Annotated in this window: 178 protein-coding genes, 5 tRNA genes and 1 pseudogene (1 of these 184 running past the window's edge); 99 read left to right on the forward strand and 85 right to left on the reverse strand. The window is 71.4% G+C overall.

The window, feature by feature from the left end; translation table 11 throughout:
• Positions 1–443 carry the final stretch of an amino acid permease gene (locus tag ACZ63I_RS14955; RefSeq protein ID WP_469338774.1) on the forward strand. 1,111 nt of this gene lie to the left of the window's left edge, so only the last 443 of its 1,554 coding nucleotides appear in the window; the start codon falls outside the window, past its left edge; it ends in the stop codon at positions 441–443.
• Here ACZ63I_RS14955 and ACZ63I_RS14960 read toward each other — a convergent pair.
• Both ACZ63I_RS14960 and ACZ63I_RS14965 read right to left on the reverse strand, forming a co-directional pair.
• A complete protein-coding gene (locus ACZ63I_RS14960; RefSeq protein ID WP_469338776.1) occupies positions 342–926 on the reverse strand; it encodes a biotin transporter BioY in 585 nt (194 codons plus the stop codon). The genes ACZ63I_RS14955 and ACZ63I_RS14960 overlap by 102 nt on opposite strands.
• Before the next feature lie 240 nt (positions 927–1,166).
• Positions 1,167–1,799 carry a mycothiol-dependent nitroreductase Rv2466c family protein gene (locus tag ACZ63I_RS14965; RefSeq protein ID WP_469338778.1) on the reverse strand — a complete coding sequence of 211 codons (633 nt, stop codon included), beginning with the start codon at positions 1,797–1,799 and terminating at the stop codon, positions 1,167–1,169.
• A gap of 134 nt (positions 1,800–1,933) precedes the next feature.
• On the opposite strand from ACZ63I_RS14965, the gene pepN (ACZ63I_RS14970) reads away from it, so the two are divergent.
• The 4 genes from pepN (ACZ63I_RS14970) (at position 1,934) to ACZ63I_RS14985 (ending at position 10,439) form a co-directional block, all read left to right on the forward strand.
• Entirely contained in the window at positions 1,934–4,549 is a 2,616-nt protein-coding gene (pepN, locus tag ACZ63I_RS14970; protein WP_469338780.1) for an aminopeptidase N, read from the forward strand.
• Positions 4,550–4,691: 142 nt separating this feature from the next.
• A complete protein-coding gene (locus ACZ63I_RS14975; protein WP_469338782.1) occupies positions 4,692–5,774 on the forward strand; it encodes a hypothetical protein in 1,083 nt (360 codons plus the stop codon).
• A 155-nt stretch (positions 5,775–5,929) separates the two neighbouring features.
• Entirely contained in the window at positions 5,930–9,253 is a 3,324-nt protein-coding gene (locus ACZ63I_RS14980) for a S8 family serine peptidase (RefSeq protein ID WP_469338784.1), read from the forward strand.
• 157 nt (positions 9,254–9,410) lie between these two features.
• Positions 9,411–10,439: an aspartate-semialdehyde dehydrogenase gene (locus tag ACZ63I_RS14985; protein ID WP_469338786.1), complete on the forward strand. Its 1,029-nt coding sequence runs from the start codon at positions 9,411–9,413 to the stop codon at positions 10,437–10,439.
• Between the two features lie 39 nt (positions 10,440–10,478).
• Here the strand turns inward: ACZ63I_RS14985 and ACZ63I_RS14990 are convergent, their stop codons facing one another.
• Positions 10,479–10,976, reverse strand: coding sequence for a DUF1203 domain-containing protein (locus tag ACZ63I_RS14990; RefSeq protein WP_469338787.1), 498 nt, complete (start codon positions 10,974–10,976; stop codon positions 10,479–10,481).
• Positions 10,977–11,102: 126 nt separating this feature from the next.
• Here ACZ63I_RS14990 and pepN (ACZ63I_RS14995) point away from each other — a divergent pair, with 126 nt between their 5' ends.
• Positions 11,103–13,670 carry an aminopeptidase N gene (gene pepN / locus ACZ63I_RS14995; protein ID WP_469338789.1) on the forward strand — a complete coding sequence of 856 codons (2,568 nt, stop codon included), beginning with the start codon at positions 11,103–11,105 and terminating at the stop codon, positions 13,668–13,670.
• A 463-nt stretch (positions 13,671–14,133) separates the two neighbouring features.
• Complete coding sequence (locus ACZ63I_RS15000; RefSeq protein ID WP_469338791.1) at positions 14,134–15,105, forward strand: phosphatidylinositol-specific phospholipase C; 972 nt, start codon at positions 14,134–14,136, stop codon at positions 15,103–15,105.
• 286 nt (positions 15,106–15,391) lie between these two features.
• On the opposite strand, the gene ACZ63I_RS15005 is transcribed toward ACZ63I_RS15000, so the two are convergent.
• The 4 genes from ACZ63I_RS15005 to ACZ63I_RS15020 form a co-directional block, all read right to left on the reverse strand.
• Complete coding sequence (locus ACZ63I_RS15005; protein ID WP_469338792.1) at positions 15,392–16,063, reverse strand: TetR/AcrR family transcriptional regulator; 672 nt, start codon at positions 16,061–16,063, stop codon at positions 15,392–15,394.
• Between the two features lie 100 nt (positions 16,064–16,163).
• The gene (locus ACZ63I_RS15010) at positions 16,164–16,409 is read right to left on the reverse strand and encodes a hypothetical protein (RefSeq protein WP_469338794.1); all 246 of its coding nucleotides are present in this window, start codon (positions 16,407–16,409) and stop codon (positions 16,164–16,166) included.
• Positions 16,410–16,429: 20 nt separating this feature from the next.
• Entirely contained in the window at positions 16,430–18,541 is a 2,112-nt protein-coding gene (gene malQ, locus ACZ63I_RS15015) for a 4-alpha-glucanotransferase (RefSeq protein ID WP_469338796.1), read from the reverse strand.
• Positions 18,542–18,790 (reverse strand): hypothetical protein, encoded by a 249-nt coding sequence (locus tag ACZ63I_RS15020; protein WP_469338797.1) that lies wholly within the window; start codon positions 18,788–18,790, stop codon positions 18,542–18,544.
• Positions 18,791–19,148: 358 nt separating this feature from the next.
• Here ACZ63I_RS15020 and ACZ63I_RS15025 point away from each other — a divergent pair, with 358 nt between their 5' ends.
• Complete coding sequence (locus tag ACZ63I_RS15025) at positions 19,149–22,148, forward strand: beta-N-acetylglucosaminidase domain-containing protein (protein ID WP_469338798.1); 3,000 nt, start codon at positions 19,149–19,151, stop codon at positions 22,146–22,148.
• 424 nt (positions 22,149–22,572) lie between these two features.
• Here ACZ63I_RS15025 and ACZ63I_RS15030 read toward each other — a convergent pair whose 3' ends face one another.
• Positions 22,573–23,109, reverse strand: a complete 537-nt coding sequence (locus ACZ63I_RS15030; protein WP_041989686.1) for an HNH endonuclease — start codon at positions 23,107–23,109, stop codon at positions 22,573–22,575.
• Positions 23,110–23,367: 258 nt separating this feature from the next.
• On the opposite strand from ACZ63I_RS15030, the gene ACZ63I_RS15035 reads away from it, so the two are divergent.
• The 14 genes from ACZ63I_RS15035 to ACZ63I_RS15100 all read left to right on the forward strand — a co-directional run bounded on the left by ACZ63I_RS15035 (position 23,368) and on the right by ACZ63I_RS15100 (position 42,488).
• On the forward strand, positions 23,368–24,384 hold the full coding sequence (locus ACZ63I_RS15035; RefSeq protein WP_469338801.1) for a mechanosensitive ion channel family protein: 1,017 nt from the start codon (positions 23,368–23,370) through the stop codon (positions 24,382–24,384).
• A gap of 249 nt (positions 24,385–24,633) precedes the next feature.
• Complete coding sequence (locus ACZ63I_RS15040) at positions 24,634–25,752, forward strand: ROK family transcriptional regulator (RefSeq protein WP_469339236.1); 1,119 nt, start codon at positions 24,634–24,636, stop codon at positions 25,750–25,752.
• A 145-nt stretch (positions 25,753–25,897) separates the two neighbouring features.
• Positions 25,898–27,241, forward strand: coding sequence for an ABC transporter substrate-binding protein (locus ACZ63I_RS15045; protein ID WP_469338803.1), 1,344 nt, complete (start codon positions 25,898–25,900; stop codon positions 27,239–27,241).
• A 17-nt stretch (positions 27,242–27,258) separates the two neighbouring features.
• A complete protein-coding gene (locus ACZ63I_RS15050) occupies positions 27,259–28,251 on the forward strand; it encodes a carbohydrate ABC transporter permease (protein WP_469339237.1) in 993 nt (330 codons plus the stop codon).
• Position 28,252: 1 nt separating this feature from the next.
• Positions 28,253–29,155, forward strand: coding sequence for a carbohydrate ABC transporter permease (locus ACZ63I_RS15055; RefSeq protein WP_469338804.1), 903 nt, complete (start codon positions 28,253–28,255; stop codon positions 29,153–29,155).
• A 5-nt stretch (positions 29,156–29,160) separates the two neighbouring features.
• Complete coding sequence (locus ACZ63I_RS15060) at positions 29,161–30,426, forward strand: 6-phospho-beta-glucosidase (protein WP_469338805.1); 1,266 nt, start codon at positions 29,161–29,163, stop codon at positions 30,424–30,426.
• On the forward strand, positions 30,417–31,427 hold the full coding sequence (locus ACZ63I_RS15065; RefSeq protein ID WP_469338807.1) for an N-acetylglucosamine kinase: 1,011 nt from the start codon (positions 30,417–30,419) through the stop codon (positions 31,425–31,427). The genes ACZ63I_RS15060 and ACZ63I_RS15065 overlap by 10 nt, the downstream gene beginning before the upstream one ends.
• A gap of 205 nt (positions 31,428–31,632) precedes the next feature.
• Positions 31,633–33,048, forward strand: a complete 1,416-nt coding sequence (locus ACZ63I_RS15070) for a hypothetical protein (RefSeq protein ID WP_469338809.1) — start codon at positions 31,633–31,635, stop codon at positions 33,046–33,048.
• Positions 33,049–33,059: 11 nt separating this feature from the next.
• Complete coding sequence (locus ACZ63I_RS15075) at positions 33,060–34,133, forward strand: glutamate ABC transporter substrate-binding protein (protein ID WP_469338810.1); 1,074 nt, start codon at positions 33,060–33,062, stop codon at positions 34,131–34,133.
• A 73-nt stretch (positions 34,134–34,206) separates the two neighbouring features.
• Positions 34,207–35,577, forward strand: coding sequence for a coiled-coil domain-containing protein (locus ACZ63I_RS15080; RefSeq protein ID WP_469338811.1), 1,371 nt, complete (start codon positions 34,207–34,209; stop codon positions 35,575–35,577).
• Positions 35,574–38,318: a serine/threonine-protein kinase gene (locus ACZ63I_RS15085; RefSeq protein ID WP_469338813.1), complete on the forward strand. Its 2,745-nt coding sequence runs from the start codon at positions 35,574–35,576 to the stop codon at positions 38,316–38,318. The genes ACZ63I_RS15080 and ACZ63I_RS15085 overlap by 4 nt, the downstream gene beginning before the upstream one ends.
• A gap of 3 nt (positions 38,319–38,321) precedes the next feature.
• Positions 38,322–39,797 (forward strand): PP2C family serine/threonine-protein phosphatase, encoded by a 1,476-nt coding sequence (locus ACZ63I_RS15090; protein WP_469338814.1) that lies wholly within the window; start codon positions 38,322–38,324, stop codon positions 39,795–39,797.
• 111 nt (positions 39,798–39,908) lie between these two features.
• On the forward strand, positions 39,909–41,267 hold the full coding sequence (locus tag ACZ63I_RS15095) for a vWA domain-containing protein (RefSeq protein WP_469338815.1): 1,359 nt from the start codon (positions 39,909–39,911) through the stop codon (positions 41,265–41,267).
• A 75-nt stretch (positions 41,268–41,342) separates the two neighbouring features.
• Entirely contained in the window at positions 41,343–42,488 is a 1,146-nt protein-coding gene (locus tag ACZ63I_RS15100; RefSeq protein ID WP_469338817.1) for an FHA domain-containing protein, read from the forward strand.
• On the opposite strand, the gene ACZ63I_RS15105 is transcribed toward ACZ63I_RS15100, so the two are convergent.
• Positions 42,469–43,470, reverse strand: a complete 1,002-nt coding sequence (locus ACZ63I_RS15105) for a methyltransferase domain-containing protein (RefSeq protein ID WP_469338818.1) — start codon at positions 43,468–43,470, stop codon at positions 42,469–42,471. The two genes, ACZ63I_RS15100 and ACZ63I_RS15105, sit on opposite strands and share 20 nt — an antisense overlap.
• 59 nt (positions 43,471–43,529) lie before the next feature.
• On the opposite strand from ACZ63I_RS15105, the gene ACZ63I_RS15110 reads away from it, so the two are divergent.
• From ACZ63I_RS15110 to ACZ63I_RS15125, 4 genes are all read left to right on the forward strand, one after another.
• On the forward strand, positions 43,530–43,934 hold the full coding sequence (locus tag ACZ63I_RS15110; protein WP_469338820.1) for a globin: 405 nt from the start codon (positions 43,530–43,532) through the stop codon (positions 43,932–43,934).
• 175 nt (positions 43,935–44,109) lie between these two features.
• Complete coding sequence (locus ACZ63I_RS15115; protein ID WP_469338821.1) at positions 44,110–47,472, forward strand: FtsX-like permease family protein; 3,363 nt, start codon at positions 44,110–44,112, stop codon at positions 47,470–47,472.
• Between the two features lies 1 nt (position 47,473).
• On the forward strand, positions 47,474–50,224 hold the full coding sequence (locus tag ACZ63I_RS15120) for an FtsX-like permease family protein (RefSeq protein WP_469338822.1): 2,751 nt from the start codon (positions 47,474–47,476) through the stop codon (positions 50,222–50,224).
• The gene (locus tag ACZ63I_RS15125; RefSeq protein ID WP_469338824.1) at positions 50,221–51,180 is read left to right on the forward strand and encodes an ABC transporter ATP-binding protein; all 960 of its coding nucleotides are present in this window, start codon (positions 50,221–50,223) and stop codon (positions 51,178–51,180) included. The genes ACZ63I_RS15120 and ACZ63I_RS15125 overlap by 4 nt, the downstream gene beginning before the upstream one ends.
• 309 nt (positions 51,181–51,489) lie before the next feature.
• Here ACZ63I_RS15125 and ACZ63I_RS15130 read toward each other — a convergent pair whose 3' ends face one another.
• From ACZ63I_RS15130 to ACZ63I_RS15160, 7 genes are all read right to left on the reverse strand, one after another.
• On the reverse strand, positions 51,490–52,176 hold the full coding sequence (locus ACZ63I_RS15130) for a DUF8010 domain-containing protein (RefSeq protein WP_469338826.1): 687 nt from the start codon (positions 52,174–52,176) through the stop codon (positions 51,490–51,492).
• Positions 52,173–52,637, reverse strand: a complete 465-nt coding sequence (locus ACZ63I_RS15135; protein ID WP_469338827.1) for an acyl-CoA thioesterase — start codon at positions 52,635–52,637, stop codon at positions 52,173–52,175. The genes ACZ63I_RS15130 and ACZ63I_RS15135 overlap by 4 nt, the downstream gene beginning before the upstream one ends.
• A gap of 2 nt (positions 52,638–52,639) precedes the next feature.
• Complete coding sequence (gene ettA, locus ACZ63I_RS15140; protein WP_469338828.1) at positions 52,640–54,304, reverse strand: energy-dependent translational throttle protein EttA; 1,665 nt, start codon at positions 54,302–54,304, stop codon at positions 52,640–52,642.
• 149 nt (positions 54,305–54,453) lie between these two features.
• Positions 54,454–55,890 (reverse strand): Cys-Gln thioester bond-forming surface protein, encoded by a 1,437-nt coding sequence (locus ACZ63I_RS15145; protein ID WP_469338830.1) that lies wholly within the window; start codon positions 55,888–55,890, stop codon positions 54,454–54,456.
• A 154-nt stretch (positions 55,891–56,044) separates the two neighbouring features.
• Positions 56,045–56,551: a single-stranded DNA-binding protein gene (locus ACZ63I_RS15150; protein ID WP_469338831.1), complete on the reverse strand. Its 507-nt coding sequence runs from the start codon at positions 56,549–56,551 to the stop codon at positions 56,045–56,047.
• Positions 56,552–56,686: 135 nt separating this feature from the next.
• Positions 56,687–58,588 carry a GTPase gene (locus ACZ63I_RS15155; RefSeq protein WP_469338833.1) on the reverse strand — a complete coding sequence of 634 codons (1,902 nt, stop codon included), beginning with the start codon at positions 58,586–58,588 and terminating at the stop codon, positions 56,687–56,689.
• A 5-nt stretch (positions 58,589–58,593) separates the two neighbouring features.
• Positions 58,594–60,225, reverse strand: a complete 1,632-nt coding sequence (locus ACZ63I_RS15160) for a dynamin family protein (RefSeq protein WP_469339239.1) — start codon at positions 60,223–60,225, stop codon at positions 58,594–58,596.
• A 315-nt stretch (positions 60,226–60,540) separates the two neighbouring features.
• On the opposite strand from ACZ63I_RS15160, the gene ACZ63I_RS15165 reads away from it, so the two are divergent.
• Together ACZ63I_RS15165 and ACZ63I_RS15170 are read left to right on the forward strand one after the other, a co-directional pair.
• Positions 60,541–60,616 (forward strand) — tRNA-Arg (locus tag ACZ63I_RS15165).
• 458 nt (positions 60,617–61,074) lie between these two features.
• The gene (locus ACZ63I_RS15170) at positions 61,075–62,430 is read left to right on the forward strand and encodes an SRA domain-containing endonuclease (RefSeq protein ID WP_469338835.1); all 1,356 of its coding nucleotides are present in this window, start codon (positions 61,075–61,077) and stop codon (positions 62,428–62,430) included.
• 652 nt (positions 62,431–63,082) lie between these two features.
• Here ACZ63I_RS15170 and ACZ63I_RS15175 read toward each other — a convergent pair.
• Complete coding sequence (locus ACZ63I_RS15175; RefSeq protein WP_469338836.1) at positions 63,083–63,451, reverse strand: MerR family transcriptional regulator; 369 nt, start codon at positions 63,449–63,451, stop codon at positions 63,083–63,085.
• A 55-nt stretch (positions 63,452–63,506) separates the two neighbouring features.
• Here ACZ63I_RS15175 and ACZ63I_RS15180 point away from each other — a divergent pair, with 55 nt between their 5' ends.
• The gene (locus ACZ63I_RS15180; protein ID WP_469338838.1) at positions 63,507–64,667 is read left to right on the forward strand and encodes a serine hydrolase domain-containing protein; all 1,161 of its coding nucleotides are present in this window, start codon (positions 63,507–63,509) and stop codon (positions 64,665–64,667) included.
• Here the strand turns inward: ACZ63I_RS15180 and ACZ63I_RS15185 are convergent.
• Positions 64,593–65,252 (reverse strand): TetR/AcrR family transcriptional regulator, encoded by a 660-nt coding sequence (locus ACZ63I_RS15185; protein WP_469339240.1) that lies wholly within the window; start codon positions 65,250–65,252, stop codon positions 64,593–64,595. The two genes, ACZ63I_RS15180 and ACZ63I_RS15185, sit on opposite strands and share 75 nt — an antisense overlap.
• 130 nt (positions 65,253–65,382) lie before the next feature.
• Here ACZ63I_RS15185 and ACZ63I_RS15190 point away from each other — a divergent pair, with 130 nt between their 5' ends.
• Genes ACZ63I_RS15190 through ACZ63I_RS15200 form a run of 3 tightly spaced genes read left to right on the forward strand, consistent with a single transcriptional unit; the run spans position 65,383 to position 67,291 of the window.
• Positions 65,383–66,123 carry an SDR family NAD(P)-dependent oxidoreductase gene (locus ACZ63I_RS15190; protein WP_469338839.1) on the forward strand — a complete coding sequence of 247 codons (741 nt, stop codon included), beginning with the start codon at positions 65,383–65,385 and terminating at the stop codon, positions 66,121–66,123.
• Between the two features lie 33 nt (positions 66,124–66,156).
• Complete coding sequence (locus ACZ63I_RS15195) at positions 66,157–66,549, forward strand: ester cyclase (protein WP_469338841.1); 393 nt, start codon at positions 66,157–66,159, stop codon at positions 66,547–66,549.
• Positions 66,550–66,604: 55 nt separating this feature from the next.
• Positions 66,605–67,291: an SDR family NAD(P)-dependent oxidoreductase gene (locus ACZ63I_RS15200; RefSeq protein ID WP_469338843.1), complete on the forward strand. Its 687-nt coding sequence runs from the start codon at positions 66,605–66,607 to the stop codon at positions 67,289–67,291.
• Between the two features lie 108 nt (positions 67,292–67,399).
• Here the strand turns inward: ACZ63I_RS15200 and ACZ63I_RS15205 are convergent, their stop codons facing one another.
• The gene (locus ACZ63I_RS15205; RefSeq protein ID WP_469338844.1) at positions 67,400–68,344 is read right to left on the reverse strand and encodes a LysR family transcriptional regulator; all 945 of its coding nucleotides are present in this window, start codon (positions 68,342–68,344) and stop codon (positions 67,400–67,402) included.
• Between the two features lie 59 nt (positions 68,345–68,403).
• Positions 68,404–69,360, reverse strand: a complete 957-nt coding sequence (locus tag ACZ63I_RS15210; protein ID WP_469338846.1) for an alpha/beta hydrolase family protein — start codon at positions 69,358–69,360, stop codon at positions 68,404–68,406.
• Between the two features lie 105 nt (positions 69,361–69,465).
• Here ACZ63I_RS15210 and ACZ63I_RS15215 point away from each other — a divergent pair, with 105 nt between their 5' ends.
• Positions 69,466–69,873 carry a MerR family transcriptional regulator gene (locus ACZ63I_RS15215; RefSeq protein ID WP_469338847.1) on the forward strand — a complete coding sequence of 136 codons (408 nt, stop codon included), beginning with the start codon at positions 69,466–69,468 and terminating at the stop codon, positions 69,871–69,873.
• Between the two features lie 30 nt (positions 69,874–69,903).
• On the opposite strand, the gene ACZ63I_RS15220 is transcribed toward ACZ63I_RS15215, so the two are convergent.
• Together ACZ63I_RS15220 and ACZ63I_RS15225 are read right to left on the reverse strand one after the other, a co-directional pair.
• Complete coding sequence (locus tag ACZ63I_RS15220; protein WP_469338849.1) at positions 69,904–70,719, reverse strand: SAM-dependent methyltransferase; 816 nt, start codon at positions 70,717–70,719, stop codon at positions 69,904–69,906.
• Between the two features lie 190 nt (positions 70,720–70,909).
• Entirely contained in the window at positions 70,910–73,468 is a 2,559-nt protein-coding gene (locus tag ACZ63I_RS15225) for an FUSC family protein (protein ID WP_469338851.1), read from the reverse strand.
• A gap of 384 nt (positions 73,469–73,852) precedes the next feature.
• Here ACZ63I_RS15225 and ACZ63I_RS15230 point away from each other — a divergent pair, with 384 nt between their 5' ends.
• Positions 73,853–74,578, forward strand: a complete 726-nt coding sequence (locus ACZ63I_RS15230) for a GntR family transcriptional regulator (RefSeq protein WP_469338853.1) — start codon at positions 73,853–73,855, stop codon at positions 74,576–74,578.
• 173 nt (positions 74,579–74,751) lie between these two features.
• Positions 74,752–75,699 carry a D-2-hydroxyacid dehydrogenase family protein gene (locus ACZ63I_RS15235; protein WP_469339242.1) on the forward strand — a complete coding sequence of 316 codons (948 nt, stop codon included), beginning with the start codon at positions 74,752–74,754 and terminating at the stop codon, positions 75,697–75,699.
• Between the two features lie 165 nt (positions 75,700–75,864).
• On the opposite strand, the gene ACZ63I_RS15240 is transcribed toward ACZ63I_RS15235, so the two are convergent.
• The 3 genes from ACZ63I_RS15240 to ACZ63I_RS15250 are packed head-to-tail and all read right to left on the reverse strand — an operon-like array spanning position 75,865 to position 77,765.
• Positions 75,865–76,683: an SAM-dependent methyltransferase gene (locus ACZ63I_RS15240; RefSeq protein WP_469338854.1), complete on the reverse strand. Its 819-nt coding sequence runs from the start codon at positions 76,681–76,683 to the stop codon at positions 75,865–75,867.
• Between the two features lie 30 nt (positions 76,684–76,713).
• Positions 76,714–76,947 (reverse strand): DUF397 domain-containing protein, encoded by a 234-nt coding sequence (locus ACZ63I_RS15245; RefSeq protein ID WP_041989542.1) that lies wholly within the window; start codon positions 76,945–76,947, stop codon positions 76,714–76,716.
• Complete coding sequence (locus ACZ63I_RS15250) at positions 76,947–77,765, reverse strand: helix-turn-helix domain-containing protein (RefSeq protein WP_469338855.1); 819 nt, start codon at positions 77,763–77,765, stop codon at positions 76,947–76,949. The genes ACZ63I_RS15245 and ACZ63I_RS15250 overlap by 1 nt, the downstream gene beginning before the upstream one ends.
• Before the next feature lie 225 nt (positions 77,766–77,990).
• Between ACZ63I_RS15250 and ACZ63I_RS15255 the strand changes: the two genes are divergently transcribed.
• Together ACZ63I_RS15255 and ACZ63I_RS15260 are read left to right on the forward strand one after the other, a co-directional pair.
• Positions 77,991–78,473 carry an ATP-binding protein gene (locus ACZ63I_RS15255; RefSeq protein WP_469338856.1) on the forward strand — a complete coding sequence of 161 codons (483 nt, stop codon included), beginning with the start codon at positions 77,991–77,993 and terminating at the stop codon, positions 78,471–78,473.
• Positions 78,461–79,027 carry a DUF6624 domain-containing protein gene (locus tag ACZ63I_RS15260; protein WP_469338858.1) on the forward strand — a complete coding sequence of 189 codons (567 nt, stop codon included), beginning with the start codon at positions 78,461–78,463 and terminating at the stop codon, positions 79,025–79,027. Before ACZ63I_RS15255 ends, ACZ63I_RS15260 begins: the two co-directional genes overlap by 13 nt.
• Before the next feature lie 16 nt (positions 79,028–79,043).
• Here the strand turns inward: ACZ63I_RS15260 and ACZ63I_RS15265 are convergent, their stop codons facing one another.
• On the reverse strand, positions 79,044–79,508 hold the full coding sequence (locus ACZ63I_RS15265; RefSeq protein WP_469338859.1) for an anthrone oxygenase family protein: 465 nt from the start codon (positions 79,506–79,508) through the stop codon (positions 79,044–79,046).
• Between the two features lie 171 nt (positions 79,509–79,679).
• On the opposite strand from ACZ63I_RS15265, the gene ACZ63I_RS15270 reads away from it, so the two are divergent.
• On the forward strand, positions 79,680–80,378 hold the full coding sequence (locus ACZ63I_RS15270; protein WP_469338860.1) for a DNA-binding response regulator: 699 nt from the start codon (positions 79,680–79,682) through the stop codon (positions 80,376–80,378).
• 31 nt (positions 80,379–80,409) lie between these two features.
• Here the strand turns inward: ACZ63I_RS15270 and ACZ63I_RS15275 are convergent, their stop codons facing one another.
• The 7 genes from ACZ63I_RS15275 to iolC all read right to left on the reverse strand — a co-directional run bounded on the left by ACZ63I_RS15275 (position 80,410) and on the right by iolC (position 90,343).
• Positions 80,410–81,264, reverse strand: coding sequence for an ABC transporter permease (locus ACZ63I_RS15275; protein ID WP_469338862.1), 855 nt, complete (start codon positions 81,262–81,264; stop codon positions 80,410–80,412).
• Positions 81,261–83,900, reverse strand: a complete 2,640-nt coding sequence (locus ACZ63I_RS15280; protein ID WP_469338863.1) for an alpha/beta fold hydrolase — start codon at positions 83,898–83,900, stop codon at positions 81,261–81,263. The genes ACZ63I_RS15275 and ACZ63I_RS15280 overlap by 4 nt, the downstream gene beginning before the upstream one ends.
• Before the next feature lie 144 nt (positions 83,901–84,044).
• On the reverse strand, positions 84,045–85,544 hold the full coding sequence (locus tag ACZ63I_RS15285) for a CoA-acylating methylmalonate-semialdehyde dehydrogenase (protein WP_469338865.1): 1,500 nt from the start codon (positions 85,542–85,544) through the stop codon (positions 84,045–84,047).
• An 11-nt stretch (positions 85,545–85,555) separates the two neighbouring features.
• A complete protein-coding gene (gene iolD, locus ACZ63I_RS15290; protein WP_469338867.1) occupies positions 85,556–87,520 on the reverse strand; it encodes a 3D-(3,5/4)-trihydroxycyclohexane-1,2-dione acylhydrolase (decyclizing) in 1,965 nt (654 codons plus the stop codon).
• Complete coding sequence (gene iolB, locus ACZ63I_RS15295; protein WP_469338869.1) at positions 87,517–88,437, reverse strand: 5-deoxy-glucuronate isomerase; 921 nt, start codon at positions 88,435–88,437, stop codon at positions 87,517–87,519. The genes iolD and iolB overlap by 4 nt, the downstream gene beginning before the upstream one ends.
• Before the next feature lie 35 nt (positions 88,438–88,472).
• Positions 88,473–89,354: a Cgl0159 family (beta/alpha)8-fold protein gene (locus tag ACZ63I_RS15300; protein ID WP_469338870.1), complete on the reverse strand. Its 882-nt coding sequence runs from the start codon at positions 89,352–89,354 to the stop codon at positions 88,473–88,475.
• Entirely contained in the window at positions 89,351–90,343 is a 993-nt protein-coding gene (iolC, locus tag ACZ63I_RS15305) for a 5-dehydro-2-deoxygluconokinase (protein ID WP_469338872.1), read from the reverse strand. Before iolC ends, ACZ63I_RS15300 begins: the two co-directional genes overlap by 4 nt.
• 134 nt (positions 90,344–90,477) lie before the next feature.
• On the opposite strand from iolC, the gene ACZ63I_RS15310 reads away from it, so the two are divergent.
• From ACZ63I_RS15310 to ACZ63I_RS15320, 3 genes are all read left to right on the forward strand, one after another.
• Positions 90,478–91,389, forward strand: a complete 912-nt coding sequence (locus tag ACZ63I_RS15310) for a sugar phosphate isomerase/epimerase family protein (protein WP_469338873.1) — start codon at positions 90,478–90,480, stop codon at positions 91,387–91,389.
• 177 nt (positions 91,390–91,566) lie between these two features.
• The gene (locus ACZ63I_RS15315; RefSeq protein ID WP_469338874.1) at positions 91,567–91,761 is read left to right on the forward strand and encodes a helix-turn-helix transcriptional regulator; all 195 of its coding nucleotides are present in this window, start codon (positions 91,567–91,569) and stop codon (positions 91,759–91,761) included.
• A 71-nt stretch (positions 91,762–91,832) separates the two neighbouring features.
• A complete protein-coding gene (locus tag ACZ63I_RS15320) occupies positions 91,833–92,087 on the forward strand; it encodes a heavy-metal-associated domain-containing protein (protein WP_469338876.1) in 255 nt (84 codons plus the stop codon).
• Positions 92,088–92,489: 402 nt separating this feature from the next.
• Here ACZ63I_RS15320 and ACZ63I_RS15325 read toward each other — a convergent pair whose 3' ends face one another.
• From ACZ63I_RS15325 to ACZ63I_RS15345, 5 genes are all read right to left on the reverse strand, one after another.
• Positions 92,490–93,803 carry a citrate synthase gene (locus ACZ63I_RS15325; RefSeq protein WP_469338877.1) on the reverse strand — a complete coding sequence of 438 codons (1,314 nt, stop codon included), beginning with the start codon at positions 93,801–93,803 and terminating at the stop codon, positions 92,490–92,492.
• Positions 93,804–93,978: 175 nt separating this feature from the next.
• Positions 93,979–96,198 (reverse strand): SF1B family DNA helicase RecD2, encoded by a 2,220-nt coding sequence (gene recD2, locus ACZ63I_RS15330; protein ID WP_469338878.1) that lies wholly within the window; start codon positions 96,196–96,198, stop codon positions 93,979–93,981.
• A 244-nt stretch (positions 96,199–96,442) separates the two neighbouring features.
• Positions 96,443–97,252, reverse strand: coding sequence for a sugar phosphate isomerase/epimerase family protein (locus tag ACZ63I_RS15335; protein WP_469339244.1), 810 nt, complete (start codon positions 97,250–97,252; stop codon positions 96,443–96,445).
• A 56-nt stretch (positions 97,253–97,308) separates the two neighbouring features.
• Positions 97,309–98,469, reverse strand: a complete 1,161-nt coding sequence (locus tag ACZ63I_RS15340) for a dihydrodipicolinate synthase family protein (RefSeq protein WP_469338880.1) — start codon at positions 98,467–98,469, stop codon at positions 97,309–97,311.
• Positions 98,466–99,617, reverse strand: coding sequence for a Gfo/Idh/MocA family protein (locus ACZ63I_RS15345; protein WP_469338881.1), 1,152 nt, complete (start codon positions 99,615–99,617; stop codon positions 98,466–98,468). The genes ACZ63I_RS15340 and ACZ63I_RS15345 overlap by 4 nt, the downstream gene beginning before the upstream one ends.
• Positions 99,618–99,751: 134 nt before the next feature.
• On the opposite strand from ACZ63I_RS15345, the gene ACZ63I_RS15350 reads away from it, so the two are divergent.
• From ACZ63I_RS15350 to ACZ63I_RS15360, 3 genes are all read left to right on the forward strand, one after another.
• The gene (locus ACZ63I_RS15350) at positions 99,752–100,828 is read left to right on the forward strand and encodes a LacI family DNA-binding transcriptional regulator (protein ID WP_469338883.1); all 1,077 of its coding nucleotides are present in this window, start codon (positions 99,752–99,754) and stop codon (positions 100,826–100,828) included.
• An 83-nt stretch (positions 100,829–100,911) separates the two neighbouring features.
• A complete protein-coding gene (locus ACZ63I_RS15355; protein ID WP_469338884.1) occupies positions 100,912–101,694 on the forward strand; it encodes a sugar phosphate isomerase/epimerase family protein in 783 nt (260 codons plus the stop codon).
• 375 nt (positions 101,695–102,069) lie between these two features.
• Positions 102,070–103,743 carry a glycoside hydrolase family 3 protein gene (locus ACZ63I_RS15360; protein WP_469338885.1) on the forward strand — a complete coding sequence of 558 codons (1,674 nt, stop codon included), beginning with the start codon at positions 102,070–102,072 and terminating at the stop codon, positions 103,741–103,743.
• A gap of 72 nt (positions 103,744–103,815) precedes the next feature.
• On the opposite strand, the gene ACZ63I_RS15365 is transcribed toward ACZ63I_RS15360, so the two are convergent.
• The 5 genes from ACZ63I_RS15365 to ACZ63I_RS15385 form a co-directional block, all read right to left on the reverse strand.
• Complete coding sequence (locus ACZ63I_RS15365) at positions 103,816–105,267, reverse strand: S28 family serine protease (RefSeq protein WP_469338886.1); 1,452 nt, start codon at positions 105,265–105,267, stop codon at positions 103,816–103,818.
• Positions 105,268–105,354: 87 nt separating this feature from the next.
• Positions 105,355–109,242 carry an ABC transporter ATP-binding protein gene (locus tag ACZ63I_RS15370; RefSeq protein WP_469338887.1) on the reverse strand — a complete coding sequence of 1,296 codons (3,888 nt, stop codon included), beginning with the start codon at positions 109,240–109,242 and terminating at the stop codon, positions 105,355–105,357.
• Between the two features lie 115 nt (positions 109,243–109,357).
• Entirely contained in the window at positions 109,358–111,058 is a 1,701-nt protein-coding gene (locus ACZ63I_RS15375; protein WP_469338888.1) for a thiamine pyrophosphate-binding protein, read from the reverse strand.
• Complete coding sequence (gene speB, locus ACZ63I_RS15380; protein ID WP_469338889.1) at positions 111,055–112,038, reverse strand: agmatinase; 984 nt, start codon at positions 112,036–112,038, stop codon at positions 111,055–111,057. The genes ACZ63I_RS15375 and speB overlap by 4 nt, the downstream gene beginning before the upstream one ends.
• Complete coding sequence (locus ACZ63I_RS15385) at positions 112,035–113,510, reverse strand: sodium:solute symporter family protein (RefSeq protein WP_469338891.1); 1,476 nt, start codon at positions 113,508–113,510, stop codon at positions 112,035–112,037. The genes speB and ACZ63I_RS15385 overlap by 4 nt, the downstream gene beginning before the upstream one ends.
• A 124-nt stretch (positions 113,511–113,634) precedes the next feature.
• Between ACZ63I_RS15385 and ACZ63I_RS15390 the strand changes: the two genes are divergently transcribed.
• Positions 113,635–115,071, forward strand: coding sequence for a PucR family transcriptional regulator ligand-binding domain-containing protein (locus ACZ63I_RS15390; protein ID WP_469338892.1), 1,437 nt, complete (start codon positions 113,635–113,637; stop codon positions 115,069–115,071).
• 17 nt (positions 115,072–115,088) lie between these two features.
• Here ACZ63I_RS15390 and ACZ63I_RS15395 read toward each other — a convergent pair whose 3' ends face one another.
• The 4 genes from ACZ63I_RS15395 to ACZ63I_RS15410 all read right to left on the reverse strand — a co-directional run bounded on the left by ACZ63I_RS15395 (position 115,089) and on the right by ACZ63I_RS15410 (position 120,887).
• A complete protein-coding gene (locus ACZ63I_RS15395) occupies positions 115,089–116,249 on the reverse strand; it encodes an acyl-CoA dehydrogenase family protein (RefSeq protein WP_469338894.1) in 1,161 nt (386 codons plus the stop codon).
• Positions 116,250–116,255: 6 nt separating this feature from the next.
• Positions 116,256–117,194: a hydroxymethylglutaryl-CoA lyase gene (locus ACZ63I_RS15400; RefSeq protein ID WP_469338896.1), complete on the reverse strand. Its 939-nt coding sequence runs from the start codon at positions 117,192–117,194 to the stop codon at positions 116,256–116,258.
• Positions 117,191–119,137 carry an acetyl/propionyl/methylcrotonyl-CoA carboxylase subunit alpha gene (locus tag ACZ63I_RS15405; RefSeq protein WP_469338897.1) on the reverse strand — a complete coding sequence of 649 codons (1,947 nt, stop codon included), beginning with the start codon at positions 119,135–119,137 and terminating at the stop codon, positions 117,191–117,193. The genes ACZ63I_RS15400 and ACZ63I_RS15405 overlap by 4 nt, the downstream gene beginning before the upstream one ends.
• Positions 119,138–119,270: 133 nt before the next feature.
• Positions 119,271–120,887: a carboxyl transferase domain-containing protein gene (locus tag ACZ63I_RS15410; protein WP_469338899.1), complete on the reverse strand. Its 1,617-nt coding sequence runs from the start codon at positions 120,885–120,887 to the stop codon at positions 119,271–119,273.
• Between the two features lie 131 nt (positions 120,888–121,018).
• Here ACZ63I_RS15410 and ACZ63I_RS15415 point away from each other — a divergent pair, with 131 nt between their 5' ends.
• A complete protein-coding gene (locus ACZ63I_RS15415) occupies positions 121,019–121,690 on the forward strand; it encodes a TetR/AcrR family transcriptional regulator (protein WP_469338901.1) in 672 nt (223 codons plus the stop codon).
• Between the two features lie 16 nt (positions 121,691–121,706).
• Here ACZ63I_RS15415 and ACZ63I_RS15420 read toward each other — a convergent pair whose 3' ends face one another.
• Positions 121,707–122,192: a peroxiredoxin gene (locus tag ACZ63I_RS15420; RefSeq protein WP_469338902.1), complete on the reverse strand. Its 486-nt coding sequence runs from the start codon at positions 122,190–122,192 to the stop codon at positions 121,707–121,709.
• 117 nt (positions 122,193–122,309) lie between these two features.
• Here ACZ63I_RS15420 and ACZ63I_RS15425 point away from each other — a divergent pair, with 117 nt between their 5' ends.
• Complete coding sequence (locus tag ACZ63I_RS15425; RefSeq protein WP_469338904.1) at positions 122,310–123,089, forward strand: phosphatase; 780 nt, start codon at positions 122,310–122,312, stop codon at positions 123,087–123,089.
• A gap of 212 nt (positions 123,090–123,301) precedes the next feature.
• On the opposite strand, the gene tesB is transcribed toward ACZ63I_RS15425, so the two are convergent.
• The 3 genes from tesB to ACZ63I_RS15440 all read right to left on the reverse strand — a co-directional run bounded on the left by tesB (position 123,302) and on the right by ACZ63I_RS15440 (position 127,786).
• Positions 123,302–124,177, reverse strand: coding sequence for an acyl-CoA thioesterase II (gene tesB, locus ACZ63I_RS15430; RefSeq protein ID WP_469338906.1), 876 nt, complete (start codon positions 124,175–124,177; stop codon positions 123,302–123,304).
• A gap of 47 nt (positions 124,178–124,224) precedes the next feature.
• Complete coding sequence (locus ACZ63I_RS15435) at positions 124,225–125,382, reverse strand: acyl-CoA dehydrogenase family protein (protein WP_469338908.1); 1,158 nt, start codon at positions 125,380–125,382, stop codon at positions 124,225–124,227.
• A 175-nt stretch (positions 125,383–125,557) separates the two neighbouring features.
• Positions 125,558–127,786 carry a LamG domain-containing protein gene (locus ACZ63I_RS15440; RefSeq protein WP_469338910.1) on the reverse strand — a complete coding sequence of 743 codons (2,229 nt, stop codon included), beginning with the start codon at positions 127,784–127,786 and terminating at the stop codon, positions 125,558–125,560.
• Between the two features lie 314 nt (positions 127,787–128,100).
• On the opposite strand from ACZ63I_RS15440, the gene ACZ63I_RS15445 reads away from it, so the two are divergent.
• From ACZ63I_RS15445 to glmS, 6 genes are all read left to right on the forward strand, one after another.
• Entirely contained in the window at positions 128,101–128,991 is an 891-nt protein-coding gene (locus ACZ63I_RS15445; RefSeq protein ID WP_469338912.1) for an oxidoreductase, read from the forward strand.
• A gap of 165 nt (positions 128,992–129,156) precedes the next feature.
• Positions 129,157–130,320, forward strand: a complete 1,164-nt coding sequence (locus tag ACZ63I_RS15450) for an epoxide hydrolase family protein (RefSeq protein ID WP_469338913.1) — start codon at positions 129,157–129,159, stop codon at positions 130,318–130,320.
• Between the two features lie 93 nt (positions 130,321–130,413).
• Complete coding sequence (locus tag ACZ63I_RS15455; RefSeq protein WP_469338915.1) at positions 130,414–131,463, forward strand: ABC transporter substrate-binding protein; 1,050 nt, start codon at positions 130,414–130,416, stop codon at positions 131,461–131,463.
• Positions 131,464–131,522: 59 nt separating this feature from the next.
• A complete protein-coding gene (locus tag ACZ63I_RS15460; protein WP_469338917.1) occupies positions 131,523–132,452 on the forward strand; it encodes a DUF4429 domain-containing protein in 930 nt (309 codons plus the stop codon).
• A gap of 88 nt (positions 132,453–132,540) precedes the next feature.
• Complete coding sequence (locus ACZ63I_RS15465) at positions 132,541–132,816, forward strand: hypothetical protein (protein ID WP_041989428.1); 276 nt, start codon at positions 132,541–132,543, stop codon at positions 132,814–132,816.
• 134 nt (positions 132,817–132,950) lie between these two features.
• Positions 132,951–134,780, forward strand: coding sequence for a glutamine--fructose-6-phosphate transaminase (isomerizing) (gene glmS, locus ACZ63I_RS15470; protein WP_469338918.1), 1,830 nt, complete (start codon positions 132,951–132,953; stop codon positions 134,778–134,780).
• Between the two features lie 190 nt (positions 134,781–134,970).
• Here the strand turns inward: glmS and ACZ63I_RS15475 are convergent, their stop codons facing one another.
• Both ACZ63I_RS15475 and ACZ63I_RS15480 read right to left on the reverse strand, forming a co-directional pair.
• Complete coding sequence (locus ACZ63I_RS15475; RefSeq protein WP_469338919.1) at positions 134,971–135,549, reverse strand: acetate uptake transporter; 579 nt, start codon at positions 135,547–135,549, stop codon at positions 134,971–134,973.
• Positions 135,550–135,728: 179 nt separating this feature from the next.
• Positions 135,729–136,250 carry a universal stress protein gene (locus ACZ63I_RS15480; protein WP_041989420.1) on the reverse strand — a complete coding sequence of 174 codons (522 nt, stop codon included), beginning with the start codon at positions 136,248–136,250 and terminating at the stop codon, positions 135,729–135,731.
• A 633-nt stretch (positions 136,251–136,883) separates the two neighbouring features.
• Here ACZ63I_RS15480 and ACZ63I_RS15485 point away from each other — a divergent pair.
• The 18 genes from ACZ63I_RS15485 (at position 136,884) to ACZ63I_RS15570 (ending at position 152,286) form a co-directional block, all read left to right on the forward strand.
• On the forward strand, positions 136,884–137,165 hold the full coding sequence (locus tag ACZ63I_RS15485; RefSeq protein WP_469338920.1) for a hypothetical protein: 282 nt from the start codon (positions 136,884–136,886) through the stop codon (positions 137,163–137,165).
• 387 nt (positions 137,166–137,552) lie between these two features.
• The gene (locus tag ACZ63I_RS15490; RefSeq protein WP_469338922.1) at positions 137,553–138,773 is read left to right on the forward strand and encodes a GlxA family transcriptional regulator; all 1,221 of its coding nucleotides are present in this window, start codon (positions 137,553–137,555) and stop codon (positions 138,771–138,773) included.
• A gap of 10 nt (positions 138,774–138,783) precedes the next feature.
• On the forward strand, positions 138,784–139,386 hold the full coding sequence (orn, locus tag ACZ63I_RS15495; RefSeq protein ID WP_469338923.1) for an oligoribonuclease: 603 nt from the start codon (positions 138,784–138,786) through the stop codon (positions 139,384–139,386).
• Positions 139,387–139,660: 274 nt separating this feature from the next.
• A tRNA-His gene (locus ACZ63I_RS15500) sits at positions 139,661–139,733 on the forward strand.
• Positions 139,734–139,882: 149 nt separating this feature from the next.
• Complete coding sequence (locus ACZ63I_RS15505; RefSeq protein WP_469338924.1) at positions 139,883–141,112, forward strand: helix-turn-helix domain-containing protein; 1,230 nt, start codon at positions 139,883–139,885, stop codon at positions 141,110–141,112.
• Between the two features lie 94 nt (positions 141,113–141,206).
• A complete protein-coding gene (locus ACZ63I_RS15510; protein ID WP_469338925.1) occupies positions 141,207–141,425 on the forward strand; it encodes a hypothetical protein in 219 nt (72 codons plus the stop codon).
• Positions 141,422–142,132 (forward strand): ATP-binding protein, encoded by a 711-nt coding sequence (locus ACZ63I_RS15515; RefSeq protein ID WP_469338926.1) that lies wholly within the window; start codon positions 141,422–141,424, stop codon positions 142,130–142,132. Before ACZ63I_RS15510 ends, ACZ63I_RS15515 begins: the two co-directional genes overlap by 4 nt.
• Positions 142,116–142,631, forward strand: a complete 516-nt coding sequence (locus tag ACZ63I_RS15520; RefSeq protein ID WP_469339246.1) for a DUF6879 family protein — start codon at positions 142,116–142,118, stop codon at positions 142,629–142,631. Before ACZ63I_RS15515 ends, ACZ63I_RS15520 begins: the two co-directional genes overlap by 17 nt.
• A 184-nt stretch (positions 142,632–142,815) precedes the next feature.
• The gene (locus ACZ63I_RS15525; RefSeq protein ID WP_469338928.1) at positions 142,816–143,019 is read left to right on the forward strand and encodes a hypothetical protein; all 204 of its coding nucleotides are present in this window, start codon (positions 142,816–142,818) and stop codon (positions 143,017–143,019) included.
• A 1-nt stretch (position 143,020) separates the two neighbouring features.
• Complete coding sequence (locus tag ACZ63I_RS15530) at positions 143,021–143,557, forward strand: DUF6879 family protein (protein WP_469338930.1); 537 nt, start codon at positions 143,021–143,023, stop codon at positions 143,555–143,557.
• Positions 143,554–144,393: a helix-turn-helix domain-containing protein gene (locus ACZ63I_RS15535; RefSeq protein WP_469338932.1), complete on the forward strand. Its 840-nt coding sequence runs from the start codon at positions 143,554–143,556 to the stop codon at positions 144,391–144,393. The genes ACZ63I_RS15530 and ACZ63I_RS15535 overlap by 4 nt, the downstream gene beginning before the upstream one ends.
• 369 nt (positions 144,394–144,762) lie before the next feature.
• Positions 144,763–145,002 carry a DUF397 domain-containing protein gene (locus ACZ63I_RS15540; RefSeq protein WP_469338934.1) on the forward strand — a complete coding sequence of 80 codons (240 nt, stop codon included), beginning with the start codon at positions 144,763–144,765 and terminating at the stop codon, positions 145,000–145,002.
• A 31-nt stretch (positions 145,003–145,033) separates the two neighbouring features.
• Positions 145,034–145,483, forward strand: a complete 450-nt coding sequence (locus ACZ63I_RS15545) for a hypothetical protein (RefSeq protein ID WP_469338935.1) — start codon at positions 145,034–145,036, stop codon at positions 145,481–145,483.
• Between the two features lie 27 nt (positions 145,484–145,510).
• A complete protein-coding gene (locus ACZ63I_RS15550) occupies positions 145,511–146,410 on the forward strand; it encodes a JmjC domain-containing protein (protein WP_469338937.1) in 900 nt (299 codons plus the stop codon).
• A 682-nt stretch (positions 146,411–147,092) separates the two neighbouring features.
• Positions 147,093–148,424, forward strand: coding sequence for an ABC transporter substrate-binding protein (locus ACZ63I_RS15555; RefSeq protein ID WP_469339248.1), 1,332 nt, complete (start codon positions 147,093–147,095; stop codon positions 148,422–148,424).
• A 333-nt stretch (positions 148,425–148,757) separates the two neighbouring features.
• The gene (locus ACZ63I_RS15560; protein ID WP_469338938.1) at positions 148,758–149,756 is read left to right on the forward strand and encodes a carbohydrate ABC transporter permease; all 999 of its coding nucleotides are present in this window, start codon (positions 148,758–148,760) and stop codon (positions 149,754–149,756) included.
• Between the two features lie 25 nt (positions 149,757–149,781).
• The gene (locus tag ACZ63I_RS15565; protein ID WP_469338939.1) at positions 149,782–150,702 is read left to right on the forward strand and encodes a carbohydrate ABC transporter permease; all 921 of its coding nucleotides are present in this window, start codon (positions 149,782–149,784) and stop codon (positions 150,700–150,702) included.
• Positions 150,703–150,819: 117 nt separating this feature from the next.
• A complete protein-coding gene (locus ACZ63I_RS15570; protein WP_469338941.1) occupies positions 150,820–152,286 on the forward strand; it encodes a GH1 family beta-glucosidase in 1,467 nt (488 codons plus the stop codon).
• A 105-nt stretch (positions 152,287–152,391) separates the two neighbouring features.
• Here the strand turns inward: ACZ63I_RS15570 and ACZ63I_RS15575 are convergent, their stop codons facing one another.
• The 3 genes from ACZ63I_RS15575 to ACZ63I_RS15585 all read right to left on the reverse strand — a co-directional run bounded on the left by ACZ63I_RS15575 (position 152,392) and on the right by ACZ63I_RS15585 (position 156,137).
• Entirely contained in the window at positions 152,392–153,903 is a 1,512-nt protein-coding gene (locus tag ACZ63I_RS15575; protein ID WP_469338942.1) for a cellulose binding domain-containing protein, read from the reverse strand.
• A gap of 144 nt (positions 153,904–154,047) precedes the next feature.
• Positions 154,048–155,451: a sensor histidine kinase gene (locus tag ACZ63I_RS15580; RefSeq protein ID WP_469338943.1), complete on the reverse strand. Its 1,404-nt coding sequence runs from the start codon at positions 155,449–155,451 to the stop codon at positions 154,048–154,050.
• Positions 155,448–156,137 (reverse strand): response regulator transcription factor, encoded by a 690-nt coding sequence (locus ACZ63I_RS15585; protein WP_469338945.1) that lies wholly within the window; start codon positions 156,135–156,137, stop codon positions 155,448–155,450. Before ACZ63I_RS15585 ends, ACZ63I_RS15580 begins: the two co-directional genes overlap by 4 nt.
• A 41-nt stretch (positions 156,138–156,178) precedes the next feature.
• Between ACZ63I_RS15585 and ACZ63I_RS15590 the strand changes: the two genes are divergently transcribed.
• Entirely contained in the window at positions 156,179–156,739 is a 561-nt protein-coding gene (locus ACZ63I_RS15590) for a hypothetical protein (RefSeq protein ID WP_469338946.1), read from the forward strand.
• Between the two features lie 37 nt (positions 156,740–156,776).
• Here ACZ63I_RS15590 and ACZ63I_RS15595 read toward each other — a convergent pair whose 3' ends face one another.
• Both ACZ63I_RS15595 and ACZ63I_RS15600 read right to left on the reverse strand, forming a co-directional pair.
• The gene (locus tag ACZ63I_RS15595) at positions 156,777–157,640 is read right to left on the reverse strand and encodes a spermidine synthase (protein ID WP_469338947.1); all 864 of its coding nucleotides are present in this window, start codon (positions 157,638–157,640) and stop codon (positions 156,777–156,779) included.
• A 58-nt stretch (positions 157,641–157,698) separates the two neighbouring features.
• A complete protein-coding gene (locus ACZ63I_RS15600; RefSeq protein WP_469338949.1) occupies positions 157,699–158,127 on the reverse strand; it encodes a hypothetical protein in 429 nt (142 codons plus the stop codon).
• Between the two features lie 244 nt (positions 158,128–158,371).
• Here ACZ63I_RS15600 and ACZ63I_RS15605 point away from each other — a divergent pair, with 244 nt between their 5' ends.
• A complete protein-coding gene (locus ACZ63I_RS15605; protein WP_469338950.1) occupies positions 158,372–159,733 on the forward strand; it encodes a tetratricopeptide repeat protein in 1,362 nt (453 codons plus the stop codon).
• Positions 159,734–159,907: 174 nt separating this feature from the next.
• On the opposite strand, the gene ACZ63I_RS15610 is transcribed toward ACZ63I_RS15605, so the two are convergent.
• Positions 159,908–160,504: a histidine phosphatase family protein gene (locus ACZ63I_RS15610; protein ID WP_469338952.1), complete on the reverse strand. Its 597-nt coding sequence runs from the start codon at positions 160,502–160,504 to the stop codon at positions 159,908–159,910.
• Between the two features lie 203 nt (positions 160,505–160,707).
• Here ACZ63I_RS15610 and ACZ63I_RS15615 point away from each other — a divergent pair, with 203 nt between their 5' ends.
• From ACZ63I_RS15615 to ACZ63I_RS15645, 7 genes are all read left to right on the forward strand, one after another.
• On the forward strand, positions 160,708–161,736 hold the full coding sequence (locus tag ACZ63I_RS15615) for a phosphatase PAP2 family protein (protein ID WP_469339249.1): 1,029 nt from the start codon (positions 160,708–160,710) through the stop codon (positions 161,734–161,736).
• Positions 161,666–162,931, forward strand: coding sequence for a hypothetical protein (locus tag ACZ63I_RS15620; RefSeq protein ID WP_469339251.1), 1,266 nt, complete (start codon positions 161,666–161,668; stop codon positions 162,929–162,931). The genes ACZ63I_RS15615 and ACZ63I_RS15620 overlap by 71 nt, the downstream gene beginning before the upstream one ends.
• Positions 162,931–164,544, forward strand: coding sequence for a hypothetical protein (locus ACZ63I_RS15625; protein ID WP_469338953.1), 1,614 nt, complete (start codon positions 162,931–162,933; stop codon positions 164,542–164,544). Before ACZ63I_RS15620 ends, ACZ63I_RS15625 begins: the two co-directional genes overlap by 1 nt.
• A 128-nt stretch (positions 164,545–164,672) precedes the next feature.
• On the forward strand, positions 164,673–165,956 hold the full coding sequence (locus ACZ63I_RS15630; RefSeq protein ID WP_469339252.1) for a DEAD/DEAH box helicase family protein: 1,284 nt from the start codon (positions 164,673–164,675) through the stop codon (positions 165,954–165,956).
• A gap of 84 nt (positions 165,957–166,040) precedes the next feature.
• Complete coding sequence (locus ACZ63I_RS15635; RefSeq protein ID WP_469338954.1) at positions 166,041–166,391, forward strand: hypothetical protein; 351 nt, start codon at positions 166,041–166,043, stop codon at positions 166,389–166,391.
• Between the two features lie 289 nt (positions 166,392–166,680).
• Positions 166,681–167,343, forward strand: a complete 663-nt coding sequence (locus ACZ63I_RS15640; RefSeq protein WP_469338956.1) for a bifunctional DNA primase/polymerase — start codon at positions 166,681–166,683, stop codon at positions 167,341–167,343.
• Positions 167,344–167,450: 107 nt separating this feature from the next.
• Positions 167,451–167,524, forward strand: a tRNA-Lys gene (locus ACZ63I_RS15645).
• Positions 167,525–167,581: 57 nt separating this feature from the next.
• On the opposite strand, the gene ACZ63I_RS15650 is transcribed toward ACZ63I_RS15645, so the two are convergent.
• Positions 167,582–168,901, reverse strand: a complete 1,320-nt coding sequence (locus tag ACZ63I_RS15650) for a M6 family metalloprotease domain-containing protein (RefSeq protein ID WP_469338958.1) — start codon at positions 168,899–168,901, stop codon at positions 167,582–167,584.
• A gap of 268 nt (positions 168,902–169,169) precedes the next feature.
• Here ACZ63I_RS15650 and ACZ63I_RS15655 point away from each other — a divergent pair, with 268 nt between their 5' ends.
• From ACZ63I_RS15655 to ACZ63I_RS15670, 4 genes are all read left to right on the forward strand, one after another.
• A complete protein-coding gene (locus tag ACZ63I_RS15655; RefSeq protein WP_469338959.1) occupies positions 169,170–171,161 on the forward strand; it encodes a putative bifunctional diguanylate cyclase/phosphodiesterase in 1,992 nt (663 codons plus the stop codon).
• Positions 171,162–171,226: 65 nt separating this feature from the next.
• On the forward strand, positions 171,227–171,664 hold the full coding sequence (locus ACZ63I_RS15660; protein ID WP_469338960.1) for an ankyrin repeat domain-containing protein: 438 nt from the start codon (positions 171,227–171,229) through the stop codon (positions 171,662–171,664).
• 93 nt (positions 171,665–171,757) lie between these two features.
• On the forward strand, positions 171,758–172,297 hold the full coding sequence (locus ACZ63I_RS15665) for an ArsR/SmtB family transcription factor (RefSeq protein WP_469338962.1): 540 nt from the start codon (positions 171,758–171,760) through the stop codon (positions 172,295–172,297).
• Positions 172,294–173,592 (forward strand): MFS transporter, encoded by a 1,299-nt coding sequence (locus tag ACZ63I_RS15670; protein ID WP_469338963.1) that lies wholly within the window; start codon positions 172,294–172,296, stop codon positions 173,590–173,592. The genes ACZ63I_RS15665 and ACZ63I_RS15670 overlap by 4 nt, the downstream gene beginning before the upstream one ends.
• Positions 173,593–173,711: 119 nt before the next feature.
• Here ACZ63I_RS15670 and ACZ63I_RS15675 read toward each other — a convergent pair whose 3' ends face one another.
• Positions 173,712–174,506: a hypothetical protein gene (locus ACZ63I_RS15675; RefSeq protein WP_469338965.1), complete on the reverse strand. Its 795-nt coding sequence runs from the start codon at positions 174,504–174,506 to the stop codon at positions 173,712–173,714.
• Between the two features lie 363 nt (positions 174,507–174,869).
• Here ACZ63I_RS15675 and ACZ63I_RS15680 point away from each other — a divergent pair, with 363 nt between their 5' ends.
• The 3 genes from ACZ63I_RS15680 to ACZ63I_RS15690 all read left to right on the forward strand — a co-directional run bounded on the left by ACZ63I_RS15680 (position 174,870) and on the right by ACZ63I_RS15690 (position 177,450).
• A complete protein-coding gene (locus ACZ63I_RS15680; protein ID WP_469338967.1) occupies positions 174,870–175,889 on the forward strand; it encodes an ArsR/SmtB family transcription factor in 1,020 nt (339 codons plus the stop codon).
• Between the two features lie 112 nt (positions 175,890–176,001).
• Positions 176,002–176,952, forward strand: coding sequence for a hypothetical protein (locus tag ACZ63I_RS15685; RefSeq protein ID WP_469338969.1), 951 nt, complete (start codon positions 176,002–176,004; stop codon positions 176,950–176,952).
• 51 nt (positions 176,953–177,003) lie between these two features.
• On the forward strand, positions 177,004–177,450 hold the full coding sequence (locus ACZ63I_RS15690; RefSeq protein ID WP_469338970.1) for a hypothetical protein: 447 nt from the start codon (positions 177,004–177,006) through the stop codon (positions 177,448–177,450).
• Positions 177,451–177,462: 12 nt separating this feature from the next.
• On the opposite strand, the gene ACZ63I_RS15695 is transcribed toward ACZ63I_RS15690, so the two are convergent.
• The 4 genes from ACZ63I_RS15695 to ACZ63I_RS15710 form a co-directional block, all read right to left on the reverse strand.
• The gene (locus ACZ63I_RS15695) at positions 177,463–178,515 is read right to left on the reverse strand and encodes an NAD-dependent epimerase/dehydratase family protein (RefSeq protein ID WP_469338972.1); all 1,053 of its coding nucleotides are present in this window, start codon (positions 178,513–178,515) and stop codon (positions 177,463–177,465) included.
• 86 nt (positions 178,516–178,601) lie between these two features.
• Positions 178,602–179,681, reverse strand: coding sequence for an LLM class flavin-dependent oxidoreductase (locus ACZ63I_RS15700; RefSeq protein ID WP_469338973.1), 1,080 nt, complete (start codon positions 179,679–179,681; stop codon positions 178,602–178,604).
• 118 nt (positions 179,682–179,799) lie between these two features.
• Positions 179,800–180,522, reverse strand: coding sequence for a maleate cis-trans isomerase family protein (locus tag ACZ63I_RS15705; protein ID WP_469338975.1), 723 nt, complete (start codon positions 180,520–180,522; stop codon positions 179,800–179,802).
• Positions 180,519–181,364, reverse strand: a complete 846-nt coding sequence (locus tag ACZ63I_RS15710; protein ID WP_469338976.1) for a maleate cis-trans isomerase family protein — start codon at positions 181,362–181,364, stop codon at positions 180,519–180,521. The genes ACZ63I_RS15705 and ACZ63I_RS15710 overlap by 4 nt, the downstream gene beginning before the upstream one ends.
• 215 nt (positions 181,365–181,579) lie before the next feature.
• Between ACZ63I_RS15710 and ACZ63I_RS15715 the strand changes: the two genes are divergently transcribed.
• Together ACZ63I_RS15715 and ACZ63I_RS15720 are read left to right on the forward strand one after the other, a co-directional pair.
• Positions 181,580–182,530: a D-2-hydroxyacid dehydrogenase gene (locus ACZ63I_RS15715; protein ID WP_469338978.1), complete on the forward strand. Its 951-nt coding sequence runs from the start codon at positions 181,580–181,582 to the stop codon at positions 182,528–182,530.
• On the forward strand, positions 182,523–183,947 hold the full coding sequence (locus tag ACZ63I_RS15720) for an amidase (RefSeq protein WP_469338979.1): 1,425 nt from the start codon (positions 182,523–182,525) through the stop codon (positions 183,945–183,947). The genes ACZ63I_RS15715 and ACZ63I_RS15720 overlap by 8 nt, the downstream gene beginning before the upstream one ends.
• On the opposite strand, the gene ACZ63I_RS15725 is transcribed toward ACZ63I_RS15720, so the two are convergent.
• A complete protein-coding gene (locus ACZ63I_RS15725) occupies positions 183,928–184,425 on the reverse strand; it encodes a DUF3830 family protein (RefSeq protein WP_469338980.1) in 498 nt (165 codons plus the stop codon). The two genes, ACZ63I_RS15720 and ACZ63I_RS15725, sit on opposite strands and share 20 nt — an antisense overlap.
• Positions 184,426–184,624: 199 nt before the next feature.
• Between ACZ63I_RS15725 and ehuB the strand changes: the two genes are divergently transcribed.
• From ehuB to ACZ63I_RS15755, 6 genes are all read left to right on the forward strand, one after another.
• Positions 184,625–185,527, forward strand: coding sequence for an ectoine/hydroxyectoine ABC transporter substrate-binding protein EhuB (gene ehuB / locus ACZ63I_RS15730; RefSeq protein ID WP_469338982.1), 903 nt, complete (start codon positions 184,625–184,627; stop codon positions 185,525–185,527).
• A gap of 15 nt (positions 185,528–185,542) precedes the next feature.
• Positions 185,543–186,280, forward strand: a complete 738-nt coding sequence (gene ehuC, locus ACZ63I_RS15735) for an ectoine/hydroxyectoine ABC transporter permease subunit EhuC (protein WP_469338984.1) — start codon at positions 185,543–185,545, stop codon at positions 186,278–186,280.
• Positions 186,277–186,918: an ectoine/hydroxyectoine ABC transporter permease subunit EhuD gene (ehuD, locus tag ACZ63I_RS15740; RefSeq protein ID WP_469338985.1), complete on the forward strand. Its 642-nt coding sequence runs from the start codon at positions 186,277–186,279 to the stop codon at positions 186,916–186,918. Before ehuC ends, ehuD begins: the two co-directional genes overlap by 4 nt.
• Positions 186,908–187,771: an ectoine/hydroxyectoine ABC transporter ATP-binding protein EhuA gene (gene ehuA, locus ACZ63I_RS15745; protein WP_469338987.1), complete on the forward strand. Its 864-nt coding sequence runs from the start codon at positions 186,908–186,910 to the stop codon at positions 187,769–187,771. Before ehuD ends, ehuA begins: the two co-directional genes overlap by 11 nt.
• Before the next feature lie 170 nt (positions 187,772–187,941).
• Positions 187,942–188,700 (forward strand): IclR family transcriptional regulator, encoded by a 759-nt coding sequence (locus ACZ63I_RS15750; protein ID WP_469338988.1) that lies wholly within the window; start codon positions 187,942–187,944, stop codon positions 188,698–188,700.
• Between the two features lie 23 nt (positions 188,701–188,723).
• Positions 188,724–188,797, forward strand: a tRNA-Lys gene (locus tag ACZ63I_RS15755).
• Between the two features lie 68 nt (positions 188,798–188,865).
• Here ACZ63I_RS15755 and ACZ63I_RS15760 read toward each other — a convergent pair.
• The 4 genes from ACZ63I_RS15760 to ACZ63I_RS15775 all read right to left on the reverse strand — a co-directional run bounded on the left by ACZ63I_RS15760 (position 188,866) and on the right by ACZ63I_RS15775 (position 193,600).
• Positions 188,866–189,354 (reverse strand): phospholipase, encoded by a 489-nt coding sequence (locus tag ACZ63I_RS15760; RefSeq protein WP_469338989.1) that lies wholly within the window; start codon positions 189,352–189,354, stop codon positions 188,866–188,868.
• Between the two features lie 345 nt (positions 189,355–189,699).
• A complete protein-coding gene (locus ACZ63I_RS15765) occupies positions 189,700–190,293 on the reverse strand; it encodes a lytic polysaccharide monooxygenase auxiliary activity family 9 protein (protein WP_041989279.1) in 594 nt (197 codons plus the stop codon).
• A gap of 203 nt (positions 190,294–190,496) precedes the next feature.
• A complete protein-coding gene (locus tag ACZ63I_RS15770; RefSeq protein WP_469338991.1) occupies positions 190,497–192,128 on the reverse strand; it encodes an SPFH domain-containing protein in 1,632 nt (543 codons plus the stop codon).
• A 20-nt stretch (positions 192,129–192,148) separates the two neighbouring features.
• The gene (locus tag ACZ63I_RS15775; RefSeq protein ID WP_469338992.1) at positions 192,149–193,600 is read right to left on the reverse strand and encodes a peptidoglycan-binding protein; all 1,452 of its coding nucleotides are present in this window, start codon (positions 193,598–193,600) and stop codon (positions 192,149–192,151) included.
• 182 nt (positions 193,601–193,782) lie between these two features.
• On the opposite strand from ACZ63I_RS15775, the gene ACZ63I_RS15780 reads away from it, so the two are divergent.
• Positions 193,783–193,856 (forward strand) — tRNA-Lys (locus ACZ63I_RS15780).
• Between the two features lie 80 nt (positions 193,857–193,936).
• Here ACZ63I_RS15780 and ACZ63I_RS15785 read toward each other — a convergent pair.
• The 13 genes from ACZ63I_RS15785 to ACZ63I_RS15845 form a co-directional block, all read right to left on the reverse strand.
• Positions 193,937–194,983 (reverse strand): glycoside hydrolase family 6 protein, encoded by a 1,047-nt coding sequence (locus tag ACZ63I_RS15785; RefSeq protein WP_469338993.1) that lies wholly within the window; start codon positions 194,981–194,983, stop codon positions 193,937–193,939.
• Between the two features lie 80 nt (positions 194,984–195,063).
• Positions 195,064–195,732 (reverse strand): class F sortase, encoded by a 669-nt coding sequence (locus tag ACZ63I_RS15790; protein WP_469338995.1) that lies wholly within the window; start codon positions 195,730–195,732, stop codon positions 195,064–195,066.
• Between the two features lies 1 nt (position 195,733).
• On the reverse strand, positions 195,734–196,375 hold the full coding sequence (locus ACZ63I_RS15795; RefSeq protein WP_469338997.1) for a hypothetical protein: 642 nt from the start codon (positions 196,373–196,375) through the stop codon (positions 195,734–195,736).
• Between the two features lie 93 nt (positions 196,376–196,468).
• Complete coding sequence (locus tag ACZ63I_RS15800) at positions 196,469–197,248, reverse strand: HAD-IIA family hydrolase (RefSeq protein ID WP_328582107.1); 780 nt, start codon at positions 197,246–197,248, stop codon at positions 196,469–196,471.
• Between the two features lie 69 nt (positions 197,249–197,317).
• A complete protein-coding gene (locus ACZ63I_RS15805) occupies positions 197,318–198,379 on the reverse strand; it encodes a 2-aminoethylphosphonate ABC transporter substrate-binding protein (RefSeq protein WP_469338999.1) in 1,062 nt (353 codons plus the stop codon).
• A 92-nt stretch (positions 198,380–198,471) separates the two neighbouring features.
• On the reverse strand, positions 198,472–199,269 hold the full coding sequence (locus tag ACZ63I_RS15810) for an ABC transporter permease (RefSeq protein ID WP_469339001.1): 798 nt from the start codon (positions 199,267–199,269) through the stop codon (positions 198,472–198,474).
• Positions 199,256–200,149 carry a 2-aminoethylphosphonate ABC transporter permease subunit gene (locus ACZ63I_RS15815; protein WP_469339003.1) on the reverse strand — a complete coding sequence of 298 codons (894 nt, stop codon included), beginning with the start codon at positions 200,147–200,149 and terminating at the stop codon, positions 199,256–199,258. The genes ACZ63I_RS15810 and ACZ63I_RS15815 overlap by 14 nt, the downstream gene beginning before the upstream one ends.
• Entirely contained in the window at positions 200,142–201,302 is a 1,161-nt protein-coding gene (locus ACZ63I_RS15820; protein ID WP_469339005.1) for an ABC transporter ATP-binding protein, read from the reverse strand. The genes ACZ63I_RS15815 and ACZ63I_RS15820 overlap by 8 nt, the downstream gene beginning before the upstream one ends.
• On the reverse strand, positions 201,299–201,997 hold the full coding sequence (locus tag ACZ63I_RS15825; protein ID WP_469339007.1) for a phosphonatase-like hydrolase: 699 nt from the start codon (positions 201,995–201,997) through the stop codon (positions 201,299–201,301). Before ACZ63I_RS15825 ends, ACZ63I_RS15820 begins: the two co-directional genes overlap by 4 nt.
• A gap of 5 nt (positions 201,998–202,002) precedes the next feature.
• Entirely contained in the window at positions 202,003–203,154 is a 1,152-nt protein-coding gene (locus ACZ63I_RS15830) for a TIGR03364 family FAD-dependent oxidoreductase (protein WP_469339008.1), read from the reverse strand.
• Between the two features lie 187 nt (positions 203,155–203,341).
• Positions 203,342–204,112: a GntR family transcriptional regulator gene (locus tag ACZ63I_RS15835; protein ID WP_469339009.1), complete on the reverse strand. Its 771-nt coding sequence runs from the start codon at positions 204,110–204,112 to the stop codon at positions 203,342–203,344.
• Between the two features lie 63 nt (positions 204,113–204,175).
• Entirely contained in the window at positions 204,176–205,216 is a 1,041-nt protein-coding gene (locus ACZ63I_RS15840; protein ID WP_469339011.1) for a hypothetical protein, read from the reverse strand.
• 136 nt (positions 205,217–205,352) lie between these two features.
• Entirely contained in the window at positions 205,353–206,633 is a 1,281-nt protein-coding gene (locus tag ACZ63I_RS15845) for an ROK family transcriptional regulator (protein ID WP_469339013.1), read from the reverse strand.
• 55 nt (positions 206,634–206,688) lie between these two features.
• Between ACZ63I_RS15845 and ACZ63I_RS15850 the strand changes: the two genes are divergently transcribed.
• Together ACZ63I_RS15850 and ACZ63I_RS15855 are read left to right on the forward strand one after the other, a co-directional pair.
• Complete coding sequence (locus tag ACZ63I_RS15850) at positions 206,689–207,792, forward strand: Gfo/Idh/MocA family oxidoreductase (protein WP_469339014.1); 1,104 nt, start codon at positions 206,689–206,691, stop codon at positions 207,790–207,792.
• On the forward strand, positions 207,789–208,262 hold the full coding sequence (locus ACZ63I_RS15855) for a heme-degrading domain-containing protein (RefSeq protein WP_469339016.1): 474 nt from the start codon (positions 207,789–207,791) through the stop codon (positions 208,260–208,262). Before ACZ63I_RS15850 ends, ACZ63I_RS15855 begins: the two co-directional genes overlap by 4 nt.
• Positions 208,263–208,307: 45 nt before the next feature.
• Here the strand turns inward: ACZ63I_RS15855 and ACZ63I_RS15860 are convergent, their stop codons facing one another.
• Positions 208,308–209,270: an SDR family NAD(P)-dependent oxidoreductase gene (locus ACZ63I_RS15860; protein WP_469339018.1), complete on the reverse strand. Its 963-nt coding sequence runs from the start codon at positions 209,268–209,270 to the stop codon at positions 208,308–208,310.
• 204 nt (positions 209,271–209,474) lie between these two features.
• Entirely contained in the window at positions 209,475–209,672 is a 198-nt protein-coding gene (locus ACZ63I_RS15865) for a hypothetical protein (protein ID WP_469339266.1), read from the reverse strand.
• Between ACZ63I_RS15865 and ACZ63I_RS15870 the strand changes: the two are divergent.
• Positions 209,596–210,276: pseudogene (locus ACZ63I_RS15870) on the forward strand (helix-turn-helix transcriptional regulator); the annotation flags it as partial. The gene ACZ63I_RS15865 and the pseudogene ACZ63I_RS15870 overlap by 77 nt on opposite strands.
• Positions 210,277–210,549 lie beyond the last annotated feature (273 nt).

Below are 210,549 nucleotides of genomic sequence, written 5' to 3' on the forward strand. Positions count from 1 at the left end.
ACCAGTGGCCCGACACGGTGTTCCAGTTCCTGCTGAACTCGTCGGGGGCCGTGGCGCTCTTCGTGTGGCTGGTCATCTGCTGCACCCAACTGCGGATGCGCGGCATCATCCTGCGCGAGAACCCGGACAAGCTCGTCGTGCGGATGTGGCTGTTCCCCTACCTGACCTGGGCGACGATCGCGATGATCGTGTTCGTCCTGGTCTACATGCTCACCGACGACGCCGGGCGCGACCAGGTGCTGCTGTCGCTGCTGGTCGCGGCGATCGTGGTGGCCGTGGCGCTGGTACGGGACCACCGCGGACGGCAGGCGGGCGCAGCGCCCGGCGCGGGCCCCGCCGGGTCAGCCCTTGCGGTGGACGAACGTCCAGGCGGCGGGGAAAGCGCCGGTCGCGAGAGCGGCCTTCAGCCCGTCGCCGAGCAGGAAGGGCACAAGTCCGGCTGATATCGCCGCGCTCGCCGACATGCCGGTGGACACCGCCAGATACGGCACGCCCACCGCGTAGATGATCGCCGAGCCCAGCACCATCGTGGCCGCCGTGCGCAGCACGGAGCGGTCGCCGCCGCGCTCGGCCAGCGCACCGACGGCGGCGGCCGCGAGCAGCATCCCGAAGACATAGCCGAGGGATGCGCCGCCGGGGCCCGAGCTGCCCGCCGAGAACCACGGCACGCCCGCGAGGCCGACGAGGGTGTAGACGGCGAGGGAGAGGAAGCCCCTGCGGGCGCCGAGCGCCGTGCCGACGAGGAGCGCGGCGAAGGTCTGCCCGGTGACCGGCACGGGCGATCCGGGCACGGTGACGGAGAGCTGCGCCGCCGCGCCGGTGAGCGCGGCGCCGCCGAGCACCAGCGCGAGGTCGCGGGTGCGGGTGGCCGGCAGGAGGTCGGCGAGGACCGCTCCGGTACGGGGGGTTGCGGCAGCGGTGCTCATCGGGACTCCGGGGCGGTGAGGGACGGTTACGGTCAGCCTGACGGTAACGTACCCGCTCGCGCCGCGGCACCGTCAGTTGTCCACAAAGCCGAGGTCAGAGCGTTGTCGGGGGCCCAACAACACCGGGGCTCAACCAAACACCGGGGCCCCGCAACGCGGGGCCCCACACCACCGGGCCCCCGCCGTGTGCGCGGGAGCCCGGTGCCGTTCGGTGCTGTCGTGTGCCGTCCGTGGGAAAGGTCAGTCGAAGACCGGGCCCTGCGTCCTCGTCCGCTTGAGCTCGTAGAAGCCGGGGATCGAGGCAACCAGCAGCGTGCCGTCCCAGAGCTTCAGCGCCTCCTCGCCCTTCGGGGCGGGCGTGACGACCGGGCCGAAGAAGGCGACCTGCTCGCCGTCGGCGCCGGGGACGGCGATGACGGGGGTGCCGACCTCCTGGCCGACCTTGTCGATGCCTTCCTGGTGGGAGGCGCGCAGCTCGGTGTCGTACGTGTCCGAGTCGGCGTACTCCAGCAGGTCGGCGGGGAGGTCGACGTCCTTCAGCGCGGCGGCGATGGCCTCGCGGGTCGGGCCCTCGCCGTTGACGTGGATGTGCGTGCCGAGCGCTGTGTAGAGCTTGCCGACGACCTCGTCGCCGTGCTTCTGCTGGGCGGCGATGACGACACGGACCGGCGCCCACGCCTTCGTCGCCATCATGTCGCGGTACTCCTCGGGCATCTCGTCGAGGCGCGGCTCGTTCAGCACGGCCAGGCTCATGACGTGCCAGCGGATGCCGAGGTTCCGGCCCTTCTCCACTTCGAGCACCCAGCGCGAGGTCATCCAGGCCCAGGGGCACAGCGGGTCGAACCAGAAGTCGACGGGGGTCTTCTCGGACATGTCTCTCCTCTTACGGACTGCGGATACACCTCAAGGCGGCAACGTACCGGGCGGCCCGGCGCATTCCCCTTCGCCCCCTGTCAGCACCGCGTGCGAGGATCGGTCCTGTTCGTACGAGTCCCGAAGGAGTGTCCGTGCCCGGTGAGAATCTGTCCCGTGACGAGGCCCGCGAGCGGGCAGCCCTGCTGTCCGTGGACGGGTACGAGATCGCCCTCGACCTGCGCTCGGCGCTCGACGGGGAGCCGGGAGCGCCGGACGCGCCCGCCGCGTCCGAGGCGCCCGCGGGTGCGGCAGGGCCCCGCACGTTCCGGTCGGTGACGACGATCCGCTTCCGCTGCGCCGAGCCCGGCGCCGCGAGCTTCGCCGACCTGATCGCCCCGTCGGTGACGGCCCTGTCGCTGAACGGGCGCGAGCTGGACCCGGCGGCCGTCTTCGACGGCTCCCGGATCGCGCTCGACGGCCTCCAGGCGGAGAACGTGCTGGTGGTGGACGCGCAGTGCGCGTACAGCCGTACGGGCGAGGGCATGCACCGCTTCGTCGACCCGGAGGACGGCGAGGTCTATCTGTACACGCAGTACGAACCGGCCGACGCGCGGCGGGTGTTCGCCAACTTCGAGCAGCCCGACCTCAAGGCGCCGTACCGGTTCGAGGTGACGGCCCCCGACGGCTGGCAGGTCTGGAGCAACGGCGCGGGCACCCTGGCGGACGGGGTGTGGCGGTTCGCCGAGACGAAGCCGATCTCGACGTACATCACGGCGGTCGTCGCCGGTCCGTACCACTACGTGAGCGACACCTACCGGCGCGCCCTGCCGGACGGCTCGACGCTGGAGATCCCGCTCGGCGCGATGTGCCGCAAGGGCCTGGCCCGGCATTTCGACGCGGACGACGTCTTCCTGCTGACCAAGCAGGGCCTGGACTTCTTCCACGACAACTTCGACTACCCGTACCCGTTCGGCAAGTACGACCAGGCCTTCGTGCCGGAGTACAACCTGGGCGCGATGGAGAACCCCGGGCTCGTCACCTTCCGCGAGGAGTACATCTACCGGGGCAAGGTCACGCAGGCGTCGTACGAGCGCCGGGCGAATGTGATCCTGCACGAGATGGCGCACATGTGGTTCGGCGACCTGGTCACCATGCGCTGGTGGGACGACCTGTGGCTGAAGGAGTCCTTCGCCGACTACATGGGCGTGTTCGCGATGGTGGAGGCCACCCGCTTCACCAACGGCTGGACGACCTTCGCCAACAACCGCAAGGCGTGGGCCTACCGCGCCGACCAGTTGCCGTCCACCCACCCGATCACGGCCGACATCCGCGACCTGGAGGACGCGAAGCTCAACTTCGACGGGATCACGTACGCGAAGGGCGCCTCGGTGCTCAAGCAACTGGTCGCGTATGTCGGCAGGGACGCCTTCCTGGAGGGCGCCAGGCGCTACTTCAAGCGGCACGCGTACGGCAACACGCGCCTGGAGGACCTGCTGGCCGTGCTGGCGGAGACCTCGGGGCGGGATCTGGCGGGCTGGTCGCGGTCCTGGCTGGAGACGGCGGGCGTCAACTCCCTGACCCCGCAGGTCGTGTACGACGGCGAGGACCGGATCACGGAACTGGCCATCGTCCAGGACGCGGCGGAGGCGTGGCCCGAGGTGCGGCCGCACCGGGTGGCGATCGGCCTCTACCGGCGCACCCCGGACGGCGGCCTCGACCGGTTCGCCCGTACGGAGACGGATGTCGTCGGCCCCCGTACGGTCGTGCCGGAACTGGCGGGCGCCGAGCGGCCCGAGCTGATCCTGGTCAACGACGACGACCTGACGTACTGCAAGATCCGCTTCGACGCCGGCTCGCTGGACACCCTGCGCGCCCGGCTCGGCGAGCTGACCGACCCGCTGGCGCGCGCCCTGTGCTGGTCGGCGCTGTGGAACCTGACCCGGGACGCCCTGATGCCGGCCCGCGACTTCATCGCGCTGGTGCTGGCCCACGCGGGCCGGGAGAGCGACATCGGGGTGCTCCAGATGCTGCACGCCTGGGCCAGGTCGGCGCTGACCCGGTACGCGGCGCCGCAGTGGCGCGCCGAGGGCGGGCTGTTGCTCGCCGAGGGCGCGCTGAGCGAGCTGCGGACGGCGGAGCCGGGCAGCCAGCACCAGCTCACCTGGGCGCGGTTCCTGGCATCCGTCGCGGCGTCGGACTCCGACTTCCAGCTCCTGCGCGGGCTGCTGGCGGGCTCGGCCAAGATCGACGGTCTCGATGTCGACCAGGAGCTGCGCTGGGCGTTCCTCGAACCGCTCGTGGCGCACGGCCTGGCCGACGAGTCGGACGTCGCGGCCGAACTGGCCCGTGACGACACGGCGTCGGGCAAGCGCCACCAGGTGCGGTGCCTGGCGGCCCGGCCGTCCGCCGCCGTCAAGGCGCAGGCGTGGGCGCAGGTCGTCGAGTCGGACGCCCTGTCGAACGCGCTGGTGGAGGCGACGATCGCGGGCTTCGCCCAGCCCGGCCAGCGGGAGCTGGTCGCGCCGTACGCGGAGCGGTACTTCGAAGCGATCGAGCGGGTGTGGTCGGAGCGTTCGATCCAGATCGGCATGGACGTGGTGAAGGGCCTGTACCCCGATCTCAAGGACGACCCGTCGACCCTGGAGGCGACGCGGGCCTGGCTCGCGGCGCACGAGGACGCGGCGCCCGCGCTGCGCAGGCTGGTGTCGGAGGCGGCCGACGACCTGGCGCGGTCGCTGCGCGGTCAGGAGTGCGACGCCGCCGCGTGATTGGCAGTACGGGGCAGGCAGCGTGAGCGGCAGAGCGTGATCGGCAGTCGAACGTCCGTACTTTAGGACGAGCTTGTCCGGTTATGTCGACGAACGCGTAACAGGGGTTAGCGGAGGGTGAGCGCGCGGGGAGACCCGGGACATGAACAACAACACCCCCGTCACCCCTTGCCCCTTGAGCCGGCTCACCGAAGGCGCGCGGCTGCGTGTGCTGTCGCTCGCCCAGCTCCGCGCGCACGGCGTGCCGGCCGCCAAGGCGCACGCGCAGTGCGGGCCCGACGGCCCCTGGCAGCAACTGCTGCCGGGGGTCTGCCTGTTGCACCAGGGACCGCCGACCGGCGAGGAGCGGCTGCACGCCGCGCTGCTGTACGCCGGCCGGCCGAGCCCGGCGAGCGCCGGCGGCGTACCCACCCAGCCGGCGGACGGGACCCGGCCGGCCGCCGATGCCCCGTACGCCGATTCCCCGTACGGCGCCGCGATGATCACCGGTCCCGCCGCGCTGGCGCTGTACGGCTTCGAGTCGGCGCCCTCGCTGCGCGACCTCGACACCGTCGACGTGCTCGTGGCGCGTACCCGGCGGCTGCGCTCCACGGGCTTCGCCCGGCTGATCCGCACCCACGCGCTGCCCAGGCCCGTCCCGCTCACCGGAGTTCCGGTCGCGCCGGTGGCGCGTGCGGTGGCCGACGCGGTCGCCGATCTGCCGGAGGCGGCGGCGGTCGGCCTGCTGCTGACCGAGGCCGTACGCGGCGGCTACTGCGAACCGTCCGCGCTGGTGCGTGAGTTGAACCAGGCGCGGCTGCTGGCCCGGCCGCACGTGGTCGAGGCGGTCGACGCGCTGCTCGCGGAAGGCCGGGCACGGGCGGAGGGCCGGCTGTACGAGATGGTGTTCCTGAACGGGCTGCCCGACCCGGTGTGGAACGTCGAACTGCGGCTGCCCGGCGGGCCCTCGCTGGGCTGTGTGGACGCCTACTGGCCGGAACAGGCCGTCGCCGTCGAGCTGGACACCCGGGCGTCCCGGCAGGGCGGTGCGGGCGAGGACGAGGCGCTGTGGTCGCGGTACGCGCGCAAGCGCGAGGACCTGGAGCGGCTGGGTGTCACGGTCGTCCATCTCACCCCGCGCAAGCTGCGCGAATCGCTCGACCAGCAGGCCGCGGTGGTCCGTACGGCACTGGGCGCGGCGGACGACCGCGACCCCGCCGCATACGTACTCGTCCTGCCGCGATGACCGGTTCGTCCCCCTTGGCGCGGGGATGACGGTGGCGGGTCTCCGCCATGTCCAGATCACGTAGCTATCAACCCTGCACAAATCCCTGTCGATTAGGTAAAGCTGAGCGGTCATCCGGTGCCGAAATCCGGACTGTTCCTTTACACAACACAGGGATGCTGATGACCTCCGAATCCGAGAGATCCATATCCGGGCCGAGACGCGTGTCCCGGGTCGCGGCTGCCGCCGGACTGGCGGCAGCGCTGATCGCCTCCGGTGCTGTGCCCGCGTTCTCCGCGACGGGCGCCGACGACCCGGCCGCCCGCGCGAGTGTCAAGCCGCCGGTGTCCCCCTCCGACAAGCTCGGGGCCGTCGACGCCGACGTACTCGCCAAGGCCGAGGCCACGGGCGAGAAGAACATCACGCTGATGGTCGCGACGACGCCCGGGGCGACCGAGCAGGTCTCCGGTCAACTCGACGCCGTGCAGGGCGCTTCGGTCGGCAAGACGTACGACAAGCTCGGATACGTACGCGCCACACTGCCGACCAGCAGGGCGAAGGCCGCGATCAAGGCCGCTTCGAAACTCTCCTCCGTCCAGGGCATCGATCTCAAGCAGGAGATCAAGCTGGACGACCCGTCGCCGGCCGGCACGGCAGCGGGCGGCGCGAAGGCGGCCAAGGGCAAGAACTCGGCCACCAAGACCTACCCGGGCCCGGACAAGCACACCCCGGCGAAGAACCCGTACAACCCCTCCTTCGAGACCGGCGCCGTCGACTTCGTCAAGCAGCATCCCAAGGCGGACGGCCGGGGCATCACCATCGGCATCCTCGACTCCGGCATCGACCTGGCTCACCCCGCACTGCAGAAGACCAGCACCGGCGCCCGCAAGATCGTCGACTGGATCACCGCCACCGACCCGGTCTCCGACGGCGACGCCACCTGGCGCCGGATGAACACCGCTGTCAGCGGACCGGTGTTCACGGCCGCGGGCCGCACCTGGAAGGCCCCCGCGGGCTCGTTCGACTACAGCACCTTCTCCGAGGCCGCCACCCTCGGCGGCGACGAGGCCGGCGACCTCAACAGGGACGGCGACACGACCGACACCTGGGGCGTGCTCTACGACCCGGCCAAGGGCACCGTGCGCGTCGACCTGAACAACAACGCCGACTTCACCGACGACACCGCGATGAAGCCGTACAAGGACAAGTTCCAGATCGGCTACTTCGGCAAGGACGACCCGAGGACCGCGGTCGTCGAGCGCGTGCCGTTCGTCGTCGAGATCCGCAAGGACGTCGTCATCGACGCGGCGGGCACCACGTCCGACTACGTCAACATCGGTGTCATCCAGTCCGAGCACGCCACGCACGTCGGCGGCATCACCGCGGCCAACGGCCTGTTCGGCGGCAAGATGAACGGCGCGGCGCCCGGCGCCCAGCTCGTCTCCTCCCGCGCCTGCTCCTGGGGCGGCGGCTGCACCAACATCGCGCTGACCGAGGGCATGTTCGACCTCGTCGCCAACCGCGGTGTGGACATCGTCAACATGTCGATCGGCGGGCTGCCCCCGCTGAACGACGCCAACAACGCGCGCGCCCTGCTCTACACCCGGCTGATCGACACCTACGGTGTCCAGCTCGTCATCTCGGCGGGCAACGACGGCCCCGGCACCAACACCATCAGCGACCCGGCCGTGGCCGACAAGGTCATCTCCGTCGGCGCGACGATCTCCAAGGACACCTGGGCGGCCGACTACGGCTCCGGCGTGACCAAGAAGAACGCCATGATGCCGTTCTCCGCACGCGGTCCCCGCGAGGACGGCGGCCTCACGCCGACCATCAGCGCACCGGGCGCCGCGATCAACAGCACCCAGACCTGGCTGCCGGGCTCCCCGGTCGCCGAGGCCGGGTACCAGCTCCCGCCCGGCTACTCGATGCTCCAGGGCACCTCGATGGCCTCCCCGCAGGCGGCGGGCGCCAGTGCGCTGCTGCTCTCCGCAGCGAAGCAGAAGCACATCGCCCTCACCCCGGCGCGCCTGCGCACCGCGCTGACCAGCAGCGCCAAGAAGATCGACGGCGTGCAGGCCCATGAGCAGGGTGCGGGCCTGATCGACGTCGTCGGCGCGTGGAAGTACGTGCAGCGCGGCGTCGACGCCCACGAGTACAAGGTCAAGGCACCGGTCGACAGCGCGCTCGACTTCGCGCTCGTGGACCCGGGCTTCGGCCCCGGCATCTACGACCGCGAGGGCGGTCTGCAGGCCGGCAAGGCCAAGACGTACGACGTCACCATCACCCGCACCACGGGCCCCAAGGGCGCGGTGGAGCACCAGCTCACCTGGAAGTACAACGACGGCACCTTCCGGCTGCTCAGCAGCGGCAAGGTGCGGCTGCCGCTGAACCAGCCGGTGACCGTGACCGTGCAGGCCAGGCCCGGCTCGGCCGGCGTGCACAGCGCCATCCTGCAGGCCGACGACAAGCGCACGGAGGGGATCGACAAGCAGATCCTCGCCACCGTCGTCGTCTCCAAGGCCCTGGCGAAGCCCAGCTTCGCGTTCTCGGCGTCCGGCTCGGTGCAGCGCAACTCCCCCAAGTCGTACTTCGTCACCGTCCCCGAGGGCGCGAAGTCCCTTGAGGTGGCGCTGGGCGGGCTCGCCGCGGGCAGCCAGACCCGGTTCATCGCGATCCACCCGTACGGCGTTCCGGTCGACGACACCACGACGACCATGTGCTACCCGAACTATGTGAACCCGGCCAACGTCTGCCGTCCGGATCTGCGCTCGTACACGGATCCGCTGCCGGGCGTCTGGGAGATCGAGGTCGAGGCGCGCCGTACGTCGCCGCTGCTCGACAACAAGTACAAGCTGGACGCGACCGTGCTCGGCGCCACCTTCGAGCCGGCCGTGACCACGCTTCCCGAGGCCAAGATCGGCACCCCGACCCCGGTGGAGTGGAAGGTCACCAACGGGTTCGCGCCGATCGACGGCAAGCTGTCCGGCGGCTCGCTCGGCTCCGCGAAGGTGGACCGCCCGACGATCGCGCAGGGCGAGCAGCAGGTGACGACCGTCACCATCGGCGCGGGTGTCGAGCGGCTCGACGTCGCGATCGGCAACCCCGCCGACACGGGCGCCGACCTGGACCTGACGGTCCTCAAGGACGGCGTGACGGTCGGCCAGTCGGCGGACGGCGACTCGGAGGAGGCCGTCAGTCTGGCCGAGCCCGCAGCCGGTACGTACACGATCCTGGTGGACGGCTACTCCGTACCCGCGGGGACGACCGCCTTCGACTACCGCGACGTGTACTACTCGGCGTCGCTCGGCTCGATCCAGGTGGACGAAGCGCAGTCGGTGAAGCTCGCCAGCGGTGCCTCGGCCCAGGTCTCGGCCGATGTCGTGGTGAACAGCGCGGCCCCCGAGGGCCGGCAGTTCTTCGGTGATGTCCGACTGCTGAACGCACGCGGCACGGTCGCGGGCACCGGCAGCGTCGTCATCGAGAGCGTCACTCCGTAACACCTGCGACACCTGTCAGCAGGGGGGCGGGCGTCCTACCGGGCGCCCGCCCTCCGGCATGTGGACAATGGAGTGGACAGGACGGGCCTGGTCAGACTCATCATGGAGCGGCAGCCAGGCCGCTGGTTCGCGCACGTGTCCCTATGGAGGAGTCCCCGTGAAGGTCGGAATCGTCGGAGCCACCGGTCAGGTCGGCACTGTCCTGCGCAGGATCCTGGCCGAACGGAGCTTCCCGGTCACCGAGCTGCGGCTCTTCGCCTCCGCCCGGTCGGCGGGCTCCGCCCTCGACTGGCAGGGCGCGCCCGTCACCGTCGAGGACGCGTCGACCGCCGACTACACCGGCCTCGACATCGTGATCTTCTCGGCCGGCGGCTCGACGTCGAAGGCGCTCGCGGAGAAGGTCGCCGGCCAGGGCGCCGTCGTGATCGACAACTCGTCCGCCTGGCGCCGCGACCCGCAGGTCCCGCTGGTGGTCTCCGAGGTCAACCCGCACGCGGTCAAGGAGCGCCCCAAGGGCATCATCGCCAACCCGAACTGCACGACGATGGCGGCGATGCCCGTGCTGCGCCCGCTGCACGACGAGGCCGGTCTGGTGGCCCTGGTCGCCACGACGTACCAGGCGGTCTCGGGGTCGGGTCTGGCCGGCGTCGCCGAGCTGCACGGCCAGGCGCAGAAGGTCGTCGCCGAGGCCGACAAGCTCACCCACGACGGCGGCGCCGTCGACTTCCCCGAGCCGGGCGTCTACCAGCGCCCCATCGCCTTCAACGTGCTGCCGCTCGCCGGATCGATCGTGGACGACGGGTCGTTCGAGACGGACGAGGAGCAGAAGCTCCGCAACGAGTCCCGCAAGATCCTGGAGATCCCGGAGCTGAAGGTCTCCGGGACCTGTGTGCGGGTGCCGGTGTTCACCGGGCACTCCCTCCAGATCAACGCCCGCTTCGAGCGGCCGGTCAGCGTGGCGCGCGCGTACGAGCTGCTGAAGGACGCCCCCGGCGTCGAGCTGTCCGACATCCCGACCCCGCTCCAGGCGGCGGGCAAGGACGCGTCGTTCGTGGGCCGGATCCGCGACGACGAGACGGTGGTCAACGGTCTCGCGCTGTTCGTCTCGAACGACAACCTCCGCAAGGGCGCCGCGCTGAACGCGGTGCAGATCGCGGAGCTGGTCGCGGCCGAGCTGCGCGGCTGAGCCGCCCGGCCCCGCTCCCCCGGGCCGGTCCCGGCCCGGTCAGTCCCTGCGCACCTCGTAGAGGAAGCAGCCGTACTCGACGGCCCGTACGTGGACGAGCGCCACGGCCGGGTCGGCGAAGGCCTCGGTGAACTTCTCGTCGAACGCCGGGTCGACGGACTCGGGGATCTCCAGCAGGCTGCCGCCGAGGATGTGCCCGTCGTACCCGTAGCGCCGTACGGTGCGCAGCGCGCCGCTCCTGCCGAGCGGATAGCCGCCGCCGTCCGCCGGGCCGGGGCACTCCTCGGCGTGGATGAAGACGGGCCCCTGCTCGTCGTACGCGCCCGGGGCGGCCGAGGTCTCGGCCGCCCAGCGGCGCAGCGGGGCGTAGCTGACGAGCGCGAGGCGTTCGCCCGCGCGGCTGCGCCGCAGGCAGCAGCGCAGCGGTGCGCCGCCCTCGTCGTCGGTGAACGGGGTCAGCGGGTCGCCCGCGTCGTCGCGGTCGCGGAGTTCCTTGAGGACGGCCGGTCCGACCGGCCGTGCGTGGTAAGTGGTCACGGTACGAGCCTGGCCCGGCGGTACGGCCGTGACCGGCGGTTTTCGGACCTCGCTGTGCTGTTCCGTGGCCGGCGCCGGCGCGTGGAAGGATGGGCGGAAACGTCACGAACCGAGGAGATGACCCGGGTGCCTGGCACAAATCTGACCCGCGAAGAGGCGCAGGAGCGTGCGCGCCTCCTCACCGTTGACTCGTACGAGATCGACCTCGATCTCAGCGGCGCGCAGGAGGGCGGCACCTACCGGTCCGCGACCACGGTGCGCTTCCGGAGTGCGGAGGCCGGGGCGGAGACCTTCATCGATCTGGTGGCCCCCTCGGTACGCGAGGTCGTCCTGAACGGCACGCCGCTGGACGCGGAAGGCGTCTTCAAGGACTCCCGGATCGCCCTGGCGGGACTGCGGGAAGGCGACAACGAGCTGACCGTCGTCGCGGACTGCGCCTACACCAACACCGGTGAGGGGCTGCACAGGTTCGTCGACCCGGTCGACGAGCAGGCCTATCTGTACACGCAGTTCGAGGTGCCGGACGCGCGGCGGGTGTTCGCCTCGTTCGAGCAGCCGGACCTCAAGGCCACCTTCCAGTTCACGGTGACGGCGCCGCAGGGCTGGACCGTGGTGTCCAACTCGCCCACGCCCGAGCCGGCGGAGAACGTCTGGCGCTTCGAGCCGACGCCGCGCGTCTCGTCGTACATCACCGCGCTGATCGTCGGCCCGTACCACGCGGTGCACAGCACGTACGAGCGCGACGGGCAGTCGGTGCCGCTCGGTGTCTACTGCCGTCCCTCGCTGGCCGAATACCTCGACGCCGACGCGATCTTCGAGGTCACCCGGCTGGGCTTCGACTGGTTCCAGGAGAAGTTCGACTACGCGTACCCCTTCGCCAAGTACGACCAGCTCTTCGTACCGGAGTTCAACGCGGGCGCGATGGAGAACGCGGGCGCGGTGACCATCCGCGACCAGTACGTCTTCCGCTCGAAGGTGACGGACGCGGCGTACGAGGCGCGCGCCGAGACGATCCTGCACGAGCTGGCGCACATGTGGTTCGGCGACCTCGTCACGATGGAGTGGTGGAACGACCTCTGGCTGAACGAGTCGTTCGCCACGTACACGTCGATCGCCTGCCTGTCGGACGCGCCGGGCTCGCGCTGGCCGAAGTCCTGGACGACATTCGCCAACACCATGAAGACCTGGGCCTACCGGCAGGACCAGTTGCCCTCGACGCACCCGATCATGGCGGAGATCCGCGACCTGGACGACGTGCTCGTCAACTTCGACGGGATCACGTACGCGAAGGGCGCGTCGGTACTGAAGCAGCTCGTCGCGTATGTGGGCAAGGACGAGTTCTTCCGCGGCGTGCAGGCGTACTTCAAGGCGCACGCGTTCGGGAACACGCGCCTGTCCGACCTGCTGGGCGCGCTGGAGGAGACGTCGGGGCGGGATCTGAAGACCTGGTCGAAGGCGTGGCTGGAGACGGCCGGCATCAACATCCTGCGCCCGGAGGTCGAGCTGGACGCGGCGGGGAACGTGACGTCGTTCGCCGTACGGCAGGAGGCGCCCGCGCTCCCGGCGGGCGCGCAGGGTTCGCCCGTGCTGCGGCCGCACCGGATCGCGATCGGCTGCTACGACCTCGACGGTTCGGGCGCGCTCGTGCGCACCAACAGGATCGAGCTGGACGTGGAGGGCGAGCGTACGGAGGTGCCGTACCCGCAGAACACGCCGCGCCCCGCGGTGATCCTGCTCAACGACGACGACCTGTCGTACGCGAAGGTCCGGCTGGACGAGGAGTCGCTGCGCGTCGTCACCGCGCACCTCGGCGACTTCGCCGAGTCGCTGCCGCGCGCGCTGTCATGGGCCTCGGCCTGGGACATGACGCGCGACGGCGAACTGGCCACGCGCGACTACCTGGCGCTGGTGCTGTCCGGCATCACGAAGGAGTCGGACATCGGTGTGGTGCAGTCCCTGCACCGCCAGGTGAAGCTGGCCCTGGACATGTACGCGGCGCCCACCTGGCGCGAGACGGGTCTGACGCAGTGGACGGAGGCCACGCTGGCGCATCTGCGCGGTGCGGAGCCGGCCAGTGACCACCAGCTCGCCTGGGCCCGCGCCTTCGCCGCGACGGCCCGCACCCCGCAGCAACTGGACGTGCTGCAGGGCCTGCTGGACGGTACGGAGACGATCGAGGGCCTTGCGGTCGACACGGAGCTGCGCTGGGCGTTCGTCGAGCGGCTCGCCGCGGTCGGGCTGCACGACGAGGAGGAGATCGCCGCCGAGTACGAGCGCGACAAGACGGCCGCGGGCGAGCGCCACGCGGCGGCGGCGCGCTCGGCGCGGCCGACGGCCGAGGCGAAGGCCGAGGCGTGGGCGGCGGCGGTGGAGAGCGACAAGCTGCCGAACGCGGTGCAGGAGGCCGTGATCGACGGCTTCGTCCAGGCCGACCAGCGCGAGCTGCTGGCGCCGTACACGGCGAAGTACTTCGCGGCGGTGGCCGACGTGTGGGGCTCCCGCTCGCACGAGATGGCGCAGCAGGTCGCGACCGGTCTCTACCCGGGGATCCAGGTCGAGGCGGCGACGCTGGAGGCGACGGACGCGTGGCTGGCTTCGGCGGGCCCGAACGCGGCGCTGCGCAGGCTGATGTCGGAGTCGCGCGCGGGAGTGGAGCGCGCGCTGCGGGCGCAGGCGGCGGACGCGCGGGCGTAAGCCGGTCGGCTGGGGGGCGGCCCTGCGGGGCCGCCCCCTGGCGCGTGCCGGTCCCTGGCGCGTGCCGGTCCCTGGCAGGCCGCGCCCCTCGCGCGTGCCGGTCCCTGGCGGGCCGCGCCCCTCACGCGTGGCGGTCCCTGGCGGGTCGCGCCCCCGGCGCGTGTGCCGGTTCCGTTGCGGGTGCCGGTCTCTAGCGGGTCGCCCCCTCGCGCGTGCTGGTCCTTGGCGGGCCGCGCCCTGGCGCGTGCTGGTCCCAGGCGCGTGGCGGTCCCTTGCGGGTCGCGCTCTGGCGCGTGCCGGTCCCTGGCGGGCCGCGCCCTCGCGCGTGCCGGTCCCTGGCAGGCCGCGCCCCTCGCGCGTGCCGCCCCCTGGCGGGTCACCCCCTGGCGTGGTGTGCAGGTCGCCGAAGTCGGGTTCGTACAGCGGATGTTGAGAACGCTCTCCGGTGGGGCAGGAACCGCGCATGACACTGAGCCGTCGCTCCCTCATACGCTCCGCAGCCGCCCTCACCACCACCGCCCTCGCGACCGGCGGCGGCATTGCGACCGCGCGCGCCGCGACCGCCCCGCGCATCGCCGCCGCCACTGGCAGCGCCGTGCCCGCCGACTGGATGGGCGGGCTGCCCGACGCGCTGTCGCTGCTGCGGATGACCATCCCCGGCACCCACGACTCGGCCTGTACGAACCCCGCCAACGGCACCGAGTGGTCGCACACCCAGAACTGGGGCATCGCCGAGCAACTCCAGCGCGGCGTGCGCTTCCTGGACATCCGGGCCAACGGCCTCCAGGACCATCTCGACGACTCGTTCGGGATCTACCACGCCTCGTACTACCAGGGCATCACCTTCGACGGGGTGCTCGCGCAGTGCCGCGACTTCCTGCAGCAGCATCCGGCCGAGACGATCGTGATGCGGCTGAAGAAGGAGAACGGCACCAACAACGACGTCGGCGCGCGCTTCAAGGACGTCCTGAACGTCTACCTGGACGCCAAGGGCTGGCGCCCCTGGTTCCTCATCACCGACCGGGTGCCGGCCCTGGGCGAGGCGCGCGGGCGGATCGTCCTGATCGCCCAGTTCGACAACGACCTGCCGGTGCTGGAGTGGCCGGGCGGTGACAACGATTTCCTGTCGAACGAGTGGTTCTCGCTCCAGGACATCTACCAGGGTCTTTCGTCGCCGTCCCAGAAGACGGGGAAGGTGACGCAGCAGTTCGACAACGCGGCCGGGGACCAGGATTCGGCGCGGATGTACATCAACTTCACCAGCTACGCGGGTGGGGGGTGGCCGAAGTCCAACGCGGACGCGATCATGCCGGGCGTGCAGAGCTATCTGGCGGGGCGGGTGTCGGAGCGTACGCATCTGGGGGTGGTGCCGATGGACTTCCCGGACTTCCACTCGTCCACGCTGACGACGCTGATCGACTGGAACTGGCACTAGGGGTTGGGGTGGCGGGGTTCACCCTGCGGGGCTCGTCCCCTACCCGCCCCTTCCCGAAACCGGGGGCAGGCCCCCGGGCCCCCGGCCGCGACGCGCCGGGACACGCGACGCAAGCTCGCGCGGTCAGGGGGCGGGGCGCCGCCCTCGGCGCGGACCGCATAGCGCCCGTTGCGCCTCGGGCGGGCGCGGCCGGGAACCCCGGCGGGGTGCGCCGGGCGCGCGCGGCGCAAGTTCGCGCGGTCACGGGCCGGGAAGCCCGCCCTCGGCGCGGACCATGTCGCGTCCGTTACTCCTCGGGCGGCGCGCATTCGATGCCTGCGATCGGTGCCGGTGCGCCCGGCGTGGGGGCGGTGCTTCCGCCAGGGCCGCGGGCCGTGTGGATCCGGAGCAGGCCCTCGATGCCGCGCTGCAAGGTCTCACCGGCCAGGACCGGGTCGCCCAGGTAGCCCGCGCTCATCGCGCCGTCGCGGAGCATGACGAAGTGCCGGCCGGCGTGGTCCGCCTGGTCGGTCGTGATCTCGGCGAACAGTCCGGTGATCGTCTGCAGGAACCACGCGCGGTGCGACACGATGGCGCGGTGGACCGGGTGGTCGGGGTCGGGGAATTCCGCCGCCGCGTTGAGGAACGCGCAGCCCCGGTAGCCGGGTGAGCGGATCTGCTCGACCAGGGAGGCGCCGATGCCGCGCAGGATGTCGTCGGTCGGCACGTCCGCGGCCGTCAGGGCGTCGAGCTGGGTGCGGATCGCCTGGTCGACGCTTCCGATGTACGCGACGGCCAGCTCTTCCTTGCTGCGGAAGTGCCGGTAGAAGGTCGCGTTGGTGACCTTCGCCTCGGCGACCAGCCGGTCGACACCCACCGTGTGGATGCCCTCCGCGTAGAAGAGCCGCGCGGCGGTCCCCAGCAGCCGCTCCCGCGCCTCGGAGACCTTCCTGCCTGTGCCGGATGCCGTCTGTGTCATACCGCCCAGCATAGCGGGGAGAACGGTCTTTCTACCTCGGTGCGCACAAAAGCGCCGCCCGGCACATCGCGTGCCGGGCGGCGCCCACCAGCTTCGAGCGTCAGCTCTGGCTCTGCTTCGGCTGCTTGCGGGACTTGTCGAGGACCGTCACCAGGCCGGCGATGATGCCGAACAGCACCAGCGGCGTGAAGACGTACAGGCCGAGCGTCTCGATCACGCTCAGGCCGGATCCCGGGTCGTCGCCGTCGTCCCGGGTCAGGGCCAGCGCCGGGGACGACATGAGCAGCATCATCAGCGTCGTACCGGCCGCGACGGCGCCGGCGCGCAGAGCGTTCTTCTTGTCCACGGTGCAAACGTAGCGAACGCCTACTGCCGCCGCGCGCGCGGGGGTGCCGTACGGGGGCTCAGGACGTCCATCAGGGCGCGCAGCCGGGGCGAGGCGACCAGCTCCTCCAGGGTGACCGGGCGGCCGTCCGCGTCGGCGACGGGCAGGCGCCAGTTGGGGTACTGGTCCCAGGTGCCCGGCAGGTTCTGCGGGCGGCGGTCGCCCACCGTGTCCGGCAGCCAGACGCCGACCATGCGGGCCGGGGTGCGCAGCAGGAAGCGGTAGACCGCGTGGATCTGCTCCTCCTCGTCGTCGCTGCCGTCGGTGAGCAGACCGAGTCCGGTGAGGTAGCCGAGCCATTCGGCCACCTCGGCGTGTTCCTCGGCCTGTTCCTGGGCGAGCGGCCTGGTGAGCAGGCCGAGGCGGTGGCGCAGTTCCACGTGCTCGCCGGTGAGCCGGGCGGCCGTGGACGGCAGGTCGTGGGTGGTCGCCGTGGCCACGCACCCGGCGCGCCAGGTCTCCGGGGCCAGCGGCTGTCCCATACCGGTCCAGTCCCGCTCGAACCAGAGCACGGACGTGCCGAGCACCCCGCGCTGCTCCAGCGCCTCGCGTACGCCGGGTTCGACCGTGCCGAGGTCTTCGCCGATGACGACGGCGCCCGCGCGGTGCGCCTCCAGGGCGAGGACGGCGAGCATCGCCTCCGCGTCGTACCGGACATACGTTCCCCGGGTGGGTTCCTGTCCCGCCGGGACCCACCAGAGCCGGAACAGGCCCATCACATGGTCGATCCGCAGCGCGCCCGCGTTGCGCAGGAGCCCTTGCAGCAGGCCCCGGTACGGGGCGTAGCCGGAGGCGGCGAGCACGTCGGGGCGCCAGGGCGGCAGCCCCCAGTCCTGGCCGAGCGCGTTGAAGGCGTCCGGCGGGGCGCCGACGGACATCCCGGCGGCGAAGGCGTCCTGCTGGGCCCAGGCGTCGGCGCCGTCGGGGTGCACGCCGACCGCCAGGTCGTGGACGATGCCGACGGGCATGCCGGCGTCCGCCGCCGCACGGCCCGCGGCGGCGAGCTGCTGGTCGGTCAGCCAGGCGAGCCGGGAGTGGAAGTCGACCCGGGGCAGCAGCTCGCGGCGGGCGGCCTCGGTCTCGGCGGAGCGGGGGTCGCGCAGCCCGGCGGGCCAGTCGTGCCACTGCGGGCCGTACGTCTCGGCGAGGGCGTACCAGGTGGCGTGGTCCTCCAGGGCCCGGCCCTGGGACGCCAGGAAGGCGTGGTAGTCGGCGGTGCGGCCGGGGCCGAGCGGGACGGCGGCCAGGATCTCCAGGGCCTCGCGCTTGAGCAGCCACACGGCGTCGCGGTCGATCAGCGCGCCCTTGTCCAGGACGGCGGAGCGCAGCTCGGCGGCCTTCACCAGCAGCGCGTCGAGCCGCTCGCGGTCGGCGCCTTCGACGTAGGCGTACTCGGGCACGGCCTCGATCCGCAGATGGACCGGGTCGGGGAAACGCCGGGAGGAGGGGCGGTACGGGGAGGGGTCGGTCCGCTCGCCGGGCACGGCCGCGTGCAGGGGGTTGATCTGGACGAATCCGGCGCCCAGCGCCCGCCCGGACCAGCCGGCCAGCTCCGCGAGGTCGCCGAGGTCGCCCATGCCCCAGGAGCGGCTGGACAGCAGGGAGTAGAGCTGCACCAGGAAGCCGTGGGTACGGCCGGGCGGCTGCGGCACGGTCTCCGGGGCGGCCACGAGCGCCGCGTCGGCGGTGCGGCCGTCGGGGGCGACGGCCGTCAGCCGGTGCACCCCGAGCGGGAGGGACGGCCAGGCGCCGCCCGCGGGCAGCTCCAGCGGGTCACCGGGCGCGACCGCCGGATCGTGCTCCAGGGTGAGCACCAGGGTCGTACCGGCGGGCAGCGCGCGCACGGCGGCGGGCGGCTCCGGGTGCGCACCGGCGGCGCCCCACAGCACCAGCGTCGGGGGCAGCAGCAGGCGCGCCGCCGCGCTCTCCGCGCGCGTCAGGGCTTCGTCGACGGCCGCGGGCGTGGACGCGTCGACGCCGAGGGCGGCGAGCACGGCGACGACCGCTTCGTCGGCCACCGGTACGTCGACGTCCGGGGACGGCGAGTAGGAGGTGGCGACGCCGTGCAGGTGGGCGAGCCGGGCCAGGCCCATTCAGACTCCTGGGGACTCCGTGCCGCCGGCCGTTCCCGGCGCGGTCGGCTCACTGGTGAGGGGGGCGGTGTCGGCGAGCGGCGGCTCGCTGGTGAGCGGCGCGGCGTCGGCGAGCGGGGGTTCGCTGGTCAGCGGGCCCGGGACGGCCTGCTGCGGACCCGCCACGACCTGGTCGCCCTCCGCGGAGAGGGGCTGTTTGGAACAGCCGGGCGGCACAAGTGCGGATGCGGCCATGACGGCGCCTCCCATGGTCGGCGTAAGGGACACAGCAGCCCTACCCAGCGGGCGGAGCGGCAGACGTGTACGGCGGGTGAACGTGTTCCGGCTCACGATCCGTTCCCCCGGGCGTCAACACGTGTCACCCGAACGAGGCGCGCCGACCGGTCACTTGGACCGTCCGGCCAAACGGACTGCCCGAACCGGGCAGTTGGCCCCAAGTGAACACCCTGGCCTGCACACCGGGCAATTACGACACAGCGGCCACGCACATTGACACCTTCACGCGGGGGTGGTGGGCTCAGGGCCGCTCGGGTCTGTCGAAACAGGATCTGGCAGAACGCAGGCGTGTGACCACGGAGCGGGACGACGGAGCGCGAGGGGATCAGACGTGCAGTTCGGGCGCAGGAAGCGGACGGCGACGGCCGTCGCTATCGCGGTGATCGGTGGTCTGCTCGGCGCGGCGCCCGAGGCGTCGGCGGCCCCGCACGACCCGGGTTCGCCGGCCGCCAGCACCCCCGACCGGGACGCCGCGCCGGGCGTGCCGGCGGTGTGGCCCAAGCCGCAGACGATCCGGGCGGCGGGCCAGGCAGTGCCGCTCGGTGACGAGGTCGCTGTCGTGGCGGCGGCGGACGCCGATCCGTACGCCGTCGAAGCGGTGAAGCACCTGCTGAACCAGGCGGGCGTGCGGATCGTACGGACCCTGCCTTCGGCGGACGCCGCCGCCTCCGTGCCGGGCGCTGTCGTCCTGATGGGCGGTTCGGAAGCACGGAGCGCGCTGCGCGCCCTGCGCGCGCCCGAGAGCGCCGATCTCCCGTCCGGCGGCTACCGGATCGCCGTCGGCGCTGTCGCGGGACGCGACACGATCGCGCTGGACGGGGTCGGTGACGACGGGCTGTTCCACGCGGCGCAGACACTGCGCCAGCTCGTGGCCGAGCGGCCCGGAGGCCCTGTCGTGCCGGGCGTCGCCGTACGCGACTGGCCGGGCACGGCGGTGCGCGGCACGGCGGAGGGGTTCTACGGGACGCCCTGGGACCAGCGGCAGCGGCTGGCGCAGCTCGACTTCATGGGCCGCACCAAGCAGAACCGCTATCTGTACGCGCCCGGCGACGACCCGTACCGGCAGACGCAGTGGCGCGACCCGTACCCGGCGGAGCAGCGCGCCGACTTCCGCGCGCTCGCCGAGCGGGCCCGCGCCAACCACGTGACGCTCGGCTGGGCCGTCGCCCCCGCGCAGTCGATGTGCCTGGCGTCGGACAAGGACGTCAAGGCGCTCAACCGGAAGATCGACTCGATGTGGGCGCTCGGGGTGCGCGCCTTCCAGTTGCAGTTCCAGGACGCCAGTTACAGCGAATGGCACTGCGACGACGACGCGGACACCTTCGGCTCGGGCCCGGCGGCGGCGGCCAGGGCGCACGCGCGCGTGGCCAACGCCGTGGCAGCCCATCTGGCGCAGCGCCATCCCGGCGCCGAACCGCTCGGGTTGATGCCGACCGAGTACTACCAGGACGGCGCGACCGCCTACCGCACGGCGCTCGCCAAGGCACTGGACGGCGGGGTGCAGGTCGCCTGGACGGGCGTAGGGGTGGTGCCCCGCACGATCACCGGGCGTGAACTGGCGGGTGCGCGTGCCGCGTTCGGGCATCCGGTGGTCACGATGGACAACTACCCGGTCAACGACTACGAGCAGGGGCGGCTCTTCCTCGGCCCGTACACCGGCAGGGAGCCGGCGGTCGCCGGCGGTTCGGCGGCGCTGCTCACCAACGCCATGCAGCAGCCCGCGATTTCCCGTATCCCGCTGTTCACCGCTGCCGACTACGCCTGGAACCCGCGGGACTACCAGGCCGACGCCTCGTGGCGCGCGGCGATAAACGACCTGGCGGGCAAGGATGTCGAGGCGCGTGAGGCACTGACGGCGCTCGCGGGCAACGACTCGTCGTCCATGCTGAGTTCGACGGAATCCGGCTATCTCAAGCCGCTGCTGGCCGACTTCTGGCGCACGCGCAGGTCGTCGGGGACCGACCCGAAGGTGCGGGACTCGGCTGCGGCGCGGCTGCGGGCCGCCTTCACGGTGATGCGGGAGGCTCCGCAGCGGCTCGCCGCGACCGCCGATGGACAGCTCGACGCCGAGACCCGGCCGTGGATAGCGCAACTGTCGCGCTACGGCAGGGCCGGCGAACTCGCCGTCGACATGCTCCAGGACGAGGTGCGCGGCGACGGCTCGTCCGCCTGGCAGGCGTCGCTGGCGCTCGATCCGCTGCGCAAGGCGGTCAAGGCGAGCCGGGTGAAGGTCGGCACGGGTGTGCTGGACCCGTTCCTCGACCGCGCGGTCAAGGAGTCGTCGGCCTGGACGGGCGCGGGCAGGCCCGACGGCAAGGACGTCAGCAGATCGGCGCAGGCGTACACGGTCGACATCGGCACGGTCCGCCCGCTCACCACGGTGAACACCATGACCGAGCCGGGGACGGGTGCGGGCGCGAGCGTCGAGGCGCATGTGCCGGGCGAGGGGTGGCGCAGGCTGGGCCCGCTCTCGGCGACCGGCTGGACGCAGACGGACGCCAAGGGCGTACGGGCCGACGCGGTGCGGATCTCCTGGCAGGGCGCGGGCCCCGGCAACGGCGTGTCGGGTCCCGGGCCCGCGGCCCCCGAGGTGCGCAGGGTGGTGCCCTGGTTCGGTGACGGGCCGAAGGCGAGTCTGGATCTGGCGCGCGGCGAGACGGACGCGGAGATCGGCGGCGGTCCGCAGAAGGTCGAGGCGCGGCTGGCCGCCGAGAGCCCGGGTGCGGTGCGGGGCGCGCTGACGGCGAAGGCGCCTTCCGGCATTCGGGTGAAAGTGCCCAAGGAGACGACGGTGCCGCGCGGCCTCGGCACGACCGTTCCGGTGGAGGTCGCGGTCGACCCCGGCACACCGGCCGGTACGTACGAGGTGCCGCTGACCTTCCACGGCGAGCAGCGGACGCTGACGGTCCGGGCCTCGCCGCGCACCGGCGGCCCCGACCTGACCCGCGCCCTGGGGGCGACGGCCCTGTCGTCCGGTGACGAGACCCCCGATTTCCCGGCGTGGCAGGCGATCGACGGCGACCCGGCCACCCGCTGGTCGTCGTCCGTCGAGGACGGCGCCTGGTGGCAGGTGGAGCTGGCGGCGCCCGCCCGGGTCGGCCAGGTCGTCCTGCACTGGCAGGACGCCTACGCGTCCCGCTACCGCATCCAGGTGTCGGCCGACGGGCGCACCTGGCGTACGGCGGCGACCGTCACCCAGGGCAAGGGCGGCCGGGAGGCGGTCGGCATGGACGCGAAGGACACCCGCTTCATCCGGGTGCAGGGCGACGCACGCGCCACGCAGTACGGCTACTCGCTGTTCTCGGTCGAGGCGTACGCGGTGGCGGAGTGACGTACGCCCGGACGGCGACACCCCCTCCTGCGCCCCGACCTCCTGCGCCCGGTGGTCGTGCGTAGCCGATCCGTGGTGCGGGCTGAAGGGGGCCGTGCAGGGGTGGTGTCCGGAGCGTAAAGCGTGATTTGCGGCGCATGTCCGGGTGCACCACGTGTCAGAGGCGCACGCGCCGTAAATCGTGCAGCGCAGGACGCGACCCCGGAACGGCCCCCGGCAACCACCGCAACCACAACCGCCAACCCCGACCGCGCCGGACGGCGACACCGCAGCGCAGGACGCCACCCCGGAACGGCCCACGGCGACCACCGCAACCCAGACCGGTCACCCCGAACCCCGCCGGACGGCGAAGGCGCGCGAAAGTCGTGCCCGGCACCCCCGCTGACGTGGGGTTTTGTGCCGAGCACGACAAAGGCCCGGATCCTCAGGCTGAAACGCCGTCGATCCGGGCCATCGCGTCCTGCGCGCCGTACGGTTGCAGGTACGGCATCCAGCGCGGGTCCCTGTGTCCGGTCCCGATGATCCGCCAGGCGAGCCCGGACGGCGGGGCCGGCTGTTGGTGGAGTCTCCACCCCAGCTCCCGCAGATGCCGGTCGGCCTTGACGTGGTTGCAGCGGCGGCAGGCTGCCACCACGTTGTCCCACACGTGCTGTCCGCCGCGACTGCGCGGAATGACGTGGTCGACGCTGGTTGCGACGCCACCGCAGTACATGCAGCGACCGCCGTCTCGGGCGAAGAGCGCACGGCGGGTGAGCGGCACGGGACCCCGGTAGGGGACCCGCACGAAGCGCTTGAGCCGTACGACGCTGGGTGCTGGCATGACACGGGAAGCGCTGTGCATGAAGGCGCCGGACTCTTCCAGGGAGACGGCCTTGTTCTCCAGGACGAGGACGAGCGCGCGGCGGAGCGGTACGACGCCGAGCGGCTCGTACGACGCGTTGAGGACCAGGACATGCGGCACGGATGCCTCCTATTACGCCGGCGGCGCGTGGCTCGCGCCGGGACGATCTGCTCTCAGTCTCTCCTCATGCCTGGTCGAAACGCCACCACGACCAGGTAACGGGCTCGGAGTGTTTTCGACCACAGCACGCCGCGCACACTCCCGCATCCGGTGCGCGGGGCCGCGTGAGCCCCGTCTCTCCACCCCTGTGAGCGGGGAGAGGGCCGCAGGGCGCCGTTAGTCTGGTTGGCCTGTCCGGCAAACCTGGAGGTTCTGCTCGTGTTCTGGTCCGCCCCGCCGGCCCCTGCCCCCTCGTCGCGCCCTGTCACGATCGGCGAGGCGACGGAACGGGCGACCGACGCGGCGAGCTGGGTGGGTGAGAACTGGTCCACCTGGCTGAGCATCCTCCTGCGGATCCTGCTGATCCTGGTGATAGCGCTGGTGCTGCGCCATCTGATCCGGCGGGCGCTGACCCGGCTGATAGCCCGGATGAACCGCAGTGTGCAGGCGGTGGAGGGCACGGCGCTCGGCGGGCTGCTGGTCAACGCCGAGCGGCGCAGACAGCGCTCGGAGGCCATCGGCTCGGTACTCCGTTCGGTGGCGTCCTTCCTGATCCTCGGCACGGCCGCGTTGATGGCGCTGGGCGCGCTGAACATCAACCTGGCCCCGCTGCTGGCCTCCGCGGGGGTCGCGGGCGTGGCGCTCGGCTTCGGGGCGCGCAATCTCGTCACGGACTTCCTGTCCGGTGTCTTCATGATCCTGGAGGACCAGTACGGCGTCGGGGACACCATCGACGCGGGCGTCGCCTCCGGCGAGGTGATCGAGGTCGGGCTGCGTGTGACGAAGCTGCGCGGCGACAGCGGCGAGATCTGGTACGTGCGCAACGGCGAGGTGAAGCGCATCGGCAACCTGAGCCAGGGCTGGGCCACGGCCGGCGTCGATGTCGTCGTGCGCCCGACGGAGGACCTGGAGCAGGTGCGTACGGTCGTCACGTCGGTCGCCGAGCAGATGGCCAAGGACGACCCGTGGAACGAGCGGCTGTGGGGCCCTGTGCAGGTGCTCGGCCTGGATTCCGTGCTGATGGAGTCGATGACGATCCGGCTCGCCGCGAAGACGATGCCGGGCCAGGCGCTCGGCGTCGAGCGCGAGCTGCGCTGGCGGGTGAAGCGCGCCCTGGACGCCGCGGAGATCCGGATGCTCGGCGCCGAGCCGGCGCCGCAGGAGGCGGAGGCACCGGACCGGGCGGCCGGCACCGCGCCGCCGTCCTCGCTCGCCAACCCGGCGTCCGCCCCGTAACGGCACCGTTTCGGCGGTCATCCCCCGCCGCGTACGAAACCGCCCCGGAGGTAACGCTTTGGTTGCCTCGGCGAAGACGCAGCTCGTCGGGTATTGACGCGTCGCTTACACGCGGCCTACTTTCCTCGGAACCGGAATAGGAAACTTTCCTAACAATGTGGTCGGGAGAGCCGGGAAGCCGAGGGGCAGGGGTACGCCGTGAGCGGGACAGCCACACCGTCGCCGGGTACGCCGAGCGTGCTGCGGGCCATGAACGACCGCACGGCGCTCGACCTGCTGATCGCGCACGGTCCGCTGACCCGGACCAGGATCGGTGAGCTGACCGGCCTCTCCAAACCGACCGCCTCCCAGTTGCTCACCCGTCTTGAGACGGCCGGCCTGGTCCGTACGACGGGCAGCCAGAGCGGCCGTCCCGGACCCAACGCGGTGCTCTACGAGATCCGTCCCGACGCCGCCCATGTCGCCGCACTGGCCGTCGGGCACACCGGCATCAGCGCCCGCGTCTCCGACATAACCGGCGCCGTCGTCGGCGAGAGCCGGGTCGAGGCCGAAGCGGTCGCCGACGACGTACGGGGCCGGACGGCCCAGCTCGTCGCCGAGGCCGTCGACGGCGCACTGGACCAGGCGGGCCTGGACCACGGCGATCTGCACTGCGTGGTCATAGGCACGCCCGGCGCGATAGACCCGCACACGGGCGAGCTGCGCTACGCACCGCATCTGCCGGGCTGGCAGTCGCGGACCCTGCTGAGCGACCTCGCCGATGTGCTCGGCACCCCGGTCGTCATCGAGAACGACGTCAATCTCGCGGCGATAGCCGAGCAGCACGAGGGCGCGGCGCAGGACTACGACGACTTCGTGCTCGCCTGGGTCGACCGGGGTGTCGGTGCGGCGATCGTGCTGGGCGGCACCCTGCTGCGCGGCGCGACCGGCGGCGCGGGCGAGATCGGCTACATGCCGCTGCCGGGCGCTCCGCTGGCCCGCGGCGGCGACGAGAAGTGGGCGGCGGACGACGCGGGCGGCGGCTTCCAGAGCCAGGTCGCCAGCGCGGCCGTACGGAATCTGGCCGGCGGCCTGCCGCTGGCCGAGGCGCTGGCCGACGAGTCCGTACGCGCGGAGGTCGCCCACCGGCTGGCCACCGGACTCGCCGCCGTGGTGGCCGTCGTCGACCCCGAACTGGTCGTCCTGTCCGGCGCGGTGGCCGAGGCGGGCGGCGAGGCGCTGCGCGAGCGGGTCGAGGCCGAGCTGACGGGTCTCGCCCTGCCCAGACCGCTGCTGCGGATCAGCGACATCACCGGTGATCCGATCCTGACCGGGGCGCTGCGCATCGCGCTCTCGCAGGCGCGCGACGCGGTGTTCGACACCACCTGAACCGGCCGTCCGGACCACCGACACAACCCGCACCCCCAACATCGGCCCTCTACACCCCACTTAAGCGTTTTGTCATCATTACTCCCCTTCCCCCGCCCTCCCCCTTCTTCCTCCGTCCTCCCTTCTTCTGCAAAGGAAGTCCGACATGGCGCGATGGCGTATACGCACTTGCGTGCCCGTGGCGCTCGGTGCGGCCGCGGCCCTGCTGCTCTCGGGATGTGCCAATCCGAGCACCGGCAGCAACACCGACGATCCGACCAAACCGGTCACGCTGAAGTTCTGGCACGGCTGGTCGGCGCCCAGCGAGGTCAAGGCGATCAACGAGAACATCGCCAACTTCGAGAAGCTGCATCCGAACATCAAGGTCGTCTCGACCGGCAACGTCAGCGACGAGACGATCAACCAGGCGCTGCGCGCGGGCGGCGGTGACGCCCCGGACGTGGTCACGTCGTTCACCACCAACAACGTGGGCCAGTACTGCTCGTCGGGCATGTGGGCGGATCTCGACCCGTTCCTGAAGAAGTCCGGGATCGACAAGACCAAGACCTTCCCGCAGACCCTGCTGGACTACACCCAGTACCAGGGTGTGCAGTGCGCCATGCCGCTGCTCGCCGACGCGTTCGGCATGTACTACAACAAGGACGCCTTCGACGCGGCGGGCATCACCCGGCCGCCGCACACCATGTCGGAGATGAAGGCCGACGCGGTCAAGCTGACCGAGAAGAACAAGGACGGATCGCTCAAGCGGGCCGGCTTCATGCCGAACTTCCAGCTCTACCAGAACAGCCCCGACCGGATGTTCGCGCAGTGGGGCCCGACGTACTTCGACAAGGACGGCAAGGCCCAGCTCGCCGACGAGCCGAAGACCAAGGCGTTCTTCGACACCATGAAGTCCCTCTCGGACGCGCAGGGCGGCTACGGCGCGATGGAGAAGCTGCGCGCCACCTTCGGTGAGGAGATGTCGTCCCAGAACGGCTTCCTGACCGGCAAGCTCGCCATGCACCTCGACGGCGAGTGGCGCGGGCTGATGCTCAAGGACGCCAAGGCGAAGTTCAAATGGGGCGTCGCACCGCTCCCGGTCCCCGACGACCAGGCCGACACCTACGGGCGCGGCTATCTGACGGGCACCGTCGCCGGTATCTCGCACAGCAGCAAGCATCAGAACGCCGCCTGGGAACTGATGAAGTACCTGACGATCGACACCGGTTCCGTGGTGCATTTCGCCAACGCGATCCACAACGTGCCGTCCACGTTCGCGGCGCTCAAGTCGCCGACGCTGGACCAGGACCCGACGTTCCAGGAATTCATCAAGATCGCGCAGAACCCGCACAGCGAGGCGATCCCGCCGTCCAACAACGGCGGCCAGTACATCAACTCGTTCGGTGACTTCTCGCAGTCCGTCGAGGCGGGCAGGACGAAGAATCTGCACTCGGCCCTGACGAAACTCGACGACCAGATCGACGCCGACAACGTCCAGTCGGAAAACTGAGGAGCCGGGTCATGGCAATGTCACTCTCCACCTCGGCGAAGGCAGCCGAGCCCACCGCGGCGAAGTCACCGGGCAACAGCCCGCTGCGGCGCAAGCAGAACCGCAGCCGGCTGCGCACCCTGGGCTTTCTCTCGCCCTGGCTGATCGGCTTCTCGGTCTTCTTCGGATATCCGCTGATCGCGACCGTCTACTTCTCGTTCATGCACTACAACCAGATCAAGTCGCCGACCTTCGTGGGCCTGCGGAACTGGAAGTACGTGCTCGACCAGATGCCGCTGTTCGGTCCCGCGCTGTGGAACACGATGTGGCTCGTCGTGGTGATGGTCGCGCTGCGCGTGGTCTTCGGCCTCGGCGTCGGCATGCTCGTCACGAAGATCAAGACGGGGGTGGGGCTGTTCCGTACGGCCTTCTACATCCCCTATCTGGCACCTCCGGTGGCCGCGACCGTCGCCTTCGTCTTCCTGCTCAACCCGTCGACGGGCCCGGTCAACAAGATCCTCGGCTGGGTGGGTCTGCACGGTCCGAACTGGTTCAACGACCCCAACTGGTCGAAGCCCTCGCTCGTCCTGCTGTCGCTGTGGGGCATCGGCGACCTGATGGTCATCTTCATGGCCTCGCTGCTCGACGTCCCCAAGGACCAGTACGAGGCCGCCGACCTGGACGGCGCCGGCTCGATCGCCAAGTTCCGCTACATCACCTGGCCGGCCATCACGCCGATCGTGCTGTTCGCCGTCGTCACCGGTGTCGTCCAGACGATGCAGTACTACACACAGGCCCTGGTCGCGGGGAAGCTCGCCTCCGGTGTCTCGATCGGGCCCGGCACGGTGATCCAGCCCGGCTACCCGGACCACTCCACGCTGACCGTCCCGCAGCTCATCTACTCGCTGGGCTTCCAGAACTTCAACACCGGCGCGGCCTGCGTGCTCTCGCTCGTGCTCTTCGCCATCGCCATGGCCGTCACCCTTCTGCTGATGCGCAAGAGCGTCGGCCTCATCCCGGCGGAGGACTGAGATGACCACCACGACCCTGAACCCGCCGGCGGCCGTCGCGCAGACCCGCCCCTCGGGCCCCGAAACCGCCCGCTTCCGCCGCAAGCGCGCCCTGAACTGGATCGCCGTGCACGCCCTGGCGATCGCGATGGCGCTGTTCTTCGTGCTGCCGTTCGTCTTCGTCTTCCTCACCTCGGTGATGAGCGACGGGCAGGCGCTGAGCGGCGATCTGTGGCCGACGTCCTGGCACTGGTCGAACTACTCGACGGTCTTCCACACCCCGGGCTTCCTGACCTGGTGGCGCAACTCGCTGATGTACGCGGTGCTCGGCACGGTCTTCACCGTCTGCTCGTCCGTGCCTGTCGCCTACGCGCTCGCCAAGTTCCGCTTCCGCGGCCGCCGGACGGCCATGGTGCTCGTCATCTCGACGATGATGCTGCCGCCCCAGGTCATCATCATCCCGATGTACCTGGTCTGGTCGCAGCAGTTCCACCTGTCGGGCTCGCTGTGGCCGCTGATCATCCCGATGGCGTTCGGCGACGCGTACTCCATCTTCCTGCTGCGGCAGTTCCTGCTGACCATCCCCAACGAGTACATCGAGTCGGCGAAGGTCGACGGCTGCGGCGAGTTCCGCACACTGCTGAAGATCGTCGTGCCGATGGCCAAGCCCGGCATCGCGGCCGTCGCCCTGTTCCAGTTCTTCTACTGCTGGAACGACTACTTCGGGCCGCAGATCTACGCGGCCCAGAACCCCGGCGCGTGGACCCTGAGCTACGGCCTGGAATCATTCAAAAGCGCGCACAGCGTGAACTGGAATCTGACGATGGCCGCGACCCTGCTGGTCATGGCCCCGGTCGTCATCGTCTTCTTCTTCGCGCAAAAGGCCTTCGTAGAAGGCGTCACCCTCACCGGAGTAAAGGGCTGAGAACCATGAAGCTCGCAGTGGTAGGCGGCGGATCGACCTACACACCTGAACTGATCGACGGATTCGCGAGGCTGCGCGACACCCTGCCCATCGAGGAACTCGTCCTGGTCGACCCGGCGGCCGACCGGCTCGACCTGGTCGGGGGGCTCGCCCGGCGGATCTTCGCCAAGCTCGGCCACCCCGGCCGGATCACCACCACGTCCGACCTCGACGCCGGTGTCGAGGGCGCCGACGCCGTGCTGCTCCAGCTCCGCGTCGGCGGCCAGGCCGCCCGCAACCAGGACGAGACCTGGCCGCTGGAGTGCGGCTGCGTCGGCCAGGAGACGACGGGCGCCGGCGGCCTCGCCAAGGCGCTGCGCACGGTCCCGGTCGTGCTGGACATCGCGGAGCGGGTCCGGCGCACCAACCCGGACGCCTGGATCATCGACTTCACCAACCCGGTGGGGATCGTGACGCGCGCGCTGCTCCAGGCCGGGCACAAGGCCGTCGGCCTGTGCAACGTCGCGATCGGCTTCCAGCGCAAGTTCGCCGACCGGCTCGGGGTCACCCCTTCCGAGGTGTATCTGGAGCATGTCGGCCTCAACCACCTGACGTGGGAGCGGGGCGTGCGGATCGGCGGGCCGGACGGCGAGGACATGCTGCCCAAGCTGCTCGCCGAATTCGGCGACGAGATCGCGGCCGACCTGCACATGCCCCGTCCGGTGCTCGACCGGCTCGGCGTCGTGCCCTCGTACTACCTGCGCTACTACTACGCGCACGACGAGGTCGTACGGGAGCTGCGGACCAAGCCCTCGCGCGCCTCCGAGGTGGCGGAGATGGAGAAGCAACTGCTGGCGATGTACGGGGACCCGGCGCTGGACGAGAAGCCCGCGCTGCTCGCCAAGCGCGGCGGCGCCTACTACTCGGAGGCGGCCGTCGACCTGGCGGCCTCGCTGCTGCGCGGCGGCGGCAGCCCGATCCAGGTCGTCAACACGCTGAACAACGGCACCCTGCCGTTCCTCGCGGACGACGCGGTGATCGAGGTGCAGGCACGGGTCGGTACGGACGGCGCGACGCCGCTCGCCGTGCCGAAGCTCGACCCGCTGTACGCGGGGCTCATCGCCAACGTGACGGCGTACGAGGACCTGGCGCTGCGCACGGCGCTGGACGGCAGCCGCGACGCGGTGTTCAAGACCCTGCTGGCGCATCCGCTGGTCGGCCAGTACGAGTACGCGGAGAAGCTCACCGACGAGCTGATCGCGCACAACCGGGAGCACCTCGCGTGGGCGTGAGCACTGCCGGCCAGGCGGCGGGACGCGCGAGCGTCCTGGCCGTCGACGCCGGGAACAGCAAGACCGATGTGGCCGTGATCGGCGCCGACGGCTCGGTGCTCGGCACCGGTCGCGGCGGCGGCTTCCAGCCGCCCATCGTCGGCATCGAGGAGGCCGTCGACGTGGTGGCCGCCGCGGTCGCCGAGGCCGCCGCGGCGGCGGGACTGCCGGCGAAGGACCTGGTCAGCCATGTGTCCGCGTGCCTGGCCAACGCGGATCTGCCCGTCGAGGAGCGGGAGTTGGCGCAGGCCGTGCAGGCGCGCGGCTGGGGTCTGACGACGGAGGTGCGCAACGACACCTTCGCGATACTGCGGGCCGGGCTGCCGAGCGGCGCCGAGCCGCTGGGGGTCGCCGTGGTCTGCGGCGCCGGCATCAACTGCGTGGGCATGCGGCCCGACGGCAGGACCGCCCGCTTCCCCGCCATCGGCCGCATCTCCGGTGACTGGGGCGGCGGTTCGGGGCTCGCCGAGGAGGCGCTGTGGTTCGCGGCGCGCGCCGAGGACGGCCGCGGCGAGCCGACGGAGCTGATGCGGACGTTGCCCGCCCACTTCGGCCTGACCACGATGTACGAGCTGATCGAGGCCCTGCATCTGAAGCACGTCCCGGCCCTGCGCAAGCACGAGCTGACACCGGTGCTGTTCGCGACGAGCGCGGCGGGCGACCCCGTGGCGAGAGCGGTGGTCGACCGGCTGGCCGAGGAGGTCGTCGTGATGGCGACCGTCGCGCTCGGCCGGCTCGATCTGCTGGACGAGGAGGCGCCGGTGCTGCTGGGCGGGGGTGTGCTGGCGGCCCGTCATCCGCAGTTGGACGACCGGATCGCGGAGCTGCTGGCCGCCAAGGCGCCCAAGGCGGTGATCGGCGTCGTGACGGCGCCGCCGGTGCTCGGCGCCGGGCTGCTCGGGCTCGACCACATCGGCGCGAGCGCCGCCGAACACGTGCGGCTGCACACGCATTACGCGTGATCATTCCGCCCGGAAGGGGAACCGATCAGCGGGCTGTGACGTATTCATGGTGGGGAGAGCGCGCCGCTGAGGTGGCGCGATACGTACAAGATCAGTCAAGCGTGGTGTGATTGTCGGTCCCTGCGGCCATACTGCTGGCCGGGAGCTGTCCCCCGACCCACCGGGGGCCGGCCGGCCGTCGTCTACTGACCGAGGGGGAGGTCACGTGACATACCCGCAGAATGTGCGCACAGCGCCACCGTCGGCGCGACCGCCCGCGCCGGCGCAGCCGCCGCCCAGGCCGCCGGCGCCGCCCGGCGTACCGCCCGCCCGGCGCAGCGCCTGGTCGGAGACCAGGGAGCGGCTGGGCTCGGCGGCGACGACGGAGCCCGGCAGGCTGCGCATCATCGGCGCCGCGCTGGCGCTGCTGGTGCTGGTGTTCGGCGCGGTGACGGCCTGGCAGGCCTCCGACCGGTACGCGTCGGCGGACGACGTGGTGAACCGCAGCCAGCCGGTGAAGGACGCGGCGAACATCTACCGCTCGCTGGCCGCCGCCGACACGGACGCGGCGACCGGTTTCCTGGCCGGCGCGACCGAACCCCCCGATGTGCAGGCGGCGTACCGGAAGGACATCGCCACCGCTTCCGAGCTGCTGGTGCGGGTCGCGAAGAGCACGGAGGCGAACAGCGGCGCCGCGCGGCTGATCGCGGACATCAACAGCCAACTGCCCGTCTACACGGGGCTGATCGAGCGGGCCAGGGCCGCCAACCGGCAGGACCAGCCGCTCGGCGGCGCCTATCTGCGGTACGCGAACGAGCAGATGACCAAGGACGGCGGCCTTCTGCCGAACGCCGAGGCGCTGTACAACGCGGAGACGAAGCGGCTGCAGGAGGACTCGGACCAGGCCAGGATCTGGCCCTTCGCCGCGCTCGCCCTCGGGGTGCTCACCCTGGCCGCGCTGGTCTGGGCGCAGCGCCGCAACTACCGCAGCACGAACCGGGTGTTCAACCAGGGACTGCTCGGTGCGACAGCGGCGGCCACGGCCGTGCTGCTGTGGCTGATCGCGGGGCAGGCGCTGAGCAGCTCGCATCTGGGTGACGCGAACACGCACGGGCAGAGTTCGCTCGCGGTGCTCAACGAGGCCCGGATCAACGCGCTGAAGGCGCGGGCCAACGAGAACCTGACGCTGGTCTCGCGCGGTTCGATCCTCGCCGCCGACGGTATCAACGACAAGTACGAGGTCGACTTCAACGCCCGCATGAAGGACCTGGAGTCCGAGCTGGGCCGGGCCAGGGGGCTCGCCGACGACGCGGAGGGGCGCGATCCGGTGACCGCAGCGCTCGGGTCGGTCTCGGTGTGGGAGAAGCGGAACGACGAGGCCAACGCCGCCAACAAGAGCGGTGACTTCGAGAGCGCGCTGAAGAAGATCAACGGCGCGGGCGACACGGCCGAGGCGTCCTTCAACCAGGTGGAGACCTCCCTGAACAAGGCGATCGGCCAGGAGCAGAGCGAGTTCGACGCGTCGGCCGACGCCGGGCGCGGTGCGCTCACCTGGCTGGCGGCAGGCGCCGGCGTGCTCGCCGTCCTCGGGGCGCTCGGCGCGCTGCTGGGCGTGGGCCGCAGGCTTTCGGAGTACCGGTGAGAGGGGGAGCGATGAGTCGTGTGTCCGACAGGCTCCGCGGCTGGGGCGGGGTCACCGCCATGGGCGTGGCCTGCGCTGTGACGGCCGCACTCACCCTGCTGCCGCTGGCGCACAGCGGAGCCGACAGCGCTGACGGAGGGCGGCTGGTGGCGCCGCACGGCACGACAGCCGTGCCCGCGAAGGCCGAGAAGTGCCAGGACGGGGAGGCGCCGGAGGCGAGTCTGCCCGCGTCGGGCGCCACCGGCCCGATCGTCGCCGACATGCAGCGGCGCGAGGACAAGCGGCTGATCGTCGGCGTCGACCAGAACAGCTACGACTGGGGCTATCTCGACCCGGAGTCGAACGAGTTCGAGGGCTTCGACATCGACATCGCCCGCGCCATCGCCAAGGACATCTACGGCAGTGACAAGGCGGTCAAGTTCCAGCCCGTCTCGACGGCGCAGCGCATCCCCGCACTGCAGAACGGCACGGTCGACATCATCGTCCGGACGATGACGATCTCCTGCGACCGGCGCGAGGACATCGACTTCTCCAGCGCGTACTTCAAAGCGGGCCAGCAGGTCCTCGCCCCCAAGTCGTCGGACATCACCGGCTACAACGCGACGCTGAAGGGCAAGCGGGTCTGCACGGCGACCGGTTCGTCGGCCGTGCAGGCGCTGGAGGGCGACAAGAAGAACGGCGCCTTCGGGGCGGTCTACTGGGACAGCGCCAACAACGAGGGCAACAAGCCGGCCGGGCAGAGCGCCGCCGACCTGAGCGTGCCGAACCAGCTCGACTGCCTGGTCAGGCTGCAACTCGGGCTGGTCGACGCGATCGTCACGGACAATTCACTCGCCGCCGGCCAGGCCGCGCAGGACCCGTCGGTCATGCTGAAGGGCCCGCCGTTCACGACCGAGTACTACGGTGTCGCGACCAAGCTGAGCACGACCGGCGACAACGACCTGGTGCGCCGGATCAACAAGGTCCTGGAGGAGTACCGGGCGGGCGGGGCCGCCAGCCCCTGGATGCGGTCGTACGACAAATGGCTCAAGACGGGGCTGCCGGGGATAGCCGGGCCGCCCGCGCCCACCTACAAGACCAACTGACCAACTGGACCAACTGGACCGACCGGACCAAGGCCAACGAGTCCCCCCGCAGGGCGAAGCGAAGAGGTGATCGATGGGCGCCACGGGCTCCTTTCCCGGATCGTCGGGGACGCCACCGGTACCGGTCATGGACCGGGACGAGGTGGACCGGGCCCTCGCGCGCCTCGAAGCCGAGCACGAGGCGATCGAGACGTCCCTGCTCGCCCTCCAGGACCACGCGGGCCGCAGACTCCTCGAAGGGGCGGCGCTCACCGGCGTCACCAAGGACCGCTGGACCTCCGTCGAGCCCACGATCACCCTGCTCTGGGCGTACTTCGACCGGTACAGCGACACCCTGACCGAGGCGCGTGAGCTGCGCGCCAAGCGGCGCTGGCCCAACCGCGAGGATCTTGAGGAGCTGACCGAGAAGCTGCGCGGCCAGGCGGTGACGGTCGCGGCGCCCGCCGCCGAGCACGGCATGCCGTCGAGCATCACCGGACCCGCCAAGCTCGCCGAGCGGTTCACGCTGGCCCAGTTGGTGACCCGGATGAACGACTTGTACGCGCGCTCGCTCGACATGGTCGTCGCCGCCGACGCCGTCTGGTCGGCGCTGCCCGCGCGGATCGACCTGCTCTCCACCGAACTGCGGCGCACGCTCTCGCTCGCCCACTCGGTGGGGGTACGGCCCGGTGAGCATCCGGCCGGCGACGACCTGGACGCGATCACCGACGAGCTGACCGCGCTGCGCGCCCAGGTGGTCTCCGACCCGCTCGCCTTCTGGCGTGCGGCGCCGGGCAGTTCGGCCCCGGGCGGCGGCCGTCCCGACACCGAGCGCTACGACAGGGCGGCCCGCGCCCTCGAAGAGGTACGGCGCGAGATCGAGGCCGTGCTCGCCGTCCGCAAGGACTCCGAGGAGCGGCTGCTGCGGCTGCGCGACGTACTGTCGCGCGCCGACCGCACACTGGACGAGGCCAGGTCGGCGCGCGGCGAGGTGCTCGCGAAGATCGCCGCGTCCGAGGTGCCCGCCGTCAGCGGGCCCTCGGCCGTGCTGCACGAGCGGCTCTCGACCGCCGCCGAATACCGCAGGCATGCCCAATGGCACCGGCTGTCGCCGCTCCTGGAGTCCCTTGAGCGCGACGCCGAGGACGAACTGCTGCGCGCCCGTGAGTCGTTGACCGCGGTCACGGCGCCGCTCGCGGTCCGCGCGGAGCTGCGCGGCCGGCTCGACGCGTACAAGGCGAAGGTCGCCAGGCACGGCATGGCCGAGGACCCGCTGCTGATCGAGCGGTACGACGCGGCCCGCCGGATGCTGTGGAGCGCTCCGTGCGACCTGCGCGTCGCCGAGCAGGCCGTGCTGCGCTACCAGCAGGCGACGGCCGAGGTCCTGGTGCCGAGGCAGCAGCGCCCGCAGCAGCCGACCGACCGCGGGACATCAGGAACAGAAGGCGAACGGGGGGACCGATGAGCGGGACGGACGCGTGCCAGCGCCCGGGGTGCGAGGGCTCGTACGAGGACATGGGCGGCGGTGAGCTGTACTGCGACACCTGCGGTCTCGCCCCGGTGGTCTCCCCCACCGGGCAGGTGTCCTCACCGCCGACCGGTATCGCGGGCGGCGGGAAGGGCGGCAGCTCCTCCCGGGCGTCGTCGCAGTCGTCCACGGCGGGCTCTGCGGGCTCGGCGCGGTCCGCGCGCTCGTCGCGCTCGTCGACGTCGCGGCGCTCCGTTTCGGGGCGGCTGTCGCGCGCGCTGTCGGGCTCCGCTTCCGGACCTTCGGTCTCGGTGCGCGCCTCGGGCGGTTCCGCCTCCTCGTCGGGGCGCAACCGGCTCGGCGCGGGCCTGGTCTCCGTACCGGACGTACCGCGCCCCGACCCCAGGTCGGCCGTGATGGAGCGCCCGGAGGTGCCGGAGCGCAAGCGGTTCTGCTCCCGCTCCGACTGCGGCGCCGCGGTCGGCCGCAGCAGGGGTGAACTGCCGGGGCGTACCGAAGGGTTCTGCACCAAGTGCGGCCACCCGTACTCGTTCGTGCCGAAGCTCGCCGGGGGCGACATCGTGCACGGCCAGTACGAGGTCGCCGGCTGCCTGGCGCACGGCGGCCTCGGCTGGGTCTATCTCGCCGTCGACCGCGCGGTCTCCGACCGCTGGGTCGTCCTCAAGGGCCTGCTCGACACCGGCGACGCCGACGCGATGGAGGCCGCGATCTCGGAGCGCCGCTTCCTGGCGGAGATCGAGCATTCGAACATCGTCCGCATCTACAACTTCGTGGAACATCTCGACCAGCGCACCGGCTCCCTGGACGGCTACATCGTCATGGAGTACGTCGGCGGCAAGTCGCTCAAGGAGATCGCCAACGACCGGCGCGGGCCGACCGGCAAGCGCGATCCGCTGCCCGTCGAGCAGGCCTGCGCGTACGGCATCGAGGCGCTGGAGGCCCTGGGCCATCTGCACAGCCGCAATCTGCTGTACTGCGACTTCAAGGTCGACAACGCGATCCAGACCGAGGACCAGCTCAAGCTGATCGACATGGGCGCGGTGCGCCGGATGGACGACGACGAGTCGGCGATCTACGGCACGGTCGGCTACCAGGCGCCCGAGGTGGGAGAGGTGGGCCCTTCCGTCGCCTCCGACCTGTACACGGTCGCCCGCACCCTGGCCGTGCTCACCTTCGACTTCCAGGGCTACACGAACGTCTTCGTGGACTCACTGCCCGACCCGGAGCACATCGAGGTCTTCCGGGCGTACGAGTCGTTCTACCGGCTGCTGGTGCGGGCCACGGACCCGGACCCGGCGCGGCGCTTCTCCTCGGCGCAGGAGATGGCCGAGCAGTTGACCGGTGTGCTGCGCGAGGTCGTCGCCGTGCAGACGGGCCGGCCGAGGCCCGCGCTGTCGACGCTCTTCGGACCGGAACTGCGCGTCACGGACACGGAACTGTTCGCCGAGCTGACCGATGACGTCTCCGCGCTCGGGGCGCGCGCCACGGCGCAGCGCGGGCGCGCCGCGCGCCGAAGCAGGGCCGCCGCCGCGCCCGGTGTGCTGCCAGGACTGCCGCCCTCCCCCGGAGCCGCGCCCGGCGGTCAGCTTCCGCCGGGAGTCGGCGCCGGGGTGCTGCCCGCGCCCGGCGCCCGGCCCGGCGTCCAGGGCGCCGGCGGTCTTGACCCGGCGGCCCCCGCTCCGGCGGCCCCGGCGGCCCTGGCTCCCGCTCCGGGCGGCGTGCTCGCCGGCGTACCCGCGCCGCGCGTCGGCGGTGCGCCCGCGTCACTGAACGGCGCGGCGGGGCCCCGGCTCGCGCGGCTCGACACCCGCGCCGTCGCGCTCGCGCTGCCGGTGCCCCGGGTCGATCCGAACGACGCGAACGCGGGCTTCCTCGCCGGCTTGATGGCGGCGGCGCCCGGCGAACTGATCGCCGCCCTGGAGGCCGCTCCCGCCGACTCGCCGGAGCGGCGGCTGCGCCAGGTGCGCGCCTGGCTGGAGAACGGCGACTCGTACACGGCCGTGGAGGCCCTGCACACCCTGGAATCGCGGCATCCGGACGACTGGCGGGTGGTCTGGTACCGGGGGCTCGCCTCGCTCGTCACCGGCGACCACGAGACGGCGGCACTCGCCTTCGACGCGATCTACGACGCGTTCCCCGGCGAGCCCGCGCCGAAGCTCGCTCTCGGCATCTGCGCCGAGGTCCTGGGCCAGCTCGACAACGCGGCCGAGTACTACCGGCTCATCTGGACGACCGACCCCAGCTATGTCAGCGCCGCCTTCGCGCTGGCGCGGGTGCAGCTCGCCGCGGGGGACCGCGGCGGCGCCGTACAGACCCTGGAGTCGGTGCCCGAGGCGTCCATCCACTACACGGCCGCCCGGGTGGCCGCCGTGCGGGCCCGGCTGCGCAAGCGCGCCGCCGCCGATCCGCTGCTGGACGATCTGCGGGCGGCGGGCGGCCAGGTGGAGGCCCTCCAGGGGCTCGGGCTCGACGCCGTACGGCGGGAGCAATTGTCCACGGAAGTACTCGGCACGGCCCTGGACTGGATACTCTCCGGGGGCCGGGGCGGACAGGTGGTGCAGTCCACCACCCTGCTCGGCACCGCGCTCGACGAACGTGGCCTGCGGCTCGGACTGGAACGTTCGTACCGGGTGCTGGCCCGGCTCGCTCAGCGCGGCGAGGAGAGGATCGAACTGGTGGAGCGGGCCAACCGTTTCCGCCCCCGGACGTGGGTGTGATTGATGGCGCAGAAGCCCCATTTGGCTGCTTGGTCGACATGCCCCGGCTGCACGGAGCCGGTGGAGTCCGGCGACCGGTTCTGCGGTGCGTGCGGATACGACCTGACGGCCGGACCGCAGGCCCAGGGCGACCACCCCACCGTCGCCCTGAACGGCGCGGCGCAGGCCGCCCTGGAGACTCCGGCCCCCGGCCGGGCCGCCCCCGGGCGTCCTGGTTCCGACAACGCTGTCGCCTGGCCCGCGGCTGCGGGTACGGACAGCGCGGCGGCCGACGCCCCCGTCCAGCACCCCGGTGAGCTGCCGGGCCTCGACTCGGCGGGCGTCCAGCTCTCCGGGCACTCGGGCGACTTCGTGCTGCCCGCCCCCGACGAGCCACCGGCCGAGGCGGGGCCGAACGCCGTACCGCCGGCGGCCATGCGCGACGACTCGCCGCGTACGGCACCCGGATCGGCACCCGACCCGGCGGCCGATCCTGCGGGCGGCCCCGCCTCGGCCGACCCGCGCGCCGGAGGTCCCGGTGCGGCGGGCCCCGGCGCGGCGGCCGGCGGCAAGCTCTGCGTGGCCTGCCGCAGCGGCCGTGTCGACCCCGACGGCTACTGCGAGAACTGCGGCCACGCCCAGCCGCGCGAACGCGACCATGTCGAGCAGGAGCTGGACGCCGTCGCGGCCGTCAGCGACCGGGGGCTGCGCCACCACCGCAACGAGGACGCGTTCGCCGTCTCGTCGGCCGCCCTGCCGGACGGCTCGCCCGCCGTCGTCGCGATCGTCTGCGACGGGGTGTCGTCGGCGACCCGGCCCGACGAGGCGTCAGCCGCGGCGGCGGCGGCGGCCAACGAGTCGCTGCTGGCCGCGCTGCCGCTCGGTACGCACCCGCAGCAGGCGATGCACGAGGCGATCGTCGCCGCCGCCGAGGCGGTCAACCGGCTCGCGCCCGAGCCCGGCGGCGCCACGGAGCACGACCAGCACCGCCATCAGAACGCCCCGGCCTGCACGATCGTCGGTTCGGTCGTCGCGGGCGGGCTGCTGGTCGTCGGCTGGATCGGGGACAGCAGGGCGTACTGGATCCCGGACGACCGCGGCGGCCCGACCGCCCGGCTCACCGAGGACGACTCCTGGGCGGCGCAGATGGTCTCGGCGGGTCTGATGAACGAGGCGGAGGCGTACGCGGACGAGCGGGCCCACGCCATCACCGGCTGGCTCGGCGCCGACGCGTACGAACTGGACCCGCACACCGCCTCGTTCAAGCCCGACAGGGCCGGTGTCGTCGTGGTCTGCACGGACGGTCTGTGGAACTACGCGGAAGGCGCCGACGAGTTGGCCAGGGTCGTGCCCGCCGACGCGGCGGCCCGGCCGCTGCACGCCGCCCAAGTACTGGTGGGGCACGCCCTCGACGGCGGCGGCCACGACAACGTAACAGTGGCCGTCGTGCCGTTCGCGGTGCCACGGCAAGGGGCAGGATCCGCCTACAACACGGCTTGAGCCCGCCTCTGCCCGCCAACGACCCCATAGATCATTCATTGCCCCCTATGCCGTATTCCGTTGTCCTGCCTTGTCTTTACGGTGCGCCGGGGCGCCAAGGAGCAGATACGAATGGCGAACTTCTCCAAGTCGAACGTGCCGCAGTTCAGCGTCGACGTGTACCAGAACGAGTACCTGCCCGAGGGCGGCCGCGAGGTGAACGGGATCGTCACGGTCACCTCGACCGGCGGCGGCACCACGGGCGGCATACGGCTGGCGGGCGCGTCCGCCTCGCCCACAACGCTGCCGGGGCACAGCCCGAACGCGGCCGTGGTGATCATGGTCGACTGCTCGGGTTCGATGGACTATCCGCCGACGAAGATGCGCAACGCGCGCGACGCCACGGCCGCCGCCGTCGACACGCTGCGCGACGGGGTCGCCTTCGCCGTCGTCGCCGGTACGCACGTGGCCAAGGAGGTCTTCCCCGGCAACGGCGCGCTGGCGGTCGCCGACGCGAACACCAGGGCCCAGGCCAAGGACGCCCTGCGCCGGCTGAGCGCGGGCGGCGGCACCGCCATCGGCACCTGGCTGCGGCTGGCCGACCGGCTGCTCTCCACGGCCGACGTGCCGATCCGGCACGGCATCCTGCTCACCGACGGCCGCAACGAGCACGAGGCGCCGGAGGACCTGCGGGCGGCGCTCGACGCCTGCGCCGGCCGCTTCACCTGTGACGCGCGCGGGGTGGGCACGGACTGGGAGGTCAAGGAGGTCACCGCCGTCTCCTCCGCGCTGCTCGGCACGGCCGACATCGTCGCCGACCCGGCGGGCCTGGCCGCCGACTTCACGCAGATGATGGAGAACGCGATGGGCAAGGAGGTCGCGGACGTGGCGCTGCGGCTCTGGACCCCGGTCGGCGTGGAGATCCGCTTCGTGAAGCAGGTGGCGCCCACGGTCGAGGACCTCACCGGCCGCCGTACGGAGGCGGGGCCGCGCGCCGGCGACTATCCGACCGGTTCCTGGGGCGACGAGTCCCGCGACTACCACGTGTGCGTGGTGGTCCCCGAGGCGGGCATCGGCCAGGAGATGCTGGCGGCCCGGGTCTCGCTGATCCTGCCCGCGGCGGAGGGCGGCGCCCCCGAGGTGCTGTCTCAAGGGCTGATACGAGCGGTGTGGACCGACGACATGGTCGCGTCCACCTCCATCAACCCCCAGGTCGCCCACTACACGGGGCAGGCGGAGCTGGCGCAGGTCATCCAGCAGGGCCTGGACGCCCGCAAGTCGGGCGACTTCGACGGCGCGACGTCGAAGCTGGGCCGCGCCGTGCAGCTCGCCGCCTCTTCGGGGAACGCCGATACGGCGAAACTGCTTTCGAAGGTGGTGGACGTGGTCGACGCGGCGACAGGTACTGTGCGACTGAAGGCGAAGGTAACGGATGCGGACGAGATGACCCTCGAAACGCGGTCCACCAAAACCGTTCGCGTCAAGAAGTGACGCGAAGAAGCAGCGCCAAGAAGTAGCGTCGAGTGACGGCCTGCGGGCCGGACGAAGGAAGGGGGAAGAGCCGACATGCCGACCTGCCCGAACGGACACCAGTCGGGTTCCGAAGACTGGTGCGAGGTCTGCGGCCACCGCATGGCCGGTCCTGGCCCCGGCACAGGCGCCGTCCCGCCGCCTCCTCCGCCGCCGCCCGCCGCCGGTGGCTACGGCTATCCGCAGGGCCCTGGGCCCGGCCCCGGCACCGTCCAGCAGGAGTTCTGCCCGCAGTGCCGCACCCCGCGTGAGCCGGGGGCGCCGTTCTGCGAGGAGTGCCGCTGGAACTTCCTCACCAACACGGCGACGTCGTACACGCCGGTGGCCCCGGCGGGGCTGAACCTGCCGCCGGGCTTCCAGGCGCAGCAGCCGCCGCGTCCGCAGGAGCCCGACCCGTACGAGTACCAGCGCTCGCGCCCCTCCCAGATCAACCGCCCGGCCGAGCCGCTGGCGTCCGAGCAGCCGCAGGGCATGCGGCCGCCCGTCCCGCCGTCGTTCCAGCAGCAGGGACCGCCCGCGCCGCCCGCGTACCAGCAGCAGGCGGGGCCGCCCGCCCCGCCGCAGCCGCAGGCGCCGCAGCGGACCCAGGGCGACGACGACTGGATGCTGCCGCCGCCCTCGCAGTCGCAGCCGTCGTACCAGCAGCAGCCCGCGCAGGGGCAGCAGCAGCACGGCCAACAGCAGCAGACCCCGCTGGGCCAGCAGCAACAGCAGCCCCCGCAGCCGCTGCGGCAGCAGCCGCCCCAGCAGATGCAGCAGCAGTACCAGCCGCCGTCGCTGGGCTGGACCGCCGTCATCGGTCCCGACCGCGAGTACTTCATGGCGATGATGCAGCGCAGCGGTCCCGAGGCGACCGGGCTCAATCTGCCCGCGTACTCACCCGAGCAGCATCTGCCGCTGGCCGGGCAGCAGATCACGATCGGCCGCCGCCGGCACTCGACCGGCGAGTCCCCTGACGTCGACCTGTCCGTGCCGCCGGAGGACCCGGGCGTCTCGCACCAGCACGCGGTCCTGGTCCACCAGCCGGACGGGAGCTGGGCGGTGGTCGACCAGAACTCGACCAACGGCACGACGATCAACGGCGGCGAGGACCCGATACAGCCCTATGTCCCCGTCCAGTTGGAGGACGGCGACCGGGTGCATGTCGGCGCCTGGACGACGATCACGATCCATCGCGGCTGAGCGGCCAGACGTACGGGCCTGACGGGTCGTCCAGCCAGGCCCACTGCCCGTCGCGGCCGACGGTGACGCCGAACCGCTCCCGCCCGGGGCGGTGCTCGCGCTGCCAGAGCGAGTACGCCTCGTGCGGGTCGAGCGTGCCCGAGGTCAGGGTGAGCATGAAGCGGAAGAGGTCGTTCTCCACCGCGCGGCGGGGCAGCCCGCCGAGCCTGCGCTGCGCGGCGGCCTCGCCGCTCGGGGTGCCCCGCAGCGGTACGAAGTAGGCGGCGGTGTGCAGGAAGCGGCCCTCCGCCTCGGCGCCGTCCTCGGCCACCCGCAGCGCGATCAGGCCCGTGGCGAGCGGCGCGAGGATCCGGGCGCCGGGCGCGCACTGCGCGAGCCAGCTCAGCGGTACGGACGGCAGGGCGCAGGTCGCGATGATCCGGTCGAACGGCGCCCGCTCGGGGCAGCCGCGCGCGCCGTCGCCCGTCACGACAGTCGGCCGGTAGCCGGCCGCAGCGAGATGCCGCCGGGCCGATTCGGTGATCTCCGGGTCCAGATCGATGGTGGTGACCCGTTCGTCGCCCAGCCGGTGGGCCAGCAGCGCCGCGTTGTAGCCGCTGCCCGCGCCGATCTCCAGCACCCGGTCGCCGTCGCGCACGTCCAGCTCGGCCAGCATCCGGGCCATCAGGGACGGCTGGCTGCTGGACGAGATCAGCTCCCCGTCGCGCACCCGGGTGGCGAGCGCGCCGTCCGCGTACGCCCCCTTCAGCCAGCGGGTGCGCCGCGCGGGGTCGGCGTCCTCGCTCCACAGCCGGTCGAAGCCGCCGGGCCTGCTGACGAAGTAGTACGGCACGAAGACATGGCGGGGTACCTCCTGGAAGGCGGCCCGCCAGGCCGGATCGTCCAGCGCGCCGTCGGCGGCGATCTCCCGCACCAGCGCGGCCCGCGCCTCGGCGGCGACGGTGTCGCCGGGTCCGTACGCCTCGTGCCGGTCTGCGCCCATACCCCCACTGTCCTGGCTGGGCCTGCCAGAAGCGAGTGGGCGTCTGCGACCATGGACGGGTGAACGATAATCCGCGCGGCACGCTTCAGGAGCAGACCTTCTACGAGCAGGTCGGCGGCGAGGAGACCTTCCGACGCCTGGTCCACCGCTTCTACCAGGGCATCGCCGAGGACCCGCTGCTGCGGCCGATGTACCCGGAGGAGGATCTGGGTCCGGCGGAGGAGCGCTTCACGCTGTTCCTGATGCAGTACTGGGGCGGCCCGCGCACCTACAGCGACCAGCGCGGCCACCCGAGGCTGCGGATGCGGCACGCCCCGTTCCCGGTGGACAGCGCGGCGCGCGACGCGTGGCTGGGCCATATGCGGGTCGCGGTGGACGAGCTGGCGCTCTCCCCCGAGCACGAGCGGCAGCTCTGGGACTACTTCGTCTACGCCGCCGCCTCCATGGTGAACACCGAGGGCTGAGCAGAACACCGGGGGCCGAGGTGAACACCGGGGGCTGAGCAGCGGCTTCCGGTCACGATCTCGTCAAGGCATGGCCGAAAACGTTTTCCCTCGGCACTCCTCTCTGACAGCATCCCGAATGGACGTTCGGGGGAAGGTCCGGGGGAAGTGACCAGGCACCTCACGGGGGAACGGCTTGACGGGGTTCGTGTTTCTGCGCGTGCGCGCGCACCGGCTGCTGCTGACGGCCGCCCTGCTCGCGGTCCTGCTGACCACGGCCGTCCTCGCGACGCTCGCGGCCTTCTCCGGTTCGATCGGCGACGCGGGCCTGCGGTACGCGCTGCGCGGCTCGGACGCCGAGGCCGCCTCGCTGGTCATCACGTCGCACAGCGCGGGCCCCGAGAAGGAGGCCGCCGACCGGGCGGCGCTGACCGGTGCCCGGCGGTCCTTCGACGGGCTGCCGGTGAGCCTGCGCTCGTTCGACCGCACAGGCCCCTACGCCCTGCCGCGCGCGGTGGAGACGGCCGCCGACCGCAAGAGCGGCGACCCGTATCTCACCCAGCTCGCCGCCGTCGACCGCTCACGGGTGCGGCTGGTCTCGGGAAGCTGGCCCGCGCCAGGCAGCGCCGGGGCCGGGGGCGTGGCCGACGTGGCCCTACCGGAAGTGGCGGCCGCGCAGTTGAAGCTGCGGCCCGGCGCACCGCCACTGACCCTCACCGACCGGTTCGGCGGCCCGCCGCTGCGGATCCGGGTCACCGGGACCTACCGGCCGGCCGATCCGGCCGATCCCTACTGGCAGTTGGACGAGCTGGGCGGGCGCGGGGTGCGCCGGGTCTCGTTCACCACGTACGGCCCGATGATCGCCGATCCCGCCGTGCTGGCGGGCGGCGAAGTCACCCAGGGCGACCGGTCCTGGCTCGCGACGGCCGACTGGTCCACGTTCACCTCCGGCCGGATCGGGTCGCTGCGTACGAGCGTCAAGAGTGCCCAGAAGTACCTCGGCGCCCAGCAGGTCTTCGGCGGTGACATCACCACCCGTACGGCACTGCCCGATCTGCTCGACCAGTCGGAGCGCGCGCTGCTGGTCGCCCGCTCGACGCTGCTGATCGTCTCGCTCCAACTGGTGCTGCTCGCCGCGTACTCGCTGCTGCTGGTGGCCCGGCTGCTGTCCAGCGAACGCGTCGGCGAGACCCAGCTCCTGATGGCGCGCGGCGCCTCGCGCCGCCGGGTCGTCGCGCTGGCCGCCCTGGAGGCGCTGCTGCTTGCGCTGCCCGCGGCCGTGGCGGCGCCGCTGCTCGCGGGGCCGCTGACCCGGCTGCTCGCCGGGCAGGGGCTGCTGGCCAGGATCGGGCTGCGGGTCGACACCGGGCTGACCGCTTCGGTGTGGCTGGTCGGCGGGGTGGCTGCGCTGGCCTGCGCCGCTGCCGTCGTCACTCCGGCACTGACGGCGAGCACGGCGAAGGCGGGCCGGGCCCGCGCGCTGCCCGCGCCGCTGCGGGCGGGGGCCGATGTCGGGCTGCTGGCCGTCGCGGGGGTCGCGTACTGGCAGCTCGACCGGCAGACCTCCGGCAGCGGCGCGCTGAGCGGTGACCGGGGCGGCTCGATCGGCATCGACCCGCTGCTGGTCGTCGCGCCCGCGCTGGCGCTGCTCGCCGGGACGGTCCTGACCCTGCGGCTGCTGCCGCCCGCAGCGAGGCTCGCCGAACGGCGGGCCGCCAAGGGCCGGGGGCTGCCCGCCGCACTCGCCGGATGGCAGCTCAGCCGCCGGCCGCTGCGCGGCGCAGGACCGGTGCTGCTGCTGGTCCTCGCCGTCGCCATGGGCATGCTGGCGATCGGCCAGGGCGCCTCCTGGGACCGCTCGCAGAGCGACCAGGCCGACTTCCAGGCGGGTGCGCCGGTCCGCGTCCTGGGCAGCCGTACCGCGCAGTTCGGCCAGGGCGGCGCGTACGCCGCGGTCCCCGGCGTACGGTCGGCGGCGCCCGCGGCGCGCAGCGCCATGACGCTGTCGGGCAACCGCCAGGCGACCGTGCTCGCCCTCGACACCCGGGAACTCGACACCCAGGACCGCAGCCGGGGAGCGGCCGGGGGCATCGGGTTGCGCGCCGACCAGTCGGACGGCGACGCCGCCGCCCAGGTCGCCGCGCTGCGGCCGAAGTCCGGGCGGGCCGTCGGTCTCGCGCTCCCCGCGGACACCGCGCGGGTCGTCCTGCCGATCACGGTGGGACCCGGCTCGAAGGACCCCGTGCGGATCGGCACGGCGCTGACCGTCTCGGCGACCGTCCAGGACCGCTACGGGATGCGCTACCCGCTCCAGCTCGGCTCGGTGCGGCCCGACGGGCGTACGTACGAGCGCACCGCCGATCTCGCGGCTGCCGCGAACGCCCCGGAAGGCGCGCCAGCCGGGCCACTGGCGCTGGTCGCGCTCGAGTTCGACAGCGTGCGCGCCCCTCTGGGGTCGGACCGGCTGCGGGTCACCGTCGGGCGCATCACCGCGTACGGCACGAAAGGCGCCCCCCGCACCCTCGGCACGCCCGACAGCGCCGACTGGCAGGCGGAGCCCTCGGCCAACGACGACCCGCTGGACCCGGAGGTGGTGGCGCCCAAGATCACCGAAGCGCTCGGGTCGTCCGCCGCCGCGCCGTTCCATGTCACATTCGCCACCGGCGAGAACACCGCCGAATACGCGAATCCGCGCATCGTCGCACTGCGGATCAGCGCGGGTACGCCGAAGGCGCCCGTGCCCGCCGCCCTCGCGACCGACCGGTTCCTGTCGTCCAGCGGCGCCGCGCAGGGCTCCGTGATCCAGGTGCCGACCGCCGGCGGGAAGATCGACGTGCGGATCACCGGCGTCCTGCGCGCGCTGCCCACGACCGGGCCCGGCGCCCGCACCCCGGGCCAGGCAGCAAACCCGGCGACCGACGGCGGCTCGCTGCTGGTCGATCTGCGGGCCGTCAACGACGTGCTCGCCGGCCGGGCCGCCGACACGCTCCAGCCCACCGAGTGGTGGCTGTACCCCGCGCCCGGCGCGGCGGCGAAGGTCGCCGCCACGCTGCGCGCACGCGGCGACATCGACCCCGAACAGGTCCTGGTACGCGCCGAGACCGCCGAGCAGCTCCACAACGATCCGCTGGGCGCGGGACCGCAGTCGGCGCTGCTCGCCGTGGCCGTCGTCGCCGCCCTGCTGGCCGCCGTCGGCTTCGGGGTGAGCACGGTCGGCGCGCTGCGCGAACGCTCGGCCGAGTTCGCCGTACTGCGCGCCCTCGGCGCACCGCGCCGCCAGCTCGCCCGGCTGCTCGCCGTCGAGCACTGCCTGCTCGTCGGCATCGCGCTCGCCGTGGGGCTGGCACTGGGCGCCGTGCTGACCCGGGCTGTCGTCCCGCTGATCGTGCTGACCGGGCAGGCCACCCAGCCCGTACCGAACGTGCTCGTAAAGCTGCCGGTCCACTCCGTGGTGCTGCTGCTGGCCGGGGTGGCGATCGGACCGCTGCTGATCGTCGCCGCGCTCGCGCTGCGCCGGGGCGACCCGGCGAGTTCCTTGCGCGTCCAGGGAGGTGAGTGACATGAGAGCCGTGGCCCCCTGGGTACGCACCCGGCTGCGCGCCGCGCCAGGACCCGCCGTCGCGCTGGCGCTGCTCGCGCTGATCACCGCGTTCCTCGCCGCCGCCTTCCCGCGCGCCGTCGACACGTACGAGGGCGCGGCGCTGCGCCACGAACTGGCCGCCGCTACGCCGGACCGCACCGTCGTCGAGGTGACCCGCCCGCTGGACCCGGCCGGTCTCGCGGGGAGGCCCGACCAGATCGAGCAGGAGCTGCGCCCCGGCTTCCTCGGCCCGCGCTTCGACCGGGTCGCCGACGCGCTGCCCGATCCGCTGCGCGCCGATCCCGGCCAGTCGTCGTACGGGGTGCACACGCTGGAAGGAATGAAGGCCGCCGACCCGTGGCTGCCCCGGCCCGAGGGGCTTGCCACCGTCCTCACCCTGAGCACCCAGTCGGACCTCGCGGACCACGCCCGGCTGCGCGCGGGACGGCTGCCGAGGGCGGCGCAGGGCTCGGTGACCGCGCGGACCACACAGGTCGAGGCGGCCGTCACCGCCGAGAACGCCGGGCCGCTCGGCATCAGGGTCGGCTCCGTGATCCATCTCCCGTCCACGGTCGGCCGGCAGACGCTGGCCGTACGGATCACCGGCATCGTCGAGCCGCTGCGGCCCACGCTGAGCTACTGGTCGGCCGAGTCGTCGCTGCGCAGGGCCGTCCTGACGGCGGCGCCCGGCAACGGCGGTCTGGTCAGGCACTACTGGGCGGGCGGGCTGCTGCTGCCGCCCGAGGCGGGGCCCGCGCTGCTCGGCGCCACCGACAAGGCCGAGTCGTACTGGCGCGTGGCGCCCGAGACCGCCGGGCTCAGGGGCGCCGACATCGGCCGGATCAGCGACGCCGTCGCCTCGCTCGAACACGGCCCGCGCCAGACGGAGCTGCGCACGTATGTCGCGCAGGACGCCGAGGCCGACTCCGGGCTCGACGACATCGTCACCGGACTCAGCTCGCTGCTCGGCGCCGTCCGCCCGGTGGTCGCCGTCGCGGCCTTCGGCGCCGGTACAGTCGCCGGGGTCGTCCTGCTCATGGCCGCCGGGCTCGCCGCCGGGCGGCGCGCGGCCGAACTGACCCTGCTGCGGGCGCGCGGCGCCTCGGTGCGCGGTATCGCCGGGCGGCTGCTCGCCGAGACCGCCGTGCCGGTGCTGCCCGCGACGGCGGCCGGCTGGGCGCTCGCCGTCCTGCTGACGCCCGAGGGCCAACTGCCCGCGTCGGTGCTGGCGGCCGTAGGAGTCGCCGTGCTGGGCTGCGCGGCGCTGCCGGTACGGGCCGCGATCTTGCACCGTCGGCCCCGGCTGCACGGCGAGCGCGACGATCTCGTACGGGCCAGGCCGTCGCTGCGGCGTACCGTCGCCGAGCTGACCCTGCTCGTGCTCACCGTCGGCGCCGTGGTCGCGCTGCGGCGGCGCGGTACGTCGGAGGGCGGCGTGGACGAGCTGGTCAGCGCGGCGCCGGTGCTGGTCGGGGTGATCGCCGCGCTGGTGCTCGGCCGGCTCTACCCGCTGCCGCTGCGGTTCGCCGCCCGGCCGATGGCCCGCAGGCGCGGCGCGACCGGGTTCCTGTCGCTGGCCAGGGCGGGCCGCTCCGCCACCACGGCGGCGCTGCCGCTGCTCGCGCTGCTGATCGCGCTGACCACGGCGGCGTTCGGCGGTTCGGTGCTGGCCGGGATCAGCGACGCGCGCGACCGGGCCTCGCTGCTGTCCGTGGGCGCCGACGCCTCCGTCGAGGCGGTGGGCCAACTGCCCGCCTCGCTGGCCGGCGCCGTACGGAAGACCTCCGGCGTCCGCGACGTGACGTCCCTCGAACGCGACGACAACCTGGACCTCGGCGATGTGCGGGGCGGCGCGGTCAGCGGCGTCGTCACGCTGCTCGCCGTCGAGCCCGACTCGTACGCGCGCCTCGCCCGTACCACCGGCCGCGGCGCCTTCCCCGCCGACGAGCTGAAGCGCCCCGGGGCAGCGGGGCCGCTGCGCGGCATCGCGTCGCCGGGGGTCGCCGCACGGCTGGGCGGCGGTACCGCGCGGGTCGGCAACTCGTTCCGGATGTTCAGCGTGCGGGTGGCCGCCGTACGGGACTCGACGCCCGCCATGGCCGACGGCGACTTCCTCGTCGTGAACGCGGCCGATCTGCCCGAGCACCGGGACACCACCCTGCTGGTGACCGGCCCTTCGGTACGCGGCCCGGCGCTGCGGGCCACCGCGCGCGCGGCGGGCGCCGGGCTCGATGTGCGGCTGCGGTCCGAGACGCGGGACGCGCTGACCGATTCGCCGGCCCAGAGCGGCGCGGAACGCATCTACACCGTGGCCGTCGCCGCCGGTGCGGGCTTCGCGGTCCTGGCGCTGCTGCTGGCGCTGCTCCAGGCCGCCCCCGAACGCACGGCGCTGCTGGCCAGGTTGCGCACGATGGGGCTGACCCGGCGCCAGGGCAGACGGCTGCTCGTCCTGGAGTCGATGCCGCAGGCCCTGCTGGCCGCCGCCGGCGGGGCGCTGGTCGGCTGGGCGGCGATCCGGCTGCTGGCCCCCGGGCTCGACCTGGCGCGACTGGCCCTGGCCGACGAGCAGTTCGCCGGCCTCACCTCCGTCCATCTGCGCGCCGACCCGCTGTCGCTGCTGCTGCCCGCCGTCGGCGTGGTGGTGCTCGCCGCCGGGGTGGCCGTCGGCCAGGCGTGGCTGGCGACCCGGCGCACGACAACGACCGAACTCAGGGCAGGAGACCCGCGATGACCGACATCTCGCTCGCCGAACTCGAACAGCGGGCGGCGGCCCGCAGGGACCGCCCCGAGTACGGGCACGACGCGCTGATCACCTGCGACCGGCTGGTGCGGATCTTCTCCACGGACGGGGTCGAGGTGCAGGCCCTTCAGGGCCTCGACCTGCTGGTCAGGGAGGGCGAGTTGATGGCCCTCGTCGGCGCGTCGGGCAGCGGCAAGTCGACGCTGATGAACATCCTCGCCGGTCTCGACGAGCCGACGGCGGGCGCGGCGCGGGTCGCGGGCCGCGACCTGCTGGCGATGGGCGCGCGCGAGCGGCTGCGCTACCGGCGCGAGGTCGTCGGGTTCGTCTGGCAGCAGACGGCGCGCAATCTGCTGCCGTATCTGACAGCGGCCCAGAACGTCGCGCTGCCCATGCAACTGCGCGGCCGGGGCGGGCGGGGCGGGACCGCGAAGAAGGCCGAGCGCGCCGAGACGCTGCTGTCGATCCTGGAGGTCGCCGACTGCCGCGACCGGCGCCCGCACCAGATGTCGGGCGGCCAGCAGCAGCGGGTCGCGATCGCCGTCGCCCTCGCCAACGAACCGTCGGTGCTGCTGGCCGACGAGCCGACGGGCGAGCTGGACTCGGCGACGGCGGAACAGATCTTCGCCGCCTTCCGCACGGCCAACGAGGAGTTGGGCACGACGATCGTGATCGTCACCCACGACCAGACGGTCGCGAACGAGGTCCGCCGCACGGTCGCGATCCGCGACGGCCGCACCTCGTCGGAGGTACTGCGCCGCACCGAGGTCGACGCGGCCACCGGCCAGGAGTCCCTGGTGGCAAGGGAATACGCGATGCTCGACCGCGCGGGCCGCCTCCAGTTGCCGGCCGAATACACGGCGGCGCTGCGCATGGAGCACCGGGTGATGCTGGAACTGGAACAGGACCACATAGGCGTCTGGCCGGACAACGACACCTCTCATTAGGGCTCGGTTCGCCTCCGGGGCGCCTTGAGCCCCTGCCCCTCCTTTTTCAGGGCTCGGTTCACCTCCGGGGCGCTTTAAGCCCCTGCCGACGGTCGACCGTGCTCGCCCCGCTCGTACCTCACGGACCTCCGCGCGCTCTCCCTTTCGACAGCGGCGCGCCCCTTCGGCTCACGCCCCTCCTTTTTTGGGGCTCGGTTCGCCTCCGGGGCGCTTTAAGCCACTGTCGACGGTCGACCGTGCTCGGCCCTTCGGCTCACTCGCCGGGGCGACCGGGGCGGGCCCGGGGCGGGACGGGCCCCCGGGCGGGGGCTACGCCGGGGTGACGGTGAGGCCCGGGAGGGAGCCTAGGCCGCCGGTGGTTGGTGTACGGACCGCCGTCGAGCCGAACGGGGTGCGCAGGCGCAGCCAGCTTCCCGCGCCGAACAGGGCGGTGGGGGTGTCGTCGGGGGTCGGGCGGAGGAAGCCCACCGACTGGGCCGCGTGCACGGCGCGCAGCGGCAGGTCCGTGGTGCCGAGGGTTCTGGACCAGATCTCGTTGCCGATCCGGTCCCGCTCGGCGCGGGTGCGGTGTGCTTCCGGCAGCGCCTCGTCGCGGCTGCGGAACTCCGCGACGGCCGCCGCGACGGCGGCGCGCATCTGGGCGGTACCCGGCAGTCCTTCGAGCTGGCGCCAGCCGCCGCGCGGCGGCAGTACGCCGGCCCATGGGGGGCCGGTCACCGGGGCCGGTACGGCGAACTGCCGCCCCTCCCCGATGCCTTCGAGCAGTTCGCCCGCCGACACCGTGACGTCCAGCCCGGCCGGCTCGCCGAGCCGCACCGTACGGATGGCGAGCACGTCGAAGGACGGCGGCCTGCCGAAGACGGCGACCGCGGCGCCGCTGCCCTGGAGGCGGACGGCGGCGGCGCGGTCGTAGTGGATCAGCCGGCCGAGGAAGGCGGCGAGGTCCGCCGCCTCTCCCGAGTCGGCGAACCGCAGGGTCTGCACCGGGGCCGTCATGCCGCGAGCGCGTCCTTCGGGTCCTTGCCGTTCGTGTCGTCGTCGTCCAGGTACTTCACGAGGAAGGACTTCTCCTCCTGCGTGATCCGCCGGGGCCGGCCCGCCGCGAGGTCGTACGGCACGACGACGGTCGCCGCCTGGACGTAGACCTCCGTGCTGCCGTCGTCCGCCGTGTCCTTGATCTCGTACGCGATCGTCAGCGAGGCGGCGTTCAGCTTCGTCACCCACGACTCGATGGTCACCGGTTCGTGCCGGTGGACCAGCGGGCGCTTGTAGTCGATCTCGTGGCGGGCCACCACGGACCCCCCGGAGAACGACGGCGAGCCGTCCCCCGGCGCCAGCCGGAACATGAAGTCGATGCGGGCCTCCTCCAGATAGCGGAGGAAGACCACATTGTTGACGTGCCCGAAGGCGTCCATGTCCGACCAGCGCATCGGGCAGCGGTAGATGTGGCGCGCCATCGTCAGTCCCGGGTCAGCTTCTTGTAGGTGGCGCGGTGCGGCCGGGCCGCGTCGGCGCCGAGCCGCTCGATCTTGTTCTTCTCGTACGACTCGAAGTTGCCCTCGAACCAGAACCACTTGGAGTCGCCCTCGTACGCCAGGATGTGCGTGGCGACGCGGTCGAGGAACCACCGGTCGTGGGAGACGACCACCGCGGCGCCCGGGAACTCCAGCAGCGCGTTCTCCAGCGACGAGAGCGTTTCCACGTCGAGGTCGTTGGTCGGTTCGTCGAGGAGCAGCAGGTTGCCGCCCTGCTTGAGCGTCAGCGCCAGGTTGAGGCGGTTGCGCTCACCGCCGGAGAGCACGCCGGCCGGCTTCTGCTGGTCGGGGCCCTTGAAGCCGAAGGCCGAGACATAGGCGCGGGAGGGCATTTCGACCTGGCCCACGTTGATGTAGTCGAGCTCGTCGGAGACGACCGCCCACAGCGACTTCTTCGGGTCGATGTTGGACCGGCCCTGGTCGACGTAGCTGATCTTGACCGTGTCGCCGACCTTGATGGAGCCGGAGTCCGGCTGCTCGAAGCCCTGGATCATCTTGAACAGCGTGGTCTTGCCGGCGCCGTTCGGGCCGATCACGCCGACGATGCCCATGCGCGGCAGCGTGAACGACAGGTCGTCGATCAGCATCTTGTCGCCGAAGCCCTTGGACAGGTTCTGCACCTCGACGACGATGTTGCCGAGCCGGGGGCCCGGCGGGATCTGGATCTCGTCGAAGTCCAGCTTGCGCATCTTGTCGGCCTCGGCCGCCATCTCCTCGTAACGCGCGAGCCTGGCCTTGGACTTGACCTGGCGTCCCTTCGCGTTGGAGCGGACCCACTCCAGCTCTTCCTTGAGCCGCTTGGCGCGCTTGACGTCCTTCTGGCCCTCGACCTTGAGCCGGGCCTGCTTGGACTCCAGGTACGTCGAGTAGTTGCCCTCGTAGCCGATGGCGCGGCCGCGGTCCAGCTCCAGGATCCAGCCGGCCACGTTGTCGAGGAAGTACCGGTCGTGGGTGACGGCGACGACGGTGCCGGGGTACTTCGCCAGATGCTGTTCGAGCCAGGCGACGGACTCGGCGTCCAGGTGGTTGGTGGGCTCGTCGAGGAGCAGCAGGTCGGGCGCTTCGAGCAGCAGCTTGCACAGCGCGACCCGGCGCCGCTCGCCGCCGGAGAGGTTGGTGACGGGCCAGTCGCCGGGCGGGCAGCCCAGCGCGTCCATGGCCTGTTCGAGCTGGGTGTCCAGGTCCCACGCGTTGGCGTGGTCGAGGTCTTCCTGGAGCTGTCCCATCTCCTCCATGAGGGCGTCCGAGTAGTCGGTCGCCATCAGCTCGGCCACTTCGTTGAAGCGCTTGAGCTTGCCCATCAGCTCGGCGGCGCCGTCCTGGACGTTCTCCAGGACGGTCTTCGACTCGTCGAGCGGCGGCTCCTGGAGGAGCATCCCCACCGAGTAGCCGGGCGACAGGAAGGCGTCGCCGTTGGACGGCTGCTCGATGCCGGCCATGATCTTCAGCACGGTGGACTTTCCGGCGCCGTTCGGACCCACCACACCGATCTTCGCGCCCGGCAGGAAGCTCAGCGTCACGTCATCGAGGATGACCTTGTCGCCGTGCGCCTTGCGCGTCTTGCGCATCGTGTAGATGTACTCAGCCAAGAGAAACCGTCCGGCAGATCGAGAAGGGCCAATGTGCGGCTCCGCCGCGTGAGGGCAGATACACCCATCTTGCAGCACCTCGGTACCCCAACGGAAACGGGTACCGATGGCTGCCGGGACCGCTGCCCGGCAGCCGGTGACCGAACCGGTCACTTTCCGCCGGTGGAGTTCTTCCTGCGGAGGAAGAAGACCGCGCCGCCGCCGACGAGGACGAGCACGATCGCGATACCGGCGATGACCGGTGTGGCGTTGGACGAGCCGGTCTCCGCCAGCCCCGCGCCGTCGGAGTAGGCGGTGACACCGCCGGTGGGCACGTCACCGGCCGAGGCGGGGCTGGGCCCGGATCCCGGCTGGTCGAGCGTGGTGACCGGGGCGCCGGAGACCGCGCAGTCCAGCAGCCCCTTGAAGGTCTCCTGCAGCCCGCCGGGGCCTTCGACGGTGAAGTCGTACGCCTGGTCCTCGTCGACCGGGACGGTGATGGTCCGGGAGGCGCCGGCGGCGACCGTGTGCCGCTGACCCGCCAGCTCGAAGGTGAAGGCGGCGTCGCCCTCGTTGACCGCCGTGACGTCCACCCCGCCCTTGGCGCAGTTCTTGGTCGCCGAAAGGGCCGGTATCGGACCCTGCGTCGCCCAGTTCGCCGTGGCCGCCGCGGAGACGGTCGAATCGCTGGATCCTGCCAGGATCTGGGTCTGGCTCTGGGTCACCCCGGCGAACGCCCGGCCGACCGGGAGTGAGGTCGTGGCCTGCACGCCGAGCTGCGCCGTACCGTCCGCGGCCTTGGCCGGCACGTCGAAGTAGAGCTGCGAGCCGTCCTTGGCCGAGGTCACGGCCTTGCCGTTCTTGTCGGTGACCCGGACGCCGCTGGCGGCGGCGTCGGCGGGCGGCACGACCGTGACGCTGTCGGTGTCGGTGGTGCGGACCGTGACCGGGCCGAGCAGGTCGCCGGCCTTGCCGGAGACCGCGGCGGGCTCCAGCGCCAGCGACGCCTTCGGCTCGGCGGCGTCTCGCGCCGAGCGCTGGAGGTAGTCGGCGAGCTTCTCGGCCTGCGGGTCGGTCGCGTCGACGTCGGCCCCGTCCGAGTACCGCCAGATCGCGACCTGGGTGCCGGCCGCCGCCGTCTTCTCCGTGAGCGGTCCGGTGCCCGCGGTCTTGGCGAGGTCGGAGAGGTCGTCCACCTGCGGGTAGGAGTGCTGGAGGATCCAGCGGATCCGGCCGGAGTTCTTGTTGGCGCCGAGGGACGTCTGGTCCCACGGCGTCTCCAGATACCTCGCCTCGCTCTGCGTCGGGTTGTGGATGTCCACGCAGTACGTCTTGAGTCTGCCGCCGCCGTCGACGGTCATCTCGAACAGTCCGGCGGAGAGCGGCTGGTCCTTGCCGTCCGTGTGGAGCACAGCACCGTCGTAGGTGGTCAGCCCGTCGAGGGTGGCGGCGGCGCCGCCCTGGTGCTGGGGTGTCTCGTCGTCGGCGGCCGCCGTACCGGCACCGGCAGCGGTGCCCATGGCCACGAGACCGGTGACGAGGAACGCCGTGGCGAGGCGGGTGGTGAACCGCCGTCGTACGGATGACGCAGATATCGCAGAAAACACAGATTCCCCTCCGGGCGAGGGCCAGTGCCCCGTGAATTACTCCAAGATCCTATGGAGGGGGTCGGACGAGATTCCCGGTCATGCGATCAGATAACCGTACCGACTCGGAATTGTTATCGACCGCCGGGCGCACATCCGGACCCCCAACTCCCGCTCAGGGCGGCCCGGTCGGCGGGGAAGCGGATGACGGCGCGGGTGGGGAAGCCGATGGCGGCGCGGGTGGGGAGGTCGGCGCAGGCGCGGGTGCGGAAGCCGTTGCAGGGGCCGGTGGTGGCGCCGTTGAAGGAGCCGGTGGTGGCGCCGCCTTGACGACCCGGCGGAACGCGGCTGTTCCCCGCGTCAGATCATGTCCGACCGCCAGCGCCTCGATCTCCACGGACGTCCGGCGCTGCCCCTCCCGCTCCTCCTCGCGCACCCGCAACCGCCCGTGCACCACGAGCGGTTCACCGACGGCGACCGAAGCGGCCAGATTCGCCGCCAGGCTCCGCCACGCCCACACGGTGTAGAAGCTCGTCGGCCCGTCCGTCCAGACTTCGTTGCGCCGGTCGTAGCGGCGCGCGCTCGCCGCGATCCGGAATCGCGCCGTCCCGCCCGTCGCCGACTCCCTGAACTCGACGCCCGTCGCCGCGTTCCCCACCACCGTCACCACCGTGTCGTACATGGCAGCCCCCTCTCGTCCAGCGGCGGTCCACCCCGTCCCGGTCCTTCCGGTCCGATCCGCCGTGCCTCCATGCTGGACCGGACCGCCGAAACCCGCTGGGGCCTGTGGACAAACCCGCGACGGGGGAAAACCGCGTCACCCTCCCGTGGCGCCGGACACCGTCACGTACTGCTCCCGCACCTCGCGGTAGCGCATCAGCTCCGCCGAGATCGGGTCGAGCACCTTCACCCGGCCGCACCCGGCAGCCGCCTCGCGCAGCCGCCGCTCGGTGTCCTGCCCGTACCGCCTGGCGGGCCCCTTGGCGGCGGCGGCGCACGCCCACTCCACCAGCGGCCCCCCGATGATCCCGGCGAGCATCACCAACACGGGCGGCAGCAGCCCCGGTTCCAGTACGCCGACGATCTGGCCGACCAGCCACAGCGCGCCGAAGATCTGCAACAGCGTCATGGACGCCTGGGTCAGCACGGCGGCAGGCCACCACGCCGGGCGCGGGGGCCGGCCGGTCGCCCCGGCGGCGCCCGAAGCACCGGACCCGCCCGAGCCACCTGACCCGCCTGACCCGCCCGAGCCGCCCGCCGCACCCGACGTGCCCGCCGCGCCCGGCGGCGCCGCCAGTACGTCCAGCGCCTCCGGCAGTCCCTCGGCGCCGCGTACGGCCGCCTCGCGCACCGCGAGCGCCCACGGCGCCGGCAGCCCGTCGGACGCCTCGTCAGCCACCGTACGTACCGCCTGCTCGACCCGCTGCCGCGCGGTGAGTTCCTCCTCCAGCACGACGGCCGCCGGTTGCGGTGTCTCACCGCCGGGCGTGCGCTTGCTCTCGTACCAGCGCCACAGCCGCAGCCACGGCGTGCCGCACGCCCGGCTCGCGTTCCTGCGCCACTCGCGCTCCGCCGCCTCCCCCGCCGCCACCGCGCCCACGGCCCAGGCGAGCCGGTCGGCGAACTGGTCGCGGGAGCGCTCGTCGAGCCCCGCCCGGCCCTCGGCGACGTAAGCGGAGCGCAGCCGTCCGGCAGCGGCCGTCACATCGGCGGAGAGCCGGCGCGCTGCGGCGTTGCGCTCCTGGACGAACCGGCCGAGCAGTTCGCGCAGTTCGCCGACGCCCTGGCCGCCGAGCGCGGAGACGGCGAGCACCGTCGCGCCCGGCTCGCCGTGCTCGCCGAGCGCCATGCCGTCCTCGTCCAGCAGCCGGCGCAGATCGTCCAGCACCTGGTCGGCGGCGTCGCCCGGCAGCCGGTCGACCTGGTTGAGCACCACGAACGTGACCTCGGCGTGCCCGGCGAGCGGCCGCAGATAGCGCTCGTGCAGCGCGGCGTCCGCGTACTTCTCCGGGTCCACGACCCAGATCACCGCGTCCACCAGCGCCAGCACCCGGTCCACCTGCTCGCGGTGGCGGGTGACGGCCGAGTCGTGGTCGGGCAGGTCCACCAGGACCAGGCCGTGCAGCTCCTCGTCGCCGTCGCCGCCCGCGAGCGGCCTGCGCCGCAGCCGGCCGGGGATGGCGAGCCGGTCGAGCAGCCCCGCCGCGCCGTCCGACCAGGTGCAGGCGATGGGGGCCGATGTGGTGGGCCTGCGCAGCCCCGTCTCCGAGATGGGCACCTCGGCGAGGGCGTTGAACAGCGTGGACTTGCCGCTGCCCGTGGCGCCCGCGATGGCGACGACCGTGTGCCGCGACGACAGCCGCTGGCGGGCCGACGCCTCGTCCAGTACGCGTCCTGCCTCGGCGAGCGTGGGCCCGTCCACCCGGGTCCTCGACAGGCCGATCAACTCGCCCAGGGCGTCGAGCCGTACCCGCAGCGGGCCTTCGTACGCCCCGCCGATGGGGGTGTGCGGCATGGCGGCACCGTCCTGCCCGCCGTCCAGGCCCTCCACACCGCTCAGCCCGTCAAGGCCGGTCAGCGCGTCGAGCCCGGCCGACCCGGTCAGCGCGTCGATGCCCTCCGCGCCTCCCTGGGCGCCCTTCTCCCCCGCCCGCCGGGCGATGAACCCGTCGTCCCAGCCGCCGGTCTGCTCACCGTTCTCGTCCGTCACAGCGGTCACGTCGGTCACTTCTCCTTCTGCAGTACGGACAGGGCGGCGATCAGTTCGGCCTGCGGTTCCGGGGTCACCCCGAGGGCGTCCAAGGGCGCGAGCCGCCGTTCGCGCTCCCCGCGCAGTACGCGGTCGACGTACGCCGTCACCAGCTCGCCGCCCCGGTCCCGCAGCCGCAGCGCGGCCTGCGCGCCGATGAGTTCGGCGAGCCGTTCGCCGGCGAGCCGGGCCCGGCGTCCGCCGAGCAGCGCCGCCGCCAGCAGTGCGGCGACCGTGTCGGACTCGGGCGCCGCATTGCGTTCCAGTTGGCGCACCTCCTCCTCGGCCAGCTCCTCCAGCTCCCTGCGCCAGCGGCGTACGGCCATCCCGATCCGTTCGGCGGTCTCGGCGTCGCGGTGGCCCGGCGCCGCGACCGCGGCGGCGGCCGGCTCGCGCCGCCACGCCTCCTCCACGCGCTCGTCGGCGGCGGCCACGGCGCACTGGAGCAGCGCGCCCAGGCTCTCCACGAGCGAGTCGAGCAGTTCGCGCGCCGAGCTGTCCCTCGGATAGCTGCGCCAGCGGGTCCGCGCGTCCCCCGACAGGACGGCGCCGCGCAGCGTCTGCCTGCGCACCCGGTCGCCCTCGATGGTGTACGCGTCCTCGACGGCGCCCATCAGCCGTACGGACGCCGCGTACTGCGCGGCGACAGCGCCGGCCAGCTCCGGCATCCGCGCGTTGAGCGAGTCGACCACGCCCGACGCCGTACGCACCACGGCCTGCTGACGGGCCGCCGGGTCCTGCACCCGGTGCGCGAGCCAGGCGAGCAGCGGCGCGACGGCGGTGGTCGGCAGCAGCCCGCTGCCGCCGCCCGCCGACTCGGGCAGCTCGGGGATGGTGAAGCGGGGTACGTCGCCGAGTCCGGCCCTCGTCATCAGCGCGCCGTACTGCCGTGACACCTCGTCAACGACCTGGTGAGGCACCCGATCGAGGACACTCACCAGCGACGCGTCGTACTCCTTCGCGGTACGGAGCAGATGCCAGGGGACGGCGTCCGCGTACCGGGAAGCGGTCGTCACCATCACCCACACGTCGGCGGCGCAGATCAGTTCGGCGGCCAGCAGCCGGTTCTCCACCACGAGCGAGTCGATGTCGGGGGCGTCGAGGAGCGCGAGGCCGCGGGGCAGCGAGGGCGCGGTGTCGATGCGCAGGGCGTTGGCCTCCAGGCTCTCCACCTCGCCGTCGCCCAGGTCGTCCGCGTCGTCGGCGCCGCCGTCCCCGCCGTTCTCGGCCGCCCGCTGGGGCAGCCATACGCGGGTGAGCTGCGGCAGCACCCGCATTCCGGCGAACCAGTGGTGGTCCTCCGGGTGGCACACCAGCACGGGGGTACGGGTGGTGGGCCGCAGCACTCCGGCCTCGCTGACCCGGCGCCCCACCAGCGAGTTGACGAGTGTCGACTTGCCGGCCCCGGTGGACCCGCCGACCACAGCGAGCAGCGGCGCGTCCGGATCCTTGAGCCGTGGCAGCAGGTAGTCGTCGAGCTGCGCGAGCAGCTCGGCCCGCGTCTGCCGGGCGCGCGGGGCCCCCGGCAGAGGCAGTGGAAGACGCACGGCAGCGACACGGTCGCGCAGTGCGGAGAGTGCGTCGATCAGCTCAGGCCGTACGTCCAAGGTCACCACATGTGAAGAATGCCCAACTTTGGCAGCTTTTTGAAGCGTATGGCAATCTCCTGCGCGGCGTCAGCACCAACGGGACAGACCGGACGAGTGGGGCGCAGGCATAACGAGTGCACAACACCCGGGCCGCATGGCCGAAAAAGCGGTGCGCGAATCGCACCTGCCTGCGATTATCGGTTCGCTTCACTGAACCTCCACATCGTGCCACGCACGTGAAGCAACCGGGTCTAGGTGATCGGAGCCCTATCCTTGTCCCGGCAAGGTCACGGACGACACAACCGGACTCCAGGCCGCCGAGGTCACGATCCGGCCCCCGTAGCTCAGTGGATAGAGCAGGTGCCTTCTAAGCACTTGGCCGCAGGTTCGAGTCCTGCCGGGGGCGCCACCGACGCACCGCCTTCAGCCCTCCCTCCGGGAGGGCTTTTTTGCTGGTCGGAGCACACGCTCCGGAGACGGGTCGAGGCGCGGAACACGCCCGAGCCGACGGAAGCTCAGCTCGGGCGCGCCCGGCTGTACAGCTCGAGGAGCGTCTCCCCACCTCGATCCAGCGCCGATGCCAGCCACAGAAGGAACCGATGCGCGGCACCGGGTCACACTGAGGCCATCAACCTTGCCCAGTCCCCACCCGTCAGCCGCCTCTCGCCCAGAGGTCAGCGACCTCGAAGCGGAGCCTCTGATCACCCGCAATGGCCTTGCTGACGCTCGCAGTTAGTGCTCTTGTGCTGTCTTGTCAGACCCTCGTGCAACGATTGCAGGCTCATCAGGCTACGCACGGCTGCAGGCGAGTTCTGAGCGTCCTGCCTCAGCCGGATTAGCTGAACCGATCGATCCTGCGGGGTGGGTATGAACGCTTGGCTCCTCACATGCAACCAGAACGTCTTCGACCTTGACGGATTTCGTCGAGACGGACACGAGCTGACATCTTGGAGCGTCGCGCGCTACCGGAACGAATTGGCGGAGGGCGACCCCGTCTTTATGTGGCTTACCGGACGCCAAGGGGGTCTCATCGGCAGAGGCAGCATCTCGGGTCCTCCTGAGCAGCAACGGAGCACGCCGGATGAGTACTGGCTGGAGGACCCGGGGGTCCGCTGGTACGCGCCGTTGATCATGGACCAGTGGCTGGACCGGCCCGTCCCTAGACAACACTTCATCGATGACGCGCGGTTCCTGGAGCAGTCTCCGCTGCATACGTTGTTCGCCGGCAATCCTCACAAGATCACCAGTCCTCAGCGGGAGGCATTTGTCGAGGCACTGGGATCCAGCTCTGTCGCGGAGGAACCTAGGTGGCTGTTGGAGCCGGGATCGACCGTGAGGCGTAAGGAGCTCCACGACCGTTACGGAGGTAGCCGCCAAGGCGGCATCAGTAAGTGTGCGAAGTCCAGAAACGTACTTATCTTCACGGATCCGCGAACGGGGCATCAGCACGGCTACTTTGACGAGTGGGCGGAAGACGGGACCTTCCATTACACCGGGGATGGGCAGAAGGGGCCGCAGACGTTCGACAGCACTGGCAACGCTGCTGTTCGGGACCACGCGAAGCTCGGCCTCGCGTTGCGGGTCTTCGAAGGCTCACGCGGGATCGTTCGCTACGTGGGCGAATTTGCCGTGGATCCGTCCGAACCGTACTCGTACGACGAAGCGCCGGAGAGCGGTGGGGGCCCTCTTCGCAAGGTCATCCGTTTCCACCTTGCGCAGGTCGGAGCAATGGCTCAGCCCTCAAGTGTCCCGGTTGGCTGCGGATACCGCCCCGCAGATGAATCTGTACAGCCGGCGATAGCGCAAAGCAGCCCTGCTGATCCTGACCTCACCGGACGCAACCTCAAGGCGCACCGCCGCCTACAAAATGCCCTTGCGAGGGCAGCTCGGCGCCGCGGGCTGGAGCCTCTCTCCCCTCGGGTCACTGACCCGGACTTCGACCTCGCATGGCGTCTCACATCTGACGACTTGACAGTGTGCGAAGTGAAGTCGATGACTCCAGCGAACGAATCGCGCCAACTTCGTCTCGGCGTTGGACAACTCCTCGACTACTACGACAGGCTGCGCGACCGCGCGGCAAGTGTTCACGCGGTTCTCTGGGTTGAGTACGAACCATCTGACCTGCGTTGGCTTGGTGTCTGCGAACGCGCCGGTATCACCCTGGCCTGGCCCGGGCACGAAGCGGACGTCCTCCACCGGCTCCCTGACCGGAGCGCATCCTGAACTCGCCTCTCCGAGCGTGGCCGAGGGCCCCAAGAGGGGCCCTCGGGGCTCAACCTCCGGATACCTCATCTACCTCGCGCAATCAGCATGATGAAGAGAAGTGATATCGATTCCATGGCGACTCCCCTATTCAGTTGCCCTTGAGGCGATGGATATCGGGAGCCGCGGGTTGGATGAACAACACGATTGCAGCGTAGATACCCGCCAAGCATGAGCCATTTGGCCTTCTTGAAGCTCTTTCTGTTAGCGAAGTGGATGAATCGCAGGCCTGTGACATCTGCAAACAGTCCACAGATCACCGAAAGTAGAGTCGCCATGCGGGCAGCAGTTTGCCGAATCTGTCCATTACAAATCGCCAGCACCGCAGGAGCACTTTCCGCTTGCCCCCTATCAGCGAATTGCAAATCTGGCCACCGTGGAAGATGCACCTGTGAGCCGTGCTGGTAGGACTGTCAACCGCAGATCAGGACAGGCATGAAAAGTGCCCGGGCAAGTACCGGCGAGATATCCGTATCAATTCGCGGAACCGATGGCGAGGCCGATCAAGTCGACTCGTTGCTGCCGGAGCGAACCCCTCGCGCCTTCTCGGCACTTGGCCGCAGGTTCGAGTCCTGCCGGGGCCGGGTCGTCGGCGGCGAAGCGGGCGACCGGGTCAGTCGGCTCGGTTGCGGAGTTCGGTGAGGTAGCCGGCTACCGCGTCGCGGTTTCGGGTCAGGACGTCTATGCGGCCGGTCAGTCGGTCGCGTTCCTGTTCCAGCGTCGTCATCGTCTCGGGTGTGACGCCCTCGAAGACGATCGGATCGCGCGGCGACTCCAGGCAGGGCAGGATCCCGCGGATCACGTGCGTCGACAGGCCCGCTTCGAGCAGGTCGCGGATCTGCTGGACGCGGCCCAGGGCCGTCTCGTCGTAGTCGCGGTAGTTGTTGGGCCCGCGGGTCGACGTGATCAGGCCCTTGGCCTCGTAGAACCGTACTTGCCGGGCGGAGGCCCCCGCCCGTGCGGCCAGCTCGCCGATGCGCATGCCGCCAGCGTACGGCTTGACCTTGACACAGGCGTCAAGGTTTGACGCTGTCCGCATGAGCGAACTGAACGGAACCGTCAGTCCCCGATTCGAACCCGTCCGCGACGCCGTGGCGGACCATCTGCGCAGCGGCGCCGAGGTCGGCCTGTCGCTGGTCGTCGACATCGACGGCCGGCAGGTGGTGGATCTGTGGGGCGGCCACAGCGACGCGGCCCGTACGCGGCCTTGGCGGCGCGACACGGTCACCAATGTGTGGTCGATCACGAAGAGCGTGACCAGCCTCGCCGCCCTGCTGCTCGTCGACGCCGGTGAACTGGACCTCTACGCGCCCGTCGCCCGCTACTGGCCCGAGTTCGCGGCGAACGGGAAACAGCACGTCGAGGTGCGGCATCTGCTGTCCCACACCTCGGGGGTGTCCGGCCTGGCCGGGCCCGCGCGGCTCGACGACCTGTACGACGTACGCGCCGCCGCCGCCCGGATGGCCGCGCAGCCGCCCTGGTGGCGGCCCGGCTCGGCCTCCGGTTACCACGTCCTGAGCTACGGCCATCTGGTCGGCGAACTGGTGCACCGGCTGACCGGGCTGTCGCTGCGCGACTTCGTCCACCAGCGTCTCGTCCGGCCGAGCGGCGCCGACTTCGGGATCGGGCTGCGCGGCGACGCTCTCGCACGGGTCGCCGACGTGATCCCGCCGACGACCGACTTCGACCCCTCGGTGCTGGGCCGCGACACCGTCGCGTACAAGACCTTCACGGGTCCCTCGTTCGGGGCGGATGCGGCCAACACCCCGGGCTGGCGCGCCGCCGAGCTGGGTGCGGCCAACGGGCACGGGAACGCCCGGTCGGTGGCCCAGATCCTCGGCCCCGTCGCCCGCGAGGGAGCCGCCGCCCACGGCCGGCTCCTCAAGCCCGGCACGATCGACCGCATCTTCGACGAGCAGTCCAGGGGCACGGACCTCGTCAACGGACTGCACGTGAGGTGGGGCATCGGATACGCGCTGCCCGACCGGCGCACCCTGCCCTGGATCCCCGACGGGCGTATCGCGTTCTGGGGCGGCTGGGGCGGTTCGATGGCCGTCCTGGACCTCGACCGGCACCTGACCATCAGCTACGTCATGAACCGGATGGGGGCCGACATCCTGGGTTCAGAGCGAGCCGCCGCCTACACCACCGCCGTCTACCGGGCCCTCGGGGTCAAGGCTGAGGGGCCAGTTGCGTAGGGCCGCGTCCGTCATCTCCTGGAGTTCGGCGCGCTCGACGCCGCTCGCGGCCTGTACGGCGATGCCGAAGGCCAGCGTCGTGACGTAGCGGGCCAGGAGGCCGGGGTCGGTCCGCGCAGGCAGGTCGCCCTCGTCCACCGCCCGCTGGAAGCGCTCGTGGACGCAGGAGTAGCTGTTGTTGCGCCAGGCGACGAGCAGGTCGCGGACCTCACGGCCCGAGTCGCTGACCGTCAGGGCGCCCTGGACGCCCATGCAGCCGTGGGGATGGGCCGGGCGGGTGGTGGTCCGGATGGTGCCGGCCAGGATCGCGGTGGCGACGCCGTGGGCTGTCGGCTCCTCCAGGGCGCGGGCCAGATAGCCGCTCGGGCCTTCGGTGTAGCGCTCCAGGGCCTTGCGGAACAGCCCCTCCTTGTTGCCGAAGGCCGCGTACATGCTGGTGGTGGAGATGCCCATCGCGCCCGTCAGATTGGCCAGGCTCGCCCCCTCATAGCCGTGCTCCCAGAACACGAGCATGGCGCGCTCCAGGGCCTCGTCGGTGTCGAACCCTCGCGGTCGGCCGATCGGGCCGCTCTGCTTCGTCTCCACGCCTTTTGTCACGCCTTTCGTCTCCACGCCCCCAGGCTACCTCTTCCGCATCGATCGCTGCGGAAGTGCTACGTTCGAGTTCTGCATCGAGCGATGCGGAACTCGAAGGGGATCGAAGGAGGCAGTTCACGTGGGACTACTCGCGGGCAGGACCGCGCTCGTCACCGGCGGCAGCGCCGGCATCGGCCTGGCCAGCGCCGTACGGCTGGCGGCCGAGGGCGCACACGTGTTCATCACCGGCCGGCGCAAGGCGGAACTCGACGCGGCCGTCGAACTGATCGGTCCTGCGGCCACGGGTGTGACCGGCGACATCGCGGACCTGGCCGATCTGGACCGGCTCTACGAGACGATCCGCAGCCGGGGACAGGGCCTGGACGTGCTGTTCGCGAACGCCGCCGTCGCCTCGCTCGCGACGCTCGACCAGATCACCGAGGAGCACTTCGACGCCCTCTTCGCCGTCAACGTCCGGGGCACGCTGTTCACCGTCCAGAAGGCGCTGCCCCTGCTCAACGACGGCGCCTCGGTGATCCTGAACGGCTCAACCAACGGGGACGTCGGGGACGCGGGGCTCGGCGTGTACGCGGCGACCAAGGCCGCCGTCCGGTCGTTCTCCCGGACCTGGGCCAACGAGCTCAAGGGACGCGGCATCCGGATCAACACCGTCACACCGGGCCCCACCGACACCCCCGCCCTGGCGGCGCTCACCCCCGACGCCGAACAGTTCAAGCGCGAACTGACCGCGCGCGTACCGCTGGGCCGGCTCGGCCGCCCGGAGGAGACCGCCGCGGCCGTGGCGTTCCTCGCCTCCGGGCAGAGCAGCTTCATCACCGGCTCCAGCCTGTACGTCGACGGCGGCCTGAACCAGATCTGAGAGGACGGCCATCCGATGTCCGACAACCGACCGATGTCAGAGGACGACCTGCGCGCGTTCTATCTGCGCTACATCAAGGCCCTCAACGCCCATGAGTTCGACCACATGGACGAGTTGATCAACGACCGGACCACGCTCAACGGTGAGCCGGCCACCCGGGGCGACCTCCTCGCTGTCCAGCGGCAGGACGTGGCCGCGGTGCCGGATCTGCACTGGGAGCTGAGAGAACTGCTCTTCGACGGCGACCGGTTGGCGGCCCGGCTGGTCAACACCGGTACTCCGGTGCGGGAGTGGCTCGGCGTGGCACCCACCGGAGCCTCGTTCGAGATCGTCGAGTACGCCATTTACCAGGTACGTGACGGGCGGTTCGTCCATATGACGGCCCTGCACGACGCCGGCGAGATGCGCCGGCAACTCACGAGCTGATCCGCCTGTTTCGCGTTCGCATTCGCGTTCGCGTTCGGATTCGAGAGGGACACCCATGACCGTCACACTGATCACCGGGGCCAACAAGGGCATCGGCTTCGAGACAGCACGACAGCTCCTGGAGCTGGGCCACGACGTCTACATAGGCGCGCGTGACCCCGAGCGCGGCGAGAAGGCAGCGGCGACGCTCGGCGCGCGCTTCGTCCAACTGGACGTGACCGACGACGCGTCGGTGAACAGCGCACTGGCGACGATCGGTTCGGCCGAGGGCCGGCTCGACGTGCTGGTGCACAACGCGGGCATCCTGGGGGCCGGGGTCACCGACGGCCCCACGGCGCTGCGGGCCTTCGACACCAACGCGGTGGGCATCGTGCGCGTCACGGAAGCGGCGCTCCCCCTGCTGCGCGAGTCCGCCAACCCGACCGTGGTGACCGTTTCGAGCAGCGCCGGGTCGTTCTGGGCAGTGACCAATCCGGAACGGCCGGAGTTCAACCTGCCGTTGGTGCTGTACTCCGCCTCCAAGTCGGCGGCCACCATGCTCACGGTCCAGTACGCCAAGTCGCAGCCGGGCATCAAGTTCAACGCGGTCGAGCCCGGCACCACGGCGACCGACCTGACCGCGGCGTTCGGCGTCGGCAGGGCGCCCGAGGAGAGCGCCAGGGTCGTCGTACGGCTGGCCACGCTCGGCGCGGACGGTCCGAGCGGGACGTTCCAGGACGAGAACGGGGAAGTTCCCTGGTAGGCGGCGGAGTTGGCGTCAGGGCCCTCTGACGGAGTTGGTCTCAGGACGGCCCGGCGGCGTCCGGCGTCAGGCGCCCGGCGTCCGGGGTCCGGCGTCCGGCGTCCGGCGTCAGCGTTCGATGTCTTCGAGGGTCTTCCAGGACGGGAGCCAGACCGGCCCGGCGAGCGGCGCCAGGCTCGCGAAGTGCTTGATGACGGGCCGGAGTCCGGGGTGGGGGCGCAGGCGCGGGACCATCAGCGAGAGCGGGTAGGCGATCGTCGGATTCACCACCGGGATGCGCCGCAGGTCGTAGTTGGCCGGCCAGATGTACCGGTCGCGCGAGCCCACGAGCGTGGCCACGTCGGCGGAGTCCGCGAGGAGGTCCAGCAGTACCTCGTTGCCGAAGTTGGGACCGGTCGCGTCGACGCGCAGATCGAAGTGGTTGGTCAACTCGTCGTAGAACTCCCCCCATTCGGTGTGCGGCGCGATGCCGGGCACCCAGATCCGGTGGCCGCGGAGCCGGTCCGGTGTGAGGGTACGCGCGGCGGCCAGCGGGTGCCGGGGGCCGACGAGGAGTTCCATCGGGGAGTCGAACGCGTGGATCATCCGTACGTCGTCCGGCAGCGCGGCCGGGTCGGTGACCGAGCGGAACGAGGCGTCGACATCGCCCGCCTGGACGGCCGCGACGGCCACGCGCGGGTCGTTGATCCGGAGCGTCACCACGTCGAGGTCGGTCCCGGGGTTCGCCCGCCAGTAGTCGTGCAGGATGACGGCCTGAGCGGACCGCAGGCCGAGTACGTCGATGCGAAGGGCGCGCGAGCCCGGTCTGATCGCGGAGACGGCGCGATCGACACCCGTGACGATGTTCCGGGCGTGCGGCAGGAATGCCTGGCCGTCGAGTGTCAGCTCCACGCCCCGGGCCGTACGGGTGAACAGGCTGACGCCGAGCCCGCGCTCCAGGGTCGCGATCCGCTTCGACACGGCCTGCTGGGTCACCCCCAGCTCGTCGGCCGCCTGCTGCAACTGCCCCAGCTCGGCCGCGCGGACGAACGAGCGCACCGCCTCGGTATCCATGGCTCGATCGTATGCGGGCCCAACCGATGGTTGTGGCGGGCCGATGTCAGTTTACGAACTCACTTGGACTCCAGCCGTCCCAGCGGGTGCGGACCGGCGGCCAGGGTCTGCCGCGCCGCCGCCCAGTCGCCGCTGTCGACGCCGAGCGCGTGGCGCAGATAGGCCACGGTGACCTGCTGGAGCAGGGCGACGCGCTCGGGGCTCTCGTCGGTGGTCTCTGCGGACCGGTAACCGGAGATGCCGCCGAGGAAGTGCTCGGCACCGAACAGGGTGAGCAGGCTCTTGTCGCCGGGGGCCAGGGCGTACGGATCGGTTGTCCAGTCCGCTCCCCTGACGGTCAGCGGCAGGACGTCCTTGTCCCCCCAGACCACGAGCGCCGGGGCGGTCATGTGCCCGAAGTCCGGGTGCCGCAGCCAGGGGAGGTTCTCGGCGGCGAAGGGCGTCAGGTCGTCGCCGCCCTTGCCCGCCGTGGCCAGGAGCACGCCCGCCGTGACGCGCGGGTCGGACAGGTCGTCCGCCTGCCCGGTCTGCGGGTCGCGGACCCGCAGCCCCAGCAGGATGCCCGCCGTCTGGCCGCCGAAGGAGTGTCCGGCAGCGGCGATACGGGTCCGGTCCGGGCGGCCCGCCAGGCCGGGGACGGCTGCCTCCAGCACGTCGAGGTTGTCGAGGACGTTCGTCATGTCCTCGACGCGGAACCGCCAGAACTGCGGCCGGCGCGGATCGCCCTCGGGCACGGCCAGTGTCTTCGAGTCGAGATGGGTGGGCTGGATCACCACGAAGCCGTGGGCGGCCCAGTGGTCGGCCAGCGGGCTGTAGCCGTCCAGCGACGAGCCGAAACCGTGGGCGAACAGGATGATCGGCAGGTCATGTCCGGTCACCGGGGCGGACACCCGGACGCGCAAGTCAGCGCCGCGCGCGGGCGACGCGGGGAGCACGATCGGCTTGACGGTGACGATGACCTCGGAGGCAGTGACGTCGGGGGTGGCAATGGGAGTGGCAGTGGGGGTGGTGGCCATGGCAGAGCACTACTTTCCTTCGGCGAGCTTTCAGGCGTTACGCTAAAACCTGCCGCTGACGTCAGAGGCAAGCCGCTGTGACCTGGATCACCAAGGGGGTGCACGATGCGTATCGGTGAACTCGCCGGCAGGACCGGGGTCAGCGTCCGGGCCCTGCGCTACTACGAGGAACAGGCCCTGCTCACCTCGGAGCGCAGCCCCTCCGGCCAGCGGCACTACCCGGAGAGCGCCGTCGACCGGATCGAGCTGATCCAGCAGCTCTACGCGGCCGGTCTGACGAGCAAGGGGATCGTGGAGCTGATGCCGTGCGTCGTGGACGGCAACGCCACCCCGGAACTGCTGGCCCGGCTGTCGGCGGAACGGGACCGTATCGACGGCCATATCGCCGAACTGGTCGGCGCCCGGAACCGGCTCGACTCCGTCATCGAGGGCGCCGGAACCCATCTGCGTACGGGCCGCTCCTGCCGGAACCCGAACAGGACCAGGACAGCGCAGGGCGCCGCGGGAGAGTGAGCCGCGGCACGGCAGGTGACCGACCGCGGGTCAGCTCGTCTTGCGGGCGACCGCTCCGTACATCGCGATGTCGCGGTCGTCCACGACCTCCTGGCCGGGGATCGGCCGCCAGTGGTGGACCTGGGTGAGCCCGGGTTCGACCAGGGCCAGGCCGTCGAAGAAGGCCAGGGCCTCCTCGTAGGTGCGCAGTTGCATGGGCATGCCCTGGCGCTTGTACTCGGCCGCGACGCGGCTCACTTCCTCGGGCGCGAAGTCGGCGGTGCCGATCGTCATCGCGAGATAGCTTCCGGTGGGCAGCGGGTCCAGGAGGCGCCGGACCAGGCCGTGCGCGTCGTCGGTGTCGAGGATGAAGTGCAGCATGCCGATGACCAGCAGCCCGATGGGCTCCTGCAGATCGAGCAGCCCCTGGAACTGGGCGTTGGTGAGGATCCTCGCCGGATCGCGCATGTCGGCGTCGACGTACGCGGTACGGCCCTGCGAGGTGCTGGTCAGCAGGTTGCGGGCGTGCGCCAGGACGATCGGGTCGTTGTCGACGTAGACGATCCGCGAAGTCGGCGCCACCTCCTGCACCACCTGGTGGACGTTGGGCGCGGTGGGCAGCCCGCTGCCGATGTCGAGGAACTGCCGGATCCCCGCCTCCGCCGCCAGATAGCGCGAAGCGCGCTCCATGAAACGGCGGTTGGCCCGCATGTGGACCGGCAGCGCCGCCCACTCCCGGCACATCACGTCCCCGGCCTCCCGGTCCGCCGGATAGTTCGTCCGGCCGCCCAGGATGTAGTCGTACACACGGGCCGAGTGAGCCACCCCTGTATCGAACGGATCCCGCCCAACCTTCCCCGGGGTCAAGGCCGCTCACTCCTCTCCACAGAACACGCGACACCGCCGCGTCACCTGGCACGAAACCCAAGACATAACCCGTCCGGCCCCCAGCACGACGCAACACACCCGTACGAGGGCGCGCCCCGCACCCAGGTGCCGCCCCTGGTGCGAAAAGGGGTGCCGGCGACACCCCGGGGTGGGGCTCAGCTCGGGGAGTTCAGTCATGGCAGAGCACAGCGGTTCGGCCCCCGCCCCCGGCCGGGCGGCGGCCGGGCGGCGGCCGTCCGGGCGGATCTCCATCCGTCAGGTCTTCGTCCGTCAGGTCTTCGTCCGTCAGATCGCGATCCGGGCGTCCGCCGTCCGCAGGCCGTTCTCCTCCGCGTACCTGGCCAACGTCTCGTCCAGTGCGGCCAGTTCGCGCAGCGCCGTGTGCAGGCGGTCGGCGCGCGGGCCGGCGGGGGCGTGGAGTGTGCACCGCAGGTGCTGTACGAGCGGGCTCACCCGGGTCCAGGTGCCTGCGGGCTCCCCCCGTCGCGAAGCGGCGGTCCAGGGCCTGGAGGGAGGTCGCGAACGTCCCGGTGATCCGCTCCACGGCCGCCGCGACCTGCGGCGGCAGGTCGATGTCGATGTCCGCGGCGGCAGCGAGCGAGCGGGCGTGGCCGGTGGCGGTGGTGAGGAGCGCGAGGCGGTTCTCGGGGCGGCGTGCGTGGGCGCCGGTGCTGAGCGGCATCCGGATCAGCGGCCTGGCCGCGCCGGTCACCTGGAACAGGGCCGCGTCCACCGCGCGGGCCGCGCCCCGCAGCCGTACCGGAGCCTCCGGCTCCGTCCAGCGCAGCACGAGCTGGGACAGCAGATGCTCGATCGCCGCGGTGTAGCCGCGTTCGGCCTCGCGCCTGATCTTCCTGCTGGACACGGGGAAGATCAGCGCCGCGCAGCCGGTGGCGACGAGGATGCCGAGGCCGTTGTCGAGCAGCCGCTCGGCCAGCAGGTGGTCCATGCCGCTGTACGGCGTGGTCATCCCGTAGAGCTGGATCAGGGCGACGACGAGTCCGACGACCCAGTACGCGTACTGGCGCCCGATGCCCCACGCGCCGATCGCGAGCCCGGCCACGATGACCAGCAGCGTCAGATAGGCATGACCGGGGCCGATCAGCCGCAGCAGGGCGATACCGATCACCGCGCCGACGGCGGTGCCCGCCATCCGGTGGGCGAACTTGCGCAGCCGCTCGTGCGTGGTGCTCGTACCGAACAGTGTGATCATCACGCCGACCAGGCCCCAGTAGAAGCGGCGCGGGTCGATGGCGTCGGTGATCGGGCAGACGATCGCTGCGGCGACCACCGCGTGCAGCGGGAGGCGCAGATAGGGGACGGCGCGCCGCCAGCCGTGGACGTTCTGCGCCGCCGACACCCGCCGGGCGACGGCGCCCGTGCCGGCCGGCCGGTTCTGCTCCAGCAGGACGCTGGGCTGGAACGGCACCTTCGCGGGGGCGGTGGGTGAGTTCCAGCCGAGGCTGAGCCAGCGGCCGAGCGAGTCGGCGAGCGAGTCCAGCAGGCGGCCGATCCGGTCGGCGAGCGCGACTGCCTCGGCCTGGTCGGCGCCGACAGCCGCGTCGGCACCCTCGGTCTCGGCGGCACCCTCGGTAGCGGCGGCACCCTCGGTCTCGTACGTCATGACCGCCGCCCCGTACGGGACAGCCGCCGACCCGTACCGGTCAGCCGCCGACCCGTACCGGACAGCCGCCGACCCGCTCCGGGCAGCCGCCGCCTCGTCCCTGATCCGCCGCGCCGCCGTCCTGAGTGTGTCGGCGCCGCCGAGCGGGGTGTCCCTGGCGACGCAGAGCCCGGCCACAACCGTCTGCCGCAGTGACGGCGGCATCGGGAGCTGGGTGAGCCGCGCCGTCGCCCGGCCGATGCCCTGGAGGGCGAGTTCGGCGTCGAAGAGGTAGCGGTGCAGCAGCTCGGCGGAGTCCGGGTTGGCCGCGACCTCGGGCTGGGCGAGCCGGCCGTCGATGGTGAGCGTCGTCGCGTTCAGCCGCCGCAGGCCGCGCCGCATCGTCCGCACGGCGGCGGCCCGGTCCTCGGTCCTGCCACCGGCCCGGCCACCGACCGGGGCCAGCGCATCGGCGGCGGCCTCCGCCACCCGGCGCGCCTCGATGACGAACGCCCGCTGGGTACGGAGCAGATCCTCGCGCGGCATCGGGTAGCACAGCAGCAGCCGGGCGGCGAGGACCGCAGCCGCCGACACCACGGCGACGACGAACAGCTCGCCGCAGAGATTCAGCGGGACGGCCGCCATCATGCCGACCATCAGGGAGTTGAACAGCATCATGCCGGTGAGCAGCGCCAGCGCCCCGAACCTGGCGAGGAAGAACGTGACGCCGAGCCCCACCACCATCAGGGAGAGTTCCAGGCCCCTGTCCTGGCTCAGCCACGCCGTGAGCGGCAGGACGGCGGAGAACGGGAAAGGCATCCACATGATGGAGCGCGCCAGTCGGGGCACCGTGTTCTCCGCGACGGCGAAGGCGCTCATCAGGCCCATCATCCCGCCGACCATCATGCCGAGCATGGCCGGTACGCCGAGGACCGCCGCCAGCCCGTAACCGACAGCGAGCGCGGTGACCATCGAGACCAGCGAACGCCATCCGGCCTGGAGCTGGCCGAGGCCGGGATCGGCGGCGAGCACCCAGTCCCACCAGCGTCTCGGCCCCTCGACGCGGCGCGGCGCCAGGGCGTCTTCGCGGGCGGTTGCGGGCAGGGTCGACGAGGCGGCGGTCAACTGGTCTCCGGGTCGCAGGGGGCAGCCGGTTCGTCCCGAACCGACGATAGATGCATCATGCAACTATATAGGACCGGAGCGGCGCCACCCCTCGCCCGAGCTGTGATCTCCGTCGCCGCAGCTCGGGGCGAGGGACCGCACGGGATAGCGAACGATCCTTTCTCGGCGGCGCACCCCCAAGACCGCATGCCGATAGCATGCAATACATGTTTCAACCTGGGGCAGCCTCCGCAGTAGAAGCTGACTGCGAAGAGCGGCAGGTCCGAAAGGGGAACGCACCTCTCGCACACCGCCACCACGAGCTGTGCAACGATGCGTGTATACGATAAAAATCGCCGGACCGGCTCGACCGGCCGTTCCCCCCTCTAGCTAAGGACCACCACCGTGACTGTTCGCTCGACCGGACCCGACGGTGGGCACAACCCCGTGCTCGCGCGTCTGGCTCTCGCCGGCGACGGCCAGGCGCCGGCCCGGGGCAGCATGCCCGAAACGGTCGCCGCCGCCTTGCGGGAGGCCATTTTGGAGGGCGGTCTCGCGCCCGGGTCCTGGCTGCGCGAGGCCGAGGTGGCGCGTGAACTGAAGGTGAGCAGGACGCCGGTGCGCGACGCGTTCCGGATCCTCGCCTCGGAGGGCCTGGTCAGCATCAACGCCAACCAGGGCGCCCTCGTCACACCGATGACCAGCGACGACGTTCTGGAGTTGTATGTGATGCGCGAGGCGCTCGAAGCCCTCGCCGCCCGGCTCGCCGCGCGGCGGGCCCCGCAGCGCTGCTTCGACGAGTTCTCCACGCTGATCCCCAAGATGAAGGAGGTCGGCGAGAGCGGCGAGTTCCGCGAACTGTCCAAGCTGAACTTCCAGTTCCACGCGATCATCAGGGACGCGGCAGGCAACCGGTATCTGGAGCGCGCCCTGACCCAGGTGCAGAACGCGGCCCGCCGCTTCCCCGACCCGACCCTCGGACTGCCGGGCCGGGTGGCCGAGTCGATCGGCGAGCATGTCGCGCTCGCCGACGCGATCAGCCAGGGCGACGCGGCCAAGGCCGAGAAGCTGGCCGGCGAGCACATGCACCACCTGTCCGAACTGCGCATCCGGATGCTGCTGCACAACTGATCGCGGGGACCGGATCCGAAAGTGCGGTGCCTCGCCGCGGCCCGCGCCCACCGATCGGGCCGTCCGTGATTGCATGTGGCTGCGATTGCATATGACTTGTACACACATGCGCGCCATGCTGCGCACGTCCAGTGTCCGTTGTCCGATCTCTGCCCCGGGAGAGTGCCACCGTGATCACCGTCGCGATCCTCGACGACTACCAGAGCGTCGCCCTCACCAGCGCCGACTGGTCCGCGCTCGACGGCGCCGCCGAGATCACCGCCTTTGCCGACCATCTCGCCGACCAGGACGCGCTCGTACAGCGGCTGGTGAATTTCGACGTCGTGGTCGCGATGCGCGAACGCACGCCGTTCCCCGCCGAGTTGCTGCGCCAGCTGCCCCGGCTGCGGCTCCTCGTCACCACCGGCGCGCGCAACGCGTCGATCGACCTGGCGGCGGCAGCGGCCCAGGGGGTGACGGTGTGCGGCACGGGCGGGTCCGGCGCCCCCACGCCCGAACTGACCTGGGGACTGCTCCTCGCACTCGCCCGTGCCGTCCCGGCCGAGGACGCCGGCGTACGCGCGGGCGGCTGGCAGTCGACCGTCGGCCGCACGCTCGCGGGGTCGACGATCGGCATTCTCGGTCTGGGCAGGATCGGCCGGCAGATCGCCGGCTACGCCGAAGCCTTCGGTATGGAACGCATCGCCTGGAGCCAGAATCTGACGGCCGAGCGGGCCGCGGAGTCCGGGGTCCGGCTGGTGACCAAGGACGAGCTGTTCCGCGAGGCGGACGTCGTCTCGATCCATCTGCAACTGTCGGAGCGCACCCGCCGTCTGGTGGGCGCACCCGAACTCGATCTGCTCGGCCCGGACGGGTTGCTGGTCAATACTTCGCGCGGGCCGATCGTCGAGGAGAAGGCGCTGGTCGAGGCGTTGAGTGCGGGCCGGATCGGCGGGGCCGCCCTCGATGTGTTCGACATCGAGCCGCTGCCCGCCGACCATCCCCTGCGTACGTTGCCGAACACCGTGATCACGCCGCACATCGGCTACGTCACGCGGGAGTCGTACGCGGTGTTCTACCGCGAGGCCGCCGAGGACATCGCCGCCTGGCTGGCCGGTGCGCCGGTCCGCCTGCTGACCTGATCAACAGGACGTGCCGACCGGGTGCGCCGAACCGGGCTGCCGACCGGGTGCGCCGAACCGGGCCGAACCGGTTCACCACGCGCACGTACGTAAGGCCCGGAGTCGAAAACTCCGGGCCTTACGGGCTTCACGGATAGCTGCGCGCGCGTCGGCGACGTCGGCCGCTCAGGGTTTGCGGGCCACGCCCGCGTAGATCGAGACCGCCGCCTCGGTCGCGCCCGCGACCGACGAGCCGTCCGGCCGCCAGTCCTGCGGGACGACGAGGCCGGGCTCCACGAACTCCAGCCCTTCGAAGAAGCGCAGCACATCGGCGCGCGGCCGCACCTGCGCGGGAATACCGCCGCTGCGGTAGACCTCGATGACCCGCTTCCACATCTCGGGCGCGAAGTCCGGCGTGCAGTGGGACAGGACGAGATAGCTGCCCGAAGGCAGCGCGTCGAGCAGCAGCCCCACCGTCTCGTACGGCTTGTCCTCGTCCGGTACGAAATGCAGCAGCGCGTTGAGCGACAGCGCGACCGGGCGCTTAAGGTCGATCGTCTCGTGCAGCCGGCCGGCGGTGAGGATGCTCTCCGGCTCCCGGACGTCCGCCTGGATGTAGGCGGTACGCCCCTCGGGCGTGCTGCGCATCAGCGCCTCGGCGTGCCGCAGCACCACCGGGTCGTAGTCGACGTAGACGACACGGGCGTCCGGGGCCGTCTCCTGGGCTATCTGGTGGAGGTTGGGGCGGGTCGGGATGCCCGTACCGATGTCCAGGAACTGGCGGATGCCCGCCTGCTCGGCGAGCCAGCGGGTCGCCCGGTGCATGAACCGGCGGTTCACCCGCGCGCAGATCTTGATCGTCGGGAACACCGACTCGACACTGGCCGCCGCCGCTTCGTCGACCTCGTAGTAATCCTTGCCCTGTAAGTAGAAGTCGTACATCCGCGCGGGGTGCGGCTTTGTCGTGTCGATCTCGTCGAGCGACGGGTGATCGAGATCCGTCATGCTGGTCCGTCCGTTTCTCGGGTCGCGAAACTACAGCAGGAAATCGGCGAGGCCATTCTTCGCGCCTTCGACGAAACTGGCCATGGCGTCGGCCGAGCAAATCAGCGCGGGACCCGTCGGATCGGTGGACTGGCGGACCGCCACGTGTTCGCCGCCGAGCTTCTTGGCCTCGACACAACTGCCGCCGTTGGGACCGCTCCAGGGCTTCTCCCAGCCCTCGGTGCCCAAGTCGTCGGCCGGCATGCCGTTGTAGATGTCCCGCATTAGAGCTCCTTGCGTATGTTCTGAAGAAAATCGCGCGATTCGGAGACCGAGGCCGCCCGCGCCGAAAGGTTGTCCAGCACCTGGAGATAGGCGGCGCTGTCCGGGCGCCTGTCGAGATAGACGGCGCCGGTGAGATTCTCGGTGTAGACGATGTCGGGGAGTTCGGTGATGTCGAAGCGGAAGAGATGGAACGGGCCGAACGCACCCAGATGCGGCCCGACGGCGAACGGCATGATCTGCAGCGTCACATTGGGCAGTTCCGTCGCTTCGATCAGCCGGCCGATCTGCGCCCGCATCACCGCGGGCTCGCCGACCGGCCTGCGCAGCACGGCCTCTTCCATCAGGATCCACAGCGCCGGCGCCTCGGGCTTGGTCAGCAACTGCTGCCGCTTGACCCGCAGCGCGACCCGGCGCTCCAACTCATCGACGCCGCTGTGCGCTCCCGCCCCCAGCACCCCGCGGGCGTACTCCTCCGTCTGGAGCAGACCCGGCACATAGTGCGGCTCGTACGACCTGATCAGGCACGCCTCGTCCTCAAGGCTGACGTAGGCACTGAACCAGCCGGGCACGGCGTCGCGGTAACGATGCCACCAGCCGGGGCGGTTGGCGTCCCGCACCAGCTCCATGAATTCGTCGGCCTCGGCCTGCGCCACCCCGTACTTCTCCAACAGGGCCCGTACATAAGGAGGCTTCAGACCGACCTCGGAATTCTCCATCCGCCGGATCGTCAACGGCGTCACGTCGAGGACCGCGGCCGCCGCTTCCCGCGACACCCGCGCCCGCTCGCGCAACGCCCCGAGCCGTTTGCCCAGCACCATACGGCGAACCGTCGGGGCACTCGCCGCGCCTCCGGCGCTTCCCCCGCTTCCGCTCCCCGCACTTCCCGGCCGGACGTCAGCCACGGCTCACACCACCTCCTGACGGCATCTCACCGTCCGAAGTCTGTCAGGTAGTTACTGCCCCATCCAGAGCGATGACAGGCATTCTGAAATTATCAGATAGATCGGTTGCGAGCTGAGAGTGACAACGCGCATAGTGAACAGGTGGCTCACATCACGGCACACCATGCACACAGGCAACCCACATTCGGCGCCGGGGAGTTACGGAGCGGAGCCCGTACGCTGCCGCGCAGGCCCGACGCCGCGGCCAGGGCCAGGAGCTGGGTGCGCGACGAGCTGCGCCACCACGACCTGCCGCAGGGCGTACGGGACGACGCGGTGCTGGTGATCTCCGAACTGGTGACCCATGCCGTTCTGCACACCACCGGCGCCACCGTGAGCTGCGAGGCACGGGTACTGGCCGGCTGCGTCCATCTCGAAGTGCGTGACGAGGGCCAGCTCTCCACCGGGGGCGGGCACGGGCTCCTCCTGGTGGACCGGATCGCGGAGGCGTGCGGCACCAGGCCGGCGCCGGCCAAGGACGGCGGCGGGCGCGCGGTATGGGCGACTCTCACTTTCCGGCCTGCCGAATCCCGTACGCCGCAGGCTCCCCGGAGCAGGGGTACGCAGCCGCGATGCGCGAGATGACCGGGAGCGGCGCCGGATCCGGCTCGGGCGAAAAGCTCGAAAGACAGGCGCTCGCCGACGAGTTGCTGCGGCGGGTCGCCGAGGACAACAGCGCCACGGCCGAGGCACAGCGGCTGCCCGCGGCCCATCTCCGGCTCGCGCTCGCCCGGTGCAGGGCAGAGAACGCGGAGGCGCTGCGCTCGGTCGTCGCGGCGCACGGCTGGCCGACGGCGGCGCTGGTGGGGGTCGACGCCTCGACGGCGGCCCTGATGATCCTGCTGCACTCCGACGATCTCGCGTTCCAGCTCACCTGCCGCGATCTGATCGCCGAAGCCGTGGAGGCGGGGCTCTGCTCACCGATCCACAGCGCCTATGCCGCCGACCACTGCGCGGTCGCGCTGGGCAGGCCCCAGGTGTACGGGACCCGTTACACCCCGCTGGGCAGGCCGTATCCGCTGCTCGACCCGGAGGGCGTCGACGCCAGGCGGCTGGCGGTCGGGCTGCGGACGATGGCGGCCGAGCAGCAGGCTCTGACCGAGATCCGGCTGCGCCAGGCGAACCGCGCGTCGGCCTGAGGCCATTGACGCCGGGTCAGACGGCGGCGGCGACCAGCAGGGCGAAGGCCGCGACGGCCAGCAGCGTACGGACGAGATGGAAGCGGTTCCAGCGCGTCTCGAACGCGGCGCGCGTCTCGCCGTCGGATCGGCCGGGAGGTGACCCCGCCGCCAGCGCGTTGTTGAGCGGTACGTTGCCGGCGACCGTGACCAGGTGGTTGAGGACGGCGCACACCAGCCCGGCGAGTACCAGCCACCGCTGGGTGTCCGTGCGCCCGTCGACCGGTACGAACAGGGCGGCGGCCGGGAAGGCCACTTCGGCGAGGAACACGACGAGGAAGACCGGGCGCGGCACGTACTCGTTGATCCTGCGCGCGGTCACGACGAACTGTTCGTCGGTCAGCCGGGCGAGCGCGGGCATGACGCCGGTCAGGAAGATCAGCATCATGCCCGCGTACAGTCCGGTGGATATCGCGGCGAGCGCGATCAGCAGGGTGGCCATGGCGCACATCATCGCCGATGGCCGGGCGGGACCGCCGGGAAATATCGCGCCTCCGGTTCGCACGGGTTTGGCAAGGAGTCGCCAGTCGCCGACCTGGGGCTTGTCACGGAACGCGATCGTGTGAGTACATGGAGTGGCGCGGCTTCGAGGGGACGACGGGGGTGGTCAGCCGTGGCGGATGTTGCAGGCTCGGTGCTCAACAGGTCGATGCCGGTGGGGCGAATGACGCTGGAACCGATATGGGAACCGGTGGTGGGGGTCCGTCAGGTGGCGGCGGCGTTGACCGCGCTGGTCCGGTCCGCCCGGCAGGAGCTTCTGAGTTTCGACGATCCGGAAGGCGATTCGCTCGCGGACGCGGCGGGCCGGTGGGCGGAGCCGGCGGCCACCGTGGCGATACGCAGGATCGTGCCGCGCACCGGCCCGGCCGGGCTGGTGGTTCCGGCGCAGGGCGGGGCGCCCGGTGGGCTGGGAGCGGCGTCCGATGGACTCGGGTCGGGTGAGGCGCGGGAGTCCGATGCCGTGCCGTTCCGGATGGTGGTGGTGGACCGCTCCGTGGCCGCCGTGCCGCTCGATCTGCGGTATCCGCAGGACGGGCTGCTGTTGATCCGCGATCCGGTGATCGTGCGGGCCCTGGTCCGTATCCACCAGACCTGGTGGGAAGCGGCGCGGACACCGGTGCAGGCCGTGCCGCGCGGGCTGCGTCCGGTGCTGGAGGCGCTGCTCGCCGGGCTCACGGACGAGGCGGCGGCGTCGCGGCTCGGTATGTCGAGCCGCACCTACAGCCGCCGGGTGTGCGAGTTGCTGGCCGCGCTCGGTACGGCGAGCCGCTTCCGGGCGGGGGCGGAAGCGGCCCGCCGGGGCTGGATCTGACCGACCGGCGGCGCCTTGGCAGGGGCGCCTGCTACGAGACGATGTCCTTGCGGGCGAAGCCCCGGAAGGCCAGTGCGAACAGCACCAGCGCATAGGCGACGGAGACAGCCGCGCCCTTCGCCATGCCGGTCCATTCCAGTTGCGGCTGGAGCGCGTCCACCCAGGCGAACTGCCAGTGCGCGGGCAGGAAGTCGCGCCAGGAGCCGAGGGCGGTCACGGCATCCAGCACATTGCCGATGATCGTGAGTCCGACCGCGCCGCCGACCGCGCCGAGGGGGGCGTCGGTCTTGGTGGACAGCCAGAACGCCAGTCCGGCGGTGACCAGTTGGGAGACGAAGATGAAGGCGACGACGAGGGCCAGCCGTGGCACGGTGTCGCCGGCGGCCAGGGAGCCACCGGTCGGCAGCTCCAGCGGACCCCAGCCGTAGGCGGCGGTGCCGGCCGCCAGGGCGACCAGCGGCAGCAGCACCATCGCCGCCGCGCTCATCAGGAGCGCGACCGCGAGCTTGCTCGACAGCAGCCGGGCACGCGGCACGGGCGCGGCGAGGAGGTAGCGCAGCGAGGACCAGCTCGCCTCGGAGGCCACGGTGTCCCCGCAGAACAGCGCGACCGGCACCACCAGCAGAAAACCGGCCGATACGAAGAGGGAGGTGGCGGCGAAGTTCGCACCGGAAGCGGTCGCCGTGTCCATCAGCGTCACACGCCCGTTCGCCCCGCCGGGGGTGCCGCCGACGGCGAAGGCGACGATCAGCACGAAGGGCAGGACGGCGAGCACGATCCCCATGGCCAGGGTCCGTCTGCGCTTCAACTGCCGCTTCAGCTCCACCCGGAGCGGCAGGGTGTGCCGGGCGCGGTAGCCGGGGGCCGATTCGGTCAGCACGCTCATGCGGAGCCTCCGGAGATCAGGGTGAGGAAAGCGTCCTCCAGGCGGCGGTGGGGTCCGACCCCGGTGATGGCGACATCCAGCCGGACCAGCTCGGTGACGAGCGTGTTGGTGGAGGCGCCTTCGAGCCGTACGAGCACCCCGTCGTCCGTGCGGACGGCGGAGCCGATCCCGGGCAGCGCGCCGATCTTCTCCACGACCGGCTCGGGCACCTGCCCTTCGGTGGTGACGAGCAGGGTGTCGCCGGAGCCGACGATCTCGGCGACGGGTCCTGTCTGGACGAGTTGGCCCCGGTGCATGACCACCAGATGTGTACAGGTCTGTTCGACCTCGGAGAGGAGGTGGCTGGAGACGATGACGGTGCGTCCTGCGGCCGCGTAGCGGATCATCACGTCCCGCATCTCGCGGATCTGCGGCGGGTCGAGGCCGTTGGTCGGCTCGTCGAGGATCAGCAGATCCGGCATACCGAGCATGGCCTGGGCGATGGCGAGCCGCTGCCGCATGCCCTGCGAGTAGGTGCGGACGGCGCGGGCCAGCGCGTCGCCGAGACCGGCGATCTCCAGCGCCTCGTCGAGCTGGGAGTCCTCGGCGGGGCGGCCGGTGGCGGCCCAGTACAGCTCCAGATTGGCCCGCCCCGACAGATGCGGCAGGAAGCCCGCGCCTTCGACGAACGAACCGACCCGCGACAGTACGGGGGCACCCGGCCGGATCGCGTGGCCGAAGACCCGGATCTCCCCCTCGTCCGGGGTGATCAGTCCCATCAGCATGCGCAGTGTGGTGGTCTTGCCGGCGCCGTTCGGCCCGAGCAGTCCCAGCACCTGCCCCTGTTCCACCCGGAAGGAGAGATCACGTACGGCGTACCGGTCGGCGGACTTGGCGTACCGCTTGGCGAGATCGGTGATCTGCAGCGGTACGCCGGCGAGCGCCGGATCGGGCGGCGGGGTGCTGCCTCTGCGCCGGGCGGTCAGCAGCAGTGCGGCGCCGATCAGCAGCCCGGCCGCCGGGAGTCCCCAGACCCACCAGGGCACCGTGGCCGCCGCGGTGGTCAGGGCGGGGACGGTCGGCACGGCCAGCGGGCCGTCCACGGAGACGCGGTAGGTGGCGGGGGCGGTCGGTGAGGCGTAGGCGAGGTCGGTGGCGGCGAAGACGACCCGCAGCCGGTGGCCTGCCTGCACCTGGCGGTCGATGGCGGGCATCGTCACCGTGACGGTCCTGCCCTGCCGGGCGTCCTCGATCCGCAGGGGGGTGACGAGTTGGGAGGGGAGCACCTGCTGGGTGCCGTCGGGGCCGACGTCGTAGACCTTGGCGAAGAGGACCGCGTCACCGTTCGCGGTGACCGTGGCCCGGACGGTGGGTGAGCCAGTGATCCGCAACGAGTGTGCGAAAGGAGATGAGTCGAAGTGGGCGAACTGCCCGGGGAAGTCCAGCGACAGACCGAGTCCCGCGCTCGACAGTTGGGACAGGCCACCGCCGAGCCCGCCGAGGCCCGGCACGGAGGAGATGGCGGGCGGGCTGCCGCCCGCCGGGTTCTGGAAGGACTGCGCGCCGCCGCTGAGCGGCACGGAGACCGTTCCGCCGCCGAGCCCCGGGTAGTGGTCGGCGCTCGCGCCGCGCAGCAGGGTCCGGCCGTCGGTGGAGTCGACACCGCCGGAGCGGCTGACCCGGAAGGCGGGTCCGGTGTCGGCGCCGGCTTCGTCCTTGAGATAGCGGTCGAACCAGGAGGAGATCCGGCCCTCGATCCGGTTCGCCTCCAGATCCCCGCCGTCGTGGCCGCCCGCGATCCAGTCGACGTCGACGGGGGCGCCGTTGGCGCTGATCGCCTTCGCCATGGTGTCGGCCTGGCCGAGCGGGAAGAGCGAGTCGGTCTGGCCCTGGACGATCAGCGCGGGCACATCGATCCGGTCGCCGATCGCGGAGGGGCTGCGCTCGGCGAGCAGTTGGCGCGCCGCGGCGTCCGGCTTACCGGAGACGGCGACCCGCTTGTACATGGCGCAGAGCTGCTTCTCGAAGGTGGCGCAGCCACCGCCGGTGGAGAAGAAGATCCCGGCCCAGAGCTTCTTGAACACCCCGTCGGGCATCAGCGCGTCGGCGAGATTCCAGTAGGTGATCTCGGGGGCGATGGCGTCGACCCGCTTGTCGTAGCCGGCGGCGAGCAGCGAGACGGCCCCGCCGTACGAACCGCCGGTCACCCCGACGCGCGGGTCGCCCGCCTTGTCGAGCCGTACCTCGGGGCGCTTCGCCAGCCAGTCGATCAGCCGGGAGACGTCCTTGACCTCGTAGGCGGGGTCGTTGAGCCCGATCTTCCCGGTGGACCTGCCGAAGCCGCGGGCCGACCAGGTCAGCACGGCATAGCCGTCGCGGGCCAGCTTCTCGGCCTGGCCGCGTACGTCGTCCTTGCTGCCGCCGAAGCCGTGCCCGATCAGCACGGCCGGCCTGCGCCCGCTGCCGCCCGCCGTGAAGTACGACGTGCCGATCTGCGCCCCGGGCATCCGCATCACCCGGTCCTGGCGGTGCACGGTGGGCGCGCCGTCCGAGGCGACGGCGGTCCAGGTGCCCGCGCCGACGAGCACGGCGGCCGCGGCGAGCGCCGCGAGCCAGCGCGTGCGCAGCCGGGGCCGACGGGGGGTGGGGGTGTCCATACCTGAACCCTAAGCGGACCGGTGGGCCGTCCCTACCCGCGCCGGTCTGAACCCGTCGGCCTCCTCAGGCAGTACGGCCGCGCCCCGCCGTACACCAACTGCGGTACGGCGGTGGAGGCTGAGCGGCGGAGACTGAGCGGCGGCTCAGTGGTTGCGGGGGAAGCCGAGGTCGACGCCGGCGGGGGCTTCGGACGGGTCGGGCCAGCGGGTCGTGACGACCTTGCCCCGGGTGTAGAAGTGCACGCCGTCGTTGCCGTAGATGTGGTGGTCGCCGAAGAGGGAGTCCTTCCAGCCACCGAAGGAGTGGTAGCCGACGGGGACCGGGATCGGCACGTTCACGCCGACCATGCCCGCCTCGACCTCCAGTTGGAAGCGGCGGGCCGCGCCGCCGTCGCGGGTGAAGATCGCGGTGCCGTTGCCGTAGGGCGAGGCGTTGATCAGGGCGATGCCCTCTTCGTACGTCGCCGCGCGCAGCACGACCAGGACCGGGCCGAAGATCTCGTCGCGGTAGGCGTCCGAGTCGGTGGAGACCTTGTCGAGCAGCGAAAGGCCGATCCAGTGGCCGTCCTCGAACCCCTCGACGGTGTGGCCCGTGCCGTCCAGGACGACCTCGGCGCCCTGGGCTGCGGCGCCGGTCACGTACGAGGCGACCTTGTCGCGGTGGGCCTTGGTGATGAGCGGGCCCATCTCGGAGGCCGGGTCGGTGCCGGGGCCGATGGTGATCTTCTCGGCGCGCTCGCGGATCTTGGCGACGAGTTCGTCGCCGATCGCGCCGACGGCGACGACGGCGGAGATCGCCATGCAGCGCTCCCCGGCGGAGCCGTAGGCGGCGGAGACGGCGGCGTCGGCGGCGGCGTCGATGTCGGCGTCCGGCAGGACCAGCATGTGGTTCTTGGCGCCGCCGAGTGCCTGGACGCGCTTGCCGTTGGCGGAGGCGGTGGCGTGGATGTGCCGGGCGATCGGTGTGGAGCCGACGAAGGAGACGGCGGCCACGTCCGGGTGGGCGAGCAGCGCGTCGACGGCGACCTTGTCGCCGTGCAGCACGTTGAGCACGCCGTCCGGCAGTCCGGCCTCGGAGGCCAGCTCCGCGAGCAGGTTGGCGGCCGAGGGGTCCTTCTCGCTCGGCTTGAGCACGAAGGTGTTCCCGCAGGCGACGGCCAGCGGGAACATCCACATCGGCACCATGGCCGGGAAGTTGAAGGGGGTGATACCGGCGACGACGCCCAGCGACTGGCGGATGGACGCCACGTCGACCCGGCTGGAGACCTGGGTGGACAGCTCGCCCTTGAGCTGGGTGGTGATCCCGCAGGCCAGTTCGACGATCTCCAGGCCGCGGGCGACCTCGCCGAGCGCGTCCGAGTGCACCTTGCCGTGCTCGGCCGTGATCAGTGCCGCGATCTCGTCGCGGTGCTCGTCGAGCAGCGCGCGGTAGCGGAACAGCACGCTGGTGCGCGCGGAGAGGGACGAGGTGCCCCAGGTCGCGTACGCGGCCTTCGCCGCCGCCACGGCCGCGTCCACCTCCTCGGTGGACGCCAGCGCCACCTGGGTGGTGACGGCGCCGGTCGCCGGGTCGGTGACGGGTCCCCAGTTGCCCGAAGCACCCTCGACGGTCTTGCCACCGATCCAGTGGTTGACGCTCTTCATGCGTTGCTCCTTCACAGATGACGGCGCCGGGCTGCGACATGCCTGTCGTACACCTCGCGGGCCTCGACCGCCGCCGGGCGCGTCGCGGTCTCGGCCACGGGGACATCCCACCACGCCTGGGCCGGCGGCACCCCGGACACAGTGTCTGCGGTTTCGGTCTCCACATAGACACATGTGGGGCCGTCGGCGGCCCGCGCTTCGGCGAGGGCTTCCCGCAGGTCGCGAATGGTCTTGGCGCGGATCACCCGCATCCCGAGGGACGCGGCGTTGGCCGCGAGATCCACCGGCAGCGGGGCCCCGGTGTAGGTGCCGTCGTCGGCCCGGAAGCGGTAGGCGGTGCCGAAGGACTCGGCGCCGACCGAGGCGGAGAGACCGCCGATGGAGGCGTACCCGTGGTTCTGGATGATCACGACCTTCAGCGGCAGCCGCTCCTGGACGGCGGTCACGATCTCGGTCGGGTTCATCAGATACGTGCCGTCGCCGACCAGCGCCCAGACGGGCCTGCCGGGCGCGGCGAGCTGGACGCCGATGGCCGCCGGAATCTCGTACCCCATGCAGGAGTAGCCGTACTCGACGTGGTACTGGTCGCGGGAGCGGGTCCGCCACAGCTTGTGCAGATCGCCGGGGAGCGAGCCGGCCGCGTTGATGAGGATGTCCTCGTCGGTGACGAGTTCGTCGAGCACGCCGAGGATCTGCGACTGGGTGGGGCGCAGCAGGTCCTCGTCGGCGGCCAGCGCCGCGTCGACCCGCTCCTCCCACCACTCCTTGTCCTCGCTGTACTCGGCGACGTAGGAGGCATCGACGGCGTACGAGGTCTCGCCACCGAGCCCGGCGGTGAGCTGCTCCAGCGCGGTGCGCGCGTCGGCGACGAGCGGGTGGGCGGCGAGCTTGTGCGCGTCGAAACTCGTCACGTTGACGTTGAGGAACCGGACGGCCGGGTTGGCGAAGAGGGTGGCCGAAGCGGTGGAGAAGTCCGACCAGCGGGTGCCGACGCCGATCACCAGGTCGGCGGTGCGGGCCAGTTCGTCGGCGGTGGCGGTGCCGGTGTGGCCGATGCCGCCGATGTCGGCGGGGTGGTCGTGGCGCAGCGCGCCCTTGCCCGCCTGGGTGGCGGCGACGGGGATGCCCGTCGCGTCCGCGAACGCGGCGAGCGCGTCCTCGGCGGCGCTGTGGTGGACACCGCCGCCGGCGACGAGCAGCGGGCGCCGGGACTGCCGTACGAGCGCGAGGGCCGCGTCCAGTTCGGCCGGGTCGGGCGCCTGGCGGCGGACCCGCCAGATCCGCTCGGCGAAGAACGCCTCCGGCCAGTCGTACGCCTCCGCCTGCACGTCCTGCGGCAGCGCGAGCGTGACGGCGCCGGTCTCGGCCGGGTCGCTGAGCACCCGCATCGCGGCGAGCGCCGCCGGGATCAGCGCCTCGGGCCGGGAGACCCGGTCGAAGTAGCGGGAGACGGGCCGCAGCGCGTCGTTGACGGAGACGTCGCCCTGGGACGGGTCTTCGAGCTGCTGGAGCACCGGCTCGGCGGGGCGGGTGGCGAAGGTGTCGCCGGGCAGCAGCAGCACGGGCAGCCGGTTGATGGTGGCGAGGGCGGCGCCGGTGACGAGGTTGGTGGCGCCGGGGCCGATGGAGGTGGTCACGGCATGGGCGGAGAGGCGGTTGCTCTGCCGGGCGTAACCGACGGCGGCATGGACCATGGCTTGTTCGTTGCGTCCCTGCAAGTACCGCATATCGGCACCTGACTCGACAAGCGCCTGTCCGATGCCCGCCACATTGCCGTGGCCGAAGATGCCCCAGGTGGCGTTGATCAGCCGCTGCCTGCGGCCGTCCCGCTCCGTGTACTGGCGGGAGAGGAAGGTGATCAGCGCCTGCGCGACGGTCAGCCGGCGGGTGCCGGTGCCCGGTGCGCCGCCGTCGGCGCCCGGTGCGGCGCCGGTGCGCGGGCCGTTGGCGGGGCGCGGGCCGTTGGCGGTGGTCATGACGTTGCCTCCGCTGGGTTGCGCCGCGGCGCCGTGTACAGCGGCAGCCGCGGGTCGACGTCCTGGCCGGGCCAGGTGTCCCGGATCCAGCCGTGGTCGGGGTGGTCGCTGATCAGCCACTCCCTGGTCGCGCCGGGACCCGCCATCACGTTCAGGTAGTACATGTCGTGTCCCGGCGCGGCGACGGACGGGCCGTGCCAGCCGTCCGGGATGAGCACCGTGTCACCGCCGCGCACCTCGGCCAGTACGTCGCTGCCGCCGGGCCGCGAGGGGGAGACGCGGTGGTAGCCGAGCGCGGACCCGGCGCCGTGCGCGCCCGGGTCGATCTCGAAGTAGTAGATCTCCTCCAGCACCGACTCGGCGCCGGGGAGCGGTTCGTCGTGCTTGTGCGGCGGGTACGACGACCAGTTGCCGCCGGGGGTCAGCACCTCGACGGCGATGAGCCGGTCGCAGTCGAAGACCCCGGCCGCCGCGAAGTTGTTGACCTGGCGCGAGCAGCCGCCCGCGCCGCGCAGCTCGACCGGAACCTCCGATGCGGGGCCGTAGCGAGCGGGGAGTCGTCGCTCGCACTTCGCTCCTGCCAGGGCGAAGCGGCCTCCCGCATCGGAGGAGATCTGGGCATCGGCGTCGCGCGGTACGTAGGCGAAGTCCGTGACGCCGCTGAACACGCTTTCTCTGCCCAGCAGTTCCATGACCTCACCCTCGGTACGCACCGTACAACCGCCGTTCAGCGGAATGACGATCCATTCGCTGTCTCCGGTGGCGAAGGCATGGCCGGCGCCGGGCGCCAGCTCCACGACGCGCAGCGCGCTGTGGGTCCAGCCGGCCCGCTCGGGGCCGACGTCGAGCACGTACGGCCCCTTCGCGGCGCTGCCGGCCGGTACGTACAGCCCCGCCGTGTTCTGCTCGCTCGTCATGTCCGTCTCCCTACCCTCCATACCCTCCATGACCGTCAGAGCAGTCCTACGGCCGTGTCGACGGCCGCCGCCACGTCCCCGTCGGCCGGGTAGAGCAGCGAGCGCCCCACCACCAGACCCTGCACCGTGGGCAGCCGCAGGGCCTTGCGCCATTTCTCGTACGCGCCCTCCTGGTCGCCGCCGATCTCACCGCCCAGCAGGACGGCCGGCAGCGTCGAGGTCTCCATGACCCGGGCCATATCGTCGGGGTCCTCGGTAACGGGAACCTTCAGCCAGGTGTACGCGGAGCTGCCGGCGAGACCCGATGCGATGGCGATCGAGCGGGTCACCGCGTCGGCGCTCAGATCGGTGCGGAGCCGGCCGTCCACCCGGCGGCAGACGAACGGCTCGACAAAGACGGGCAGCCGGCGCTCGGCCATGGCGTCGATGGCGCGCGCGGCCGAGTGGATCGTGTCGAGGGAGCCCGGGTCGTCGTAGTCGATGCGCAGCAGCATCTTGCCCGCGTCGAAGCCGTGCCCCGCGATGTCCTCGGGGCGGTGTCCGGTGAAGCGGTCGTCCAGTTCGAAGGCGGCGCCGGCCAGTCCGCCGCGGTTCATCGAGCCGATGACCACACGGTCGTCCAGCGCGCCTATCAGGAGCAGGTCGTCCAGGATGTCGGCGCTGCCGAGCACCCCGTCCACACCGGGACGTGAGAGGGCGAGGCAGAGCCGCTCCAGCAGGTCGGCGCGGTTGGCCATGGCGAGCCGCCGGTCGCCGACGCCGAGCGCGCCACGCGCGGGGTGGTCGGCCGCGATGATCATCAGCCGGCCCGGCGGGCGCAGCAGCGGCCGGCGCGCGCGCCGGGCGGCCGCCTCGGCGACGGCTTCCGGGCGGTGCGCGCGCAGGCGGACGATCTCGGACACATCGACGCGGGTCACGAAGCGGCTCCGGGGGTGGGCAGGGGGCCCTGGTCGGGGACCGGGCCGCCGGCGAGTACGTGGGCGACCTCGCTGTCGTACGGCATCGCCGACGAGCAGGCGAGTCGGGCGGCGACGATGGCGCCCGCGGCGTTCGCGTAGCTGATGGTGCGCGCCAGGTCCCAGCCGGACAGCAGGCCGTGGCAGAGCGCGCCGCCGAACGCGTCACCGGCGCCGAGTCCGTTGACGACATCGACGGGGACGGGCGGGAGTTCGGCCACGGCTCCGTCGCGGTGGACGGCGAGCACGCCCTTGGGTCCTTGTTTGACGACGGCGAGTTCGACACCGGCGGCGAGCAGCGCCCGTGCGGCGGCGTGGGGTTCGCGCTCGCCCACGGCGATCTCGCACTCGTCGAGATTGCCGACGGCGACGGTGGCATGGCGCAGGGCGGCCCCGTACACCTCGCGGGCGTCGGCGCCCTCGGGCCAGAACATGGGCCGCCAGTCGAGGTCGAAGACCGTCGTCCCGGACTTGTCGCGCGCCTCAAGGGCGGCGAGCGTCGCCGAGCGGCTGGGTTCGGCGCAGAGTCCGGTGCCGGTCATCCAGAAGATCCTGCTCGCCCTGATGGCGTCGAGATCCAGCTCGTCCGGGTGGATCTCCAGATCGGGGGCCTTCGGCTGCCGGTAGAAGTACAGCGGGAAGTTGTCCGGCGGGAAGATCTCGCAGAAGGTCACCGGGGTCGGGTACTTGTCGACCGCCGTCACCCAGCGGTCGTCGACCCCGAACCCGCGCAGCTCCTGGTGGAGGTAGTCGCCGAAGGGGTCCTGCCCGGTCCGGGTGACGACGGCGACGCGGCGGCCCAGCCGGGCGGCGGCGACCGCGACATTGGTCGCCGAGCCGCCGAGGAACTTCCCGAACCTGTCCACCTGGGCCAGCGGGACCCCGGTCCGCAACGGGTAGAGGTCCACCCCGATCCGGCCCATCGTGATCACGTCGTACGGTGCGGACATGGGCGTCCCTTCAGCTCGACGGCGCGACCGATGCCCCCGATCTAATGCCCCGGCCACCAGTGCTGTCAACAGTTTGTCCTGACATTCGGACGAACCCTTGACACCTTTTCCTCACGGCCGGAAAGCTGACCGGTATGACCTCTTCCTCACCCGCACTGAACCGCATCCGCGTCGGGTCGGCACCCGACTCGTGGGGGGTGTGGTTTCCCGACGACCCCCAGCAGGTCCCCTGGCAGCGCTTCCTGGACGAGGTCGCCGAAGCCGGTTACGAGTGGATCGAGCTCGGCCCGTACGGCTACCTGCCCAGCGACCCCGACCGGCTGCGCGAGGAGACCGGCAAGCGCGGGCTGAAGGTGTCGGCGGGCACGGTCTTCACCGGGCTGCACCACGGCCCCGCCGTCTGGGAGAAGACCTGGGCCCATGTCGCCGACATCGCCGAGCTGACCCGCGCGACGGGCGCCGAGCACCTGGTGGTGATCCCGTCCTTCTGGCGCGACGACAAGACAGGGCAGGTGCTGGAGGAGCGCACGCTCACGGCCGCGCAGTGGCGCGATCTGACCGAGGGGACCGAGCGGCTCGGCCGCGAGGTGCGGGAGCGCTACGGACTGCGGATCGTCGTCCATCCGCACGCGGACACCCATGTCGACACCGAGGAGAACGTCGCGCGGTTCCTCGACGCGACCGATCCGGAGCTGGTGTCGCTGTGCCTGGACACCGGGCACTACGCGTACTGCGGCGGCGACAGCGTCCGGCTGATCGAGACGTACGGGGAGCGGATCGGCTATCTGCACCTCAAGCAGGTGGATCCGCGGATTCTCGCGGAAGTCGTCGCGAACGAGGTGCCGTTCGGCCCCGCCGTGGCCCGCGGGGTGATGTGCGAGCCGCCGGCCGGGATCCCCGCGCTCGGGCCCGTCCTGACCGCGGCCGAGGGGCTCGGCGTCGACCTGTTCGCCATCGTCGAGCAGGACATGTACCCGTGCCCGCCGGACAGGCCGTTCCCGATCGCCGAGCGCACCCGCCGCTTCCTGCGGAGCTGCGGCGCCTGACGGCACACCGCCCCACCGCCCCATGTGCCGTGCGTGTCACCATTGTTGATGTTCTGTCACACATGTCTCCGTTACGCGGGTATCGCGTTGCGACCGGGCGACAAGAGCCCTCACGCCATTACTCTGCGTGCCTGATTGGGCACAGGCTGGGTTGATCATCAGCGAGAGGTGCCATTCATGACGGACAAGCGGCTCTGGTCGTACAAGGACATCGCGGCGCACATCTCCGTACAGCCGGACACCGTCCGCTCGTACCGCAAGCACGGGCTGCTCCCACCCCCCGACCATGTGGAGAACGGCAAGCCCTACTGGTACGCGGACACCGTCCGCACCTGGGTCGCCAACCGTCCGGGCAACCGGGGCAGGCGCTGACGCGAGCCCATACCCCCTAGGGGTAACATTTCCCCCGACTCTGTCAGCAAGGCCCCGAAGAGGAGATTGTCATGACTGCCGAGGCACCTGCCGGAACCACCCCGGCCACCGGCACCATCACCACCGTCTACCAGGTCACCGGCATGAGCTGCGGGCACTGCGAGGGGGCCGTCAGCGGGGAGATCTCGGCGCTCGCCGACGTGGTCTCGGTCCAGGCGGAGGCCGCGACGGGCCGGGTCACCGTCGTCACGAAGGCGGCACCCGACGAGGCAGCCGTACGGGCCGCCGTGGACGAGGCGGGGTATGAGCTGGCCGGGCTCGCCTGACCAACTCTTTGCCGCCGTGCCGCCTTCACAGGGGGCACAAGTCCTTCACAAAGAGATCTAGATCACATAGATTTATGGGTAACCATTCAGGGACCTGGCGTGTCTAAGAGGACGATGCCAGAGAGAACGTCTTGGGGGACGTTCATGGGATGTCTTGGGGGACGTCCCAGGCAAGCGATTGGCCGGGGCACGTGCACCGGGGAGCTTGAGCGGCCCTCCCGTGCGTACGTACCCCGGTCCGACCGCACCCGGGTGACCGCAGGTGGTCATCCGCACAGCGCCCGGCCCGGATCCCGTGGGGGGAATCCGCTCCGGGGATATGGAAAGCGCCCCGTTCGTCAACCCGTGGGGGGATTGGCGGCGGGGCGCTTTTCGCTTAGGCGGCGGGGTTGTACGGGGTCGTCAGCGGCCTTCGACCGGCACGAAGTCGCGCAGGACCTCGCCGGTGTAGATCTGCCGCGGACGGCCGATACGTGAGCCCGGCTCCTTGATCATCTCGTGCCACTGGGCGATCCAGCCGGGCAGCCGGCCGATCGCGAAGAGCACGGTGAACATCTCGGTCGGGAAGCCCATCGCGCGGTAGATGAGGCCCGTGTAGAAGTCCACGTTCGGGTACAGCTTGCGCTCGACGAAGTAGTCGTCGGCCAGAGCGTGCTCTTCGAGCTTGAGCGCGATGTCGAGCAGCTCGTCGGTCTTGCCGAGCGCCGACAGCACGTCGTGCGCCGCCGCCTTGATGATCTTCGCCCGGGGGTCGAAGTTCTTGTAGACGCGGTGCCCGAAGCCCATGAGCTTCACGCCGTCTTCCTTGTTCTTCACCTTGCGGATGAAGGAGTCGACGTCGCCGCCGGCGGCCTGGATGCCTTCGAGCATCTCCAGCACCGACGCGTTGGCGCCACCGTGCAGCGGGCCCCACAGGGCGCTGATGCCGGCCGAGATCGAGGCGAACATGTTCGCCTGCGAGGAGCCGACGAGCCGCACGGTGGAGGTCGAACAGTTCTGCTCGTGGTCCGCGTGCAGGATGAACAGCTTGTCCAGCGCGGAGACGACGACCGGGTCCGGCTCGTACTCCTGCGCGGGGACCGAGAAGGTCATCCGCAGGAAGTTCTCGACGTACCCGAGGTCGTTGCGCGGGTAGACGAAGGGGTGACCGATCGACTTCTTGTACGCGTACGCCGCGATCGTCGGCAGCTTGGCGAGCAGCCGGATCGTGGAGAGGTTGCGCTGCCGCTCGTCGAACGGGTTGTGGCTGTCCTGGTAGAACGTGGACAGCGCGCTGACCACGGACGACAGCATCGCCATCGGATGCGCGTCACGCGGGAAGCCGTCGTAGAACCGCTTGACGTCCTCGTGCAGCAGCGTGTGCTGGGTGATCTCGTTCTTGAACGACGCGAGCTGGTCCACGGTGGGCAGCTCGCCGTTGATCAGCAGATACGCCACCTCGACGAAGCTCGACCCCTCGGCGAGCTGCTCGATCGGGTAGCCGCGGTATCGCAGGATGCCCTGCTCGCCGTCGAGGTAGGTGATGCCGGACTTGTAGGCGGCGGTATTGCCGTACCCGCTGTCCAGCGTCACAAGACCGGTCTGCGATCGGAGCTTCCCGATGTCGAAGCCCATGTCGCCGACGGTGCTGTTGATCACCGGATAGGTGTACTCGCCGTCGCCGTACCGCAGTACTACCGCGTCGTTGTCGCGTTTCTCGCTCACGTCATCCCTCACCGACGTAGTGCCTCTTCTTCGAGGTGCCCTGACTGTCTCTACCATCCCCCATTTGGCGCAGGAGAGTGCACTCGGGGTCGACCATTAGGCCTATTGGCGGCACTGAGTGCCGCCAACCTGTTCATCCTGCCCCCTTCGCCCTGGTTCCGGTAGTCCCCGATGATGTTTCGCACGCTCATCCGGCGCCGGCCAGCCGGTGATCCACCGCGGTGAACCGCCTGCCTGCCGAGACCGTGCGCACCGCCTGCCCCAGGGCCTTGCGCGAGCCCACCAGCACGACCAGCTTCTTGGCCCGGGTCACCGCCGTGTAGAGCAGATTGCGCTGGAGCATCATCCAGGCGCTGTTGGTGACCGGGATGACCACGGCCGGATACTCGCTGCCCTGCGAGCGGTGGATCGTGACCGCGTACGCGTGCGTCAGCTCGTCCAGCTCGTCGAAGTCGTACGGCACCTCCTCGTCCTCGTCCGTCAGCACCGTCAGCCGCTGGTCGTCCAGGCTGAGCGAGGTGACCACGCCGACCGTGCCGTTGAAGATCCCGTTCTCCCCTTTCTCATAATTGTTCCTGATCTGGGTCACTTTGTCCCCCACGCGGAAGACCCGGCCGCCCAGCCGCTTCTCCGGCAGCTCGGGTCTGGCGGGCGTGATGGCCTGCTGGAGCAGCCCGTTGAGCGCGCCTGCCCCTGCCGGGCCCCGGTGCATGGGCGCCAGCACCTGCACGTCCCTGCGCGGATCGAGACCGAACTTGGCCGGAATGCGGCGGGCCGCCACATCGACCGTGACCCGGCCGGCGTCCTCCGTCTCGTCCTCGACGAACAGGAAGAAGTCCGCGAGGCCCTGGGTGATCGGCGGCACGCCCGAGTTGATGCGGTGCGCGTTGGTGACCACCCCCGACTGCTGGGCCTGCCGGAAGATCCGGGTGAGCCGCACCCGGGGCACCGGGCCGCCCTCGGCGAGCAGATCCCGCAGCACCTCGCCCGCGCCCACCGAGGGGAGCTGGTCGACATCGCCGACCAGCAGCAGATGGGCACCCGGTGCCACCGCCTTGACCAGCTTGTTGGCGAGCAGCAGATCCAGCATCGACGCCTCGTCGACCACCACCAGATCGGCGTCCAGCGGCCGGTCCCTGTCGTACGCCGCGTCCCCGCCCGGTTTCAGTTCGAGCAGCCGGTGCACCGTGGACGCCTCGGCGCCGGTCAGCTCCGCCAGCCGCTTGGCCGCCCGCCCGGTCGGCGCCGCCAGCACGACCTTGGCCTTCTTGGCCCGCGCCAGCTCCACGATCGAGCGGACGGTGAAGGATTTGCCGCAGCCGGGGCCGCCGGTCAGCACCGCCACCTTCTCCGTGAGCGCGAGCCGCACCGCCTGCTCCTGCTCGGGCGCCAGCTTCGCGCCCGTACGCCCGGCGAGCCAGCTCAGCGCCTTGTCCCAGGCCACGTCGCGGAAGGCCGGCATCCGGTCGTCCCCGGTCCGCAGCAGCCTGCGCAACTGGGCGGAGAGGGACAGCTCGGCGCGGTGGAAGGGGATCAGATAAACGGCGGTGACCGGCTCGCCGCCGTCGGGCCCCGGCACCGTCTCCCTGACGACGCCTTCCTCCTCCCCCGCCAACTCGGCGAGGCACTCGATGACCAGGCCCGTGTCCACCTGGAGGAGCTTCACCGCGTCCGTGATCAACTGCTCCTCGGGCAGGAAGCAGTGCCCCTGGTCGCTGGACTGGGACAGCGCGTACTGCAAGCCGGCCTTCACCCGCTCCGGGCTGTCGTGCGGGATGCCGACGGCCTGTGCGATCCGGTCGGCGGTGAGGAACCCGATGCCCCAGACGTCCGCCGCGAGGCGGTACGGCTCGCTCTTGACGACGGAGATCGACGCGTCGCCGTACTTCTTGTAGATCCGCACGGCGATCGAGGTGGAGACGCCGACGCCCTGGAGGAAGATCATGACTTCCTTGATGACCTTCTGCTCCTCCCAGGCGACGGCGATCATCTTCGTCCGCTTGGGGCCGAGGCCCGGCACCTCGACGAGCCGCTTGGGCTCCTCCTCGATGATCCGCAGGGTGTCCACCCCGAAATGGCCCACGATCCGGTCGGCCATGACCGGCCCGATGCCCTTGATCAGGCCGGAGCCCAGATAGCGGCGGATGCCCTGGATCGTCGCCGGAAGGATCGTTGTGTAGTTCTCGACGGTGAACTGCTTGCCGAACTGGGGGTGCGAGCCCCAACGGCCCTCCATCCGCAGCGACTCACCGGGCTGGGCACCGAGCAGCGCGCCGACGACCGTGAGCAGATCGCCGCCCCGGCCGGTGTCGACCCGCGCGACCGTGTAGCCGTTCTCCTCGTTGGCATAGGTGATCCGCTCAAGAACGGCTTCGAGAACGGCGAGCGACACGGGTGCGTTGGGCATGATTCAGACGCTACCGCCGCCGTCCGACAACGCGACGGGCCTGTGGATACCTTTGGACACCTGTGGATAAACGAACAAGGGGCCCGGTCCTTGCGGACCAGGCCCCACGTGTTCCCCCCACCCATCAGGACTTCCCGAATCCCCCCAGATCCCTCCCCGGAAGCCCTGATGCCATGTACGACACGCGTCCCTGCCGAAGGGTTGCACGACTTCGTCGGTTATTTTCCCGCGACTACTTTCCGCGCTACTCTCCCGGCCGCAGCGCGTGCGCCACGAACCGTGCCGCGACCTCGGTGAGCAGTTCGACGCCGTCACGCGCCCACAGCTCGTCGTTGAACAGCTCGACCTCGATCAGCCCCCGGTAGCCTGTCGCGTCCACCCGCTCGCACCACGCCCGCAGGTCGACCGCCCCCTCGCCGAGCTGGCCGCGGCCGTTCAGCACCCCGGCGGGCAGCGGCGTGACCCAGTCGGCGAGCTGGAAGGAGTGGATCCGCCCGGCGGCCCCGGCCCGCGCCACGGCGGCGGGCGCCCGGTCGTCCCACCAGAGGTGGTACGTGTCCACGACCACGCCGACCTGGTCGGCCGGGAAGCGCTCCGCCAGCTCCAGCGCCTGGTCCAGGGTGGAGACCACACAGCGGTCGGAGGCGAACATCGGGTGCAGCGGTTCGATCGCGAGCCGTACGCCGCGTTCGCCCGCGTGCGGGGCGAGTTCGGCCAGCGCCTCGGCCACCCGCTCCCGCGCCGCGGGCAGATCCCGGCTGCCGGGCGGCAGCCCGCCCGACACCAGGACGAGCGTGTCGGTGCCCAGCGCGGCGGCCTCGTCCACGGCCGCGCGGTTGTCGGCCAGCGCCGCCGACCGCTGCCCGGGGTCGGTCGCGGTGAGGAAGCCGCCCCGGCACAGCGAGGTGACCACGAGCCCGGCGTCGCGCACGAGTTGGGCCGCGGCCTCGACGCCGTACGCCTGGACGGGCTCGCGCCACAGGCCGACGGCCGGCACACCGAGCCGTACGCAGGCCTCGGTCAGCTCGGGCAGCGAAAGCTGCTTGACCGTCATCTGGTTGATGCTGAACCGGGCCAGGCCCTCGGCGGACAGCTCGCTCACCGTGCCGCTCACCGGTCCACCCCGTACACCCCGAGCAGGGCCGCCATCCGGGTCTCGGCCAGGGCCGGGTCGGGGAACAGCCCTAGCCCGTCGGCCAGTTCGTACGCACGTGCCAGATGGGGCAGCGAGCGCGCCGACTGGAGCCCGCCGACCATCGTGAAGTGGTCCTGGTGCCCGGCCAGCCAGGCGAGCAGGACGACCCCGGTCTTGTAGTAGCGGGTCGGCTGCTGGAAGAGATGCCGGGACAACTCGACCGTGGGGTCGAGCAGTTCGCGGAAGCCCTTGCTGTCGCCCGTGTCCAGGACGCGTACGGCTTCGGCGGCCAGCGGTCCGAGCGGGTCGAAGATGCCCAGCAGCGCGTGGCTGAAGCCGCGTTCGTCCCCCGCGATCAGCTCGGGGTAGTTGAAGTCGTCGCCGGTGTAGCAGCGGACCCCGTCCGGCAGCCGGCGGCGCAGCTCGACCTCGCGCCGCGCGTCGAGCAGCGAGACCTTGATCCCGTCGACCTTGTCGGGGTGTTCGGCGATGACCCGCAGGAACGTCTCGGTCGCGGCGTCCAGGTCGGTGCTGCCCCAGTAGCCGGCGAGCGCGGGGTCGAACATCGGTCCCAGCCAGTGCAGGACGACGGGTTCGGCCGCCTGGCGCAGCAACTGCCCGTAGATGGCGAGGTAGTCGTCGGGGCTCTTCGCCGCGGCGGCGAGGGCCCGCGAGGCCATCAGGATGGCCTGCGATCCTGTCTCCTCGACGAGCGCGAGCTGTTCCTCGTACGCGGCGCGCACCCGCGCCAAGGTGTGCTCCCCCGGCGGGAGTTGGTCGGTGCCGACCCCGCAGGCGACGCGGCCGCCGGTGGCCTTCGCCTCGGCGGCCGAGCGGCGGATCAGCTCGGCTGCGCCCGCCCAGTCCAGGCCCATACCGCGCTGGGCGGTGTCCATCGCCTCGGCGACGCCCAGGCCGTGCGACCAGAGATGGCGCCGGAAGGCGAGCGTCGCGTCCCAGTCGACGGCCGCCGCCCCGTCGGGGCTGGTGTCGGCGTACGGGTCGGCCACGACATGCGCGGCGGAGAAGACCGTACGGGACGTCAGGGGCGGCCCGCCCGCGGTGAAGTGGGCCGGTTCGGCGCGGGGTTGGTAGCTGCGGACAGCGCCGCCGGGTGCGGGCAGCCGGAGCGTCACAGCGTCAGCTCCGGCACCTCGAAGCGGCGGCCCTCCGCCGACGAGCGCAGGCCCAGCTCGGCGAGCTGCACCCCGCGCGCGCCTGCCAGCAGGTCCCAGGGGAACGGCTCGTCGAGCGCGACATGGCGCAGGAACAGCTCCCACTGCGTCTTGAACCCGTTGTCGAACTCGGCGTTGTCCGGGACCTCCTGCCACTGGTCCCTGAACGGCTCGGTCGCGGGCAGGTCCGGGTTCCACACCGGCTTGGGGGTGGCGCTGCGGTGCTGTACGCGGCAGCGGCGCAGCCCGGCGACGGCCGAGCCGTGCGTCCCGTCGACCTGGAACTCGACGAGTTCGTCGCGGTTGACCCGCACCGCCCAGGAGGAGTTGATCTGGGCGACGGCTCCCCCGGCGAGCTGGAAGATCCCGTAGGCGGCGTCGTCGGCCGTGGCCGCGTACGGCTTGCCCCGCTCGTCCCAGCGCTGCGGGATGTGGGTCGTGATGTGCGCCTGGACGGTGGTGACCCGGCCGAACAGCTCGTGCAGCACGTACTCCCAGTGCGGGAACATGTCGACGGTGATGCCGCCGCCGTCCTGCGTGCGGTAGTTCCAGGACGGGCGCTGCGACTCCTGCCAGTCGCCCTCGAAGACCCAGTAGCCGAACTCGCCGCGTACGGAGAGGATCTGGCCGAAGAACCCGCCGTCGATGAGCCGCTTGAGCTTGAGCAGGCCCGGCAGGAAGATCTTGTCCTGGACGACGCCGTGCTTGACGCCGGCGCTCCGCGCGAGGCGTGCCAGGTCGAGCGCGCCTTCGAGGTCCGTCGCCGTCGGCTTCTCGGCGTAGATGTGCTTGCCCGCCGCGATCGCTTTCTTGACGGCTTCGACGCGGGCCGATGTGACCTGCGCGTCGAAGTAGATCTCGACGGTCCCGTCGGCGAGGACGGCGTCCAGATCGGTGGACCACTCGGTCAGACCGTGCCGCGCGGCGATCTCCTTGAGTGCGTGCTCCCTGCGGCCGACGAGGACCGGCTCGGGCCACAGGACGTCGCCGTCCCCGAGGTCCAGTCCGCCCTGGTCGCGGATCGCGAGGACGGACCGCAGCAGATGCTGCCGGTATCCCATCCGCCCCGTGACGCCGTTCATGGCGATCCGCACTGTCCTGCGTGTCACGAAGTTCCCTCCATACGACCCTAGCAAGCGCTTTCTATAGGGTATGAAGCTAGCCTGCGATCACGGTCGGGGACAAGAGCCCCACCGCGATCCGCCGTGTCACCCATGGACCGAGCCCCGACGGAGGAACAGCGATGACAGTCACCCTGGCGGATGTGGCGGCCCGCGCCCGGGTGTCGCCCGCCACCGTCTCGCGCGTGCTGAACGGCAACTACCCCGTCGCCGCCGCCACCAGGGACCGGGTGCTGCGGGCGGTGGACGACCTCGACTACGTACTGAACGGCCCGGCGAGCTCGCTCGCCGCCGCCACCTCCGACCTGGTGGGCATCCTCGTCAACGACATCGCCGACCCGTTCTTCGGGATCATGGCGGGGGCGGCGCAGGCGGAGATCGGCGGTCTGGAGAGCGGGGGCAGGGCGGGCGGCGAGAAGCTCGCCGTCGTCTGCAACACGGGCGGCTCGCCCGAGCGCGAACTGACCTATCTCACCCTGCTCCAGCGCCAGCGCGCGGCGGCCGTCATCCTCACCGGCGGCGCGCTGGAGGACCCGGCGCACATCGCGGCGATGGCGGCGAAGCTGGCGAGGCTCGCCGACGCGGGCACGGCGGTCGTGCTGTGCGGCAGGCCGCCGCTGCCGGACAGCGAGGCGATCGTGGCCTCGCTCGCCTTCGACAACCGGGGCGGCGGACGGCGGCTGACGGAGCATCTGCTCGCGCTCGGCCACCGCAGGATCGGCTATGTGGCGGGCCCGCAGGAGCGCACCACGACCCGGCACCGCCTTGAGGGCCACCGCGAGGCGCTGCGAGCCGCGGACGTGCCCGAGGACCTGACGGCCGACCAGGACCTGCTGACCTTCCACGGCCCCTACACCCGGCGCTCCGGGTACGAGGCGACGGTGGAACTGCTGCGCCGCGCCCCCGATCTGACCGCCGTGGTCGCCGCCAACGACACGGTCGCGCTGGGCGCCTGCGCCGCCATACGCGACAAGGGGCTGCGCATCCCGCAGGACGTCTCCGTCGCCGGCTTCGACGATCTGCCGTTCTCGGTGGACGCGGTCCCGGCGCTCACGACCGTACGGCTGCCGCTGTACGAGGCGGGCGCGCGGGCGGGCCGGCTGGCGATGGGCCGGGAGACACCCCCGCCGGGCGGCATCGCGACGATCTCGGCGGAGCTGATGGCGCGCGCTTCGACGGCGCCGCCCCGGGGGGCGTGAGGCGTCCGCGCCCGTTGAGTGGGCAGAGGTGAGACCGGAGCCGACGTGTAAGCGGCCCCTCGCCGTTCGGAAAGGAACGTCAAGTGAAGTTCGCGTTCTCCACCCTGGGAGTGCCGGGGCTGCCTGTCGCGGACGTGCTGGAACTGGCCACCACCGCCGGCTACCAGGGCGTCGAGCTGCGCGGCCACCCCGAGGAGCCCGTCCATCCCGGCATCGGGCAGGCGGAGCGGGCCGCCGTGGCCGACGCGTTCAAACGCGCGGGGGTGGAGATCCTGGGGATCGCCGGATACGCGCGGGTCGCCGACCCGGCCGCCGACGACGAGGCGCTGCGCGCCGAGCTGGACGGCCTGCTGCACCTCGCGGCGGACCTGGGCGCGCCCTTCGTCCGCGTCTTCCCCGGCGGCGGCGACGCGGAGCCCGCCGAGGCGGACGCCGCCGCGGCCCGCCGCCTGGGCGCTGCGGCCGAGCTGGCGACCGACCTGGACGTGCGGATCCTGCTGGAGACCCACGACTCGCACCGCACGGGCGCGGCGGCCGCCCGGGTGGCGGGCCAGGTGGGCCACCCGCAGGTCGGGGTCCTCTGGGACCTGATGCACACGTGGCTGGGCGGCGAGTCCCCCACCGTCACCCACGCCGCCCTCGGCCCGTACCTCGGCTACGTCCAGGTGAAGGACATCGCGTCGGCCGAGGACACCACCCCGCTGCCCCTGGGCGCGGGCGTGCTGCCGCTGGCGGAGTGCCTGGCGGTGCTGGACGACGACGCCTGGGTCTGCTGGGAGTACGAGAAGCGCTGGTACCCCCAGGCGGCGGAGCTGCCGCCGCTGCTGCGCGCGGGCCGCGAGTACGGGGCGGGGTTGCGCCCCTGACGGCCGCGTGCGGCGCGCGGCGCCCGCCCGGCCGAGCACTGGACGCACACCACCCGACGGCGCCGCGCAAAGCACCGCCCGGCGCCGTCGTGGCGAGCCCCGCGCTTCCTCCTTTCAGCCGCGCACCCCTTGACTGGTAGTTACTTTCTGGATAACGGTGAACCCCTGAAAGTTTCCTTCACCCCTCACAGCGCACGGCCGGAAGGAGCACCTGTGCACGACCGGAACATCTCCAGACGCACCCTCCTCAGCTCAACCGCCGTAGCGGCGGCAGCCGTTGCCTCCACAGGCGTCGTCAGTACGTCCGCGGTGGCGGACCCCGGCGGGCGGGACAGGGGGCGCGCTCGCGCCCGTCTCCGCCGTGTCGTCGACCGGATGAGCCTGGAGGAGAAGGTCGGGCAGCTCTTCGTCATGCGGGTGTACGGGCACTCCGCGACCGCTCCCGACCAGGCCGACATCGACGCCAACCTCACCGAGATCGGCGTGCGCACGGCGGCCGAGCTGGTCGAGAAGTACCACGTCGGCGGGATCATCTACTTCGCCTGGGCGCACAACACCCGCGACCCGCACCAGATCGCCGCGCTCTCCAACGGCATCCAGAAGGCCGGGCTCGCCAAGAAGACCCCCGTGCCGCTGCTGGTGGCCACCGACCAGGAGCACGGGATCGTCTGCCGCATCGGCAAGCCCGCCACGCTGCTGCCGGGCGCGATGGCGTACGGGGCGGGGCGCTCGCACGACGACGCCCGTACGGCGGGCCGGATCGCCGGGGCCGAGCTGCGGGCGATGGGCGTCCGGCAGGACTACGCGCCGGACGCCGACGTGAACGTCAACCCGGCCAACCCCGTCATCGGCGTACGCTCCTTCGGCGCCGACCCGCAGGCCGTCGCCGGCCTGGTCGCCGCGCAGGTGAGCGGGTACCAGAGCGCCGGGATCGCCTCCACGGTCAAGCACTTCCCGGGGCACGGCGACACGAAGGACGACAGCCACTTCGCCATCCCCACCATCAACCACACCGTCGAGCAGTGGACGGAGATCGACGCCCCGCCGTTCAAGGCGGCGATCGACGCCGGCATCACGGCGATCATGACGGCGCACATCATCGTCCCCGCCCTCGACCCGAGCGGCGACCCGGCGACGCTCTCCCACCCCATCGTGACCGGTGTGCTGCGCGAGCAGCTCGGCTACGACGGTGTGGTGATCACCGACGCGCTCGACATGGCGGGCGTACGGGAGAAGTACGGCGACGACCGGGTGCCGGTGCTCGCCGTCAAGGCGGGCATCGACCAGTTGCTGAACCCGCCGGACTTCCCGCTCGCCTACAACTCCGTGCTGGCGGCGGTCAAGAGCGGCGAGATCAGCGAGGAGCGCGTCGAGGAGTCCGTTCTGCGGATCTTCGAACTCAAGGACCGGCTCGGCCTGTTCGACGATCCGTACGTCCCGGAGCGGGAGGTGGACCGGGTCGTCGGCACCCGCGCCCATCTGGCGGCGGCCGACCGGATCGCCGAGCGGACCACCACGCTGCTCGTCAACAAGGACGGGCTGCTGCCGCTGAGCCGCCGCAAACAGCGCGACGTGCTGGTCGTCGGCGCCGACCCGGCCTCGCCCTCGCTCTCGGACGGACCGCCGACCAAGGTCATCGCCGCCGCCCTGACCGAGCTGGGCTTCGACGCCACAGCCCTGTCCACAGGGACGGCCCCGACGGCGGCGCAGATCGACGCGGCGGTCACCGCTGCCGAAGGCAAGGACGCGGTCGTCGTCGCCACGTACAACGTCTCGGCGACCAGCTCGCAGCGCACGCTGGTCAGTTCGCTGATCGCGACCGGCGTGCCGGTGGTCACGCTCTCCATCCGCAATCCGTACGACATCGCCCAACTGCCGGACGTACGGGCCTCGGTCGCCGCCTACGCCTGGACGGACGTCGAACTGCGCGCCGCCGCACGGGTGATCGCGGGCAAGGCGCGCCCGCGCGGCCGGCTGCCCGTCCCCGTACAGCGCGCCGACGACCCGGCGCGGGAGCTGTATCCCATCGGGTACGGGCTCGGCTACTAGCCCTGTCCGACCAGGGCCCGGACATGGCTGAGGGCGGGAGAGCACTCCTCTCCCGCCCTCAGCACCGGTGAGTTACGGCCTCAGCGCCGGCTCCCGCTCGATCTTCCGCGCGTCGAGCTTCGCGTCGAAGCGCGCCAGCGGCTTCGCCTTCGCCTCGTCCTGCCGCACGGCCGCCGGTGCGACGCCCGCCCAGTCGAGGATCCTGGCCGTGGCCTTCGCCTTCTGGTCGGCGACCAGACCCGCCACGTTCGCGCCGTGGTTGGCGCCGGGCGCCGTGAACACGTAGCTGTCACGCGCCCCGTGGCCGACCCGGAAGCGCTCGGAGCCCCACGGGTCGTTCTGCCCGTACACGAACAGCATGTGGTCCGCGTGGTGCTGGACCCAGTTGTCGACGTCCGGCATCACCCGCGGGTCGAACTTCATCGGGATGTCGCGCGGCACGAAGTTGCGCGGCGGCTGGTAGCCGTAGCGGCTCAGGTTGCCCAGGTACGGCTGCTTGATGTCGGGCGAGCCGAGCTGGGTGCCCGCCTGGTAGTAGTACGGCGTGTACTGCTCCAGACCCTGGTCCGTGTAGGCGGAGAAGCCGGAGATCTGGTCGACGATGTCGTAGATCTCCTGGTCGGACGCGGTGGCGGCGGGGATCTCCGCGCAGTCCGACACCAGGCTGTACTGCCAGAACGCCCAGACGAAGTCGAGGACGACCGCCTCGTACGCCTTGTCGAGCGTGCCGACGGTGGTGAACGTGGCGCCGTTGGCCTCCGCCCAGTCCTTGTACAGCTTCTCCAGCGGCCCCCGCCGGATCAGCGCCTCGCGCTGCACGGCGTCGAGCTTGTCGCGGCACTCCTTGGTGCCGACCTGGGTGAAGAACCGGTCGTACGCCGAATCCTCCTTGTTCACCACGTCGTTGGGCGCGACGTAGGCGACGACACCGTCCATGTCGCGCGGGTAGTAGCGCTCGTAGTACGTGGCGGTCATGCCGCCCTTCGAGCCGCCCGTGGCGAGCCAGTTCGCCCGGTAGATCTTCTTCAGCGCGCCGAAGATCCGGTGCTGGTCGCTGGCGGCCTGCCAGATGTCCAGCTTGGACCAGTCGGCGGGCTGCGGCCTGGACGGGGTGAAGTAGCGGTACTCCAGCGAGACTTGATTGCCGTCCACGATCTGCGTCGGCTCGCTGCGGCTCGCGTTGGTGGAGACGTTGTAGCCGCCGGTGAAGAAGACCGTCGGCCGGCTGGTGTCCTTGTGCAGCAGCGTCAGCCGCTGCTGGAAGGTGCCCTTGGACGGGTGGCGGTGGTCGATCGGCTGGGTGTAGTTGAGGACGAAGAAGCGGTAACCGGCGTACGGCTTCTCCTGGATCAGGCTCATCCCCGGGATGGCGAGGATGCGGTCCTTGATGTCCTGGGAGGCCGTGGCGGCCCCGGCGGTCTGGTGGTCCGCACTGTCACGTTCGGCGGCGGTGGCCGCACCGGCTGTGCTCGCCGCGCCTATGAGCAGCACGAGGGACAACAGCCATCTCAGCGCCTTGCGCATTCACACTCCCTGTGTTCATGTCAGACGCCGCGAACCTAACCCGTCCCGAACCCGGACCGCCAGACCCTCAGCCGCACCGCCGGACCCTCACACCACGGCGGGCTCGTCCTCACCCACGAATCCCTCGCCGATGAAACTCGCCCACAGCCGCGCGTAACGCCCGTCCAGCGCCAGCAGTTCGCTGTGGGTGCCGTCCTCCACGACGCGGCCGTGGTCCATCACGACCACCCGGTCGGCGCGGGCCGCCGTGGTCAGCCGGTGGGCGACCACCAGCGTCGTACGGCGCCCGCTGAGCCGGTCGGTCGCCTGGTTGACCAGGGCCTCGCTCGCGAGGTCCAGCGCCGCCGTCGCCTCGTCGAGCAGCAGGATGTCCGGGTCGACGAGTTCGGCGCGGGCCAGCGCCATCAACTGCCGCTGCCCCGCCGACAGGTTGCGGCCGCGCTCGGCGACCTCGTGCAGATAGCCGCCGTCCAGCGTCGCGATCATCTCGTGCGCGCCGACGGCGCGGGCCGCCGCCTCCACCTCGGCGTCACTCGCCTCGGGCCGCCCGTACGCGATGGCGTCACGGACCGTACCGGCGAAGAGATACGCCTCCTGCGGCACGACGCCGAGCCGGTGGCGGTAGGCCGCCAGATCCAGGTCGCGCAGATCGACGCCGTCGGCCGTGACCCGGCCGCCCGTCGGGTCGTAGAACCGGGCGACCATCTTGACCAGCGTCGACTTGCCGGCGCCCGTCTCCCCGACGAAGGCGACGGTCTGGCCCGCCGGGATCCGCAGATCGACCCCGCGCAGCGCCGCCTCCTCCTTGCCCGCGCTCTCGCTCGTGTACGTGAAGTCGACGTCCTCGAAGGCGATTTCGCCGCGCAGCGACGTGACCACCACCGGCTTCCCCGGCGCGACCGTGGACGTCGGCTCTTGGAGCAGTTCCTGGATGCGGCCCAGCGAGACCGTCGCCTGCTGGTAGCCGTCGAAAACCTGCGAGAGCTGCTGCACCGGCGCGAAGAACAGGTCGATGTAGAGCAGGTAGGCGACCAGCGCGCCGGTGGTCAGCGTGCCCGCCTCGACCCGCCCGGCACCGACGATCATCACGGAGGCGGCGGCCACCGACGACAGCAACTGGACGAAGGGGAAGTAGACCGAGATCAGGAACTGGCCCCGGACCCGGGCCTCGCGGTAGTGCTCGCTGCGCGCCGTGAACCGCGCGTCGCCGTCCCGCTCCCGCCGGAACGCCTGCACGACCCGCAGCCCGGACACCATCTCCTGGAGGTCGGCGTTGACGACGCTGATGCGCTCGCGCGCCAGTTGGTACGCCTTGACGCTCTTGCGGCGGAAGAAGAACGTGCCGGCGAACATCACGGGCAGGGTCGCGAAGACCACCAGCGCGAGCTGGATGTCGATGACCATCAGCACCGCGAGGATGCCGAAGAAGGTGACCACCGAGACGAAGGCGGTGACCAGACCGGTCTGCAGGAACGTGGACAGCGCGTCCACGTCCGTGGTGATCCGGGTCATGATGCGGCCGGTCAGCTCGCGCTCGTAGTAGTCGAGGCCGAGCCGCTGGAGCTGCGCGAAGATCTTCAACCGCAGTGCGTACAGCACGCGTTCGCCGGTGCGGCCGGTCTTGCGGGTCTCGCCGATCTGCGCGGCCCACTGGACGGCGACCACGAGCAGACCGAGCGCGGAGGCCGCCCACACCGCGCCGAGCGCCAGCTTGTTGACGCCCTCGTCGATGCCGTGCCGGATCAGGATCGGCAGCAGCAGGCTCATGCCCGCGTCGACGGCGACGAGCGACAGGCTCACCAGCAGCGGCAGCCCGAAGCCGCGCAGCAGCCTGCGCAGTCCGTACGACTCCTCGGCGGCGACCGCACGTGCCTCGTCCACCTCGGGGGTGTCCGTGGCCGGCGGCAACGCCTCGACCTGGGCGAGCAGTTCGGCGGTCGCGCCGGGCGCGGCCGAGTCCGGGCGCGGGGTCTCGTCGCGCTGCCACAGCGCCGACGTGATGCCGCGCTCGGCGTCGAACTCGGCGTCCAGCTCCTCCCGTACGGTGTGCTCGTCCGCCAGCGCGGCCTCGGCCAGCGCCTCCGCGTCGGGCAGCGGCACATGGCCCGGCGAGACCTCGCCCAGCTCCTCGGGGTCGGTCAGCAGCCGCCGGTAGAGGGCGGAGTCGCGCTGCAGCTCCTCGTGCGTGCCGATGGCGGCGAGCTTGCCCGCCTCCAGGACGGCGATCCGGTCGGCGAGGTTGAGCGTGGAGCGGCGGTGGGCGATGAGCAGGGTCGTACGCCCGGCCATCACCCCGCGCAGCGCCTCGTGGATCTCGTGCTCCACCCGGGCGTCGACCGCCGACGTGGCGTCGTCGAGGAGCAGCAGCCGCGGGTCGGAGATGATCGCGCGGGCCAGCGCGATGCGCTGGCGCTGGCCGCCGGAGAGGGTCAGCCCCTGTTCGCCGACCTTCGTGTCGTAGCCGTCGGGCAGCGCGGTGATGAAGCCGTGGGCCTGGGCGGCGCGGGTGGCGGCGTGGATCTCCTCGTCCGTGGCGTCCGGCTTGCCCTGGGCGATGTTGGAGCGGACGGTGTCGGAGAACAGGAAGCTGTCCTCGGGCACGAGCCCGATGGCGCCGCGCAGCGAGTCGTACGTCAGCTCGCGCACGTCATGGCCGCCGACGAGGACGGCGCCGTGCGTCACGTCGTAGAAGCGCGGTACGAGCAGCGAGACGGTGGACTTGCCGCTGCCCGACGAGCCGACGACGGCCACGGTCTCGCCGGCCCGCATCTCCAGGGAGAAGCCGTCGAGTACCGGTCGGCCTTCCTCGTACGCGAAGGACACGTCGTCGAACTCGACGGACGTCTCGGCGTCCGCGGGCAGTTCCTTCGTGCCCTCGGTCATGGTGGGTGCGGTGTCGATGAGTTCGAGGACCCGCTCGACGCCCGCCCTGGCCTGCTGGCCGATGGTCAGCACGACGGCGAGGCTCCTGACCGGGCCGACGAGCTGGGAGAGATACGTGGAGAAGGCGACGAAGGTGCCGAGGCTGATGTGGCCGCGGGTGGCGAGCCAGCCGCCGAGGGCCAGCATCGCGACCTGGCCGAGGGCCGGTACGGCCTGGAGCGCGGGCGTGTAGCGGGCGTTGAGCCGGATGGCGCGCAGCCGCCCGGCGAACAGCCGCCCGCCGACCGCGCGGAGCTTGCCGGTCTCCTGGTCCTCCTGGCCGAAGCCCTTGACGACCCGCACCCCGGTGACCGCGCCTTCGACGACCCCGGCGACGGCGGCGGCCTGCGACTGGGCGTACCAGGTGGCGGGGTGCAGCTTGGTGCGGCTGCGGCGGGCGATGTAGTAGATGGCGGGGGCGACGGCGAGCGCGATCAGCGTCAGCGGCAGCGAGAGCCACGCCATGATCACCAGCGAGACCACGAAGAGCAGGACGTTGCCGATCGTCATCGGCAGCATGAAGAGCAGGCCCTGGATGAGCTGGAGGTCGCTCGTGGCGCGCCCGATGACCTGGCCGGTGGAGAGCTTGTCCTGGCGGCGCCCGTCGAGCCGGGTGATGGTGCGGTAGATCTCGGTCCGCAGATCGTGCTGGACGTCGAGGGCGACCCGGCCGCCGTGGTAGCGGCGGAGGTACGTCATGGCGTAGACGACCACCGCCGAGGCGATCAGCAGGGAGGTCCAGACGGCGAGGGAGCGGGTGCCCGAGCCGATCACGTCATCGATGACGATCTTGGTGATCAGCGGGATGAAGGCGGTGACGGCCATGGCGACGAGCGAGGCGCCGAGGGAGATCAGCACCTTGGTGCGGTAGCGCCAGGCGTATCCGGCGAGCCGCCGCGCCCAGGTCTGCCTGGTCGCGGGCGCGGGCGCCGAGGCCGTACGGTCGCCCGCCCCGCCCTCCGCCGGGCCTCCCGTCCGGCCCTCCCCCGCCGAGCCGTTCCCCGCCGCCGGTTCCTCCGCCGCTGTCCGGTCCTCCGCCTGTCCTGCCGCCACCGATGCCGCCTCCCGCTGTGCTGTTCTGCCGGAAGGCTCCAACGTAGGCGACCTCGCGTTTCATCCCGCTGTAATAAATACGGGCCGTTGGTCCTAGGACCCCCGCGCGGAGACCCTAGGACCCCTCGGGGAGGTGCGAGGGCGCGAACATCTTCAGCAGGGCCGGGAGCACGACCACCGAGGGACCCGGTGTCGCGAGGGCCTTCGCCAGGTCGTCGCGGAGCGCGTCGATGCTGGTACGGGTCGCCGGGACGCCGAAGGACTCGGCCAGCGCGACGAAGTCGGGGCGGGCCAGTTCGGTGCCCGTCGTCTCGCCGTACGCGTCCGTCATGTACTCGCGCAGGATGCCGTAGCCGCCGTCGTCCACAATCAGCCACGTGACGGACAGGTCGTACTGGCGTGCGGTGGCCAGTTCGGCGAGGGAGTACATCGCGCCGCCGTCCCCCGACACCGCGAGGACCGGCTTCGTACGGTCGGCGACAGCGGCGCCGAGCGCCGCGGGGAAGCCGTAGCCGAGACCGCCCGCGCCCTGGCCCGAGTGCATCGGGCCCGGCCAGGCCGACCAGGCCCAGTACGCGAGGATCGTCATGTCCCAGAAGCTCGGCGAGGTCATCGGCAGCGCGTCGCGCACGGAGGCGAGGATCCGCTGCTCGACGGTCAGGTCCTGCGCGGCGAGCCGCGCCCGTACCCGCTCCAGGACCGTACGGACCGACGCCGTCGCCGCCGCCGAGGCGGCCTGGAGGTCCGTGCGCTCCGGCACCGACTCCAGCAGGGCGGCGAGGGCGGTCCTGGCGTCCGCGTGGATGCCGAGCGCCGGGTGGTTGGCCTCCAGCTTCCCCAGGTCGGCCTCGATGTGGATCACCCGGCCGCGCGGCCGGAACGTGTGGTAGTTCGAGGTCAGTTCGCCGAGCCCGGAGCCGACGACGAGCAGCACGTCGGCGTCTTCGAGGAAGTCGGTGGTGTGCCGGTCCTCCAGCCAGGACTGGAGCGAGAGCGGGTGCTCCCAGGGGAAGGCGCCCTTGCCGCCGCAGGTCGTGACGACCGGCGCGGCCAGCTTCTCGGCGAGCGCGCGGAGCTTGCCCGCCGCGTCGGCCCGTACGACACCGCCGCCCGCGATGATCGCCGGGCGGGCCGCGTGCGACAGCAGATGCGCGGCGACGGCGGTCAGCTCGGGGCGCGGGTCGAGGTCGCGCGGGGTGGCGTCCATCGCCGAGACCACCGGGAGCGTCGTCCCGGCGAGGAGCACGTCCTGCGGGATCTCCACCCAGACCGGGCCGTGCGGGGCGGTCAGCGCCGACTCCCAGGCGGCGGCGATCGCCGAGGGAATCTGCGAGGCGGTGCGCACGGTGTGCACGGACTTCACGATGTCCCGGAACGACGCCTGCTGGTCGCGCAGCTCGTGCAGATAGCCGTGCCGGCCGCCGCCGAGCCCCGCCGACGGCACCTGGCTGGAGATGGCCAGGACGGGCGCGGACGCCGCTGCCGCCTCCTGGAGCGCGGCGAGCGACGTCAGCGCGCCGGGCCCGGTGGACAGCATCAGCGGGGCGACCTCGCCGGTGACCCGGCCGTACGCGTCGGCGGCGAAGCCCGCGTTGTTCTCGACGCGCAGCCCGATGTACGTCAGGTCGGAGCGGCGCAGCGCGTCGAACATGCCGAGCGCGTGCTGGCCGGGCAGCCCGAAGACGGTGGTGGCGCCGAGGCCGTACAGCGACTCGACGACGAGGTCGCCGCCGGTGCGCCCGGCGGGCGGCGCGAGGGCCGCCGCCGTCTGCTCGGGGGTCAGCCGGACCGGTTCGTCGTGGTGGTCGTGTGTCACTGCGCAGCAGCCTCCAAAGCCTTCGCGTCCGCAATCTGCCGGGACATGATCGTCGTCAGCTCGTACGCGGTGTGCGATGCGGCCACGGACGTGATCTCCGCATGATCGTACGCGGGGGCCACCTCGACCACGTCGGCCGAGACCAGCCGGCAGGCGGCGAGACCGCGGATGATCTCCAGCAGTTCGCGCGAGGTGAGCCCGCCGGCCTCGGGGGTTCCGGTGCCCGGCGCGTGGGCCGGGTCCAGTACGTCGATGTCGACGGAGATGTACAGCGGCCGGTCCCCGATGCGCTGACGCAACTGGTCGGTGACGTCGGCCACACCGCGCCGCATGACGTCGGCCGATGTGACGATGCCGAAGCCCATTTTGGCGTCGTCGTCCAGATCGCTCTTGCCGTAGAGCGGTCCGCGCGTACCGACGTGGGACAGCGCCTCGGTGTCGAGGATGCCCTCCTCGACGGCCCGCCGGAACGGGGTGCCGTGGGTGTAGGCCGCGCCGAAGTAGGTGTCCCAGGTGTCCAGATGGGCGTCGAAGTGGAGCAGCGCGACCGGGCCGTGCTTCTTCGCGACGGAGCGCAGCAGCGGCAGTGCGACGGTGTGGTCGCCGCCGAGGGTCATCAGCCGGGCGCCGGTGGCGAGCAGCGCGTCGGCTGCGCCCTCGATGGTCTCGACGGCCTCGCCGATGTCGAAGGGGTTCGCCGCGATGTCCCCCGCGTCGGCGACCTGCGCGAGTGCGAACGGCGAAGCGTCCTGCGCCGGGTTGTAGGGGCGCAGCAGCCGGGACGCCTCGCGGATCGCGTTGCCGCCGAAGCGGGCGCCCGGCCGGTACGAGACGCCCGCGTCGAAAGGGACGCCGACGACGGCGACATCGGCGCTGCCGACCTCGTCCAGCCGGGGCAGCCGGGCGAAGGTGGCGGGGCCGGCGTAGCGGGGGACGCGGGAGGAGTCGACGGGGCCTCGCGGCTGCGCGGTGGCGCTCATGCGTTCTGCCTGCTTTCTGCGGTTGCGGGGTGTTCCTGCGCCGGGTGGGGACGACCGGCGAGGCGTTCGCGCCAGGCGGCCAGTACGGCGGGGTCGGTGGGCTTCGTCGCCAGGCTGACGGCGACGTAGGAGACGAGCGAGGACAGCAGCCCGTAGTAGATCGGCTCGTTGGCGAGGACGCCGTAGCCCGCCATCAGCGCGATGACGACCACGCCGCCGACGCTCACTCCGGCCAGCGCGCCGTTGACGTTGCCGCGCCGCCAGAGCAGCCCGCCGAGGATGGGTACGAGCAGCCCGCCGACGAGGAGGTTGTACGCGACGGTCAGCGCCTGGACGACGTCGTTGAGCGCGATGGCGACGGCGATCACGCCGACGCCCATGAGCAGGATGAAGGCGCGGTTGCCCCTGACCTCGTCGCGGTCCGCCCCTTCGCCGTCGCCGCGCTTGCCCCGCAGCCGGGACCAGATGTCGTTGTTGGCGACGGTGGCACAGGCGATCAGCGCGCCCGACGACGTGGACATGACGGCGGCGAGCGCGGCGGCCAGCACCAGACCCCGTACGCCCACCGGCAGTTCGTCCTTGACGATGGTCGCGAACGCGTCGTCCGCGCTGCCCAGGTTCGGGTACAGCACCTTGGCGGCGGTCCCGATGACCGCGCCGGCCAGCGCGTACACCAGGCAGTACGTCCCGGCGACGGTGCCGCCCCAGCGGGCGACCTTGTCGCCGCGCGCGGTGAAGACCCGCTGCCAGATGTCCTGTCCGATGAGCATGCCGAAGGTGTAGATCAGCACATAGGTGAAGATCGTCTCGCCGCCGATCCCGAACGGCGAGAAGTACGTGTGCGGCAGCCGGTCCTTCATCTCGGCGAAGCCGCCCGCCTTGACCACGGCGATGGGCAGCAGGAGCAGCAGCACCCCGAGCGTCTTGACGACGAACTGCACCATGTCGGTGAGGGTGATCGACCACATGCCGCCGAGCGTCGAGTACGCGACGACGATCGCGCCGCCGAGGATGATCGCGACGGTCCTGTTCATGTCGAACAGCACGTCGAAGATCGTGGCGTACGCGATGGTCGACGTGACGGCGAGCATCAGCGTGTACGCCCACATCACGACACCGGAGATGAGCCCGGCCCGGCCGCCGTAGCGCAGGTCGAGCATCTCGGAGACGGTGTAGACCCGCAGCCGGGCGATGCGCGCGGAGAAGAAGATCGACAGCGCCAGGATGCCGAGGCCGATGGTGAAGACCATCCAGGCGCCCGACAGGCCGTGCGTGTAGCCGAGGCCGACACCGCCGATGGTGGAGGCGCCGCCGAGGACGATGGCGGACATCGTGCCGGAGTACATCCACGGGCCGAGCCTGCGGCCCGCCACCAGGAACTCGCTCTTGGACTTGGCGCGGCGCATGCCCCACCAGCCCATGGCGAGCATGCCGAGGAGATAGACCACGATCACCGCGTAGTCGACACCCATGGTTGGTCCTCCGTCTCGTCGGCCGGCGTGCGAGATGCCGTGCGGGACGACGCTAGGTGGCCGGGGGCGAACGAAGAAGTGTACGTTTCATCCACTCCGCCCGCTGTCGATGGATGGAACATCCATGCCGGACCCCCAAGCGTCCCCGCCCACCCCGCCGATCCCACTGAGCGCGATGCTGGCGGACCGGAAACTGGACCTGCGGCTGGTGGCGGGCCCGCCCGTCTCGACCGATGTGCACTGGGTGCACACGTCGGAGATGGCCGACCCGTACCCGTACCTCCTCGGCGGTGAACTGCTGCTGACCGCGGGCGTGCAGCTCACCGCGGCGAACGCCGACCGCTATGTGGCGCGGGTCGTCGAGGCGGGCGCAGCCGCGCTCGGCTTCGGGGTGACACCGGTGTACGACACGGTGCCGCCCTTCCTCGTCGAGGCGTGCGAGCGGCACGCGCTGCCGCTGCTGGAAGTACCGCCGCACACGCCGTTCACCTCGGTAGCGCGCGGGGTGTGGCGGCTGATGGCGGAGGCGCGCCACCGTGAGCTGCGCCGGGTGACGGAGGCCCAGCAGGGCCTGGCAGCAGCCGCCGCCCGCCCCGACCCGGTGCCGGCCGTCCTGCGCCAGCTCGCGGTACGGCTCGACGGCGGCGCCGTCCTGTTCGCGCCGGACGGCACGGAGCTGCACGCGACGGGCAGGCCCCAGCCACCGGCGGCGCGCGAGGCGCTGCGCCGCCTGGCGGAGGTGGTGACCCCGCAGCCCGCCACCCCCTCCGCCCCCACCTCGGCGACGGACACGTCCGAGGGCGCCCACCTCACGGCGTACGCGCTGGGCGGCAGCGAGGCCCCCGTCCTGGGGATCGCGGCGGCGCGGCGCGACCCGGGGGACCACACCGTCGCCGGGGTCGCCGTCGTCCTGCTGTCGCTGCTGACCGCCCCGCACCAGGGCGCGGCCGAAGCGGGCCGCTCGGCGGCGCTCGTCCGCCTGCTGCTGGGCGCCCCACCCGCCGAGGCGGCACCACTGCTGGGCCCCGGCCCCTGGACGGTGGTCCACGCACACGGCGACGCCACCCCCTTTGCGGCGGCCGCGCTGGCCGCCGCCCTGGGCAGCGCCCTGTACGAGGCGTCCGGCACCACCGTCCGCGTCATCACCGACCGCGCGGTCACCCCCCAGCCCGGCTGGACCCTGGGCGCGAGCGACCCGGTCCCCGCGCCCGACCTGCCGACAGCCGCCCTACGCGCCGAACGCGCCCTGCACCGCGCGGAGGCCACCCGCACCGCCCTGGTACGCCACCACGAAACGGGCCTGACGGGCCTGGTATCCCCGGAAGAAGCCAAATCCCACGCCCACACCCACCTGGCCCCCCTGACCCACTCGCCCGCCCTGCTCGAAACCCTCCGCACCTGGCTGTCCCTGCACGGCAGTTGGGACCGCACAGCGGTAGCCCTGACCATCCACCGCAACACAGTCCGCCAACGCGTGGCCCGCTGCGCCGCACTGCTGGACGCGGACCTGGACGACGCGGACGTACGGATGGAGCTGTGGTTCGACCTGCGCTGGCTCTGAGCGGAATCGGGACCGGCTCAGGTGGGCAGGCCCAGTTCTCGGGCGATCAGCATGCGCTGGACCTCGCTCGTGCCCTCGCCGATTTCCAGGATCTTGGAGTCGCGCCACATCCTGGCCACCGGGTACTCGTTCATGAAGCCGTAGCCGCCGTGGATCTGGGTGGCCTCGCGGGCGTTGTCGACCGCGATCGTCGAGGAGTAGAGCTTCGCCAGGGCCGCTTCTTTTTTGAAGGGTTCGCCGTGGACCAGGCGGGATGCCGCGTCGCGCCAGCCGATGCGGGCCATGTGGGTGCGCATCTCCATGTCGGCCAGTTTGAAGGCGATGGCCTGGTTGGCGCCGATCGGGCGGCCGAAGGCGTGGCGTTCCTTGGCGTAGGTGACCGACTCGTCCACGCAGCCCTGGGCGAGGCCCGTCGCCAGGGCGGAGATGGCGATGCGGCCCTCGTCGAGGATGCGCAGGAACTGGGCGTAGCCGCGGCCCTCCTCGCCGAGGAGGTTGGCCAGTGGAACCCGTACGTCGGCGAACGACAGCTCGCGGGTGTCGGAGGCGTTCCAGCCGACCTTCGAGTACGGGGGTGCGACGGTGAAGCCGGGGGTGCCGGAGGGGACGATGATCGAGGAGATCTCCGGGCGGCCGTCCGGTTTGCGGCCGGTGACCGCCGTGACCGTGACCAGGCCCGTGATGTCCGTGCCCGAGTTGGTGATGAAGCACTTCGTGCCGTTGATCACCCACTCGTCGCCGTCGCGCACGGCCGTCGTGCGGGTGCCGCCCGCGTCCGAGCCGCAGTCCGGCTCGGTCAGGCCGAAGGCGCCGAGCAGTTCGCCGGCGCAGAGCCGGGGAAGCCACTCCTGCTTCTGCTCCTCCGTGCCGAAGCGGAAGACGGGCATCGCGCCGAGCGAGACGCCGGCCTCCAGGGTGATCGCCACCGAGGAGTCGACGCGGGCCAGCTCCTCCAGGGCGATGCCGAGGGCGAGGTAGTCGCCGCCCATGCCGCCGTACTCCTCGGGGAACGGCAGCCCGAACAGGCCCATCCGGCCCATCTCGCGGACGATCTCGTACGGGAACTCATGGCGCTCGTACAGGTCGCCGATCTTCGGTGCGACGACCTCGTGGGCGAACTCCTCGACCGTACGGCGGAGTTCTTCGTGTTCGGTCGAGAGGCGGTGGTCCAGGGACATCGAAGGTCACTCCTTGGGCGCGAGGGCGCGGACGGTGCGGGACGGGCTCGGGCGGCCCAACTGGTCGGCCATCCAGAGGCTGGTGGCGGTGAGCTTGCCGAGATCGACACCCGATTCGACGCCCAGTCCTTCGAGCATCCACACGAGGTCCTCGGTGGCGAGATTGCCGGTGGCGCTCTTCGCGAACGGGCAGCCGCCGAGGCCGCCCGCCGAAGCGTCCACGGTGGTCACTCCGTGCTGGAGCGCGGCGAAGGTGTTGGCCAGGGCCTGGCCGTACGTGTCGTGGAAGTGCACGCCGATCACATTCGTCGGCACGCCCTCCTCGTTGAGCTGGGCGAGCAGGGCCTGGACGTGGCCGGGCGTGGCGACGCCGATCGTGTCGCCGAGGCTCAGCTCCTCGCACCCCATGTCCAGCAGGGCCTTGGCGACCCTGACCACTTGGTGGACCGGGACCGGGCCCTCCCAGGGGTCGCCGAAGCACATCGACAGATAGCCGCGGACATGGACCTTCGCCTCCCGCGCCTGGGCGACGACCGGCGCGAACATGGCCAGCGACTCGTCCACGGTGCGGTTGAGATTGGCCTTGGCGAACGATTCGGTGACGCTGCCGAACACGGCGATCCGGCGGGCGCCGAGGGCGACCGCGCGGTCGAGCCCGCGCGCGTTCGGCACGAGGACCGGCAGCCGGACCTCCCCGAGATCGGCCAGCAGCGGGAACAGCTCCTCCGCGTCGGCCAGTTGGGGCACCCACTTGGGGTGGACGAAGCTGGTCGCCTCGACCGTGGTGAGACCGGCGTCGGCGAGCCGGTGGATGAACTCCGCCTTCACGGCGGTCGGTACGACCGTGCTCTCGTTCTGCAGGCCGTCACGCGCGCCCACTTCATGGATCCGAACGCTCGGCGGCAGACCCTGCGCCGCCACGGGCATCGGCAGTCCAGCGGTCATGACTCCTCCTGCGGTGTGACGACGGCCAGTACCTGATCCATGGCGACGGTCGAGCCCGGCGTCACGTCGAGTGCGGTGACGGTGCCGGCGTGCGGGGCGGCGATGACGTGCTCCATCTTCATCGCCTCGACGACGAGCAGACTCTGGCCCGCCTCCACGTCGTCGCCGACGGCCACCTTCACGACCGTGACCGTGCCGGGCATGGGCGCCGTCAGCGAGTCCGTGGCGCCCGCCCCCGCCGCCTCGCGCAGCGCGGCCTCGACCGGGTCGTGGTCCTGGACGTGCCAACTGTCGCCGTCCCTGCCGAGCCAGTCGCCCGCCCGGTCGAAGGTGTGCGTCATGCCGTCCACGGTCACCGTGACCCGGCCGGGTTCCACCTGGCTCCGATCGGCGGGCGGTGCCTGCTGAGTGACGGGTTCGAGTCCCGCGATACGCAGCGGGTGCGTCACCGGCAGGGGTGTGCCGCCCATCCGCCAGCCGTTCGGTACGGAGAAGGGGTCCACCCAGCGGCCCGCATCCGCGCCCGGCGCCAGTTCCGCCTGCCGGACGGCGGCGGCTGCCGCGTACACCTCGGGCGGCACCTCCGTCTCCACCAGGCCGTCGACCTCGCGCTCCACCAGGCCCGTGTCCAGATCGCCGGCGACCACCGAGGGGTGGGCCAGCAGCCTGCGCAGGAAGCCCGCGTTCGTCGCGACGCCCAGCGTCACCGTCCCGGCCAGGGCGGCGCGCAGCTTGCGCAGCGCCGTCGCCCGGTCGGGTCCGTAGGCGATGACCTTCGAGAGCATCGGGTCGTAGGCGCTGCCCACCTCCGCGCCCTCGACCAGCCCTGAGTCGGTCCGCACCCCGTCGCCGTGCGCCTCGCGCAGGGCCAGCACCCGGCCGCCGGTGGGCAGGAAGCCGCGGGCCGGGTCCTCGGCGGAGAGCCGGGCCTCGACGGCATGTCCGGTCAGCGTGATGTCCGGCTGCGCGAAGGGCAGTTTCTCGCCCGCCGCCACCCGCAGTTGCCACTCCACCAGATCGAGGCCCGTGACGAACTCGGTCACCGGATGCTCGACCTGGAGCCGGGTGTTCATCTCCATGAAGAAGTACGCGGACGGGTCGCTGCCGGGGACGATGAACTCGACCGTCCCCGCGCCGGTGTAGCCGCAGGAGCGGGCGGCCGAGACCGCAGCCTCGCCCATCGCCGCGCGGGTCGCCTCGTCCAGCAGGACGGAGGGCGCCTCTTCGATGATCTTCTGATGGCGGCGCTGGAGGGAGCATTCGCGCTCGCCCAGATGCACCACGTTCCCGTGGCCGTCCGCGAGGACCTGGATCTCGATATGGCGCGGGCGGTCGATCCAGCGCTCCACCAGCAGGGTGTCGTCACCGAAGGAGGCGCGCGCCTCCCTGCGGGCCGCCGCGATCTCCTCGGCCAGCGACGACTGCTCGCGCACCAGCCGCATGCCCTTGCCGCCGCCGCCCGCCGACGGCTTCAGCAGCACCGGCATGCCGATGTCCGTGGCCGCCGCGACCAGTTCGGCGTCGGTCAGTCCGCTGCCCGACGAGCCGGGGACCACCGGCACCCCGGCCGCCGACACCGTCTCCTTGGCGCGGATCTTGTCGCCCATCAGCTCGATGGCCGGCGCCGGGGGGCCGATGAAGACGAGCCCCGCCTGGGCGCAGGCGCGCGCGAACGCCCCGTTCTCCGCGAGGAAGCCGTAGCCGGGGTGCACCGCCTGCGCGCCCGTACGGGCCGCCGCGTCCAGCAGCCGCTCGACGGACAGATAGCTCTCCGCTGCCGCCGCGGGGCCGAGCCGTACCGCCGTGTCGGCCTCCCGTACATGCCGGGCGTCCGCGTCCGCGTCGCTGAAGACGGCGACCGAGCGCACCCCCAGCGCGCGCAGGGTGCGGATGACGCGCACCGCGATCTCGCCGCGGTTGGCGACCAGGACCGTGTCGAACATGCCCACCCTCATTCCGCCCTCACCATTGCCGCCGTCACGCCCGCCGTCAGCTCCGCCATGCCCGCGCCCAGCTCCGCCGCGCCCGCCCACAGTTCCGTCACGCCCGTCACGCCCAGCACGCCCGTCATGCCCGTCACATCCGGAAGACGCCGAAGCCGGGCTCACCCAGCGGCGCGTTGGCACAGGCGGTCAGCGCCAGGCCCACCACCTGGCGGGTCTCCAGCGGGTCGATCACGCCGTCGTCCCACAGCCGCGCCGTGGCGTAGTACGCGTTGCCCTGGGTCTCGTACTGGGCCCGGATCGGGTCCTTGAACGCGGCCTCCTCCTCGGCGGCCCACTCCTCGCCGCGCCCCTCGATCTGGTCGCGCTTGACCGTCGCGAGCACCGAGGCCGCCTGCTCGCCGCCCATCACCGAGATCTTGGCGTTGGGCCACATCCACAGGAAGCGGGGCGAGTACGCCCGGCCGCACATCGAGTAGTTCCCCGCGCCGTACGAGCCGCCGATGACGACCGTCAGCTTCGGAACGCGGGTGCACGCGACGGCCGTGACCATCTTCGCGCCGTGCTTGGCGATGCCGCCCGCCTCGTACGACCGGCCGACCATGAACCCCGAGATGTTCTGCAGGAAGAACAGCGGGATGCCGCGCTGGTCGCACAGCTCGATGAAATGCGCGCCCTTCTGGGCCGACTCGGAGAACAGGATGCCGTTGTTGGCGACGATGCCGACCTGATGGCCATGGATGCGCGCGAAGCCGGTCACCAGCGTCGTACCGAACTCGGACTTGAACTCCGCGAACCGCGAACCGTCCACGAGCCGGGCGATGACCTCCCGCACGTCGTAGGGCGTGCGCGAGTCGACCGGCACCGCCCCGTAGAGCCCGGCGGGATCCGCCTTCGGGTCCTCGGCCGGCTCGACGGACCAGGGCAGCTCCCCGCGCCCGGGGAGCGTCGAGACGATGGTCCGGACGATGCGCAGCGCGTGCGCGTCGTCCTCGGCGAGATGGTCCGTGACGCCCGACGTACGGGAGTGGACCTCGCCGCCGCCCAGCTCCTCCGCCGTGACGACCTCGCCCGTCGCCGCCTTCACCAGCGGCGGGCCGCCCAGGAAGATCGTGCCCTGACCGCGCACGATCACGGCCTCGTCGCTCATCGCCGGGACATACGCGCCGCCCGCCGTGCACGAGCCGAGGACGGCCGCGATCTGCGGGATACCGGCGCCCGACATCCGGGCCTGGTTGTAGAAGATCCGGCCGAAGTGGTCGCGGTCGGGGAAGACCTCGTCCTGCATCGGCAGGAAGGCGCCGCCCGAGTCGACCAGATACACGCACGGGAGGCGGTTCTCCAGGGCGACCTCCTGGGCGCGGAGGTGCTTCTTCACCGTCATCGGGTAATACGTACCGCCCTTGACCGTGGCGTCGTTGGCGATCACCACCACCTCGCGGCCGCTGACCCGGCCCACCCCGGCGATCACACCCGCGGCGGGCGCCGCGCCGCCGTACAGCCCCTCGGCCGCCAGCGGTGCCAGTTCGAGGAAGGGCGAGCCGGGGTCGAGGAGGGTGTCCACCCGCTCGCGCGGGAGCAGCTTGCCGCGCGCCGTGTGCCGGGCGCGGGCCTTCTCACCGCCGCCGAGCCGGGCGGCGGCCAGCCGCGCGCGCAGATCGCCGACCAGCTCGGCATGCGCTTTCTCGTTGGCCCGCCACGTCTCCGACGCCGGATCGGCGGCGCTCGCCAGCACCGGTGCCTGCTGCATTCCTCGCGCCCCCACACTGATCGACTCGACACTGATCGACGGCCGGTCGACAGGACCGAGCCGTGTTAATGACCGTTAACGTACGCCTTCAGGTTAACGACCGCTAACACCTCTGTCTAGAATGAATTCCCATGAGCACCAGGACCGCGTCCCCCACCCGCCGCGAGCAGATCCTCAGCGAGGCGGCGCGCCTCTTCGCCGAGCGCGGTTTCCACGGCGTCGGCGTGGACGAGATAGGGGCGGCCGTGGGCATCAGCGGCCCCGGCCTGTACCGGCATTTCGCGGGCAAGGACGCCATGCTCGCCGAACTGCTCGTCGGCATCAGCCACCGGCTGCTCGACGGCGGCCGGCGGCGCGTCGGACCCGCGGCGGTGGCGGGCACACCTGCGGCGGGCGCACCGGCCGACCCCGCGGCGGCGGGCACGCCCGCAGACCCCGCCGCCGTCCTCGCCTCGCTGATCGACGGCCATATCGACTTCGCCCTCGACGACCGCCCGCTGATCACGCTGCACGACCGCGAGCTGGACCGGCTCAGGGAGAGCGACCGCAAGCTGGTCCGCCAGCTCCAGCGGCAGTACGTGGAGCTGTGGGTCGGTGTCGTACGGGAGGTCTACCCGGGCGTGCCGGAGGCGCAGGCGCGCGGCGCCGTGCACGCCGTCTTCGGGCTGCTGAACTCGACGCCGCACTTCTCCTCGTACCGAGGCGGTCTGCCGAGCCGCGCGGGCACCCAGGCCCTGCTGCGCACGCTGGCGCACGGCGCGTTCGCCGCCCTCGGCGCCGGGGGCAGCGTCAGCCCGTCCTGAATTCCACGCGGCCGGGTCAGCTCGCCTTGAGCGCGGCCAGCTCCGCCGCCAGCTTGTCGACCGGCTGGAACGTCGCTCCCAGCAGGGCCACGTGCTTCCAGGCCAGCGTGCCGTCCGGCGCGATCAGGAAGACCGACCTGCGCAGACCGATCCCGGGCGCCCCGATACCGAACGCCTTGACCACCGTCCGGTCGGTGTCGGCGAGCAGCGGGAACCGCAGGTCGTTGTTGCGCGCGAAGGACTCATGGCTGTCGACGTCCTGCGGGCTGATGCCCCAGACCTCGGCCCCCAGCTCCGTGAACCGCTCAAGGCCGGTCGAGTACGAGCAGAGCTGCTTGGTGCAGACGCTCGTGGCGTCGCCGGGGTAGAAGGCGAGGACCAGCGGATGGCCGCGCCGCTCGTCGAGGCGGTAGTCGCGCCGGACGAAGCTGTCGCCGTCGAGCACACCGCCGGGAAGGGTGAAGTTCGCCACCGCGCTGCCGACACCGGGACCTGCTGCCATGGGACGCTCCTCGCCGCTCCGTACCGGCGGTACCCACCGGTAGGGGTACGGTACAGCGACCCGTCCAGGGATCGGGACCAGAGGCGGGCCGGGGGCCGCTGACGGCACAATGGACGCATGCCGATACCCAGCCGCGTCGCGCTCGCCGACCATCTCGTCCGTACCCGTATCGCCGGAGACGTCGCGACACCCCGTGACAACAACCTCTCCCATTACCGCAAGCTCGCCAACGGCGACCGCCACTACTGGCTGGGGCTGGAACTGGGCGACCGCTGGACCGACGAGCAGGACGTGCTCGCCGTGATGGCCGAGCGGTGCGGTGTCAGCGACGACCCGCAGCACCGGCACGGCCAGGACACCATCGATCCCGAGCTGACCATCGACGCCCTGGAGCGGATGGCGGCGCGGCTGCGCAAGGCCGTGGCGGGCCGCGAGCGGGTGCTCTTCGCCACCGGGCACCCGGGCGGCCTGCTCGACGTGCACCGGCAGACGGCCGACGCGCTGCGCGCGGCGGGCTGCGAGATCGTGCGGATCCCCGGCGGGCTCACGGCGGACGAGGGCATGGTCTTCCAGTTCGCCGACGTCGCGATGCTGGAGCGGGGCGCGACCCTGTGGCACACGCACTCGCCCGAGCCGATGCGCGCCATCCTGGACGGTCTCGAACGGGACGGCAGGCCGCAGCCCGACCTGGTCGTCGCCGACCACGGCTGGGCGGGCTGCGCCGGCCAGCGCGGGCTGGACTCGATGGGGTACGCGGACTGCAACGACCCGGCGCTGTTCATCGGCGAGGCCGAGGGCACGCTGGAGGTCACGATCCCGCTGGACGACCATGTCACCGACCCGCGTTTCTACGACCCGATGACGGCGTACCTGCTGAACGAGGCCGGTCTCGTCTGACGGGCGGACCACCCCCGGTCTCGTCTGACGGGCCGGCGGGCGGACCTGCCCGGCGGACGGGCGGACGGACCGACCTCCACCGGCCGCGCCGCCCCCGCCCGGCCGCGCCGCCCCGGTCGGCCGCGCCGCCCCCGCCCGGCCGCGCCGTCGGTCGTACCGCCCCGGTCGCGCCCCCCGGCCCCCATCAGGCGCCTCAGCCCCCATCAGGCGCCTCAGCCGCGCGGGACGCGCATCACGCCTTCCTGGATCACCGAGATCGCCAGCCGTCCGTCCTGCGTGAAGATCCGCGCCTGCCCGAGCCCGCGGCCGCCGGACGACGAAGGGGACTCCTGGTCGTACAGCAGCCACTCGTCGGCGCGGAACGGCCGGTGGAACCACATCGCGTGGTCCAGGCTCGCGCCGACGATGTCACCGACCGCCCAGCCGCCCCTGCCGTGCGCCAGCAGCACCGAGTCGAGCAGCGTCATGTCGGAGACGTACGTCGCGAGGCACACGTGCAGCAGCGGGTCGTCGGCCAGCTTGCCGTCCGTACGGAACCACACCTGCGAGCGCGGCTCGCGCGGCTCACCGACGCTCGCGTACGGCGGCCCGTCCACGTACCGCAGATCGACCGCGGCGCGCGTCTCCAGCAGCCGGTCGACGACGGCCGGGTCGACGAACCGGTCCGCGTAGCGCGGCAGCAGCTCGGCGGCGGCCGGCAGGGTCTCCGGGTCCGGCGCCTGCGGCATCTCCGCCTGGTGGTCAAGACCCTCCTCGTACGTCTGGAAGGACGACGAGAGATGGAAGATCGGCTGGCCGTGCTGGACGGCCACCACCCGGCGCGTGGTGAACGAGCGGCCGTCCCTGATCCGGTCGACGGTGTAGACGATCGGCGCGCCGGGATCCCCCGGGCGCAGGAAGTACGCGTGCAGCGAGTGCGCCGTGCGGTCGTCGGGGACCGTACGGCCAGCGGCGACGAGCGCCTGCGCCGCGACCTGGCCGCCGAAGACGCGCGGCACGACCGACGGGTGGCTCTGGCCGCGGAAGATGTCCTGCTCGATCCGCTCCAGGTCGAGCAGAGCGAGCAGGGAATCCAGTGCTTGATTCATGGGTACGAGTCTGTCTCAGCCGGCTTCCGTACGAGTGACCGGGCGCGTTACAGGCCCATGGACTTCGCGATGATCATCTTCATGACCTCGCTGGTCCCGCCGTAGATGCGGTTGACGCGGTTGTCCGCGTACAGCCGGGCGATCGGGTACTCGTTCATGTACCCGTAGCCGCCGTGGAGCTGGAGGCACTTGTCGATGACGCGGTGCGCGACCTCGGTGGTGAAGAGCTTCGCCGAGGCGGCCTCGGCCGCCGTCAGCTCACCCAGGTCGTGCGCTTCGAGCGCGCGGTCCACGACGGCCTCGGCCGCGTCCACCTCGGCCTTGCAGGCGGCCAGCTCGAACTTGGTGTTCTGGAAGGACGCCACGGTCTTGCCGAAGACGGTCCGCTCCTGGACGTAGTTCTGCGCGAACCTGACGGCAGCCGCTGCCTGCGCGTAGGCGCCGACGGCGATGCCGAGGCGCTCCTGCGGCAGGTTCTGGCCGAGGTACGAGAAGCCCTTGTTCTCCTCGCCCAGCAGATCCTCGACCGGGACCTTGACGTCGGTGAAGGACAGTTCGGCGGTGTCGGAGGTCTTCAGGCCGAGCTTGTCGAGCTTGCGGCCGACCGCGTACCCCGCGGATTTCGTGTCCACGACCAGCAGCGAGATGCCGAACCGCCGGTCCTCGGGGGTGGCGGGGGAGGTACGGGCGCAGACGATGACGCGGTCGGCGTGCACACCGCCGGTGATGAACGTCTTCGCGCCGTTGAGCACGTAGTGCGTGCCGTCGGCGGAGAGCTTGGCCGTGGTCTTCATACCGGCCAGGTCGGAGCCGGTGCCCGGCTCGGTCATCGCGATGGCGAACATCGTCCGGCCGCTGACGAAGTCGGGGAGCCAGCGCTTCTTCTGCTCGTCGGTGGCGTACGCCTTCAAGTACGGCAGGCAGAGCGCCACATGCACGCCGGAGCCGCCGAAGGAGACACCGGCGCGGGCGGTCTCCTCGGAGATGATCGCCTGGAACTTGAACGACTCCTCGCCGGCGCCGTCGTACTCCTCGGGCACCTCTATGCCGAAGACGCCCAGCTCGCCGAGTTTGTAGTAGAAGTCACGCGGCGCGGCGCCCGCCGCGTACCACTCGTCGTAGACAGGGACGACCTCGGCCTCGATGAAGGCGCGGATGGTCCCGCGGAACGCCTCGTGGTCCTCGTTGTAGACGGTACGCCGCACGGTACGGGCCTCCTCTGCGGCTGACCGCCGCCACGGGTGCTTGTCCAAGCGCGTGGTTGTCTAAGCGCTTGCTCAGTACAAGTTACCGGGCGGTTCGTTCGGGTGTCCAGAGTGAGCCTGCGCACGCCGGCTGTCCGGCGTGCGCAGGCCCTCGGTCGTCAGCGGACGACGGCGCTCACTTCGCGGCCGTCGCCTTGGCCACCGCGTAGTGGTTGGCCACCCGCGTGGCGCCGAGCGCGGACGGGTACACGGCTGTCTCGTCGAGCTGCCCGTTGAAGAAGTTGCTGGTGGGCGCCGACGGCCAGCCGGTCAGCGTGTCGGCGCCGACCCGCCAGTAGCCGGTGGCCACCGCCGAGGTGGTGACGGTGTTGTTGCCGACGATCTTGCCGTCGACGTAGAACCGCATGCCGCCCGTGCCCTGCGCCGCCACGACCTGGTGCCACGCGCCGTTGTTGTACGCCGCCGGGGTGACCAGGGTCTTGACGCCGCCGCTGTTCACGCCGAAGACGAGCTTGCCGTTGTTGGCCATGTACACGTTCTCGTCATGGCGCTTGCTCGCCGCCGTCGTGTTGTCGCCGAACCCGATCAGCATGCCGCCGGTCTTGGTGGTCGTCTTGAACCACGTCTCCAGGGCGTACGTGCTCGGCTGCGTGACCCGGCGGTCGGCGTAGAGCCACTGGGTCGTGCCGTTGAAGCCGATCGCGGTGGACGGACCCGTCGTGGCACCCGGAGTCTGGCGCAGCGCCGGGGAGTTGACGTGCACGCCCGAGTTGTTCCCGCCGGACAGATCGGCGACGAACGGGGTCGCGGGGTCGTCGTAGCGCCAGTAGAGCTGGGCGCCGTCGGCGATGACGGTGGCGGGGTAGTTCTGCGTCGCGGCCGCCGCCGTCACGGACGCGGTCGCCGACAGGGCGCTGGTGTTGCCCGCGGCGTCGGAGGCGGTGACCCGGTAGGTGTAGCTCGTACCGGCCGTGACCGCGGTGTCCTTGACGGTGACCTGCGGCCGCGCCCACATCAGCGAATCGCCCTGCACGGTCGCCAGCGGCGTGGTGGAGCCGTTGCGGTAGACCTTGTACGTCAGCCGCGAGTCGTCCGGGTCGTAACTGGAACGCCAACGCACCTGCACCTCGCCCGGCTTGACGCTGGTCGCCGAGACGATCGGTACGGTCGGCGCGCCCTTGTCACCGGTCGAGGCGAACCGGGTGAGCCCCTGCGCGGGTGCGCCGTTGACGGTGGTGAACTCCCCGCCCGACCAGAGGTACTGGGTGCTCCCCGACGTCGCGACGGTCAGCGCCCGCGGACCGACCTGCTCACCGGTGCCGTCGTTGGTGTCAGGGAACCAGCCCAGCTTGCCGACGGAGGTCGTGGGCTGCGCCAGGAAGTGGTGCCGCGCGCCGTCGGGGAACTCCCCCACGCTGGAGCAGTCGTGGGCGTGCGAGGCGCTGTAGAGGACCTGCTGGTACACCCGCAGCGCCTGCGTGGCCCCCAGGCAGGTGTCGCGCCAACGCTGTTCGAGCGTGCCGGCGTTCAGGGCTATTCGCCCGTCGAAGACACCGCCGCCGGTGCCCTCGTTGCCGGTGTAAATGCCCGAGGCGTCGGTCTCGATCGCCTTGACCACGGAGGTGGGCGGGATGAATCCCGGGTACGCCTTCGCGACCGCACCCGACGTGGCGTTCACGACGGCCAGGGCGTGCGAGTCGGTCCCGTTGACGGTGTTGAAGTCCCCGCCGAGCACCACGTCGGCACCGTCGGGGGTCAACGCGATGGCGCGGCCCGGCTCGTCGGCGTCGGCGGTGAAGGGCAGGACGGCCCCGTCGGCGAGCCCGACGGCCGCGTAGCGCTGCCGCGTCACACCGCTGACCGTAGTGAAGTCGCCCCCGGCGTACAGGGTGTCGCCGGTGACCGCCAGCGCCCGCACGGTGGCGGAGAAGACGGGGCGGAACGACGTCTTGGGTGTGCAGGTGGCGATGTCGATGGCGGCGAGGCTGCTGACCGGTGTGCCGTTGACGGCCCCGAAGTAACCGCCCGCGTAGAGCGTCTTCTTGTCCGGCGACACGGCGAGCGCCCGCACCGTCGCCGTACCGCTGCTGAGCGTGAAGGACAGCTTGCACCCGGTGGGCGCGCCGGTAGCGGCGTTGAACGCGGCGAAGTTCACGGCGGGTTGGGCGGCGCCGGCCGCGCCGTCGGGCGGTCGCAGCTCGGAGAACGTACCTCCGGCGAAGACGACACCGCCGGTCTGGGCGAGCGCCCAGACGATCCCGTTGGTCTGCCACGTCGGCAGGTCGTCGGCGGTGAACCCCACCGGCGGCGTCACCGCACCCGCCTCGGGCGCCGCGACCACCCCCAGGCCGACGGTGGCGAACGACAGGACGAGAGCCGCGGACAGGGCTCTTGATCTACGCATGGTCCCCCCAGTGCTGTATAGCGCGAAGAATAGGAGCGATTCGGCCGCGTCAACCACCCCGCACGGCATTGCACTTGGCAAAAACGTGCGAATGGTATGATCACGATCAGTACGTCAGCCTTCCCGGCGCGGATCCGCATCCGCCGGGGAGGCTTTTTCGCGTGCTCCGGACCGTGCTCCCGACTCCCGTGCTCCCGACTCCCGCGCTCCCGACTCCCGCGCTCCTGACTCCCGCGCTCCTGACTCCCTCGCTCCCGACTCCTCCGCTCCTGACTCCCGCGCTCCCGACTTCCACGCAAGGACGTGCCTCTCCCATGACCGCAGAGACGAACGCGGCGGCAGCCGCGGGCACTTGGACCCTCGGTGATCTCACGGTCAACCGCATCGGCTTCGGCGCGATGCGGCTGGCCGGCGGTGTCGCCTTCAGCGACGGGCCCTCGGCCGACCGGGAGCGGTCGATCGGTGTGCTGCGGCGCGCCGTCGAGCTGGGCGTGAACCATATCGACACGGCGGCGTTCTACTTCTCGCCGCTGCGGTCCGCCAACGAGCTGATCAACAGCGCGCTGGCGCCTTACCCGGACGATCTGGTCATCGCCACCAAGGTCTGGCCGGGCCGCGACGCTTCGGGTGAGTGGTGGTGGGCCTCCCCCGCCCAACTGCGCGGGCAGGTCGAGGAGAATCTGCGCCAACTGGGCCGTGACCACCTGGATCTGGTGAACCTGCGCATCCCGCGGGGCCGGCCGACAGGGCCGGTGGCCGAGCATTTCGGCGCGCTGGCCGCCCTGCGTGACGCTGGGCTCATCCGGCATCTGGGCATCTCCAACGCCACACCGGGGCAGCTTGCCGAGGCGCAGTCCGTCGCGCCGGTGGTCTGCGTACAGAACCCGTACGGGGTGGGGGCGCCGGCCGAGGAGACGGCGTTCGTGCGGGCCTGCGGCGCACAGGGCATCGCGTACGTGCCGTTCTTCGCGATCGCCGGAAGCGGACGGGAGGACGGCAACGTCACGGCCGAACCCGAAGCGGTACACGCCGTCGCACGCGCACACGGCGCGACGCCCGCCCAGGTCCGGCTGGCGTGGACGCTGCGGCAGGGCCCGCACGTCCTGGCCATCCCGGGGACCGGGAACCCCGACCACCTGGCCGAGAACATCGCGGCGGGCGCGCTGCGCCTCTCGGACGAGGAAGCGGCACGGCTGGGTTCCTGAGAGGCCGGCGGCGCCACGAGCCCTTCAGCCGGAACCTGTACGGCACGCGGCTGCTCGTCACGAGCGGCGCCGTCTGCTCACGATCCTCGTTGTACTGGTCGTGGCGGTGGTGCTGTACCGGCATCAGCCGCACCGGACCGCCGCCCTGTGAGAACGGAGACCCCCATGACCTCCCAGCCGCCCCTGCTCGCCGTCCCCGACGCCGAGTTGGCCGATCTGCGCTCCCGGCTGCGCAACACCCGCTGGCCGGCCCCCTGGCCCACGACCGCCGCCACCGGCGGGGAGGCCCCCACCGGCTGGCAGACCGGCACCGACTCCGGCGAGCTGCGCCGGCTCGTCACCCGCTGGGCGTCCGACTACGACTGGCGCGCGCACGAAGCCGCCGTCAACGCGCTGCCGTCCCGTTTCGCCGACATCGACGGAACCCCCGTCCACTACCTGCGCTTCGACGGCGAACACCCCGGCGCCCTGCCGATCGTCCTCACCAACGGATGGCCCAGCTCGTTCCTCGAACTGACCGCGCTCGCCCGCCGGCTGGCGACGCCGTCGCGGTACGGGGGCGACGCGGCCGACGCGTTCACCGTCATCGTCCCCTCGCTGCCCGGATTCGCCTTCTCACCGCAGCGGCCCTCGCTCACGGACCCGGCCCAGCAGACGCAGGAGATCTGGCACCGGCTCATGCGCGACGAACTCGGCTTCGAGCGCTACGCGGCGCACGGCGGCGATCTGGGCGCCGGCATCACCTCCCGGCTCGGCGAGGCCCATCCCGAGGCCGTGGTGGGTATCCATCTGATGGCGGTCGCTGGGCCGGTCTCGTACGATCCCGCAGGCGTCACCCCCGAGGAGCGGGCGTATCTCGACTCCGTCGCCGCGTGGTCCGCCGAAGAGGGCGGCTACCAGCACGAGCAGAGCACCCGCCCGCTGACGCTGAGCTACGGTCTGGCCGACTCGCCGACCGGGCTGCTCGGCTGGATCGTCGAGAAGTACCGGGCGTGGAGCGACTGCGGTGGCGACCTGTCGTCGCGGTTCAGCGACGACTTCCTGCTCACGCAGGCGTCGCTCTACTGGTTCACCGGCACGGTCTCGACCTCGTTCCGGCCGTACTACGAGTACGCGCAGGGGCTGACGCGGCGGGTCGAGCGGGTCGACGTGCCCACGGCCGTCGCGCTGTTCCCCGCCGATCTCACGCAGCCGCCGCGCAGTTGGGCCGAGCGGACGTACCACGTGACGCGGTACACCCGCATGCCGCGGGGCGGACACTTCGCCGCTCACGAGGAACCCGAACTCCTGGCGCGGGATCTCACGGAGTTCTTCCGCGGCCTGCGGTGACGGCGGCCCCTTCCGATACCGAAGAGTAAGCAAGGGTAGGCTAACCTTCCTCGAACTACCCGAGCTTGCCCATTCGTACGGAAGCGAACCACCATGCCCACCACCCGCACCATCCCCCTCACCCGCCGTGGCCTGCTCGCCGCCGGAGGCGCCGTCGGGCTCGGCGCCGCGCTGGCCGCCTGCGGGGGCGGGGCAGCGGACGGGGACGGGGACGGGGACGGTGGCGGCGCGAAGGGCGGGGACGGCGGCACGGCGGGCCCGTGGGCGTTCACCGACGACCGGGGGCAGCGGGTGCAGGCCGACAGCACGCCCAAGCGCGTCGTCGCCTTCACCGGGACCGCCGCCGCCCTGCTCGACTTCGGCATCGAGGCCGTCGGCGTCTTCGGCCCCACGACGACGAAGGGCGGCAAACCCGACCCGCAGGCCGGCGATCTCGACGTCGGCAAGGTGACGGTCCTCGGCAACGTCTTCGGCGAGTTCAACGTCGAGAAGTACGCGGCACTCAGCCCCGATCTGCTCGTCACCGAGATGTGGGTCAAGGACGCGCTCTGGTACGTGCCGGACCAGTCCAAGGACAAGATCGCCAAGCTCGCCCCGACCGTCGCCCTGTGGGCCGCGCAGACCACGATCCCGCAGGCGATCCAGCGCCACGCCGACATCGCCGGATCCCTCGGCGCCGACCTCAAGGCGGCCAAGGTCGTCGACGCCAAGGCCCGGTTCGAGCAGGCCGCCGGCCGGCTGCGGGAAGCCGCAAAGTCGAACCCGGGGATCAAGGTGCTGATCGGCTCGGCCAGCCAGGATCTCTTCTACGTCTCGCTGGCGAAAATGGCGGCGGACACCCTCTACTTCCAGCAGCTCGGCGTGGAGTTCGTCACGCCCAAGGTCGACTCGCAGGGCTTCTTCGAGGATCTGAGCTGGGAGAACGCGGGCAAGTACGCGGCCGACATCATCATGATGGACAACCGCTCGTCGGCGTTGCAGCCGGCGTCGCTGACCTCCAGGCCGACCTGGCTCCACCTGCCCGCCGTAAAGGCCGGCCAGGTCATCCCGCGCGTCGCTGAGCCGATCTTCTCGTACGACAAGTGCGCGCCGATTCTGGACGATCTGGCGAAGGCGATCCGGACGGCCAAAAAGGTCTCATAGCAAGCCCGTCCCCAAGTTCGCTCCCTAGGCCCCCGGGAATCCGGTGGAAGAATTACCGCATGGCGGAAATCATCCAGAAGGACGGCACATGGGCCTTCGACGGGGACACGGTCCGCATCGTGCCCGGTCATGACAAGGGTGTGGGTCTGCTCCGCAGGACGCTCGGTGAAGTCGCCGTGCCGCTGGAGGCGTTGGCCGGGATCGCCTTCGAGTCCGGCCGCCGCTCGGGGCGGTTGCGGCTGCGGTTGCGGGACGGCGCCGATCCGCTGCTCCAGGTGACGGGCGGCAAGCTGGACGACGCGTCCGACCCGTACCGGCTGACGGTGGAGAACGACCGCTTCGGCGTCGCCGAGTACATCGTGGACGAGGTGCGCACCGCCCTGCTGCTCGACGGGGTCGAGCCGGGCCCGGTCGACCGCTACCTGCTGCCGGGACCCGCCCTGCCGCTGACTGTGGGCGCCGGCGACGCGACGGTCACCTTCGACGGCGAGCGGGTCCGGCTCGAATGGAACTGGAAGACCGAGGACTCCAAGTCGTCGGGCGGTCCGCGGACCATGGAGATCGCCGATCTCGACGGCGTCGAATGGCTGCCGAGCGCCGGTCTTGAGAACGGCTATCTGCGCTTCAGGATCGCCGGGGCCGCGCCGTCCGCCACTCCGCCGAAGCACGACCCGTACGCGGCGGAGCTGTGGGGGTTCAAGAAGGACCCGCTGATGGCGCTCGTCGGAGCGGCGGTGACGGCCAGACTCCCCCACCCGCGCGCACCGCGCGCCGCCCGCCCGCCGACCGCCGCCGCTGCTGCCGTCGAAAGCGGCGGCAGCAGCGGGAGCGGTGGCGAGAAGCCGGCTGACACGGTGAAGCAGGCGTCCGCCGGCGACCACGACGCGTTGCTGCGGCGATTGCGGGAGCTGGGCGAGCTGCACCAGGCCGGGATACTCACGGCCGACGAGTTCACCACCGCCAAACAGGCCCTCCTCAGACATCTGTAGGAGCGAGGGAGCGTAGATTCACTCCCCCTCCTGCCCGAAATCGGGCAGGATTCTTGCAAACGGCCCGGCCGACCCGCAATATCAACGGGTGCTCGAACGTCGCCCGTCGCATGACGACCTCATCGACCATCTGGTCGGCAGCACCGCGCTGCGGCGCGGCGAAGCCGCCCGGGTGGTCCTCGACGTGCTGGCGTACTTCGACGAGACGGCCGAGGAGTTCGTACGGCGCAGACACCGGGAGCTGCAGTCCGGCGGCGCCACCAACGCGGACATCTTCGAGCGGATAGCCGCCGAGCTGCCGCATCGCGCCGTGGCACCGCCGGAGCTCTCGCTCCGGCAGCTCCGCCGCATCGTCTACGGCTGAGCCGGAACCGAAGCCGGTGGTCCGGTGATCCGGTGATCCGGTCAGGGCGGATCACCACCGGATCACCACCGGAAGCTCGCACCGGAAGCACGCACCGGAAGCACGCACCGTAAATCAGGAGGGGCAAGAACCGTATGTGCGGAATCGTGGGATACATCGGCAGGCGGGACGTGGCTCCGCTGCTGCTCGAAGGGCTGCAGCGGCTGGAGTACCGGGGGTACGACTCCGCCGGCATCGTCATCACGGGCAAGCCGGCCGCGGGCAAGGCGGCGGCCCTCAAGATGGTCAAGGCCAAGGGCCGGGTCCGCGAGCTGGAGGCCCGCGTCCCCAAGCGGTTCGCCGGGACCACCGGTATCGCGCACACCCGCTGGGCCACCCACGGCACCCCGAGCGACGCGAACGCGCATCCGCATCTGGACGCGGATTCGAAGGTCGCCGTCGTGCACAACGGCATCATCGACAACGCCACCGAGCTGCGGGTGAAGCTTGAGGCCGACGGCGTGGTCTTCCTCTCCGAGACCGACACCGAGGTGCTCGTCCATCTCGTCGCCCGCTCGCAGGCGCCGACCCTGGAGGAGAAGGTCCGCCAGGCGCTCCAGCTCATCGAGGGCACGTACGGGATCGCCGTCCTGCACGCCGACTTCCCCGACCGGATCGTGGTCGCCCGCAACGGCTCCCCCGTGGTGCTCGGCATCGGCGAGAAGGAGATGTTCGTCGCTTCGGACGTCGCCGCGCTCGTCTCCCACACCCGCCAGGTCGTCACCCTCGACGACGGCGAGATGGCCACCCTCAAGGCCGACGACTTCCGTACGTACACGACGGAGGGCTCGACCACGTCGGCGACGCCGACCACCGTGGAGTGGGAGGCCGAGTCGTACGACATGGGCGGCCATGACACGTACATGCACAAGGAGATCTCGGAGCAGGCCGAGGCCGTCGACCGGGTGCTGCGCGGCCGGATCGACGACCGCTTCTCCACCGTGCACCTGGGCGGTCTCAACCTGGACGCCCGCGCCGCGCGCGGGGTGCGCCGGATCAAGATCCTCGGCTGCGGGACCTCGTACCACGCGGGCATGATCGGCGCCCAGTTGATCGAGGAGGTGGCGCGCATCCCCGCCGACGCCGAGCCGGCGTCCGAGTTCCGCTACCGCAACCCCGTGGTGGACCCCGACACGCTGTACGTGGCCGTTTCGCAGTCCGGTGAGACGTACGACGTGCTGGCGGCCGTGCAGGAGCTGAAGCGCAAGGGCGCGCGGGTGCTGGGCGTGGTCAACGTGGTCGGTTCGGCCATCGCCAGGGAGACGGACGGCGGTGTGTACGTGCACGCGGGGCCCGAGGTCTGCGTGGTGTCCACGAAGTGCTTCACCAACACCGTGGTCGCCTTCGCGCTGCTCGCGCTGCATCTGGGCCGGATCAGGGACCTGTCGGTCGCCGACGGCAAGCGGATCATCGACGGGCTGCGCCGGCTGCCCGCGCAGATCGCCGAGATCATGGAGACCGAGGACGACATCAAGGCACTCGCGGGTGAGTACGCGCATGCCAAGTCGATGATGTTCATCGGCCGGGTGCGCGGCTATCCGGTGGCCCGCGAGGCGTCGCTGAAGCTCAAGGAGGTCTCCTACATCCACGCGGAGGCGTATCCGGCCTCGGAGTTGAAGCACGGTCCGCTGGCGCTGATCGAGCCGGCCATGCCGACGGTGGCGATCGTGCCGGACGACGATCTGCTGGAGAAGAACCGCGCGGCGATGGAGGAGATCAAGGCCCGCAGCGGACGGATCCTGGCGGTGGCGCACCAGCCGCAGCCGAAGGCGGACCACACGATCCTGGTGCCGAAGAACGAGACGGAGCTGGACCCGATCCTGCTGGGCATTCCGCTCCAACTGCTGGCGTACCACACGGCGCTGGCGCTGGGCCGGGACATCGACAAGCCCCGCAACCTGGCGAAGTCCGTGACGGTCGAGTAGCGGCCCTTCGCCGAACGGGCGGTACGGGCGAGAGCGCCCCCGGTACGGCGGATGCCGCACCGGGGGCGCTCTCTCGGACGGGGCCGGCGCTTGCCCGAACACCGGCCCGCGGCTGCCTGGCCGTACGGGGTTCACGGGTCACCCCGGAACGGCCCAGTGCCTCTCCCGGCGCGTTACGCCGGTCGCGGCACTAGCCGGTGGCCGTCACTCCCCGGCCGGCAGCACGGTGGCGCGGCAGGGCGGTCGGCCAGTGCGCGAGCGCCGCCGTCGCCACGTACCAGGAGGCGACGCCCGCGACGACGGCGACCCAGCCGCCCACCTTGGTGAGACCGCCGCTGTCCGCGAACTGGGCGATGCCGAGCAGCAGCAGCGCCACGAAGAGCAGGCCGTACGTGCCCTGGAGGAGCGGTCCGTAGCCGGAGGCGCCGATGGTGAGGCTGAGGGCGAGGAGCGCCCACAGGATCAGGAAGAGTCCGGCCGTCTCCGAGGTGACGGCGTCGCCCGCTCCGGTCCCCCAGGTGAACCAGAAGGCGCCGAGGCCGGCGAAGGCCGTGCCGGTGAACGCGTTGCCGGCGCGGAATTCGAGGAGTCCTGCGACGAAGAGGGCGACTCCGCCCACGTACAGGGCGAGCGAGACGGCGCTCGCCGCCGTGACGCCGTCGATGACGCCCGTGGTGCCCACGCCGAAGGCGAGCAGGGTGAGTCCGAGCGCGAGATGGCCGAGAACCGAAGTGGATGTGTTGCTTCCCGCAGAGACGTCGTTGTCCACGGCGGGCTCCCTTCTGAGGTGCTGTTCTGCTGTGTCCCAGCGACTCCTTATCTACCCTTCACAAGGACACAATCCACCTCTACGCGTGAGTAGATTCACGCTGGGCGCAAGGAAGTTGACGCTGAGTCGGCACTGATGTGACGCATGGTCAGAGAGTGCTCAGGAGTGGCGATCAGGCGTTACGGGACGACGACGACCGGGCGCTGCGCGCGGCGCGCGAGCCGGCCGGCCACCGAGCCGAAGATCCGTCCGACGATGCCGTGCGTGGAGCCGACGACGATCGCGTCGGCGGAGTACTCCTGGCCGACCTCTTCGAGTTCGTGGCAGATGTCGCCGCCGCGCTCGACAAGGATCCAGGGGACGTCGCTCAGATAGTCCGCACAGGCCAGTTCGAGGCCGAGCACTTCCGTGCGGTGGTCCGGGACGTCGACGAAGACGGGGGGTTCGCAGCCGGCCCATACGGTGGTCGGCAGCCGGTTCGCCACATGGACGATGATCAGGCCCGAGGCGAGTCTGGTGGCCATGCCGATGGCGTAGGACAGGGCCCTCTCGCTGGAGGTGGAGCCGTCGAAACCGACCACCACTCCGTGCCGGAAGGCCGGGTCGCAGGATGCGCGCGTCTGTTCCGCCGCTCGCAGGTCCGACAGTGGGTCGGCTACCTGCTTGCGGTCAGCGGGTTCGGGGATTTCGTGACCGGCCATTGGTGTCTCGGCGAAAGAGGTCCTCTTGAGAAGGAGCAACAATTGGCGTGGCAGCGTAACGGTCTGAGCCGTGTCCGGGAATCATCTTCCCAAGCCCATACCCCCAAGGGTACGGCCGCACTCCTTTCCTGCCCAGTGCTCGCCGCCCCACACGCGGCGTTCCAGGGAGCATGCACGAGCCCGCCCAGGATCGCAATGCCCGGTGGCGCCTACAGCCGTTGGCGCCGGGGGACGGTGCGGGGGACGGTGCGGGGAGCGGCGCGCGGGGGCGGTGCGCGGGTCCGTCCCGGTACGGTGCGCGGGCCCGTCCCGGTACGGTGCGCGAGCGGGTTCCCGGACCCTTCCGGTACGGTGCGGCGGCCAGCCGGAGCAATGCGCAGTGACCGTACGGCGCCACCTGTCGTTGCCCATCGGCCACGTCGCCGCCTGCAAGGAGCTCCCGTGCCCGCGCCCTCGACAGCCCCGTACCCCGCCCAGACCGGCACGCCCCCTCTCACGCCCCGTCCGCGCCGTACACACCCGCCGGTTCAGGACAGCGGTCCCGAGCCCGCGCGGCGTACGGCGGGTAACGCGGCTGTTCCGGCCGTTCCGGTCGATTCGGCCGAGTCGGCGGGAGAGGTGATCCGCTGGGCCGTGTTCAGCTCTCTGCTGGTGCCCGTGGTGCTCGTGGTGTACGGCACGTCGGTCGGCGGCGCGGCCGTCGCCGCGCTCGGTCTCGCCGCTGTGACGACCGGCTGCCGGCTGTTGCTGCGCCAGTCCGAGCGGGCCGCCGCCCAGGTGCGCGCGGCCGAGGCCGAGTCGGCGGCCGGTGCGGCTGCGACGGCCGTCGGGGACGAGGATGAGGACGGGCGAACGGAAGCACGGGGGGCGCACTGGGGCTCACGCGCGCAGGAGGAAAGTGCGCCGGGTCATTGAAGCCGCCGTTCGCCCACACCCGGCTCTTTTCGGCCAACTTCACCTGTGTGTCGAACCCTTGGCGAAATGGCCTGTCAACCCCCTTGTCACCAGGGAAGAAAGGACCGCTACGGTCTCCCGCACCCTACGGGGATGGGCCATGCACGTGAGGCGTACTTCCCTGCACGGCTTGTGAGTGGAACGCTTCGTGATCGAATGCTTCGCGCCAAGTTGCCTTGTCGACATAACGCCGGATGAAGAACTCTGTCACGCCGGCACCACGGAACACAGTAGATTCGATCATGAGCATCGAAGGCTGGGGACCCGTGCAAAACCGAGGGGAATCGTGCAGGAGCGAGAGGCCCGACAAGAACGGGGAGACGCGAACACCGAGGGGGGCTTAGCGCCATGAGCCAGGACTCCACTGCCGCACCGGAGTCAGTACGGAAGCTTTCCGGGCGTCGCCGCCGGGAGGTCGTCGCCGTGCTGCTCTTCAGCGGTGGCCCCATCTTCGAGAGCTCGATCCCGCTCTCCGTCTTCGGCATCGACCGCCAGGACGCCGGGGTTCCCCGCTACCGCCTGCTCGTCTGCGCCGGCGAGGAGGGACCGCTGCGGACCACCGGCGGTCTCGAACTCACCGCGCCGTACGGACTGGAGGCGATCAGCAGGGCCGGCACGGTGGTGGTGCCCGCCTGGCGGTCGATCACCTCGCCGCCGCCGCTGGAGGCGCTGGATGCGCTGCGCCGAGCGCATGAGGAGGGGGCCAGGATCGTCGGTCTGTGCACCGGCGCCTTCGTGCTCGCCGCCGCGGGGCTGCTGGACGGCCGCCCGGCGACCACGCACTGGATGTACGCGCCGACGCTCGCCAAACGCTATCCGTCCGTCCATGTGGACCCGCGGGAGCTGTTCGTCGACGACGGGGACGTACTCACCTCGGCCGGCACAGCGGCCGGAATCGACCTGTGCCTGCACATAGTCCGGACGGACCACGGCGCCGAGGCGGCGGGCGCGCTCGCCCGCAGGCTGGTGGTCCCGCCCCGGCGCAGCGGCGGTCAGGAGCGCTATCTCGACAGGTCTTTACCAGAGGAGATCGGCTCCGACCCGCTCGCCGAGGTCGTCGCCTGGGCGCTGGAGCATCTGCACGAGCAGTTCGACGTGGAGACGCTGGCAGCCCGCGCGTACATGAGCCGCAGGACGTTCGACCGCCGGTTCCGCTCGCTCACCGGCAGCGCGCCGCTGCAGTGGCTGATCACCCAGCGGGTGCTCCAGGCGCAGCGGCTGCTGGAGACCTCCGACTACTCGGTCGACGAGGTCGCGGGCCGCTGCGGCTTCCGCTCGCCGGTGGCGCTGCGCGGGCACTTCCGGCGCCAGCTCGGCTCTTCGCCTGCCGCGTACCGCTCGGCCTACCGGGCGCGCCGCCCGCAGGGCGACGCGGCGGCCCCGGGCGTCATGGAGCCGGTCGTACCGGCGCAGGCGTCGACGCAGTCCCGGCGGACGGCGGCGGCGGCCGGCGCCTCGGGCCCCGTGGCGGCCACCTCGGCCGTCGCTGAGTCCGACAAACCCGGTTCCGACACGTACGCGACAGGTCTGGGCCGACCGAGTCTGCCAGGTCAGCGCAGCGCACCGTAGGGTAAGGCGCATGAACGATCGAATGGTGTGGATCGACTGCGAGATGACCGGGCTCTCGCTGGCGCAGGACGCACTCATCGAGGTGGCGGCCCTGGTCACCGACTCGGAGCTGAACGTGCTCGGGGACGGGGTGGACATCGTGATCCGCCCGCCGGACGCCGCGCTGGAGACGATGCCCGAGGTGGTGCGCAAGATGCACACCACCTCGGGCCTCCTCGACGAGCTGGCGGCGGGTACGACGCTGGCGGCGGCCGAGGAGGAGGTCCTGGCGTACGTGCGCGAGCACGTGAAGGAGCCGGGCAAGGCGCCGCTGTGCGGCAACTCGGTCTCCACGGACCGCGGCTTCCTCGCCCGCGACATGCAGGCGCTGGAGGGCTACCTCCACTACCGCATCGTGGACGTCTCGTCGGTCAAGGAACTGGCCCGCCGCTGGTACCCCCGGGCGTACTTCAACAGCCCGGACAAGAACGGCAACCACCGCGCCCTGGCCGACATCCGCGAGTCCATCGCGGAGCTGCGCTACTACCGCGAGGCGGTCTTCGTACCCCAGCCGGGCCCGGACTCGGACACGGCGAAGCAGATCGCGGCGAAGTACGTCCTGCCGGCGGAGTAGCCCTCCGGGGCTGCCGGCGGAGTAGCCCCCGGGGCGCACGGAGTACCCCTCCCGGGCCGCCCACGGACCCCGGCGGAGTAACCCTCCCGGGCCGCCAAGGACCCCGGCGGAGTAGCTCCCGGGCCTGCCCCAGGCCCGCCCACGGCCCCCCGCCGACCGGTCCGCCGAGCCCCACGCCTGGCCCGTGTCCGACCCGCATCAATCCGGGCGCGAGCACCCTCGGGGAGCCTGTACACTTTTCCTCGGCCGGTAGGGCAGCACGAAGCCGGTCGTGGTGGGTATAGCTCAGATGGTAGAGCACCTGGTTGTGGTCCAGGATGTCGCGGGTTCGAGTCCCGTTACTCACCCTGAACGATCAAGGCCGGACCTGTGAGAACGGGTCCGGCCTTCGTCGTACCGTGTGCAGGCTCGGCACCGCGCTTCGTCGCCCTGCTGCATGCCGCCCCCTCCCGGCCGTACCCTGGCCGGTACGCCATCGGCAGACGAAGGGGCACACATGGACCTCCCCGACGACCTCAGCACCGGCGAACGGATCCGCCGCCTACGCGAGTCGCGGGGTATGTCGCGCCCGGTGCTGGCCGGTATGTGCAGCCGTGGCCCGGACTGGCTCAAGAAGATCGAGAGCGGCGAGCGCGAGTTGAGGTCGCACAGTCTCCTCATGGCACTCGCAGCGGCCCTCCAAGTGTCCGACCTGTCCGTCATCACCGGTGGCGTACCCGAGGTCGCGCAGTCCGTGCCCCTCGGCCGGCTGTCCCATCCCGGGATGCCGGGGATCTGGGCCGCGGTTATGAATCGGACGATGTCCCCGGCTCCGGGGGTTCCCGTCGACGTGGCCGCGCTTCAGGCCCGCGTCGACCAGACGTGGCGCCTCTGGCATACCTCCGGACACCAACGCACCGAGGTCGGGGCGCTCCTGCCCGAGCTGATCCGGGACGCCGAGACGGCAACCCGCACCCACGACGAGGCTGCCCGGCGGGCCGCGCACATCGCGCTGTCCGACGTCTACCGGCTCACCGGTCAAGCCACGGCCTATGTCGCACCGGCCGAGCTGGCATGGGTGGTCGCCGACCGCGCTCTGACGGCGGCTCAGCAGGCGGACAGCCCGTCGGCCATCGCTGCCGCGGCCTGGAACATGGGCAACATCTTGCGGGAAACCTCGTACCCCGAAGAGGCGTTGCGGGTGGTTGCCGAGGCCGCCGAGCTGATCCGCCCGCATCTGGACGGGGCGCCGGACGACTGGCGCGGCGTGTACGGGGCGCTGCAACTCCACGCCGCAGTGACCTACGCGCGCGAAGGCCGCGACGGCGAGGCGTGGGCCGCGTGGGACCGGGGCGACCAGGTCGCCAAGTCGCTGCCCGCCGCGTACGTACACCCGTCGACCGTGTTCGGAAGGGCCAACGTCGACTTTCATGCGGTCAGCGTGGCAACCGACTTGCAGCGCTCCCAGCGGGCGCTCTCGCTCGCCGACGACATCAACCCGGACATCATGCCGTCGGCGGAACGCCGTGCCCGCCTGTGGGTGGAGGTGGCGCGCGGACACCTGCAACGCGGTGACCGGACGGCGGCGTTGCACGTGATGCAGCTCGCCGCGAAGATCAGCATCGAGACGCTGGCCTTCACCCCGGCGGCCCGCTCGGCTGCCGCCGACCTGTGGCGGCACGCGCCACGCGCGATGCGCGCCGAGGCCGCGCGGCTCGGGGAAGCGGTAGGCGTGGCAGCAGGCTAGGGGACAGCCTGGGACAGGGGGACAGTCTGTCCCAGATGCCCGCCGATCAGCCCCTTACGGTGACCTCTCACTCACCAACCGTAGGGGGCTTCCCATGTCTGCTGCCAACTGGCACGCATCGCCTGAGCGACTGGCATTACCGACCACCGATCGCGTCACGGGCGAGGTGCGCATACCGATTTCGCTGTTCAGCGTGGACCGGTTGCAGGCGCGGGTGCCGCTCGTCCTGTCGCGCCGCGAGGGCGAGCGGCTCCTCGGCCAGCTCACCGAACTCCTCGGTACCATGGCGCGCCTGACGGGGGTACGACCGTGACGGCGAACCCCAGCCGCACCAAGACCTTCGTCGGGGACACGGAGGGCCGCGTCAGCCGCATGCTCTTCGAAACCGAGGACGTAGCCCGCCGACGGTGGCTCGACCACCTCAACGCCTGCGACTTCTGCGGCGAGAGTCGTGACGGCAGTTCCTGCGTCGAGGGATTCAACCTCTGGAGGACAGCGCAGAGCGGCCCTCTCCTGACCGAAACCACCACTGCCCAGGCACCCCTCGTGGTGAAACGCTGGCCGAGCGGTCCCGGCTCGGTACCCAAGGCACGCCACCTGCTGCGCCGGCACCTGCACGCGTGGCACTTGCCCCACCTCGCCGACTCCGCCGAGCTGGTGCTCTCGGAGCTGGTGACCAACAGCGTGCAACACGCGCGTATCCCGGGCCGCCTGATCGAGACGCGCTACGAGCGTCTGCCCGACGGCGTACGGATCGAAGTGCACGACGCCGGAGACACCAAACCGGAACGCCGCGCCCCGTCCACCGACGACGACTCCGGACGCGGCCTGACACTCGTGGACGCACTCACCGGCGGACGCTGGGGAGTGAGCGCCCGCGCGGGAGTCGGCAAGCTCGTCTGGGCGGTCTGCACGGACGACCTCGGTGCAGGCTCCGACCATGAGACGGTGATCGAGGTTCCGCAGCGCATGACGCCCTTCTCCCCCGAGGTGACCCGTGCCGATCCCGACACTCACTGACCGCCTGCGCGCATGTCACCGCTCCGCGCTTCACCTCGAAATGCGGGACAACTACATGCGGTCCGACCCGCGCTTCATCGCCTGGCAGAGCGGTGTACGGGCCGACCCGGCGCACGAGGATCCGCGGGCGCGGCCGTGGCTGCACGTGGTCCGGGAGACGGTGGGTCGCGGGGTGGACGTGCGTCGCGCACGGATCGTGTCCGAGCCGGTCTCCGACTACATCCGGTTCGAGCATGACCTCACCGCGGGCAACGTCATGGCGGGTGAACAGGTGCGCTGGCTGCCGCGCAGACGCGCATCGGACCTCGCGCTCCCAGGGAACGATTTCTGGCTGTTCGACGGCCAACTGGTGGTGTTCCTGCACTTCGACGGCGATGGCGAACTACCACCGGACGACGAGGAAGTGAGCGTCGATCCGGCCGCGGTCACACTGTGCGCTTCGGCATTCGAGGCGGTCTGGGACCGTGCCGTACCCCACGCCGACTACCGCCTCGCCTGACAGGTCTGCCGCCGTCGGACGACGCCATTGGGGTATTCGCACGGGGCGGCGGCTTTCTGCGGTCTGATGCCATTGCGCGCAACAACGTGCTGACCACGCCCTCGCGGCAATCCCGCGCAACTGCCCACCGTCACCGCTGTGGTGACGGCATGCTGATATTCCGCCCGCGAGAACGGAGCCCATCGTGACGCTCAGGTTCATCGGCACCACCAGCGATGACGGCGACTGCCCGACCCTGTACGAAGTCGTCGAGACAGGCGACATCCTCGTGCAGGGCGAGCGGGAGACAGACCCCGAACACCTTGCGCAACTGCGGAATGTGAAGCCCTCTGAGACGTTCGTGCGTGTCCCTCGCGAGCTGCTCACGCGCTTCTCGCCGAAGGAGTGACGTGCCGGCATTGACGCCCTTCTCCGAAGCGGCCCATCTCTTCCGCGAATTCGAGCACACCGCGTGGCGTCTGGAGACGCGCCGCGGTTACGCCTCCGACCGTGAGAGCCCGAAGTGGCGGCGCTTCGTCGCAGGAGAGGACATCACTCACGATCCGCCCAACGCGTGGCGGGAGAACGTCGCCGATCAGATCGCACGCGGTAAGCGGTTCGAGCGGGTACGAGTCGTCGACGACCCGCCGACCGAGGGGCAGTTGTTCCTCCTCGCGAGCGGAGTGGGGAATGTGGCCGCAGGCGAGGACATCCGCAACATCTTCCGGGCAGATGCCCGACACCTTGGACTGCCGGAGCACGACTTCTGGCTCTTCGACTCCCGGCTTCTGATGAAGTTCGTCTTCGACAACGACGACAGGACACTCGGCGTCGAGCTGATCGACGCCCAATCCGAAGTGCTGGCCGCGTGCCAGACCAGGGATGCGGCCTGGCACCACGCTGTACGCACCGAAGAGTTCACCAGGCGGGTACGTTCCACTGCGTGAGCACGGACTTCCAGACCGGCAGGGTCGCCCTCGGTGCGCGGCTGCGAGAGCTGCGCACCGAGGCGGGCCTGAACGGCAAGGACTTGGCCGAACGGCTGGGCTGGCAACGGTCCAAGGTGTCGCGCCTGGAGAACGGGAAGCAGACCCCGTCTGTCGCTGATCTCACGGCGTGGTCCGAGGCGGTACACAGACTTGATGTCGCCGCTGAACTGGTCGCACGCCTCAAGGCGTTGGAGACGCAGTACCGGTCATGGCGCCGACAGCTCTCCCACGGCCATCGCACGCGCCAGGAACTCGCAATCGCGGAGACGGCAGGCACGCGGACCATCCGTGGTCTGGAGGTGGCCCGCATCCCTGGTCTGTTCCAGACAGCCGAGTACGCCCGGCATCTCTTCACGATCAACTCGGAGTTCCGGCAGACACCCCGAGACGCCGACGACGCGGTCCGCGGCCGGATCCAGCGGCAAGAGGCGCTCTACGAGCCCGGCCGGCGCTTCCGGTTCCTCGTCTGGGAAGGCGCGTTGCACATGCTCGTCTGCCCGCCCACGGTCATGGCCTCTCAGTTGGACCGCCTGCTGAGCATCATCGGTCTGGACACCGTCGAGCTCGGGATCGTACCTTTCGGCGCCCAGTTGCGACGCACCCCGGCACACGGCTTCTGGATCTACGACCAGCGTCTTGTCATCGTCGAGACGATCGGCACGGAAATGTGGTTGGAGGATCAGGACAGCGTAGAGCTGTACGCCCGTGCCTGGGACTGGCTCTCGGAGGCTGCGGTGTACGGCTCGAACGCTCACAAGCTGATCGGGCGAGCGCGATCCTCGCTTGCCACGTAAGCAAACAGCGCCAATCCACCGGAGCCCAGACGCAACCCGGCGCAATCGGCCGGACGACGCGCAATCGGACTCCTAGCGTCCCGTTGTATGGAAGCAACCGAGCACTCCGCATTGGTCGCCGACGCCGATTCCACTCAGCGGGCGGATCCCCGTGAACAATCCGGATCCGCGCGGCTGTTGCGGGTCCCTGCCACGTTGACGGTGCTGGCAGACACGATCCGCCCCACCACCGAGGCCACGGCGGCTGAGGCAGCCCGCGCCCCGCCCGCCGAGCGAATCCGCGCCGACAAGCCCCCCCCCCCCGCCCGCCACACGATGCGGAGAACCCATCTCCGTACACCGCAGGACCCGGCCCCGGAGGACCGCTCCATGATCGATCTCTACTCCCTGCCGCTCCCCGAGGACATCGCCTTCACCAACCACTGCGGAGGCAACCTCGGCGGCTCCAACGAGACCTGTGTCGACTCCGCCGCCATCCCCGGTCCGGTGGAGGCATTCGTCCTGCGTGACAGCAAGCCCGAAGGTGCTGACAGAGAGCTGCGGTTCACCACGGCCGAGCTTGACGACTTCGTCCTCGGCTACGCCAAGCAGCGCGGGCTGACGCTCTGACGGGTTCCCCGCCCCACCCAAGAGGAAACCAATGAGCTGGTCAGGCCACTGGCACGGGTACGGTCCCTGGACCGGCAGCAGAAACGCCTACGGCCAGGAGCCGTTGCGCCGTCCGGGGCTGGAAACAAACAGCGAGCAGACCAAAGTGTTCCTGGCGTCTGTGCTTCCACCGTTGATGACGGGCCACTGGCTGATGCGCCGAGATCAGACCGCGACCGACCGGACCTGGACGACAGACACTGAAGCGGTGGGCTGGTTGCAGACCACCTACGAAATGAACCCGCCATTCGAACGCGATGACGGCGGACTGGCGTACGTCCCTCTCGAAGACAAGATCGCCTACGCGATGGACAGCCTCACCTGCGGTGTCGACGTCTGTTGGGTGCACTACACCAAGTCGTCGAGCCTCGTGTCCTTCTCGATCGTGGCATGCCCGAATCACCACCACCCTCACATCTCGTGCCCGCTGCCGCCCACCTGACCGGCCCGAGCACGGAGAGGACCACACATGTCGCTCAGACTTCTCCTTCCCGAGGACGGAGTAACCGACCTCCTGACCACCTGGCCCGACGAACCCCGCGTGTACAGGCGTGGCACCACGCGACTCGACCACGCGATCACCCCCGGCCTGCTGGACAGCTACATCGATACGGGCTGTGTGCCTGCATCCGAGGTCGCCGTGATGAAGGCGGCCCCCGCGTTGCATCCGGGTTGCTTCACGACAGGCGGGCGTACTGATTCGGTCAAGCTCCGCAAGCTGCATGAGGACGGGTACACCGTCCGTCTCGGCAACCTCCAGCGCGTCATCCCCTTCATGGCCGGCCTCAGTCAAGAGATCCAGCGAGAGACGGGCTACTCCAACTACGCCCACGCCTTTCTCACTCCGCCCGGCGGGCAGGGGCTTCTTCACCATTGGGACCAGCAGATGGCGGTGATCGTCCAGATCTCCGGGGTCAAGCGATGGCAGCTCTGGCGGCCGGAATACCGCTCCCCTATGCGTGAGTACCAGGAATCCTTTCGTGTGTGGCAGAACGACTACATGGACAAGTGGCAGTCCGCAGGCCCCGACATGGAGGTCGACCTGAAGCCGGGTCAATCGCTGTTGTTGCCGCGCGGCTGGGTCCACAACCCGCACGCCCTGGAGTCTGATGAGCGGAGCATCCATCTGACGTTCGCCATTCGGGAGCGAACACCTCTGTGGCTGGCGGAGCGGTTGGTCGCGTCCGCGATTGAAACGCCGAAGTTCCGCCAGGTCATCCTGCCTGGCGACATCACCGGCGCACCCCTCCCCGAACGGCTGGACGAGACCCGACAGGCCCTGATCCACCTCCTTGAGGAGATCAACATGAACGCGTTCGCCAAGAGCGTGCGGCAGAGGGCGCTGACAGAACTGGATTACACGACCTGACATTCCGGTATTCGCCTTCGCTCACCATGAATGGCGAAGGGCTGTTCCACGGCAGCGGATCGGCCCTTCGTCGCAGGCTGGTCTTTCGTGGGGACCGCCGCTCTCATCGAGGAGCCGGGTGCTGTGCGGCGGATGCAGTGGTGGGCGGGCGGCGGGGGTGGCCGCGCTACGCGTCGTGTCGTACTCGGCGTACCGTCCGGGCCGTATCCGGAGCGGGTCGGGGCGGCGGCGGCGATCGGCGGCTGGAGCAGCGCGGGGACGACGGCGCCGGCCGTGGCCGGTCCGGCGTCGGCGGGCAACTGGTGGGCTGGGCGCGGCCGGTGGAGTCGCCCTGCGGGCCGCGCTGGCGACCGCGTCGGTCGCCGTGCGGCGGTGGCGCGGTGGTGGCCGGGGGCGGTACTTCCTTCGACTTGTGAACGAAGGGTGGGAGAGCGTCGGGAGAGCGCTATCCCGACGCGGGCTCCGAAGCTGGGCCGCGTGATGTTCAGGACACGTTCGGGAAACATAACCGCCTTCGACTCTTGACACCCGCCCCTCCGAGGAAGCAACCTTCCGGCAGCGCGATTTGGGAGCGCTCCCACAGCCGTAACGTACGCCGGTTTTCCTCATCGGCCCGGCGTGGTGCGCACCGGCCCCGCCCGGAACGTCCGTCCCACCTGGAACAAGGAGCAAGCGAATGCGCATGCGCATCACCCGTACCACCGGCGGACACGGCCGCAGAGCGGCGGCCGTCGCCACCACGGTGCTGACGGCATCGGCCCTGCTGCTGACCGGCTGCAGCAGCGACTCGGACAGCTCCGACTCGGCCAAGGGGTCGGACGCGAGCGGGCCGATCACGCTGACCGTCGCCGACTTCGGTCAGTTCGGCTACAAGGAGGCGGGGCTGTTCGCCAAGTACCACCAGCTCCACCCGGACATCACCGTCAAGGAAGACGTCACGGCCGACGAGAAGGTCTACTACCCCAAGCTGCTGCAGGAGTTGAATTCCGGCAGCGGTCTCGCCGATGTCCAGGGCATCGAGGTCGGCCGGATCAAGGAGGTCGTGGACACCAAGGGCGACCAGTTCGCCGACCTCAGCAAGGTCATCAACGTCGGCGACTGGGTCTCCTGGAAGGAGAAGCAGGCGACGACGTCCGACGGCGCCGTGATCGGCGCCGGTACCGACATCGGTCCGATGTCGCTCTGCTACCGCCCCGACCTGTTCAAGAAGGCGGGCCTGCCGACCGACCGCGAAGCGGTGGCGCAGAAGATCGCCGGCGGCTGGGAGGACTACCTCAAGCTCGGTGAGCAGTACAAGGCGAAGGCCCCGGCCGGCACGTACTTCATGGACTCGGCGAGCGCCATGTACAACGCCGTGGTCAGCTCGAACACCGAGCAGTACTACGACAAGGACGGCAAGCCGATCTACAAGGACAGCCCCAGCGTCAAGCAGGGCTGGAGCCTGGCCGGCGAGGCCGCGGCGAAGAAGCTGACCCAGGGACTCGCGCAGTTCAGCGACCCGTGGGTGGCGGCGCTGCGCAAGGGCTCGGTCGCGACCGTGGCCTGCCCGGCGTGGATGGCGGGCCAGATCTCCACCAACTCGGGCAACGCGTACAAGGGCAAGTGGGACATCACCCGCGCCCCGGGTTCGACCGCTGCCAACTGGGGCGGTTCGTTCCTGGCCGTGCCCAAGAGCGGCAAGCACGTGAAGGAGGCCGGCGAGCTGGTCAAGTGGCTGACGGCGCCCGAGCAGCAGGCCGCCGTGTTCAAGGCCATCGGGGTGTTCCCGTCCAACAAGGGCGCGTACGACCTGCCCGAGGTGCAGAACGCCAAGCTTCCGTACTTCAACGACGCGCCGATCGGCAAGATCTACGCCGACGAGGCGAAGGCCATCCCCGAGGCCGTGCTCGGCCAGAAGGACGGCGTGATCAAGGACACCATCTCCACCCAGATCAACAACATGGAGCAGCGCGGCACCAGCCCGGACGACGCCTGGGACGCGGCCACGAAGACGATCGACAAGGCCATCGGCTGACCCTCGGTCCGCGCGTCGGCTGACCCTCGGTCCGCGCGCGTCGGCTGACCCTCGGCCTCGGCATCGGCTGACTGTCGGCCCCGCACGGTTGACCGTCGGCCCGTGCATCGGCTGACCGTCCGCCCCCGCACCGGCCGACCCCCGGCCCGCGCAGCCACAGACCGTCGGCCCCCGCACCCGCCGGCCCTCGGCCACCGCACCCGCCGACCGTCAGCCCCCGCACCGGCCCGCCGGTTCGACCGTACGACCCTCGCCGGTGCGGGCGGCCACCCGCCGCCCGCACCGGTCCCGCCGTACCGACCCACCCCCCGCCCCAGGGAAGGACTCCCACCCGTGGCAACCACGATCCCGGCCCGGGACGCCGCCACCCCGCCGCCCCGCCCGCCGACGCCGGACACCGTGTCCAACGACCGCCAGGCGTGGCGCAGCCGGCTGTGGCGGTTCGACGACAAGGCGTCGCCGTACGCGTACATCGCCCCGTTCTTCCTCGTCTTCGCCGCCTTCGGGCTCTTCCCGCTGATCTACACCGGCTGGATCGCCCTGCACCGGGTGGAGATGACCGGTCTCGACCAGATGGAGTGGGTCGGCTGGGAGAACTTCGGCAAGATCCTGCACGACTCCGAGTTCTGGACGGCCGTCTCCAACACCTTCCTGATCGGGGTCATGTCGACGGTCCCGCAGCTCCTCGTCGCGCTCGGTCTGGCACATCTGCTCAACTACAAGCTGCGGGCCAGCACGTTCTTCCGGACGCTGATCCTCACCCCGTACGCCACCTCGGTGGCCTCCGCGGCGCTCGTCTTCGCCCTGGTCTTCCGGGCCGACGGCGGCCTGTTGAACTGGGTGCTGCATTTCATCGGCCTCGGTCACACCAACTGGACCAACGGGCACTGGACTTCGAAGATCGCCATCTCGGTCATCGTGATCTGGCGCTGGACGGGCTACAACACACTGATCTATCTCGCGGCGATGCAGGCCGTGCCGACCGATCTGTACGAGGCGGCCTCCCTCGACGGCGCCTCGCGCTGGCAGCAGTTCCGCAAGGTGACGATCCCCTCGCTGCGGCCGACGATCCTCTTCACGATCGTCATCTCCACCATCGGCTCGATGCAGTTGTTCGGTGAGCCCCTGCTGCTCGAAGGCGGCACGCTCGGCCAGACCGGCGGCAACGAGAACCAGTACGAGACGCTGAGCATTTACCTCTACAACTACGGCTGGAATCTGGGACATCTCGGTCCGGCCGCAGCGGTGGCCTGGGCGATGCTCGCCCTGCTGCTGATCATCGCGGCGATCAACTGGCTCTTCAGCCGCTTCGTGCGCAAGTCCGCGGCCTGACCCGCCCGACCGGGAGCGATACCCCATGACCCTGACCAGCCCCACCACCGCACGGCAACTCGCCCCGCCGGCCCGGCCCGACACCGCGGCCGCGCGCCGTCCGAGCCGGTTCAAGCCCGGCGCGGGACAGCAGTTGCACGGCGGCCCGTTCGCCTACGCGGCGCTGATCGTCGTCGGCATCGGCTCGATCCTTCCGCTGTACTGGACGCTGGTGGCCGCGTCCCACACGCAGGACGAAGTCCTCGCCACCACACCGCCGTTCCTGCCCGGCTCCCACCTCTTCCACAATCTGAACGCCGCCTGGACCCAGGCGCATCTCGGCAAGGCCATCGTCAACAGCATCATCGTTTCGGGCTGCATCACGGCCGCGACGCTGTTCTTCTGCACCCTCGCCGGCTACGCGTTCGCCAAGATGCGCTTCCGGGGCCGCGGTTGGCTGATGACGTCCGTCATCGCGACACTGACGATCCCGCCGCAGCTCAGTGTCGTCCCGCTCTTCATGCTGATGTCCGACATCGGCTGGGGCGGTGATCTGGAGTCGGTGATCTTCCCTACCCTGGTGAGCGCCTTCGGCGTGTTCTTCATGCGGCAGTACCTGATCGAGGCGCTGCCGTACGAGCTGATCGAAGCGGCGAAGGTGGACGGCGCGAACAACTTCCGGATCGTACGCAGCATCGTGCTGCCGGTGGCCCGGCCCGCGATGATGGTGCTCGGAATGCTTACGTTCGTGCAGGCGTGGAATGATTTCTTCTGGCCCTACCTCGCACTCAACCAGCAGAATCCGACGCTCCAGGTCGCCCTCGGCCAGCTCAGCGCCTCGTACACCCCCGACCAGTCCATCGTCATGGCGGGCGCCCTGATCAGCACTCTTCCGCTGCTCCTGGTGTTCGTGCTCTTCGGCAAGCAGATCGTCGGAGGCATCATGTCGGGCGCGGTCAAGGGATGACGTCCTGTCGTCCCTGACCGTCCGAGGGGCCCGGGAACCCGGGCCCCTTACGCTTACGACCTGCCCGTCCACGCTTGTCCCCTGCCCCTGTACGCCCACCTTGGGAGCGCTCTCAAAATGACCGCCGTACGAACCGAGACCACCCTGCAAGCAGCGGCCGCCGCGACAGACTTCCCGACGGGCTTCGTCTGGGGAGCGGCCACCGCCGCCTATCAGGTCGAGGGCGCCGCAGCCGAGGACGGCCGCACGCCTTCTATCTGGGACACCTTCAGCCGTACGCCCGGCAAGGTACGCAACGGCGACACCGGCGACATCGCGGCCGACCACTACCACCGGTTCCGCGACGACGTACGGCTGATGAAGGAGCTGGGCCTGAAGGCCTACCGCTTCTCCATCTCCTGGTCGCGGGTGCAGCCGACCGGCCGCGGCCCCGCCGTCGAACGCGGTCTGGACTTCTACCGCAGCCTCGTCGACGAGCTGCTCGAAGCCGGCATCGCGCCCGTCGCCACCCTCTACCACTGGGACCTGCCGCAGGAGTTGGAGAGCGCGGGCGGCTGGCCCGCCCGGCAGACCGCCGAGCGGTTCGCCGAGTACGCGTCGATCATGGCGGGCGCCCTCGGCGACCGCGTCGGCATGTGGACCACCCTCAACGAGCCCTGGTGCTCGGCGTTCCTGGGGTACGGCTCCGGCGTGCACGCGCCGGGCCGCACGGAACCGGCGGCGGCGCTGCGCGCTGCCCACCACCTCAACCTCGCGCACGGCAGGGCGATGGAGGCGCTGCGCGCCCAACTCCCCTCCACGGCACAGACGTCCATCACCCTCAATCTGCACCAGGTCAGGCCGCTGACCGACAGCGAGGCCGACGCGGACGCCGTCCGCCGGATCGACGCCGTCGGCAACCGCGTCTTCACCGGGCCCATCCTCGGCGGCGCCTACCCGGAGGACCTGATCGCGGACACCTCGCGGTACGTCGACTGGTCGGAGCTGGTGCACGACGGCGACCTGGCCGCCATCTCCCGCCCGATCGACGTGCTGGGCGTCAACTACTACACGCCGACCGTGGTCTCCAACCCCGGTACGGGCGTGGGGAATTCGCGCGACGACGGGCACGGCAACAGCGCGCACTCGCCGTGGCCGGGCTCCGAGCAGGTCGCCTTCCACCTCATCGAGGGCAAGCGGACGGCGATGAACTGGGCGATCGACCCCAGCGGTCTGCACGACCTGCTGCTGCGCCTCACCCGCGACCACCCCGGGCTGCCGCTGATGGTCACCGAGAACGGCGCGGCGTTCGACGACTACGTCTCGCCCGAGGGCCGCGTCGAGGACCCCGAGCGGATCTCCTATCTGCACGGCCATCTCGCCGCCGTACAGCGGGCGGTGGCGGCGGGCGCCGATGTCCGCGGCTACTTCCTGTGGTCGCTGATGGACAACTTCGAGTGGGGTTACGGCTATTCGAAGCGCTTCGGCGCCGTGTACGTCGACTACGCGTCGCAGCGCCGTATCCCCAAGGCGAGCGCGCACTGGTACGCGGACGTGATCCGCGGCAACGCGCTGCCGCAGGCGCCGCAGGCGTCGCAGGAATGACGAGGCGCGTCCCGGCCGGGTGGGGGGTAGGGATCCGGCCGGGACGCGCGTGGGGGGTCGGCTGACCGTGGCCAGCCTGGGGTGATGGCTACGTGGGGCGATCGGCTACTTGTAGGCGCCGAACGCCTTGGTGAAGGCCAGCGGCTGCTGGTCGATCGAGCTGCACGAGGCGTCGGCGCTGTTCTTCGGGCCGCCAGGGCAGGCCTTGTCGCGGGTGCCCGACCACATCGCCAGCCAGCCGATGCCCTTGGACTTCGCGAAGTCGACCAACTGGGTCGCGTCGTCGACCTTGAAGACCTCGGTGCTGACGTCGTTGACGCCGATCATCGGCGTGACGGCGACGGCCTGCCAGGCGGCGGCGTCCGAGAGGCCGAGCACGCCCTTGATCTGGGCCTGGGTCGCGGTGGCCGCCTGGATGGCGTAGCCGCCCATGTCGCCGCTGTACGAGGCTCCGTAGTCCATCGCCATGATGTTGACCTGGCCGACCTTGACGCCGTTCTCCTTGGCGTTGGCGATCAGGTCGACACCGGGCTGGGTCAGCCCCTCGGGCATCACGGGCAGGGTGAAGGAGACGTCCAGGCCGGGGTGGGCCTTCTGGAGCTGCGCGATGGCCTGGGCGCGGCGGGTGTTGGCTGCCGCGTCGGGCAGGGCGGCGCCCTCGATGTCGAAGTCGACCTTGGTGAGTTGGTAGGCGTCAACGGCCTTGCCGTAGGCGGCGGCCAGGTCGGCGGCTGAGGAGCAGGCGCCGGCCAGTTCGGTGCCTGAGGCACCGCCGAAGGAGACCCGTACGTCACCGCCGTCGGCGCGCAGGCCGCCGATCTGCGCGGCGACCGCGTCGCTCGCCAGGTCGCTGACGCCGCCCCACTTCGGGACGCAGCCGCCGCCCGACGTGATGAAGGCGAGGGTGAACTGCTTGACGCCGGTCTTGGCCGCCGTGTCCGCGAGGTTGTAGGCGGGGTAGAGCGAGGTGTCGACGTACGGCGCGAAGCCGGCGCTCGCCGCCGAGCCGCTGCCGGACGAGGGCGGCTGCGAAGTCGCGGGATCCGAGGGGACGTCGGTGGGGTCGGCGTCCTTCGTCGGCTCGGTGGTCGGTTCACCGGTCGGCGCGGTGGTCGGTTCCGTGCCGGGCTGCTCCTCCGTGGGGCGGCCGCTGGGCTGGGGGGTCGCGCCGTCGTCCACGGAGCACTTGACGCCGTCGATGAGGCACGAGACCGGGTCGGCCGCCGTGGTCGCGTTGCCGGCCGCCTGGGTGACGAAGCCGACGGTGGCGGAGGCGCCGGGCGCCAAGTCCTTGTTCCAGTCGGCCGGTTTGACGGTGACGTGCCGGCCGTCGATGCTCTGCACGCCGTTCCAGAGCGAGCTGATGGTGGTACCGGCCGGCAGGTCGAATTCGAGGACCCAGCCGGACTTCGCCTTGTCCGTGTCGTTCGTGATGACGTACTGCCCGGTGTAACCGCCGGTCCAGGAGCTGGTCTTCGTGTAGGCGGCGCCCACCGCCGACGCCTGCGCCGTGCCGGTCAGGGCGAAGGCGGCTCCGCCGCCGACGACGGCCGCGACCACCGCTCCGATCGCCTTGGTCCTGCGGGTCGCCAAGCGGCGGTGCGTCCTGCTGCCCATCGCGTTCCTGCCTCAGTGTTGCGGTGTGTACGGGGGGTGGTGGGCAGCACGCTAGCCCCAGCAGATCCGACAAAGTGCCCGTAAGGGAAGGTCGTTGATGTTCTTAGGGTGCGCTTAAGGAACGCATGGGGGCTGATTAAAGGTTCAGACCTCTGCCGGAGCGCGCCCTGACGCACCGCGTCCCCGCCTGCGCAACCGGTGACCCCGGGTGCGGTCCGGGGAGCGCCTGCCGTCCAGACCGATCCAGATCCGCACCTCGGTGCCGCCCAGCACGGACCGTCCGATCCGCACATCACCGCCCGTCGACTCGGCCACCCGGCGCACGATGTCCAGGCCGAGCCCGGTCGAGCCCTCGCCGCCGCCGCTGTTGCCGCGTACCAGCGCGGCGCCCGGGTCGGCGATGCCGGGCCCGGCGTCCGAGATCAGCAGGATCACCGCGTCGTCGCCGTTGTGCACGTCCACGGAGAAGCCGGTGCCCTCCGGGGTGTGCCGGAAGACGTTGCCCAGCAGCGCGTCGAGTGCGGCGACCAACTCCGGGCGGCCCACCGGGATACGTACGGGTCTGTCGACGCCCGCGAGCCGCACCTTGCGGCCCTCGTCCTCCGCGAGCGCCGACCAGAAGTCCATCCGGTCGCGTACCACTTCGGAGACGTCGCAGCCGACGCCGAGTCCGGCCGCCGCCGTCTGCGGCTTGGCGTCCCTGGCCGTACGGATGATGGTGTCGACCTCGCGCTCCAACTGCGCGACGGCCGCCCTGGTCTGGTCGGCGGCGGGACCGTCCCCGAGCGAGGCGGCGTTGAGGCGCAGCACGGTGAGCGGGGTGCGCAGCCGGTGCGACAGGTCGGCTGCCAGCTCCCGCTCGTTGGCGAGGAGTTGGACGACCTGGTCGGCCATGGAGTTGAACGCGACGGCGGCGGAGCGCAGTTCGGGCGGCCCCTCCTCGGGTACGCGCGCCCCGAGTTTCCCCTCCCCCAGCGCGTGCGCGGCGCCCGCGAGGCGCTGGGCGGGCTCGACCATCCGTACGCCGAGCCGGTCGGCCACGGCGACGGACCCGACGACGAGGGCGGCGCCGACCCCGGCGAGGACCAGCCAGGCGGTGGTGACCCCGTTGGAGACGTCCTTCTCGGGGACGTACACCTCGACGACGGCGATGACGCCGCTGCCGAGCCCGGTCGGCTGGAGCAGCACGGACCCGCCGGGTACGTCGGTGATGGAGGCGCGGCCGAGCCGCTGGACCGTCCGTACGTCCTTCTCGGCCGCCCGGCGCGTACCCAGCTCCAGCGGCCGGCTGCCGGCCGCCCGGGACGCGGGGATGTGCACGGCCATCTTTCGGTCGGAACCGGCGGAGGTGGAGTAGACGGCCCGCTCCAACTGCTCGCGGTCGTCGGTGATGGTCAGGGTCGGGGCGATGGTGGCGGCCTGCCGCTCGGCGTTGCTGAACGCCCGGTCCCTGGCGAGTTCCTTGACGACGAGTCCGAGCGGAACGGCGAAGGCGACGACGACCATGACGGTCACCGCCAGGGAGACCTTGACCAGGGCCCATCTCATTGCGGTGGCTCCAGTTTCACGCCGACACCGCGCAGGGTGTGCAGATAGCGCGGCCGCGCGGCGGTCTCGCCCAACTTCCGGCGCAGCCAGGACAGATGGACGTCGATGGTCTGGTCGTCGCCGTACGCCTGCTGCCACACCTCGGCGAGCAGTTCCTTGCGGGCCACGACCACGCCCGGCCGCCCGGCCAGGAAGGTCAGCAGGTCGAACTCCCGCCGGGTCAGGTCGAGTCGGGTCCCGTCCAACTCCGCCTGGCGGCGCAGCGGGTCGATGGACAGACCGCCGACCTGGATGACGCGCGAGGGGGCGACCTCGTCCGGCGTGGACCGCGAGCGGCGCAGCACGGCGGCCATCCGCGCCGACAGGTGCTCGACGGAGAACGGCTTGGTGAGGTAGTCGTCGGCGCCGTCGTTGAGCAGCCGGACGATCTCCGTCTCGTCGTCACGCGCCGTGGCGATGATCACCGGCACGTCCGTGATGCCCCGCAGCATCTTCAGCGCCTCCGACCCGTCGAGATCGGGCAGGCCGAGATCGAGGATGACCACGTCGAAGCGGAAATGGGCCACTTCGCGCAGCGCTTCCAGAGCCGTACCGACACTCCGTACGGTGTGCGCGGCCTCGGTCAAGTGCCTGATGAGGGCGGAGCGCACGAACTGGTCGTCCTCGACGACGAGCACACTTGCCATGGGCCGCACCGTACGCCATTCGAGTGAGCCGATAGGGCACTATGGCCCGGATGCGTAGCAGAGGACTCGTCCACGCGGTCGCGTGGCTGTTCGCCACAGGGGCGGCGGTCACGCTCTCCTGGTGGGGCGTGCACACGGTCATGGCGGGCACGGCCTACGATCCGCCGCGCGCCCTGCCGATCACGGCTGCCACGTCGGCGACGAAGCCGCCGCCACTGCCCGCTTCCACGCAGCGTCCTGCGCCGCCCTCACCGTCGGCATCGCGTTCGGCGCCCTCGAAGTCCGCGCGGCCGCCGGCCACGTCCCCTTCGCCGGCGCGCAGTACGCCGGGCGGCGGGTCGCCGGGCAAACCGTCGAAGAGCGCGCCCGCGCCGGACGCGGGCAATGTGCAGAGCTACCAGGTCGACGGCGGCCGGGTGGTCTTCGACATCGGCACGGTCTCGGCCGAGCTGGTCTCGGCGACCCCTGAAGCGGGCTGGCAGATGCAGGTCTGGACGGAACCCACCTGGATCCGGGCGACGTTCACCCGCAACGGCCGCGAGGTGTCGGTGTTCTGCACCTGGAACGACCATCCGCCGGTGGTCCAGTTCGACGACCGATAAGGCGACCGATAAGACGACCGATGACACGCACGGCGGTTCAGTCGAAGGTCCCCGGCGGCGGCGCGGGGGACGCCTTCGCCTTCGCGTCCGTCACGGGGGCGGCGCCGCCGGTGAAGTCGGCCAGCCCGCGGCCGTGTTCGATCCGCCCCGGGTGCGGATCGGTCGCGACCCGCCGGGTCAGCTCGGTGACCGGCAGTTCGCGGGCCGAGCCGAGCAGTACGGCGTTGCCGAAGCGGCGCCCGCGCAGCACGGCCGGATCGGCGGCCAGCGCGAGGTGCGGGAACACGGTGGCCGCGGTGGCGATCTGGCCGCGCAGATGGGCGAGCGGCGGCCCGTCGGCGAGGTTGGCCACGTAACAGCCGTCGGGCCGCAGCACGCGCCGTACGTCGGCCAGGAATTCGGCGCTGGTGAGATGCGCCGGAGTACGGGCGCCGTCGAACACGTCGGCGATCAGCAGGTCGGCCCAGCCGTCCGGCAGCTTGGCGAGCCCGGCGCGCGCGTCGGCCGACCTGACGCGTATCCGCGCGTTCGGGTCCAACGGCAGCTCGCGCCGTACGAGTTGGACCAGGGCGGCATCGGACTCGACGATCTGCTGGGTGGCGCGGGGCCGGGTGGCCGCGATGTAGCGGGCGAGGGTGAAGGCGCCGCCCCCGAGATGCACGACCTGCGGGGGCCGGTCCTGCGGCAGGACGAGATCGGCCGCATGACCGACTCTGCGCTGGTAGGCGAACGAGAGATAGCCGGGTTCCGCCAGGTCCACGTACGACTGCGGAGCGCCGTCGATCAGCAGCGTCCAGGCGCGCGGCCGCTCCCGGTCGGGCCGCAGCTCGGCGAGCCCGCCGTCGACCGTCTCGGCCACGGACTCGGCCGTGTCGCGGGTACGCCGCGTCTTCTTCGCCACGGAACCATTATCGGGCCACGGGTCAGCCCTGCTACCGGCAGCGGTCGGCAGCGGCCCGCTACCGGCAGCGGTCGGCTGCCTCGATCATGCGGGCCGCCTCGCCGAGCGCCTTCCGCAGCACGGCCGGGTCGGTGACGGGCCCTGCCGTGTCCGGCGGCAGCAGCCAGCCGGAGCCGACGACCGGCGGTTCTTCGGCGGGGATCCGCAGCCCGCGCCCGGCGGTCCTCGTACACGCGCTGCCGGGGACGTCCCAGGCCTCGGCGGTGCCGGGCGGGACCAGAAAGCCGAGGGTGTCGCAGGATCCGTCGTGCAGGACGGGTCCCACCTCCGGTGTGGTGCCGCGGCGCAGGATGTCCACCGCCTCAAGTCCCTGCCGCGCCGGAACCGTTACCAGGTCACAGGGTTCCGTCGCATCCCCGGGAGGTGCGCCGTACTCCTGGTTGGGCGTGTGCTGAGCAGTCGTTCCTGAGCCAGGGCTGGCTTCCATGCCGACCTCCACATCCAACAAGGGAAACAACCTCCTCGTCGCTGAAGAACACGTTCTGCGCCTCCAGATGGTTCACCTGTTTCAACGCGAAACAACGTCAACAGCTACGGCGGCGCACCGCCGCAAAGGATGGCACTTCATGGCAGATCATGGGTGAGATATCCGGTTTGTAGGCAAACCGTGGGTAAGTGGCCCGTCACAGCAGGTACGTTCTTGCCCCGCCGGACCAAGAGAGGGCTCCGCCATGGCGTCGTCACGGGCAGTTCCCAACCTCGTCTTCCGTCGGCTGCGGGGAAACCGCTCGCCGGGCGAGTTCGCGGCCGCCGTGCGCAGGGCGGCGCGGGAGATCGGTGAACACGTCGCGTGCGACGCCCGTTATATCGGTCGGGTGGAGGCAGGCGAGATCCGCTGTCCCAACTACGCGTACGAGCGCGTATTTCTCCATATGTTCCCCGGGCTCGCCCTGGCGGACCTGGGCTTCTCGGCACGCGAAACCGTACGCGGCCGGGCGGCGCGGCCCGTCGTGGCCGGGCCGGACCACAGCCATACCAGCGAGGAGAGCGACGTGCTGCGTCGCGCATTCATGACGAGCGGCACCGCCACGGTGGCGGCTGCCGCCTTCGGCCGCGGCACCGCGCCCGCCGTCGCCGTGCCCGCCGTCGCCCTGCCCGCGCCCCGGCTGCCCGCGCCCCGGCGGGTCGGCGAGGCCGAGGTACGCGCGGTGGAGGAGGAGGTACGGCGGATCCGGCTGCTCGACGACCGGCACGGCGCCGACGGGCTCTACCGCAGGGCCGCGCTGCCGCTGCGCAACGCGTACGCGCTGCTCGACGCGGGCGCCGCCGCCAGCAGATCCACCACCGAGCGGCTGCATTCGGGCGCCGGCGAACTCGCCATCTCGGTCGGCTGGCTGGCGCACGACTCGGGCCGCTTCGACGAGGCCCGCTCGCACTACGCGGAGGCGCTGGCGACCGCGCGGGTCGCCGACGACCCGGCCCTTGAGGCGCACGCGTTCTGCAACACGGCGTTCCTCGCCAAGGACGCGGGCCGGCACCGCGAGGCGGTACGCGCCGCCCAGGCCGGCCGGCGGGCCGCGCGGCATCTGTCGTCGGCCCGGCTGCTCTCGCTGCTGGCGCTGCGCGAGGCGAGCGGCTGGGCCGGGCTCGGCGACCGTACGAGCTGCGAGCAGGCGCTGCGCCAGGCGCACGACCTGTTCGCCGCGGGCCCTTCGGACGCCGACCCCGAGTGGATGTCCTTCTTCGGCGAACCGGAGCTGGAGTGGCTGGAGGCGCAGTGCCACGCGACGCTCGGCGACTGGGCCGCCGCGGCGGGGCACGCGTACCGGGCGACGGTGCTCCAGGACCCGCGCTTCACCCGCAACCTCGCGCTCTACCGCGCCGAGTTGGCCACTGACCTGGCACGGGCGGGAGCGCCGGACGAGGCGGCCGCCGCCGGGCAGCAGGTGCTCGACCTGCTGGACGAGGTCCAGTCGGCGCGCATCCAGCGGATGCTCGCGACGACGGCGCGGGTGCTGCGGCCGCAGCGGCGACTGCCCGAGGTGAGCGCGTTCCTGGACCGCCACGCGGTGACGGACCCGCGCGCGATCTGAGGCGGCGCGCGACCCCTGTACTACCCGCGCGTACTACCCGCGCGCGATCTGAGGCCGCGCGCCTCCCCCGTACCCGCGCGCTGTCCCCGCACCTCCGGGCGCCCCCGCACCTCCGGCGCCCCGGCCCCCCGGCCCCGTACAGCGTCCGTCCGGTCAGACCTGTGCCGCCGCCGGTCAGACCTCCAGGTGCGACGAGTCGTTCCAGACCTCGACCGCCGGCGCGTCGTACGCCCAGCCCAGCACCGAGAGCGACGCCGGGTCGAGTCTGATCCGCGCCGCGAACGACACGTCCTCGCCCAGCCAGCGCGCCCCGATCGCGCGCAGGATGTGGCCGTGCGCGAAGACCAGTACGTCCCGGTCTGCCGACCTGGCCCACGCCACGACCTCGTCGGCGCGGGCCGAGACGTCCGCCAGGGTCTCCCCGTCCGGGACGCCGTCGCGCCAGATGAACCAGTCGGGGCGGTCCGACTTGATCTGCGCCGGGGTCAGCCCCTCGTAGCCGCCGTAGTCGAACTCCAGCAGCGCGTCCCACGGCTCGGCGCTGTCCCCGAACCCGGCCAGCTCGCAGGTGTCGGCCGCCCGTACCAGCGGGCTGGTGCGCACCTCGGCGCCCGGGAGCCCCGACCACGGTGCGCGCTGCAAGCGTTCGCCGAGCAGCTTGGCGCCCCTGCGGCCCTCGTCGAGCAGCGGGATGTCCGTCCTGCCGGTATGCCGGCCGGACAGCGACCAGGCCGTCTGACCGTGCCGGACGAGCAGGATGCGCGGTGCCATGGAGGCTCTCCCTGGAGGTTTCACAGACAAGTGCCGGTCCATCATCGCGCACCTGAACCGAGGGCAACCTCTGGGCGGATCTTCGCGTCCCTCACCATTGGGGTGATGATGTTTCGTACGTTGATCCGAAGGACACCCGCCGGAGAGGCCAGGCGTACGGCACCGTACGGTTGAACGTCGGCCGAAAGCTGCATTACAACATGATGGAGATCGTCCGGATGTCGTACAGCACCAGCGAGCCGCCGAGGCGGCCGCGCCCCCGGCCTCGCTGGTGGGCGGAGCTGCTGGTGATCGTGGTGGTCTACGCCGCCTATTCGGGCGGCAGACTGCTGGCGCGCGGTGACGTCTCGACGGCGGTCGACCACGGACTGGCGATCCTGCGCATCGAGCAGACGCTCTTCCTCAACGCCGAGCACCCGCTGAACCGGCTGTTCACCAGCACCCCGGCCCTTGGGATACCCGCCGACTTCGCCTACGCGTCGCTGCACTACCTCGTCACGCCCCTGGTGCTGATCTGGGTCTTCCGGCGCGGCCCCGCCGTGTACCGGGCGGCACGCACCTGGCTGATGCTCTCCACCCTGCTCGGGCTGATCGGCTTCACCCTGCTGCCCACCTGCCCGCCCCGGCTGCTCAGCGCCGGGCACGGTTTCGTCGACACGATGGCGCAGTACAGCTCGTACGGCTGGTGGGGAGCGCAGGCGAGCGCGCCGCGCGGCCTGGGCGGGATGACCAACCAGTACGCGGCGATGCCGAGCCTGCACGTCGGCTGGGCGCTGTGGTGCGGGGTGCTGCTGTGGCGGCACGCGCGCACCCCGCTGATGAAGTGGCTCGGCGTCGCCTACCCGCTGCTGATCGCCGTGGTCGTGATGGGCACGGCCAACCACTACCTGCTCGACGCCGTGGCCGGCGCCGCCGTGATGGCGGTCGGCGCGCTGCTCACCAAGCCCGCGCTGGCGCTGGCCGACCGGCTGCGCGACCGGATGGACGAGACGGCGTCGACCACCGGCTCCCGCCTCACGCATGCCGTGCTGACTCTCCTGTCACACCCCGCCGCCGCCCCCCGCAGGACCTCGATTGTCAGCGGTGGGTGCGAGACTTCGGCGGGTGAGCGATTCCCCGGGCAGCGGGCCCGCACCAGTACCTCCGGCGCAGCCGCCGTCGATCCCGACGCCGAAGGTCCCGAAGGCGACGTCGCAGGCGTCCCGGACGACACTCAGGCAGCGGCTCGCTGAGCTGCGCGGCCCCGATGTCGCACCGCACCCGCTGGACGCACGCGCGCTGGCCGCGCTCGCGGCGAACCCCGGCTGCCGCAGACGCGCCCTGCTGGACGGCGCGGGGGTGGACAAGGCGGCGCTCGCCACCGCGCTCGGCTCCCCCGCCCCCTTCGGCCAGTCGCAGTTCGCCTTCATGCGCGGGAACGCGTTCGAGGCGAAGGTGAAGGGCGACGGCGGTACGGAGCTGCTGCGGCTGGTGCATGAGCGGCTCGGCACCCGCGCCCCGGTGCCGTCACCGGCCCCCGTCCCCGGCGAGTCGCTCGTACCCGACCTGTCGGCAGCCGGTCCTGAGGGCCGCACGGCCCGTACGGCGCTGGCGCTGCGCGAGGCGACCGCCGCAAAGGCGTGGACTCTGCTGGACCATCCGCTGCTCGCGCTCGAAGTGGCGGGTTCACCGGCGTATCTGGAGCCGGACGCCGTGGTGGTGCATCCCGACGGCCGCTGGACGGTCGTGGAGATCAAGTCGTTCCCGATGATCGACGGTTCGGCCGACGCGGCGAAGGTGGGCGCCGCCGCGCGTCAGTCGGCCGTGTACGTGCTGGCGCTGGAGCAGGTCGCAGCCCGCGCCTCCGGCGCCGCGGTGGACCACCGGGTCCTGCTGGTCTGCCCCAAGGACTTCTCCAACCTGCCGACGGCCTCGGTCGTGGACGTACGCAAGCAACTGGCGGTGACCCGCCGCCAGCTCGCCCGGCTGACCCGGATCGAGGACATCGCCGACACGCTCCCCGAAGGGACGACGTTCGACGTCGAGCTGCGCTCGGGCGAGGAGCTGACCAGCGCGGTCGAGTCGGTGCCGGCCGCGTACGCGCCCGAGTGCCTGGCCGCCTGCGAGCTGGCGTTCCACTGCCGGGACCGGGCCCGTACGGCGGGCGCGGTCGAGTCGCTGGGCCGTGGGGTACGGGGCGAGCTGGGCGGGCTGACCACGGTCGGCGCCGTGCTGGCGGCGGCGCACGGCGAGTCGGGTGATCCGGCGGATCCGACGGTGGCGGCGCTGCGGAGGGCGGCGGCGCTGCGGGCGGAGGCGCTGGCGCAGGCGCAGGCGGAGGCGCCGAGGCAGGCCCAGGTTCTGGAGCGGGCGCAGACCCTGGAACAGGATCTGGAACAGGACCTGGAACAGGCGCAGGTTCTCGAGCGGGCGCAGGCGGGCCGCTGATGTCGCTGATCAGTACGCTCGCCCGGCTGGAGGCGGTGGAGAGCGGCCGGGCCAGGCCGCTGGCGACCGTCCGGCACCGCAGGATCTCCCCGGCGCCGCTGGTCCTCGTACCGCTCACGACAGCGGGCGAGGCGGGCGCGCCGCTCGGCGCGCTCGTCGGCACGGACCGTACGGCGCCGCGGCTGCTGACGGTGGCCCAGCCGCGCGACCGCGACCTGCGGTTCGCCTTCCTCGCCGAGCTGGCCGACGCCGTACTGCCGTATCTGGAGTCGTACGCGGACGACGTGGAGCCGGCCGAGCGCAGCGAGAGCGATCCGGAGACGGGGAAGCGGGTCAAGGTCGAGGTGGAGCTGTGCGCCGACGCGCCGCAGCTCGTCGTGCCGAACCGGCCGGGGGTCGACTTCGTCCGGCTGCTGGGCCGTTCGATGCGGTTCCGGCGCACGGTGGAGGACGACCCGGACACCCCGTACCCGGCGCCCGCGCGGGTGCCGCTGCTCGGCCGCTGGCTGACGCACTACGGCGAGCGCGCCCGGGTGCCGGGGTCCTCGCTGCTGCCCGCCATGACGGATCTGCTGAACCGGCACTGGGCGACGGGCCAGTCGAATCTGGAGGACCAGCATCTCGGCGCGCTGCTCGCGTGGATCGATCCGCCGGAGGGGCTCACGGGCGCGGAGGCGGCGCTCCGGGCCGAGCTGCGGCGGGACGCGACGGGGCAGTTGCTCTGCCCGCCGGCCGGACCCGCCACGGACCCGGCGTTCGACAACCGCCTGCTGGCCCCGGCGATCGACCGGTACGACCGGGCGCGCCAGGCGCTGGCGTCGGCCGAGGAGGGCGCGTACGCCGACGAGCAGTTGGGCCGGCTGACGGCGGCGGAGCGCGACATCCGCGAGCTGCTGGCCGGGGTCATGCGGCCGACGTGGGACGCGGTGTGGCGCGGTCTCGACCTGCTGCGCGAGCTGCCGGAGGGCGCCCGGGTCACCGACCGCTGGACCCGCGACCGCTGGTCGTTCACCGGCCACCGCGACCGGGTGCGGGCCGGCGAGCCGCCGCAGCCCCGGCGGGACGACGCGGTGACGGCGGCGCGAAAGCTGGCGGCGCGCGAGAGCGCCCAGGCCCAACTGGAGGCGCAGGAGGCGCTGGACGACCCGCTGGTGCTGGCGGGCCGCCGGCTGGCGGGCGAGGCGTTCGTCGGGGAGGTGACGGAGGTGGTGATGGCGTACAGCGAGAGCAAGCGCCCGGCGCCGCGTCCGCTCGTGACGGTACGGACCGACGACGCGCCGCGGCTCGGTGGGCGGACGAAGGTGTACCGCTCGCTGGACGGCAAGCCGCAGTCGGCGGAGTTCGTGGAGTCCCTGGATCCGCACGATGTCCTGGACGCACGGGTGGTGCTGCGGCTGACCGACCGGATGGGTCGCAGCAAGGAGCCCGCGCCGGGATCCGTGCCGGAGCAGGGCGATCTGATCGCCTGGACGCTGTTCGAGCACGACCAGCGCGGCGGCGCGAAGCTGCCCGACCCCGAGGACACGCCGTGGACCCACGGCGGCCCCCCGGAAACCGACCGGACGCCGACCCTGCCGGAGCCTGATCCGGTGACGGAGGAGGATCTGCTGTGACGGCCCCGCCCTTGACCTTCGCCCCTGACGCCGAGCCCGGCGCCGACACCGACACCGATACCGGCGCCGGTGCCGCCGCCGGTGCCGCCGCCGACCCGGGCGCGGAGGCCACCCGCGCCACCGACGCGATCCTGTACGACACGCTGCACAGCGCGCATCGCGGGATCGTCGTGGACTCCCCGCCGGGCGCGGGCAAGTCGACGCTCGTCGTGCGCGCCGCGCTGGAGCTGGCAGCGGCGGGCCGGCCGCTGATGATCGTCGCGCAGACGAACGCGCAGGTGGACGATCTGGTGGCGCGGCTCGCCGAGAAGGACCCCGAGCTGCCGGTCGGCCGGCTGCACAGCAACGACCCCGATCCGTACGACAAGGCGCTGGACGACCTGCCGGGCGTCCGCAAGTCGGCCAAGGCCGCCGATCTCGCCGGGCTCGACGTGGTCGTCTCCACGGCGGCGAAGTGGGCGCATGTGCAGGGCGTCGAGCCGTGGCGGCACGCGATCGTGGACGAGGCGTACCAGATGCGCTCCGACGCGCTGCTGGCCGTCGCCGGGCTGTTCGAGCGGGCGCTGTTCGTCGGCGATCCGGGTCAGCTCGACCCGTTCAGCGTGGTGGGCGCCGAGCAGTGGGCGGGCCTGTCGTACGACCCGTCGGCGAGCGCGGTCTCGACGCTCCTCGCGCACAACCCCGAGCTGCCGCAGCACCGGCTGCCGGTCTCCTGGCGGCTGCCCGCCTCGGCGGCGCCGCTGGTGTCGGCCGCGTTCTACCCGTACACCCCGTTCCGCAGCGGCACCGGCGCCGGCGACCGGCTGCTGAGCTTCGCCGTCCCGTCCGACGGCTCGGGCCCCGACCGGGTGCTGGACGAGGCGGCGGACTCCGGCTGGGGCCTGCTGGAGCTGCCCGCCCGCCGCACGCCGCGCACGGACCCCGAGGCGGTACGGGCGGTGGCGACGGTCGTCCGCCGTCTGCTCGACCGGGGCGGCGCCGCGACCAGCGAACGCTCCGCCGATCCGGTCGCGCTGACGGCGGACCGTATCGCGGTCGGCACGGCCCACCGCGACCAGGCAGCGGCGGTCCGCGCGGCCCTGGCCGAGCTGGGCGTGACCGGCGTGGCCGTGGACACGGCGAACCGCCTCCAGGGCCGCGAGTTCGATGTCACGGTCGTCCTCCACCCCCTGTCGGGCCGCCCGGACGCCACAGCCTTCCATCTGGAAACAGGCCGCCTCTGCGTCCTCACCTCCCGGCACCGCCACGCCTGCATCGTGGTCTGCCGCGCGGGCGTCCCCGAACTGCTCGACGAACACCCCTCGACGGAACCGGTCCAGCTCGGCGTGACGGTCAAGTTCCCCGACGGCTGGGAAGCGAACCACGCGGTACTGGCCCACCTCTCCGCACACCGCGTGAACTGGACCCCATGAGGCGTACTTGCGCCGGGTTGGACAATGGACGGTGGCCGAGCAGCACCTGACCGACATCGGCAGGCACGAGCAGGAGGAAAACACATGCGGGATCCCGAGCGGAGCGAGCGGCGGCGGCTGCGGCCCGCGCCTCTCCTCTTCGAGCCCTCCGAGGCGGTGGCCGACGCGGAGCACTTCTTCGACCTGGAGTCCATCGACGACCCCGCCGCGCTGCTCAGCCGGGCCACGGAGCTGACGCTCGCGTTCCGCGCGGCCACCGACCGGGCCGTCGAGTTCCAGGCGGTCGCTGCCGCCCAGCTCGCGGATCCGCGCCGGTTCGACCGGCTGACGGCGGCCGACATCGCCGAGCGGGCGGAGTGGACGGAGGACTACGCGAAGCGGATGGTCGAGTTCGGCCGTGACCTGCTGCGCGGCGAGGGGCTCGCGGAGAAGTGAGCGGTGCGGCAATCGCCCCGTGAGCGGCACGGCGACTGGCCCTGGCCGACCTTCGCGACCGCCCGCGCCCGCCCACGACCGACCGCGCCCGCCCCTGGCCGGCGCCCGGCGAGCCTCTGCGAGCGCCCGCAGCCGCTCCTGACCGGGCCTCCGCGACCGCTCGCAGCCAGCTCCGTAACCACCCGTATGGCATATGCCGGGGCACAGGTTACCCCCGGACACCCCTGCCTGTCCCGGCTTCCGGAAACTCTCAGACACAGAACCGTTACTGCGGGTAGATCTTGTTGCCATGAGCGCATGGCTACGAGATGAATCCCCGTTGAGCCCCGGCACGAGTGACGACGAGCGCCGGACCGACATCTTCGGCCTCCTCCGCGACGAGGGCTCCCACCAGACCGGTCAGGTCACCCCTGCCGGTGCGGACTGGCTCGCCTCGGCCGGTCCCTGTCCACGGTCCACCCTCTCCCTCTGGGCGGCCCGGCCGACCGCGCCCGGTGTGCTGCCGTGCGGTTCCGCCTTCGACGTGGTGAACACCCCCGCGATGTTCGGCCGCCGGATGCTGGACCGGCTGTGGAGCGAGGGCCCCGGGTCGGGGCCCGTCGCCGTGCACCGGGGCAGGACGCTGCTCTTCGCCGCCCCGGGCACCGCCCAGCGGTTACCCGCCCTGCTGTCCTGGGAGGAGTGGGGCTGCGCGGCCGACGACGAGGGCCAGGAGGCCGGCGTGCCGCCGCTGCTGTGTCACGGCACCGGCGACGCCGTGACCGTACCGCCGCTCGCCCCCGGCGCGGCCGGAGCCGCCGCGGGACCCCGCTGGGTGGTGGCACCCGACACCCGGCACCCCTGGCTGCCGGGGCCCGAGGTCCTGCTGTGGGCCTGTGTGCGGGCGGTCCGCTCGGCGGCCCGTGCGACCCTCGCCACAACGGCGGGGCGGCTGCCGCGCTCCTGCTCGTGACCGCCCCGCCGGACCCGCCCTGACCATGGCATACGGCCTCGGAAGCGGCCTCCGTAACCGATTTTTCTTCCGGCCGATCCGGGTGCTAAGGTCTACGACGTCAGCAAGCGCCGCTAGCTCAGTTGGTTAGAGCAGCTGACTCTTAATCAGCGGGTCCGGGGTTCGAGTCCCTGGCGGCGCACCGACAGGGAGAAGGCCCCTCGCTCCGGCGAGGGGCCTTCTCTCGTCATGACATCACTTACTCCGGCGGGCTCGTCGTGATCTTCACCGTGTACGCGCCGGTCGACGTACGGTCCGCCACCTCCACCGTGATGCGCTCGCCGTTCCCCGGCACGGTGAAGGTCTCGCCCACCCCCAGCGGCGCGTCGGCCAGCGGCGGATACACCGACCGGTCCCAGCACGCCTCGCTGTGCGGATGCGTGTCCACCACCTCGATGGGGCCGCCGCCCGATGCCGTACCGCCGCGCACCTTGTAGATCAGCACGCCCTCGGTGCAGGTGTGCTCGTCGTTGCCGGTCGCCGCCCGCGCCTCGATCGCGACCGCGCTCTCCGCGCCGGTCCTGACCACCGCGAGCCGGGTCCCCGCGCGCCCGCCGACGGCCGGCGCCGCCGCGATCGGCTCCAGCGTCAGCAGGGTGGTGCCGGTCGGCCGGACGCAGCGCACCTGCCGCGGGTCCAGCCAGCCCAGCTTCCACTTGTGCCAGCCGAAGAAGTCGGGCGCGAGGCCGAACTGGCTGCCCATCACGTCCCAGTCGCCGACGTACGTGTCCCAGTCGCCCTTGCCGTCGGTCGGCCGGTGGTACAGGTCGGCCAGGTCGAAGACATGCCCGGTCTCGTGGGCCAGTACGTTGCGGTCCGGCGGATGCCGTTCGAAGACGGTGACGGCGCGCTTGATGTCCGTACCGTCCGCCCGCATCGGCGTGTCGAAGTTGACGACCTTCGTGGCGTCCGAGTCGACGCCCGGGGCGTCCGGGTCGGCGACCAGGTAGACCAGGTCGTACCGGGAGAAGTCCACGCCGGGGTCGGCCACGCGCAGCGCGTCGCGCAGATACGCGGCGCGGTCCACCGGGTCCCAGTCGCGTGTTATCCGGTACGAGGTCGACGGGTGCGGCATCGTCAGCCAGCGCTTCCCCGGGTGGACGCGCAGCGCGAACTTCCCGTACGAGGCCCGCTCGTAGAACTCGCTGGTGGCGGGGAAGTGGTCGGCGACCAGGTCGCGCGGCTCGGTCAGCGGCCGGGAGTCGGGGAAGGACAGGAAGATCATCACGGCGTCGAGCGCGTGGTCGGGGCGGGGGTAGGCGTTGTTCCAGGTGTCGAGCCCCGCCGAGTGGTGCACGTTGGTCCTGGGCAGCGCGCAGGCACCCATCGACGTGGGCGTCGCGGCCACGGTCGGCCCCGCGACCAGCGAGGTGGCGGCGAGCGCCATGAGGGAGGTCAGGGCGGCGGCGACGCTGCGCAGCCGCGGCCGGTCCACTCCCCCGGGTGTCTGCTGACGCTCCACATGGACCTCCGGCTGCGGACTGGGGGACACCCCACCCACTTTGTGCCGGTTTCGCATGCAGTGCCCTGTTCCGCTGCCCCAATCGAGTGGGGAGCCCGACACCCCGGGGTTACACGGAAAGTCACAACCGATCACGAGGCGGCTGCCCTGGGCCACAGCCGCGCAGAAACGATCGTCCGATGACAGATCGTCGGCGCTCCGTTATCCCGTTCATCACGACGGAGCTGGAACGGGCCCGCCCAAAACCTCTATGATCGGCACACTTTCCCGGTCCCGAAAGGCCCGACCACCCCTGTACGACACGACTGCACCGCGGGAGCGAGCCGTGAGCGCAACCTCCGAAGGGCCGCGATCAGCGGCAGTCGCAGCGCCCGGTGACACCCAGCCGTCCGTCGGTGACACCCCATCGGCCGTCACGGAGCGTCACCCGGTAGGGAGAACAGCCGCGGCCAGAACGACGGCAGGCGGATCGGCGGCCCGGACGCAAGCCCGGACGGCTGCGGCACGCACCCCGTCCGAGCTGCGCGACTACCGCGCCGCCTTCCAGGCGGCCCAGCTCGCGATGGCCGTCCTGGACCACGAGGGCGCCGTCGTCAGCGCCAACGAAGCGCTCGGCGAACTGCTCGGCACCGAGCCCGCAGCGCTGCGCGAGCAGCCGGCCGCCGACCTGGTCGACCTGGCGTCGGACGCCCGTACGTGGCACGCGTACCACGAGGTGCTGGGCGGCCGGCGGGCCCGCTTCCGCTGCACCCGGCGGCTCAAGCACCCGGAGGGGCGCGCGCTGTGGGCCGAGGTCACCGTCGCGCCCGTACCGGAGAGCGAGAGCGTGCTGCTGTCGATCGCCGACATCAGCGACCGGCGCGAACTCCAGGCGCGGCTGCGCCACTTGCAGATGCACGACCCGGTCACCCGGCTGCCCAACCGGGCGCTGTTCTTCGAGCGGCTGTCCTCTGCGCTGGGCGCTTCGCCGTACGAGAACGACGAAGTCGCCGGTGAGTTCGGCGATTTCGGCGAGGGCGGCGCCGATGGCAGAACAGGGCGGATCGGTCTCTGCTACCTCGATCTGGACGGCTTCAAGGCCGTCAACGACACCCTCGGACACCGCGTCGGCGACCGGCTGCTGGCCGCGGTGGCGGGCCGGCTCACCGAGTGCGCCGACCACGACAGCCGCACCCGCAGCGGGAACCACCTGGTGGCGCGGCTCGGCGGGGACGAATTCGGCATCCTGGTCGAGGACTCGACCGGTACGGAACAGCTCACCGCCCTCGCCCGCTCCGTACTGGCCGCGCTCCAGCTCCCGTTCGACCTGGCGGGCCAGCGGCTCTCCGTCTCCGCGTCGATCGGCGTCGTCGAACGCACCGCGGCCGGCACGACACCCACCGCCCTGATGCAGGCCGCCGACACCACGCTGTACTGGGCGAAGGCGGACGGCAAGGCCCGCTGGACCCTCTTCGACCCGGAGCGCAACGCCCACCGGATGACGCGTCAGGCACTCTCCTCCACCCTGCGACCCGCCGTCGAGCGCGAGGAGTTCGTGCTGGAGTACCAGCCGCTGGTGGGCATGGCCGACGGGACCGTACGGGGCGTGGAGGCCCTGGTCCGCTGGAACCACCCGCAGTTCGGCGTCCTCGCGCCGAACCGCTTCATCGGCATCGCCGAGGAGGACGGCTCGATCGTGCAACTCGGCGGCTGGGTGCTGCGTACGGCCTGCCGCCAGGCCAGGCAGTGGCAGCAGGACCACCCGGACGACGAGCCCCTGTTCGTGAGCGTCAACGTCGCCGTACGGCAGGTGTGGGACTCCGACCTGGTCTCCGACGTGGCGGAGGTCCTGGCCGAGACGGGCCTCCCGCCGGGGCTGCTCCAACTGGAGCTGACGGAGTCGGCGGTGATGGGCTCGGCGGGCCGCCCGCTCCAAGCACTGCAAGCGCTCAGCGAGATGGGCGTACGGATCGCCATCGACGACTTCGGCACGGGCTACTCGAACCTGGCCTACCTCAGCCGACTCCCGGTCTCCGTACTGAAACTGGACGGCTCCTTCGTACGCGGCTTCCGCTACGACGAGGGCGCCCACCCGAGCCCGGCGGACGAAATGATCGTCGAGGCCCTGGTCCAACTCGCCCACCGCCTGGGCCTGACGGTCACCGCGGAATGCGTCGAAACGGCGGGCCAGGCGGAACGCCTGCGCGGCATCGGCTGCGACACGGGCCAGGGCTGGCTGTACTCCCGCGCGGTGTCCCCGGACCGCATCACCTGCCTCCTGAAGGACCGCACAAGGGCCGCCGAACGCCCGGCGATCATCACCCCGCAACGCGTCTGACCACCGCCTTCACCGGGCGGATATGGGTGGCCGGACCACAAGCCCACTCGTTAGCCTCGGCTGCCATGAACCAACGGCGGCGAAAGAAACTCACCCGACGTCTCTTCGCAGCCGTCCTGGGCGGGGACACCACCGCCATGAAGGCGCTCCTGCGCGCCGGGATCGACCCGAACCGAGCGGACAACGAGGGCACCACACCGCTCTACGAGGCGTCCGTGAACGGACAGGCCGAGATCGCCCGCCTGCTCCTGCGAGCCGGCGCCGCCCCGAACGCCGAAAGCAACGGCCTCGGCGCGGAAGGCACCCCCTTGTGCGCCGCTGCCTCGTGGGGCCACACGGAAACGGTCCGCACCCTGCTGACCCACGGCGCCGACCCGAACCTCCCCGAGGACCACGGCACCGGCCGAACCCCCCTGACCTGGGCAACCCTCGGCCCGCACCCCGAAACGGCGGATCTCCTCATGGCATCGGGGGCCACGCCCGCAACAGACCCTGCCGCATGAGTGGCTGACGGGCTGGGCCGCACGTAACGGCGCGCCGAGCGGCTCGTGGGAATTCGCTTGCCCAATGGTCAAGGATCGTTGACCATTACTCGCATGGCTACCGACGACCTTCCCGAGACGTTCCACGTCACCACCGACGAGCAGTTGCGCGCCGTCTCCAATCTGACGCGCCACCGGATCATGGCCGTGCTCCGTTTCGAGCCGGCGACGATTACGCAGATCGCCGGGCGGGTCGGTCTTGCGAAGGGGAGTTCCAGCTATCACGTGCGGCTGCTGGAGCGGGCCGGGCTGGTGAAGGTGGTGCGGACGCGGAAGGTGCGGGGGGTCACCGAGCGGTATTACGCCATGGCCGCCCGGTCGATCGAGCTGCCGGATCCGGGCGAGGGAGGGCCGGATGTGCTGATGCGGCATGCAGTGGCGGACCTGGAGGCGGCGCCGGCAGACGGCGAGCGGCATGTGCGGATGGCGCATCTGCGGCTCACCGACGAGCAGTTCGCAGAGCTGGGAGCGCGGCTGGAGGCCCTGGCGGACGAGTACCGGGAGCTGTCCGATCCGTCGCTGCCGGACGCGTCACTCGTCTTCGCACTGTTCCACCCGGCGCAGCCGGAGCAGGCCGAGGGGGGTGCCAAGTGACCTCAGGCGCGCGGAAGTTGCCGGCCGGGTTCGGGCGGCTGTGGACTGCGCAGACGGTTTCCTCGCTCGGCGACGGGGTGACCCAGGCCGCGCTGCCGCTGATCGCGTTGACGTTGACGCGGGATCCGATGGCGCTCGCCGTCGTCACGGCAGCGGGGACGCTGCCGTGGCTGCTCTTCGGGGTGCTGGGCGGTGCGCTGGTGGACCGCTGGGACCGTCGGCGCACGATGTGGGTCGCTGACGCGGCGCGCGCGGTGCTGCTCGCGATACCGGCGGTGGCAGCCATGCTCGATGCGCTGAGCATTCCGCTGCTCGCGGCCGTCGCCTTCCTGCTCGGCCTCGGCGGACTCTTCTTCGACACGGCCGCCACGGCCTTCCTGCCGGAGCTGCTCCACCGTGACCCCGCGCTCCTGGAGCGCGCCAACTCCCGCCTGCGCGGCGCCCAGACCGCCATGTCCGGTTTCGCGGGACCGCCCGCGGGCAGTGCGCTGCTCGCGCTCGGGCGGGCGGTTCCGCTGCTGGCCGACGCGGTGTCGTTCCTGCTCTCCGCGCTGCTCGTCCGTACGCTGCCCGCCCTGCCCCGCCCCGTGCCGGAGGTACGCGAGTCGCTGCTCAGGCAGGCGCGGGCCGGGGCCTCGTACGTCTTCCGGGACCGGGTGCTGCTCGGGCTCGCGCTCCGCCCGGCGGTCGGGAACATCGCCTTCCTCGCCGTGGAGACCGTCCTCGCCCTCTTCGCGCACGACCGCCTCGGCATCGACACCTACGGCTTCGGCCTGCTCCTCACGGCGGAGGCCACCGGCGGTCTGCTCGGTGCGGGCATCGCCTCCTCCCTCGGCCGGCGACTCGGCACCGGCACCGCGCTGACCTGCACGGCCGCCGTCGAAGGGCTTGCCATCCTGGGCCTGGCCGCCGCCCCGAACCCGTACGTGGCGGGTGTGGCGCTCGCATTCTGCGGGGCCGGTATGGGCGCCACGATGGTCCTCGGGCCCTCCCTCCGGCAGGCGATCGTCCCGGCCCACCTGATGGGCCGGGTCGCCTCCACCTCCCGCATGCTGGCCATGTGCGCCGCCCCCGTCGGGGCGTTCCTCGGCGGCTGGCTGGCCACCGCGTACGACATCCGCACCCCGCTCTACGCCGCCGCCGGCCTCCTCCTGACGATGACGGCCGTCACCGCGTCCATGACCAGCAACCGCCGGGTCGAAGCGGCATTGCGAGCCGCCGCCCCGACCGGCGGCGGTCCGGATCACCCGGCACCCCAGGATCCCGCCCAGCAGAGCGCGGACGTCTCGCCTTGAGATGGGGAGGACATGAGCGGTGGTGAATTCGGTTGACGGCATCGCTTCCGTCAAGTTAGCCGTCAAGAATCCAGATAAGCCGGATTCCATTGGCGGACCATAAACGAATGACTGGCTGTCTACGACGGATCTTTCAAGAATCCAATCCTGAAGCTCACGGATCCTATACCGATCCCGACCGCTTCGAAGTCGATGATCTGAACGAGAGCCCAACGCCCCTTGTCGGTCTGAACACAAATACTCTCATCTTCCTCGACGTCCGAAAGATTCATGTATGAGTCATTCACTTGGGCTCGACTGGCGCACTTGGGAACACTGTCGTTGGAGATTATGCCCATCGACTGAGCGTTGAGATAAAAGAAGCGCCCATCGTCCAAATTGACATCGAACCCTGGATGACTGTCTTGCGCACCCCGCACTGTTTTAGTGTCGACATCAAGGTCGTTCCTGTCTCCTACCGTGACGTCTTCAACATCTGTCATGAAGTGATCGAGCTCGTGATAAGGATCGTCGAGCGACTCGGCGCTGCCGCTTGAGTTCGGAGATACCGTCGGATCGTTCCCACCGGGAGGGGTTTCCGAAGCGGATGGAGTACTCGTATCCGCGAGCGTGGCAGTCGGCGATGCGCTCGACGGCCCGGCACCTGGCGCGGGCGCGGCGGTTCCGTTCTTGCTCTCACCGTCCGAATTGAGCGTGAAACCAACGCTTAACAGCACGACGCATATGAAGATAAGTACGGCCCCGATAAGTCGAAACTTCTTCTTTTCGTCGGTTGACAAGGTAGATCCGGCAGGCAGGGCTCCGAGTGGTCCGAAGGAAATCCGTCCATCAAACTCCGGGTACAGGAGAGACGCAAGACCGATCAGTCCGAACACGGCAAAAATGGGCGCGAATACAGTCGTGAAGAGGTTCACTCACGGTCCTCCCGATCGTTCAGTGCCGGTGGGTCAGCTTCTCACTCATGTGGCGATACGGCAGGATATTGCGGAGATCCGTCACCGACCTGCGCCCGGAGCGGCTATGAGAAGGCCGGACGATCAACGAGGCCGGCCGCGGTGGAGCACGTCGAAGCGCTGGACCGGCAGGCACGGCGCGCGGTGAGTGCCGGACCGTGCACCACCGTCCGCAGCCGCCAGAAACACGGTCGGTTGTTCCGATTCGTTTGTTCACCATCCCTCCCAGGACACCGAACAACGTTTTCGCGCTACACCTGCTGTGACGGTCGGCGCGAGTGCGCCGCGGTAATGACACGCAGCGCATGGGGGGGGCACAAGGCTGTGTTACGTCTTCACTTCACCGCCGAGGATCTGGCACGCGTCCAGGTCGCCACGGAACTCGACCCGTTGTGGGAGACCGTGCTCGGGCTGCAGCAACTGCACTGCCCCGGCCGGGGCGCGCCCGTCTTCCGCACCTGGCGCCGACGCGCCGTCGACGTGGTCGCACAACGACTGACTCGTTCGGTGCGGCTGTTGGCGGCGCTGACGCCGAACAAGGGCTACACGCCGGATTTCCTCACCCCCGCCGCGGCCGCCGCCGGAATCGACCACGGTATCGACGCGATACGGGCCACTTCGGCGGGACGGCTGCGGCACGAACTGCGTCAACTGGGCAGCGGCTGCGGTGGGTCGGGGCGCCGCGCCGCCCCCCGGCCCTGGCTGCGGGATCTCGCGGGCGGCGACCGCGACCGGATGGCTGACCTGGCCGCCGCCGTCCGTACCGTCCACCACGCGGTGATCGCCCCGGACTGGACGGATGCCCACACCCTGGCCGAGGCCGATCGCGCCCTGCGCGCGCGGGCCCTGCGGGACGGCGGCGTGCACGGGCTGCTCAACTCCTTCGGCCCCGGCATCCGCTGGGAGCCGCCGGTGCTGTACGCGGACTATCCGCTCGACCGCGACCTGCGGCTCGCCGGGCGCGGGCTGCGGCTCGTGCCTTCGTACTTCTGCTGGCGTACGCCCGTGTCCCTGGCCGACCCGGAGTTACCACCGGTCCTGGTCTATCCCGTCGGGCATGACGCCGCCGACGGCGGAACCGGGACCACCCCGCAGGCCCTGCACGCCGTCCTCGGCCGTACCCGCGCCCGTACGCTCGCCGCCCTGCACGACACGGCCACCACCGGCGAACTCGCCCGCAGACTCCGCGTCTCGCCCGCCTCCGCCAGTCAGCATGTGCACGCGCTGGCCGCCGCCAACCTGGTCCACAGCCGGCGCATCGGCAATCACGTCCTGCACTCCCTCACCCCGCTGGGCGCCGCCCTGCTGCGTGGCCGCCTCCCCGCCGACAGGGCTCTGACCTGAGCTTTTCGGGCCTCGCTGAAACGCCTCGTGCTCCGCTCGGCCGGACCGCACTCTGGTGGTCAGACGCCGTACGGCACCGACCCAACCAGGGAAACGTCAAGGGGGAACGGTCATGGCACTGCTGCGAAGTCCGGCCGGGGGACGCCGACTTGCCGCTGTCAGCGCCGTCGTGGCCTGCGCGGCCCTGGCGGTGCCTGCGGTCGTCCACGCGGTCTCCGACCCACCGTCCCACTCCTCCGATTCCTCCGCCGGCTCCGGCCGGCAACAGGCGCGCGAACCGACCCGGCAGGAGAAGGGCCTGCTGTTCACGGCGGACCAGATCCTGCTCCGCGACTGCATGAAGAGGCACGGATTCGTCTACCTGCCGGTGAAAGAGAACCCGGTCCCGGACGCCCGGGAATTCCCCTACGTCATCGACGACGTGGCGTGGGCCCGCGAGCACGGATACGGAACGGACATCCAACGCGCCCTCGCCGAGGTGCGGGAGACCGATCCCAACCAGCGCTACTTCCGCGGTCTGCCGCCCGACCGCAGGGCCGCGGCGCTGAAGGCGGCCAACGGCGGACGGATAGGGGACGTGACCGCGAAAGCCCCGGACGGCGTGGTCGCCCAGCGCAGCTCAGGGGGTTGCCAGTCGGAGGCCGACCGGACCCTCTACGGAGACCTCCAGGCGTGGTTCCAGGCGAAGTTCACCGAGGACAGCCTGACCGGGATCCGGCAGTCCGACGTCACCGGCGACCCCCGGTTCGCCGAGGTCGTGAAGCCCTGGGCCGCCTGTATGCGCAAGGCCGGCCACCCCTACCCGAGCCCGGCCCGGCTGAGGGCGCAACTGCCCCCGCCGGAACGCCCGCTGCCCCGGGCGCAGGAGGTACGGCTCGCCGTCGCCGAAGCCCGGTGCGCGACCAGTTCGGGTCTGGCCAGGACGGCGGTCGAGTTGGACCGCCAGTACGCCGACAAGCTCCGGCGGCAGCACCGTTCCGCCGTCGAAACCAGGCTCCGCCTCCAGCACGCCGCACTGCCCCGGGCCCGCGCCGTCACCACGGCCGCCGGCCCGGCTTCGTAACCAGAGGAAACCGCGCGACTACCGCGCGACAACCGCAACGAGGAGAAGACCATGCGCAAGATCCGCACCCTCCTGATCGGCACGGCGATCGCGGCCCTGGCCGTAGGCGTCGCGCCCCTCACCGCACAGGCCGCCGGATCGGCCCCTCCGGCCCCCGCCTCCGCCTCCGCTCCCCCGGCCCCGGCCGCCACCGGCTTGCTCCATGTCTACTACGACATCGGCTACACCAACTGGTGCGACGACTGGTCGGGCGAGGCCCCCGACTGGGGCTCGTGCCGCAACCAGGTCAGCTCGCTGCACAACGACGGCTACCCCGGCGCCCTGGACGACATTTGGGTGTACTGGGGGCTGAACTACACGGGCGCGCGCAGGGGCGTCGCAAACGGGGTCGGTCTGCGGGATCTGCGCCTCTGGACGTTCGACGCGAACACCGGCTCCGGCTCGGGCCAGGCGCTCGACAACAACATCTCATCTCACAGGTGGGCCAACATCTTCTGAGGAAGCTCTGCCCTACTGGTCATGGGCAGATTGGCCATGGTCAGATTGGCCATGGGCAGCGGCCCGGAGCAGCGCCTGTTCGCGCTCCGGGCTGATGCCCTTCGCCTCGTGGCCCGTACGGGACGGGCCGAACGCCTCGTCCATGCCGCCCGGTCCGAACAGCCAACTCGCCGTGTCCCGTACGGATTCGGCGACCGGGCGGCAGCGCAGACCCGCAGCGACCGCCTTCGCCGAGCTGGGCCGCCAGACTCCGGTGAAGTCGTCGTTGGCCGGTGCCCACAGCGGGAGTTCGGTCCATACCGTGATCTCGTGCTCGGTCAGGATCTCGTCGGGCACCCACACCAGTTCGGCCTTGCGGCCGGTCTCGGCGAGGCAGAGGCCGAGGAACTCGCCCCATGTCGTGTTCGCCGGCGTACCGCTGACCAGGTACGTTCCCGAGTCCTCGGCCTCGATCCGGTCGAGGCCGAAGATCGCGATGTCACGGGCGTCGATCAACTGCATCTCGTTCTCCGGTGCGCCGGGCGCGACCATCGGGCCGCCCCGCGCGGCGCGCGACAGCCACCAGGTGAGCCGCTGCGCGCGGTCGTGCGGGCCCATGATCAGGCCGGGCTCAAGGATCAACGTGCGGCCGGGGAAGCCCTGTTCGACAGCCAGTTGGCAGCCGACCTTCAGCTTGCCGTAGCCGCCGTCGTCAGGACCTGCCTGCGGATCGCCCTCGTGCTGTGGCGCGTTCTCGTCCACCGGTTCCGAAGGCCAGCCGGGGCGGGCGTTGATGGAGGAGATGAACAGGTAGCCGGCGGCCGACGAGGCGAGCGCGGCGACCGAGGCTCCGACGACCCGGGGGACATAGCCGCAGACATCCACGACCGCGTCCCAGGGACCGGCCTCGGCCAGTCGCGCCAGGTCCTCTTCGCTCTCCCGGTCGCCGCGTACGCTCCGTGCGCCCGCCGGGTCGGGCTGCGTCTTCCCCCGGTTGAAAGTGGTCACGTCCCAACCACGCCGCAGTCCTTCCTCGACGAACGCCCGTCCGAGGAACACCGATCCGCCGATCACCAGAAGTCTCATGCGTCCGAGTGTGGGCGATCGGCTGCCGCGAGCGGAACAGCGGTCTGCCGAGGGCAGAGGGGTCCCGCCGGCGTACCGGCCCCCCGTCAGGCCGTCGGCAGCCCGTACTCGTCAGCGATCAGCTCGTAGCTCCGCAGCCGCGCCTCGACCCCGTGCGCGTTGGCCGTGATCATCATCTCGTCCGCGCCCGTACGCTTCTGCAGCCCGTCAAGACCAGCCCTGACCTCGTCGGCCGTGCCGTGGATGAGGTTGCCGAGCCAACTGTTGACGAACTCCTCCTCCATCGGGCTCCACGGGTGCGCCTCCGCCTCTTCGGGCGTCGGTACGAGCCCGGGGCGGCCGGTGCGCAGCCGCACCATCGACAGGGCGCCGGTCATCACCTGGCGGCGCGCTTCCTTCTCCGTCTCGGAGGCGAAGGCGCCGACGCCGATCATCGCGTAGGGCGCGTCGAGGAAGACGGACGGGCGGAAGGACTCACGGTAGAGGTCCAGCGCCGGGATGGTGTTCTGCGCCGAGAAGTGGTGCGCGAAGGCGAAGGGCAGTCCGAGCATCCCGGAGAGCTGGGCGCTGAAGCCTGACGAGCCGAGCAGCCAGATCGGCGGCCGTCCCGTCGGGCCCTGCACCGGTCCCGGTACCGCGTGGATACGGGAGTACGGGTGGCCGTCGGGGAAGCTGTCGTCCAGGAACCGGGTCAGCTCGGCGACCTGCTGCGGGAAGTCGTCGGCCCCGGCGTCGGGCCGGTCGGTGCGGCGCAGCGCGGCGGCCGTGGCGCCGTCGGTGCCGGGGGCGCGGCCGAGGCCGAGGTCGATACGGCCCGGCGCGAGCGCTTCGAGTGTGCCGAACTGCTCGGCGATCACCAGCGGCGCGTGGTTGGGCAGCATCACGCCGCCCGAGCCGAGCCGGATGCGCTCGGTGTGGGCGGCGAGATGGGCGAGGATCACCGCGGGGGACGACGAGGCGATGCCGGGCATCGAGTGGTGTTCGGCGAGCCAGTGCCGGTGGTAGCCCCTGCGCTCGGCGAGCTGCGCGAGCGCGACGCTGTTGCGCAGGGCCTCGGTCGCTGTGGTGCCGCTGCCCACCGTGGCCAGGTCCAGTACGGACAGCGGTACGGGTGCGGTCCCCTGTGCCGTGCCGCGGATGTCCGTGCCACTGATCGCGTCGTCCACGGGTGAAGCCCTCCTGCGCGGGAAATACGGATAACACCCCCCTAACAGGAGGGGTGCTCCGGTTATTCCCCAGGCGCGACGAGCCGAGCGCGACGAACCCCCGGCCCAAGGAGCGCCGCTACACCACGCGCTTCGCGAACAGCGTGCCCAGCTTCGGTGCCCACGCCTGCCGCTCCGCGAGCCGCAGGCCCTCCCAGACGGTGACCTGGTTCGCGGTGAGGACCGGCTTGCCCAGGACCTCCTCCAGCTCCGGCAGATACGCCGCCGTGTGCAGCGCGGTGTCCGGCAGGAGCACGACCTCGGCGTCCGGGTGGTCGCCCGCCCTGGCCAGCTCCAGCACCTCGTCGCGGCCCCAGGTGCCGACCTCGGCCGCGGTGATGATGCCGCTGGCCCGGTCGGAGACGACCTCGGCGCCCGACGCCTTCAGGAAGTCGGTGAAGTAGCCGGTGACGTCCTCGGGGTACGTGGCGGCGACGGCGACCCGTTCGGCGCCGAGCGCGGTGATCGCGTGGGCGAAGGCGAAGGACGTGCTGGACGCGGGGAGTCCGGCCGCCAGGGCGAGCGTCCGCACCTGCTCGTGCGCGCCGTCCCAGCCGTACACGAAGCTGCCGCTCGTGCAGGCCCAGACAACCGAGTCGGCGCCTGCCAGCCGCAGCTCCTCGACGCCCTCGGCGAGCCGCTCGTCCGCGCCCATCCGGATCAGGGCGTCGACGCGGTGGGCGTCCTCGCCGATCTCCGTGTGGAACAGCGGCAGTCTGATGTCGCTGTCGAAGAGCATCTCGATGCGCGGATAGTCGTCCTCCGCGGAGTGCCCGGGGTAGAGGAGTCCGACGGTCGTCATGTCCAGCCTTCCTGTTCGTCCGGCGGCTGCTCCGGCGGCTGGATCTGCTTGGGCAGCACCGGTTCCTGTACCTGGAGCACGGGCTCCGACAGCACCGGCCGCGCCGGAGGCGGGTCGAGCAGCAGTCGCTGGTACGGACCGACGGCGTGTGCGCCGAGCTTGCGCAGTGCGGACCACATGGTGACCTGGTTGGCCGACAGCACGGGTATGCGCAGTTCGGCCTCAAGCTGCGGTATCACGTCGTACGTCGCAAGATTGGTGCAGCTAATGAAGAGCGCGTCGGCCGCCCCGACGACGGCCTGCCGCGCCATGTCCATGACTGAGCGGTACGGGACCTTCCAGATGTCCCGGGTCAGCCCCAGAAAAGCGCGACCAGTGACGGATACCCCCACCTCGGCCAGGTACTCCTCCAGCGACCGGGTGACCGACTCCGTATAGGGCGTGACCAGCGCGATCCTGCTCGCGCCCAGCTCGGCGAGCGCCTCGACGAGGGCGCCGGACGTGGTGACCGAGGGGACGTCGCCCGCCCGCGTCATCGCCTCGCACATGGCGCGCTCGCCGGCCGGGCCGCCGACGAAGCTGCCCGACGCGCAGGCGTAGGCGATGACCTCGGGTTCGGAGGCGCCGAGCGCGCGGACCGCCTCACCGAGGGTTTCGTGCTCGCTGACCAGCCGGGCGAGGTCCAGGGACACCTCGACGGGTACGTACGGGGTTCTGGTCAGGCGCAGCGAGATGTCGTCGGGCACCCACCGCCACAGTTCGCGGTCGAGGGCGAAGTCGAAAGGAGCGACCACACCTACACCACGCTGTGGCTGCGGCCCGCCCAGAAAGGAGACATTCAACACTGGCCCCCTTACGGACCGGCCGCTGAGCAGCCGGTCATCGTGTCTTGTTGACGAAGGTAGGAGCACGGTGCGAGCGTGGTCAATCCGTACAAGTCAGACGTTGCATCGAATTTTCTTGAGCGAAATCTGCGCACCGGCGTCACACAGGCCCCAGCACCCACCGCGGCGCCGGCCCCGGCTCCCCCCACACCGCATCCGAAGGGTTCGACCCGATGGCTGATCCGACCCTCCTCGTCCTGGAGACCGACCCGCCGCCGCGGCTCGGCCGGCTCACCGGGCGGGCCACTGTCCGGTACGCGTCCGAGTCCAGTCTCGCCGAGCAACTCCCGTACGCGGACGCCCTGTTGGTCTGGGATTTCAGTTCCGAAGCGGTACGTGCCGCTTGGCCGGGCGACGGGCCGAGGCCGCGTTGGGTGCACACCGCCAGTGCCGGTGTGGACAAGCTGATGTGTCCTGAGCTGATCGCGTCCGACACGGTCGTCACCAACGCGCGCGGCATCTTCGAGGAGCCCATCGCCGAGTACGTCGCCGGTCTCGTCCTCGCCATGGCGAAGGATCTGCCCGGGACCCTGGAGCTCCAGCGCCGCCGCAGGTGGCAGCACCGCGAGGGGATACGGGTCGCCGGCAGCCGCGCGACCGTCGTCGGCTCGGGACCCATCGGGCTCGCCGTCGCCGCGACGCTGAAGGCGCTCGGGGTGACCACGGCCGTCACCGGACGGACGGCGCGGCGCGGCATCCACGGCCCGGAGCAGGTGCCCCGGCTGCTCGCCGGGGCGGACTGGGTGGTCTGCGCGGCGCCGCTCACCGACGACACCCGCGGCCTGTTCGACGCGCGCCTCTTCGGGCTGATGCAGCCGTCGGCGCGCTTCATCAACGTGGGCCGGGGCCAGCTCGTGGTCGAGGAAGACCTGGTGGCGGCCCTGACCAACCGATGGATCGCGGGCGCGGCGCTCGACGTGTTCGAGCACGAGCCGCTCGACGCGGCGAGTGCGCTGTGGGACGTGCCGGGGCTGATCGTCTCCCCGCACATGAGCGGCGACACCGTCGGCTGGCGCGACCGGCTGGGAGAGCAGTTCATCGAATTGTACGAACTTTGGTCCGCCGGAAAGCCCCTCACGAACGTGGTCGACAAGAAACGTGGGTACGTCCCCAGCCATGACTGATCCGACCTTCCTGACCGATCTCACGGCCCGGCAGCTCCTCGCCGGCTACGAGAAGGGCGACTTCTCGCCCGTCGACGCGACGCGCGCCGTGCTGGACCGTATCGAGACGGTGCAGCCGCTGGTCAACGCCTTCGTCAGGGTCGACGCCGAAGCGGCGCTCGCGCAGGCGGAGGCGGCCACGGCGCGGTGGCTCAGAAAGGAGCCGCAGGGGCTGCTGGACGGGGTGCCGGTCTCGGTGAAGGACCTGATCCTCCAGCGCGGTGGCCCCACCCTGCGCGGGTCGAGGACCGTACCGGCGGCCGGTGCCTGGGACGAGGACGCGCCGTCCGTGGCGCGGCTGCGTGAGCACGGCGCGGTGTTCGTCGGCAAGACGACGACGCCGGAGTTCGGCTGGAAGGGCGTCACGGACTCGCCGCTCACCGGTGTCACACGCAATCCGTACGACCTGCTGCGCACCTCGGGCGGCTCCAGCGGCGGCAGCGCCGCCGCCGTGGCGCTGGGCGCCGCTCCGCTGTCGATCGGTACGGACGGCGGCGGGTCGGTGCGGATCCCGGCCTCGTTCTGCGGGATCTTCGGGCTGAAGCCGACGTACGGGCGGGTGCCGCTGTACCCGTCGAGCCCGTTCGGCACGCTCGCGCACGCGGGTCCGATGACCAGGGACGCGGCCGACGCGGCGCTGGTGCTCGACGTGATCAGCGGGGCCGACTGGCGCGACTGGTCGCAGCTCGCCCCGGCGCCGGGTGTCAGCGGCGCCCTGGACAGCGGGGTGCGCGGGCTGCGGATCGCGTACTCGCCCACGTTCGGCGGGCAGGTCGCCGTACGCCCCGCCGTGGCGCACGCGGTACGGCAGGCCGTGGGCCGGCTCGCCGAGCTGGGCGCGTACGTCGAAGAGGCCGATCCGGACAGCTCGGACCAGGTGGCGGCGTTCCACACGCTGTGGTTCAGCGGGGCGGCCAGGGTGGCGCAGCCGCTCGGCGCCGACCAGCGCGAGCTGCTGGATCCGGGGCTGCGCGAGATCGTCGCCGAGGGGGAGCGGGCGAGCGCGCTGGACTATCTGACGGCGGTGGACGCGCGGATGGACCTCGGCAGGCGGCTCGGCCGGTTCCACGAGACGTACGACCTGCTGGTCACCCCGACGCTGCCGATCACCGCCTTCGAGGCGGGCGTCGAGACACCCGGGAGCAGGGGCGGGCGGTGGACGTCCTGGACGCCGTTCACGTACCCGTTCAACCTGACCCAGCAGCCGGCCGCGACCGTGCCCTGCGGGGTGGACGAGGACGGGCTGCCGATCGGCGTCCAGTTGGTCGCCGCGCGGCACGCGGACGCGCTGGTGCTGCGCGCCGCGCACGCGCTGTACGAGTCGGGCGCCGCCCGGATCCCCGCCCCCGCCGGGGCGCCTACGCCCGCCGGAAGCTGAGCGTCTCGTCCACGGCGCCCGCCCGCCAGAGGTCCTGGCAGGCGGCGGCCATCGCGTCGAGCCCTTCGACGACCGAGCCCCAGACGATGCCGGGGACCCAGCCCACGTCGCCGTTGATCAGGAGGTTGTTGCGCTCGTAGAACAGCGCGAGGTCGACGACCGTACGGCGCCCCCGCACGGCCTGCTCGTCGTATCCGTACGAAGCGGCGCCCAGCTCCGCCTCCGAGAAGGTGAAGTAGCACAGATCGCCCGGGATGGGGGTGATGGTGGGGTTCTCCAGCGGTGGTTCCTCGGCGGCGAAGGCCGGGAACAGGGCGTAGATCTCGTTGCGCGCGTACTTCGCGTGGTAGACGTCCGAACCGAGCGGCAGCGCCTCCCACACGGCGGCGCATGTGACCGGCGCCCGGTCGTCGAGGAGCTTCGCGGTGCACTGGACCCCGCGCTTGTCGAGTGATACCTGCACATAGCGCTCTGACATCCTCGCAGCTTGCCCGGCTCCGGCTGATCGCACACGCCACCACGCTGAGCTATCGAATCAGGCCACAGAAAGGTCTCCTTCCGGGCACTGTTCGGTTACACCCCCGAGGGGCGACGCTTAGAAATCCCGAGTCGGGCAGGTGCCCCCCATTGTCCGCAGCGTTTGACCACGTTGTCCCGATCCGAGGAGATTTCGATCCATGGCTGACTTCCCGAACCTGTCCCGCCGGGGCTTCCTCAGCCGCTCCGCGGCCGTCGGTGGACTGCTCGTCGTACCTGGCGCCCTGGCGGCGTGCAGCAAGACCGACAGCGGCGCGAGCACCGGTTCAGGAGCGCTCGACAAGCTACGCAAACAGGGGTTCGTCCGGGTGGCGTACGCCAACGAGGCACCGTACGGCTATACCGACGGGGGCAAGCTCAAGGGCGAGGCCCCCGCGCTGCACCAGCAGATATTCAAGGCCCTCGGCGTCGACACGCTCAAACCCACGCTCTCCGACTTCGACGGTCTGATCCCGGGTTTGCAGGCGGGCAAGTACGACGTCGTCAGCGCCGGTATGGCGATCACGCCCGAGCGCTGCGCCAACGCCCTGTTCTCGGAGCCCGAGTTCATCTCCCCCACGGCGATGATGGTGAAGAAGGGCAACCCGAAGAACGTCACCGACCTGCCGTCGGCCAAGCAGGCCGGCATCACGATCGGTGTGATGGCGGGCGCCGTCGAGTCCTCGTACGCGGAGGGCGCCGGCATCGACTCGGGCAAGATCAAGACCCTGCAGAAGCCGCAGGACGGCGCCGACGCCGTCAAGAGCGGCCGGATCGACGCGTTCCTGCTCACCGGCATCTCGCTGCGCTGGCTCGCCAAGACCAACCCGGAGACCGAGGTCACCAAGGCCTTCGTGCCGGAGCTGAAGGGCAAGCCCCAGTACAGCCCCGGCGGCGCGGTGTTCCAGAAGGGCAACGAGGCGCTGCGGGACGCCTTCAACAAGGAACTGAAGAAGATCGTCACGGACAAGGCCCGCTACGTGGAGCTGCTGACGCCGTACGGCTTCGGCGCCACCGAAATCCCACCGGCGACCCTGAAGACCGCCGACCTCTGCAAGGGATGACGGGACCGAGCCGGTATGGGCGACTTCTTCACCACATTCTCCAACGACCTGCCCCAGGTGCGCTCAGGGCTCTGGGTGACGGTCCAGGCCACGCTGCTCGGCGCGGCCCTCGCTTTCGTTCTCTCGCTGCTCCTCGGCCTGATGGCGGGCAGCCGTCTCGCGGTCGTACGGGTGGTCTCGCGCGTCGTCGTCGAGTTCTTCCGCGGCACGTCGCTGTATGTCCAGCTCTTCTGGCTCTACTACGCGATGCCGCAACTGACGGGGTATCAACTCACCTCGATGATCTGCGGTGTGGTGGCCTTCGGGCTGAACTTCGGCGCCTACGGCTCCGAGGTGGTACGCGGCGGCGTCAACGCCGTACCGCGCGCGCAGTGGGAGGCGGCGGTCGCGCTCAACATGAGCCCGTACAAACGGATGACGCGGGTGATCATGCCGCAGGCGTGGGCCCAGATGATCCCGTCCTTCACCAACCTGCTGATCCAACTGCTCAAGGCCACGCCGCTGCTGTGGCTGATCTCGGCGGCCGACCTGATGACCGTGATCCAGCAGATCAGGGACCGCACGGGTGAGTCCCTCACCGCCTACGCGACCCTGCTGGTCCTCTACTTCGTCCTCGCCTACATCCTGACGATGCTGATGAACCTGCTCGAACGGGCGGCCAGGGCCAGGCTCGGCCAACGCCCTGAGAAGCGCAGCCTGCTGCGCAGCCGCAGCGCGAGCGACCCGGCGCTCACCGGAGGTGCGGCCCGATGAGCACCTTCGACTGGAACGCGGCGTGGGACGCACTGCCCCTGCTGCTCAACGGGTTCAAGATCACGCTGCTGGCGACGGTGCTCGGCACCCTGGTCGCCGCCGTGCTCGGCCTCGCCATCGCGGTGGCGGGCCGCGCCCCTTCCCGGTGGGTGACGGTGCCGGTCCGCGCGGTGATGGAGTTCATCCGCTCCACCCCGCTGCTGGTGCAACTGGTCGGCGCGGCAGCGGTGTTCGCGTCCACGGAGCCCCTGGTCGTCGGGGTGATCGTGCTCGGCATCCACTACGCGACGTACACCTCCGAGGTGTACCGGGCCGGGATCGACGGAGTGCCGAAGGGCCAGTGGGAGGCCTGCCGCGCGCTGTCGATGTCACCCCGGCGGACCTGGCAGGCCGTGATCCTGCCGCAGGCGGTGCGCAACGTACTGCCCGCACTCGGCAACTACGCGATCTCCATGTTCAAGGAGACCCCTTTCCTGGCGGTCATCACGGTCCAGGAGATGGTCTTCGAGGCGCGGAAGTACGCGGGTGACCACTTCCAGTACACGGAGGCGTTCACCCTCGCCGGACTGATCTTCCTGATCGCGAGCTACCCGACCTCGCTGCTGATGAGAAAGCTGGAGAAGAGCCTTGGCCACTGACCCTCTGCCGCCGCAGAAAACCTCGTCCCCCGAGGACACCGCCGCGTCCGGGGCGTCCAAGGCGTCCGCGCGGGACGCGGCTCCCGGGGGGCCGCTCGTCCACTTCGACCAGGTCGTCAAGCGCTACGGCGACCATGTGGTCCTCGACCAGCTCGACTTCGCCGTACGGCGCGGCGAGCACGTCACGCTCATCGGCCCCAGCGGCTCGGGCAAGACCACGATCCTGCGGCTGCTGATGACGCTGGAGAAGGTCAGCGACGGGGTGATCTGGGTGGACGGCGAACCGCTGTCCCACATGCGCACCCCCGGCGGCGGCCTGAAGCCGGCCGGCGAGAAGCAGCTCCGCGAGTCCCGCAAGAAGATCGGCATGGTCTTCCAGCAGTTCAACCTCTTCCCGAACATGAAGGTGCTGCAGAACATCACCGAGGCGCCCGTGGGCGTCCTCGGCGTCAGCAAGGAGGAGGCCGAGACCCGGGCGCGCGAACTGCTCGACATGGTCGGTCTCGCCGACAAGGTCGACGCGCACCCCTCGCAGCTCTCCGGCGGACAGCAGCAGCGGGTGGCCATCGCCCGCGCGCTGGCGATGCGCCCGGAGATCCTGCTGCTGGACGAGGTGACGTCGGCGCTCGACCCGGAACTGGTGGCGGGCGTGCTGGATCTGCTGCGGGAGATCGCCCGGACGACGAATATCACCATGCTCTGCGTGACGCACGAAATGAATTTCGCCCGCGACGTGTCGGACCAGGTGCTGATGTTCGACTCGGGGCGGATCGTCGAGTCGGGAACCCCGGAGAAAATATTCTCCGACCCGGAGAACGAACGCACCAGAGAATTCCTCAGCGCCGTGCTGTGAGCGTCAACGGCGAATTGCCATGCGGCATATGCCACGACGACCCGGCCCCGCACACCGTGCGGGGCCGGGTCATTCTTTCCCCAACAGCCGCCCCACCGTGCGGGATTGGCCGTTATCGTGAGAGACGGGCAACCGAGAGCAACGGACCAGCAGAGCCCCGAGGGAGAGCCGTGGCGCTGAAACCGGAGCCGGCCGCTTCATTCCACTCGGTCCGCTACATCCTGCGCGTCCTCGAAACGGTCTCCCAGCACGGCGGCGGTGTCACGGAAGCCACCATCGCCCGCGAATCGGGGCTGCCACCGCTCCATCTCGCCCCCATATTGCGGATGCTGCGCCGCGAGGGCTATGTCGAGCTGCTGCCGGACGGCGCGTACGCCGCCGGTGCGTCACTGGCGCTGCTCGGCTCGGGCGCCGGCCGCGGCCAGGCGCTGGAGACCAAGCTCCAGGAGACCCTGTCGGCGCTGCGCGACAGCGTGGGGGCCGCCGTCTACGTCAGCCGGTACATCGACGGCGAGGTCAGGGTCACCCAGTTCGCCGCCGGGCCGCGGACACCGGCCGTCCGGGAGTGGGTGGACTTCCGCTCAGCGGCCCATGCCAGCGCCGCGGGCAAGTGCCTGCTCAACCAGCTCGACCACAACGGCCGCAGGGACCATCTGGCCCGGCACAAGATCGCCCGGCTCACCTCGCGGACCATCACCAACGAACGCCAGCTCTTCTCCCGGCTCGACGCCCAGCCCGCCACGGTCCCGGTGCTCGACCTCCAGGAGTACGCGGTCGGCACCGTCTGCGCCGCGGTCCCGCTGTCGGCGGGCGCGGCGGTCGGCTGCCTCGCCCTCTCGCTCCCGGTGGAACACGCCCACCGGCTGCGCGCCGCCGCCGAGACCCTCAACCGCAGGGCGGCGCCCGTGGCGTTGTCACTCACTTTCTGAGGGTATTATTTCCGGGTCGGCAGGCGCCGCTAGCTCAGTTGGTTAGAGCAGCTGACTCTTAATCAGCGGGTCCGGGGTTCGAGTCCCTGGCGGCGCACGCGACGAAAGGGCCCCGCACCGGTGACGGTGCGGGGCCCTTTCCTCAGGGACACGGGTGGGGCCGTGTCAGACCACCGAGCGGCTGCCGTCCACCGCGGGAGTCGAACCGAAGATGTCCACCGCGTGGTAGTACGTCCAGGCGGTCGCGTCGCACGTCGCCTTCGTCGCACCGCTGTACGCCGTGCAGACCTGCTTCAGGTCCGCGTAGAGCATGTTGTCGAGCCGCGCCTTGTTGGCGGGGAACTGGCCTGCCGCCTTGTAGTTGCGGTACCCGAAGTCGTGCCGCGCGCACGAGGTCGCGAACGGGAAGCCGAACGGGTTGTCGGGCGAGGTCGAGCAGTAGTCCGTCGACCAGTCGAAGGCGTACGCGGACCAGGCGCCCTTGTTGTTGTTCGCGGCGACCCAGGCGTTGCGGCTCGCGGCGGTCGGCTGGGTCAGATTGCTGAGCACCTGCGGCTTGTCCGCCGGCGCCGCCGAGGCCGGGCTCGATGCCAACAGGGCGGCGGGAAGGGCGAGTACGGCTGCGGCGAGCGGAAGCGCGAGACGTCTGTGCATTCGATTCCTCCGGTGGGGGACGGGGCGGCGCTCCGCGCTGTGACACGGGGCGCCCTCAGCCTTGCCGAACCGTTCGCCGTACGGGTCTACGCGCGGTGACCGGCTCGGGAATCGTCCCCCATTTCGCGCCGTGGGCAAACCCCCGCGACCCCAACTCGTACGGGAACGGAGCCGTTTTCCCTACGAGTTACCAGGAGCTTCGTACGGCGTGCACGGAATCTCCACACCCGGCCGGACCGGCCGGCGCCGCGGGGTGAACGGCGCTCGGGGAGCGCGGCAGCGTCGCCGCACTCCCCGAGGCCGTTCGGTCACGCGTCAGAAGCCGTCAGACACCCGGCCCGTACGTCAGAACTGCACGTCCGAGCAGGCGTAGAAGGCGTTCGCCGTGTCGGCGATCGTCCAGACGGCCAGGATGATGTGCCGGCCCGTACGCTGCGGCAGGACACCCGAGTGCGAGAGCGTCGCGGGCGGCTGCTGGTTGTTGTACGGCACCGTCAGGAACGGCTGGGTGTCGAGGGCCGCCCGGGTGAGCGGCTGGGACGGGTTCCACCCGTTCTTGGTGATGTAGTACTTGAAGTCCGTCGTGGCATGCCGTGCGGTGAACTGCCAGCGGAAGTTGTAGCTCTGGCCGGCCGTGACCTTGGTGGTGGGCCAACCGGTGCCGCCGCGCGGGTCGTTGAGCTCGGCGAACTGGCTGAGCCCGCCCGCGCAGATCTTGCCGTCCGCGGGACCCGCTGCCGGGAAGCCCTTGGGCCCCTCGACGCTCTGCGGCTCCCACTGGATGTTGCCGCAGTTCTGCACGGTGCCGTTGGCACAGAGCTTCTGCCGGCTGATGGGTGAGTCGGTGTAGCCGTGACTGCTGGCGCTGCCGGTGGCGAGCAGGGTGACACCGGTGACCGCGAGGCCCACGAGGGCCGCGCCTATCTTGCTTCTTCGCATGCTTCGCTCCAGAGAACGTGGGGAGTTCGGTGAGCCGTCTTGCACGCGTGCAGTGGGACCTTGAGCGATGGAACGTTGAACGGTGTAGCTGTCGAACGGAGTTGCGGTGGAGCAGTCGGACCGCAGACCCGATTCTGCGGTCTAGACCAACCCTCAGGGTATTAACGAACCTTGACCATGTCCATAACAACAGCGGTCCGTTGTCAGAAACGGTCGACGCCCGCGTGCCGGCCGGTGTAGAAGGCCACCGTCAGATCCTTCACGAGCGCCTTGCGTTCGTAGTCGTCCAGCTCGACCAGGCCGCGCGAGGTCAGCCGGTGCACCGTGTCGTCCACCGCGTCGACCACCGCCGTCAGCACGCTGTCCCGGTGCCGGGCGTCCAGCGCCGCGATCCGGCTGCGCTGCATCGCCTCGGCGATCTCCGGCGCGTACTCGATCCGCGTCGGCTGCGCCGAGAAGACATCGACCCCGACCGGCCGGCATTCCGCCGACAGCATCCGGGTCAGCGCGGTGCCGACGGCCTCGGCGTCGCGCAGGGTCGGCACCGTCTCGTGGAACGCGTCGGCGGGCAACTGCGAGAGCACCCGCGCCATGGCCGCCTCGACCTGCTCGCGCAGATACTCCTCGTGGTCCCTGACGCCGAGCGTCGCCTGCGCGGTGTCCATGACCCGCCACACCACCAGGACGACGGCCCGCAGCGCTGTGCCGTTCGCGTCGACGGCCGGCATCGGCTCGCTGCGCCAGTGCCGCAGCCGTACGTCCACCCGGCGGCGCAGCAGCAGCGGGCTGACCCAGAGCAGTCCCGTACGGCGCACGCTCCCCCGGTACTCACCGAACAGCGTCAGCACCCAGGCGTGCCCCACCCGGCCGCGCCCCAGCCCGCCGAAGGTGAACAGCACGACGAGCACGCCCAGCGTGAGCAGCACCCACTGCCCGATCCCGATGCCGTGGTACGGATGCGACGACAGCCGCGCCATCCTGACCAGCTCGGCGGGGACCGCGCCGGCCCACCAGAGCACGGCAGCGCAGCCGACGAGCGCGCACAGACCGACGAACGCGGCGGCCCAGCCCGGCAGTACGGGACCGGCCCGCTCGACGAGCCGGGTGTCGACAGGCGTCGCGGGGCGGGCGGGCACGGCGCCCACGCCCGCGGGCGCGGGCGCGGGCGCGGGCACCCGGCGGACCCTCGGTTGCTCGCCGGTGCCCTGCCGCTGTGCGGCGACGGCCCGCGCCTCGTCCCTGAACAGCAGATGCACCGGGATCTCGTGGGTGCTCTCGCCCACGATGAGCGGGCTCCATCGGGTGGTGCGCCCGTCGGCGCCGCGGGTGTCGTTGACCCGGCTCTCGCTGACCGGCACGACGTGCACCGGGGCGTCGCCGAGCGGGAGTTCACCCATCGGCAGTTCACCCACCGGCAGTTCACCCACCCGAAGTTCACTCACCGGTGTGTCGTCGACGACGGCCTCGATCACCGCGGTGTCGCCCAGCCTCGGCTCACCCGGCGCCTGGTCGTTCACCGGCAGCTCGTCCACCACCGGCTCGTTCACGACCGGCTCGTTCACCACCGGCTCGCTCACCGGCGGGCGCTCCTCGGCGGGCGCCTCGGCCGCCGCGGGCTCCCGCGCCGGCGCCGGCGTCTCACTCTGCTGGTCCGGTACGAACGGTTCGGCGGCGGCCGGGGCAGCGGGCGCATCCGCTTCGGCCGCCGGCTCACCGGCCGCCGGGGCCGCGTCCGCCACGTCCGCCACGTCCGTCGCATCCGTCGCGTCCGGCCCGGTGCCGAGCGGCGTCGCGCCGAGCGGCTCGCTCCCGTCACCGCTCGGGCGCGAGGTCATCGTTGTCATCCTTGCCTCCGTCATGCGAAGAGTCGTCGCCAGGTCTCGGCTCCGGGGTAGCCGTCCGCCGCGCTGCCGCCCCAGCCCTGGGCGCGTTGGAACGCCTGGACATTGCGCCGGTCCGCCTCACCCCAGCGCTGGGTCGGTCCGGAGACGTAGTACGTGCCGAAGCCCTTCTTCACGAGCTGCTTGCCGAGCTGCTCGACGTACTTGTTGGACTGTCCGGGCCGGAAGTAGCGCGCGCCGGGAAACGCCGGCGCCTTCGTACCGGCCGCAGCCGCCGAACCGCCGGTAGCGCCCTTGCCACCTGCGGCACCCTTGCCGCCCGCGCCCGTACCCGTACCCGTACCCGTACCGCCGGCCGCGCTCTTGCCGGGGCTGCCGCCGGCGCCCGCGGGCGTGATGTCCTTGCCCAGGTGGTCGACCAGATACCGCCAGGTGTCGATGCCCGGCAGCCCGTCCGCCTCGGCGCCGCGCCAGCCCTGGGCGAGCTGGAACGCCTTCGTCGCGTTCCTGTCCGCCGTGCCCCAGCGCGGCCCGGGGCCCGTCTTGTAGTAGCGCTTGCCGCCGCGCTCGATGAGCATCCTGCCGAGCTGGGTGACGTACTTGTTGTCGGCGCCTGGCCCGAAGGACCTCGCGCCGGGGAACGGCGTCCCCTTCGTGCTGCTCGCCGCGCCCGCGGTCCCCTCGGTGAGCCCCTTGTACCGGTAGGGCACGTAGCGGTCGGAGTTGCTCCAGTACGCCATCGGCGTGGGCTGCACCCGGGTGTACGGCGTGGTCTGCTCGTACGCCATGTACGTGGAGTGCGTGTAGTCGGTCCAGCCGCCGAAGATCGTGACGTGCGAGCCCTTGCTCGGGTCGGCCGGGTTGTGGAAGAGCAGCATGTCGCCGGGCTCCAGGTCGGCCCGCGCGATCTTCACCCCGAACTTGGCGAGGCTGCCGGTCCATTCGTTGCCCGTCAGGTTCCAGGCCATCGAGACGAAGCCCGAGCAGTCCTGCCGGTATCCGTCGGACCAGAACCTGTTCATGCTGTACGGCACCTTCGCGCCCACCCACCGCTTGGCGCGGTTGATGATCTCGGCGCGGGTGCTCTTGCGCAGCGTGCCCGGCTGGCTCGTGCCGGGGCCCGAGGTGGGCGGGCCGCCCAGCGGTCCGCTGTCGCCCTGCGGGGTCGAGGGATCGGGCTCGGCGACCGGCATACCGGCCGGCGTCGTACCGTCGGCCGTCGTGTCGTCGGCTCTGCCGAGTGCGGGGACATGGCCCGGTCCTGCCGCCTGCGCGGCGCCCGCTCCCGTACCGCCCAGCACGATACCGGCGGCGGTGACCAGCACCAGCGCCTGCCGGGCACTGTGCGCGGCGAGACCTCCGGTACGCGCGGACAGGCCCCGGGCCGGATCGCGCCGCTGTTCGGCGCATCCGGCGCAGGGGCAGTCGAGAGCGGGCTCGTACTCTTCGAAGACCGGGACGGTCATGCGATCCCCTCCACTCATCAAGATCCTTTGCCAGAGCTGCTGCACGGGGTAGTCATCTCGATTGTCCTGACAAGGTGCATTTTGACGGATCAAAGGTAATAAAAGACCATCCAACAGGCATCATCAAGCATTTAACGGCTGGATCACCCCTGCCGATCGGGTAGAGTTGTCCAGGTCAGCAGGCGCCGCTAGCTCAGTTGGTTAGAGCAGCTGACTCTTAATCAGCGGGTCCGGGGTTCGAGTCCCTGGCGGCGCACGCGTAGTCGAGGCCCCCTCACGGGATGTGAGGGGGCCTCGTCCGTGCGCGGGGACTGCCCATGGCCTCGGCCCCCGGCGCTACTTGGTGTTGCGGACCAGCTCCAGCGCGTACCGCGGATACCATGCGCCGGCCTTCGGACCGCCCTTGCAGGTGCCGTCCGACTCCCCCGGGCGCTTGATCCACAGATACGCCTTGACCAGCGGGTCGCCGGTCTTCGTCGTGGGCGGCTCACCGAGCGCGCGGCCGGGCGGGTTGCACCAGTTCTCGTTCGGATCGCCGCCGGAGTAGGGGCCGTTGCCGTTGCGGCTGGTGTCGATGACGAACGGTTTGTTGTGCACCTTCGCCGACAGGCTCCTGCCGAAGTCCCTGCTCGCCCGCGTCGGGTAGAAGTTCGACACATTGACGGCGAAGCCGTCCGCCTCCGCGATACCGGCCCGCCGGAGCGGCTGGTAGAGGGCGTCGGGACTCTGCCAGCCCGCGTTGCCCGCGTCCAGGTAGACCGTCGTGGCCGGCTGCTTCTTGAGCCGCTCGACGGCTCCCTTGAGCAGGTCGTAGCGCTCCTCGCCGAACTGGTCGGGGGTGCAGCCGTCCACGAGGTGCAGCACGGCGTCCGGTTCGAGGACGACGGTCGCCCGCCGGTCGCCGATGCCGGTCGCGACCTCGTCGATCCACTTCCGGTAGGCGTCGCCGTCGGACGCGCCGCCCTGGGAGAACTGGCCGCAGTCGCGGTGCGGAATGTTGTAGAGGACCAGCAGCGCTTCGCGGTCGGCCTCGGCCGCCGCTTCGGTGAACGCCGTGGCCCGGCCCCGGGCGTTGTCGGGGCCGATCCACTCGGCGACCGGCTGGTCCGCGATCTTGCTGAGCAGATCCGCGTTCCTGGCGCTCTCGCCGGTGCCCTGCTCGCGGTACGCGGCGACCTGTCGGGCCGCGCTGCCGTCCGGGTCGACCCAGTACGGATCGTCGGCCTTGGGCCGCTGACCGACGCGCGGCTGCGCTCCGCTCTCACCGCCGCCGTCCCCGCCCGACGAGCACCCGGAGACCAGCACCACCGAGGCGGCGGCGAGGGCCGCCCCCACCCGGGCGGCAGCCCGCCCGCTCCGGCGACCGGGATTCCCGCGGTACATCCACTCCCACGGCGAAAACCGCCCGCGCGGTAGATCGGATTCCCCGCGCGGGCGGTCGCTCACCTGGAAAGGAGCAGGGGTCATGTCTTCGCGGCGGTCAGGTAGGCGGACACCACGACGTTCGCCGTGTACGCGTTCGCCTTGCGGTCGAAGGTGCCGCCGCAGGTGATCAGCCGCAGTTCGGCCCGCGACTTGTCGTGCGAGCCGTAGACCTTCTGCGCGTCGAAGTGCTTGCGGCTGAAGACCTTGACGTTGTCGATGGTGAACTCGGCGACAGAACCGTCCGTCCTGGTCACCCGGATCTTCTCACCGGCCTTGGCCGCGCTCAGACCGTAGAAGACGGCAGGACGGGTCTCGGTGTCGACGTGGCCGACGAACAGCGCGGCGCCCTTGGCACCGGGCTGCACACCCCGGCCGTACCAGCCGACCGTACCCGGCGCCGAGAACGGCGGCGGGTCGACAGCCCCCGCCGCGTCGAGCCCGCGGGAGACGACAGGCGCGGTGATCCCGATGGACGGGACGTCCACGCGCTCCGGCTTCGCGGGGTCGAGCGGCGCCCTGGCCGGCGGCAGCGGCACCCCGAGCGGCCGGCCGACAGCGGCCACGTCGCCCGTGGTGGGCGCCGAGCTGCCGAAGCCCGAACCGTCGGCGACACCGCGTCCCCACAGCCACAGGCCGAGCAGCAGCACGGCCCAGGCCACACCGGTGAGCAGCCTGCCGGATCCCGCCACACCCTTCCCGGCGGACACGTCAGTCCGTGTTCCGGCCGGCGGCACGCTCGCGACGCGCACTCCTGAAGGCCACGGCGACAGCGGCCACACCCGCGAGCACCAGACCGATCAGCGCGTGCTGGGTTCCGGCGCTGCCCGCCTGGGCCGCACTCTGCCCGTCGGTCCGCGCTTCGGACTGATCGCCGGACGCCAGGGTCGCCGTACCGCCACCGCCCGCTCCGACCGGAGCGACGGGCTGCGGGTACGAGTGGTCCCCGGAGTGGTCGTTGTGATGGTCCGACTGATGGACGACCTGGACGTCGCCGACGCCGGAATGGTCGTGGCCGTCGCAGTTGACGTTGATCTCGTAGCTGCCCTTGGTGGCGGAAGACCGGATCGTGGCGGCTCCGTAGAGCGGCAGCCGCGATTCGTGGCTCTTCTCGTGGTTCCTGCCACCGGACAGATCCACATCGGCGGCGAACGCGTCGGACGAGACGTTCGCCCAGTTCTTCTTGCAGCCGTCGACCTTGAGCTGGACCTCGCCGCCGGGGGCGATGGTCGAGGGGGTGACCGTGACACTCACACCGTCGTGAGCCTGGGCGGCCGTGACGCCTAGCGCGGGGGCCGCCACGAGTATGGCGATCATCCCTGCGGCACGGAGAGCGAGCAATCTTGAACGCATGGTGAACCTCCTGATAGAGGAAGATTCACCCGCGCCGCCCGTTTCCGCATCCGCAGGGACCGGCCCAGGATCGTAAAAGCGCCTCTGACGTGCTCAGATGCGATCGACCAGATCGGCGATCGAGTCAACGACCGTCGAAGGCCGGAACGGATACCGGTCGATGTCGGCCGGGGTCGTGACCCCGGTCAGCACGAGGAACGTCTCCATACCGGCCTCAAGACCCGCCAGGACGTCCGTGTCCATCCGGTCGCCGATCATGGCGCTGGTCTCCGAGTGGGCACCGATGGCGTTGAGCCCCGTGCGCATCATCAGCGGGTTCGGCTTGCCGGCGAAGTACGGCTCCTTGCCGGTCGCCTTCGTGATCAGCGCGGCCACGGCGCCGGTCGCGGGGAGCGGTCCCTCGGCCGAGGGGCCCGTCTCGTCGGGGTTGGTGCAGATGAACCGCGCCCCGCCGTTGATCAGCCGGATCGCCCTGGTCAGCGCCTCGAAGCTGTACGTACGTGTCTCACCGAGCACGACGTAGTCGGGCTCGTGGTCGGTGAGGATGTACCCGATGTCGTGCAGCGCCGTGGTCATCCCCGCCTCGCCGATGACATACGCGGTGCCGCCGGGACGCTGGTCGTCGAGGAACTTCGCCGTCGCGAGCGCCGACGTCCAGATGTTCTCGACGGGCACACTCAGCCCCATCCGCGACAGCCTCGCCTGGAGGTCGCGCGGGGTGTAGATGGAGTTGTTGGTGAGCACGAGGAAGGGCTTGCCCGACTCGCGCAGTCGCTTGATGAACTCGGCTGCGCCCGGGATCGGAACCCCTTCGTGGATGAGGACACCGTCCATGTCGGTGAGCCAGGATTCGACCGGCTTGCGCTCTGCCACTGAAGTGTTCTCCGCTCTGCGACGACCATGTGCGACACGCCCAGCCTAACCAGCGCGGAAGGGCAGGGCTCAGCTACCGGTGGCGGACTTCCAGGCGTCGACGTACGTGTCGAGGTTCTTGTCGATGTCGGTCCAGTCGGGCTGGAAGATGTCGACGCCGTCGAGGAGCTTGCCCAGCGCGGTGGCGTTGGCGTCGGTGGGCCTGATGTCGGAGCGCGCGGGGAAGCCGCCGCCGATCGCGGTGACCTGGCGCTGCTCCTGCTCGCTGAGCATGAAGTCGAGGAGCTTCTTGCCGTTGGCGTTGTGCGGGGCCTCGCTGACCAGACCGGCCGCGTAGGGCAGCGCGAAGGTGGACGGCTGCGCGGCGCCCTGCTTCTTCGGGAACCAGATGGCGAGGTTCGGCATGGACGTGGCCTGGGCGAAGTTCATCTGCACGTCACCGTTGGCGACCAGGATCTCGCCCTTGTCGACCTTGGGCGCCAGCTTGGACGTCGAGGACGACGGGCCGACGTTGTTGGCCTGGAGCTTCTTGAGGTAGTCCATGGCCGGCTCCTTGCCGCCGAAGTCGTGCATGGTCTGGATGACGACGGCCGTGCCGTCACCCGCGACACCGGGGGTGGAGTACTGGAGCTTGTTCTTGAACTTCGCGTCGAGCAGCTCCTCCCAGGTGGTGGGCGGCGACGTCAGCTCCTTCTTGTTGAGCACGAAGCCGAAGTAGTTGTTGACGACCGAAGTCCACTTGCCGTCCGCTGGCTTGTCGCCCGCGCCGACCTTGTCGACACCGGCCGGCTCGTACGACTGGAGCAGCCCCTTGCTGTCGGCCTGCTGGATGAACGGCGGGAGGGTGACCAGGACATCGGCCTGGGTGTTGGTCTTCTCGCGCACGGCGCGCTGCACGACCTCGCCCGAACCGCCCTCCACGTACTTGACCTTGATGCCGGTCTTCTTCTCGAAGTCCTTGAAGAGCTGGTCGTACCAGCCGTCGCCGTTCTCGCCCTTGAGGCCGTCGGCGCTGTAGACGGTGACGATCTTCGCGTCGGACGCGGCCGACGAGCCGCCGCAGGCGGTGAGCGAGGCGGCGATGACGAGTCCGCCGCTGACGGCGGCGAGCGGCTTGGTAAAAGTGCGCATGACGTTGTGTTCTCCCATGAGTGTGAGCGGCGGAAGGCGCCGCTTCGGCGGGGCGTGGTTTCGGCGGAACGCGGTTTCGGCGGGGCGCGGGTTCAGCGGAACGCGGCTCTGGTTCTGATCCGGGACAGGCCGAGGAGGACGAGCAGCGTCGTGGCCATCAGCACCACGGCGACGGCCGATCCCGTGAAGAGGGAGCCGCGGTCGGTCGCGGTGAAGATCAGCACCGGCAGGGGCATCCAGTCGGGCGGGTAGAGCATCATCGTGGCGCTCAACTCGCCCATGGACAGGGCGAAGCAGAGCCCGGCCGCCGCGTTGAGAGCCGGCAGCAGCAGCGGCAGCCTGACCCGCCGCAGCACGTACGAGGGCCGGGCGCCGAGCGAGGCGGCGGCTTGTTCGTACATCGGGTCGAGGCGGGCGACCGCCGCCGACACCGACTGGTGGGCGAAGGCCGTGACGAGCACGGTGTGCGCGAGGATCACGATCCACCGGGTGCCGTTGAGCAGGATCGGCGGCTTGCTGAACGCGACGAGTACGGCGAGTCCGACGACCACCGACGGCACGGCGACCGGCAGCATGAACAGCGCGTCGAGCGCCCGCCGTCCGCGCTCCTTGAACGCGGCTCCCGCGAGCGCCGCCCAGCTCCCGAAGGTGAGCGCGAGCACGCTGGCAGCGACGGCGGTGACCAGGCTGGTGGTGAGCGCCTGGAGCGAGTCGCCGCGCACGGCTGAGCCGTAGTTGGCGGTGGTCGGCCCCGAGGGAAACGCGCCGGACCAGTGGGTGGCGAACGAGGCCGCGAGTACGACGAGCAGCGGCAGCGCGAACAGGGGCAGGAAGAGGACGAAGAACACGGCCCAGGCGGTCCACCGCCCGCCGCGGCTATGCACCAGCACGGCGGCTCACCATTCGGTAGAGGGAGTAGAGACCGACCGAGATCGCGACGTTGACGACGGCGACCACACAGGCGGCCGGGTAGTCGGATTCGAGGATGGCCTTGCTGTAGACGAGCATCGGCAGGGTCGTGACCCCCTTGGCGCCGGTGAACAGGACGATGCCGAACTCGTTCAGGCACAGCACCAGCACCAGGCTCCCGCCGGCCGCGAGCGCGGGCAGCGCCTCGGGGAGGACCACCCGGCGCACGATCCGGGCGGGCCGCGCGCCGAGCGAGGAGGCCACTTCGAGCTGTGCGGTGTCGAGTTGGGAGAAGGCGGCGAGCAGCGGCCGCATCACGAACGGGGTGAAGTAGGTGATCTCGGCGAGCAGCACGCCCCAGGGGGTGGTGAGGAACTGGACGGGTCCTGAGGCGGCGCCGGTGACATCGGTCCAGACGCCGTTGACCATGCCGACGGTGCCGTAGACGAACAGCAGCGCGAGCGTGATCAGGAAGGAGGGGAAGGAGAGGAAGACGTCGATGAAGCGCGCGACGGCCCGGCTGCCGGGGAACGGTACGAAGGCGATGACGAGCGCGAGGACGAAGCCGAGGACGAGACATCCGGCGGTGGACCCGACGGCCAGCCACACGGTGGTGGTGAGCGCCTCGCGGAAGGCCGTCGAGGCGAAGACGTCGGCGTACGGCTGGAGGGAGTGGCCGCCTTCGTCGGGCGTGACGGACTGCTGGACGACGAGGGCGAGCGGATAGAGGAAGAACAGGCCGAGGACGAGGACGGGCGGCAGCACCCAGAGCAGCCGCCCGGCTTTTTCGGTGGCGCGGACCGGTGGTGGACCGGCTTCCGTCAGCGGGGGCGGTACGACGGCGGACGTGACGTCAGACATCGCGCCCGCCTCCCGCGCTCGCGCCGGCCTTTGCCTCCGCGCCTTCGACCGCCGGGCCTTCGGTAACTCCGACCGCCGCGCCTTCTGCTGCCTCGCCCATCGGGAGCAGCACCGCGTCCTCGGCCGCGAAGTGCACCGTGACGTCGTCCCCCAGCTCCGGTGTGACCCGCAGCTCCCGTACGTCCGCCTTCACTTGGTGCCCGGCGACGTCCACGTACAGCCGGTGCGTCGAGCCGCGCCACCGCACTTCGGTGAGCGTGCCGCGCAACGCGTTGGGACCCTCCCCGAGCCCGACCAGATGCGGCCGTACGCACAGGGTCGCCGCCGCGCCCGCCGCCGCCGCGCCCGTCGGCAGCTCGATCCGGCTGCCGGCGAAGGTGACGGCGGAGCCGCCCGCCGCGACCCGTACGGGCAGCAGGTTCGCGTTGCCGACGAAGGAGGCCGTGAACTCCGTGCGCGGATTGCGGTACAGCTCCCGCGGTGTGCCGCAGTCCCGCAGCCGGGCCTGGTCCATGACGGCGATGCGGTCGGCGAGGGTCAGCGCCTCGACCTGGTCGTGGGTGACGTACAGGATCGAGACGTCCGGCAACTCCCGGTGCAGCCGGGCCAGTTCGCCGAGCATGCCGGAGCGGAGCCGGGCGTCGAGCGCCGACAGCGGCTCGTCGAGCAGCAGCACCCGCGGCCGGATCGCCAGCGCACGCGCGATGGCGACGCGCTGCTGCTGGCCGCCCGACAGCTCGCGCGGGTAGCGCTGCGCGTACGCCGCCATGCCGGTCAGCTCCAGTGCCTCGGCGACCCGGGCGGGTATCTCGGACCTCGGCACCTTCGGGTCGCGCTGCGCCTTCAGGCCGAAGGCGACGTTGGCCTCGACCTTCATGTGCGGGAACAGCGCGTACTGCTGGACGACCATGCCGATGCCCCTGCGGTACGGCGGCAGCGCCGTGACGTCCCGGCCGCCGATGAACACCCGCCCGGAGACCGGCCGGACGAACCCGGCGACGGCCCGCAGCGCGGTGGTCTTGCCCGAACCCGAGGGGCCGAGCAGCGCCATCACCTCGCCAGGCTCCACGGCCAGGTCGAAACCGTCGAGCACGGTCTGCCCGCCGTAGGCGACGCTCACCCGCTCGAAGCGGATGCCGCTGTCGGCGGTCATCGCGTGCCGTCCCGGCCGGCGAGCAGTGCGGGCAGGTCGGCCACCGACGCCAGGACGTCCGTCGCGCCCGCCGCGCGCAGCGCGTCCTCGCCGTGCGCCCCGCTCAGTACGCCTGCGACGACCCCGGCGCCCGCGCGGACACCGCTGAGCATGTCGTACGAGGTGTCGCCGACGACGGCGACCTGACGTACCCCGTCGGCGGCCCCCGTCCGGAGGAACGCGGCGAGCACCATGTCCGGGTACGGGCGGCCGCGGCCGCCCGCGTCGGCCGGGCACAGGGTCAGCGCCGCCAGGTCCTGCCAGCCGAGCGCCTTGAGGATCGCGTCCTGTGTGACGCGGGCGAAGCCGGTGGTCAGCACGACCGTACGGCCGGCTTCCCGCAGGCGCGCCACGGCGTCCGCCGCGCCCGGTACCGGCTCGATCAGGCCGTCGTCGACGAGGGAGCCGTACGCCTCCTCGAAGGCCGCGTTGGCCTGCTGGGCCAGTGTCTCCGTACCGAACAGATGGCGGAAGACGGAGATCTTCGATTCGCCCATCGTGGCGCGTACGTAAGCCAGTTGGTCATCGTGGTCGGGCGAGCCGGGCTCGACGCCGAGCTGCTGCGCTGCGGTGGAGAAGGCGCGCTCCACCAGTCCGCCGTCGGCGACGGTCGTACCCGCCATGTCGAGCACGACCAACGAGATTGTGTCCGTCAACTTCCTCACCAGCCCAGTTCGTTCGCGGTTGTCTCGGCGACGGCGGGCGCGCAGGTCATGCCGCGCCCGCCGGGCCCCGTCACCAGCCACACCCCGTCGCGCACCTGCTCGCGGTGGACGACCCGGCTGGTGTCGACGCACTGCGCGTACACCCCGGCCCAGCGCCGCCGGATCCTCGGCAGCGGCCGTCCGAGGAACGACTCGACGACGGTCGTGAGGTGTTCGTACGGATCGGCCAGCAGGTCGAAGTCGAAGGGGTGGTCGTAGGCGTGCGTGTCGCCGATGGTCAGCCCGCCGTCGAGGCGCTGCACCATGAGCAGTTGCATCCGGTGTTCGTCGGCGACGGGGGCCTGCGGCTGACCGGAGTTGAGCGCGTCGAGCGCCTCTCCGGCGTACGCGGGGTAGTAGCGGAAGCTGTCGGCGTCGGCCACCGACGTGGTCAGCTCCTCGCCGAGCGGGTCGGTCTGCATCATCTGCAACCGGACGCGCCGCACGGGCAGTTCGGGGGCGAGTTCGCGGACGAGCCCGCCGAGCCAGGCGCCCGTGCACAGCACGACGGCGTCGCCGCTGTGCACATCGCCGTGGTCGTCCCGTACGGCAGGACCGCTGCTCGCGCCGGGCCCCGACCGGCCGGGCTCGATGACGTCCCGGACCTCGCGCCCACCGAGGTAGCTGTACCGCCCCGACGCCAGCAGCGCTTCCTTCAGGGCGAGTTGGGCGGTGCGCGGCTCGACGGCCGCGTCCCGCTCGCACCACAGGGCGGCGGTGAAGTCGCCGCGCAGCGCGGGGTTGAGGGCGCGCGCCTCGTCGGCGCCGAGCAATTTGCGGCCGCGCGGCCCGGCGTCGGCCTGTGCGGTCACCTCCTCGGCGACCGCCAGCTCCAGCTCGGTGCGTACGGGGGTGAGCGAGCCGTTGGCCCGGAAGCCGACGCCGGGCACCCGCCCGCCGATCTGCTCCCACAGCTCGCGGGCGCGCAGGGCGGTCTCCAGCTCCTCGCCGCCCGCGCGGCCACTGACCCAGATCTGCCCGAAATTACGCAGCGAGGCCCCGCGCGCCTCGCTCTCGCGCTCGATCTGTACGACCTCGTGACCACGGCTGATTGCGTGCCAGGCGTGCATGGTGCCCAGCACGCCGGCTCCTACGACGATGACTCTCACGGCGGCAACGCTCCTCGTGACGGGTGACTCACTGCGGTCCGGTCAGCGACGGGACGGTGAACGACGCCCCAAGCTTGGACCAGACCCGTTACGTTCCCGTTATACGCGGTGGCCTCTGAGGAACCGTCGTGGGGCCCCGGCGCCAGGGCCGGCATCAGGGGCGTCAGGGCCGGCGTCAAGCCGCGCGTCAGGGTCGGCGGGGCGTGCCCAGGTGGGCGGAGAAGCTGAACCGGTCGCCGCGGAAGAGGGTGCGTACCCGTTCCAGGGGGAGCCCGTCGGTGTCCCGCGAGACGCGGTGGATCAGCAGCATCGGGAGAGCAGGCGGCGTACCGATGAGCAGGGCTTCACGCGGGGTGGCGAGGACCGTTTCGATGCGTTCGTCGGCGTCCCCGAAGGCGACGCCGAGCCGGTCGCTCAGATAGCCGTAGAAGGACGAGTCCGGGTCGAAGTCCGTGTCCAGGGACGGCACCCGGGCCACCGTGACGTACGTGCTCTCCAGGCCGACCCGCTCCTCGTCTGCGAGCAGCACCCGCTCCATGTGCCAGACGGGCTCACCGAGGGCGGCGCCGGTCTCGGCGGCCAGCGCGGGGGTGCAGGGGAAGCGGTCGAGGGAGATCAGCGCGCGGCCCGGGGTGCGGCCCTGGCGGCGGACCCCCTCGGTGTAGCTGGCGAGCGACAGCGGCTGCTCCAGCTTCGGCCCCGCCACGACCGTGCCCCTGCCCTGGCGCCGGAGCCTGCCCTCCAGGAGCAGTTCGCGCAGCGCCTGCCGCACGGTCTCGCGGGAGACCTCGTACCGGACGGCGAGGTCGCGCTCGGTGGGCAGCAGGCCCCCTTCGCCCAACTCGTCGATCAGCAGCGCGACATGCGCCTTGACCGCGTAGTACTTGGGGATCCGGCCGTGTTCCGGGATCCCGGAGCGTACGGGTGCGCCAGGTGCCTGGTCGTAGGGGTAGTCCACGGGGGGATGTTCGCACGTGGGACGGCTGCGGCGGGTGCCGGGGCGGGCCGGGGGCGGGCCAGGTCAGCGGCGTACGGTACGCCGGCGGCGGATGCCCACGAACAGCGCGACGCCCGCGACGAGCAGCACGGCGCCCGCCGCCGTACGGCCGAGCAGGCCGCCGAGGCCGGTGCTGGCGAGTTCGGGGAGGCCGGGGGCGTGCGAGGAGGCACCGGCCGAGGGATGGTCGCCCGAGGGGCGGTCGGACGGCTCGTGCGCGCCTGGTTCCTGGGTGCTTGGCTCCCGCGTGCCGGGGCGGGTCTGGGGGGAGGGGCTGTCGCTTGTGGGGCCGGCGGTCTCGTCCGTACCTCGGGGCGTCCCGGTGCCGGTACCGGTTCCGGCATCGGTGCCTGCCCCGGTATCGGTGCCTGTTCCGGTGTCGGTGCCTGTTCCGGTGTCGGTGTCGCCTGATGCGGTGTCGGTGTCGGTGTCGCCTGATGCGGTGCTGTCCTCGGGCTCGTCGCTCTCCTCCACCACCGCGAAGTGGTAGGCGTTGGACTCGCCGACCCAGTCACCGTCGTCACCCCGCCGCTGCACGGTCGCCGCGCTGACGGCGATCTTGTTCGGCCGTGCGGCGCCGGTGAAGACGAACCGGGCGCGGACCGTGAGTGTCTTGCCCGCCGGTACGACGAATCCGGCGGTGCGGGCGTCGAGTACCCCGATCGTCTCGTCCTCGTCGGACTTCTCCAGCGACAGCGGACGCCAGTGCCCCTTGGGGTCGGTGAGTTCCAGCCGTACCTGCGCCGTGGTCAGGGAGCGCTCCCGGTCGGTGAGTACGACGACGGGGTGGATGTCGCGGCACAGCGCGTGCGTGGTGTTGGTGAGGTCGAGGTACCAGGTGCCGGGGCCGCCGCCGGCCTGGTAGCTGTCCGGGCCGCCGTGGATCCGGGTCTTGATCGGGAACGCGCGGTCCGACTCCTTGCCGCAGCCCGGCGCGGGGGCGTGGGCCCGTGCCTGCGCGTGGGCCTGTGCCTGGGCGTGGGCCTGTGCCTGGGCGGCCAGGAAGGGCGGAGCGAGGACGGCGGCGGTGATTCCGATGGTCAGAGCGGCGTGACGCAGTCGCATGGGGAGTCGCCTTTGCTGATCGCGGGCGGTCGGCAGCGGGCCCTGGACGGGTGTCAGCCCCCGACGCTGCCACGCCCGTACGGACCGTCCCCGCAGCCACGACCGGTGAGGGATCAGACAGTCATACGAATACGTCCTAACGGCCCAGTCGCGTCCCGTTGCGCCGCCCGAACACCGGCGCCAGGACGAGCTGCGCCGCCCCCTCGGCCACCTGGTGCGGGCCGCCGCCCGCCGCCGCGACGGGCACCGGTCCGCCGTCGCGGGCGCGAGCGGCGAGGACGGCCGCCACGCCCCGTACGAAGTCCTCCCGGTGCGCGTCGACCGTCCTGCCGCCGAGCAGCACCCGGTGGATGCCGAGCAGTTCGACGAGGTTCGCGGCACCGTGCCCGAGCACCCGCGCGGCCTCCGCAGGTTCGCCGCGCGCCACCGCGGCCAGGCACAGCGCCTCGATGCAGCCGTGGTTCCCGCAGTGGCACAGCGGCCCGTCGAGCTGGAGGACCTGATGGCCGAACTCGCCGGCGCCGGTGTGGTCGCCCCTGTGCAGTACGCCGTCGAGGACGAGCCCCGCGCCGAGACCCGTACCGAGGTGGAGGTAGGCGAAGGAGTCGCCGGGGCCGCGCGGGGCGAGACCGAGGGCCGCCGCGTTGGTGTCCTTGTCGAGCACGACCGGCAGGCCGAGCCGGTCGGCGAGGGTGTCGCGCAGCGGGAAGCCCGCCCACTGCGGGAAGCCGGTGATCCGGCGGGTGACGCCGGTGGTGTGGTCGAGCGGGCCCGGCATGGCCACCCCGACACCGAGCGGCTCCCCCACGCCGCTGGACGCCGCTTGCCCGGCAGGCGCCGCGTCGGCCCGTCCCGTCGCTGCCCCCGCCGCGCCGGCCCGTCCCGTCACTACCCCCGCCGCGTCGGCCCGTACGGCCTCGGCTCGTACCGCCGCCACCTGGGCGGCGGCCTCCGCCACCACCTGCTCGGCGCCCGCGCCGAGGTCGAGCGGGGTCGTCCTGGCCGCGACCGGGGTGCCCGCCAGGTCGACCAGGACGGCGGTCAGCTCGTCGCGGTCCAGGTGCAGTCCCACGGCATGCGCGGCCGAAGGGACGAGGCGCAGTACCGTACGGGGCTTGCCTCCGGTGGAGGCGCGGCGGCCGGCCTCGGCGGCCAGTCCTTCGGCGCGCAGTCGCGCGGTGATCTTGCTGACCGCCTGCGGGGTGAGCCCGGTACGCTCGGCCAGCTCCAGCCTGCTGATACCGGCGGCCCCCGCCGTACGGAGCAGGTCGAGCACCAGCGCCGCGTTGTGGCCGCGCAGCACCGGGAGGTTGGCCCCTGGCGCGGCCCACTCGCCGGCTGCCGCACCGCCTGGCTCCCCGGCTGCCGCGTGCCCGCCCGTTCCGGCCACCTCGTCGCTTCGCTCCGCTCTCTCCACCCGGCCATTGTCCACCGCTCTTGCACTTTGGCAACAGCGTTGCTTAAGTGGAGGCATGACTGAGACAGGGACTGACACCCGCGCCCCGCTGCGCGTCGGACTCGTGGGCTACGGCCTCGCGGGGTCCGTCTTCCACGCCCCGCTGATCACCGCGACGGACGGACTCGTCCTCGACACGATCGTCACGTCGAGCGAGGAGCGCAGGGCGCAGGCACGCGCCGAGTTCGCCGACGTCCGCTTCGCCGGATCGCCCGACGAACTGTGGTCGCGCGCGGACGAGTTGGACCTGATCGTCATCGCCTCTCCCAACAAGACCCATGTGCCGATCGCGACCGCCGCGCTCAAGGCGGGGCTGCCGGTCGTCGTGGACAAGCCGATCGCCGGAACGGCCGCCGAGGCACGGGAGTTGGCCGGCATCGCCGAGGAGCGCGGGCTGCTGCTCTCGGTCTTCCAGAACCGCCGCTGGGACAACGACTTCCGTACGGTCGCCCGGCTGATCGAGACCGGTCAGCTCGGTGACGTGCAGCGCTTCGAGTCCCGTTTCGAGCGGTGGCGGCCGCAACTGAAGGGCGGCTGGCGCGAGTCGGGCGCGCCGGAGGAGATCGGCGGCCTGCTGTACGACCTCGGCAGCCACATCGTCGACCAGGCGCTGACCCTGTTCGGTCCGGCGGTACGGGTCTACGCGGAGTCGGACGTACGGCGGCCGGGGGCCGAGGCCGACGACGACACGTTTATCGCGATCACGCACGCGGGCGGCGTGCGCTCGCATCTGTACGCGAGCGCCACGACCGCCCAACTCGGTCCGCGCTTCCGGGTGCTGGGCTCGGCGGCCGGTTATGTGAAGTACGGCCTCGACCCGCAGGAGGCGGAGCTGCGCGAAGGCAAGCGCCCGGTGGCCGGGGAGGGTTGGGGCGAGGAGCCCGAGTCGGCCTGGGGCCGGCTCGGCGCGGGCGAGTCGCCGCTCACGGGCGGCGGCAGCCCCGTAGAGACCGAGGCCGGGGACTACCCGGCGTACTACGCGGCGGTCGCCGCCGCCCTGCGCGACGGCACCGCACCGCCGGTGACCGCGTACGAGGCCGCGGCGACGCTCGATGTCCTGGAGGCGGCCCGCCGCTCGGCGCGCGAGGGCGTCACCGTCACCCTGGAGGCCCGCTCATGAGCACCGCACCCACTTTCTCGGTCGAAGAACTCGAAGCGCAGGAGCGGGAGTTGGTGCTACCGCACTTCACGTACGACGATGCCTGGCGGCTCGGCGGCCTGCTGGCCGACGCGGCGCGCGCGGCCGAAGCCCCCGTCGCGATCGACATCCGGCGCGGCCCGCAGCAGCTCTTCCACTGCGCCCTGCCCGGTTCCAGCGCGGACAACGACGCGTGGATCGACCGCAAGCGCCGGGTGGTCGAGCGCTACGGCGAGAGTTCGCTGCTGGTCGGCAGCCGCTTTCGCGCGAAGGGCCAGACGTTCGAGGAGTCGTCCAGGCTCGACCCGAACGAGTACGCGGCGCACGGCGGTTCGTTCCCGATCGCGGTCCGGGGCGCCGGTGTCATCGGCACCGTCACGGTCTCCGGGCTGCCGCAGACGGCGGACCACGCGATGGTCGTCGCGGCTCTGACCCACCTGCTGAACGACTGACGCCCCTCCCCCGCTCCGAGGTCAGGCAGCGGCCCCGCTCCGGGGTCAGGCTGCGGCGAGCAGGTCGAGGGACACCTGCCACAGCCGCGCCGCCGCCTCCGGGTCGCGGGCGTGGTCGGCCACGCCCTTGCGCGGGCCGCCCGGTACGTAACGGGCGGCCTCGTTGCAGTCTTCGAAGTACCGGCCGCCCACGCCTTCGAGCCGGGGCGCGGTCGCGAGCAGGACGGACGTGGCCGCGCCCTGCTCGGGCGTCTTGAACTCGTAGCCCGAGGCGACGGCGGCGTCCAGCTCCTCCCCGCTCATGTGGCGCGTCAGGTTCGTCAGGACGGCGCCGGGGTGCGCGGCGTTGACCGTGATCCCCTGGCCGGTTCCGTCGCCGGTCCCCTCGCCCGACCAGCGCCGGTTCGCCTCGACGGCGAACAGGGCGGTGGCCGTCTTGGACTGGCCGTAGGCGACCGCGGGATCGTACGGGCGCTGCCGGAAGTTGATGTCGTCGAAGTCGACCGGCGTCTCCACATGCCCGACGGAGCTGAGCGACACGACGCGGGCCCGCCCCGCGGCGGCGAGCGCCGGGTGCAGTCCGGTGGCCAGGGCGAAGTGGCCGAGGTGGTTCGTGGCGAACTGCAGCTCCCAGCCCTCCCGGGTCCGCAGCTCGGGCGTGTACATCACCCCCGCGTTGTTGATGAGGATGTGCAGCGGCCCCTCCCAGCCGGCGACGAACGCGGCGACCGACGCCTGGTCGGAGAGGTCCAGCGGTGCGACGTAGAGCTGCTTGCTCCCGGTGGTCGCCGTCACGTCGTCGGCGGTGCGCCGCCCCGCCTCGACGTCGCGCACCGCGAGCGTCACCTCGGCGCCGGCGCCCGCGAGCGCCCGTACCGTCTCGACACCGATGCCGGACGCACCGCCGGTCACGACGGCGCGGCGGCCGGTGAGGTCGACGCCCGCCACGACGTCGGCCGCCGTGGACTTCGCGTTGAACGACGTGGTGATGAGATGGAACTCAGTCATGGGATGTCCTGTGTCAGGGGATGTCCTGGCAGGTGTCATGGGATGTCCTGTCCGGCACGTCCGAATGGCTCGGCCCGTGCTTCCAGGCAACCACGCGACGGCGCCCCCAGCCACGGCGGAGAGAGACCTGCCCGTGCCCCGGGTCCGGCGTACGGGGGGTCCGGCAGAACCCCTGTCGTGCGGCGCGCGGGCGGTGGGCCGCGCCTACGCTGGGACCATGGGCGACAACGAGACGAGCGGCGCGCCGGGCAGCGGCGCCTCGAACTCCGAGCTGCGGGAGTTCCTGCGCTCGCGCCGCGCCCGGATCACCCCCGAGGAGGCGGGCCTGCCCCCGCAGCCCGGCAGCCGGCGGGTGCCGGGGCTGCGCCGCGAGGAGGTCGCCCAGCTCGCGGGCGTGAGCATGGACTACTACGTACGGCTTGAGCGCGGCCGCAATCTGCATGTCTCCGAGAGCGTGCTGGACGCCGTCGCCCGCGCGCTGCGGCTGAACGAGACCGAGCGCGGCCATCTCTTCACCCTCGCCAGGCCCACCCGTACCCGCCGCAGGCCGCTGCCGCCGCAGCGGGTGCGCCCCGGTCTCCGCCGGGTCCTGGAGACGATCACCGAGACCCCCGCGCTGGTCCTCGGCCGGCGGCTCGACGTACTCGCCGCCAACCGGATGGCCCGCGCGCTGTACACCGACTTCGACGCGCTGCCGCACCGCGAGCGCAACATGGCGCGCTTCGCGTTCCTCGACGAGGGCGCCCGCGCCAGGTACAACGACTGGGACCAGGCGGGCCGCAGCATGGTCGCTTCGCTGCACCTGTACGCGGGCCGGCACCCCGACGATCCGCAGCTCGCCGAGCTGATCGGCGAACTGTCGCTGCACAGCGAGGACTTCCGGCACTGGTGGGCCGACCACGACGTACTGCGCCACTCGCACGGGGTGAAGGTGTACCACCACCCGGTGGTGGGTGATCTCACGCTGAGCTACGAGGCGTTCACGCCGACCGACGACCCGGAGCAGACGCTCGGCATCCACACGGCGGAGGCGGGCTCACCGTCGGAGCAGGCGCTGCGGCTGCTGGCGGCGTGGAGCAGCGAGAGCCTGGGGACGGCCGCAGAGGCGGGCGGGACGGGCGGGACGGGCGGGACGGGCGGGACGGGCGGGACGGGCGGGACGGGCGAGGAAGCCGGGGGGGGGGGGGCGGCCCCGCCCCCCCCCCCCCCCCCCCCCCCCCCCGCCCCCCCCCCCCCCCCCCCCGCCCCCCCCCCCCCCCCCCCCCCCCCCCCCCCCCCT

This window comes from Streptomyces sp. NPDC087906 (assembly GCF_055584925.1).

Excerpts from the sequence above, each read along its gene's own strand:
- ACZ63I_RS14960 (WP_469338776.1), bottom strand. The coding sequence starts at position 926 with ATGAGCACCGCTGCCGCAACCCCCCGTACCGGAGCGGTCCTCGCCGAC.
- ACZ63I_RS14965 (WP_469338778.1), bottom strand. The coding sequence starts at position 1,799 with ATGTCCGAGAAGACCCCCGTCGACTTCTGGTTCGACCCGCTGTGCCCC.
- ACZ63I_RS14975 (WP_469338782.1), top strand. The coding sequence starts at position 4,692 with ATGAACAACAACACCCCCGTCACCCCTTGCCCCTTGAGCCGGCTCACC.
- ACZ63I_RS14980 (WP_469338784.1), top strand. The coding sequence starts at position 5,930 with ATGCTGATGACCTCCGAATCCGAGAGATCCATATCCGGGCCGAGACGC.
- ACZ63I_RS15000 (WP_469338791.1), top strand. The coding sequence starts at position 14,134 with ATGACACTGAGCCGTCGCTCCCTCATACGCTCCGCAGCCGCCCTCACC.
- ACZ63I_RS15005 (WP_469338792.1), bottom strand. The coding sequence starts at position 16,063 with ATGACACAGACGGCATCCGGCACAGGCAGGAAGGTCTCCGAGGCGCGG.
- malQ (WP_469338796.1), bottom strand. The coding sequence starts at position 18,541 with ATGGGCCTGGCCCGGCTCGCCCACCTGCACGGCGTCGCCACCTCCTAC.
- ACZ63I_RS15020 (WP_469338797.1), bottom strand. The coding sequence starts at position 18,790 with ATGGGAGGCGCCGTCATGGCCGCATCCGCACTTGTGCCGCCCGGCTGT.
- ACZ63I_RS15040 (WP_469339236.1), top strand. The coding sequence starts at position 24,634 with ATGAACGACCGCACGGCGCTCGACCTGCTGATCGCGCACGGTCCGCTG.
- ACZ63I_RS15045 (WP_469338803.1), top strand. The coding sequence starts at position 25,898 with ATGGCGCGATGGCGTATACGCACTTGCGTGCCCGTGGCGCTCGGTGCG.
- ACZ63I_RS15050 (WP_469339237.1), top strand. The coding sequence starts at position 27,259 with ATGTCACTCTCCACCTCGGCGAAGGCAGCCGAGCCCACCGCGGCGAAG.
- ACZ63I_RS15055 (WP_469338804.1), top strand. The coding sequence starts at position 28,253 with ATGACCACCACGACCCTGAACCCGCCGGCGGCCGTCGCGCAGACCCGC.
- ACZ63I_RS15060 (WP_469338805.1), top strand. The coding sequence starts at position 29,161 with ATGAAGCTCGCAGTGGTAGGCGGCGGATCGACCTACACACCTGAACTG.
- ACZ63I_RS15075 (WP_469338810.1), top strand. The coding sequence starts at position 33,060 with ATGAGTCGTGTGTCCGACAGGCTCCGCGGCTGGGGCGGGGTCACCGCC.
- ACZ63I_RS15080 (WP_469338811.1), top strand. The coding sequence starts at position 34,207 with ATGGGCGCCACGGGCTCCTTTCCCGGATCGTCGGGGACGCCACCGGTA.
- ACZ63I_RS15085 (WP_469338813.1), top strand. The coding sequence starts at position 35,574 with ATGAGCGGGACGGACGCGTGCCAGCGCCCGGGGTGCGAGGGCTCGTAC.
- ACZ63I_RS15090 (WP_469338814.1), top strand. The coding sequence starts at position 38,322 with ATGGCGCAGAAGCCCCATTTGGCTGCTTGGTCGACATGCCCCGGCTGC.
- ACZ63I_RS15095 (WP_469338815.1), top strand. The coding sequence starts at position 39,909 with ATGGCGAACTTCTCCAAGTCGAACGTGCCGCAGTTCAGCGTCGACGTG.
- ACZ63I_RS15100 (WP_469338817.1), top strand. The coding sequence starts at position 41,343 with ATGCCGACCTGCCCGAACGGACACCAGTCGGGTTCCGAAGACTGGTGC.
- ACZ63I_RS15105 (WP_469338818.1), bottom strand. The coding sequence starts at position 43,470 with ATGGGCGCAGACCGGCACGAGGCGTACGGACCCGGCGACACCGTCGCC.
- ACZ63I_RS15120 (WP_469338822.1), top strand. The coding sequence starts at position 47,474 with ATGAGAGCCGTGGCCCCCTGGGTACGCACCCGGCTGCGCGCCGCGCCA.
- ACZ63I_RS15125 (WP_469338824.1), top strand. The coding sequence starts at position 50,221 with ATGACCGACATCTCGCTCGCCGAACTCGAACAGCGGGCGGCGGCCCGC.
- ACZ63I_RS15130 (WP_469338826.1), bottom strand. The coding sequence starts at position 52,176 with ATGACGGCCCCGGTGCAGACCCTGCGGTTCGCCGACTCGGGAGAGGCG.
- ACZ63I_RS15135 (WP_469338827.1), bottom strand. The coding sequence starts at position 52,637 with ATGGCGCGCCACATCTACCGCTGCCCGATGCGCTGGTCGGACATGGAC.
- ACZ63I_RS15150 (WP_469338831.1), bottom strand. The coding sequence starts at position 56,551 with ATGTACGACACGGTGGTGACGGTGGTGGGGAACGCGGCGACGGGCGTC.
- ACZ63I_RS15170 (WP_469338835.1), top strand. The coding sequence starts at position 61,075 with ATGAACGCTTGGCTCCTCACATGCAACCAGAACGTCTTCGACCTTGAC.
- ACZ63I_RS15175 (WP_469338836.1), bottom strand. The coding sequence starts at position 63,451 with ATGCGCATCGGCGAGCTGGCCGCACGGGCGGGGGCCTCCGCCCGGCAA.
- ACZ63I_RS15180 (WP_469338838.1), top strand. The coding sequence starts at position 63,507 with ATGAGCGAACTGAACGGAACCGTCAGTCCCCGATTCGAACCCGTCCGC.
- ACZ63I_RS15195 (WP_469338841.1), top strand. The coding sequence starts at position 66,157 with ATGTCAGAGGACGACCTGCGCGCGTTCTATCTGCGCTACATCAAGGCC.
- ACZ63I_RS15200 (WP_469338843.1), top strand. The coding sequence starts at position 66,605 with ATGACCGTCACACTGATCACCGGGGCCAACAAGGGCATCGGCTTCGAG.
- ACZ63I_RS15205 (WP_469338844.1), bottom strand. The coding sequence starts at position 68,344 with ATGGATACCGAGGCGGTGCGCTCGTTCGTCCGCGCGGCCGAGCTGGGG.
- ACZ63I_RS15210 (WP_469338846.1), bottom strand. The coding sequence starts at position 69,360 with ATGGCCACCACCCCCACTGCCACTCCCATTGCCACCCCCGACGTCACT.
- ACZ63I_RS15215 (WP_469338847.1), top strand. The coding sequence starts at position 69,466 with ATGCGTATCGGTGAACTCGCCGGCAGGACCGGGGTCAGCGTCCGGGCC.
- ACZ63I_RS15240 (WP_469338854.1), bottom strand. The coding sequence starts at position 76,683 with ATGACGGATCTCGATCACCCGTCGCTCGACGAGATCGACACGACAAAG.
- ACZ63I_RS15245 (WP_041989542.1), bottom strand. The coding sequence starts at position 76,947 with ATGCGGGACATCTACAACGGCATGCCGGCCGACGACTTGGGCACCGAG.
- ACZ63I_RS15250 (WP_469338855.1), bottom strand. The coding sequence starts at position 77,765 with ATGGTGCTGGGCAAACGGCTCGGGGCGTTGCGCGAGCGGGCGCGGGTG.
- ACZ63I_RS15260 (WP_469338858.1), top strand. The coding sequence starts at position 78,461 with ATGCGCGAGATGACCGGGAGCGGCGCCGGATCCGGCTCGGGCGAAAAG.
- ACZ63I_RS15265 (WP_469338859.1), bottom strand. The coding sequence starts at position 79,508 with ATGGCCACCCTGCTGATCGCGCTCGCCGCGATATCCACCGGACTGTAC.
- ACZ63I_RS15275 (WP_469338862.1), bottom strand. The coding sequence starts at position 81,264 with ATGAGCGTGCTGACCGAATCGGCCCCCGGCTACCGCGCCCGGCACACC.
- ACZ63I_RS15280 (WP_469338863.1), bottom strand. The coding sequence starts at position 83,900 with ATGGACACCCCCACCCCCCGTCGGCCCCGGCTGCGCACGCGCTGGCTC.
- ACZ63I_RS15285 (WP_469338865.1), bottom strand. The coding sequence starts at position 85,544 with ATGAAGAGCGTCAACCACTGGATCGGTGGCAAGACCGTCGAGGGTGCT.
- iolD (WP_469338867.1), bottom strand. The coding sequence starts at position 87,520 with ATGACCACCGCCAACGGCCCGCGCCCCGCCAACGGCCCGCGCACCGGC.
- iolB (WP_469338869.1), bottom strand. The coding sequence starts at position 88,437 with ATGACGAGCGAGCAGAACACGGCGGGGCTGTACGTACCGGCCGGCAGC.
- iolC (WP_469338872.1), bottom strand. The coding sequence starts at position 90,343 with ATGTCCGCACCGTACGACGTGATCACGATGGGCCGGATCGGGGTGGAC.
- ACZ63I_RS15310 (WP_469338873.1), top strand. The coding sequence starts at position 90,478 with ATGACCTCTTCCTCACCCGCACTGAACCGCATCCGCGTCGGGTCGGCA.
- ACZ63I_RS15315 (WP_469338874.1), top strand. The coding sequence starts at position 91,567 with ATGACGGACAAGCGGCTCTGGTCGTACAAGGACATCGCGGCGCACATC.
- ACZ63I_RS15320 (WP_469338876.1), top strand. The coding sequence starts at position 91,833 with ATGACTGCCGAGGCACCTGCCGGAACCACCCCGGCCACCGGCACCATC.
- recD2 (WP_469338878.1), bottom strand. The coding sequence starts at position 96,198 with ATGCCCAACGCACCCGTGTCGCTCGCCGTTCTCGAAGCCGTTCTTGAG.
- ACZ63I_RS15335 (WP_469339244.1), bottom strand. The coding sequence starts at position 97,252 with ATGACGGTCAAGCAGCTTTCGCTGCCCGAGCTGACCGAGGCCTGCGTA.
- ACZ63I_RS15350 (WP_469338883.1), top strand. The coding sequence starts at position 99,752 with ATGACAGTCACCCTGGCGGATGTGGCGGCCCGCGCCCGGGTGTCGCCC.
- ACZ63I_RS15360 (WP_469338885.1), top strand. The coding sequence starts at position 102,070 with ATGAGCCTGGAGGAGAAGGTCGGGCAGCTCTTCGTCATGCGGGTGTAC.
- ACZ63I_RS15365 (WP_469338886.1), bottom strand. The coding sequence starts at position 105,267 with ATGCGCAAGGCGCTGAGATGGCTGTTGTCCCTCGTGCTGCTCATAGGC.
- speB (WP_469338889.1), bottom strand. The coding sequence starts at position 112,038 with ATGAGCGCCACCGCGCAGCCGCGAGGCCCCGTCGACTCCTCCCGCGTC.
- ACZ63I_RS15385 (WP_469338891.1), bottom strand. The coding sequence starts at position 113,510 with ATGGGTGTCGACTACGCGGTGATCGTGGTCTATCTCCTCGGCATGCTC.
- ACZ63I_RS15390 (WP_469338892.1), top strand. The coding sequence starts at position 113,635 with ATGCCGGACCCCCAAGCGTCCCCGCCCACCCCGCCGATCCCACTGAGC.
- ACZ63I_RS15395 (WP_469338894.1), bottom strand. The coding sequence starts at position 116,249 with ATGTCCCTGGACCACCGCCTCTCGACCGAACACGAAGAACTCCGCCGT.
- ACZ63I_RS15400 (WP_469338896.1), bottom strand. The coding sequence starts at position 117,194 with ATGACCGCTGGACTGCCGATGCCCGTGGCGGCGCAGGGTCTGCCGCCG.
- ACZ63I_RS15405 (WP_469338897.1), bottom strand. The coding sequence starts at position 119,137 with ATGTTCGACACGGTCCTGGTCGCCAACCGCGGCGAGATCGCGGTGCGC.
- ACZ63I_RS15410 (WP_469338899.1), bottom strand. The coding sequence starts at position 120,887 with ATGCAGCAGGCACCGGTGCTGGCGAGCGCCGCCGATCCGGCGTCGGAG.
- ACZ63I_RS15415 (WP_469338901.1), top strand. The coding sequence starts at position 121,019 with ATGAGCACCAGGACCGCGTCCCCCACCCGCCGCGAGCAGATCCTCAGC.
- ACZ63I_RS15420 (WP_469338902.1), bottom strand. The coding sequence starts at position 122,192 with ATGGCAGCAGGTCCCGGTGTCGGCAGCGCGGTGGCGAACTTCACCCTT.
- ACZ63I_RS15425 (WP_469338904.1), top strand. The coding sequence starts at position 122,310 with ATGCCGATACCCAGCCGCGTCGCGCTCGCCGACCATCTCGTCCGTACC.
- tesB (WP_469338906.1), bottom strand. The coding sequence starts at position 124,177 with ATGAATCAAGCACTGGATTCCCTGCTCGCTCTGCTCGACCTGGAGCGG.
- ACZ63I_RS15440 (WP_469338910.1), bottom strand. The coding sequence starts at position 127,786 with ATGCGTAGATCAAGAGCCCTGTCCGCGGCTCTCGTCCTGTCGTTCGCC.
- ACZ63I_RS15445 (WP_469338912.1), top strand. The coding sequence starts at position 128,101 with ATGACCGCAGAGACGAACGCGGCGGCAGCCGCGGGCACTTGGACCCTC.
- ACZ63I_RS15450 (WP_469338913.1), top strand. The coding sequence starts at position 129,157 with ATGACCTCCCAGCCGCCCCTGCTCGCCGTCCCCGACGCCGAGTTGGCC.
- ACZ63I_RS15455 (WP_469338915.1), top strand. The coding sequence starts at position 130,414 with ATGCCCACCACCCGCACCATCCCCCTCACCCGCCGTGGCCTGCTCGCC.
- ACZ63I_RS15460 (WP_469338917.1), top strand. The coding sequence starts at position 131,523 with ATGGCGGAAATCATCCAGAAGGACGGCACATGGGCCTTCGACGGGGAC.
- glmS (WP_469338918.1), top strand. The coding sequence starts at position 132,951 with ATGTGCGGAATCGTGGGATACATCGGCAGGCGGGACGTGGCTCCGCTG.
- ACZ63I_RS15480 (WP_041989420.1), bottom strand. The coding sequence starts at position 136,250 with ATGGCCGGTCACGAAATCCCCGAACCCGCTGACCGCAAGCAGGTAGCC.
- ACZ63I_RS15490 (WP_469338922.1), top strand. The coding sequence starts at position 137,553 with ATGAGCCAGGACTCCACTGCCGCACCGGAGTCAGTACGGAAGCTTTCC.
- orn (WP_469338923.1), top strand. The coding sequence starts at position 138,784 with ATGAACGATCGAATGGTGTGGATCGACTGCGAGATGACCGGGCTCTCG.
- ACZ63I_RS15505 (WP_469338924.1), top strand. The coding sequence starts at position 139,883 with ATGGACCTCCCCGACGACCTCAGCACCGGCGAACGGATCCGCCGCCTA.
- ACZ63I_RS15510 (WP_469338925.1), top strand. The coding sequence starts at position 141,207 with ATGTCTGCTGCCAACTGGCACGCATCGCCTGAGCGACTGGCATTACCG.
- ACZ63I_RS15540 (WP_469338934.1), top strand. The coding sequence starts at position 144,763 with ATGATCGATCTCTACTCCCTGCCGCTCCCCGAGGACATCGCCTTCACC.
- ACZ63I_RS15545 (WP_469338935.1), top strand. The coding sequence starts at position 145,034 with ATGAGCTGGTCAGGCCACTGGCACGGGTACGGTCCCTGGACCGGCAGC.
- ACZ63I_RS15550 (WP_469338937.1), top strand. The coding sequence starts at position 145,511 with ATGTCGCTCAGACTTCTCCTTCCCGAGGACGGAGTAACCGACCTCCTG.
- ACZ63I_RS15555 (WP_469339248.1), top strand. The coding sequence starts at position 147,093 with ATGCGCATCACCCGTACCACCGGCGGACACGGCCGCAGAGCGGCGGCC.
- ACZ63I_RS15565 (WP_469338939.1), top strand. The coding sequence starts at position 149,782 with ATGACCCTGACCAGCCCCACCACCGCACGGCAACTCGCCCCGCCGGCC.
- ACZ63I_RS15570 (WP_469338941.1), top strand. The coding sequence starts at position 150,820 with ATGACCGCCGTACGAACCGAGACCACCCTGCAAGCAGCGGCCGCCGCG.
- ACZ63I_RS15575 (WP_469338942.1), bottom strand. The coding sequence starts at position 153,903 with ATGGGCAGCAGGACGCACCGCCGCTTGGCGACCCGCAGGACCAAGGCG.
- ACZ63I_RS15580 (WP_469338943.1), bottom strand. The coding sequence starts at position 155,451 with ATGAGATGGGCCCTGGTCAAGGTCTCCCTGGCGGTGACCGTCATGGTC.
- ACZ63I_RS15585 (WP_469338945.1), bottom strand. The coding sequence starts at position 156,137 with ATGGCAAGTGTGCTCGTCGTCGAGGACGACCAGTTCGTGCGCTCCGCC.
- ACZ63I_RS15590 (WP_469338946.1), top strand. The coding sequence starts at position 156,179 with ATGGCCCGGATGCGTAGCAGAGGACTCGTCCACGCGGTCGCGTGGCTG.
- ACZ63I_RS15600 (WP_469338949.1), bottom strand. The coding sequence starts at position 158,127 with ATGGAAGCCAGCCCTGGCTCAGGAACGACTGCTCAGCACACGCCCAAC.
- ACZ63I_RS15605 (WP_469338950.1), top strand. The coding sequence starts at position 158,372 with ATGGCGTCGTCACGGGCAGTTCCCAACCTCGTCTTCCGTCGGCTGCGG.
- ACZ63I_RS15610 (WP_469338952.1), bottom strand. The coding sequence starts at position 160,504 with ATGGCACCGCGCATCCTGCTCGTCCGGCACGGTCAGACGGCCTGGTCG.
- ACZ63I_RS15615 (WP_469339249.1), top strand. The coding sequence starts at position 160,708 with ATGGAGATCGTCCGGATGTCGTACAGCACCAGCGAGCCGCCGAGGCGG.
- ACZ63I_RS15625 (WP_469338953.1), top strand. The coding sequence starts at position 162,931 with ATGTCGCTGATCAGTACGCTCGCCCGGCTGGAGGCGGTGGAGAGCGGC.
- ACZ63I_RS15635 (WP_469338954.1), top strand. The coding sequence starts at position 166,041 with ATGCGGGATCCCGAGCGGAGCGAGCGGCGGCGGCTGCGGCCCGCGCCT.
- ACZ63I_RS15640 (WP_469338956.1), top strand. The coding sequence starts at position 166,681 with ATGAGCGCATGGCTACGAGATGAATCCCCGTTGAGCCCCGGCACGAGT.
- ACZ63I_RS15650 (WP_469338958.1), bottom strand. The coding sequence starts at position 168,901 with ATGCGAAACCGGCACAAAGTGGGTGGGGTGTCCCCCAGTCCGCAGCCG.
- ACZ63I_RS15660 (WP_469338960.1), top strand. The coding sequence starts at position 171,227 with ATGAACCAACGGCGGCGAAAGAAACTCACCCGACGTCTCTTCGCAGCC.
- ACZ63I_RS15665 (WP_469338962.1), top strand. The coding sequence starts at position 171,758 with ATGGCTACCGACGACCTTCCCGAGACGTTCCACGTCACCACCGACGAG.
- ACZ63I_RS15685 (WP_469338969.1), top strand. The coding sequence starts at position 176,002 with ATGGCACTGCTGCGAAGTCCGGCCGGGGGACGCCGACTTGCCGCTGTC.
- ACZ63I_RS15690 (WP_469338970.1), top strand. The coding sequence starts at position 177,004 with ATGCGCAAGATCCGCACCCTCCTGATCGGCACGGCGATCGCGGCCCTG.
- ACZ63I_RS15695 (WP_469338972.1), bottom strand. The coding sequence starts at position 178,515 with ATGAGACTTCTGGTGATCGGCGGATCGGTGTTCCTCGGACGGGCGTTC.
- ACZ63I_RS15705 (WP_469338975.1), bottom strand. The coding sequence starts at position 180,522 with ATGACGACCGTCGGACTCCTCTACCCCGGGCACTCCGCGGAGGACGAC.
- ACZ63I_RS15715 (WP_469338978.1), top strand. The coding sequence starts at position 181,580 with ATGGCTGATCCGACCCTCCTCGTCCTGGAGACCGACCCGCCGCCGCGG.
- ACZ63I_RS15720 (WP_469338979.1), top strand. The coding sequence starts at position 182,523 with ATGACTGATCCGACCTTCCTGACCGATCTCACGGCCCGGCAGCTCCTC.
- ACZ63I_RS15725 (WP_469338980.1), bottom strand. The coding sequence starts at position 184,425 with ATGTCAGAGCGCTATGTGCAGGTATCACTCGACAAGCGCGGGGTCCAG.
- ehuB (WP_469338982.1), top strand. The coding sequence starts at position 184,625 with ATGGCTGACTTCCCGAACCTGTCCCGCCGGGGCTTCCTCAGCCGCTCC.
- ehuC (WP_469338984.1), top strand. The coding sequence starts at position 185,543 with ATGGGCGACTTCTTCACCACATTCTCCAACGACCTGCCCCAGGTGCGC.
- ehuD (WP_469338985.1), top strand. The coding sequence starts at position 186,277 with ATGAGCACCTTCGACTGGAACGCGGCGTGGGACGCACTGCCCCTGCTG.
- ACZ63I_RS15760 (WP_469338989.1), bottom strand. The coding sequence starts at position 189,354 with ATGCACAGACGTCTCGCGCTTCCGCTCGCCGCAGCCGTACTCGCCCTT.
- ACZ63I_RS15765 (WP_041989279.1), bottom strand. The coding sequence starts at position 190,293 with ATGCGAAGAAGCAAGATAGGCGCGGCCCTCGTGGGCCTCGCGGTCACC.
- ACZ63I_RS15770 (WP_469338991.1), bottom strand. The coding sequence starts at position 192,128 with ATGACCTCGCGCCCGAGCGGTGACGGGAGCGAGCCGCTCGGCGCGACG.
- ACZ63I_RS15775 (WP_469338992.1), bottom strand. The coding sequence starts at position 193,600 with ATGACCGTCCCGGTCTTCGAAGAGTACGAGCCCGCTCTCGACTGCCCC.
- ACZ63I_RS15785 (WP_469338993.1), bottom strand. The coding sequence starts at position 194,983 with ATGTACCGCGGGAATCCCGGTCGCCGGAGCGGGCGGGCTGCCGCCCGG.
- ACZ63I_RS15795 (WP_469338997.1), bottom strand. The coding sequence starts at position 196,375 with ATGCGTTCAAGATTGCTCGCTCTCCGTGCCGCAGGGATGATCGCCATA.
- ACZ63I_RS15805 (WP_469338999.1), bottom strand. The coding sequence starts at position 198,379 with ATGCGCACTTTTACCAAGCCGCTCGCCGCCGTCAGCGGCGGACTCGTC.
- ACZ63I_RS15815 (WP_469339003.1), bottom strand. The coding sequence starts at position 200,149 with ATGTCTGACGTCACGTCCGCCGTCGTACCGCCCCCGCTGACGGAAGCC.
- ACZ63I_RS15820 (WP_469339005.1), bottom strand. The coding sequence starts at position 201,302 with ATGACCGCCGACAGCGGCATCCGCTTCGAGCGGGTGAGCGTCGCCTAC.
- ACZ63I_RS15840 (WP_469339011.1), bottom strand. The coding sequence starts at position 205,216 with ATGCGACTGCGTCACGCCGCTCTGACCATCGGAATCACCGCCGCCGTC.
- ACZ63I_RS15850 (WP_469339014.1), top strand. The coding sequence starts at position 206,689 with ATGACTGAGACAGGGACTGACACCCGCGCCCCGCTGCGCGTCGGACTC.
- ACZ63I_RS15855 (WP_469339016.1), top strand. The coding sequence starts at position 207,789 with ATGAGCACCGCACCCACTTTCTCGGTCGAAGAACTCGAAGCGCAGGAG.
- ACZ63I_RS15860 (WP_469339018.1), bottom strand. The coding sequence starts at position 209,270 with ATGACTGAGTTCCATCTCATCACCACGTCGTTCAACGCGAAGTCCACG.
- ACZ63I_RS15865 (WP_469339266.1), bottom strand. The coding sequence starts at position 209,672 with ATGCTCACGCCCGCGAGCTGGGCGACCTCCTCGCGGCGCAGCCCCGGC.